The sequence below is a fragment of the Ensifer meliloti genome (assembly GCF_030064585.1).
Taxonomy (GTDB): domain Bacteria; phylum Pseudomonadota; class Alphaproteobacteria; order Rhizobiales; family Rhizobiaceae; genus Sinorhizobium; species Sinorhizobium meliloti.
This window is the reverse complement of record NZ_CP120366.1, coordinates 55,431-285,322: the sequence shown is the minus strand read 5'-3', so window position 1 is coordinate 285,322 and position 229,892 is coordinate 55,431. Positions and strand designations below refer to the sequence as shown.

Genomic DNA, 229,892 nt, shown 5'->3' with positions numbered 1-229,892 from the left:
GAAAACGAGGCAAAGGTTGCCTTGACCCGCAACAAACTGGTGCTTGATCAAGCGCGGGCCGTTGGCCTTCTCGGCACCGCGAAAAATACACGTTTGTCAGGGCGTGTACCATCGGAGTTGATCGAAGCCGCGAAGAAGCGAGCCCACGTCACTTCCGACACCGAACTGTTGGAACTGGCACTGGCGCGGCTGGCACTGGAGGATGACTTTGGCGCCCGCCTCGTCGGCCGGAAAGGCAGCATTCCAGCGGACGTCGACCTTGGGATTTGATCTCCTCGAGACCCTCCGATCACTGAAGCCTCAAAAACGCCTAGGAACGCTTGAACGCCGCGCCGATGATGATTTGCCCTGGGTAGAAGACGAGCCAACCATTGGTGGTCCAGGTTCCTGGACACCGTCGTCTATCTGGATGTGCTGCAGGGGCGATCGCCGGCAGAGATAGATGCACTTGTGACCTATCGGCTATGCCACCATTCGGCTGTGTGTCTCTCCGAGCTGACCCATGATTTGGGCCGCCTGGATCCGAAACATGTTTCAACGAAGTCGGTCCTGGAAACAATTCAGGCGACGGTAGGCGACATACCGGAGCACAGACTTCATGCCCCGGACGCAGCTATCTGGGGGCAAGCCGGCGTCCTCGCTGGCTTGCTCTTTCGGTTGACCAACTTGCCAAGGGGTGAGGGTCACGAGCGTCGGTTTGTAAACGATGCTCTGATTTTCCTGCAGGCGCGGCAATTGGGTGCGAGTGTGCTTACCGGAAACATCCGGGATTTCGACTATCTTTCCCAGATCATTCCGACGGGGCGCGTCATTCTGTACCGATCTCCTGCAGCGCCACGATGATGAAGTAAGTAGTGGTCAGCGCACCTACTTCAACGCCCGGCTCTTTCCCAGCCCCATCGCGCGTGCGTGTTTCGAGCGCTGCAGGGCATAGTTGCGAGCTGTCATCGGGTATTCGGATGGAAGCTTCCATTTTTTCGCGATACTGGTCCGGCGTCATACCGTATTTTGTCGTCAAATGCCGCTTGAGAGACTTGAATTTCTTGCCGTCCTCCAAGCAGACGATGAAGTCGTCGGTCACCGACTTCTTGATGGGGACCGCGGGGCGTTGTTCCTCGACTGCTGGCGGGGTCTCCCCTGGTCCAGAAGTTTCGTTCAGGGAGCCGTAGGTTTGCTGGATAAGATAAGGGAGTTCGTCGGGGGCAATGACATTGCGGCTCAAATAGGCCGATACGATGCGGCTGGTGAGCTCAAGTCTTCGTCCGTTTGTGCGCGTTTCCGTCAATGATCTTCTCCGCAGCCTGTTACCAATGAAATCGAGCGATGTAGAGTGCAGATATTTCGGTCGGAACGAAGGCACTATGAGCCGCGAGTCGCTATATATCTCTGCTTGTCATCCCTACGAGGGTTCCATGGCTGAAAACCACACGCACTGGCTTCGGAAAGAGAATACGGATCAGACGAAGGCGAGCTTTCCGGAACTCTTTTTCGATCTCGTTTTTGTATTTGCCCTGATTCAGCTTTCCGAGAGCCTTTCGGATGATTTCAGTCTTGGCATCGCCGCCGAAGCAGTGCTTTTCATCTTCGCGCTTTGGTGGGTATGGATCCATACGACGTGGGTCATGGATCTTCTGGATACCGAGATCGAACCGGTCCGCCTGCTGCTCTTCACTCTCATGTTCTTCGGCATCGTGATGGCGATTGCGCTGCCCGAGGCCTTCAAAGGCATGGGCCTTCTCTTTGCCGTCGCCTATTCAGCGATGCAGGTCAGTCGGTCGCTGTTCGCACTCTATGCATTCCGAAGAGGCGACCCGGCCTCGTTCATGACCTTTTTCCGGATCACCGCCTGGCTTACGATTTCAAGCACCTTCTGGATTACGGGAGGCCTGTCGGAACCGCATCTGCGCGTCGTCCTGTGGATCGTGGCGCTCGTTGTGGAATATACAGGTCCGACGGTCCGCTACTGGGTGCCACTTATCGGGGCTTCGCCGCGGGAAACCCTTGACATCGACGGGGAACATCTTGCGGAACGCAGCGCTCTTTTTGTCATCATCGCACTTGGCGAGACCATCCTGACAATTGGCAAACACACGTTCAGCAACCTCGAGACTGAGGGCACGCCCTGGGTCCTCTGTTTTTCCTTTCTCACCACGGTTCTCATGTGGTGGATCTATTTTCACGACGGCCAGCAACGGGCCGCTGACAAGGCAGAAGACACGTCCAAACCGCAAACCACCGCGCAGTATCTCTTCACCTATGGCCACCTTCCGATCGTTGGCGGCATCATCTTCACGGCGGTCGGAGAAGATTTCAGCCTGGCGCACCCTTACCAACTGGGAACGTACAATTTCGCGCTGGCTCAGCTCGGCGGGCCGATCCTGTTCCTGGCTGGGACAATGTGGATGAAAAGGGTGTCATCGCGCGTCCTGCCCTATTCGCATGTCTTTGGCATCAGCCTGCTCACAGCTAGTTTCACGCTTGTGCCCTTCGTCGCCAACTTCGCTATCCAGGCGCTGACAGGTGTTATACTGCTCGTGGTCGCCGTGTGGGAGTATGTCGCGTTGAAGCATCTGCGGCGCAGCGCCGCTTGATTGCCACGGCTTTCGTTTCTGCTGCGCCCTAGAAATATGCCACACCTTCCTCTTCATGCAGAAGGTGTAGCCGGACGCTTCGGGCATCCTCCACAGCTCCTCCGTTCTATCGCTACTGCTTGGGCAGTTGGTGCCGGTCGCACGCACCGTCCTCAAGGCCCCGGTCTTCAATGAGCTTCCCGACCGGCAGGAGGTCGCGCAGCGCCCAGTGCCTGCGCTATCCCGTCGTGCCGGCCCCAAAGCGGGTAAGCCCCTTCAACGACACCCCCGCCGGCGAGTTTTGGGATCGCGGAAATCCCAGACGGCTTCCCCAAGGTTTCAGGGCGCCGCTGCAGGTAGGGCAGCTTTGTTGACTCCGTCTTCCGCTCGGCCGAAAACAGACTTCCGCTTCCAGAAGGAGATCATCTGATGGCTGAAGAGAATAGTATGTTCCTCAATGACAGGTTTGTCGTGGCGGACGCCACGGAAAGACACCGACGATGCAAAAGCATACTGCTGTCGAACTTTTCCGCCGCATTGCAAAACTGAGTGAGTAGCAATACCTCAACCGGATCGCAGTCCGGCTCGCTCAAAGTGGGGACACTATGAAAACACCGTGGAAATTCCTTGCCCGATTGGCGTCGCGGCAACCATCGGGGAAAGCGCAAGAGAGCTCGGCCGGGAATGACACCGATTCCAAGACTCTCGAGCATACGTCCGCACTTCCACCCAGTCCGACGGTGGCTGCCAGCCCGCTTGCTCGAAATGGGGACGTCTCGGTTGATCAAGGGCCAATCGCATCGGATAAGCCGGCAGGCCATAACGGTGTCGCACAGGCGTTAGAACCGCCAATCCATGCGGATGAGGTTCAAACAACTGCGCGTGACGAAGCCGACCAATCGGGCGCCGAAGCGAATTCGCTGGCTCCGAAAAGCGCGGCAAGCACAAAGTCGCAACGCAAACCGCGGATCAAGCGTCGAGAACGTGGGAAGAGAGCCAACGCCCACGTGGATGCTCAAAGCGCTGTCGTCCAAAAGCATTATCAAAACCTGCAACAATCGTCGTCACGTGACTTGTTTTTCCATGAATTGGCGACACTCGACGAAGAAATCAAAATGCTGAGGACCCAACTCGCTCAAAAGCTTCATCTGCAGAACGTTCAGCTGAAGAAAATGCTGGAGCGATTCGACCTTTCGTGAACTCGGCGGCACTCCTATAAGCGCGCCTGCGTCATCTTCGCTTGGCGGGAGGCCCTCGCCGCCATTCAATTGAATGGGTGCGAAAGCCTGTTGAGCAGACACCCATCAAATAGGCTCATTGCGTATTCGTCGACGCGTGCTGCGCCTCAGGACAGCCCAGCGACAATACTCAAGCCCAGGTCGTCGCGAATCCCTGATTGATATGCATTGATCAGTTTTGCGGCGAGTGCTTCAGCTTCTTCTGACTTGCGTGGCAAAGCTCGCCTTTGCAGTTCGTCCAGGAAGGCTTTCCGATTGTCTCCAACTCGTCGGGCCCAATTGGATCGAAACTCGAGGTTTGAGCTGATTTCATCATTCCCCTCCCTCCGCCGCCGGCTGCGACGGAAGACCCTTCGTGACTCTGCGTTTCAGCCTGAACTGAACGGGTGCAGCTTCGCATTAGATCTATCGAAATTGAGCCGTCCTTACGGCCTGACGGTCCGTATCGACCCACTGCAGTGCCCCAAGGGCCGAGCCAAATAGCAGAGCAGGCACAGCCAGGGCTCCCATGAACCTCAGCATTTGGAGCCGACGTGTTCGCTTTCCATCCCAATCGTAAGCCATTTGCACGCCCCCGTCGTATAAAGCACGCCGAGATAGAACCAGAGAACGACTTTTTCGTCGAGTCTATTTTCAAGTATTACTTTTAGAGGAATTTCCTCTGCGGGTTTTATATTGCACATTCAAGGGCGTCGATAGAAAATGAGAAGTAAAGGTGTCCAAGCAGGCATGGTGATCGCGCTTGGCCGTGACGGAGGGCTTCTAGCAGGCGGTGCCCTGCGGCATCACACTGCGATAAGCCTTCGCGCTCGCGCCGACCCTGCGCCAACATGTAGGGGCCCCGATCGTCGAATTAGGGATAGTGGTCAGCGCCGTCTATTTCCGGTGAGGGCCGGAAGCTTTCACCGGTAGATCGTCAGGCTCTAGGTGTGAGCCAGGCATCAACGATCCGTAAAGCAGGACTCTGATGGTCGTGTTGACTCTGTGGAGCACTCAGCCGAAAACAGGCGATGATTAAAGGAGGAAATTGCTGATGGCTGACGAGAGTAATACAGGACCAGTTGCTGCGGCCGTAGCGGCGGACGCTGAAGTGAAAGTACCAACGGCTAAGAAGCTGAGGTCGCCACGGCCTCAGAAGGCGGCTGCCGAACCAGCTCAACCAAAGGCGCCGGCCGCTAAACCCAGGAGGTATAGCGAACAAGAGAGAAACGACAAGCTTAAGCTGATCGAGACGCAAGTCAGCGAAGGAAACACCCTCAAGAACGCTATCCAGAGTGCCGGCATATCAGAGCAAACCTACTATCATTGGAAAGGTGCCGCGAAGCCTGTCGGAAAAAAGGACGCGAAGAGCACCAAGCCCCTACCGGCCGGCGATGAGTTCGCAGATCTTGTCAAGTTGGAAGAGGAAAACCAGAAACTCCGCAAACGACTGGCGGAGAAGCTGCGCACGGAAAACGCCGAACTGCGCAAGAGGCTCGGTCTGGATTAACCAGGACCGGGGATGCGCGGGGCGACAGGTTCTTCGTCGTCCTCCGTGTTACGCCAGAGGCTCATATGCCTCCGCATTTCGCATTGTCGCGACAAGCGAGCCTGCTGTTCCCATCGTCGCCGGGTGAAAGACACGCGAGCTGCGGGGTTGGTTTAGCAGGGAGTTGAAGCGGGCGAGGAACGGCTGTATTGGTGCGCCAGCAGGAATGCAACGGCGCCAATCGGCGTTCATTTTTCACGTATGCTTGGGACCGAAAGTAGATGAAGACGCCACAACGGAGGTTTGTTGTTGAATTCAAGTCGGGGCGACGACAGCCAAAAGCCCAGACGAACTCAATCTGGGGAAACACAGATCTTAAGGCTTTGGCCCGCGAAGTGGAGGAGACCACGCCGCATCTGTTCAATTCAGGTGAAGCGGCTGGAACGCTAAACTCGGATGAAACTGCGCCGGCTTATCCGACCGATGCAGAGCCTGCCAATCCACGCGCCGACGATGTCGACGTTGCATTAGCAGCGATGCCATTTGCCAACGGCGCAGAGGTCGAAATCTCGAAGCACCATGGGGCCGATCATCCGCCCGAACCGGTCGTGCAAGAAGAGGAGAGCCAACCGGCGTCGCAGGCACGAACGACATCAATCAGCACCTCTCGAAAGCGCGCCAAGCGCGCGTACGCCCAGACGATTGCGCACAATTCCGAGGTTGGGAAGGGGGATCCAAAGCCTGTCGACGAGCGGATCTCACTCGACGAGCTCGCCGTCCTGGAGGCAGACAACAAGCGCCTCAAGAGGTTGCTGGCTAAACAGCTTCATGCACAGAACTTGCAACTCAAGAAGATGCTTGCGCGGTTTGACGTCGAATAGTGAGGTCGCGCCACTGGCGTAAGAAAACCGGTCCGGCGCGAGTTCCGCGGCTAGCCCCGCGCGCCGGGTGCGCTACCTCGACGTCACCTGCCGGGTTTTCGCGCGTTTGCACTGCTGAAGGTGTCGGGTCTGACAACCCGATATTGCCATGTCAGGCGGAACGTCGAAGTTGGCACTTGGAATGCAGCGGCGATGCGCCTGAGCCTGGCGGAGGGTCCCCGAGCAACGGGGATAATTAAGACGCCATTGATTGTGGGAGCCCGACCGGCTTCCGACGGTGCCTATCGCGCCAGAATAGATAAGGGCATGACGATGTTCACCGACAGACCGACCGGTCGCCAGTCATAGTTTAAGGTGCCGCCGAACTGGTGGGTGACGGTGGCCTCCACCAATGTGCTGCCGAAGCCCTTGGAAGCCGGCGGGATAGATATTTGGGTACCCCGGTCCTCACTCCATGTGATGCTAAGATCGTCGCCGTCGATCTGCCAAAGAACGTCCACCCTTCCATTTTCGCTGCATAGTGCCCCGTATTTGGCGGCATTAGTCGCGAGTTCATGGAAGACCAGCGCGAGTCCGTTCACCGATTGCTCACCGCATAGAACCGACGGCCCGCGGAGTGAGAGCCTTCTCCTGCTGCCTGTTATCGGAGGCTCGTGCGGATCGGTGACGATGCTCAACAGCTCGGCAAGGTTGGAGGCCGCCCCCTGAACGTCGCTAAAAGATGGTCTCACCAAAGAATGGGCAGCGGCGAGCGCATGCAACCTGCCGGACAATAGTGCGACTAAATCATCCTTGTTGTCCGTGCTGCGGGCGCTGATGCGGATCATGCCGTCGACGATAGTGAAAAGGTTTTTGAGCCGATGGCTCATCTCCCTGGTAAGCAGTTCCTGCTGTTCAAGTGCCTGCTGGAGTTCCTGTTCGGATCGGACCATCTTCAGTGCTATGCCGATGAACCCCGCGAGCTCCTGCATCGTGGCCCCGTGGCCGCAGTGGAAATGTCCAATTCTGTCGGCGACGATCCACAGTGTCCCGAGTGGTTCCGTTCGTCCGATGTACAGGGGAACGAGCAGAACCTCCGGCAGCGACAAGCCCGGTGGTATCCAATCATAGACGCGTTCTGGATGAATGGTCAGTGTCGGTGCGCTTCGCTCTAGCGTGATACCACATGGCGAGAAATCGCGGGGCGTAGTAGCCCCGTTGAACGGCGACAGAATCCCCTTTAGATGATGCCAACGGAACACTGGAGACGGCTCTGTCTCTTCGAGCAGACTGATACCGGCCGAAATTCCGCCTGTCAGTTCCATGGCGAGTTCCACGAACCTTGGGAGCATTTCCCCAGGCGCGTCGTGCATGCGTCTGGCGAGCTGGAGAAGCGCGGCCTTCTCCCGCGCCGCATCGCCCTGTGGCACTGGCCTCTGACTCAGATCGACCGCGTAGACCGTCGAAACGTCGGGTTTGGACACCTTCGCAGCTTCCATCTTCTCGCTTCCCTCTCGGTGCGCTCTGAACGACTGCAGGCTTCATCTGTATCGTAACTCTAAGCCGGTGGCAAAACACGTGACACGGGTAGAGACGAGCGAGCGTGATCTACCGTGAAGGTCGGTGAGTTGCCGCCGAATGGCCGCGGGGCGCGCTCGACGGCCTGTTTGACTGATTCATACACACGCCCAAGCGGTGCGCAACCTTGCCCCGCGGATGGAGCAGACCGCACTCCTTCAATCCTCAAAGAGAATGCGAATATCGCGTCGCACGCGTCGCCGATCGGCGTCCGAAAAGGCCGCATGAATGAGTTTCGCAGCCTCAGCTTTGCCGAGCGGCTCAGCAAGCAACCTGGAAACAGCACCGCTACCGGATACAAATGGAAGATCGCATCTCCGTTGGCCCGCACGAGGAAGAGCTTACCGTCGAGGCCTTCAACCTTGATATCGCTCGCGGCATAAGGCCAGCGCGCCGACCCGCCGGGAAATTGTCTCGGCCGTACCTGCTTGGTCCGATCAAAATGGCCGGCGGAGCCGAGGGGTCGCTTTTTGCCCAGCTTTCCCACATAAGTTCGGCAGAAAGAAAGACGATGCTTGTCGCTGGCGCCGCCGCCGCGATGACCGCCATCTTCGGTCGGAATCGGGTACGACCTAATTACCGATCTTCTCGCAAGCAACATGACATGGGTCGCGATAAAGACCGTCCTTATCGTCAAGGCAGGAATCTGGCTGGTTGCCTTGTCGTCCGGCACGTTCGGGGGCGTCCTGGCACCTCTCCTTATAGTCGGGGGAGCGTTCGGAGCGCTGTTCGGCCGGGTTCTTCCGGGTGAGGGGACTTTGGGCGCTTCTCGGCATGGCGTCGATGATGGGCGGTACCATGCGGGCGCCGCTGACGGTCACCTTTTCGCGGTCGAGCTGACCGTCCATGTCTGCTTGCTCGTCCCCCTCTTTGCGGCCGCTACGGTTGCCTCCTATGGGATCACTGTCCTGCTGCTGATGATCGATCCTGACCGAAAAGATCGCGCGCCGCGGACGGCACGTCATCCGCGAATATGCCCGCATGCGGCAATACGCACTCTGGCGATAGGCGCGGAGACCGTCGGGTGACCTCTGTCCCACTACGGTGAACGATCACTGCTTACTGCGCCGCGTCAGGGGCATTCTTCTGCGGAAGCTTATATTCGATCCCCCGAGGATAACTACAGCCTCAATACCCCTAGCTTTCCCGGCCGGGACCAAATGAACTTCACTGTTACTCCATAGAGGGGTGAACCGCTCCAGGTCGGTAGCCGAACAAGTTCCGCTTCAAGTACCGGCGGAATGGAAAACCCACGATGAAGCACGGCCGGCATAAGTCCTCGGTATCCGTGGCATGGTGTCAGACACTGCGCTTCGCATAAAGCGCGGCGAGCGCCGTCGTCATATAAAAGGCCGTACCAGCGGCCATGCGACCAATGCGTACGCGCCGACGCTGAGGATGTTCCCCAATATTCGGCCAACGAGTTCGTATGGATCTCGCTGATGGGCGGTCATCTGGTCTCTCCAAAACAGTTGTCATTTGCCGTGGTAGCATACAGCCGTTTGCCGGTCACCAAGATCTCATAGTTTGTCACTGCTTCCAGAACACCGGTGTTAGGATGACAAGCACGGTCAGCACTTCAAGTCGCCCCATCATCATCATGAGCGAAAGCAGATAAAGTTCCGGGTCCTCGAGGGTCGAGAAATTGCCCGCGGGGCCGACAAGAGTGCCAAGGCCGGGGCCGACGTTCGAGAGGCAGGTAATGACTGCTGATACCGCGGTGAGGAAGTCGTAGCCCAACGCCGCCATCGTCAGGCTACCGAAGATCCAAAGGAGGATATAGGTAACGAAGAACAGGAGGATCGCCCGCAAAGTGTCGGCGTCCAACGAGTTCCGACCGTAGCGGACAGGGTAGACTGCCGCCGGATAGATGAGTTTGCGTAAGCCAGAGTGGATGGCGTTGAAGAGAACGATGAAGCGGTAGGCCTTTATGCCACCGGCGGTGGAGCCGGAACACCCACCCATGAAGGTCGCGATGAATGCAGCCATCACGACGAAAGGTCCCCAAAGCTGGTAGTCCTCGCTCATGTAACCCGCAGTCGACAGAATCGAGCTGAAGTTGAAGAATGCGTGAGCCAGCGCGATGTGAAATTCGACGCCATTCGTCAGGCGGTGATAGATCGCGACCGAGAAAGCGAAGACCGTCAGATAGGCAAGAAAAACGAAGATCTGAGGATCACGCAATGCGTCGAGCCGACCACGTGCAACGAACACGATGAGGATCGAAAAGGGCAGACTGCACAATGTCATGAAAAACGTTGCGGTCCACAGGAGCGGAATGCTGCCGAAATACGCGAACGATGCATCGTGGGTTGAGAAGCCACCGGTGGCGACCGTCGACATGGCGTGATTGATCGCATCGAACCGGTTCATGCCGGTCACGTTGTACCCGATGGCACAAAGGAGCGTGATGCCGACATAGACCGTGAAAAACGCCCGGCTGAACGTGGCGAGGCGGGCAAAGGGCTTCTCGTTTGTGTCGGAGGATTCCATCTTGAAGAAGGACATTCCCCCGACCCGCAGGTACGGGATGATGAACAGGCCCAGGACGACGATTCCAACGCCTCCGAGCCAGCAGATGAGGGACCGCCAAATCAGAATGCCGGGCGGGGCATCGTCCAGTCCGACGATCACCGTCGATCCGGTCGTGGTAATCGCCGACACAGACTCGAAAAGCGCCTGCGCGAAGTCGAGATCGAGGGATGACATCCACAGCGGCAAGGCGCCGATCAACGCGAAAGCCGACCAGAGAACGTTGACGAGTAGAAAACCGAACTTCTTGGAAAACGGAGGCGGCCCGGCACGGGTCGCCATGAAAGTCGTGGCGGAAAGGCCACTGGTGACGAAGGCGGCCGCCGCGAAGACCTGCCAATCGGAATGGCCATAATAGAGGTCCAGCATCGCAGGAATCAGCATCGCGGCCGACAGATAGAGGCCGAGAATTGCCGCAATGTGAATGGCGTGCCGGAAAAGTGAAGCATTCAATCTAGTGTCATCCCAAAGATGGTGATGGTGACCAGTTTTTCTAGCGAGAATTCGACCAGCGGATGACCAAAGTCAAATGGACTCCCGTTTCCATTCGCCATTTACACAGAACTTATAGCGCCTAAGCCAGGATCTCAGAACTCAGGAGCCCGGTCGAGACCGGTAGCCGCGCGCTCGCTTCTGGCGAGTCAAGAATAGAAAGAGGCCAACAGCTTGACGGTCATCCTCAAACAAATCGGTGCGTACCTTTGCCGCCTGTGCGATGCGGCCTATCAAAAGCCGCTTTCGGCCCCGAGACGGGAACCCGAATCGTTGAAGCAATTCAAAGCTGAGGCTCGATATCCGGCAAAGACCAGTTGTTGTCGAAAAACCCTCGGTTGGCCCGTACCAGCGGAAATATGCAAACCATCCTCGCCCAGGCAACGTCTTGACCCAGTTTAGGTGGCTCGCGGGCGGTTCAGGCCCAAAATGCGAGACTCCGGCTACTCCACCCTATGTGAGGTGAAATTCGACCGCTGCCAATTGTCCTTTCGCGAAGTGGGCTCGCATTCAAAGGCCCGGCGGACCCGCCAATGCCCTGTTGACAGCGCCGATCAACAAGTCGGCCGGGAAAGGCTTGTGAAGATACGCGACGCAGCCCGCCTTAAGCGCTTCCCGTTCGAGGGCCTCGTCCTCCACCGCGGTGATGAAGATGATCGAGAGGTTCGTGCCAGAGTCCCTCAAACGGTGCCACAGCGCGATGCCCGACATGCCACCTAAGTGGATATCGAGGACAACACAGCCAATCTGGCTTACATCGGCACTGCTAAGAAAGGCTTCGGCTGACGAGTGTCCTTCAGCCACAAATCCATTTACCTTCAAGAGGCGCTCGACGCTCCTGCGCATGCTCGGATCGTCATCAACGACAGCCACTATGCGCGCTGAGCTTTCCAATTGACGCCTTTCTGGAGCCGATGGAAAAAGCATGACCAGCCCCGATCATGACGATCGTATGACCAATATTGAGGCCTGGCTATTGCCCTTTGGTGAAGCGGGCGGCCCCATGTAGTTACCGTTGCAGTTGATCCGCCGCTGAATCGATCAGCCCAAGTCTCTCGGCGAGCGACACAGTCTCCGCCAGCGACCGCGCACCAAGCTTCTCCATGAGGTTGTGACGGTGTGCCTTAACCGTTCGTTCGGAGGTGCCGAGCGCTTGAGCGATCTGCTTGTTGAGTTTACCGCGGACAATCAGGCCAAATACTTCAAATTCGCGGGGCGTCAGGTTCGCCAGACGCCGCCGGAGTGCATGTTTACGATCCTGCTCCAAGCGCCGTAGCGCGTAGCGGTGCAACGCACGCCCGATGGTTTCCAACAGCACCTCCTTGGGCGTTGGCTTTTCCAAGAAGTCTTCGGCACCAGCCTTCATCGCTTGGACGGTCGCCCTGATGTCGCCTCGTCCCGTCAGAAAGACGATCGGCAGCAGCGGCGCTCTCTCGGCCAGCCGGTCCTGCAGTTCCAGTCCGCTGAGACCGGGTAGACCAAGGTCCAGCAGAACGCAGCCAGGCTCGCCGTCAGCGAATTGTGCTAGAAACTGATCACCTGATTCATAGAGGGCCACGCGAAAACCGGAGGCCGCAAGCAACCGCCCGACCGCGGTGCGGAACGATTGGTCATCATCTACGATATGGACGACGGCTTCCAAATATTCACCCATTCGTTGCGAGAGGCAGCACAATACGGAAAACCGCTCCGCCGTCGGGGCGATTGGCAGCCCAGATCTCGCCGTCATAGGTTTCGACGATCGCACGCGCGATGGAAAGGCCGAGCCCCGTCCCCGTCGGCTTGGTAGTATAGAACGGTTCGAAGATGCTGGCGAGTTGTCCGTCGGGAATTCCGCGGCCCGTATCGGAAACCGACAGCTCCACCTTGGATTCCGTCGTCAACCTCGTCTCGAGCAGGAGCCTCCTTTCGGTCGTTATCACCTCGAGCATTGCGTCCATGGCATTGGTCGCGAGATTGAGAATGACCTGCTGGACATGGACCCTGTCGGCCCGGACCGGCAGCTCGCGTGATGTCTGGCTGGAACTGACAACTACGCTCCTCCGCTCTGCCTCACCACGCAGAATCCTGATCGCGCTCGTCGTCACGTCATTGAGATCGAACTCCTGCCAGTCGATCTCGCTTCGTTTCTTGAGCAGACCCCTCATACGGGAGATGACGTCGTGGGCGCGCTGATCGTCGTCTTGAATATCCACCAGGATTTGTCCGATCAGTTCGAGGTCAGGCTTCTCCGACCGAAGAATGACCCCTGCCGCCTCGGCATTGCTGCGAATTGCACCAAGGGGCTGGTTGAGTTCATGCGCGATGGATGCCGAAAGCGCGCCCGCGGTCGCGGACTGGTTGAGATGAACGACTTCGAGGAGACGATTGCGGGATTCGGTCTCCGCCGCCTGACGGCGGCGGCGTTCGATGAGCAGTCCGGCAATAACGGTGCCCTGGAACGTAATGACGGCAAGGGCCAAGACTGCGGCGAGCCAGTATTGTTCCCAGAAAGTCAGTTCTTTGAACATCTGGATTGCGCCTGCAGGAAGATTTTTCTCCGACAGCCCCCAGCGTTCGAGCTGTCTCGCATCGGCCACATAGGTTTGCGGAGACTCGAGACTGGAAATCGATTTACCAGCAATGGCTGCGAGCGCGAGGTCAGCAACGGTCTCGCCCAGCGACTCGAACGTAACCACGCTGCCCCCGACAACTCCGTAATCGACGTAAGTGAGATACGGACCGTATATCGGCGCGCCGGCGGTCTCCGCAATTTGTTTGACCGCTTCACGAGGGATGAAATTGCGGCCGTCGCGATCCTTTAAGATCGTCAGTGCCAGGATGATGCTGTCACGGGGAACCGCGGCGGCCACCTTGGTGAACTCTTCGATCGTCAGGCCCTCCAGATAGGTCGTTTTGTAATCCTTGGAAAAAACCGCAAGATCGGCCCGCGCTCTAGCGAGCCAAGAACGATCGAATTCGGATGATCCTCCGATTATGAAAAGATGGCGCGCCTCCGGCTGGAGTCCGCGGGCCATCTCCGCAGTCTTGACTATGTCAAACTCGCTGAAGGCTCCGACCACATCGTTGGGCAGGTCCATTTCCTCGGCGGTGGAGCTGCTGAAGCCGGCGACGATAATCTTTGCACCCTCCGCGAGCTCCCTGCGGTTGGCCGAGATGAATCGCGCAGATACTTCGCCGAGTGCAATCACCACATCGGGGCGGCGATCCGAATATTTGGCCGAAAGATATCTGGCCATGCGACCGATGTGCTCCGCTTCAGGAAACCTTGAAAGGTCGAGAAACTCGGAGAAGAGATCAATTCTAGCTTTGGTAGCGTGGAGCAGCCGTGTCCTAACGGCCTCTCCGGCGGCAGTTGTCGCGGCTAATCGTTCGTCATACGGGTAGAGGATTAAAACCCGCGGGACATGGTCCCGGGTCTTCACGGCTGCAACTGGCGTGGCAGCAAAGATTGCGAGAAGAACACAGCAAGGAACCACGTATCGCCCGAGCTGGCGCGATTGCGTGGTCCAATGGCGCTCCAAGCTCATTGCGTTGCCCCCGAGAAGGTCATCGACAAATAGCAAAGCCGCAGCGCCCTTACAACCTACACCGCGGCGTCGAGTAGATCACAATCTGAAATAGTTGCCCCAAGGTACAATATCGCAGCAGCTCGCCGTGCGGTAGAGTGCTTTCCATGAGTGTCGTCCGCAACCCGCGGCGGACACTCTGGTCGGATGCCGTTCCCGATCGAAGGCGTCCGGATTTTCCAGTTACTCCAGTTGTTTCGATTGATTTCAATTTGAATACGCGACCGGCGACGCTCGTTTAAATTCCGCCGTGCGCCTGGGTGAATCACCGTTCGGCCGGAGATCTCAACGGAGGAATCGTAATGAATCGCAGGCTCATGCGTAGCGTTGGAGCATTCCTTGCTTCAACCGTTCTTTGGTGTACCGCATCCAGCCCTCAGGCTCAGGAAGCGCGACCAAAGCCCAACATTCTCTTTATCGTGTCCGACGACACCGGTTATGGAGATCTCGGGCCTTACGGCGGTGGCGAAGGTCGTGGCATGCCGACCCCGAACATCGACAGGCTGGCCGACGAAGGCATGACCTTCTTTTCCTTCTACGCCCAGCCGAGCTGTACCCCGGGCCGCGCCGCGATGCAGACCGGGCGAATTCCGAACCGCAGCGGCATGACGACGGTCGCCTTCCAGGGCCAAGGCGGTGGGTTGCCGGCAGCCGAATGGACGCTCGCTTCCGTCTTGAAGCGCGGTGGATACCAGACTTACTTCACCGGCAAGTGGCACCTGGGCGAAGCAGATTACGCGTTGCCGAATGCCCAGGGCTATGACGAAATGAAACACGTCGGCCTCTATCATCTCAATGCCTACACCTATGCCGATCCGACCTGGTTTCCCGATATGGACGCGGAAACACGGGCCCTGTTCCAGAAAGTGACGAAAGGCTCACTTTCCGGCAAGGCTGGCGGCGAGGTGACCGAAGACTTCAAAATCAACGGGCAATACGTCGATACACCTGTGATCGACGGTAAGCCGGGCGTTGTCGGCATCCCGTTCTTCGATGGGTATGTCGAGAAAGCGGCGATAGAATTCCTGGATGCCGCCGCCAAGAAGCCGGACCAACCATTCTTCATCAACGTCAACTTCATGAAGGTGCATCAGCCCAACCTTCCGGCCCCCGAATTCCAGCACAAGTCCCTGTCTAAGTCCAAATATGCCGACTCCGTCGTGGAGCTCGACACACGCATCGGCAGGATCCTGGACAAGCTGCGTGAAACCGGCATGGACAAGAACACCCTGGTTTTCTACACGACCGACAACGGCGCCTGGCAGGACGTCTATCCGGACGCCGGATATACCCCATTCCGTGGCACGAAGGGCACCGTACGCGAAGGCGGCAACCGGGTCCCTGCGATTGCGTTCTGGCCTGGCAAAATCCAGCCGGGCTCAAGGAGTCATGATGTCGTCGGCGGTCTCGACCTGATGGCGACATTCGCTTCGGCCGCCGGCGTGCCCCTACCTGACAGAGATCGCGAGGACAAGCCAATCATTTTCGACAGCTACGACATGACACCGGTTCTGCTCGGCACAGGCGAGTCGGCCCGGAAGAACTGGTTCTACTTCACAGAGAACGAGCTGACACCCGGAGCTGCGCGCGTCGGTCATTATAAGGCTGTTTTCAACCTGCGTGGTGACAATGGACAGGCGACCGGTGGCCTTGCCGTCGACACGAACCTGGGCTGGAAGGGTGCTCAATCCTACGTGGCAATCGTGCCCCAGGTGTTCGATTTGTGGCAGGATCCGCAGGAGCGCTACGATGTCTTCATGAACAATTATACCGAGCACACCTGGACTCTGGTCTCCATCTCCGCGGCGATCAAAGACCTGATGAAAACCTATGTCGAGTACCCGCCGCGCAAGCTGCAGAGCATGGGGTACGACGGTCCGATCGAACTGTCCAAATACCAGATGTTGCAGTCGATTCGGGAGCAATTCGAGAAGGAGGGTGTCCGCATCGCAATGCCGACCGGCAACTAAGTGTACCGCGGCGGCCCTGGATCAGGCCCGGGCCGCCGTGTTCCGGGACGGACCTGACCTTCGCAACGACCTTTTGGAGGACGCCCAATGTTCGCAGTTCGTGATTTCCTAAAATCCGCCCACCTTGGCGCGGTGGCGGTTGCCGCTGCACTTCTCCTTGTCACTTCAGCAAAGGCGCAGAACGATCCGTTGCCTTCGTGGAATGACACCGCCCCGAAAGCGGCCATCGTCGCCTTCGTCGAGAAGGTGACCACCGAGAACTCGCCCGACTTCGTCCCGGAGCCGGAGCGCATTGCCGTCTTCGACAATGACGGCACGTTGTGGGTCGAGCATCCAATGTACACCCAGCTCGCCTTCGCGCTCGACCGCGTAAAGGCGGAGGCTGCGGCCCATCCGGAATGGAAGGACAAACAGCCGTTCAAGGCGGTACTCGAGGGCGACATGAAGGCGCTCGCGGCAGCAGGCGAAAAGGGTCTCGTAGAGCTCATCATGGAGACCCATGCGGATATGACCCACGACGAGTTCCAGAAGTTGGTCTCCGAATGGCTCGCCACCGCGCGTGATCCGAAATTCAACAAACCCTATACCGAGCTCGTCTACCAACCGATGCTTGAATTACTCGCGTATCTGCGCGCCAACGGCTTCAAGACCTTCATCGTATCTGGCGGCGGCATCGAATTTGTGCGGCCCTGGGCCGAACAGGTCTACGGCGTTCCGCCCGAACAGGTCGTAGGCTCCTCGATCAAGACGCAGTTCGAGATGCGTGACGGGACGCCCACCCTGTTCCGCCTGCCACAAGTCAACTTCATCGACGACAAGGCAGGCAAACCTGTCGGGATCAATGCGCATATTGGCCGCCGACCAATCGCCGCTTTCGGCAATTCCGACGGCGATCTGGAAATGCTGCAATGGACGACCATGACGGGTGAGAGCGTCCGTTTCGGGATGATAATTCATCACACCGATGCAGACCGCGAATATGCCTACGACCGCAAGAGCGAATTCGGCCGCCTCGACAAGGCGCTTGATGCGGCGGCGATAAACAAATGGACAGTGGTCGACATGAAGGCGGACTGGAAAGAGATCTTTCTGAAGAAGTAAGACTGCGTATCCGCCGGTTCCGCGCCTTCCACGAGAGGAGCTCTGGTGAAAGTAGTTTGGATGAAGCCGCCGTGGGTTTCGGGCAGGTCCATGGCCCAAACCATGGGTCGTGCGTTCTGGCTCAGCGCGCGCGATCTGCCAGGATGGTGGATTCGGGTCGTTCGATCGTGCGTGTGCAACAGCCGAGCGGCAGTTTTTTGGACAGTGGTATTCTGTTCCCTCCCTGCGCTGACAAGTGTGGCTGCTTCGGAAAAATCCAAAACCTCCATGGTCGACCCGCTGATCACAGTTCATGACGGTTTCGTGGACGAGAAAACCTGTTCATCGTGCCACGCCGATCAGGCTGCCGCCTTCGCCAAGTCGCATCACGCCAAGGCGATGGCTATCGCCGACGACAGGTCGGTGCTGGGCAACTTCAACAATATCCAGTTCGATCGCGATGGCGTTGCCGCATCGTTTTTCCGCCGGGACGATCGCTACTTTGTCCGCACCGAAGGGCCAGACGGCAAGCAGGCGGACTACGAAGTCAAATATACGTTCGCCTATGAGCCTCTCCAGCAGTATCTAGTCGATCTCGGCGGCGGCAGGTTGCAGGCTCTCGACGTTGCCTGGGACACCCAAAAACAGGAATGGTTCTGGCTGGGCGAAGGCAGTTCGGCAAGGCCTGGTTCGACATTGCATTGGACGGGCCCGTTCTATCGTTGGAACCGCACCTGCATCGACTGTCATTCCACCGATCCGAGGACCAATTTCGAGCCGCAGACGAACGAATATAATTCGTCCTATGTGGCCACCAGCATTGGCTGCCAGTCCTGCCATGGGGGCGGTACGAGGCATGTCGAATGGGCCAGAGGCACAGCGGCAAATGCTTCACCGGCGGCGGCAGATCCCGGCCTCGCAAAGGTCGACGCGAACACCTGCTTCGCCTGTCACGCCCGACGCACTAGGCTGGTCGATGGGTATCAGCCGGGAGGACCCTTTCTCGACCAGTTTTCCCCTGCATTGCTTCGCAGCGACCTCTATTTTCCGGACGGGCAGATCCAGGATGAGGTTTTCGAATACGGTTCCTTCCAGCAAAGCAAGATGGCAGAGGCAGGCGTCACCTGTTTCGACTGCCACCGGCCGCACGAGGGTACCGTCAAGGCCGAGGGCAATGCGTTATGCACGCAGTGCCATGCCGAGACTGCCCCGGAACGTTTTGCAGGCAACGACCCGAGCGGCGCGTTCGATACCCCGGCACACACGCATCACCCTCAAGGTTCCTCCGGCGGTTCTTGCGCCAATTGTCACATGCCTGAACGGACCTACATGAAGGTCGATCCCCGACGCGATCATTCCTTCGTCACTCCTCGCCCTGACCTTTCCGCACTATACGGGACGCCGAATGCCTGCATCTCGTGCCACACGGGCGAAACGAACGCCTGGGCGTCCGAGCACCTGGACAGGTGGTATGGCAAGGCCTGGCGTGAACGCCCGACGATTGCGCATGCATTCGCGCGAGCGGCGCAGAACGACGGTGGAGCGATTGAGGGTCTACGCAGCTTTCTGGCCGACCGCGAAAAACCAGGCATCGTCAGGGGTAGTGCGATTGTCGAAATGACAAGGCTCGACGGAGCAGCCACGGCAGCGGACGTCAGGGCGGCAGCGGTAGACCCTGATCCGCTCGTCCGGTTGGGGGCGGCGGAGGCGGCTGCCAACTTGTCGGGTGACCTGCGATTGGACGCGATCGGCTTCCTGCTTGCGGACGAGACCCGAGCTGTCCGAGTGGCCGCCGCCAGGGTTCTTGGCACCACGCCGTCACTGGACCTTCTCGGCGCTGAACGCCGCGCTTTCGACGCCGCACTCGACGAACTGGATGCCTATGTAGAGGCTAATGCGGACGTCGCCGAGACGCAGAGCACCTACGCATCCTTACTCTTCGGCCAAGGGCGCACGGACGAGGCGGAAAAGGCTTTCCGCCAAGCGATCATTCTTGATCCGACGCTTTCCGGCGCGCACATCAATCTTGCCGAGTTCTATCGCGCCAGCGGTGACAATGAGAAATCCGAGCAGGCTTACGCCGCGGCGGTCGTCGCGAATCCGGATCGGGCAGATCTTCGCTACGGACACGGCTTGTCGCTCGTTCGCCTAAAGGCCGTGCCGGATGCAATTGAGGAACTAACGGCGGCCATGCACTTGGATCCTGCCAACTCCCGGTACAGGACGACGGCAGCGATCGCGCTTGATTCCGTGGGCCGAACGGATGATGCCTTCGCTCTGTTCGGCCCGACCATCGCAGGGGGTGCAACTGACGCCAATCTGCTCGGCACTGCCATTCAGCTCGGGCTTAAACTTGGCCGCTTTGCCGAGACGCTTAAGTTTGCGGAGGCGCTCGCCCGTCTTCAGCCGAACGATCCACAGGTCGAAGAACTTGTCAGGCAATTACAGGCTGCTGTTCAACATGGCAGATAAGTACTTCGGTTTGCACAGGTGGCTGCGGGAATGGAATTTTCGGGCCGACGATGCGATGTCCTGGTCAAGGACGTCTGCCTTGGGAGATGGAAACACAGTGAACATTGAAGCCGGCTTCGGCGATCGCTTCCATTTTGTTGCTCCTTGCGGCCAGTGGCGCGCGGAACGAAAAGGGCAGCAGCGGGAAAGTTCATTGCTAACAGACCAGCGATGCCGGAAGCTGCATGTGGTTCCTCGCGGCAATGACCACACAGTCCAACGTTTCGAGCCAACCAGAATGAGAAGGAGCAGGCAATGACGACTTTCATCAGACTCGGGCTTTCGGTGGCTGTCGCGGCGATGATCTCTACGGGTGTCCAGGCGGCCGACATCTCGCCGCTCATGGCGCCGCCTCCTCAGCCGACCGAGTCCGAGCCTGGCTGGACGTTCTCGGTGGCTCCTTATTTCTGGATGGCCGGACTGTCCGGCGATACGGCGCAGTTCGGGTTGCCGACGGTACATATGGATGCTGACTTCGGCGACATCCTCGGCCATCTCGATTTTGCGTTCATGGCGGCGGGCGAGGCTCGCTACGACCGGTTCAGCGTCATCGGCGACATAATCTACACGAAGCTGTCCGCGGATGGCGAGACCCCCTTCGGAGTGCTTGCGACGGACGTCGACGTGACGTCCGAGAGCTTTTCGGGCTTGCTCGGCGTGGGATATGCAGTTCTGGACAGCCCGCAAGGACACCTGGACGTGGTTGGCGGCGTCAAGGTGTGGTCGGTCGAAACCACGCTTTCGTTCAGCGGCGGTCTCCTCGGCGGGATCGAGAGAGAGGACAGCGCCACTTGGGTGGACGGAATGGTCGGCTTTCGCGGGAGATATTCCTTCACGCCGGAGATCTACCTGACAGGATGGGGTCTGGTCGGCGGCGGCGGAGCCGACATTGACTGGGATGTCGCGCTTGGCATCGGCTACGAGTTCAACGAGCGAATATCGGCAATCGCTGGGTATCGTGCGCTTGGGGTCGACTACAGCGACGACGGTTTCATTTTCGATGCCGTCCAGCAAGGACCGATTCTCGGGGTCGCGCTCAAGTTCTAACGTCAAGCGGCCGTCGGTCTCCTGCGCAACGATAGGAGGCAACCGGATGTGCATAGTCTTCAGGCATGGATACAGGGGGCTCGTTCACGCCTCGATCTTGCTGTTTTTCCAGTTCGTTTTCGGGCTAGCCGCTCCCTTGGCGGCTCAGGAGGTGGCGACACAAGCGCCGCCGGCCAAGGTCCAGCAACTCATCGAGTTGTTGGACGACCCCGACGTTCGGCAATGGCTTGCGGCCAAAGAGACGACTGCGACGGCAGGCGTGATGCCACCGGCAGGACATGCGTCTCGTTTGGTCGCTGGAATTCGGCGACATCTTGGCGGTATGCGCCAGGCCATACCACGGGTGGTTCCCGAATGGATCGCAGCGAGAGAGCGCATAGCACAGGAACTTAAGAACGGAGTGACGAGGCCGATCGTGTGGGGCCTCTCATTGGTGCTCATCGTAGGATACGCCGCCGAGTTTCTTGTGCGTTATGGGCTGAGGCGAAGTGCGCGCCGGAAAGCGGCCGAGCCTGGACCGGGACTCGCCGCACTTATCCGCATTGCGCCGCTCGTCGTATTCGCGATCGCAGCAGTCGCCGCTTTTGCGCACACCGGTTGGCCAAGCCGCCTGGAGGCGGCGGTTGCGCCGCTTGTCATCGCATGGATCGGCGCACGTTTGCTGAGCGCCGTCGCTTCTGCGGCAGTGGAACCGAGATACACTGGCAGTGGCGCGGCAGAGGGCCGGGCGGGCGCACCAGGGCTGGAAGTGACGCTATTTTGGTACAGACGTTCCGCGCTTTTAATTTATGCTATGGCTTTCACTTGGGCCGTGGTCGAAATGATGCAGGCTCTAGCTCTCCCCGCCGATGTCCGAGACCTCACGGCCGCCGTGCTTGGCCTCGTTGTGCTTGGCATGGCGATCGACGCGGTGGTGCGCCGGCCCGTGGTGGAACTGACAGTGGGACGTCGGATTACGCGCGATTCGCTGATCATCGCTTCGCTCGCACTATTGTGGCTCCTTTGGGTTGCTGGGATGAAGGTGTTCTTTTGGGTCGGCGTCTTCGCACTCATTCTTCCGCCGCTGTTGCGTTTCACGACTGCTGCGACCCGGTCGATGCTGGACACCGAAGCGGCCGACTACGTTCGTGTGATGCGCAATGTCCTGGTCGATCGTGGTGTACGATTCTTGATCGTTGCGCTGGCGGTCGCCTGGCTCGCCATAGTTTTCCAGCTCCACGGCAGCCCGGTGATCCAAGGTGATGTCTTCAAGCACATCTTTCGTGGCGTTCTCGCCGGCGTGGTCATCCTCCTGGCGGCAGATCTCGTCTGGCAGCTAGCGAAGGAGTTCATCAATCTTCACCTGAAACGCGCCACAATGGAAAGCATGGATTCTGCACAGCTCGCCCGCAACATGCGGGTGCGCACACTGCTGCCGATCCTGCGCAATTTTCTCGCAGTCTTTATCGCGATCGTCGCCGGCATGATGGTTTTTTCCAGCCTCGGAGTCCATATCGGCCCGCTGATCGCCGGCGCAGGCGTTTTCGGCGTGGCACTTGGGTTCGGCTCCCAAACACTTGTCAAGGACGTTATCAGCGGAATCTTCTACATGATGGATGACGCCTTCAGGGTGGGTGAATACATCCAGAGCGGCAGCTATATGGGGACGGTCGAATCCTTCAGCATTCGCTCCGTCAGGCTTCGCCATCACCGGGGGCCTGTGTTTACCGTACCCTTCGGCTCGCTCGGCGCGGTGCAGAACATGAGTCGCGACTGGGTGATCGACAAGTTCACTATCAACGTCGCCTACGAATCCGATGTCGCCAAAGTGAAGAAGGTGGTGAAGGGTGTCGGGGCCACGCTGCTTGAGGATCCCGAACTCGCACCGCTGATCATCGAAACGGTGAAGATGAAGGGCGTCGAGCAGTTCGGTGACTACGGCATCACGCTAGGCTTCGCCATGACCACTAAGCCTGGTCATCAGACCCAGGTTCGGCGCCGTGCGCAGGCCCTGATCAAGGATGCGTTCAAGACACATGGCATTCACTTCGCTTCGCCGACAGTCCAGGTCGCCGGGGACGAGGCGCAATCGTCAATGGCGGCTGCAGCCATGACTCACGATACCATCGCCAAGAAAAACGCCGCCTTGGCTGCGCAACAGGAAGGTGAGGCAGCGGCCGAGTAGTCTGGCCTAGGCAGCATCGTGAAGTCTAATCCGCAGCGGCGATCTTGGCAGGTCACCGAATCCTTTGGACCGGGCGCACCGAACCTTCTACGCCGCGGAAAGCGGTTTCGCCTGAGGGCATCGAGGCGAATGAGCTATCGGCCGCTGCCTTCGTATACGTCGCCTCGATGTGACTGCATTTTTGCACGCGCGTAATAAATATCCGCATGTGGCCAGCGGAGGATAAGCTGGGGCGATGGTCGAGCGGCTGCTCTCGGTCGAAGGGAGCAGTTCTCACCAGCCCCCTAAATGGCTTGTTGGGTGGGTCGCGTTCTGGGCTAAAAAGATCGCATAGTGTGTCGTGCGGAACTTGGGGCGCGACGAACACCGGCATTGGCTCAGGGCTTTCTTAGCTCGTTGGGTAGTGATATAAATCCTCGGACTATAGATTCTAGGGTCCGAGTTCTTGTATCAATGTCTGGTTCCGTCACTCAACGTCAAATCGCCCGAACAGTGCTAGCTGAGCGCGGCATAGCACGTTTGGCGGAACTCAGGAACGCAGGCGTCACTGCAGCCACCGTAAGCCGTATGGAACGGGATGGAGAGGTGATCCGGCTTGCCCGCGGTCTCTACCAGCTTCCTGATGCGGAGCTCGCTGCCAACCATAGCCTGGCGGAGGTTGCCAAGCGCGTTCCGAAAGCCGTTATCTGCCTCGTCTCGGCCCTCGCGTTCCACGGCCTGACTGATCAACTGCCGAAACACGTGTGGCTTGCCATAGGTCGCAAGGATTGGGCTCCGAAGCCGGACGGCACCCCTATTCGCATCGTGCGCTTCACTGAAAGCTTGCTCAACGAAGGTATCGAAACCCACACCGTCGAAGGCGTTCCTATAAAGATTTTCGGAGTTGCCAAGACAGTTGCCGATTGTTTTCGCTATCGTAACAAAATCGGCCTTTCGGTGGCGATAGAGGGGCTTCAGGAGGCGCTCCGGCAACGAAGGGCTGCTCCTGGCGAAATTGCCGTTCAGGCCGACCGCGGTGGCGTTGGCACGGTAATCCGGCCGTATCTACAGGCGCTGACCGCCAATGGGTAAAAGAAATCAGAAACGTCGGCGCCTCGGTCCGCGCCCGCCTGTTGCAACTGGCCAAGGCAAGCGGGCAAAGCTTTGATTTGGTTCCGACGCGTTTCGCCTTGAACGGTTGCTGTTCCGGCTCAGCCAGTCGGCCCACGCCGGTCGCTTCGTGTTGAAGGGCGCCATGCTGATGATGAGCTGGTTTGACGATCCGCACCGCGGCACGCGCGACCTCGACCTTTTGGGCTTTGGTAACCCCGACCCGGACCCAATGCTGGAGACCTTTCATGAAGTTCTGGCGCAGCAGGCTGATGACGGGGTCACGTTCGATACCGGTACCTTGCGTGTAGATCGCATCCGCGAAGAACTGGAATATGGCGGGCTAAGGCTGCGGGTGGTTGCCTCGATCAGTGGCGCTCGGATCAACCTGACGATCGACATCGGCTTTGGCGATGCGCTCGAGCCTGGGGCGGAGATGCTGGATTATCCTTCCATGCTGGAGTTCCCGGCGCCTCGGCTCCGAGCCTATGCGGGAGAGACGGTCATTGCGGAGAAGTTCCAGGCGATGGCCATGCTGGGGCGTGCAAATAGCCGGATGAAGGATTTCTACGACATCTGGATTCCGAGCAGGTCCTTTGATTTCAGCGATGACCGGCTGGCGCGCGCAATCGCCGCCACCTTCGAGCGGCGCGAGACGCCGATCCCCAACGACCTACCAGATGCCTTGACGGACGCCTTTGCACGGGACGAGCAAAAGCAGCGGCAATGGCGTGCTTTCGTTGAAGGCGTCGCACACAATACGGGGAATCTGACGGACATTATTCCGGAGATTGCTACATTCCTGATGCCCCATGCGCTTGCGGCCGCGAGGCTGAGCAAATGAAGCAGTTCGTTTGTTTGTTGCGGACGAGGCAGGACCTGCTAAGGCGGATGTTCTTCGGTGAAGAAGCGCCACCCTCAGAGTGGATTGAGCGAGGACGATATCGCGCGGTAACTCCAGGAGCCTGGCCGCTATCGCACCCTGAGAAAGCTCGAGCCTCGTACCGGCGCGCCGGTCGTACGCCCGGGATTTCCCCTGAGGAGCGTGATCCTCGATACCGAGACGACCGGCCTCAACCATCGCAAGGACGAGATCATCGAGATCGGCGCCGTGGCGTTCACGTTCGATGCGGCCGGCACCATTGGCGATGTCATCGGCGTTTATGGTGGCTTGCAGCAACCGAGCGCTCCAAATCCTTCCGAGATCACGCGCCTGACCGGCATCACAGACGAAATGGTGGCGGGCCAGATGATCGACCTCCATCAGCTGCACGCCATCATTGAACCTGCCGATCTGATCATTGCGCATAATGCCGGCTTCGATCGGCAGTTCTGTGAGGCCTTCTCGTCCATCTTCGCGGGAAGGCATGGGTTTGCTCGGGCTCGGAGATCGACTGGGCCTCCCCCGACCTCGAAGGCACCAAGCGTGGTTACCTGATCGGGCAGGCGGGTTATTTCCATGAGGGCCATAGGGCCGTCGACTGCTTTGCCCTGCTCGAAGTTCTCGATAAGGTGAGGGGAGAGCCGAGGCGGCGGCCGTTTGTGGAGCTCTATGTTGAATGTACGGGTGCTTTGCCGCCTCTCCGTTGATTGGATTTGGCCTGCCCCGGGGCCGTCTTTTTTTGGCGTTCCGTATTTCTACTTTTGCCTCAGCGTCGGAAGTTCTGGACGGGGTCGACGAGCGGCGGCAATGGGGTCGGGGGGAGCCGTTCTTCGCGAGCCCCGCGCACGGCTTGTTGCGAGGGGTTCTCGTTCTGTGCGAAAAAGGTCGCGTAATGTATCGTCTGGGAAGCTGTGGCTACGTGGGTTCGTTGGCTTGGGTGACCACGCATTCGAGGTGGCGCGATCCGATCATGAACGACGCCAGAGACCAGAGGCAAGCAACAGAGTGCTTGCAATCGCTGCGCGGCTTTGAAACGTCTCCCATCAGCTCACCACCTACGACGTCCTTGTCCTAGAGTGGGATATTGGTCTGCCAAGGGCTAAGTGGATAATATCGCAGCATCTGGTGTCGGGGATGAGTGAGAGACGGCGAGCGAGGTTGCCCCATCTTTCGGCGATCTGGCGTGCCAAGATCTCGACCCCTGCACTACGAAAGAGACCAGTCTGAAACGCTTCTTGACGTCTGCGCCGTATAAGCTACAACTTGTCCTTGCGGCGTGACCACCTCTCCTCCTGAAGCGGGATGATCGTCATGTGTCAAAAAACCCCTGGATCGCGGCAGTTGGCACATTGCAACGCTGTAGTGCACGCCGTGATTGGCGCCCAAGCGTTGTTCCTTCTTGCGCGCCCCGTTTTCACTTTGCTTCGCTCAGGCAGAGAGATGCTTGCAGCGGCTCTCGTGCTCGGCGTTTGCGCCACCGCCAGCGCCGAGGACGTGCTTTTCGAAAACGTCCGCATCTTCGACGGAAAAGGTGCTGCTCTGACGGCACCGTCGAATGTTCTGGTCCACGGCAATGTGATCGCGGCGATTTCGACAAGCCCCATCGAGGCCGAAGGCGCTGAGCGCATTGCCGGCGACGGGCGAACCCTGATGCCGGGCCTGATCGATGCGCACTGGCATGCCATGTTGGCCGCGTCCAGCCCGGCGGAAGCAATGGGCGACGTCAGCTTCGCCAGCATCCTGGCCGGCGAGGAGGCGACGGATACCTTGATGCGCGGCTTCACCACCGTCCGCGACGTGGGCGGACCGGCGTTCGGCCTCAAGCGTGCGATCGACCGGGGCATCATCCCTGGACCGCGCATCTATGCATCCGGTGCTATGATCACAGTCACCAGCGGGCATGGCGATTTCCGCCAGCTCACCGACCTGCCGCGGAGAACCGGCGGTCTGCTCACCCCCATGGAGACGGTCGGGGGTGCGATGGTCGTCGACAGCCCGGACGAGGTGCGGTTGCGCGTCCGCGAACAGTTCATGCAGGGAGCCGTTCTGATCAAGCTAACGGCGGGCGGCGGGGTGTCTTCACCCTTCAGCCCGCTCGATGTTACCACCTTCACCGAGCCCGAACTGCGGGCCGCCGTTGAAATTGCCGAGAATTGGGGCACCTACGTTGCCGCGCATGCCTTCACCTCTGATGCGATACGGAAAGCCATCGCGGCTGGTGTGAAGTGCATCGAACACGGCTTCCTCATGGATGAGGCCACCGCCAGGCTGATCGCTGAAAACGACATTTGGCTGAGCTTGCAGCCGCTTCCCGAATTGATGAGGACCGGCCTCCGGGAGGGTTCGGTCGAGCGCGCTAAGGCAGATGAGGTGTGGCCGGGCATCGGCAGAACGTACGAACTGGCAAAGAAGTACAAGATCAAGACCGCGTGGGGCACGGATGTCCTGTTCTCCCGCGCGCTGGCGAAGCAACAGGGAGCAATACTGGCTTCGCTCGTGCGTTGGTACACGCCTGCCGAAGCGCTCGTCATGGCGACCGGGACCAATGCCGAACTGCTGGCGCTGTCGGGCCAACGTAACCCCTATCCGGGAAAGCTGGGCGTCATCGAAGAAGGCGCTCTCGCGGACCTCCTGCTCGTCGAAGGCAATCCGCTGGAGAACATCGACCTGGTGGCCGATCCTGCCAAAAGCTTCAAAATCATCATGAAGGACGGCGTGATCTACAAAAACACACTCACCCAGTGAGCGACGACTGCCTGATGGCCCACCTGCTGTCGTCGCATGCTACTGATGAACTGCGGAGATCGTCTGAGAGGTAGGTGCATGCCCGCCGCAAGAATCAAGATAATTTACATTACCCAAATTCTGATCGCGACTCTGCTCCTCCTCGCGATGCTCTCGATGGCAAGTTCGATATTCGCCCCAGTAGCTTTTGCGCTATTTATCATCGCGCTTGTGTGGCCGATGCAGTGCCGCTTGCAGGCTATGCTCCCTCGCTCTTTGGCGCTCATCATCAGCTTCCTCTTGGTCGTGCTCGCCATCGTCGCATTCGGCTGGCTCATAGCGTGGGCATTCGGGCACGTCGGCCGGTGGATCATCGCGGATGCTGCGCGTTTTCAGCAGCTCTATGACCACGTTCGCCTCTGGCTCGAGGAACACGGCGTAGCGGTTGGCGTGCTTTGGTCGGAAAACTTCGGCGCCGGCTGGGTCTTGCATACCGTGCAGGCGGTAAGCGGCCGGCTTAACAGCACGTTCAGTTTCTGGCTGATCGCGCTCGTCTATGTCCTGCTCGGGCTGATGGAGATAGAGGCATTCGGGCGCAGGATCGAGGCATTGCGAAACCGGACGGCCAGTGCACTGCTTCTTCATGGCAGCCAACAAACCGCTATGAAGATTCGCCGCTACATGATGATTAGGACGGTGATGAGTGTCGTCACCGGTCTTCTGGTTTGGATTTTCACCCGCGCTGTCGGGCTGTCTCTCGCCGAGGAATGGGGCTTTATTGCGTTCGCTCTCAACTACATCCCCTTTCTTGGGCCGCTTCTGGCCACCTTGTTCCCGACGCTCTTTGCTCTTATCCAGTTCGGGACTATGGAGACCGTATTGATTGTCTTTACAGGCTTGAACCTCATTCAGTTCGTTGTGAGCAGTTATATCGAGCCACGAGCCTCAGGCAGCGCGCTGTCAATGTCTCCTGTCATGGTCCTGTTTTCCGTTTTCTTATGGGGTTATCTCTGGGGGATCTTCGGCGCCTTCATCGGCGTACCGATAACGATCGCGTTGCTGACTTTCTGCAACGAGCATCCATCCAGCAAGTGGCTTTCGGAATTGTTCGGTCTGGAGATGGCAGCCGATCAGGTCGCTTCGACGCCCAGCGGATAATGCGGTCGTCATCGTCGGCCGTTGCGGCTATGTGGGTCAAGCGATCACGATAGCGCCGATTCAGTTCCGGCAGTCAAGCGGGTGGCGATGCCGTATTGTTTCCACCTTTGTCCTGCCGGGCAAAAATTGCGAATCCTAGCCAAGCCAAGCCATGCGCCAGGAAATCGATCCCGAGCAAGAGCGCAAGGAGCCAAAGACCCATCGTCGGGAACTCGGCCAGGACGACAAGTCCCGCTGCGGCGCCGAAGGCTCCCGACAGCATCATGGGCCATCCTGCCTCACGCCAGTGGCTAATACTGAGCAGGATTCTGACGACGCCTGAGAGGATGAACAGCAGGCCGACCGTGTAGGTTTGCAAAAGCTCTTGTGTACGCACGGAGCGGGCCACAATGTCCGTGAGCACCTCCATCACGCTCGAGCCGGCGACGTCGGTGAGCATCAAGCCCAGGGCGATATATAAAGATCCGAGCAGCGTTTGCCATGACAGGCCACCCCACCGTCTCGCCCAGAAGGCATATAAGATTTCGAATACGCCGACCAAGATGGCAGCGTTTCCGACGAAGACAGGAGTAACGACTGATGCAAACGCTACATCCGTCAGGACGACCAGTCCCGCCAGGAGCATGACGCCGCCAAGCACCACCCGAACCGAAGGCGGGGGGCCGCTGGGGTCGCCACCGGCATTGACCGGCATGGTGTCGTAAGATGCCATGGCGTCCTCGTCACTCCGGCTGCTCGTTCCCACTGCTCCGAGAAGCGGCCCGACCGTCGGCAAGAATCTTTCGAAGGCGCAGACGCATCGATCCGCGGGCGAACAGACTTCTGTGCGGACCTTGCGCCTGCAGCCAGCGCCCGGCGTAAATCGCACTATCGCCGTTCATTTCGGCGAAGGACGTGGCCCACGATGAAAGCTATGCCGATGAGCAGAAGGATTACTCCTGCCAATCCGATTCCAAACGAGCCATATCGGTAGCCGGACGCCGCGACGAGGAAACCAATAATGATACTCCCGAAGCCGATTAGCTTCATTTTCATCAGGTTGAAGTTTTCGCCGTATCCCGCCATGTGAACATCCAATTTCTGCGCGTCCGGTTCGGTTGTCACCAGCGCTAACGGCGTCTAAGCGACGCTCGCTTTCTGCAAGGCCTCCCGCAGTAGTTGCTCCTTGCTTTCATCCAGAGAGGTTCTCAGTATGGTGCCGCCAAACGGCGATATATCCTTCAGAACCTTGTCCTCAGTCATCTCCTTCACCAGCACAAACAGCGCCGCATTGCCGGGCTGAAGGCCCCTGGCCAGTTCCTTCATGAAGTCGTCGTTGATGCCCACATCGCTCAGCGCGCCGCCGATCGCTCCGGACGCCGCACCTACGGCCACCCCGATCAGCGGGTTGAGGAACAGCACACCGACGAGCAATCCCCAGAAGCTTCCTGAAGCGGCACCTGCCGCAGTTAGGTTCATCAGTTGATTCAACTTGATCTTGCCCGCGTCAGTCTTTGTCGCGATCACGGCGTCGCCCAACGTGAGCAAGTATTCTTTCTGCAGCTCAATCAGGCGCTTTCGGACTTCTTCGGCTTTGTCTTCACTGGGATAAATAATGGCAATCAGGCTGGACATGACTAACTCCCATTTACTTGAGTTGCGAAGTTCTCGATGCGTCACGGTGATGACGAGTTTCCGGTTGGCGCAACCTGGCGCGCACCCTGAAAGCCCAAATATGACGATCCCGCGCAGGCACTCACCGCCTTCCGGCATGAGGTTGCGGCGAGCGCCAGGCGGTCGGCTTTACCGGCACCTTGCGATGATGATTGTGCCGTCCGGCTGTCTGTATCTGCAGTTGCCACGGTTGTAAGACGGGGTTGTTGCAGTCCCGACCGCGGCCCCGACCAGAGCTCCGCCAGCCGCACCGGCGACGGTGCTCGTTGTGTTCCCTCCAATCAACTGGCCCGCCACCGCGCCTGTTCCGGCGCCTATCAGAGCTCCGCCCAGGCCGCGTTGGTTCTGTTCGGTGGCGCACCCACCGGCAATCGCGGCCACAGCGGCAAGCGTGAGAGGGAGTATTGTTCTTCGTGCCATGGCATTTCTCCTTTGTGAGAGCGGCCACTCTCTGCAAGATCGGGCTTAGAGATCAGGCGATTTAGGGCAGGGCTACAGTCGCTCTGGGCCAGAAACTGCCGATCTTGGTCAATAGTCCACAGCATCACGAATAATTGGGCAGGTCATGCAATGGCCACCGCCGCGTCCGCGACCGAGTTCGCCGCCCGTGATGGTGATCACTTCAACGCCCGCTTTGCGTAGAAGCGTATTGGTGTAGGTGTTTCGGTCGTAGGCCAGCACCACGCCGGGAGACAGGCAGACGAGATTTGCGCCGCTATCCCATTGCGTGCGTTCGCGCACATAGGCGTTCCCGCCGGTCTCGACCACGCGCATTTCCTTGAGGCCCAGGGCGTCCCGCACAGTTTCGACAAACGAGCCACGATCCTTGTGGAGCTCGACGGAGCCCGGCTTCTCACCGGGTCTGTAGGAGAATGCCTCGATTTCGTTGACAATGTCGGGGTAGATAAGCACGCAGTCGCGGTCGGCGAATGTGAACACCGTGTCTAGGTGCATGGCCGCACGTAATTTTGGCATCGCGGCGACGATCACGCGCTGCGCAGCGCCTTTTTCGAACAGGGTTGCGGCAAGCTGGCCGATCGCTTGCCGCGACGTTCGCTCACTCATGCCGATCAACACGTTGCCTTTGCCGATCGGCATGACGTCGCCGCCCTCAAGTGTGGCGAGCCCCCAGTCCATGGTCGGGTCGCCCCACCAGACATTGACCTTGCCGGCGAAATCCGGGTGGAACTTGTAGATGGCGGTGGCGAGGATGGTCTCCTCGTGGCGCGCCGGCCAATAAAGCGGGTTGAGCGTCACCCCGCCGTAAATCCAGCAGGTGGTATCACGCGTATAGAGCGTGTTGGGCAGCGGCGGCAGGAGATACTCTGCGGCCCCAGCAGCGTCCCGGATCAGTTCCAACATTTCGCCGCCGTGAGCCTCGGGAAATTCATGGGTCGATAGTCCGCCTATCAGGGTCTCCGCAAGCTCACGGTCGGGCAGCCCGTCGAGGTAGCTGCGGATCTCGTCTACGAGCTCAAGCCCGACCTGATTAGGCACGACCTGGTTATCGAGAATCCACTTCCTCGCATCAGGAATTGCCACGGTCTGGGCTAGCAGGTTGTGCATCTCGACAACCTCGACGCCGCGGTCGCGCATCTTGGTCATGAAGTCGAAATGATCGCGCCGGGCGTTGTCGACCCAGAGGACGTCGTCAAACAGGAGGGCGTCACAATTGCTCGGCGTGAGCCGTTGATGAGCACGCCCCGGCGCGCAGACCATGACCTTGCGTAACTGGCCAACCTCGGAATGTACACCCAAAGTGTGCTGGGTCGAGCTTTCAGAGGACATGGCACATCTCCTTTTTCAGATCGTCAGGTAGCCGGTGGACAAGCCGATGATCGCCGCGATGCAGCCGATGGCTGCAGTCGCGAAAATCAGCCAGTCGATGGATGTGTTGAAAACCCGCTTGCCCCGCTCGCGCCTGGCCCAGAAATAGAGGATCGTGCCAGGGGCATACAGAAGAGCCGACAGCAGGACGAACTTGATGCCGCCCGCGACAATCATGAAAAATGTGTAGGCGGCGGCGATGCTGGCAATGATCAGGTCGCGGGTGCGTTCACGCGGCCGGACCTCGTAAGTCTCGGCGCGTCGAGCCAGCATGAACCCGAAGGCAGCCACGAACATGTAGGGAATCAGCGACATTGCGCTCGTCAAGTTCAGCATCAGCGCGAACGCGTCCTGCGACCAGTAGGTGCTAATGACGAACAGTTGGACGACGATGTTTGTAAGCCATAGCGCGGCTGCGGGCACCTTGTTTTGATTCTCAGTGCCGAAAAGCCGGGGCATGTCGTCCGTGCGCGCGGCCACGTAGAGCACTTCCGCGCACACCAACGACCAGGCGAGATAGGCACCAAGCACCGAGACGATCACCCCGATGCTGATGAAAACCGCACCCCAGGGGCCGACGACGGCAGCAAGCACTCCGGCCATCGAAGGCTGGCTCATGGCGGCGATCTCGGGGCGCGTCAGGGCCGCATAGGGCAGCAGCGTGACCAGAACCATCAGCGCACTGACGCCTATGAAGCCCATGATCGTGGCCGTTCCGATATCGGAGCGCGCCTGCGCATAGCGCGAATAGTTGCTCGCGCCTTCGATGCCGATGAAGACGAAGACCGTCGCCAGCATTGTCGCCTGGATTTGTTGGAGGAGGGTTGCCTGCGGCATCCCCTCGCCACCCCAGAAGTTGAGCCGGAACAGGTCGAGCTTGAAGAAGAAGAGCAGGATGATGATGAAGGCAATAATCGGGATGACCTTCGCGACGGTCACGACGGTGTTGACAAAGGCGGCCTGCTGAATGCCTCTCAAGATCATGAAGTGGAAGAGCCAGATGCCGACCGAAGCGACGAGAATAGCGACGACAGTATTGCCGTCGCCGAAGACTGGAAAAAAATTGCCAAGCGTCGACTTGATCAGCACCCAATATGACACGTTGCCGATGCAACTGCCGATCCAGTAGCCGAAGGCGGATAGGAAGCCTGGATAGTCGCCAAACCCTTCTTTGGCATAGGCGAAAACGCCGGCGTCAAGATCGGGTTTGCGCTCCGCCAGCGATTGGAAGACGCGCGCCAGCATGTACATGCCGCCCCCTGCAATGCACCAGGCGATGATTGCGCCAAACGGCCCTGTTGCGACGCCGAATGTCCGCGGGAGCGAGAAGATGCCTGCGCCGACCATGGAACCGACGACCATGCCAGTCAGAGCAAACAGGGAAAGCTTCTGCGCCATCGCTTTACTCCCGGATTCGCCAATGAAAGCGGCGTCTGCGGAGGTGCGGACGCGCGAACAACTCTGTAGATCGCTTGTTCAGCCAGGTGAAATTACGGATATCTCAAGCCGGCGTGGTATTTTGAAGCTGCTATCTGCTTCTGGCGCCACTTGTGTAGCATACTTGGATTAATCACAATGTTAACGTGTAATACTCAAATTGCAAGAGCGAATCGATTTGCTGACGAAAAGCCTGACGCAAACACGTGTCAGCTACAGCGCCGCGCGTGTCTTTCATAAGGGTAAGGGACACTTAACGTTTTGCATTACTGCATTTTTTCTCAAGTCGGCGCCGATTCAAGGAACATGCGGGAAGGCCAGCGGAGTGTCTATGAGCTGACGGATCGGCGAGGCCTAGATCGCCCCGATCTGTGAAATCTATATAGTGATGGAGCCGGTCACGAGACCGTAGATGCCGACTAGGCATCCGACCACTACAGCTATGAAGACGAGCCATTCCCGAGGGCTGAAGAGCGGCTTCTTCTGTTCGCGTCTTGCATAGAGGAACAGGGCCGTTCCAAGCGCGTAGAGAATGGCGGAAAGCAGGAGGAACTTCAGGCCGCCGGCATAAATCATAAAGGCCGTGTAGACCGTGGCGGCGCCTGCCAAGATCTGATCGCGGAACCGTTCCTTCGGTCTGATGTTGTAGGTCTCCCCGCGCTTGGCGACAAGAAATCCATAGGCTGCCACTAGCAGGTATGGAATCAGCACCATTGCACTCGTCAGGTTTACCATCAAGCGAAACGCATCTTCCGAGAACAGGGTGCTAATGAGGAAGAGCTGGATCACTCCATTGCTCAGCCAAAGAGCCGCAGCCGGAACGCTGTTGCTATTCTCCCTGGCGAGTACGCTCGGCATGTCTCCGTTTTTGGCGGCGCAGAAGAGCACTTCGACGCAGATCAGCGACCATGCCAGATACGCTCCGAGCACGGAAACGATCAAACCGGCACTGACAAAGACGGAGCCCCACGGCCCGACGATGGATTCCAGAACGGAAGCCATCGAGGGTTGCCGCATGCCCGCGATTTCGGGTCGCTCTAGGGCCCCGTAGGGTAGCAGCGTTACCAACACCATCAGTCCCAGCACGACTACGAAGCCCAGTGTGGTGGCCACGCCCACATCGGAACGTTTGCGCGCGTAGCGCGAATAGACGCTCGCGCCCTCTACGCCGATGAACACAAAAACGGTGACCAGCATGGTGGCACGTATCTGCTCGAAAAGGCTCGCCTCGGGCGTGTCCGCGCCGCCCCAAAAATTGCTGCGAAAGAGATCGGTCTCGAACGCGCCGAGCAGGATGACTATGAAGATCAGGATGGGCACGATCTTTGCCACGGTGACGACGGTGTTGATGGCCGCTGCCTCTTTGATCCCTCGCAAGATCATGAAGTGGAAGCCCCACAGCGCGACCGAGGAGACAAGCACAGCGGCGATCGTGTTGCCGTCTCCGAAGATCGGGAAGAAGGCCCCGAGGGTGGCCTTGATCAACACCCAGTACGACACATCGGCAATACAGCCGACCAGCCAATAGCCGAGAACCGAAAGGAAGCCGGCATAGTCGCCGAAGCCGGCGCTCGCATACGCGTAGACGCCTGCATCGAGATCCGACTTGCGTTCCGCGAGCACCCTGAACACGTGAGCCAGAGTGAAGATGCCTGCCCCTGCGATGCACCAGGCCACGATAGCACCGAACGGACCAGTCGCATCGCCGAAGGTGCGGGGCAGCGAAAATATGCCCGCTCCCACCATGGAGCCGACGACGAGCGCGGCCAGCGACGTGAGCGAAAGTTTCTGAGCAGTGCTGGTCACGCGGCCTCCGATTGCGCACGGTTGCCTGATTGAACGAAAAGCACGTACCGATGAGCCGCCCCTAGGTGGGAGGGCCGAAAGGTTGTACCTTTTGCTTCAAAACTTCAAGCTGTAAAATCCCAGGGGACCAGACCAGAGCTAGTTGTGTTAATTTGCGTGTCGCCAGCGCCCCCAGAACTGTGGGGAACGGTTTCCACCGGCTTGAAGAGCCGTCGAGCTGCCGCTGTCGGGGAGAGCGTTTGAACGGGAAGCGCCCCTCCAAATGAGAGTGCCCCGGACCCGCTGCAGAAAGGCAGCAAGGCCAATGATCTCGTTTTTCTTGGGCATCCGCTACATCATGATCCTCGCGTCCATCGGGGTCCTGGGCGGTGCGCTGCTGATGTTTCTTGAAGGCGCGCTTCTTTTGCGCAACGCCTTCACCTTCGTCAGAACAGAGCCGGAGCTTTCGGTGACCGCTGCCGTCTTGCGTGCGACGGACAAGTTTCTTTTCGGCATCGTACTCACCATTTTCGGCTATGCGATCACGTTCGGTTTCGTCATCGACGTCTCGGACGAGGTCCGTAAGAGGGTGCCGCGATGGATGATCCTCAACACCGTCGCGGAAATGAAGATCCTCTTCATCGAGGTGATCATCCTTTATCTCGTCGTTCATTTCGCCACCGTCGTGGCAGAGACTGAGGGGATGCTGGACTGGAACGGTCTCGTGCTGCCGGGAGCGGCACTTCTCCTGGCTGCGGCGATGAAGCTTGTTGCCAGTTCGACGCATGATTTGGGTCCGAAATAGAAGCAACGCCCCCGAAAGCGGGTTCGTGCCAGTTGGCGCGCGGCTCATTTTTCTTGAATCACGCTGGCTTTGCGCGTAAAGCTTGCTATTCTTAAGGTCATACACTTCTAGCGTTGCAGCGTCCGCCGGGCATCCGTGAACGTGCCTACCTAACGTAAGGTGCTCCCAGGTAACCGATTGAGGCCAATACTAGATGAAGCCATCGTGCTTCCGGCGTGCCACAGGTCTCGACAGGCGCCCCCAGGGCTCTTCTTTTATCGCAAGGCACAACAGGCGGCCTGATAGCTTGCCTCTCCAAAGGAGGCTTGGATCGGAAACTCGAAGCGGGGTCTTCGATGTTCAAAACGGCATTTCGATCTGTGGATTTCGTTCTAGGGGTAAGCGGTCTCCTGCTCTGCTCGACCGGAGACGGTGTCGCCCAGACCGGGCCGGTCGTCGGCGTGATGACCGTTCAACTCGAGGATGTATCTCCGGCCCATGAATTCGTTGGCCGGGTCGAAGCACTCAACGCCGTGGATATCCGAGCCAGAGTAGAAGGTTTCCTGGAGAGGCGGCTTTTCGCCGAGGGCCAGAACGTCGAGAAAGGTCAAGATCTCTTCACCCTTGAGCAAACGACTTACGAGCTTGCGCTCAAGGATGCACAAGCGACGCTGCTCAGCGCCCAGACCAATTTCGACAATGCCGAACGCCAGTTCCAGCGAAACCAGACGCTAAGCCAGCGCACAGTCTCGCAGGCTGTGCTCGAGGAGAGCCAGGCGGCGCGCGACACTGCCCGGGCAAACGTCCTGTCGGCACAGACAAGGGTCAATCAGGCCGAGCTCAATCTCGGCTACACCCACATCAAGGCTCCGATCGGCGGTCGGATCGGCCGCGCTGCCTATTCTGTGGGGAGTCTTGTCAGCCCGTCGTCGGAGCCGCTGGCCCGAGTGGTTCAGACGGATCCCATCCGCGTGGTCTTCTCGGTCAGCGATCGCACCATCCTCGACCTTCGCACGATCGCCGGAGGGGCAGGCAAGGACGAACTGGCAAAAGGCTATCTCCTCAAGCTGCGCCTGTCGAATGGTGAGCCTTACCAGCAGTCAGGGAAGCTCGAATTCTTCGGAAACGAGATCGACGTGCAGACCGGCACGCTTCCGATCCGAGCTCTATTCGCCAATCCGCAATCGCTCCTCATGCCGGGGCAGTTCGTCACGGTGATTGTCGAGCCGGCGGAGCGGGAGGAACGTCCGGTGGTGCCGGTCGGGTCCGTGGAGCAGGACCGCGAGGGCCGCTTCGTGCTCGTCGTCGACGGCGAGAGCCGTGCCACCGTGCGACGCATTCGCGTTTCCGTGCAGGTCGGGCAGAATTGGGTGGTCGAGGAGGGCCTGCAGGGCGGTGAGAAACTGATCGTCGAGGGCCTCCAACGCGTCTCCCCTGGAGCAGTCGTCGAGGCGCAGAGCGTATCGGCCGGCGACGCCGCAACGGATACTACCGCACCGGCGCCAGGATCGTCGAGCCAATGAACCTGTCGGCGTACTTTATCGACCGCCCGCGACTTGCCACCGTTATCGCCGTCGTGATGGCGATCGCCGGTGCGCTCGCACTCTTCCAGATTCCGATTGCGCAGTTCCCGCAGATCACGCCGCCCGAGGTGCAGGTCACCGCCAGTTATCCAGGGGCCAATGCGAGCGTCTTGGAGGAGAGCGTCGGAGCCCCGATCGAGAACCAGGTTAACGGTGTCGAGGACATGCTTTACATGTCGTCCTCAAGCACCAACAACGGGACCTACTCGTTGACTGTGACCTTCGCCGTCGGTACCGATCCGGCACTGGCGCAAGTTAACGTGCAGAACCGTGTCGCGCTCGCGACGCCCCGGCTTCCCGCTTCCGTGACCCAGACGGGGGTCTCAGTGAGAGCGCGCTCGTCCAGCATGTTGATGGGCGTTGCGATCTATTCCCCCGAGGGAACGCGCGACGAGATTTTCATCAGCAACTATGCCGCCAACAATATCCGTGATGCGATCGCCCGCGTGTCAGGCGTCGGGGAGGCCGGTATCTTTGGTCCGTCCTACAGCATGCGTATTTGGATGAACCCGGACCGAATGCAGGCCTTAGGCCTGACTGCCGCGGATCTGACGAGCGCCATCCAGGCCCAGAATGCGCAGGCCTCGGCCGGCCAATTGGGGTCTCCGCCTGCAACATCGGGCCAACAGTTGCAGCTCACAATCATGGCCCAGGGGCGTCTCGCGACCGAGGAGGACTTTTCGAATATCATCGTTCGCACCAATACGGAAGGTGCCTTAGTCCGCCTCCGCGATGTCGCGCGCGTGGAACTCGGCGCGCAATCCTACGACACGGCGTCAACTTTCAACGGTCAACCGAGCGCGACGGTCGTCGTTTACCAGAGCGCCGACGCCAATGCGCTTGCCGTGTCGCGGGCAGTGCTCTCCGAACTCGATCGGCTTTCGCGGCAGTTTCCCGAGGACATGGCCTATGCGATCGTCTTCGACACAACAGCCTTCATCACCGAAACGATCAAGGAGATCGCTATCACGCTTGCGATCACCTTTGCGCTGGTGGTCGCCGTCACTTACTTCTTCTTGCAAGACTGGCGGGCGACGGTCATACCGACACTGACGATCCCGGTGTCCCTGATTGGCGGGTTTGCCGTCCTTTATCTGCTAGACTACTCGGCCAATACCATTACGCTCTTCGCCGTCATCCTCGCCATCAGCCTAGTCGTCGACGACGCGATCATCGTCGTCGAGAACGTAAAGCGCTTGATGGCCGAAGAGCGACTGAATGTGCACGACGCGACCCGCCGTACGATGAGCCAAGTCACGGGTCCGATCGTGGCGACCACTCTGGTCCTTGCAGCCCTCTTCGTGCCGATCGCATTCGTGGCCGGGATTACCGGGCAGCTCTACCGTCAATTCGCCGTGACGATCCTGATCACGACTACCTTCTCGACCATCAATGCACTGACGCTCAGCCCGGCCCTGTGTGTCCTCATGCTCAGGCCACCGCGCGAGCAGCGGTCCCGAATTTTTGGGACATTCAACCGGGGCCTCGACTTCTCGCGCAACTGGTACCTCGCGATGCTCGACCGCATGTCCCGGCGGCTCTGGATTGCTTCTGTAATTCTTCTGGCGATCTTTGGCGGGGTCTATGGATTGTTCCGCGCGCTTCCGACCGGATTCGTGCCGAGCGAGGATCAGGGATACCTTTTTATCAATGTGCAATTGCCCAATGCCGCTTCGCTCGAGCGGACACAGCAGGCGCTGGATACCGTTTCGAGGATCTTGCAACGGACACCAGGGGTTGCGAATTCTGTCGGCATTGCCGGTAATAGCATGGTGGGCGGCGGCGGCTCGAACGCCGGAATGGTGATCACAGCGCTGAAACTCTGGGGCGAACGCAGGAGCGCCGAGGAGAGCATCGACGCGATCATGAACCGTCTCCGCGCCGAGTTTGGCCGGATACCCACCGCCTCCGTCGTGCCGTTCAACCCACCGGCCATACCGGGCCTTGGTACGACCGGCGGCTTCGACCTCAGGCTTCAGGCGCGCAGCGGCCAGAGCCAGCAGGAACTTGCCGAAGTCATGCGCGGCCTGATCGTCAAGGCTAACCAGACCCCAGGGCTTGCCAGCGTCTTCAGCGCCTTCTCGGCGGACGTCCCGCAGGTCTTTCTCAATGTCGACCGCCGTCGGGCCGAGCTCCTCGGGGTTTCAACCGCGACGATCTTCAACGCCATGCAGTCCCATCTCGGCTCGTCCTATGTCGATGATTTCAACATCTTCTCGCGCGTGTACCAGGTGCGGATCCAGGATGAGTCACAGTTCCGCAGCCGCATCGAGGACATTCAGCGCTTGCGGGTGCGCAGTCGGAACGGAGAGCTCGTGCCGCTCCAATCACTGCTCTCCATCTCCACCAGTTACGGGCCGACTGCGATCAATCGCTACAACCTGTTCCCTTCGGCCTCGATCAACGGCCAGGCCGCGACGGGAACGAGCACCGGCCAGGCCCTCGCCACCATGGCGTCGCTCGCGGAGCAAAATCTCCCCGAAGGTTTCGGATTCGAGTGGACGGGACTGGCGCTGCAGGAAGATCAGGCCGGAAACCAGACCGCCCTCATTCTCCTCATGGGCCTCATCTTCACCTATCTCTTTCTCGTCGGGCAATACGAAAGCTGGAGTGTTCCTCTCGCGGTGATGCTGTCCGTCGCTGTCGCCGTGCTCGGCGCTCTCTTGGGTCTGATGCTCGCCTCGATCGACATCAACATATACGCCCAAATCGGTCTGGTTCTACTGATCGGACTCGCCGCGAAGAACGCGATCCTCATCGTCGAGTTCGCCAAGGAACGGCGCGACAAAGGGATGGCGACACCTGAAGCCGCAGCGGCGGGAACAGCCCAACGTTTTCGCCCCGTACTCATGACCGCAATGGCATCCATCCTCGGCGTCATCCCCCTCGTGATCGCCACCGGGGCAGGGGCCGGCAGCCGCCGCGCCATTGGCATGACCGTGTTCGGCGGACTGCTCGTCGGTACCGTCGTCGGGCTTCTTTTGATCCCCGTGTTCTATGTGCTGGTTCAGACCGTACGGGAACAGGCCAAGGAACGATTTTTCCGCACCCGCCCAGGACGCAAGGCGTAACCCAGCAGGTGCAATCGACCCGACGCCCAGCGGGAGCATTGCCTACAGCTTGCTCCGCTGGATCGAGGAGGGCGACCGATCGCAGGGAAGTTCGTTCCGTAGATTCCGTTCTGTGCTCAAAACGTCGCGTAATGTATCAAGAGGAACGGCGCTGTCGCCGGCCCGATTCCGTGTGAATTCGGCATGGGACAGTCGCGGCGGCTCCAGAATGTGTCATGCATGTGCATTATATTGGCGGCGAAGGAGATTTGCACATGGCTTCTAGTGCACTTGTTCAGACCCGGATCGATGCCGAAATCAAAGAGCGCGCCACGGCGGCAGCTCTGCGCAAGTCAGCCGCGGGTGATCGATGAAGCTCGTCTGGGCCCGATATGCGCTTGAGGACAGCGACATAATCTTCAGTTGCATCGGAAGAGAGATCCGAGGGCGGCGGTCCACGTCGACGAAGAGATTGTCAGTGCTGCACATCATGGTTGCTTGACTTTCCCGAAAGCGGCCGCCTGGCCGATCTGGCCCAGCGAGCTCGACGACGAGTAGAAGCAGCGTCACTTCCTACCTCGTGGGATCCCTGCTATTCCCTGAGCACGCCGATCATCAAGAGGTCAACGGTTCGATCCCGTCAAGGCGATGAAGTGAGACCAGACCAATCCAAGACGATGAATGGCTCATCGATGTGACGTGCCATAATATCCGCATAGAGTCTTTCCGGATTGTCGGGTGATGTGCTGCGGACTAGGCCGTCGAGCGGGATCTTGCCCTCGGTCAACCATTCGAGCGCACGGGAAAAGCCGCTGAAAATCGAGTGCAGAGCGTTGTTATAGCCTCCTAGCAGTTCTTCCCACTGGAAGCTGCGGCCGTGCATGGGAAGCTCCCATTCCCAGCCCGAGCGTAAAGTCACGTGGTTGAAGAACACCGGGTTCAGCACGTCATGGGCTGTAAGGTCGGTATATTTTCGCCAGGGGACGCCGACGAGCACCACTTCACCCATGCGGCGGACGATGCGGCACCCTTTCAGCACGGCGCCCTCATGACCCGAGCAGTCGACCGCGAGCGCGACCTTGCCCTGAAGGTCTGGATCCAAGCGGCATCGCTGCACGGGCATCTAGAGCACCGCTTTTCGCCAACTGTTCCCGCCGCATGGCGTCGGGGTCGACGACGGACACGCGGTAGCGGCCAACCCGGAGAGATGGGCGGCGAGGAAGCCGACAGGACCGGCCCCCGTTATGACGACGCGATCACCGGGGCGTGCCTTTGTGGTCATCAAAGTGGTCATCGACACGCTCATCAGCCGCGCAATGACGGCGGTTTCGGAAGCCAACCCGTCCGGCACCGGCAGGATGTGTTCAGAGATAGAACGCCGCTGGCGGACACGTCGGCGGCGCCACCTGTTTACCTGAGCTAACGTGGCAGAATGAAGCGCGAATACCAACTTGAGCAGGCAGTCGTGCAGCCAAGATCAAGTGCTGAGCTGAAGAGGGGCTAGACCACAGGGTGAACACTACGGGGAACCAAGGCCGGCCCTGCGCGTTAAGTTCCAATCCCAACTTTCGAGAAACCGATGAGTTCAGTCGCGCGCCGCCGAAGAGTCTTCGCGGGGGCAATTCTCCTCACCTTAGCGCCGCTGACAGCCCAGTCCGCCAGCGATGCCAATCAGGCTGTCGAAGAGTTCCACCACATTTGTCTGGCGGAGGGGCCAAGTTTCCTGCGGATGAGCCAGGATGCTTACGGCCGCAACTGGGAACTGCTTGCGGAGGTGGCGTTCGAAGAACTGGCGCCGATCGCCGATCCGGACTCGGTGCGCGTGTGGCTGACGACCAAAGTGGACGGGGGGCTCCCTCCCGGCACCATTATCGGCTTCACCACAGCATCAATCGACGGTAAGCCCGTTCATACATGTACACTGGCATTGCCCGATATCGATCCAGACGCATTCCAGAAGGCGTTTTTCACCCGGACGGACGCCGAGAAGATCTCCGAGGAACGCAGCCCGGCGCAAAGCAACCGGCTCTACATTCTCTTTGTCTCCGGACGCCAACAATTCGTCAGGTTGGTCCTTCCGGTTGCGAAGTCGCCCGGAAAGCCGCTGGTCGTCGCGAGCTCTATCATGGCACCTGGCAGTGCCGAGCAGAACGGAAGCAAGAGGTAGACTGGCCAGGGAAAGGGTCGGGACCAAATCCGTGCCAAACCGATGGCGTTCGTCAACATTCTCAGGCGCCAGCAGTCCGAACAACGTTAGCAGCGGCGGAAGCCGACTACCGAGGGCCTCCCGAGATCCGTCGTAGCGATCCGCCATCCGCTGCGCCTGACGGCAGCCTCTCGGAGAGGCTGTTGCCCAGCCGGGGCGGTCGTAGAGCCAGACACGGCAGCTTCCTGGCCGCAGCAGATTTCCACGGGGAATCTCGTAGGAATGGCGCCTGTAATCACCGTCACGGCGGTTCGAGGGGTAGGGCCCCTTGCCGCTCTCGTCCTTATAGGTTCGCCAGCGCGGGCGGGATAATCCAAGCGACCGCACTAGCCATGAGAAGGCATTTCAGCATTTCGACGGGCCTGAATTTCAAGCTACGGATTCACGTGTCATTTCCGTCAGCACATCGGCCATGGTGCAAGCGCGCGGGCGGCGAGGGTAGGTTGCTTGTCGGCGTAGCGGATGGTGAGGGAAGAGCCGGGAAGTCCGCCTCGAAATCGACATGCGCCATCCCGAAGAGAGCGGCCTTGCCGCAATGGAGACGGACTTGACGAACGAGATCGAGCGCCTCGCGCCGGGGGCACAGCTTTCCGTGGTCTGGCGCAAGGCGCCGGTCGTGTTTGATGCGGCGTTGCGCGAGGTAATCCGGCAGGAGGCGGAAGGTCTTTGCCTTTCGACGCTGGAGATGGTTTCCGGCGCCGGTCACGATGCGGCCCACGTGGCAGCCAAGGCGCCGACGGCGATGATCTTCATTCCCTCGCGCGAGGGCTTGTCACATAACGAACGCGAATATTCCTCGCCGCAGCAATGTGCCAACGGCGCGGACCTGCTGCTGCGAAGCGTGCTTCGCGCCGACGAACTGTTTCATGGTTGATCTGAATGATGGCTTCCATTCCGCGCCCCCCCCCCCGATACCACACCGGCCTCAGCGCCGTTACGACCACCGATGCGCCGGTCGCCACCGGTCCGACCGCCATTTTTGGCGGCTCGAGACGAGGGTTGCGGCAGACAGCTTCTGCGCAACCCTATTGGGGACGCTGGGCAATCCGTCGCGCCGATTTCAGTCATGCGGGCTCCGTAAGGAGCGGGTGTTCCGGTCCAAATACGCTATGGGATTTCGTCAGAGATCGAGACCAATCGATGTCAGCTTGGGCTATTAAGATACGCAGTGCTGCACTGCGTTTTTCGGGCTGAGCCCTTCCATCTTCCAAGGGCCTGGTCCCATTCAACCGGTTCCAGATGATCTTGGTTGCTCACTCGCGCGTTGGCGTCCGGCGCGCTTGCAATCCGCCACACTCGAGCCGCTCACCAACTGCACTTCAGACCTACCCGTGGACTGGTCAGCCGCTTGCCGGTCACAGATCTCATACAACCAGAACACGCTCAATGCTCGACACGCCGCAGCGCTATCCACGAGCAGGCAGCCAGACCTATCCGTCTCCCGCCGCTGTGGCTGACGCCGATGGCTCAACCACCGTTTATTTTGCCCCGACGAGACCCGACGGCGTCAGTGAAAACAACTGGATTCAAACCGTTCCTGGTAAGGGCTAGAACACCCTTCTGCGGCTCTACAGTCCGCTGTAACCGTTCTTCACCAAGGAGTGGCGGCCGAGCGAGATCGAGCTTGTCCGCTAGATCATTGAGTGAATATCAGCCAGCGATGACTTTATGATGTTTCCATTAGCAGGTCGGCAGTTCGAATCTCTTCAAGGCGAGGGATGCGCAGTCGACTCCGAAAGCCACGGTCGCATCGGTGGATCATCGACTGTGCAAAATGGGCGGAACAAGAAGTCCGACGCGAACGGTGGACGCCCCTTGCTGCCGGAAGCAGTTATCCGGCGGCTCCGAGTGCCAGCGAAGCCGGCAGGGAGGCACGCTCTCTGCCCTACAGCGTCGGACGCGGGTCTTGTAGGCACGATAAGCGTCGTCGAACTTGCGCTCGAGATAGACTTCCTCGCGGGCGACCACGCCGTTGCGAATGACGAAGTAGAACGGTACCAGTGTGATAAGGAGCCAGAGGCTGTCGAAGCCGAGTGAAAGGCCGATCAAGCCGAGAAACATGCCGACATAGATCGGGTTACGGCTGTAGCGGTAAGGACCCTCGTTGACGATCGTCGTTGTCGGCTGGACGGTCTGGATTCGCGTGCCCGCTCGGCGAAGGGTTGCCGCCGCCCAGACGAGCAGTCCCAGGCCGGCGAGGAACACAATAGCGCCCAACCAGCCGGCCGGCATGGCCGCCGACAGGAAGGGCAGCGGATAGAGAGCATCCAGAACGAGCCCAGACAGGGCCGCAACTGCCCAGGCGATCGGTGGCCGCACCACCGCGCCGGGACTGTCACGAAAACTGCCGCCTGCGTCATTCATCCAATTCCCCTCCGCATGCGCGTGCCGGAAGCATAGCAAGAATTCGGATCGCTGGAACGGGATCGGCCTAAATCAAGGCATTTGCCCCGACCCCCCAAACGGCACAGGCGAGCAGCGTACCGATAATCGAAGCCTGATGCCGGAAGATTGCGACCGCGGCTGCCGCTGTCAGCACGAGCGATGGCAACACCAGTGAGAATGGATCGGGGGGACGTCGAGTGCGAACCATCCGAGCCTCCATGTAACAACCTTAGAAAATAGCGTGTGCAGGCCGAACCAGACGGCTAGGTTGAGATCACCCCGACGACGGCGGCGGTGATTGCCGACATCGCGCCCGTCAGCGCCACATTGTTGCGCAGCCGCTCGATGAAGGGCGCTCCGAGGAAAATCCAGAGGAAGCAGGGCACGAAGGTCACCCAGGTCGTCAGGATCGCCGCAAGCGTCGCCGCCTCATCGGGTTCAGCGATCCCGGATCGCGATAGGCTCCCATGAAGCCGACGAACTGCACGACCATGATCAGCGGCCCGGGCGTAGTCTCGGCCATGCCGAGGCCGTCGAGCATCTCGCCGGGTTTCAGCCAGCCGTAAAGTTGGACCGCCTCTTGGGCGACATAGGCGAGCACGGCGTAGGCACCGCCAAAGGTGACGACCGCCATTTGGCTGAAGAACAGGCCGATTCGTGTGAAGACATTGTCCACGCCGAGGAAGGCTGTCAGCAGCAGTAATGGTCCGAGCCAGATCGCGAAGAACACCGCCGACACACGCAAGGACCAGGAGAGGTTCGGCCGGGCATGGGGCCGGGGTTTCCTCTCCGAGCAGCGGGTCTTCGTCCCTGAGGATCGGGCCGCTCCCCGTCTTGTGGCCGCCGCCAACTCTAAACAGCGGCGAACCGGAACGGCCCCAGATATAGCCGATGATACCGGCCGCGAGGATGATCAGCGGGAACGGAACCCGGAAGAAGAAGATGGCGACGCAGGCGGCTGCCGAGATGTAGATCATCAGCCGGTTCTTGAGCGCCCGACTACCTATCCGGAAAACGGCATGGACGACGACGGCGAGGACTGCGGCCTTCAGTCCGAAGAACAGCCCGTCGACAACGGTGACATTGCCGAAGGCGGCGTAGATGTAACTTAGGCCGAGGATCGCGAGGAAGCCCGGCAGCACGAACAGTATTCCGGCCACGAGGCCACCTGCGGTGCGGTGTAGGAGCCAACCGACATAGACGGCGAGCTGCTGCGCCTCGGGTCCGGGCAGCAGCCTGCAGTAGTTCAAGGCATGCAGAAAAGGTGCTCGCCGATCCAGCGTTTTTCTTCGACGAGGATGCGGTGCATCACCGCGATCTGCCCGGCCGGTCCGCCGAAGCTCAGGGCCGCAATACTTGCCCAGACCCGGACGGCCTCACCGAAGGAAATGCTGTGACCATATTCCTGCCGCGCCGCATCCGGCGCGGCCCTGTTTGAAATCTCGGTCATTCACGAATCCTTCTTCGGCGACGGCCAGTTATGGGTTTCGTCGGTAGCATCCCGGCACCAACGGTAAAAAGCGTCATAGAGCAGCATGCCGACCTCGAGTTGCTCGAGGCCGTCGGAATACATGCGCGACAGGCCGAGAGACGCCGCGAGCAGTCCGGACGCTTGCGGCGCAAGATCGAGGCGGGACGTATCCGCGCCGCGGACGATGGTGGCGAGCCGCAGCAGCGGTTCGGTCGAAAGGGCGAATTCCTCGACCATGACATCGAAGGTGCAAAATTCGCCCTTATGGCTCCTGGGATCGGCGCCTCGATGTCAAAGGGGGTCGCGTCGAAGCCATCGGCAACCGTCTCGACCTCGGACGGCGACACGTACAGGAAGACTGCCTGCGGATCGACAAAACGACGGATCAGCCATGGGCAGGCGATACGGTCGATCTTCGGCCGTGCCCTTGTCACCCAGACGGTGCGGCCGCTCAAACCCCGCTCGGGGATCGCGGAAACGGGTACGGCTGGATAGCCGCCCTCGGCCCAGGCTTCGAAGCCGCCCTCGAGCACGTCGGCGGCAATGCCAAAGTTGCGAAGCCAGGCGGCAACGCCGTAGCTGAGCTTCTTGCCGCGATGGCAGATCACGACTGCGGAGTCTGAATCGAGCCCCGCGGCCCATTCCTGCACATTGCGGTAGTCGCGCCGAGCAGAGCCGGGGACGAGACGGGGATCAATGTCAAAGTCCTCGTCGATCCGGACATCGATAAGTGTGGGGCACTTGGGTGTGCCGACTAGGCGGGCCAGTTTCTCGGTGGAAATTTGAAGAAGCGATGACATGGCGCGTCCTCCCGTCTGAGCGGACGCGATACTTCGGCTGTCGCCTTGTGGGGTGATCGCAACCCCATGGGAGTGTCTTTCCACTCTTTGTCCGGAGCTGTCAAGCCACTAGGCTGCAGGCGGGGAATCTTGCTCGACTCTTCGAACCGGGTTATCAGTGCGCCCATGATGCTTCGTCCGCGCCAACGATCGCTGACCCTTTTCACCGCCTTCGCGGCGGGCATCGCCATGCTCTTCTACACGTTCTGCGCACCTTCCACGCACTCGCCGCTACAGCATTCGGCTCAGACCAAGATGGTCGCGGTGGACAGTCATTCCCATGAGCACGGCGACCACTCGCACGATGATCTCGATTTCCTCGGCGACACGAGCACGGCTCCCGACCACCACCATGCCGACCATACCCACGAAAAGGCAGAGCTGGTGGCGGCGGACGCGTTTGCAACACCGCTGCCGGTCGACCCGAAGTTTCCCCCGGCGACCGCTAGCCTGAGGGAAGGACCGCCCTACGGCATCGAGCGCCCGCCGCGCATCCCAATGTTGAGCTGATCATCGCCGCCTTGGCGGCTGTTCAACACTTTCACGGAAACACATCATGAAACAACCACCTTTCAGAGGCGGCAGCCGTGCGTTTGCGCCCGGTTCGCCCGCGCTCCAGATCGGTCTTGCCGTCCTGACCCTTTTGGCTTTCGCGGGCACGGCGTCCGCCCATGCCGTCGCGGAAGGCGACAAGGGCTACATCCAGGAAATCACGGGCATCCATCTGATCCCCTTCGTCTATCTCGGCGCGAAGCACATGGTGACCGGATATGATCACCTGCTGTTTCTCTTCGGCGTGATCTTCTTCCTCTACCGGCTGAAGCACATCGCAATCTATGTGAGCCTCTTCGCCGTCGGCCATTCGACGACGATGCTGCTTGGCGTCTATTTCGGCTGGAACGTCAGTTCCTACATGATTGATGCGATCATCGGCCTCTCCGTCGTCTACAAGGCGCTCGACAATCTCGGGGCCTTCCAGCGCTGGTTCGGCTACCAGCCTGATACCAAGCTCGCGACATTGATCTTCGGCTTCTTCCACGGCCTCGGCCTGGCGACGAAGATTCTGGAGTACGAGATCGCGCAAGACGGACTCGTCCCCAACCTTCTCGCCTTCAATGTTGGCGTCGAGATCGGCCAGCTGGTTGCGCTCGCGATGATCCTCATCGCGATGAGCTATTGGAGAAAGACACCGAGCTTTCTCAAGCATGCCTACGCCGCCAACGTGCTGATGATGACCGCCGGCTTCGTGCTGATCGGTTATCAGCTCACCGGCTACTTTGTTGCCTAACCTCGCACAAGAAAGAGACAGAACATGTTTAACTCCCAAGCACCTGCCACTGATGATCTGCCGTCTTCGGCTCAGCTTGCAAGGTCGACTGCCATTGCAGCGTTCATAGCCGCCGCACTCCTTGTCACGGTGGTGCTGCCGTCCGAGTACGGCATCGACCCGACCGGCGCGGGCTCTGCGCTCGGCCTCGCCGAGATGGGCGAAATCAAGACCCAACTCGCCGAGGAAGCCGAACGCGATCGGCAGCTCGAGCAAAACAACGCTGCGTCGCCTGCAATGGAACAGGCTCCGCAGCAGGGCTCCGGCCTGATGGAACGCATCATCCGTGAGCTCGGCGTCTCCGCCGCCTATGCGCAGGAAGTGCGTCAGGACGAAATGTCGCTGACGCTTCAGCCCGGCGAGGGCGCGGAAATCAAGCTCGCCATGCTAAAGGGAGCAAAGGCAAAATACTCCTGGACGGCGAACGGTTCCAAGGTGAACTTCGACATGCATGGCGATGGCGGCGGCGATAGCACCAGCTATGAAAAGGGCCGCGGCACGGCCGAGGACAGCGGAGTTCTTGAAGCCGCCTTCGACGGCAATCACGGCTGGTTCTGGCGCAACCGCACGAGCGAGCCGGTGACTGTCACCTTGAAGACTGACGGTGGTTACTCCGAAATCAAGCGAGTGATGTAGGAGATAGAACGCCGCCGGCGGACACTGTCGGCGGCGCCACTTGTTTACCTGAGCCAACGTGGAAGAATGAAGCGCGAATACCTAATCGAGCAGGCAGTCGTGCAGGCAAGATCAATTCCGGAGCTGAAGAGGGCTAAGGAAACAGCGTTAACTCTACGAGGAACCAAGGCCGGTCCTGAGCGTAGCGTCTCAATCCCAACTCTCGAGAAGCCGATGCGAAGGAGTCGTGTGGAACTCTAAGAGAACCCCGCGGCGCGAGCATTGATCGCTGCGGCTCAAATAGAGTTCATTTGTACCTCCGCGAGGACAGGAAAGGGACGAGCGCGGTCGGCAGCTTACGGGATGACATCGATGAGAAGCGGCCGTTCCGTATCACAGGCATTCCAACGACTTCTCTCGGCTCCTGAAAGCAGACATTCGAAGACATCCCTTGTCGGCTACTGCCATTTGTTCTGAGCTGTAATGGTTACCCCTACCCAGAGACGTTCACTCCCAAGCAGGTCGATGCCAGTTGCATCTGAGGCAACATCTTTGAATGGCTGCTCCGAAGGCCGGAATGGACCGAAGCGAATCCGGAACCGCTGAGCCAGCAGCAACTGGTATCGCTCCCAGGCCGACCGGGTTAGGATGCGTAGCTGAGAACGGGCGCGAGCGCCTCGTCGGACCACCTACGTCAGGAGGGCAGTGTGAAATCGCCAACAGTGAAAGTTATGGCCGCGGCCGAGGAAGATCTGGCGGTCGAAACGGTCATGCTGGCGTTTGCAGCGGATCCTATGGCGCGATGGACCTGGCCGCATGCACACCAGTACCTTGCGGCCATGCCGCGAATGATCCGGGCGTTCGGGAGCAGAGCACTCTCTAACGGGAGCGCCTTTTGCACTGACGACTACGCCGGGACGGCGCTGTGGCTATCGCCCGGAGTGCATTCCGACGAGGAAGGGCTTGGTGCGGTGCTCGAGAGCACGGTTGCGCGCTCTCTTGCCCCCGAAACCGCGGCCATATTCGAGCAGATGGCCGCGTACCACCCGACCGAACCACATTGGTACCTGCCCCTGATCGGCGTCGACCCGGCGCATCAAGGCAAAGGTCACGGCGACGCCTTGATGGCGTACGCACTCGAGCGGTGCGATCGCGATCACGCGCCAGCCTATTTGGAGTCCTCGAACCCGCGCAACATTCCGTTCTACCGACGCTACGGCTTCGAACCGCTCGGCGCGATCCAGTTCGGTTCGTCGCCGACGCTCGTTCCGATGCTACGGCGGCCGCGTTGAGCTTCAGTTCGATCAGATAGATTGTGGCATACGGGCGCCGAGCGCGCGGCACAGCCGCTAAACAAAGATGGAGCGGACCGGCGAGAGCGTTTGGCGGCGGGCGCCTAGTTGGGGTTATAGACGATGTCCGCTTCTAGAAGTCGGAGGATTTTAGCTGTGACGACTGAGGTGGTGCGCAAAGCGACCACCATGACTCCGACCTTGAGACTCTGCATGGTCGAAGAGAGCCGTTCTTCACGAGTCCTGTGCAGGGCTTGTCGCGAGGATGTTGGCGTTCTGTGCTAGTATGATCGCATAATGTATCCTCGGGAACGAACAGGGGGCCCAGAGGGACAGGAACAGGAAACGTCATCTTCGTCGAGGCGAAGACGCGAACGCTTGTGAGTTTGCGTCGATCTCTACAGCGGGGAAATCGCGTGTTTGCCGATTTCTGGATCAGATTGGTGCAGATCGAGGCTCCGGCTGATCATTGTGCTGCCGCAACAGGTGTCACGAGCAGTGGTCGGAGCGATAGCCTCGCCCAACCCCCGGCAATCACGCCCTCGCCGCCCAGGTCAGCTGGATCGAGGTTCCCGGTTTCGCCGCTCGAGGTGACACGCTCGTAGGACCATAGTCCGATGATGAAAAGGCAAAGGTCCTACACCCATTGCGGGAGCCCACGGCCGAAGCACATACTCACTGCCCGAGCACACGGCGGCGATTCATCCACTTCAACAGATCTTTCGGAGCTTCCCACTATGTCAGCTAGCAAACGATGGAGAGATCGATCAGCCACGTTCGTTTGGCGCATGGCAACAAGTCCCTTCTCGATCGGCGTCTACATCGCAATCGCGATATGGATCTCGTTTCTTGTGAGCGCAGATACAGGTATTCCGGCTTATGTGCTCATGGCTGCCCAGTTCTTGCTTGTGATATTTGTCGACCCTCCAAAAAGGGTCGCACAGTACAGAGATCGACGATATGGCCGGCCAGCACGTTCGCCGAACTCTCGCACAGTGCCCCACGGCAGGCAGCACCGGTAGCCGCCCCGGGGTCTTCACCGTGCGCGACGTCTCTTGCCTGCAGCCGTTCGGCTCCTATCCTTCCCTTGATGTTGAGGGAGAGAAGCATGGCAGATGATCAGAAGAAGAGAGGTCAAGACAAAGACCCGATATCTACTGAAGTGCACACATTCGAAACCAGCGGAAATTCCGCGGCCCAGAAGCGAAAGGATGCCCAAGAAGCACTCCGACGAGCAAATCCTGCTCAGGCGAGGGCCATCGCCACCGTTCCACCAATTCGAAAATGGTCTATGCCCCACGAGCCGGGGGTACGGCCAGGTTGGTTCCGCAAAACTCGCCGGCAACCTCGATCCGCAAAGCCATTATGCGATCCAGGAGCTCAGTTTCGAGCCCCTTGAGAAATCAAGTGCTGGCTCAGCTCGACCGGAGAATGTCTGCGAGCCCCTCCTGCTTGGTCGCTGCGAGGCCTCCGTCGAGCCCCGACAGGACATCCTCCAGGTGACTTTTCATCAGCTCGGCGGATTGAACGGCGTTGCCCTCTGCAATCGCCTCGACCAGAGCCGCATGAGCATGGCTTTCGCAGGTCGTTTCGCGCTTCTTCCAGTAAAGCGCGACCACGAGGGAAGAGCTGGAGACGAGTTCGCGAACGAAATTCGTTAGCACCGTATGATTGGCAATCTCGGCGATTTCTATATGGAATTGCGCGGATGCTGCAATAGCGTCGCTTGTGCCGCCGGAGGCGACGGCCTCGTGCTCTGCCTGCATGTGCTTGCGCAGCTTCGTGATGTCCGACTTCTTTGCGACCCCTGCGGCGATCGCCGCAATCTTGGGTTCAATCAATAGCCGTGCTTCAAAGACCTCTCGTGCCTCCTGTTTCGTCGGGCTCGAAATGAAGGTGCCACGATTTGGCTGGAGTTGCGCGAGCCGATCGTGTGTCAGCGCCTGTAGCGCCGATCGAATAACCGTCCGGCTGACATCATAGATCGACGCCAATTCGTCCTCAGGCAATTTCGTCCCGGGTGCCAGCCGATGACTGACGATCGCATCGCGCAGCGCGACATAGATCGGCCACCAACTGGTCTGCTTCTCCGTAAATCGGTCGCCTTTAAACATGGGGTGTCTCGAACACGCTAAACCCGCGATTTATTATCCTAGTCCTTTTTTGTCTAGCCGGTGTAGGCAACTCCAAGAAAAGTACAACCAATATTTGTTGCGAGTGCTCGGTCTGGCAGTCGAAGCGCCGCTTTCAAATGGGCGCTTCGGTACGCCGTAGCGTCAAGGCTGTTCGACCGTTTCATCAAGTTTCTGGCCATCAGCCGCCGAGGCGATACGGATTGTTGATCCACCCTTCGCCTCGTGTACCGGCCCGCCGTAGCCGGCAGCGTTGTTGTGGTGAGCGAACTCGTCCGGCTTGGTCAACACAAACTGATTGTCGGCTACGATGTAGTTGTTGGCATGTAGGCGGGCAATTGGCTGGTAGACTTCGGGAAGGACATAGCGTCCACTTGCGTCGAGGCATTCATCGCGGACATACATCTGTAAGACTTCGCCAATGACGATCGAGCGGCGTCCGTAATTGAGGATCTGCGACACGCGGCATTCCATGGCACAGGGTGATTCCTGGATACGCGGCGGTGCGACCTTGACGGAAGACACGCTCGTAAGCCCGGAAACCTGGATTTCATCGACGTCACTGGGGAAGTTGATGCCGGTGATGATCATCTCCTTGGCAATCGCCATATCCACCATGTGAACGACGAATTCGCCCGACCGACGGATATTCGCGACCGTGTCCTTCGAGTTGCCGTCGGGGCGGGTTTGCATGCCAAGGATCAACAGTGGCGGATCGTGCGAGAACACGTTGAAGAAACTCATAGGCGCTGCGTTTTTGCAGCCCTGTTCGTCAATGGTGGTGACAAGTGCGATCGCTCGCGGTCCGACAAAGGCGCAAAGCAGGCGGTAGCGGTCTTTTTCTGGCAGTTCGGCAAAATCGAATTCCATGATTAGCTACCTATCGCCGTTGCGAGCGCCGAGGGCTCATCATTCTTGCGCAGCTTGAGACTGGCCGGGGCGTATTCCGCCAGCTTACCGGCGTAGGCTTTCGGTAAGGGATAGGCCAGGTCCCCGACCTTCGACGTGCGCAAGCCCATACCCACAATCCCCTCGGCGAACCTCACCGCGGCGGCAACGCCGTCGATGACGGGCACCCCCAGCCGGTGCTGTAAGCGCTCCACGAGGTTCGACATGCCGACGCAACCGAGTACGATCGCTTGTGCGCGATCCTCAATGAGTGCCTTCTCACATTCCGCCAATATCGCAGCATCCGCTGTTGAATTAGGCTTTTCAAGTTCGAGTACGGGTACATCTGTGGCTCGCACGCTCCGGCAGTGGTTCTGCATGCCATAGCTGCGGACGAGGCGCTCGGAGATGATCCGAGTACGCTCAAGAGTCGTGATGATCGAAAAACTGGTCGCCACGAATGTCGCCGCATGCATGGCGGATTCGGCGACGCCGAGGACAGGTGAGGCGGTGATTTCGCGTGCGGCGAGCAGGCCGGGATCGCCGAAGCAGCCGATGATGTAGGCGTCCGCTGGCTTGCCTCGAGCGATCTCATCGATCACGCCCAAGATGCTTAAAGCCTCATCGTAGTGGCCTTCGATCGAGGCGGCGCCGGAGCGGGACGTTGCCAGGACAATGTCGGTTCCAGCAGCAGCAACCGTCCGAGCGGTGTCACCCATGAGCTCCGTCATGGCTGAGGTAGTATTCGGATTTATCAGTTTGATCAGCATTCAGTCCCTCCCTCGTTGTAGACAATTTATGGATTTTGTTCAAAGCGAATGAGCATCAGGTCCCGAGGGTTCGCGCGTTCAGCGCTGCCCATCCTCCTCCCGATGTCCCGCGAGTCGATGGATTGTAAGCAGAAATGCCAACAATCTAAAATACGATGTTGACGAATGATTGTATACATGACAAAGTCCAGTTGTCTATACAAAACCGGTGTGGAGGCCGAATGTATCGACGGCGCGAGGAGCGCCAAACCGGAGGAGAAAACTCATGTCAGTGAAGAGACGTACGTTCCTACAAGGGGCGGCCGGCGCTATCGGCTTGGCCATGGCCCAGGGCGCCTTGTCGAAAATCGTCTACGCGCAAGGAGCCGCGGGAACCCTGCGTGTCGCCATCGCAAAACCTGCCGGCAACCTCGATCCCCAAAGCCATTATGCGATCTGGGCGATCCAGGATCTGATGTTCGAGCCGCTTGTGAAGTACGGCAAGGGCGGTCAGATCGAACCTTGCCTGGCGACCGACTGGAAGATCGAAGACGGTGGCAAGACGCTGCACCTGACGTTGCGCGAGGGCGTCAAGTTTCAGGATGGGACCAAGTTCGACGCTGCAGCCTGCAAGTGGAATCTCGAGCGCTGGATGGGCATCGACCAGTTCAGCTGGATGAACTGCTCCAAGCACTTCCAGTCGCTCGAAGTAGTCGACGACTATCATATCACCGTGCATTTCAAGGAGCCGGTCCTCGCGCTAATGCAGGAACTCTCCTACACGCGACCGACGCGCTTCCTGAGCCCCAAATCGGTTGACGCCGATGGCAAGTTCAAAGAGCCGGTTGGAACGGGACCCTGGGTTCAGATCAGCGCGGACGATACCCAGAGCGTCTTCGAGCACTACGATGGTTACTGGGGCGACAAGCCGACCTATGAACGCCTCGAGGCTAAGGTCATCCCAGATGCACGCTCGCGGGTCGCGGCGCTGCGCGCTGGCGAAATCGACTTGGTCGGCGGCTTCTGGATCGCGCCCCTGACCCCGGAAGAGGGCAAGCAACTCGAGGCGGCCGGTTTCAACGTCGTCGTCGATCCCGGCAACGTCACCCTGGTGATGGCGTTCAATCCGGACCGTGCCGAGCCTCTCAAGGATCCGCAGGTGCGCAAAGCCGTCAGCATCGGCATCGACCGCGCGGCTATCTCCAAGGTGCTCTACCATGGCTACGCGAAGCCCGCCGGCAACATGTTCTCGGCGGCATTGCCCTATGCCGGAAAGCAATTCGATGCACCCGTCCGTGATGCTGCGGCCGCCTCGGCGCTGCTCGAAAAGGCTGGTTGGACGGGTAGTCCCATCCGATCCAAGGACGGTAAGCCGCTGACGCTCGAATTGGTCGTCAGCCCCGACGCCGTGCCGGGATCGCGCGTGATTGCCGAAGTCATCCAGTCCGAGATGAAGGAGATCGGCATCGACCTGGTGATCCGCTCGGTCGACCATGCCTCCAAGCACACTGACATGCTCGAACAAAAGTACGACCTCGGCTTCTTCCTGACCTACGGCGCACCTTACGATCCGTTCGGCTCGCTCGTGGCACTGTGCCTATCGACCTTCAAAAACGACGTCGAGGGAAAGCTGGTGACCGATCCGGTCAATCTGGACCCACTGATCAATGCTGCGACGGCCGCGACCGGAGACCAGATTCAGCCGACGATTCAGAAAGTCTATGACTGGCTGCGGGACAACGACGCTATCGCGCCGCTGGTCTACGTCCCGAGCATCTGGGCGCATTCCAAACGGGTTCAAGGGTTCACGAGCCCCGTTACAGAATACGACATGCCCTACGAAAACATCGTTTTGGCAGAGTAGGGAGGAGAGAGTTGTGTTCCACTTCATCAGCAAGCGGCTGAAGCACTCCCTGGTCTTGCTTTTCCTGGCGTCGCTTGTGTGTTTCACCCTCGTCGTGTCGGCTCCCGGAAACGTGGCCGTTCTGATCGCCGAACTTCGAGGAGCTGTCGCAACACCGGGGTATGTCGAGCAGGTTGCCGAAGAGATAGGACTGAACAAGCCGCTGCTGATGCGCTATGTGGATTGGCTCGGCGACGCGGTCCGCGGTAATTTCGGCATCTCCTACAGAACCGGCCAGGACGTAAGTGCGGATCTTGCCGCGCGCATGTCCGTCACCGGGATATTGATTGCGGGCGGGGCTGTAATTGCGACCCTGCTCAGCCTGGCGCTCGGATTCTTGGGTGCCCTTTGGCCATACAGAGTGCCAGACCGCGTATCGCGCGGTCTGGCACTGCTCGGCGCATCGACACCGACATTCTTCGTTGGCGCGTTGATGATCTATGGCTTCTCCGTCCATTTTCAACTCTTGCCATCGTTCGGATTCAATGGCCCGCAAAGCTGGATCCTGCCATGGCTCACGGTAAGCGTTCTGCCGGCTGCAGTCTTAAGCCGGGTCGTGAGGGTCGGGCTGGAAGAGGCGATGGCGAGCCCCTTTGTGCTAACGGCAAAGAGCAAGGGTCTTCGCCGCACCGCGATACTGTTCCGCGATGCGCTGCCGAACATAACGCCCATCTTCATCAACGCGCTTGGCACGCAGGTGGGCCTGATGACTGCCACGGCGATCATCGTCGAACCGCTCTTCGCCTGGCAGGGCTTGGGCGACTACTTCCTCGCCGGCGTGCGCTTCCGCGACTTCATGGTCGTGCAGGCATGCCTGCTGATCTTTCTCACCTTCTTCATCCTCGTGAACCTGATTGTCGATCTCGCTGTGCTTTTGACCGATCCCCGCATCAGGCGCCAATGGAGCTGATCATGAAGATACTGAAGTCTTTCTCCGCCAGACTGAACAAGATGCCCAGAGCGGCCTTGGTCACCATCGGCCTGTTCGTCGCCCTCGGCACGTTTGCTCCATGGCTCGCTCCCCAGGACCCCAGCGCTCAAAACCTGCTGGAAGCCGGAGTTGGACCAAATGGAGGCCACTGGCTCGGCACGGACCATCTGGGGCGCGACACCTTCAGCCGGCTGATTATCGCGGCGAACACGTCCTTGGTGAGCGTCGGATCGGTCCTCGCAATTGCCATGACTATTGGCATCGCGATGGGCACGATTGCCGGCTACCACAGAGGCTGGGTCGACGACGTCCTGATGCGTGTCGTTGACGTGGGCCTGTCGATACCGAGTCTGATCATCGCGCTGGCTGTGATCGGCATTGTCGGCCCGGGATACTGGACGATGGTTATGGCGCTGGCACTCGCCTGGTGGCCGATGAGCGGTCGTATCAGCCGTGCCGTCGCCGTCAGTATCATGAGCAAGCCTCATATCGAGGCGCTACGCGTACTGGGCGCCAGCCCCTGGCGCATTTATTTCAATCATCTCCTTCCCGGCACGATCGGCGCCGTCATGGTCTATGCAACCGCAGACGCGGGCGTGGCAGCGCTTGCAGTCGCAACGCTGAGCTTCCTGGGGCTGGGGATCCAACCGCCCACGCCAGAGTGGGGCCAAATGCTGGTCGACGCGTTGCCCTATCTCGAATCCGATCCGCGGCAGGTTATCCTGCCGGGGCTGGCGCTCACCGCGGCGGTCATAGGCTTCAATACGCTGGGAGAATCGATCGCGCTCAATCGCATCCCAAAGCCACTCACGCGGCGCATGCTCGCTGCGCGGCGAATTGAGGTAGCCGGATGGGCAAAGGAGAGCATTGATGCAAAATGAACCATTGTTGTCCGTCAGCAATCTGACGGTCGATCTCCTGACCGCCAAATCGGCAGTGCGCCCGGTCGACGGGGTCAGCTACTCAGTCCGCCAAGGCGAGTGTCTCGCGATCGTGGGTGAAAGTGGCAGCGGCAAGACAGTGATGAACTTCGCTCCGCTTGGCCTGATGCCATCGGGTGTGGCGACGCAACTGTCCGGGTCCGTGCGCTTCCAAGGGCAGGAGTTGATTGGTCTATCAGAACGCGAAATTCGCAAATACCGCGGAAAGTCCATCGGCTTCATCTTCCAGGATCCGATGAGTGCACTCAATCCCGTGCGGCGCATCGGACGACAGATCGCGGAAATGGCGGAGCTGCACTTGAACATGAGTCCTCGGGCGGCGGAGGAAAGGGCGCTAGACCTCGTCAAGCTCGTCGGTATATCCGATCCTGCCGCACGGCTGAGCCAGTTCCCCCATGAGCTTTCGGGTGGCTTAAGGCAGCGCATCGTTATCGCCATTGCGCTTGCGGGAGAGCCGAAGCTCCTCATCGCTGACGAACCGACGACTGCCCTCGACGTCACGGTTCAGGCACAGATCCTGCGTTTGCTGAAGGGTCTCCAGCATCGTCTCAACATGGCCATGGTGCTGATCACCCACGACATGGGCGTGGTTGCAGGGGCAGCGGACAATGTCCTGGTCATGTACGCAGCACGTGGTGCAGAACGTGGCCCTGTCGACAAGGTATTGGTCAATCCGCGCCACCCCTACACCAAGGGACTAATCAATGCGATTCCTCGGCGGGAAGACCCAGTCGGTTCCGAGTTTCGAGGTCTGCCCGGTGTACCACCAACGCTCGGGGCGCCAATCAATGGCTGCGCTTTCGCTCCGCGCTGCGAATTCGCGGTCGCTAAATGCACGCGCAGCCGGCCACCAATGACGCAAACCGCCGATAGCAGCGTTTTCGTGGCCTGCCCAATCGTCAGCCAAGGAAAGGCCGCCGCATGACACACGCGCCTGTTCTAAAAGTCGAAAACTTGCAGACGCGCTTCAAGAGCGTCCAGCGGGGTAAATATGTCCATGCCGTTGACGATGTCTCCATCGAGCTCTATCCGGGCGAGATCGTCGGTTTGGTCGGCGAATCGGGTTGCGGAAAGTCGACGCTCGGGCGAACCATCGTTGGGCTCGAGAAGGCGACCAGCGGACGGGTGTTGCTCGACGGGGTAGACCTCAGCTCTCTCTCGGGTGCCGCACTGCGCCGCAGTCGCCGAGCCCTGCAATACGTGTTTCAGGATCCATACTCCTCCCTGAACGATCGCCAAACCGTCGGCGAGACTATCGACGAGGCACTGCTCATCGATGGAACATATTCGCTGGACGAGAGGAGTCGGCGGACGAAAGAGCTGCTGGATCAGGTGGGGCTGGCGAATGCTGTCAAGGATCGGCACACCCGTGAGCTTTCCGGCGGCCAGCGGCAGCGTGTTGCCATTGCGAGATCGCTTGCGGTGAACCCTCGGGTGCTGATCTGCGACGAGCCGGTAAGCGCCCTCGATCTATCCATCCGAGCGCAGGTGATGAACCTCTTCCTGCGCTTGCAGAAAGATCTCGGTGTCGCCTGCCTGTTTATCGCCCATGACCTTGCGTTGGTGCGGCAAGCGGCTTCACGCGTCTACGTCATGTATCTCGGTAAGATTGTCGAGCACGGGCCGTCTCAGCAACTTTACGACCGTCCTAGCCATCCTTACACGCAGATGCTGCTGGCGTCCGTTCCTGAGGTCGACCCACGCGTCGAGAAGCTCCGCAGCGGACCTTTGTTGATGGGAGAAATACCAAGTCCAATCAATCCGCCGTCCGGCTGCAGGTTCAGGACCCGCTGTCCGCTTGCGGTGGACGAATGCGCCGGGAAGGCACCGCCTTCACATCGGCTCTCACCTGACCATAACGCTGCCTGCGTGTTTGCGCCCGAGCTTTATGGGGGCAAGCGTTCTGCCCTTGTTCAGCAGTCTGCATTGGCCGCATCAGTGTAGAGATAAGTCTTCGTTGGCATGCTGTGGGCGACTTGCCTTCTATAGACGAGCTGAAAATTCATTTCTGGTGCAGTCAGTAATGGCGACGTGCCTACCAATTTCCCCTGCGGGAGTGAGCTTCTTCCCGCCAACTAGCCCGGTGTCCAGACACCGGGCATTTTCTTGAGCGAGATGGTTCATCACCGGCGAATGGCTATTGCTGCTGTTGAGCAGCTTCGAAGATCGGATAATGTATCCGTTGGCGAAAGCTTCGATAAGAACGGCTGGCGTTTCGAAGTCGTTGACCTCGATGGCAGGCGGATAGACAAGAGACTGGTCAGACCTGAACAATCAGATCGTACTGACAAAACCCAAGCTGCATAGCTAAGTTGTCAGGCCCCCCGGTTGGTCCTTGAGGATTCGGAGGCCTTGCTGCCGACGTGTAGCCCCTCTTACCTCCTTCAACGGATCGAGCCAGCCGGGTTAACCCTCGCAAGAAGTCGCATGCATACTGGCCAGGACTGCACCACTTCCGTTTGCCGAGTTCTCCGATCTCGACAGCGGCCCTGGTTCGTGGCGCCAGCACCATGTGAACCGGCGATTTACGAATGGATTCGATTACCTGCATTGCGTCGGCCAGATCCGAAACGACAGGCACACCATGTACCAGACTGCTGATATCCATCTCACTTTCGCTGTCTAGAGCGTCATAGAAGTCCTTCACGAACAGCACGCTGCGGCCAGTCCTGGCGGGCGCTCTCTTCGCCGCCTCGTTTCGAGCATGGCCGTTGCCATCGGCGGTGCGTTGAAGATCGTCTACGATCTGCTGTGGCTGATGCAGTTTCCGGCGGTTGAGGCCGCTGGAGGAATGCTGACGCGAGCCGCTGCTGCTAACCCTTTTTCAACGGATGAAAATCTCACGCATTGCGATGACTACTAAGATCAGACCTGTGAAGGCTTCGACAAACTTTGATATTTTGACCAGGAGGGCGTGCCGGGTCGCCAGCAGTTTCTCCATTCGCGTCCGGAAGAAGACGGTCACCAGTGCAACGCTCGAGAGGGTGATTGCCACACCCGTCATCATGACGAGCGCGAACATGATCCCGGCCCCGGGTACGCCGCGTGATATTGCGAAGGTCATGACGAACAGCGTCAAGGGACAGGGGATCAGACCGGCCATGAAGCCGACGGCAACACCTTCTCCTTCGCCGTGGACATGAGGCGGCCGGAAGCAGACGCTCCACAACATCCAGGCTCCGATGAGGCCGAGCAGACCCCGGCTCACGTCCTCGAGCAGCGGCGCCGACCCGGCGCTTCCAAGCATAAGCGACACGAGCGGCAGCGAGAACAGGGCTATGACCACGGCCATCGTCACATGCGTGGCGGACAGTGCCAAGGAGACCACCAGCCCGCGCCGCATGCCGGCCGACGCACCGGTCAGGTAGGTGGCAAGCACAGCCTTGCTGTGGCCGGGCGTCATCGCATGCACAGCGCCGAAGATGATCCCCATCGGCAGGAAGGCCAGGAAGTCCGTCCAGCCACCGCCATTCGCGATGGTTTTGATATGCTCGGCGAAGGCGAGATAGATGTCCCGCTGGATGTCTACGATCGCCTGTAGCAAACTTTTACGCCCAGTTCAGAGTAACGGCCGCCACGGCCAGGTAGCGTGTCACCTTGGCGACCGCCACCGACAAGACAAAATGCGTTAGTGGCTCTTTCATGACGCTGCCGCCACAGTCAATGGATCGCCGATGATCGCCATCCAGCTGAGGAGTAGCGACCATTTTCCATAACGATGGATACCAGTGCTGCGCGCCGCTCTAAGTCCAGCATCGCTCACCGGAAACCAGCGTTTTTGCCGGAATCGCTCCCTACCGCGGTCGATCAGCCAATTCACGACCGAGCGAGGACGTTGCCGAGGCTCGCGATGGCGAGGGGCAGCCAAGGCGTGTAGCCGGCAGCGAGCAGGACCGCCAGCTTCGGACTGCATCAGCAGGATCGTGGCGGCGGCCAGTGCGATCAGGAACAGCCCGGCATCGACGGCGAGTTCGCTCATTGCTCGGTCGGCCAATCCGGATGATGGCTGTCGATCACGAAAAGATGGATGTGTCTGTGTCGGTTGCCGACCCGCGTTGCACCGACGAGATGCGGGTGGTCCACGGGAAGGGCGTCGTGGACATGCTCGATTTCCTCGGGATCGTGCACCGGCCAAATTCGCGTGGCGATCAAGATGGCGGTGGCGGCAATCACCCCAAGCAAGGCAAAAGTCGCCGACAGACCGACCTTGGCTCCAAGCCATCCGGCCAGTGGATAGGTGATCAACCAGCAGGCATGCGACAGAGCGAACTGCGCGGCGAAGAGCGCGGGTCTGTCTTCTGGATGCGCCGAACGGCGCAGCAGGCGGCCGGATGGCGTCTGTGTAAGCGAATAGCCGACGCCGATTGCCAGCCACAGCGGCAGCAGCAGAGCGAATCTCGGTACGAACACGCCGATGAACAGCCCTGCAACGAGAACGGCGGCCCCCGCCAGCATGGCAGTGCGGTCTGGCATGTTGTCGAGCAGTCGCGGCAGCAGCAGGGCGGCAATCATTGAGCCGACGCCGAACGCCGCAAGCGCCACGGCCGTGTCACGTTGAGCGAGGCCGAATTCTGCCTGCACCAGCACGACGGTGTTGACGATGACCATCGACCCTGCCGCCGAGACCGCGAGATTGAGGGCTAGCAGGCCGCGCAGGCGTGGCGTGGCGAGATAGATGCGCAGGCCACGTGTCGTCCGATCATAGATGCCGCGGCGTTCCGACGCCTTGGGGCTCGGCAGCACGACCGAGACAACCAAGGCCGCCGATGCGAGGAAGCCGACTACTGTTCCGGCGAACAGGCTGTGGAAGCTGACCACGGTCAGAAGCGCGGCCGCCAGCATCGGACTTGCGACGCTTTCGAGATCATAGGCAAGCCGCGAAAGCGACAAGGCGCGCGTGTATTCCTTTTCGTCCGGCAGGACCTCTGGAATGGTAGCCTGGAAAGTCGGCGTGAAGGCGGCGGATGCCGATTGCAGCACGAAAATTAGCACGTAAACCTGCCAAACCTCGGTCACGAAGGGCAGGAATACTGCGACGGCTGCCCGTACGAGATCGAGGCAAACGAGCATCGAACGACGGGGAAGTTGCTCGGCGAACGCGGCGGCCACAGGTGCAACGCCGACATAGGCGATCATCTTGATTGCGAGAGCCGTGCCCAGCACCGCCCCGGCGTCCGCCCCCGCGAGGTCAAAGGCCAGGAGCCCGAGCGCAACGGTAGCGAGACCTGTGCCAACAAGTGCGATCACCTGTGCCAGAAACAGGCGGCGATAGGTGCGGTTGGCAAGGACCTGCAGCATGTCGGGAGCGCCTCAGAGATATTTGGTGATCGATTTGAACTCATCTATCGATTGGCGTCGGTCGCGGGGGAGAGCGCCGATTGTTTCTTCGAGGCAATGGTCGAGGTGGTCCTGGATGAGTGTCCGTTTCGCTTGAGCGATCGCCTTTTCAACAGCATGGAGCTGCTGGGCGATGTCAAGGCACGGCCTCCCCGACGCGATCATCGCAATGACGCTTTTCAGATGCCCTTCGGCCCGCTTCAGCCGCTTGACGATCTCGGGATGGCTTTCGTGTTTGTGCTCGGTCATACTGGCCCTCCTATCCCCCTGGTAGGGATTAATCAATAGAGCGATTTTTGTTCGACTTTATGAACACGGTTATCAGTGCACCCATGATGCTCTGAAGGCGCCAAAGACTGCCGACTCTTTTCACCACCTTCGCGGCGGGCATCGCTATGCTCTTCTACGCGTACTGCGCACCTGCCACGCACTCGCCGCTACAGCATTCGGCTCAGACCAAGATGGTCGCGGTGGACAGTCATTCCCATGAGCACGGCGACCACTCGCACGATGATCTCGATTTCCTCGGCAACACGAGCACGGCTCCCGACCACCATGCCGACCATACCCACGAAAAGACCGAGCTGATGGCGGCGGACGCGTTGCAACTCCGCTGCCCGTCGACCCGAAGTTTCCCCCGGCGACCGCTAGCCTGAGGGAAGGACCGGCCTATGGCATTGAGCGCCCGCCACGCACCCCAATGTTGAGCTGATCATCGCCACCTTGGCGGCTGTTCAACACTTCCAAGGAAACTCATTATGAAACAACCGCCTCTCGTGGGCGGCAGCCGTGCCATTGCGCCCGGTTCGGCCAGCTGAACGTCCACGATTTGGCAATCGGAAACGGTATGGAGATGTCGATGCCCTGAGGCACCTCTCTAATCATACTTAAAGGGGTACTTTGGTGTTGACCGGCAAGAGGAGCCCGTCGAGCGGGCTCCTCTCTAAAAAACAATCACATCCTTGAGCGTCTTCAATAGATAAACTTCTGATGGGTCACCGGGTATAGCCCCCTAGACCTCTCTGGTCCAATCACTTTAGTTATTCGTACTTTGCAAAGGCCCGGCCGCCATGACTATAGGGCCGACAGTGGGCCTGGGGGCGGACAGACCGTTCTCAATCAGGTTGAGTGAAAAAGACAGAGGCAGCCCCGTATCCACTCGCTCAACCTCGCTGGCACGATAATTCTCGGCTATCATTGCACTATTCGCCGTGGCTTGGCTCGTAGTTTGAGGAGTAAGCCGGCCGGCACCATTCCTTGCGGCCGCTTTGAGATCGCATGGCTCGCCGCCAGCCAATTTCGAAAGGGGCAGAACGCGGGTGGCGTACAGAAATTGCTGAAACTAACGAAGAGCCGCCAAGCGAGATATCGTGCCGTACTGGACCGGATCCACGTTCGTCGGGCTTCTACTTGTTGTGCTCTAGTTTCTCAAGCGTTCACGCCATATTCATCAATACCAAAAGTCACCCAAGGAACCCCAATCGATCTGTAAAAGTTGAGGATGAGTGCACCAGGATTTAGAAAACGCTTATTTTATATCGAGACAAATCTTCGCGTTCTGAGAAAGATTCATGTTGAGGCGCCGCGACGTTGAATTTTGTTCAATAAACATTCGGTCATCAATTAACAAATATATTTCGTCGATGATCGGCAGTCTTTGTTTACTTTATTGGTTTTTGAGCGCACTGTAAAAATCTGGATTGCCATTGGCTCCTGGTCTGAGCGAGGGCCCGCAACGATCCCGATAGTCAACCTGATTAGAGGGAATGAAATCATGACACTCGATCAAATTCTAGAACGGACAAAGCCCTATGCGATTGGTTTAGTCGTTGGGCTTATCGCTGCGCCGATCATCGGTTTCAATGCCGGATGGATTACCACGACCAACGCCAGCACCCTGGCGGCAGAGACGGCCAGAGTGGATGCACTTTCGGGAATCTGCTCAACTGCGGCAGGGCGAATGGCTACTGCCAGCAGCACCGACCTCGCGGCGCTCAAGGGCTACGACAACCGTGCGAAGCGCGACGAACTCGTAGCAGTCATTATGGCGGATATCCAAGTTCCAGCGGACGTCCTGGGCAAGGTCAGCACGAGTTGCAGTCGATCACTATCCTGAAGCACGGTTGCCGCCGCGCTTTGGACATCTCAATCAGACGGAAATCAGGAGACCGCAATGAAAAGCTTCATTCCCGCCCGCTTTTATACCTATGATTTCTCGCGGCTGTTCGTAGCACTTGCGTTTACTCTGGCGATTGCAGTGATTGTCTATGCGTCCCTATTCGGAAGCATCCTGTAGTCGTCTGCGAATATCGGCCGTATAATCTGGAACGCATCCTGGGAAGGACATGCGGGATGCGGCGCCGCAGCGATAGCTGCTCCAGGTGGGCAAGGGTCGGTCTAGACCGGCGAGAAGGTCTAAATTTGATGCCGCGCGCTGTCAGAGCTCTGGGACGCAGGTTACCCCGGCGGACCGGGGCGGACGGTGGGAGTTTTCGGCGGCACCTTGGGCGAAGAGCGGGACTGTTCTCGTCCTGTGTTGAAAAGACCGCATAATATATCGACGGGGACTCACGACTTATTTGCGGTGATCAGGTGCAAGGCAGAATTGCCCCTTGTGACCGCCGCTGCTGACAGCTTGCGATCGAATGTCGCCAGCTGATCGCCACCCGCCGTATGCGACGTCCACGCCCCATTGATTTTTCAGTTGCGGCGATCTGAGGCCGATCCTCGGCGGTCAAATGAGCTCACCGAAGAGTACCTGACGAGCTCATTGTGAGGCCGTGATGCGGGCGGCATAGGCCCATGGCATCAGGGCATCGATGTCTTTGGCGAGGTGGCCGTTTGCGAGGCGGGTGAAGAGGTTGCACAGATAGGCGTAGGGCTCAACGCCGTTCATTTTACAAGTGCCGATCAGGCTGGCAAACCGGGCCCAATTGCGGCCCCCTTCATCGTGCCCCGCAAAGAGCGCATTGCGGCGGTTCATGGCGGGTCGGCGGATCGCGTTTTCCACCAGGTTGGAGTCGATATCGACGTGGCCGTCGTCCAGGTACAGCCGGAAGCCGTCCTGCCGCGTTAGCATATAGGCCAGGGCTTTTCCGAGGTCAGACTTGCGTGAGATGCGCTTGGCTTGCGCTGCCAGCCAGGTGAAGAACGCGTCCACCAGCGGGAGGGAGAGGTCCTGTCGAACTGCCCGGCGATGTTCGGGATCTGAGCCCCGGATGCTGTCTTCGATCTTGTAGAGCGCGGCGATCCGCACCAGCGCCTCGTCGACGATGGGCGATCCACTCTTTGGCGTGGCCTTGATCAGCTTTCTGCGCCCGTGCGCCCAACAGAAAGCCAGCCTCAAGGGATCGCCACCCACCCGGTCCGACGTGGCGAGGTGAGAGTAACCACCGTAGGCATCCACCTGGATTGTCCCGTTAAACCCGTCGAGGATTTCAGCGGCATATTCGCCTTTACGCCCAGGTCGATAATGGAACACCACGCCCGACGGCGCAGAGCCATTCCAGCCGCGATCGTCACGCAACACGGCCCATAGATAACCGGTCTTCGTCTTGCCTCGCCCCGGATCCAACACCGGAGCCGTGGTCTCATCGACATAGAGCCGCGTGCTTTCCCACAGCAGCCGTTTGGCCATATGGTCGACCACCGGCGCGATCGCAGCACCCGTCCTGCCCATCCAATCGGCCAGGACGGTGCGGTCTATCGGCACCCCGTGTCGCGCCATGACCTCGGCCTGCCGGTTGAGCGGCATATGTTCGGAATGCTTGGAGACGGCAATCTCAGCCAGAAGGGCTTCGGTCGGCCAGCTCCCTTCTAAGAGATGCGCCGGCGCTCTGGCCTGGACGATGCCCGTTCGACCCTTGGGGCAGGCGTATTTCGGGCGGATCGTGACGATCACCTCGTAGCGTGCCGGGACCCGGTCGAGCCGTTCCGTCCGATCCTCGCCGATCCGGACCATGTTGCCGCAACCGCAGGGACAAACGATGCTCTCAGGCTCGATCACTCTCTCGACCCGCGGCAGGTGTTCGGGCAGTGCACGGGCCTTACGCTCCTTGCGAGGAACGGCCTTGTCCGGATCGGATGCGCTTGCTTCGATCTTTTTCTCGACGGCGGCGATCCGCGCCTGTGTTTCGGCAATCGCCGTTTCAAGGTCTTCCAGCGCCAGTTCCATCTGCGCCGGATCGAGCTTTTCCGATTTCGGCCCGAACTTCGTGCGCCGATAGTCGTGAACCTGCCCCTCAAGCTTCTCGATCAGTTCCTTCAACTCGGCGATGAACGCGTCCTTTTCGGCCACCACAGCCTGCTCATGCTGACGCGCAGCACGCTCGACCGACAGCTCGAACTGCATCGCCGCAAACGCCTTCACCACCTCTGGCGGAAGGTTCGGAAACAGGCTGAGATCAAGGGGAGACGACATGCGGCCTTATAGCAAGGCAGCACAAAAAAGCCAAATAAAACAATGCAAAGACGGCCGGATACTCACCCTGCCGCCGACGGCGCCGTCACCCGTTGCGCCATCACCCGTCGCCAGTCAAGACCTTCGAACAAAGCCTCATATTGACCCCTGGAAAGACGCATCGTCCCATCCTGAACCTTGGGCCAGGCAAAGCTTCCATGTTCAAGAATTTTGTAGGTTAGCACCATTCCGGTGCCATCCCATACCAGGATTTTCAGACGATCACCGCGCTTCGACCGGAAGATCACCGTCACCCCGGAATGCGGGTCGAGCTTCAACTCGGTCTGCACCATCAGAGCCAGCGCCTGATGCCCACAGCGGAAGTCCACCGGCCGCGTTGCAATCAGGATCGGCAGTCGTTGGCCCGCGACGATCATACCGGCGCTCGCATGGCTCGCACCAGAGCCGCCACACGTTCAACCGGCACATCGCCGGGAACCCGCAACACAACGTCCGGGCCGATCTCCAACGTCAAGACCGACGAAACCGCCTCCGACAGCGGCGGCGCCAAAACACTCACAGCCTCGCTCGGCTCTGCCGCAATCGCCAAAGGCACAAATGCAGGCTCGGCATCGCCGCTCTCCGACAGGCCCGGCATAGCCTCAAACGGCAGCGCCAGAATGCCCTCGCGCGCTTGTCGGCGCCAGAAGGAAAGCTGGTGCGGAACAACGTCATGACGGCGCGCGACATCAACAACACGAACACCAGGCTCAAGGCTTTCCGCGACGATCCGCGCCTTCACAGCATCCGGCCAACGTCGGTTTCCGCGGCGCGGCTCGACAACTTCGTAGCGCCCAACAAATCCATCATCTGCCATGCAAATCTCCAGATAGTCCTGGAAACCTTTTCGCACGCCCAGCCAGCCTCAAAATACAGCCTGTCCAATGGGGCGGAGACGGCGCTTACCACCCGCCTTCGCAAGCGTACACAGATAGGTGTCAGTTACCTGCCCAAAAGTTAGAATTTCGTGGGAGCAACATCGCCTGACGCGACAATGCTCATATCTTCCGGCCAACAACTATTGCCGGGGAGCGACCGCAATTTGCCGACGATCCGGATGACGCCATTTTCGGTTATGGGGCAGGGGCCTCCGCGGTCTGACCTACCGCCGCGAACCATTCGTGCGCGTCATCATAGCGTATATGGCGTGGATCGATCAGGGCAGCACATTGACGTCGAGCAGAAAAGTCACGGCAGTTCGACGTAATAAAATTCCTCTCCTGTCGCGTCGGCCGGACGCACCGCCCTCGAGATCGTCAGCGGCTCGCCGCGGCCGGCTCCGTGAACGCTCTTGCCAGCTCGGAAATGACCTCGCCGATACTCCGCTGTTGCTGGGTTGCCATTGCCCTCGCGGCGATCCGGACACCGTCGTCGATCGAAAGGGTCGTTCTCGTGTCCGCCTCATCGCGCATTAATCATCACGTATCGTATGAGCAAGAGGTCCGGAGTCATTGAACCAATCTGTTCATCGGCCGGACGGTTTGAAATTATCGAAAACACATCTCAAATCTGTGCGCCACCATTGGTCGCAGGTTCGAATGTGCTTAAGAGCGAGGCAATAGGTCTAAGGCGCGCTTCGTGAGCGAGTCACTCAGCCGCGCGTCGCGAGAACTCACGCGCTAGTTCCAAGAACGCTCTGACTCCGGCCGATAGATTGCGGCGCCCAGGATAGTACAAGCAAAGCCCGGGATACGGCGGCGTCCAGTCTTCGAGGACACGGACAAGGCGCCCCGCCTTGATGTCCGGGAGAATTACCTGTTCTATGGTGTAACCCACGCCGGTACTTTCAAGCACCGCAGTCCTCACGAGGCTGGCCTCATCCAGTGTGATTGGTCCCCGTACATCGATTTGCAATGGTTCGCCGTCTTTTTCAAACCGCCATCGGAACAGGGAGCCGTCAGGCAGCCTGACGCGAATGCACCTGTGATTGAGAAGATCCGGAGGAACGATGGGCTTGCCATGTTGCTCGAAGTACTTAGGAGAACCAACAACGGCGTGTCGCTGAGGCCGGCCGAGCGACACGGCGATCATGTCGCTGGGAACGAGACCTGCAACCCTGACGCCCAGATCGAATCCGTCCTTGACGATATCGACCATTTTTCCTTCAGTGACGATATCGACATTCATGTCGGGATAGCGGCGCAGAAACTCAAGCACGAGTGGTGAGATGATGGCGCGCGCCGCGAAGGGCGCCGCGTTGATCCGTATTGTTCCGGAAGGTGTCTCGCGTTGCGAGCGCACTGAATCCAGAGCGGCATAGAGATCCTGGAGTGAAGGCGCGACCTGCTGCACAAAGAGCCTGCCCGCATCTGTCAGCGATACGCTGCGCGTGGTGCGGTTGAACAATCGAACGCCCAGCCCTGCCTCAAGCCTGCTTATTGTGTGGCTCAGCGCGGTCGTGGACATACCGAGATCGATGGCCGCGGCGCGAAATGTCCCGCGCCGGGCAATAGCGATAACTGCTTCAAGTTCCTTCAGGTTGGCTTGTTCCATTGTCCCGATCTATTCAATTTCGCATGCCGATTTGTCCCACTTATGTCTGTAATGGTCGAGGGCTAATTAGTAGGTCAGCTCACGAGGAGAAACACGATGGATATGCCCGGTATTGTGAACATGTACTTCGACGCCGACAGCCGCAACGACGCGGATGCGCTGTCGGGAACCTTTGCGCCCGAAGCGGTCGTCGAAGACGAAGGCGCTCGCCATCAAGGCGTCGTCGCAATCCTCAAATGGTGGGTGGCTGCGAAGAAGGCGGCTCAGTACGTTGCTGAACCTTTGGAATCCACGGCCGACGGCGACAGAGCAGTCGTCCGAGCCAAGGTGAGCGGTCAGTTTCCCGGTAGCCCGGTGACGCTCACCTACTACTTCACCATCAAAGACGGCAAGATCGTTCGGCTGGAGATCCAGTGATGACCGAATTTCTCAACCTGAGAGGCAAACGAGCCCTCATTACGGCTGGAACGAAGGGTGCCGGCGCTGCGACCGTCAGCCTGTTTCGGGAACTCGGCGCGCAGGTGCTGACGACAGCGCGGGCGCGTCCAGAAGGCCTGCCGGAAGAGCTGTTCGTCGAAGCGGACCTGACCACTAAGGAAGGATGTGCAATCGTCGCAGAGGCCACGCGTCAACGCCTCGGCGGCGTCGATGTCATCGTCCATATGCTGGGTGGCTCGTCAGCCGCCGGGGGCGGCTTTTCGGCGCTATCGGATGATGACTGGTACAAGGAGCTGTCGCTCAACCTCTTCGCGGCTGTTCGATTGGACCGGCAACTGGTTCCGGACATGGTTGTCCGAGGAAGCGGCGTCGTCGTGCATGTCACATCCATCCAGAGACTACTGCCGCTTCCGGCATCGACGACCGCCTATGCCGCAGCCAAGGCGGCGCTTTCGACCTACAGCAAGGCGATGTCGAAGGAAGTTTCGCCCAAAGGTGTCCGGGTCGTCCGGGTGTCGCCGGGCTGGATCGAAACAGAAGCCTCGGTCCGCCTCGCCGAGCGCCTGGCGAAGCAGGCCGGAACAGACCTTGAGGGCGGCAAAAAGATCATCATGGACGGACTGGGCGGCATTCCGCTCGGTCGTCCGGCAAAACCGGAAGAGGTCGCAAACCTGATCGCATTCCTCGCCTCGGATCGCGCCGCTTCGATCACCGGTACCGAACACACGATCGATGGGGGTACGGTGCCCACAGCGTAGGCGCCAACATGCACCTGCAAATCAGGCGGGCGCGTCCCACCCGCCGATCTGGGAATAGATCGCGTTGCGGAGATGACACACGTCGCGGTTCAGAAACGGCTAACTCCGTCGGCGTCTGGGTCGAGGCCTGCAAGCACCTCCTCATCCAGCAAACCCGCCCTCGTCCAAAAACCGCTGTTCCTCCTCCGTCATCGTCCGCCCAAGAATGACGTTGCGGTGCGGGAATCGGCCGAAGCGGTGAATGATGGCGTGGTGGCGCTTTGCGTTGGACAGGCTCGGCTCTCCCAGGCGTCCGGCGAGCTCGACGGATCGCTCCTGATCGGCGAGCTTTTCAGAATGGCCGAAAGGGAGATAGAAAAAGAGCTGCAGATCGGGCGGTCCTTTGAGATCGTAGCCAGCGTCGACCGCGGCCCGCGCAGTGCCAAGCGCCAGGGGGTCGGTGTCGTACATACGCGGCGTGCCGCGAAAGGCATTGCGCGGGAATTGATCGAGAAGAATTAGCAGCGCCAGCGTCTTTTCCGGGCAAGCGGTCCACTTAAAAAGTTCGCCGCGCCTTGCCGCTTCGTAGGCAGTGAGGAAGCGCTCGCGAAAGGCGCGGTCGAACTCGGCGTCCTTGGCAAACCAGCGCGTCAGCCCGGCCTCGCGCCAGAAATCGATGACTGCCGTCGCCTCAGTCGGCGCCGCGAGCGCTTCGCGCAACCGCCTGTTGAAGACCGGATCCGCCGTCGCGGGGCTTTGCGCCTGGGTCGCCGGTAGGCTGCGCAGCGCCAGCGATTCGATGTACCAGGTGAAATCGCTCATAACTTTCTTCCGTAGCGTTTTTGGTGGAGACCGTGTGGCCTCGCCTGTAGCAGAGAGAACTACGCTGCTGTTCATGCTGAATAAAGTGATATAACTTCAGCATTATGCTGAATGACATCGACATATCCCGTGCCGATCTCAATCTCCTGGTGCTCTTCGAAATGGTGCTGGAGGAGAGGAATGTCGGTCGCGCGGCCGAGCGGCTGAACCTCTCCGCCTCCGCCGTCAGCCACGGTCTTGGCCGCCTCCGGAGGTTGCTCAACGACCCGCTCTTCCTCAAGACGCCAAAGGGAGTGGTCCCAACCGAGCGCGCCAGGGCGCTCGCGGCGCCGATCGCCGATATCCTGGCGCGGGTGAGAAGCGTGATTTCGACCGCCGAGCCTTTCGATCCGGCACACACCTGCCGTCGCTTCACCATCGGTACGGCCGATGGCTTCTCGGTGTTCCTGCCGCCGCTGCTTGACGAAATCGCCCGCAAGGCGCCGGGCATCGATATCGTCGTGCGCCATATGCAGATGGAGTCGGCTCTTTCCGATCTCGACGACCGGTTGATCGATGTCGCGGTCGCGCCCTTTTACGAGCTGCCTGCCCGCTTCGCGGCGCAAAGGCTCTACGAGGAAGAATTCGTGGTGGCGGCTCGGATTGACCATCCGTTCCTCAAAAACTCGACGCTCGAAAACTATTGCCGCATGCAGCACCTGCTCGTCGCCCCCAGAGGCGATCCCCGGGGCCTCGTTGATCAACTGCTCGAGAGCCGCAACCTTTCCCGCCGGGTCGCGCTAGCGGTGCCGAATTTCATGCTGGCGCTCGATCTCATCGTGAAAACAGAACTGGTATCCGTACTGCCGAAGCGCTTCGTCGAGATGCATGCGGAGCGCTTCGCCGTTGCCACCGCAAAGCTGCCGTTCGATCTTGCCATCAGCTCTATCCAGGCGGTTGTGCCAAAGGCGGCGCTGATGGATGCCGGTCTCGTCTGGCTTCTCCAGGTGCTCGGGCGAACGGACTGCGACGCCGAGAGCTCGCTGTAGCGAATTGCTCGTGTCCGTCGTTGCCTTCCGCAGTGGGCCATGGGGAAACCCGCTTGGGCGCATCTCGGTGACGTCAACTTGACGAGGAGCTTCTTCCAAATGGTTGGAGCTTTTCCTTCCTCCATGATTTTCTAATTCAGCCGAGAGGTAGATGCCATTTCGCTACCCGTGAAATGCCGGCACACTATGCATCACGAAATTAGTTGCTGACTTTTCGCCCATCGCGTGATCGCATCTCGGGATGTAGGCGCAGGTCCAAAGAAGTGCTCTTGCTTCGAAATGTTCGAAACATAGACGCCCTTCTTGAAGAACAGGAACATCTGGATCAGATCGTAGCCAAGCTCGGAAAACAGCTTTACCGGGCGTACGAGCATGCGGAAAACCAGCCAGGGCACAACCCGGACCTTAAGAGATTTCCTCGCAATTTCGGAGACCAGATCGGCGATCTCTTGCTGGCTCTTGGGGCCATCGCGCCAGCCGACATCGATCGTTTGGTTGTTGATCTCACTGCCAGGAAACGTCGCGGCTTTGGCGAGATATGACGCCAGATCATCTGTCAGAACATAGGACCATCTCGTAGTCTTATCGCCCATCGCCAGGAACCGGCCAGCTTGCGCACCCTTCGCAATAAAGTCCGTACTCTGATCGAGAAATGTGGGCGCGCGGACAAATACATACGGAATCCCGGAAGCCTGGATGAGATCCTCGGCCACTTTCTTGGCGTGGAGATGCGGCACTGCTGACGCAGCCTCGCAGCTAACGATGCTGAGAAAGACAAATCGGCCAACGTTGGCTCTTGCTGCGGCCTCTATAAGATGCCTGTTGCCCTGGAAATCCGTGTCGAGGCTTCCCTTCATGTAACTGTTAGCCGAGCTGACGATGACGTCCACGCCCTGCAAAGCACGGTCCAACGACCCTGGATCCATCATGTCCCCGCGCACCCATTCGACATCGGCGCTCTCATTTGACGGCACGCCCTTACGCGACATCGCAACGACGGCAACGCTCGCATCATGCGCTAGCTTGCGGAGAACCTTGGCTCCGAGGAACCCTGTTGCGCCGACGACCAGGACCTTCTTTTTTGCCGTCGCGCCTAAGCTTTCGGTCTCGGCAAGTGCCTTCCTATCCGACGCCGTCGAGGAATGCGGTGATTGCATCAATTTAAAATCTCCTGTCATGAGCGAATATCGGTCCGGGCGCTCAGGACGGGGTAATCGATGTAGCCCTGTGCGGCGCCGCCGAAGTAGGTGTTGCGGTCTGGCTCGTTCAACGCCGCATCAGCCTTCAGCCGCACGACGAAGTCCGGATTGGCCAAAACCATCTGGCCATAGGCTTCCAGATCAGCCAGCCCCGAAGCCACGTCGGCGCCGATCTGGTCGCGCGGACGACCCGGCCGGTTGAGGATCAGCGAATGGTGCCAGAGCTTGCGGACGTCGGCGAGCAACGGCTCGTTGCCCTGGTGCATGATGTGCACATAGGCGAGCCCGAGCTTGTCGAGTTCGGCGACGAGATAGCGGTAGAGGACCGGCCCTTCGACGCCTTCGTCAATCCCCCACATCGTCGTACCGGGGGACAGTCGGATTGCGGTTCTGTCCGCGCCGATCTCCTCGGCGATCGCTGTGGCGACCTCGATGGCGAAGCGGGCGCGGTTCTCGATGGAGCCGCCATATTCGTCCGTGCGCGTGTTGGCACTCGGCGCGAAGAATTGCTGGACGAGGTAGGCGTTCGCGCCGTGTATCTCGATTCCGTCGGCGCCGGCCTCGATCGCAGAGCGGGCCGCGTGGCGGAAATCGGCGACGGTCCGGCGCACTTCTTCGGCCGTCAACGCGCGCGGCGTGGGAATGTCCTGCATCCCTGTCGTCGTGAACATGCCCGCTCCCGGCGCGATCGCGGACGGTGCGACACCCTGGCGATGATGCGGCGTGTTTTCCGGATGCGACATACGCCCGGCGTGCATCAGCTGAATGAAGATGTGGCCGCCTTTGTCGTGCACGGCGGACGTGATCTTCCGCCAACCGGCGATGTGGGCAGGCGTGTAGATGCCGGGTGTGGTGATATAGCCCTGGCCGTCATCCGAGGGCTGGGTGCCTTCAGTGACGATCAGGCCGATGCGGGCGCGCTGGACGTAATATTCGGTAGCCAGCTCTCCTGGCGTACCATCGAAGGCGGCGCGGCTGCGGGTCATTGGCGCCATGACAAGCCGGTTGGGAAGCATGTAGCGGCCGACGCGGACAGAGGTGAAGATGGGATTCATCGGGATCTCCATTTGCTAGAGCCCTTATCCACTATTCCAATTTAAGGATAAATCCGGCAAAATTGAAAACAGTTTTCCATCTATGGCGCAATCACATGAGACATTTGAACGACATGGCACTATTCGTGGAGGTCGCCAGAGCCAGGAGCTTTCGGAAGGCTGCGGAGGCTCTCGGAATGCCAAACTCCACCCTGTCGCGACGTGTCAGCGAATTGGAGAAGGCGATCGGTTTGAGGCTCCTTCACCGCACGACACGCAAGATAGAGCTCACCGAGGCCGGTCAGCTCTATTATGAACGAAGCAAGCGGATCGTCGACGAGGCACGGCTCGCGCACGAACAGCTCGGCGCGATGCTTAAGCAGCCCAGCGGTGTCCTCCGGGTTTCGCTCCCGGTCGATCTCGCTACCTTTTACCTCACGCCGATCATCGGCGAGTTCGCACGGCACTATCCCGGCATCACATTCGAATTTGACCTGACCCCGCGTCGGGTCGATCTGGTCGCCGAACCGTTCGATGTGGCGATCCGCATAGGCAAACTCGAAGACTCCGGTCTAATCGCTCGCCTGATCGGGCGGCATTCGCGCCACCTCTATGCTTCTCCTGGCTACATCGAAGCGTCAGGCGAGCCCGTCACACCGACGGAACTGGCGGAGCATGAATGCATCGGCATGCTGCGAAGCCCGATCTGGAGTTTGCACCAGGGCATGAACAAGGTCGATGTCGCCGTTCGCGGCCGCTTCGCGCTCAACAGCGTCGGCATGATCCGTGCCCTGGCCGTCAACCACCAGGGTATCGCCCTGCTCCCCGAGAAGATCGTTGCTGAGGACATGGCATTCGGCCGTCTCCGACGCATTCTGCCCGAGTGGCAGGGCTCGGCCGTCAGCATTTTCGCCGTCACTGAAACACGCCTCATTCCAGCCAAGACCCAGCGTTTCATCGAATTCCTGTCCTCCAGGTTGATGGAAGCTTGAACATGCTGGAGGTTCTTATGGAAGCACGCGGGATCGGCCGGTTTCGGACAGTCGCGGTCTCGATGGTCTGAGGCCGGATGGGGTTGCAAAGGGGCCCCATGACTCCGGCTTTGGACTCTGCATCCGGTCGAGAGCGATGCAAGCCTCGTGGCGCGCACCGAAGAAAGCCTTCCCGCTCTGTGCTCAAAATATCGCACTGTCGACAGGAACTATCGGCGCGGGAATCGGCAATGGTCAGTTCGGAAGGGAATGACTAATAACGCCCGGTTCCGCCCGAAGGTACCTGCGCCCACGAAAGCGCGTCTATCCATCGTTTGTCCGGGACAGCGTGGCAATCATCAGCGCAGCAATCGAACACCATGGTCTGCGCATCTGGGAAATGGCTTCCTGAACGTCGCCGTATTCAAGCTGGAGGCATCCACTTGACCGCACTGGAGTTTCCCGGCCCGGGACTGACAGTCGACCAATGGAGCCAGATCTCGGTACTCACGACTTCGGTCCGCCCCGGGCAGGCGCTTTGGATCAGTGGATATTTCGTCGGGCTCGATCACGACGCGATCCCCTTGACGCCGCACCTCGCCAAAGCACAGATGATGTTCTTGCCGCCAACGCGCCTTCCCTCACCATTCTTTTCGGCAGCGAAACCGGCAACAGTGCGGCTCTCGCAGAGCGGCTTGCGGATGCCGCGCGTGGGAAGGGGGTCGAGCCCCACCCTCGTCGATATGGCGCACTACAAGCCGCGGAAATTGATGTTTATGGAGGTCCGATGATGCCACCCGATCGCCGCCATGATAGCAGCTCGCAGCCGCTCAGCCGGCTTGGCCCCAACGGGATGCTGAAGGACCGCAGCGACCAGCTTCGCGGTATGGTTGCTGCAGGCGGCCCGGGGGAGGAACTGACGGCCGCTGTACCCGGGGACGACGTGAAGCTGATGAAGTTCCATGGGCTTTATCAGCAGGATGATCGCGACGTCCGCGATGGACGGCGCCGTCGGAACCACCAACACCTACAACCAATTGCTGCAAGATCAGCGAGCCGATGCTCCATTTTGCCGACGTCGGCCTGCGGCCGGTGCGGTGCGCCGACAAACGGCAGCAGTTAGGAGTAGAACACCGTCCGCCGTCTGGCTGGTCATCGCCATTGGTCAGAACTGACTCAGAACGACCGCCTCGGGCAGGCAAGCCTGTCCAAGGCGCGGGAATACCTGAAGGTCCTACAAGGCTACTCGGACGTGAGACGGGACTCGCTATCGCTAGGGGTGGTGGTGTCAGGTGCATTAATTTTGCTTAAGATATGTTCCGAGATGCTCCGAGCAATCTCCTTCTCGCCCATTATGATCAGATCTGCGCCCAGCTTCTTTAAGTACTCGACCTCGGCGTCGGAATGGGCGCGAGCGATAATCTCTAGCTTCGGATTGGTGGCGCGCGCGTGTTCGATGAAATTGCCACTCTCGAATGGATTTGGAATAGCGCTGATCAACCACTTAGCCGAGTTAACGTTGGCGGCCTCGAGTAGCCGTGGCTGAGCGGCGTTCCCTGAAATAACGTCAACGCCGCCGGCGCGGAGTTGATCAGCAACCACTTGCCGTTCCTCGACGATCAGGTATGGCTGCCCTGCGTTCTCCAATGTCTCGGCGACCAGGCGTCCCACGCGTCCATAGCCGACAAGGATTGCATGGTCAGTAAGGCTGGTAATTGTCGGTTTGGGTGTGATGTCGATCCGGCCTTCTTCTTCCGTCCTGACTGGCCCCCGATTTTTGAGCCGTGGCATCAGCCGATCCAATCCGGCAAATAAAAGCGGATTGATGAGGATCGAAAGGATCGCTCCGGCAAGTACCAGGTCACGTCCCGTCTCTGGAAGGAGTTTAAGTTCAACACCTAACCCCGCAAGGATAAAGGAGAACTCGCCGATTTGTGCCAGGCTCAGGCCGAGTGTCACGGCTATGGGCAACGAATAGCCGAACATGAGGGCGATGGCGGATGCGGCTGTAGCATTGCCAATTACGATGATCAGGAATGTTGCAGCGACGAGCAGCGGTTGCTCAATCAAAATCATGGGGTTGAACAACATGCCTACGGAGACAAAGAAGAGCACGGCAAATGCGTCGCGCAACGGCAGCGTCTCCTGAGCGGCCCTTTGGCTCAACTGCGATTCGGCTAGAATCATTCCCGCAAAAAAGGCGCCGAGAGCGAACGAGACACCGAAGAGTTCCGCGGCCCCAAAAGCCACTCCGAGGGCAATCGCCAGCACGGCTAAACGGAAAAGTTCTCGCGAACCCGTATGAGCTACGTAGTGAAGTATCGCGGGAATGACACGCCGGCCGACGATTGCCATGAGCGCAAAGAAGGCGGCGAGCTTGCCCAGCGTAAGTCCGAGCGCACCCGAAATCGTATGCGGCTCAAGAAATGTTAGCATTTCGCTGTTGTGTGGTTCCGCCCGGTTCGCACTACCGCCAAGGACACCGGCGAAGGCTGGCAACAATACGAGCGCGAGGATCATGGCGACGTCCTCGACTACTAGCCATCCGACGGCAATACGCCCTCCATCGGTTTCAAGTTGTCGCTTCTCCTGCAAAGCTCGGAGAACTACAACCGTGCTCGCCACTGACAGGGCCAATCCAAACACAAGGCCAGCTCCGATCGGCCATCCGATCACCTGCGTGACGATGAACCCAAGCGATGTCACCAGAGCCATTTGACCGAATGCCCCAGGAAGCGCGATCGTCCGTACCGAAAGTAGATCGTGCAGAGAGAAATGTAGGCCTATGCCAAACATCAACAGGATTACACCGAGTTCGGCGAGTTGGCGCGCCAACGCTTGGTCTGCAACAAAGCCGGGCGTAAACGGACCAATCAAGACACCTGCCAAGAGGTAACCGACCAACGGCGACAGGCGAAGTCGGTTCGCCAGCGTGCCGAGAATGAAGGCAAGCCCAAGGCCGGCAACAAGGGTAGCGATAAGTGGGGTATGGGGCATTTCTCCCAATCCGGTCGGATTTCATCAGAGGCCAAGTGCTGCACGAACCTAGAAATAATGGACTACCACGTGGATGTCTCGATATCTTTCGCCGCAAATATAGAATGCTGACGCTGGCGTTGAGCGTCGTTGTATGACAATTTCTCGGGTGTGTGGGTCTCGCACAGAAGCCATGCTGACCAATTGGACAGGAGATCGCCATGACTTCCATGCTGATGAGCACCGGCGCAGTTGCTTTGTTCTTACTGTACACCCTCACCGCCAATGCCACTTCGCTCATAATTTCGCCATCCTCCATCGAGCGTGTTGCACCGGATCGAGCAGCGGTTTTCCACCTCAGAAACCAGATGGACCGGCCGATTAGCATAAAGGTGCGGGTCTTCCGTTGGAGCCAAAAAGGCGGGGTAGAGAAACTGGAGCCGACTGGCGACGTGGTCGCAAGCCCGATATCAGCGCAGCTGTCGCCGAACGGCAACCGCGCCGTCCGCGTGGTCCGCGTCAGCAAGGAACCGCTGCGCTCTGAGGAGGGCTACCGAGTGGTGATCGATGAGGCTGATCCAACACGGAACACGCCCGAGGCCGAAAGCCTTTCAGCCCGACACGTTCTGCCAGTCCTTTTCCGTCCGCCGGACGTCCTTGGGCCGGAGATTGATTTGAGTCTAACGCGCTCCGATGGCTGGCTTATGCTCGTGGTCGAAAATAAGGGGGCGAGCAGGCTGAGACTGTCCGATGTGACGCTGGCGCAGGGCGGTGCAGTCATTGCCCGCCGAGAAGGGTTTGTCGGTTATGTGCTGCCGGGCCTGACGCGGCACTGGCGAGTTGGCAGAGAAGGCAGTTATTCTGGTGGCATTGTTACCGTTTCAGCGAATAGCAGCGGCGGCGCGATCGGCGAACAGCTTGTGGTGAGTGGTCGCTAGGGCTCTCGCATAGGTTCCTCCCGGACATTCGAAATACGCCTGTGTCCCACTGTTGACAGAATTTGCGCGTTGGACGATCCGGATCAACGCCGCACACTTCGCATCATCTTTGCCGTGAGGCTTTCTGCGTTAGCTACGACCGGATCGCCGATTTCTGACATAGCGGGAGCTTCTTCACGGACCGTGAATTGGCGCCAACCGGTCCCGCGCCCTGCTGCTCTGCCGAGCGCTCATAAAGAGCACTCTCCATGTTCGGTCAGCGGGAGAAGATAGCTCTCCTCATCGACGGCGCCAACCTGTTTGCCGCCTCGAAGGCGCTCGGCTTCGACATTGGTTATCGCGAGCTGCCGAGATTTTCCGGAATCGCGTCATCTGCTCCGTGCCAATTACGATGCTGCGCTGGTGGAGAACCGGAAAACGGCCACAAACCGCCCCCTGATCGACCTGGCTCGACTACAACGGACACCAGGTGGTGACCACCCCCTCAGAGAATTCACCGACTCGCTCGGCCGTCGCAGGGTCAAAAGCAACATGGATGTGGAGCTGGTGATCAACGCGATTGAGATGTCGAAGACGGCGGATCATCTCGTGATCTTCTCAGGCGACGGCAACTTCATGAGTCTGGTCGTGGCATTGCAACGCAAGGATGCAAGATCTCAGTGGTGTCCGCCATGGCGACGCGGCCGCCGCGAAGTCGATCACTTCATCGATCTGGTCGAGCTCCGGGACCACATAGATACGAGCATTTAGGAAGCGCCGCAAAGCGAAAATGGACACGTAGTAACGACACTTGAGGCGTGAGGCTCCGACAGGGCTCAGGGTAAATAAAGTACGATAAATCGTCGGATCCCTAATTTTTTATTGTTTCTGCAAGACTTCCCGCTAATATCCTTTCTGCAGCGGCCCATCATTCCTGAATTGCCCATAGAACTTCCTGTATTGGCGAGGGGGAAGAAATATTGCGGCGTCGATGCTTTATGTTGCATGAGAATACAGTTTGAACATTGATTGAGCCCGGATCGCAATGGTCCTGGCTTCTTTCGACCTCAAAGATTATTGTAAGACCGGGAGACAAGCCGTTTCGAGACGCGCAAGGCTAACCTTTTCAAAGTCAGCCCTCGTACGCAGCCTTGCTCCTCAGACTGCGAGCCACCCCGGGGCGAGTATCGCGATGGCAAGGAGAATCATGATGCCGGCGAGATTGAACGAGTGCATGGCTGCCTCGTTTGTTCTCAATCGACCGCAAAGAGGACGGGAAGTTCCGTCGTTTGCGTCTCGCCTCAGCAGGACTTCTCGCGCACTTCTAGCTCGGCGTAGTCCATTGCCAAATTACGAAGCACCTCTTTCTCGCGCACACCCGACTGAAAGAGGGCAAAAAGCGTCCTGGCGATAAGCTCGGCCGCTTCGCAATCGCGGCAGAGACCTTTTTCGGTCAGGATTTCGGTGAAAACTTCATCCAACAAATTCACGCCGGCAGGCAGAACCGCATCTGTATGATCGTGAGACTGCAGCATGGCTCGACCTCTTCGAACTGACCTCTAGCAAGCGTCCCCGTACAGTTTGCCGTCAGTGAAATCATGCGCCTCAGGTGGTTCGCGGGCAAGAGGTTTGTTCCTTGCAATGGAGGTCATGACAAGTTCAATATGGTGGGGGGGGGGCTTTCTCGGAGATTTCCGGCCTACGGGTGCTTGGAGGCGCTGTTTCAGGCGATGTTCACGCGGGCCTCCGCAGCATATCGCAGGATGTTCTCGATCTGTGATCAAAGGGTAGCGTCGTACTGCACCATTTTAGTTGTGCATGGATAGACCGATCAACCCGGCCTATTGATCGTCGTCACCTAGGGCGTGCGCTGCCCTCATACATGAACGTCATCGGCTTCGGGCCCGCCATGTAGCCGGTCTCCACCCGATGCGTCGCCAGATCGGTGTGAGCCGGTCCTGCCACCAGCGCATACCGGCATCGGGTGCCAATCCATGTTCGACGAACAGCAGCTTGCCGGCAGGTTTGAGTACGCGCCGCATTTCTGCAATCGCCGCGACCGCCCGGGATCGTGCGCAAGGTCCTGGTGGGTCACGACTGTGTCGACGCTCTAACCGTCGAGGAAGATGGATTCTGCAGATGCCTCGATGAAGCTGCCGGGCATTCCCGGATCCGGCACGCGCCGGGCCATCGCTAGAAGTTTTGCGGCCAGCCCGAGTGCAAGGACTTCCCGCACCGCCGGGCGGAAAAAAGCCAGGTTAAGGCCCGAACCGATGCCGGCCTCAACGCTCGTCCTCCGCCCGCCGATCACTCGCTCTCGATTGGGCTGCAGTCGGTCATGGCATCGAAAGATCACAGCTGTGGCAAGATGATATCGGTGTAGATGCCCATGTGGTGTCTCCGTGCTCACATCGGCGCGCCTCGAAGGTGCTCGGCCATTTACCATAGTCGATTTTAACGGATTGCGTTTGGAGGGCTGCTGTAGAGTTCGGTCCGGAACATTCGCGGACGGCTGTGGTTATCGAAATCACATGCAATCGTAGGACGTCGTCTGGATGGTCAACTTGCCGGGAAATCGCGGAAGCTGCTGGGTGGCCACCGCCGACCGAACGGGCTATCCGCAACTCGAGAGTTCGATACATGCCGAAACCGTGGTCGTCGGAGGCGGGATCGTCGGGCTCACCACAGCGCTGCGTCTCCTTGAGGCGGGACGTTCAGTGATCCTTGTCGAAGCGCTTGAGATTGGCCAGCAGGTGACCGGCCGCTCGACAGCAAAGATCACCACCCAGCACGCGCTGATCTACCGCCATCTGGTCGACACTTGCGGTGTGCCAACGGCGCGCAACTATGCCGCGGCGAATTCGGCAGGAGCCGAATTGATCAAGGACTGGATCCGGGAATATGGGATCGCCTGCGATCTGGAACGCAAGGATGCATACACCTACGCCACGAGCTCAAATGGACGCGGAGAGATCGAGGCCGAGGCAGAGGCTGCGCGGCAAGTCGGGCTGCAGGCGGAGGTATTCGACCGCGCACCGCTTCCCTTCGAGACGGTCGGCGCGCTTTGTTTTGCCGAGCAAGCGCAATTCAATCCGTCCAAATACCTTGGTGGATTGGCGCATACCGTTGCGAACCGGGGCGGTCGCATCTTCGAACACAGCCGCGCGATACTGATAGGCGAGGCGAGCCGGTGGCGCGTCGTTACCGCTCACGGGACAGTTCACGCGGGAAACGTGGTTGTTGCGACCAACATGACCGTCAAGAGCCCGGTAGGGATGGCAAACCGAACGCAGCCGCGGTGTCATACCGCAATGGCCTTCCGCGTTGATGATCCGCTCGTCGTCGATGGTATGTTCATCGGCATTGATGATCCCACGCACTCGTTACGAACCGGCCTGGATGACAGAGGTCCGCTGCTTGTCGTGCTAGGCCCCAAGTTCAACACCGGTCAGGATGGGAACGTCGCGGCACGATTCGTCGACCTGGAAGAGTGGGCGCGAAAGAACCTGCCCGTCGGCGATGTTGCATGGCGTTGGTGCAATGAGGACTACGACACGGCGGATCGAGTGCCATATGTCGGCGAACCGGATCCTCAGAAGGCTCCGGGCTTTCACGTTGCCACCGGCTTCAACGCTTGGGGAATCAGCAATGGCACCGCGGCCGGAGCGGTGATTGCCGACACGATCCAACGTCGTTTCAACCCCTGGCAGGGGCTCTACAACCCGATACGGTCCTACCCCAAGGACTTTCATAAAAATGGCGACAGCCAATCTATCGTCCAGAGCACGAACGACATCCGGATCGGTGAAGGCGGGGTGATTCAGAGAGGCGATGAGAAGATCGCGGTCTGTCGGGCTGCAGATGGATCCTTGCATGGCGTTTCCGCGACATGCACCCATAAGGGCTGCACCGTGACCTGGAACAATGCCGATCGCACCTGGGATTGCCCCTGCCACGGATCGATCTTTGCATCCGGTGGGTCGGTGATCCATGGTCCGGCGCGCAAGCCCCTTGTTCCCGTGAAGCTGTGAAGCAGCCGCAAAGAGCAGGTGAACGCCTTCGAACGACGCCATCCTCTTTGCTTGGGGACGTGCGGCTTAGAGACTTCTGGAGTATGCTGAAGAACCTTGCACTCCGAGTAGACGGAGAAGGAGCCATGGACATCGGTGCCTGGCTGCGCGATCAAGGGCTGGGACAGTACGAAGGAACGTTCCGCCAAAACGACATCGATCCTGAAGTACTCAGGCATCTTACGGCCGAGGACCTGATTGGGCTTGGCGTCGCTTCAGTAGGGCACCGTCGTAGACTGCTTGCCGCCATCGGCGCACTGCGTGAGATCGCTGAACAACCGAGCGGCGCAGTTGGGGTTGGCGCGACACCTGTAATCGTCCCGGAGGCGGAGCGTCGTCAGCTCACCGTGATGTTCGTCGACCTTGTCGACTCGACCAGGCTTTCCTCACGACTCGATCCAGAGGAGATGGGCGAACTGCTCCGCGGCTATCAGCGCGCGGTAGCGGGCGCGATCGCGCGATTCGAAGGACACGTTGCCAAGTACATGGGCGATGGCGTGCTCGCTTACTTTGGCTATCCGCGCGCTCACGAGGATGAGGCGGAGCGAGCGGTGCGAGCGGGGCTCGCGGCCATCGACGCAGTGCGGAAGCTGCAACCACCGCATGGGGAGAAGCTGGAAGCTCGCGTCGGCATCGCGACTGGGTTGGTTGTTGTCGGCGAACTGATTGGCGAAGGTGCAGCGCGTGAGGAGACGGTAATCGGCGAAACGCCCAATTTAGCGGCACGACTGCAAAGTGTCGCCGAGCCGGGAGCTGTGGTGGTAGCATCCGCTACCCGCCAGCTGATACGCGGTCTGTTCGATCTCGCCGAACTCGGCTTCCACCCGTTGAAGGGTTTTCCTGCTTCGATACCTGCTTGGCGCGTACTCGGTGAAAGCTCTGCGGAAAGCCGCTTCGAAGCGTTGCACGGGGCGAGCCTGACCCCGCTCGTCGGTCGCGAGCACGACATAGGCCTCCTGCTGAAGCGCTGGGAGGCAGTCAAAAAGGGAAAAGGCCGCGTGGTGCTGTTAGCGGGCGAGCCCGGCATCGGCAAGTCGCGTCTTGTTCGTGCCCTGCGCCGGCGTCTGGAAGGCGAGCCGCATACGACCGTTAGCCACTACTGCTCGCCATATCATCAGACCAGCCCGCTTTATCCGGTTATCCGCCTTCTGGAGCGGGCAGCTGGTTTCGCCGCGGAGGATCCCCCCGAAGTGAAACTGAGCAAGCTCGAAGCGCTGCTCACGCAATCGACCGAAGAGGTCGCCGACGCGGCTCCGCTGCTTGCGACGTTGCTGTCGGTGCCAGCGGACGATCGCTATCAGCCATTGGAGTTGAGCCCGCACCGGCAGAAGAAGCGAATGCTGGAGGTACTCGTCGATCAGCTCATCGGGCTCGCTGCACGTCAGCCCGTCCTGGCAGTATACGAGGACCTGCATTGGGCTGATCCGACATCGCTTGAGTTGCTGGATCTTGTTGTTGACCGCGTGCAAGACTCGCCGGTGCTGGTGCTCATCACATTCCGCACCGAGTTTCTCCCACCGTGGACGCGCTATCCCCATGTCACCGTTTTGACGCTTGGTCGTTTGAGCCGTCGGCAAGGCGCAGAGATGGTCGACCGGCTGACCGGCCGCAGGGCTCTGCCTACCGAAGTGCTCAATGAGATCGTCGCAAAGACAGACGGCGTTCCGCTCTTCGTGGAGGAACTGACGCGCGCGATATTGGAGACCAGCTTGCTTAAAGACGAGGGCGATCACTACGCTCTCGCGAGTCCGCTGTCGGCAATCTCTATTCCAGCTACGCTTCACGAGTCGTTATTGGCCCGGCTCGATCGACTAGCGCCCGCCAGGGAGGTAACGCAGGTTGCGGCCGCAATCGGTCGAGAATTCTCGCATGAGTTGCTCGTGACCGCCGCGCCGTTGCAGACGAGCGAGGTAGAGGAAGCACTGGAGGACCTCATTTCCTCGGGGTTGGTGTTCCGCCACGGGACTCCCCCGCAACTGACCTATAGCTTCAAGCACGCGCTCGTACGCGACGCCGCCTATGCCACGCTTGTGCGCACGAAACGACAAAGGTTGCACGCGGCGATCGCCACAGCGATCGAGCAACGCTTCCCCGAAATGGTGCAGACGCAGCCGGAACTTTTAGCCCAGCACTATGCGGAGGCGGGACGGCTAGAACCCGCGGTCAATTATTGGCTCAGAGCCGGGCAAGCAGAGATTGCGCGATCCGCAACGACCGAAGCGATTACCCATCTGACAAGAGGGCTGGAGCTGCTTGGAGGGCTGCCTGATGATGCTGTGCGATGGAGAAAGGAACTCGAATTCCAAGTCGCTCTCAGCGTCGCCCTCATGACCGCCAAGGGTTGGGCAGCGCCAGAGGTCGGCCGGGCAAATGCGCGAGCGCGCAATTTATGCGAGCGGCTGGGGGACAAAAGCAGGCTCTTCCCTGTCCTTTATGGGGACTGGGTCTTCCACGTCGTGCGCGCTGAGCTGGAGGCGGGGAGGAAGGCGGGAGAGGAACTGCTCCGGCGCGCGCAGGAAGAACGGGAGGTGTCCGCTGAAATCGTCGGCAACCGCATCGCCGGAACCGGTGCGTTCCTTCGCGGCGAGATCGCTAATGCCCGTGAATATCTGGAACGGTCGCTCGCACTCTATGACCCGCAGCAACACCGCGCCCTCGCGTTCCTGTTCGCCCAGGACCCTCGGGTGGCGGGGCTGTCGGTCCTCTCCTTGACCCTCTTCGCTCTTGGGTATCCCGAGCAGGCCCAGGCGAGAAGTAACGAGGCATTGGCGGACGCAAGGGAACTTTCTCACAGCAACACGCTTGGTTTCGCCCTGCTCTACGGCTGCATCCTGTCGCAGCTTCGCGGTGATTGGCGAGAAGCCCGAGACCGGGCAGGTTCACTAATCACGCTCGCAAGAGCGCAGGGTTCTCCGCATTTCCTCGGTGCCGGTAAAATTGTGCAAGGTTGGACGTTAGGACAGACGGGTGAGTTACCGGCGGCCAGCACGAAGGTGCAAGAAGGCTTAGCGTCATGGCAGATGACTGGAGCGAGATTCCTGGTTCCATACTTTTTGAGCTTGCTCGCGCGCGTCGAGACCCAGAGCGCAGGAGCAAAGCGAGCCTTGGATTTGCTGACCGACGCGCTGCAGCGAGCGCGCGAAACGGGCGAGCGGTGGTTCGAGGCGGAATTGCATCGGCTGACGGGCGAGCTGATGCTGCAGCTGCCCGCGTTTGATCGTGCCGAGGGGGAAGCACGGCTCCAGCACGCGGGCGAGCTCGCGCGAGGGCAAGGCGCTGACTTGTGGGAGTTGCGCGCAGCGACAAGCCTAGCCCGACTAAGGATCGGGCAGAACCGGTTCGGCGACGTTCATCACCTGCTTGCGCCACTCTGCGGCAAGTTTGCGGAGGGTTTCGCGACAACGGATCTGCAATCTGCCCAACGGCTGCTTCGTGAGGCAGCCGGTTTCGATGGCGCGATCAAGTCATCCGACTAGTCAGCCGAGCTGCATTATGCTGCAGCGGATCGTGCGAGCGGAGCGGAGGCACGACATGCCTTTTAAAGTAGGCCGAGCGACGCCATAAATACGTGGCGCCTGCGTAGTTCCGCTCCGGTTATGGACGCCGCTGCACGGGCCAAAATTGTCGGATCGGCATGACGGAGGAGCAGTTTCGATCCAAGGTCGGCGGCGGCGGTCCGGTAGAGCAGAGGTTGTCGAAGCACGCCTGTCGCGCAAAAACAGAGATGGTGATCAGAAGTCGGCCGAGGCGGCCATTGCCGTCCGGGGAAGGATGAATGGTTTAACTGGACATGGATCAGGCCGGCCTTGAGCTACGGCGGAATGCTCGGCGTTTCTTCATGAATGAATCTTGCCCAGTGACGAAGGCACGTCACGACTCGTTGGCGTCGGTCGGTACGAACGTAGCGTTTCCCGTCCGTGTGCCGCCGATCCAATTCTATGAGTTGGCCTTTCAACGTAAGGAGACAGTTTTGATCAGACAACTCGCTGACATATATCGTGCCTACTTGGATTGTCTCAATCGGCAAGCCTGGGACGAGCTTGGCCACTTCGTTGACAACGAAATCCAGCACAACGGTCGGCTGCTAAGGATATCGGGCTACCGGGAAATGCTGGTGAAGGACTTCGAAGACATTCCAAATTTGCAGTTCAATATTCAACTGCTTGTATGCGAGCCGCCGCGCCTTGCCGCCCGCCTCTCATTCAATTGCTCCCCTAAAGGCGAGTTCTTGGGCCTGAGCGTCAATGGACAGCAAGTGTCCTTTACAGAGAACGTTTTTTACGAATTCGTAGGATCGAAGATCGTTTCGGTATGGTCGGTCATCGACAAGTCGGCAATCGAGGCCCAACTCTCATAGTAGGGAGAGTTGGTCAACGACGGCCTTAAGGCCGAAACGAATACGTCATCGTTGACCGGTAGCAGCAGGTCGTATGCTGCCTCCGGCAACGATCAGGGACGACTTGTCGATGGCAGTCGGCGCCCAGTTCCTCAAAGAGATGCGTCGGACCGAGGTTCAATCACGATCGACTACCACCGCACCATCCTGAATCAATATGAGCTGAAGAGGACGCCGGAAGACTTCGAGATTGCTGTACGCTCGCTGGCAAGTCCGGTCGCGCCGAAGGCCACTCGAGAGTTCTATCCTACCGGTTTTTCGTGAACGCGTCCGAGCGGACAGCGCGCGGCGTCATCAACTACAAGGGTCCTGACGCTTGGATCGTTCATCACGATATCTCGATGAGTTTGCCCGACCGCGCTGCATGCGGTAGCGACGTTGACGGAAGTCATCTGGCCCACTGACATCGGAAATCCAGGCCTGGATTGAAAGCTCGTCGCTGCGCCAGTGCGACGAACGCCTTGGGGCGGAACATTCAGGCATCTCGGCTGGCAACCGGTACCTCACAACGCCATTTTCTGACGCTTAGGCCTGGATGCTGTCCAGACCAGTTGCTGACATACATAACGGAACGGAACATACATTGCGTCAGCGAATCTTGGATCTCGAGCTCCAGGCGCTCCTCACGGCACTTTTCGGGTGCTGACAAAAGGCATACCGTCAGTACAAGAGTTACCGGCCCCATAATTATACCCTCCTGCGCTCGAATTAAGCACACGCGGATAGCGTCGATGACCGTATTGATGAACTAGGAATCCATTCACGTCATGTGCGCTTTCCCTTTGGTGCACGAGCTGTTTCTGCAGATTTCCGTTCTAGGCTCTCATTTATGACAGTTACTGAAAATCCCCGCAGTTCCTAAGGGAACAAGTTTGGCGATTTCCCGGAGATCTCGATCGGGGGTACTTCGTCCCGTTTCCCTTCTTGTCCCATGAAACTGTCAACGAGCCCAACCGGTCTGCAGGGTGATAACGCCCCAAGTGAGCGTTTGCCCTTGCGAAAGATTCTGAATGCACCGACGTCTTCGCGGCACGTCGATGCTTGATGAGGAGCTGGTCCTTCATCAAAGAGAACGCATGCGCGGTGTAAAGAATGGTTAGCGAAAGCGGGTTCAGTCGATCCATTCTGACCGGCAGAGCCTTGGGGCTGCCGGCCGCTGGAAACCTCTTTCCTGGTTCAGGTCTGCTTTCCTAACTCAGATGTGCCAGTCGGCGTCGAGCGAATAGGCCTTGACATAGTCGACCTTCATTTCAGCGCCGCCCATGAGCCCGTCGGTTGGCGGGCCTGCCATCCCGCCAATCGCAAGATTGACAAGCATGTACATCGGATCGTGCATGTCCGAGGGGGTGTCGGCGCGTGCGATCGCGGCATCGTCGAAGTACCAGACGATCTCCTCTTCCGTCCAAAGCACACCATATTTGTGAAAGCCACTTGTATCGGTGACCCTGGCTGCGCTTGCGATGCTGGTCTGAGAACCGGTCTCATTGGAATGCACGGTGGCGATGACGGTATTCGGATCCTGGCCGTGCATCTCGACCACATCCAGTTCCGGGGGCCAGGTGCCGTCGCCCGGCAGCAGCCAAAATGCTGGCCACGCCCCCTGATCATCCGGCATGTCGGCGCGCATCTCGAAATAGCCGTAAGTCTGAGCAAATGACGAGTAGGTCGTCAGCATGCCGGAGGTATAATCATACCCGTTGGTTTCGGCTTGGATCGCCTGTGAAGCCGGCTTGGCGGTGATCGTGAGAACGCCGTCCGTCACGGAAAATGGATTGGCCGAGGCGGTCGGCTGATAGGTCGGATTGACGTACCATTGCAGCTCGTCATTACCGGTGAGGGTTGCCCCCTTTTCGGGTGCCCACCAGTACTTCGGGTCCCAGACACCGCTGGTACCATCGCTGAGCTGCAGAGTGTTGAAGTCATCGGAGAAGGTCTGCGTCAGAACGGATCGGTCCAGCGCCAGGCTGAACTGGTTCGCATGCAGCTGATCGGCGCTCGTATTTGCAAAGACGAGATACTCGCCATCGGCGAGACTGAGCTTGAGATCCAAGCCTTCCTGGGCAACGTTGGCAAGAATGTGGTCGAACGACGTAAAACCATAACCTTCGAGCCTCACCACATCGTCGGAGCCGAAGTCGCTGATCAGGTCGCTACCGTTGCCCCTTTTGAAAGCGAAGGTGTCTGCACCACCCGCCCCGGTGAGGACGTCGTTGCCAGCGCCACCATTGATCGTCTGGCTGCCAGAGCCGCCGCTGATGATGTTGCTGGCACTATTGCCGAAGCCAAACCCTTCGACGCCGGTGACCGTCAGGTTCTCGAAATTCTCCGGCAGGGAGTAGCTCATCCAGGTGTTGATGGTATCGACGCCCGCACTGGGCGCCTCAGAGGCTCGGTTGACCCCCGAATAAAGATAGTAGATGTCGTCGCCTGAGTCCCCAATCATAGTGACATCGACGGAACTGTCAGCCCACATCGAATCGTTGCCGGCCGTTCCGTAGAGCAGCGGTCCGGACCCGCTGGCGGAAAACCATGCCGTAGAACTACCGCCATAGGACAGCGGCTCGCCTAGGGCATTCGTGACAGTTCTGCTCATCGAGAAGTCTCCTGTTTAGTGGTTTGACCCCCGCCCCGCAGGGCCACCCCTAGCATCCCGTAGTGTGACTTGTCGCACACACCTCGCGCCTTAACCGAGCAAGATGGCGGTGAGGTGAGCTATGGCCCACACCCGCGACTGGTGCGCCGTGCCGTAGCTGACAGGTACGACTACGCTGCAAGCACCCATGGCTCCCTCGTACGGGGTCCAACATCAACAATCTGTAAAGCAGATGTTTGATAGTCGTGTTGACTCTGTGGTGCACTCAGCAGAAAACAAAATCATAACTAAGGAGGGTATTGCTGATGGCTGACGAGAGTAACACCGGGTCAATTGCTGCGGCTGTAGCGCCGAACGCCGACGTGAAAGCACCAGCAGCTAAGAAGAAGAGGTCGCCACGGCGCCAGAAGGCGGTTGCCGAACCAAGGCGAGCTGTATCGGAGACGCCGGCCGCCAAACCGAGGCGATATAGCGAACAACAGAGAAAAGAGAAGCTTAAGCTGATAGAGACGCAAGTCACCGAAGGCAAAGTTACGCTCAAAGACGCTATTAAGAGCGCCGGCATTTCCGAGCAAACCTACTATCAGTGGAAGCGGACCGTAAAGCCGGTTGAGCAAAAGGCCGAGAAACGTCTTCCCACCGGCGAGGAGCTGGCGGATCTCGTTCGACTCGAAGAAGAAAACCAGAGGCTCCGCAAGCTTCTGGCGGAGAAGTTGCGAGCGGAAAATGCCGACCTGCGCAAGAGGCTTGGGCTGGATTAGTCACGACCGGGATGCGCAGGCTCGACGGTCGCTTCGGCGTCCTACTGCGTGACGCCAAAAGCTCGAGTTTGCTTCCAATTTCTAATTGGGCCGGCAAAATGATGCGCTGCTGGTTCCCCGCCGTCACCTCGCGAAAGGCTCGCTAGCTGCGAGCGGGCACGTAAAGCATAGAGCCGCGCGCGAGATGAAAGGCGCGGGGAGGGGCTGTATTGGTGCGGTCATCAGGCGCGGCGCCCGACCGGCGTTGTCCTTTCACTTTGCTTGGGACCGACAGTCTGTGAAGACGCCACAACGGAGATTCGCTGGGGAATTGAAGTCGGTGCGGCGACAGCCAGAAGTCCCAACATTCACTCTGGGAGACACGGACCTGTGGACTCTGGAGCGCGAACTGAAGGAGAAGGCGTTCAGCTGAAATTGCGCCGGGCACTCCGACAAATTCAGGTTTTAGCGAAGATGCGGGCGATGTCGACATTGCACGAGCAGTGATGCCGACCGCCGGCGGAGCAGAGCTCGACGCGCTGAGGCAGCAGGAGCGCCCGCCAGGATCTTAGGCTCGAACAAGATCTAGGGGCACTCCTCGAAAGCGAGCAAGCGGCTCAGGCGGCTGTTGGCGGAACAGCTTCATGCACAACTTGCTTCTCAAGAAGAAGCTCTCGCGGTTTGATGTGGCATAGCGGGATTGCACCCCATTCTGGACAAATCGCCAGACTAACGCCTCGGTAGCCTCCGCTGGTGATCGAATAGCGAAAAAACGGACGTCTGAGGTGGAGTTCGAGTAGAAGGTGTGGCGCCTGATTCGATCGTTTTCGGCAATCCAGGCGGACTGCGAATATCGCCCGATGCATGCTACCGCTCGGGCCCGGGCGAGCGTATTATCGGGGCTGCGACTTCACGAGGATGGATAATTTGGATTTACAGGCCTTCAGAGATTCGCTCGCCGAGCCACAACCGCCCGTCGATCTAAGCCCTGCGCTGGAGGCGCTGTGGTGGGATGGAAAGGGCGATTGGAACAAGGCGCACGAACGCGCGCAGGAGCACGAGAATAGGGCGGGTATGCATGTGCATGCCTATCTCCATCGCAAGGAAGGCGATCAATCGAACGCCGAATATTGGTATCGCAGGTGCGATATCGTACCATCGACCTTGACGGTCGATGAAGAATGGGAAGAGCTCGCACGGGCACTTTTGAAGCAAGGCTGAGCTCTGCTCTCGCGAAGTGGTTCTGCATATTTTGACGTTAGAGCGCATCAATGCGCGAACCGCCGAATGGACGGAAAAGGACGGCAGAATTTTTGATCCGCGGGCACTGGGAAGGCGCAATTGCGTATGGCCAAGGAATCCATCAGACGCCGGCTTGCAGCCATTCTGGCCGCTGATGCGGTCGGTTACAGCCGGCTCATGGAGCGGGACGAAAAGAGCACCCACACTTTGCTTATGGCTCGGTGGAAAGAGGTGCTGGAGCCGCTCGTCGGTATTCATCAGGGCCGTGTCTTCAAGAGGACTGGTGACGGCGTGCTCGTAGAGTTCGGCAGCGCGGTCAACGCCGTCGAATGCGCTGCAGCACTTCAGCAGGCCATGGCGGCCGCAAACAGAGACCTGCCGGAAGACCGTGCCATCGTACTCCGCGTCGGTGTCAATCTCGGCGACATCATGGTTGAGGACAGCGATCTCTTCGGCGACGGGGTCAATGTAGCTGCCCGCATCGAGGCGCTTGCCGACCCCGGCGGCGTGGCGATTTCGGATGGAATTCATGAATATGTGCATGGCCGCACCGATATCGACTTCGTCGACAGTGGTTATCATGAAGTCAAGAACATCGAGCGGCCGGTGCACATCTGGACCTGGTCGCCTAAGGACCGCGCGAGGGAGCCCCCTAACATTGCTGCCGAACCGCCCCCGCAGCTTCCGGCGAAGCCGTCCATAGCCGTCCTTCCATTTGACAACATGTCCGGCGACCCGGAGCAAGGTTACTTCGCCGATGGTATTACTGAAGACATCATCACGGATCTCTCGAAGGTTTCCGGCCTTTTCGTAATCGCCCGAAATTCCTCTTTCGCCTACAAAGGCAAGACGCCGGACATCCGCAAGGTGAGCCGGGAACTCGGTGTACGCTATGTCCTGGAAGGCAGCGTACGCAGGGCGGCCAACCGCATCCGCATCAACGCCCAGATGATCGACGGCACGACCGGCGGCCATTTGTGGGCAGAGCGTTACGATCGGGGGCTTGAAGATATTTTCGCCGTTCAGGACGAGGTGACGCGCACCATCGTCAATGCGCTGCGCGTCAAGCTGACCGCCGGCGAGGAGGAGCGGCGCGAGAGCCGCGGCAAGGTCGATCCAGAGGCCTATGACCTGCTCGTCCGCTCCCGTCAGGCGATCCTGCAGTTCAACGCGTTGTCCTCCATGGAGGCCCGCCGCATGCTGCACCGCGTCCTCGAGATCGATCCAGGGATGGCGGCTGCCCACGCTTCGCTTTCGATTATCGCCTTGACCGACTTCATCAACCAGTGGAACGGCGCGACGCCTGACAATCTCACACAGGCACTTGGGCTGGCCCAAGAGGCAATCGATACCGACGGTTCCGAGCCGCAAGGTCACTACACACTCGCGCTTGCCCTTTCCTGGATGCGACGTCTGGACGAGGCAGAGCAGGCTGCAGAGCGGGCTATCGAACTCGACCCCAATTCCGCCAACGCCTATACGGCACTCGGTACCATTCGGGATTTCCAGGGCCGGCACGAAGAGGCTTTGGCGCTGTATACACGAGCCCACCGGCTGGACCCCCAATTCGACCTGTCGCTGCATTTCCAAGGGAGGGCTCTGTTGAATCTCGGCCGTTTTGACGAGGCCGAGGTCGCCTTCAAACGTCGGTTATTGCTTGCGCCCCGGTCGGATATGACGCGCTTTTATCTTGCCTGCCTCTATGGTCGTACCGGGCGGCATGAAGAAGCGCGAGGCTACTGGCGGGAGGTATTGGGGGTCAACCCGAGCTTTTCCGTCGATCACCTGAGGCGATCTTTACCCTACCAAGATCCCCATCTGATGGACCGGCTGGTGGAAGGTCTCCGTGAGGCGGGAGTCTCTATCTAGAGCACTTTCAGAAAAAGTGTGTAACGGTGTTCCGTGCGGAAGTGCGTACTTTCAAAGTGTAGGTCGACGCGGCGCTGTAGCACTTTAATCTGCTGAATGTTTTGTCCTTCAATCGGCTACGATCAAAGGAAACATGCAGTGGGCCCCGTGCAGCAGGGCACTGCGGAAGTGAACTATTTTCCACTGGACCGCTTCGGAGTAACATTTTGTAACAGGGGGTTTAAAGATCTAGTTCGAGAGGCATCGCCGTGGATTTCATGCAGATGGTTCGACCGCTTGAAATCTGGCTCAGGACATTCGTGCTCAGCGAATGGACATTCTATCAGCTTGGGATTATCGCCGCCGGGTACGTTTTCGCCTCCTTCGTCGCATCGAGAACCGAGCCGGCGATGGAATCCAGGGCTCGGCGTATCAAGGGCAATCCAGATCTGCTGCGCGTCATCATCGCCTTCATGCGCCGCCTGAAATGGCTTTTTCTGACCCTTTGGTTGTGGCTTGCGAGCGTCATTCTCAAACAGGGTACCTGGCCGTCACAACGATGGCTGATCGCTACGGCGCTGTCCCTGGCGGCCGCCTGGTTCATAATTTCCGTGCTGACCAAGATTATCCGCAACCCGACCCTGTCGCGCCTGGTTGCCATGGTAAGCTGGGGATACCTCGCCGTATATGCCACCGGCCTTGACGGTCCTATCCTGTCGGCGCTCGATGCTGCCGCAGTCAATCTGGGCGTGATGCGTCTTTCACTGCTGATCGTTCTGAAGGCGGTTGTTCTGACAGTCGCCCTTATCTGGGTCGCAGTGCTCGTCGGCAATGTGCTTGCCCATTGGGTTCAGCGTTCGGGTGACCTTTCGCCATCGTTCAAAGTGCTGATCAGCAAGGTCATCAAGATCGCTCTAATCATGATCGCCGGTGCAATAGCATTGTCCGCGACAGGTATCGATCTCACGGCGCTGACGGTCTTTTCGGGTGCTGTCGGAGTCGGCGTCGGCTTCGGACTGCAGAAGGTCGTGTCCAATTTCATTTCCGGAATCATCATCCTGCTCGACAAATCGATCAAGCCCGGCGACACGATTACGCTTGGCGACACGTTCGGATCCATCCGCGACCTCCGCGCGCGTTTCGTGTCGGTCATTACCCGCGATGGGAAGGAATACCTCATCCCCAATGAGGACTTCATCTCGCAACAGGTGGTGAACTGGTCGTTTTCGAGCGACTACGTCCGCATCGACGTCGATTTCGGCACCTCCTACGACAGCGATCCGCATGAGGTGGTACGGATCGCCGTCGAAACCGCATCGGCCGTTCCCCGCGTCGTCAATGACTACAAGGCGCCCGTCTGCTGGATGACCGCCTTTGGTGCCTCCTCGCTGGATTTCCGACTGCGGTTCTGGATCTCCGATCCGGCAAACGGCCTGACGAATGTGCGCGGCCAAGTTCTGATGGCACTATGGGATTCATTCAAAGAGGCTGGGGTGTCCATCCCCTTTCCGCATCGAGAAATCATCATGAAGACGCCGGTGGAGATTCAGCGGCCGCCGCGAGGATAGATTCAGTCAAAAGTCTGCTCGGCGGACGGACGACTCCTCACTCAACGCGTCATCGTTCGGTTAACAGCGGCGGCGTCCCTTGGACCAACATAGTGCCGTCACTGCTGGTTGTCTGGGGAGGGGGCGGAAAAGCCGTTGCGCGCGGCAATTTGAGAGGCCGTGGCGTTGAAGTGGTCAGCGTCGTCTCCGACGAGCAGAACCGGGTCGCAGCGCCTCGCGCATGTGAAGGTCGCCCGCCGCGCGCCCTGATGAACCGTGACCAGACGGCCGCTGCTCGCAACGACATCCAGAACGAGGTTCGCCACTTCGGCGCCGTCGCTGTCGATCACGATCAGGTTCGTAGAGCCGGGTGTCTTGCCGGTGAGGATCACGGTCCTGTCGTCGCTCAGGCTTGCTTGTGCTATTCCCGTGTTGCCGATGATGACTGTGCTCGCCGGCCGAGGAAGCGCAACGGTCTTGGCAAAGTCGACGACAAGCCGCTCCACCCCTTCGGCTCCTGTGCTCCTTTGCTGAACCGGAATAATAGCCGTTTTTTGCTCGTCCGCTGCTGCGGGCCTGACCAGAGCTGATATCGCCAGCAACAAGACGGCCCCTTTTGAGCTCCTGGACATGGGAAAACTCCTGCATTGATGACAGTCGAGGTCAACGGCTGGACGTCTCTTGCGTTCCGGCCAGCTACAAAGAAGTTGCCGCTCCGCTTGCGGACATGGCGGCGTGTCGCCCTCACTCGATCAGCGACACGGTCCGACCGACCAGGATCTCCTCCGTCGGCGAGGCGCAGGTCTCCATTGTCGAATTGCCCGTGAAAGTGACCTGATCAGCAATGATCTGCGTACACCCTCCGGAAACGGTCGAGTTTCCGGTGAAGTCGATTTTGCCCGTCGGCGCGTAGAGGTTTCCAACCAGGGTCGACTCGGAATTGCCTGTTATCTTATGGAGTACGCCGGCACTTTGGCGACTGGAGAAAAACAGCAGGCCAGCAAAGGGTCCGCTGGTCGGAGCGGACAGATCGATGTCGGCGTTGCCCAGCAGATTGGCGGCCGCCGAATTGGTGAAGAAAAAGGTAACGCCTTCGCCGGTGAGTTTTGCCCCGGCCGTTATCGTCAGTTCGCCGCCGTCTATGATATAGAGGCCAGGCTTTAGCGTGATCGTTCCCTTGATGTCCACTCCGCCGCAGAAACGGATTGCCTCGACTCCGCTTGCAAGCCGGTCGAAGACATAGGTGGAGTTCGAGACATAGGTCAGATCTCGGCAAGGAAGCTGCTGAATGTGCAGTTTGTCGGGCTCGGCGACGGATGCAAAAGGATCCGGCGTCGGCGGAACCTGCTGGACGGGTTTGCTGCAACCGGTAAGCGTGAGGCCCGTCGTCGTTACGGCTTCGCCGACGGTATACACGCAATCGGTCGACATTAGCGCGCTGCCGTTCTTCATCAGAAAGGCGTCGGCGGCATTAGAATTGGAAACCACGCTGCAGCCGGACAATAGGACTTCCGTTGAGCCGGTTACGGTGACGGCGCCCGAAGCGGAGTTCGACAGCGCAAGCACGCAAGCCTTGGAGCCGCCAGTGACCTGAGCGACCGCGCGTGCCTTCATGGTGATGGTCCCAGTGCCGAACACGGAAGAAAACATGCGTGGATGTGTCTCGGTCAACTCGACCGTCACCTTGTTCGATCCACCGGCAGAGCCCGGGGCCGTGGACACGGTGAGGTCCCCAGGCGAAAACCCGGAGCCACCTGCTACCCTGCGCGCGGCGGTCTCGAGTGCGGATTGTTGATCACCTGCGCGATGGCGCACGGCTGCGGCATAGGCCGATACGTCCGCCGCATGCTGCAGTTTACGCTTTTCCAGATACCAGTACCCCGTCTCGACCCCCAAACCCATCGCACCGACGAGCACGGGAAAAGCGACGGCAGCGATGACGGCGACGGCGCCGTCTTCGGCAGTGAGAAATCGGCGTGCGAGCCTTTGTCGCCGAGGCGAACGGCTCGCTTCACCGATTGCGTCAATTCTCTTGCTCATCCAGGTTTCCCGAAGTCGAAGGCATATCGTTACTCGGAACCGCTGCATTCTTTGGGTGAGATGCAGTAGGGCGTTCCAGTGGGACGATATATCCCGCCTGCCGCCTGCCGACGATTCGGCCAGTCGGCCTAGTCCGGGCCGCAGCCCTTCGCGTGGCGTGCTTAGTCCATCAGGTCGAATGGATATTCCTTAGCGCAGTGGGCACATTCCGGACATTCCAACCGGCCCCGCATCGGCCCTTGTGCATGAGGCATCGACGATGATCTCGACATCCGCAGCTTGGTTCGCTTTCCTGCTTTTCGCCGGAGCGATGACTTACGCCGGCATCAGGGACGTGGCGACGATGACCATATCCAACCGCCTGGTCGTCTTCCTGGTGATCGCCTTCGCCATTCTTGCGCCCGCTGCAGGTCTGAACCTCGCGACGGTCATGTCGAGCGTTGTCGTTGCCTCCGCCGTGCTCGCTTGCACTTTCGTACTCTTTGCTGCCGGCTGGATCGGCGGCGGTGACGCAAAACTGCTGCCAGTTGCCGTGCTCTGGCTCGGCGCCGACCTTGCGCTCCCCTTCATCCTCTACACGTCGGTCATCGGCGCGGCCCTGACCGTTGGGCTTCTTCAGCTTCGACGGGTACCTCTACCGCTCGCCCTGAAGAAAAACGCCTGGGCGAAGCGTCTTCTCGACCGCGAGACGGGCATTCCCTATGGCGCAGCTATGGCGCCGGCTGCCCTTCTGCTGCTTCCGGAAAGCCACTGGTGCTCCGTCCTCCTTTAAACCATCGCGTGGCGATCCGCCGCGCAAGACGAGGTTTGACCCATGATCCGTATCGTCATTCTCCTGCTCGCACTGGCATCCGGTGGGGCCGCCTCCTGGCTGGCGCTCGGCACCGGCGATCAGCGCGCGGTCGAGGTTGCAGAGGTTCAAGAAACGCCCTCGCAGGAGGTGCTCGTCGCAGCTGCAGAGCTCAAGCGCGGTGCAGTGATCGAAGAGAACCAGCTGCGTTGGCAGCCGTGGGAGGGCGAAATCCCCCCTGTCTTCATCAGCCGCAGCTCCCGACCCGATGCGACGACAGCGCTCAAGGGTTCGCTCGCCCTAAGCGGCTTCGTAGCGGGAGAACCCATTCGCGACGACAAGCTTGCGCAGGGCGGCACGGGCTATCTGTCCAGCTTGCTGCCTTCGGGAAAGCGGGCGATTGCCGTTCGCGTCACGGCCGAGAGCACCGCCGGTGGCTTCATCCTGCCGAACGACCATGTCGACGTTATTCACACCGTCGCCCGGCCTGACGCCTCCGGCGACGCCGGTAAGGTCGTCAGCCGGGCGATTTTATCCAACATTCGCGTCCTCGCGGTCGATCAGACCGTTTCACAGGCATCCGATGGAGCCTCGGTGATCGGGAAGACCGCCACGCTCGAAGTAGATCCCGAACAGATCTCAGCCGTCGCGGCGGCGGAAGCCTCCGGCACGGTTTCGCTCGCACTTCGTGCGATTACCGACAATCACGAAGCCTCGGTCGTGGAAGCAGAGGGAACCCGACCCGGCGTGGTGCGCTTTTTCAACGGCGGACGCATGTCGATGGTGGAAGTTCCCTCCCGTTCCGGCGGCAGCTGATCCTTTATGGAAATTCCGAACATGAAACAGCTCGATAGCGAAACCAGGGAAGCACCGCAGCCGATGACCGCTGCACCGCTGTTGCCCATACCGAAGGTGGACATCGCCGTCTTCTGCCAGTCGGAAGAGGTGAGAGAGGCCGTCGGCACGGCGGCGATCGATCGTCGCATGGCGCGCGCCACCGTAACGGTGAAGGCCGGAGGAATGAAAGAGGCGACTGCGCTTTATGGCGGCGTAACATCGCCGAACCTCGTCGTCGTAGAGAGCGACGATGGCGAGGCCCGTCTGATGGCCACCTTGGAAACGCTCGCAATGGAGTGTGTCACGGGGACCAAGGTCATCGTCATCGGCCGCTCCAACGATGTGGGTCTCTACAAGAAGCTTCTGGACGCCGGTGTGAGCGACTATCTCGTCAAGCCGCTCGAGCCGATGGACTTCGTCGCGGCGGTGCACCGCTGCTTCCGCGACTCTACCGAGGAAAAGCTGGGGCGCATCGTCGCATTCGTCGGTGCCAAGGGAGGAACCGGCTCCTCCACGCTCGCGCACAACGTGGCATACGCCATGTCCAAGCGGGTGGATGCCGATGTTCTTCTGGCGGATCTTGATCTTCAGTCCGGTACGCTCGGACTGAACTTCGACATCGAGGCGAAACACGGCATGGTGGATGTGCTCCAGAGCCCCGATCGTCTCGACGACGTGCTGCTGCGACGCCTGGCGGTCAGCTACACGGACCGCCTGCACCTGCTTCCGGCGACCACGGATCTCGACAAGTTCATTAATCTTCGGGAGGGCGATGTCGATCATCTCCTCGACGTCGCTCGTTCGAGCTCGTGGCATGTCGTCGTCGATCTGCCGCACATTCTGACGCAGTGGACGAGGAAGATCCTGCTAGAGGCGGACGAAATCGTCGTGACGGCGACGCCCGACCTGGCCGGCATGCGCAATGCCAAGAACCTGATCGATTTCCTGAAGAAGGCGCGGCCGAACGATCCGCCGCCGCGGCTTGTGCTCAACAAGGTTGGCACCCCGAAACTTCAGGAGATCAAGCCGAAGGATTTCGTGGCGGCTGTCGGCCTGGAAGAGAGTGTCTCTCTGGCATTCGAGCCGTCCTTGTTCGGCGCGGCGGCCAATCATGGCCGGCTGGTCATCGAGTCGGCACCGGATTCGAAGGCGGGAAAAGCCATAGTTTCGCTCGCCTGGCGGGTTGGCGGGACGCGGGAGAGACGGACGCGGCAGAAAGGGGTCAAAGCTTTGCTGCAGAAGGTCTTCAAACGCGGCAAGCCGAAGGCTCCGTCCACGTTGCGCAAGAAGGCCGGGGAATTGAAGACGTCCGAGGCCGGTGCTTCGGCGGTCGAATTCGCGCTAGTCGCGCCGGTCCTCGCTCTCGGTCTCGTGGCTACGGCCGATCTCGGTCTTGCGATCCACGAGCGCATGACGATCGACCATGTCCTGCGCGCCGGCGCGCAGGCCGCTCTGGCCGATCCCGGCGCGGCGCAGGTCCAAAAGGTGCTCGTTTCCACCTTGGCCGAGAGCCCGCGTCTGGCGAGTGCCGTGCTGCCGGCAGTGAAGCGCTACTGCGCCTGCCCGGAAAATGCCGATGTCGCACCTGAAGCCGCGCCGCAATGCGGAACGGTGACCTGCGCGAACGCGAAACCGCAATTCGTGTATTATCGGCTCGCGGCTGCAAAGTCCTATCGGCCCATGTCCCTGCCGGCGGTACTTCCCGTGTTCGAGCTCGGGTCCTCCATGCAGGTGCAAGTCCAATGAGGGCTCCGCCCGCCATCCTCCGCCGTCTGTTTCGGAGTCAGTCAGGCGCTACGGCGGTGGAATTCGCGCTCGTCTGCCTGCCTTTGCTGCTGCTCGTCTTCGGCATCATCGAGTTCGGCCGCGCCTTTTACGTGCGCAATGAACTCTCGCACGCCGTCGACGTTGCCGCTCGGCGGGTGCTGATCGGGCAGATCGCGCGTGATGCGACCGACAGCGAAGCACTGACCAAGCTGGCTGGCGCGGTGCGCGAGAGCTTTCACAGCGGCGATCCGACGCTGCTCACTATCGCTGTCACCAAGGAAACCGTGGACGGCATAGCCTTCCGCGTGCTCTCGATCCGCTATCCCTTCACCTTCGTCGTCCCCGGTCTCGCCCAAAGCCCCGTCAGCCTCAATCTGTCGCGGCGCATCCCGATCGGGTGATTGAGCTTCCAGCCAAGGCCGGCGAATTTCAACTGGCGTGTTTGCAACGATCTGTTGGCGGCGATGACGGTTATCTGGAGCGGGGCGCAGTGTCTCGGACGATCCATGCGTCGCGGCGCATCGCAACTTCAAGGTGTCGCAAATTGCGGTTCTGGCGATCGGACTAGACCAACCGGACGAGCCACTTGCACGGCCGGATCGGCCATCAGGCTGAATGGATCAGGAGGGTTAACAAAGTCTATATAAGGGCCACACAGCAAGCGGGACACGAGGCAGAACCCGGCCCGGCCCTGTGACGCCGAACCTGGTTTCGGCACTTTCTCCAACCCATGAAGGACCGAACCATGAAAAATCTTCTCGCCCGTTTTGCTCGCAATGAGTCCGGCGCAACCGCCATCGAATACGGCCTGATCGCTGGTCTGATCTCTGTCGTGCTCATCACCGTTATGGGGACCATAGGCACGGGGTTGACCACCAGATTCACCGCTATCGGCACGGCGCTCACAGGCGGCTGACGCTCTCGACAACGCGCGCCGGTTGCCAAGCGAAGCGGAAGGCATGCCTTCCGCTTTCGCATTCAACGAACTCAAACTTCTCAATCTCGGGAACAGAGCGACAACGATGTTCGGCAAGAAATCCATTTCGGAAGAACGGACAGCCGAAGCAGCGGTCCAGCCCGTCGTCGAAAACGAACTTCAGGCCGCGCACGCCCCTGTCCAAGTTCGGAAGCCACCCCAGGTTCCGGCAACTGCGAAACCCGAGAACGCCGAACAATATTACAGCTTGAAGAAGGAAATCTTCAGCGCCCTCATCGCGACGATCGACGTTGCAGCACTCTCCAATATGGATGGCGAGCAGGCGCGCAACGAAATCGGCGCGATTATAAACGACATCGTCGCGGCCAAGAAGGCCGGCATTTCGATGGCCGAGCAGAACGACCTTCTCAGCGACATTTGCAACGACATCTTGGGTTACGGCCCGCTCGAGCCCCTGCTCGCACGCGACGATATCGCCGACATCATGGTCAATGGCGCAAACCAGGTCTTCATCGAAGTCAACGGCAGGGTGCAGGAGACGGGAATCCGCTTTCGCGACAACGAGCAGCTACTCAATATCTGCCAGCGCATCGTCAGCCAGGTTGGCCGGCGCGTCGACGAATCGAGCCCTATCTGCGACGCGCGTCTGGGCGACGGTTCCCGTGTCAACGTGATTGCGCCTCCGCTGGCAATCGACGGCCCCACGCTGACGATCCGCAAGTTCAAGAAGGAAAAGCTGACCCTCGACCAGTTGGTCCGGTTCGGCTCGATCTCGCCGGAGGGCGCCGAGGTTCTCAAGATCATCGGACGTGTGCGCTGCAACGTCCTCATTTCCGGCGGTACCGGCTCCGGCAAGACAACGCTTCTGAACTGCCTGACCGGCTATATCGACCACGGCGAACGCGTCATCACCTGCGAGGATGCGGCAGAGCTTCAACTGCAGCAACCGCATGTGGTGCGCCTCGAAACGCGGCCGCCGAACATCGAGGGGCAGGGCGAGATCACCATGCGCAACCTCGTGAAGAACTGCCTGCGCATGAGGCCCGAGCGGATCATCGTCGGCGAGGTGCGCGGGCCCGAGGCCTTCGACCTGCTGCAGGCGATGAACACGGGCCACGACGGCTCGATGGGAACGCTCCACGCCAACTCCCCGCGCGAAGCGATGGCACGCATCGAGGCGATGATCACCATGGGCGGGAGCTCGCTGCCGGCCAAGACGATCCGGGAGATGCTCGTCTCGTCAGTCGACGTGATCGTGCAGGCAGCGCGACTTCGCGATGGTTCGCGCCGGATCACCCACATCACCGAAGTGCTCGGCATGGAAGGCGAGGTGGTCACGACGCAGGATCTCTTCGTCTACGACATTCTCGGCGAAGACGAGAAGGGAAACATCATCGGAAGACACCGGTCGACCGGGATAGGTCGGCCGGCATTCTGGGATCGCGCACGCTATTACGGCGAAGAGGCTCGGCTTGCCGCCGCCCTCGACGCGGCGGAATTGAAGGCCGCCGCCTGACGACACGCTGACACAGGGGCCAATACAGATGGCGACTTCTTTGCTGTTTCCCGTCTTCGTCTTCCTCCTGGCGTCCACCAGCATCGGCGGCATGATGGTGGCGGCGTTCTATCCGCGTGTCTCCAAGGCAAGCGCCTATCGCCAGAGGTTCGAGCGCATTTCGGCGCGGGCGGAAGACAAGCGAAGCGAGCCAGCGGAGACGGATGGCCGCGACCGGCGTCGGTCGGTGGAAAAGACGCTGCGCGAGATTGAGGAGAAGCGCCAGGCGAATGCGCGCAAAGGCAAGGTGACGCTTTCGGCCAGGCTCCGTCAATCCGGCCTTCATTGGTCCCGCAAGGCCTATTTTCTCGTCTGTGCCGGCGCTACGCTGGCCACCTGGGTCGTGATGCTGCTACTGCTGGGCCTCGGCGCGCTGGTGTCGGTCGGTTTCGCCATCGCGGGCGGGCTGCTCCTGCCGCACCTCTATGTGAACATGAAGCGCAATGCGCGCTTTACCCGGTTCGCTGCCGAGTTCCCGAACGCCGTCGACGTCATCGTCAGAGGGCTCAAGGCAGGCCTGCCGATGCCGGATTGCCTCAGGGTGATTGCCATGGAGGCACAGGAGCCGGTCAAGGGCGAGTTCCTCGCGATCGTTCAGGATCAGACGCTGGGAATCCCTGTGGACGAGGCCGTGAAGCGCATGAGCGAACGCATGCCACTGGCCGAAGCCAACTTCTTTGCCATCGTCGTCGCCATCCAGAGCCGCACCGGCGGCAGCCTTTCGGAAGCGCTCGGGAACCTTTCCAAGGTGCTGCGCGAGCGCAAGAAGATGAAGGGCAAGATCAAGGCGATGAGTTCGGAGGCGAAGTCCTCGGCCGGCATCATCGGTGCCTTGCCGTTTCTCGTCGCCGGCGCCGTTTATTTCATGAGCCCGGACTACATGGCGCTCCTGTTCACGACGATGATCGGTAAGGTCGTCGTCGTTGGCTGCGGCCTTTGGATGGGCATCGGCATCCTCGTCATGCGCAAGATGATCAACTTCGACTTCTGAGAACTTGAGATGAACCTTGGCGTCCATATCCCCGATCCGGAACAGTTGGCGGCTATAATGGCCGGCTTCTCCGCCTTTTCAGCGGTCGTGGTCGTTTCCTGGCCTTACGTCTTCCGGGACACGCTGTCAGACCGTATGCGAAGGGTGGAGGGCGAACGCGAGCGTATCCGCCAGCGCGAACGCGCCCGGCTGGAAGAGAAGAGCAGGGTATCCTTGCGTGTGGAACCCAAGCGCCTCTTTCAGGCGATCGTCGACCGCTTCCGTCTTGCCAAGCAGGCGGAGGACGGCGAGATCGTGCGCAAGTTGAGCATGGCGGGTTATAGGGGCCATGCCGCCGTGACCGCCTTCCTTGCTTTCCGGCTGATTGCGCCGGTTGCCATCTTCGCGGCCTGCTTGCTTTATATCCTGCTGGTGGTTCGCCCGGAGGCACCGCTGCTTCTGGTGGTGGCGATGGCCGCCGCCATGGGCGCGCTCGGATATTTCTCTCCGGCGATCTTCGTCAGGAACAGGATCACCAAGCGGCAGCAGTCTATCCGGCGTTCCTGGCCGGAGGCGCTGGACCTTCTGTTGATTACCGTCGAAGCCGGCATGGGGATCGAAAGCGCCTTCCGAAAGGTTGGGGAGGAGATCGGCACGCAATCGCCGGAAACTGCGGAGGAGATCCTGCTGACGACTGCGGAGCTTTCCTACCTGCAGGACCGGCGGCAAGCCTTCGAGAATCTAGGGCAGAGAACCGGCGTGGAGGGCGTGCGCGCCGTCGTGACCAGCCTCATCCAGGCGGAGAAATACGGCACGCCGCTCGGTCAGGCGCTGCGCGTGATGGCACAGGAGAACCGGGACATGCGCATGAGCGAGGCCGAGAAAAGAGCGGCTGCCCTTCCGCCCAAGCTCACCGTGCCGATGATCCTGTTCTTCCTGCCGGTCCTCTTCGCGGTGATCATCACACCGGCGGTCATTCAGATCATGAGCACCTAGAGGGGGGCGGTCTGGCGCCTGCGCGTCAAATCCGACGCGTGGGCGCCACAGCTTTCATGTCCTCGTTTCCCCTTCCGGTTCGCTCCGCCCCCGGGCGATGGCGGTGATGTTCTCGGCTATGCTTTCCAGCGGCAGCACCAGGTCCACGAGACCGGCACCGATCGCCGACTTCGGCATGCCGAAGACGACCGAGCTCTTCTCATCCTGCGCGATTGCCTTGCCGCCCGCCATGCGCAGTGCCCGAAGCCCCTCGGTTCCGTCATCGCCCATTCCGGTCAGGACGACTGCGAGGGACTCTCCCTTGAAGGCACGCGCGATCGAGCCGAAGAGGTAGGATCCGGACGGTTTGAAGCCGTTGACGGGAGCATCGTCCGAGACGCGTAGGCGTGACCTGCCCGAGACGCCGAGCTGACAGTTGTCCGGCGCTAGGTAGACCGTGCCGGGTTTGAGAAGCTCTCCATTCCTGGCGACCTTCACCGTGAGCGGCACGGTCGCGTTGAGAGAGGCGGCAACGCCGTCGATGAAGCCGTTCGACATGTGCTGGACGATGAGGATCGGCACCGGGAGATCGGCTGAGATGTCTTTCAGTATCGCACGGATCGCCGCCGGCCCACCGGTCGAGGCCGCGATTCCCACGATTCCGATCGGCGTCCTTGCCGTTGGCGGTTGGTCTTTAGCCGCGCGATCTCCGCGGACCTTCTGGCGCCATTGCCGGACGACCTTTACCTGCGACATGGCCTTGATCGTCGAGAGGAACTTTTCGATGGCCGGTTGTTCGAGCGGCATGCCGTGCGCGGCCGGCGCCGGGATGACCGCGAGAGCGCCCGCTTCGAGTGCCCGCGCCGATATGGTCCCGAGCTGCGAGCCGTCCCGATGGGAGAGCATTACGACCGGTGTCGGTGCCGCGATCATTATCTCCCTGACCGTTTCTGCGCTGTCATCCCCGGAGGGGCAGAGCTCCACGGCGACAATGTCCGGCAAGAGTTCGCCGGTCATTCTAACGGCTTCTCTCCCGCTTCTTGCGATCAGTACGAGCTCCGCTGAGGCGTCCCCCTCGATAGCCCTCCTTACGAGATCCTCGAGCTCGACTGTCGATGTCGCGAGAAGAATGCGTACCATTCTCGTCCCTCAAACGACCTGCCGCATTGTTTCCAGGAAGTCGTGCGCATCGAACTGATCCTTCCTCAGATAGGCGTTTGCGCCTGCGCGCAGTCCTTTCACCTTGTCCTCCAGGGATTCCCGCCCGGTGACGAGTACGACGGGCGTGCCGGTAAAGCGGTCCGACTGGCGAATGGCCCGGGTGAGCTCGAAGCCGTTCATCGACGGCATGTCGACGTCGGCTACGACGACGTCGGCTCCATGGTCGCGAAGCTGCTTTAACGCTTCCGTGCCGTCGGTCGCCATCGTCACATCGTATCCTGCGCCTTCCAGTATGAGCTTCACCAATGTTCGCACATATTTCGAATCGTCGACGACAAGGACCTTCCGACGAGCGGCCGCAACGCTCCGGCGCGCGACGACCTCGTTGCGAGGCCGCACCTCGGCGGCAGCTTCCGCGAGAGCTGCGACGTTCAGAAGGAGGGCGATGCGCCCGTCCGGGAGCACCATGCCACCGCTGTAACGCCGGACATTTGCCAGGCGCGGACCGAGCGATCGTGCGAGCAATTCCTGTTCCCCGGTGATTTCGTCGACGAGCACTGCCGTGGACCCGCTCGGCGAGTCGACGACCACTGCCGGCGTCGTTTCGCTCGCAGGACTGCGATTCGGCTGGAGGCGGAGCCAGAGTGAAACATCGACGAAGGGCATCGGACCTGCGGGGGTACGGACGAAATTCCTGCCCTCTATCAGCGTGAAGTCCCCCCGGTCGATCCGGATAACGCGCTGGACGGACGTGGTGTCGATCGTGAACACATGTCCTCCTGCAAGAACTTCCAGAACGCGAACCGTTGCAAGGGTCAAAGGCAGGGTGAGGGTGAAGGCAGCACCGCCGGTAGGTACCTGCGATACGTCGATCGCGCCGCGTAGCTTTTCCACATTCCTTTTCACGATATCGAGACCTATACCTCGCCCTGAGAGGCTGGTGACGGTCGCCGAGGTGGAGACGCCCGGCTCGAAGACACGCCGCAGGATATCCGCTTCGGCCTGCTTGCCATGTGTGCTTTCGCCTGTCGCCGCACTCAGCAAAGCCAAATTCAGGCCGCGGCCGTCGTCTTCGACGCGAACCTCCATCCGGTTTCCGCGCATCGCGGCCGAAACCAGAATCCTGCCCTTTTCCGGCCGTCCTGCCGTCCGACGCTCCTCCGGCGTCTGGATTCCATGCGCAACCGCGTTGCGGACGAGGTGGCGAAGCGAATCCTGCAGCGCTGAAACAATGGAGCGATCGACCTCTAACTCTCCGCCGCTGATCTCCAGCTCTGCGCGTTTGCCCGATGCCGCCGCCACGTCCCGGACGATGCGGCCCAGACCCTTGCAGGCCTCTGCAAAGGGCTGCGTGCGCGCAAGTCTGATCTCCTCGTCGAGTGCGGTCACGGCACTTTGCATCAGGCGAACGTCCTGGCGGAGGAATGCTGCGAGCTGACGCAGGCCGCCTTCGACGCTCGCCACCTGTCCGGTGGGATCAGAACCCGGTGCGCGCATTTTCCTTGCTTCCTCGCGCAGCGAAGAGGCCTGTTCGGCATGACGCCGCATGACGGCATTGAAGGTCAACATCTCACCGCTCCTGTAAAGGAGTGCATCCAGGCGCGCGGCTGAGACGCGCATGGACCCGTCGGTGTCGGTGGCGCGAATGGCGATCCCCGGTTCCGCCATGGGCGGATGGTGGTGCGCTTCTTTCAAGCCGTCATCGCAACCCGCGGTTGCGACGGCCTTCAGCTTTTCGACCACGTCCTGGCCATGCGCGGGAGAGGGGATTTCGCCGCTCTCAAGCAGATTGGCCGCGTCCCTGATTGCGTCCGCAGCCGACAGTAGCAGGTCAAGCCTCGATCGTTCGAGAACAAGCCCTACATTCGCAGCGATCGAGAGAATTTCCTCCATCCAGTGACAAATCGTTTCGACGCCGCGCACCTGAAGCAGGCCGGCGGCACCCTTGAGGCTATGCGCCACTCTTAGAAGCTGTTCCTGCAGATGCCGTTTCCGATCTGCGTCGCCGGACGCCTCAATTGCGAGCACGGCGTTCTCCATCTCCGACGCACGTTCCCGCACTTCTTGAGTGAACATGGTCAATAAGCCGGGGTCGAGTTCTTCAGGTGTTATCATGTTCGTTGCCGTGGTCGGTGAGCATTTCCTTCAGCCTCGAGCCGAGTTCATTCAGATCTTTTGCGGCCTCCTCTGCCTGGCGTATCGCCGAGAGGTTCTGGCTGCTGGTCTGTTCGATGTAATGCATCGCTTCGTGAATCTGCTTCATTCCGGCGCGTTGCTGACCAGCCGAGGCGGCGATTTGAGCGACCGATCGCGCGGAATCGGCGACGATTGCCTCGAGTTGCCGAATGGTTTCGCCCGCTTCGCTGACCGTCTCGAGCGCACGGCTGACGCTCTTGGATCCATCCTCGGCGCCGATCACCGCGGAGTTTGTCGATTTTTGAATTTCCATGAGGATGCGGCGGACCCTGGTGGTCGCAGATTTCGACTGGTCGGCAAGCGTCCGGATCTCGCTGGCGACAACATTGAAGCCCCTGCCGTGTTCGCCGGCACGCGATGCCTCGATCGCAGCATTCAATGCCAGGAGGTTCGTCTGGTCCGCGATCTCGGCAACGACCGAGACGATTTCGCCGATTTCGAGGCTGTTTTCCGCAAGCGACAGAATATCCGCAGCGATCGTCTCCGTCCGGGCACTAACGGCATTCATCACCTGCACCGTGTCGTCGAGCGCTCTGCGGCCCTCATTGCTGATCTTGACGGCGTTGTCGTAGGAGGCGGCAACGTGCTGCGCGCGCTGTGCTGCCTGTTCCGACGTCTGCAATACCTCGTCGACGCTCGTGACCGTCTGGGCAACGGCCGAGGACTGCTCGCGCATGCCTTCGACCTGCTGCGTGGTGCCGGCGAGAATTTCGGCAGCTGACGATGAGAGGTGTTGCGCCGTTTCAGAAATCGTGGCGAGCAACTTCTCGAGCCGCTCCCTGCTGCCCCGCTCGTTGTCGATCATACCGGCAAGCCTTGCGGTCATCGCGTTGAAGGAGTCGCCGAGAACCGCGAGCTCGTCGCTGCCCTCCACGGATGCCTTCTGCGCCAGGTCGCCGGCGCTGACCTTTTCCGCCAGGACCGCGAGCGCGCGCGTGCGGCGGGCCAGACGGCGCACGACCCGCAGCACGTGAAGGAGCAGCAGCAGGGCGAGTGCCGAAAAACCAAACTGCAGCAATTGGGAGCGCTGGAGCCGGGTCACTCCGGCCTGTTCGATGCGGCTGATCAATCCGTCCAGACGCGCCGCAAACGCTCTGATCACGGGATCCAGCTCGTCCAGTGCGCCGCGACTGCGCGGTGCGCTGGCCATAACGCTTTCCAGACCGGGCCTGACTTCATCCTGCCATTGTTGGCGGGCTTGCTCAAGCTGCGTGAGAGCAGCAGGATCGTTCGCCGCCGCCAGACCGATCCCTTCTTCGCTATTCGCCAGGCTCGCAAGAAGCCGCTCATTGCGAGCCATCAACCGGCGCAGCTCATCGGTAGCAGCGGCCCGAGCCGGACCCTCCGCTCGTTCCAGGTGACTGGCCGTGTAGATCATCTGGTAGGCGAGCCGTTCCTTGCCAAGCGAGGACGTTGCCGCGAGATCGGCCCGCACGCGTTCCAGAGCAATGAAGCTGGACCCGACAAGCAGCGCCGATGCTGCCAGGAATAGGAGCATTGCCAACCCCAATGCGCCATAGAGGCTATTCGCTGGTCGGGGACTCATGGAACTCGGTCCTTTCCGTCTCGTCGCTGGCGGTGATCTGCTCATCCTCAAGAAAGAAGCGGCGGTCATCCAAAAGGCGGCGGCCGTCGAGAATGACCGCCCCGATTTTCGTCGCCGCCCAATGCCATGGTTTGCCTGGAGCGGGCTCCGCTGCTCGGATTTCCTCCAGCGGGAGCGTCGATATTTCTGGGGCGGCTTCGGAAAGTATCAGGAATTCGGGCCGTTCCTGCCCGCACACGATCGCCCAGTCGTCGGCGATACGGGCCTCTTGCGGGAGATCGAGCGGTCCGCGCAGATCGAACACGGGAAGCAGTTGACCGCGCAGGTCGTAAACGCCACAGGCATGCGGGGGCATTCCGGGGAGCGGGCTGACGCGTGCCCTCGAAACGATTTCGCAAACGTAGCGGATCTCCAAGGCAAAGTGGCGATCCGCCAGGACGAAGATCACAAGACCGACGGCCTGTTCTTCGCTTTGCCCGGCGGATACGTCAACGGCCACACGGGGTGATCGTTGCTCGTATTGCGCTTCCGAATCCTGTTGTGCCGCTTCCAGAAGCGCCTCCGTCTGTTCTATCGCGGCTGCCATACGGCTTCTGACGGCGGTCCAGTCGAGCGGACGCGCGGCGGGACGGGAAGGTGTCTTCATCCGGCTTCGCTCCCGAGATGTTGGCGTATCGTGGCGATCTCTCGCCGTGCACGCTGTGCCAGATGGCCGGCCGTTGCCTCGGGCATCAACTCAACGTGTTCGCGCGGCGAGCGAGATAGGCAGGACGAGAGCGCATTTTCGAGGGCGCGCAGGGCCGCCCGCGGATCGCTGTCCTTGAGGCAGACACCGAGTAAGAACTGTGCAGCCGCCAGTTTGCCGTCGAGATATGCCACCCGCCGGAGTGCTGCCTTCGCCGCATCGGTCTCGCCGCTGGCCATCCGGGAGACACCTTCAAGGAAGTGCAGTTCCGCTGATAGCGGATGCCTCTCGATCGCTCGGGCGGCAAGGCGCGCGGCCTCGCGGGGCTCACCCAGGTCGAAACGCGATCGGATTTGCCGGGCGATGGCCTCGGCCGTATCGTCGCCGGTCGTTTTTCCCGAGGCCGCGGCGCGAGCCCGGGCGAGCGGAACGCCCGCGACCGGGTTGCCGGTTTGGCGTTGGACGGGAGCGACGCACGCGGTCGAGCTTTTGCGTGTGTCCGGAGCCATGATGCGGCGGTAGACAATGCCCGCGGGCGTGATCGACGTCTCGAAGGGGGCGTATTTCCACAGGGGCGGGTCGGTCGGGGCCGTCAGCAGCCAGCCGCCATCGGAAAGGGAACCCAGAAGCTGACGGGCGATGCGGCGCACTGCGCTCGCTTCGAGATAGACGAGCACGTTGCGGCAAAGGATCAAATCGAAGTCAGACAATCGCTTTTCCGGTGCCGGAAGCGCGTCGGTGCCGAGGTTCAGATGAGCGAAGTCGACCTGCCGGCGCAATCGCTCGTTCAGTCGAAAACGCCCCTCGCACGAAGTGAAATACCGCTGCCTCAGCCTCGGGCCCGTATTCCTCAAGGCCCACTCGCCGTAGTCGCCAGCCTTGGCCGCGGCGAGAGCCCTCCTCGAAATATCGGCTGCATCGATCCGGACGCCGTCCAAGAGGCCTTCCTCTTCGCATAGAATGGCAAGCGAATACGGTTCCTCGCCCGTCGCGCAGCCGACGCTCCAGATTCGCAGAGGAGACCCCTCGGGCCGACGTCGCAGCAATTCCGGGAGAATTGTTTGCCGTATCAGCTCGAATTGCTCGGGCCCGCGGAAGAAATGCGTTTCGGCAACTGTGACCGCGGAGATCACGTCCTCGGTCAAATCCTCGTCCGATCCCAGCCGGTCGAGAAGCAAGCGACCCTCGCCAATGCCGCGCCGCACCATGACCCGGTCTATCGCCGAAGCGACGGTTTCTTTCCGGGATGCCGAGAAGCTCAGGCCGACCCTGCCTGCAACCTGTTCAGCGAGCTCCAGCGACGGGCCGTGCCTGGTCACTGGACACCTCGTTGCCCGTTCGGGATGAAGCTCTCTGTCGAAACCGGCTGGCGCATTTTCGTTCCACATACATTGACTGCTGTCGTCACTACGTCCTGGCGTGCATTTGCGCTATTCGTCCGGATGACCTAGAGGGCGGCCTATCCAAGCGGACTATTGTCGGTTTTCGGTCATCGGCAAAAGACGTGCTCCGGCTGCGGCCGCCTCCTGGCGGTTCCTGACCCGCAGGCTTCGGAATAGTGCTGCCATGTGGATCTTCACGGTGCCTTCGCCGAGTTTCAGCTTGCGTGCGATTTCCTTGTTCGAGAAGCCCTGTACAAGGAGCTGCAAGACTTCGCGCTGCCTCGGCGTGAGGAATTCGATCGTACGGTGGCGTTCGTTCTGGACGCCCCCGCCAGGCGCGGGCGTCTCTGCCTCGGAAGGGGAGGCGCGGCCTGCGATGGAGGGCGGGACATAGACGGATCCGTTGAGAATGGCGCGAACCGCCTCGGCGAGATCGGTCGCGCCGAGCCCCTTGGGGACATAACCGTTTATGCCTGCCGTCAGGGCGGAGAGGATATCCGATCGACGCGACGATGCCGAAACGACCGCGACTTTCAAATCCGGGTGGACGTCGCGCACGGCAGCAAGGCTGGCAACGCTTTGCATGCCCGGCATCGCCAGGTCGAATAGTGCCAGCGAGACGTCTTCGCGTTCGGAAAGCCTCTCGATTGCCTCGTCGAGTGACCCAGTCTCGATAATCTCGGTAAAGCGCAATTTGCTCTTCAAAATGAAGCCAAGCGCAATCCTGAAGAATTCATCGTCATCGGCAATAAGTGCGACGCCTGAGGCATTCATTACGCTATCCCCGCTCGCTGGCTCACGCCAAGGGCTTCCGAACCCGTCTAGTCGACTTGCAACTAACGATCGTCTCCGCGAATGAGTTCCCGCCATTTCCATCAATGACTGGTAGTAATTGGATTGTGCCACACACGCCGCGAGACGTGTAGGGCTAATTCCTGCCCTGTTGGCAACTGCGGCAATCGAGTTAGAGGGAACCGGCCGCGATCAGCTTGGAAATTTCCGCGGCGGGCAGGGGGCGAGAAAAGAGGTAGCCCTGCACCTCATTGAAGCCCTCCGAATCCACCACCGCCAGCTGATCCTCCGTTTCGACGCCCTCGACCGAGGTCGTCATGCCAAGGCTTTGCCCAAGGCCCGCGACGGCCTTGACGATCGCGAGGGACTCCTTGCCGTGCGGCAGGTCCCGGACAAAGGCCTGGTCAACCTTGATCTTGTCGAACGGAAAGCTGCGCAAGTACCCAAGTGAGGAATAACCCGTTCCGAAATCGTCCATCGCGATCTTGACGCCGAGCCTTCGCAAGTCCTGTAGCAGCTCGAGATTATGCTCACTCTCGTCCAGGAGAACCGTTTCCGTGATCTCCAGTTGCAGACGAGCGGGATCAAGCCGGGTGGCTGAAAGGGCCTTGGCGACGGCCCTCACCAGGTTGCGATGCTTGAACTGGACAGGGGAGAGGTTTACGGCAACACTCACACGTTCCGGCCAGCGCGCGGCCTGGCGGCATGCCTCGCCCAGGATCCACTCGCCAATCGGAACGATCAAGCCGGTTTCTTCGGCAATTGGAATGAATTCGGACGGGGCGATCATTCCACGGTCGGGGTGCCGCCATCGCAACAACGCCTCGCAGCAGCTCACGCAACGCGACTCCAAGCTCACCAGCGGCTGATAGTGCAGCTCGAACTCTCCCTTCGCCAGCGCGTCCCGCATTGTGATCTTCATCTGCTGGTGTGTTTGCAACTGCGCATGCATCGCCACGTCGAAAAGCTTGTAGGTGCCGCGGCCGCTAGATTTCGCACTGTAGAGTGCGATATCAGCCGCCTTGATCAACTCATCTGCAGAGGTTCCGTCTTCTGGCGCAAAGGCAATTCCGATGCTGGTCCCGACGGTTGCGGCGGCGCCCTCGATACTGAAGGGCTCGGAAAGGGTATCGATCAGTCGCTGTGCGAGGCGGAAAGCTTCGTCACGTGACTCCATCAGAGGTTGTATTATGGCGAATTCGTCACCCCCAAGTCGCGCGACGGTTTCCGTGCTCCTGACTGCCTGGATCAGTCTTGTGGAAACCTGGCGCAGTAAAGCGTCGCCGGCCGGATGGCCGAGCGTGTCGTTGACGGCCTTGAAGCCGTCAAGGTCCAGGCAGAGCACTGCCATACGCGCATGGTTGCTCTCGTTCAGCGCTTCCTCGAAGCATTCGCGGAAGAACATCCGGTTCGCGAGGCCCGTGAGCATGTCGTGCCTGGCCATATGCGCCATCTGCTTTTGGGCGAGCAGGGTGTCTTCTTCCGCGCGACGCCGCTCGGTTATGTCTCGGCAGAAAATGGAAATGCCGTCTCGCGTTGGGGAGGCGTTCGCTTCGACCCAGCGGCCGAGCGACGACAAATGGTCCTCAAAAAAGGAGCGGACCCGTCGGTCCATCACTTCGCGGCAATGCTTGGCGAAGCTCCCCTCCTCCTCTTCGGGGAAGAGTTTCCAGAACACTCTTCCGAGGGCCTCGTCTCCGACCTGCAGGAGCTTCCGGGCATTCTCGTTGAGATAGCGCACGCGCCAGTCTGCGTCGAGCAGCATGACGCTATCCATGGTGCTCTCGAGAACCGAGGAAAGTTGGTCGGCAGCGGCTTCGGCGTGCCTTTGCGCACGACTGATTTCGTCGCTTGCTCGCTTCGCATCGGTAATGTCGCGCCAGATCGACAGGATTCTGAACGGTTTTCCTTGATGGTCCGTGATCGGGGCCGAGATCACGTCCATGCATCTTTCTTCACCGCCGGCATCCCGAAGGGAAATCTCGAAACGCGCTGTCTTGCCGCGTCTGACGCTTTCCCAGGCCGCCTCGACCTTATCGGCGTCGGAAGCTCGCCCGATGGAGTCCCATGTCTGCCCCGTCACCGGCGCGCCTTCGTTCAGTCCGAAGATACGCCGCCCGGCCTCGTTCATGAGCAGGGGCCGTCCCTCCATGTCGAGCACGCGCACACAGTCGGGGCTGCTGTCAAAGATGCTTCTGATAAACGCCTGAGCTTCCTGTTGAGCGATCTCCGCGGCTCGGCGTTCCGTGATGTCGAGAACGGATCCTACATATCCGAGGAACGTTCCGTTGGCGGAGAAGCGCGGTTGCCCGACGTCGATGACCCATGCCCAGCTTCCGTCGGCTCGTCGCAACCGGTACTCACTGCGCACCGGTTCCTTGCCCGCAGTCGCCCTGAAGAATGTCTCCTCGACTGCTTGGCGATCATCGGGATGGATGACGTCGACCCAACCGAAACCGAGCGCCTCAGCCTCTGTTTGCCCAGTCGTTTCCAACCACAAGCGATTAAAGAAGCTTGTGTCGCCTGTGGGGTCCGCTACCCAGATCATGACGGGGGCGTCGTCAGCGATGGCTCGAAAGCGGGCCTCGCTTTCGCGCAAGTCGTCGGCAGCGCGCCGCCTTTCGTCGATATCCTCCAAAACGCCGTACCAGCGCACGATTTTTCCATCCGCGTCACGCTTTGCGGCTGCGCGAGCGCGGAACCATCGATAATCGCCGGTCTTGGTCAAGAGCCTGTATTCGCAGTCGAACGGTGCACCGCTTGCCAGGGACCGGCGCCATTCCTCTTGCAAAGCCTCCGCGTCCTGCGGATGAACCGCTTTGGCCCATCCGCTGCCGAGTGTCTCTTTTTCGCCCAGTCCGGTCAGCTCGCTCCATCGTGGGCCAACCTCCAGGACCTCTCCCGCCGTGTCTGCGGTCCAGGGAACTTGCGGGTGAAGGTCGACCAGAGAGCGATAGTGCTCTTCGCTCGCTCGGAGGGTCTCTTCGGTCCTGCGCAGGTTGGTGATATCCACGATCGTTACGACCACGAACTTCTCTTGCGTCGAACCGGCGGGAATGCTCACGCACCGTTTCTTCGTCAGGAGCGTGCGCTCTGTCCCATCGGGCGTCGTGATTTGCTCTTCCAGCTCGTGGCCTTCGCCTGTCGAAAGTACGACTGTGTCGAGCGAGACGATCCTGTCTGCCTGCTCCCCCGGTAATATGTCGTGGTCGGTCCGACCAATGAGCTGGTTCCGGTCTTTTCCCAGAAGGTCGCATGCCGCGTCGTTGATGAAGACGAACCGTGACGCATCGTCCTTGATAATCACCGGTTCGGCAATGCCATCCATAAGCCGCTGGAAGAGATCATGGGATCTATGGGAGGGCGGTTCGGGTGTCGGTGCGTTCATGACACGACACTTAGACCGGTGAGGCGCTGTAGTGCATTGGAAGAAATCCCCACTAGGTTGTGCAAATTGGGTCAACTGATCGCGACTGCAAATTGTTCCCGGAGAAAGATACAGCCTCTCCTGCGGCAGGGTACGCGCGCCTTAGACCGCCTCGAGCTTGCTGAACCGAACCGGGATGAGTTGCCGCGCCAGGAATTGCCCTTCCGAATCCTTGTCGATGACAGTCAGCACCTGTTCTTCCGAACCCACAGGAAGAACAAGGCGGCCCATTGGCTTGAGCTGCTCGAGCAAAGCCGGAGGCGGCTCCTCAGCCGCCGCCGTGACCAGGATCTTGTCGAATGGAGCGTGCTCAGGCCAGCCGCGTGAACCGTCGCCGATACGAATACCGACATTAGACATGCCGAGGCCGTGCAGGAGAGCCTCGGCATGGCTTGCGAATTCCTCGATAATCTCGACGCTCCAAATTTTCCCGGCAAGTTGTGCGAGGATTGCGGTTTGATAGCCCAGGCCGGTGCCGATCTCGAGCACGGCCTCATGCGGCTTGGGAGCAAGGAGATCGGTCATGAGAGCGACCATGAAGGGCTGCGACACGGTTTTATCGAAGCCGATCGGAAGCGGCATGTCCTGGTAGGCAAAGGGCGCAGCCTGGGCGGGCACGAACAGATGCCGGGGTACCCGCAGCATTGCTGCCATTACCCGTTCATCGAGCGCCGCCTTGCCGAGTTCTTCACTTGCAAGGTCTGCATAGATTGCGACCACCTCGACCATGTGCCTGCGCAGAACGGCGAGGTGCTCTTCGTTCATTGGCTTCATGAGGGCGCGCTCTCCTCAGCCAGTTGGCCGGCAATGGCCTCTCGAACATTAAAGGGTGACGAGCATGCAATAGCAAGACCAAATGGCGCGAACAATTCGCTAGCGATCCGGCGCCGCACAGGCAAGGTCTTAGGGTGTGAGCCGACGGCCTCAGCACGGATAGAGCATCGGGAATTTGTCAGAGCGACAATAATCTTGTGAAAAATCCGATACTAGGGCACAATTTGTGAGTGCGGCGCTATCTCGACTCCGGCCGTCTTGCGCCGAGAGTTCGTGGGCGAAAGGTCGGCGTCGATGCATCAGGGGTTCTTTCTTCTGTTCGCTACGGTGTCCGTGGTCACAGCCCTGACGCTGGTCCTGGCGCGCAACCCGGTTCACAGCGCATTGGCGCTGATGGCGTGCTTCCTGCAGATTTCCGCAATCTTCGTCATGCTCGGCGCGCCGCTGCTCGCGGTCATCCAGATCTTCGTCTATGTCGGCGCGATCATGGTCCTGTTCCTGTTCGTGATCATGATGGTCGACGTGCGCGAAGCGGTGCTGCAGCGTTTCATGCCCGGCGGCAATTTGCCGGCGCTCGCGCTTCTCGTCCTGCTCGGTGCCGAGATGGTCGTGCTGGTGCTCTGGAGCGATCGCTTCATTGAATCGCCCCCCGTCGCCGAACGCGGCGGCGATGCGATCAGAGATCTCAGCAAGACGCTATTTTCGGACTATCTCCTGCCGTTCGAAGTCGCCTCCGTCATCCTGCTGGCGGCTCTCGTCGGCGCCATCGTGCTGGCGCGGAAGGAGCCTGGCTGATGGTCCCGCTCTGGTGGTCGATCCTGCTCGGAGTGGCCCTGTTTGTGATAGGAGCGGGGGGCGTCCTTCTGAGGCGCAATATCCTGATCGTGCTGATGTCGCTGGAGCTTCTGCTCAATTCGGTCAACATCAATTTCATCGCCTTCGGGCAGTACTACGACGACTTCCGCGGACAGATCTTTGCGATCTTCGTCATCGCGATCACCGCGGCGGAGGTTGCCGTGGCCCTCGGCATATTGGTCGCGCTGGTGAGGAACAAGTCCACCCTCAAGGTAGACGACGTCACCATCATGAAAGGATAGCGGCTTGGACCCGGTGATATCGACCCGGCCGCTGCTCGCCGTCGCCGTCGCCGGACTGGCGGCCGTCGCCATTCTCTTTCTCAACAAGCGCGAGAAACTCCGCGACGCGGTATCGCCGATCTCCGCGGTTGCCATGTTTGCGATCGTCGTCTCCATGGCGCCCACGGTGCTGGCCGGCGGCACCGTCGAACTGCGGCTGTTCGAGGTCCTGCCAGGGATCGACTTCGCTTTCCGCGCCGATGCGCTCGGCATGGTATTCGCGACTGTCTCTTCGCTTCTGTGGATCGTGGCCGCGGTCTACTCCATCGGTTATATGCGGCACTTGCACGAGCACGCGCAGACCCGCTTTTTCGCCTGCTTCGCCACCAGCCTCGCGGCCGCAGTGGGCGGCGCCTTCGCCGCAAATCTGTTCACGCTGGTTATCTTCTACGAGGTGCTGAGCCTCGTCACCTATCCGCTCGTCTACCACCACGAGGACGAAGAAGGATGGCGGGGCAGCCGCAAGTATCTCGTCTATCTGATGGGCGCTTCGAAAAGCGTGCTGCTCGCTGCCTTGGCGCTGACCTATCACATCGCCGGGTCGCTCGACTTCGTGAGGGGCGGGCTGCTGACCGGCGCCAATGCCTCGGCGACGCTGCTCACTGTCGTCTATTTCTGCTATCTCTTCGGCTTCGCCAAGGCGGCGGTGATGCCGATGCATGCCTGGCTGCCCGCCGCAATGGTGGCGCCGACGCCTGTCAGCGCGCTCTTGCATGCCGTGGCGGTCGTCAAAATGGGCGTCTTCTGCGTGCTGCGGGTGATCTTTCATGTTTTTGGCGTCAGCACGGTCGGGGAACTGGGCCTTGGGGTCGCCACGGCCTATTTGGTCTCATTCACCATCCTGATGGCATCGGTCTACGCGCTGACGCGCGACGACCTGAAGGCGAGGCTTGCCTATTCGACCGTCAGCCAGCTCTCCTACATCGTGTTGGGCGCGGTACTCCTATCGCCGCTGGCCATGGTCGGCGGGATCATCCACATCGCCGCGCATGCATTCTCCAAGATCACGCTCTTTTTCTGCGCGGGGTCGATCTATTGCGCGTCCGGAAAACGCAACATCAGCGACATGGCGGGCATCGGCCGGAGGCTTCCCTGGACGATGGGGGCATTCTTCGTCGCATCGCTGAGCATGATCGGCATCCCGCCGACGGCAGGTTTCGTCAGCAAGTGGTATCTGGCGGAGGGCTCGGTAGAGGGCGGGCAGATGGCTTTCCTGGCCGTGCTGCTCGCAAGTTCGGTCCTCAATGCCGCCTATTTTCTGCCGGTCAGCTACACCGCCTTTTTCGAGGCGGAGACCAAGGAGAGCCGGGCGCCGGTCCGCGAAATCCCGCTTGTTGCGATCCCGCTGGTCGCGACCGCGATCCTGTCAGTGCTGATGGGCATCTTCCCCTACTATTTCCTCACCCTCGCGGACGGAGTGATCCGATGATCAAGCCTGTCGTCGATTTCTTTGGTGACGCGCAATATGCGAGGTTGCGCCGGCGGCTGTTCTATCTGGTGCTCGTCCTGATCGTCGCCGCCGACTTCCTGGTTCCCCGCGACCACGCCGAATACCTGTGGGAGCGCCTGCCGGGCTGGCCGGCGGCGTACGGCTTCGGCTCCTGCGTGCTGCTCATCTTCGTTTCCAAGTTTCTCGGCCATCGCGCCGGGCTGATGCGGCGCGAGGACTACTATGATTGATTTCGTCCACCCGGCTCTCATCTTCATTCTGGGCGCTCTGCCGATCCCGTTCTTAACGGGACCGGTGCGTAAAGCCTATCTCGTGCTGATCCCGGTACTGGCGATCGTCGCCGTCACGGCGATAGAGCCCGGCAGTCATGGCGAGACGCAGTTCCTCGGCCAGGACATTCTGGTTGCGAAGGCCGACAAGCTCAGCATCGTCTTCGCGACCGTCTTCACCATCATGGCGCTGATCGGCACGGTCTATGCATTGCACCTTTCCGGCGCCGGCCAGCATGTGGCCGCCTTCGTCTATGTCGGCAGCGCGCTCGGGGTGGTGTTCGCAGGCGACTATCTGACCCTCTACCTGTTCTGGGAGGGCATGGCATTCGCCTCGGCTTATCTGGTCTTCGCTCAAGGAGGCCGACAGGCGATCCGCGCCGCTTTTCGGTATCTCATGGTCCACGTCACCGGCGGCGTCGTCCTGCTCGGGGGAATTCTGCTCCATGGGGCAGCCGCAGGCTCGCTGCTCTTCGGTCCGGTCGAGGGCCCTTTGGGCGCGGGTGCCTACCTCATTCTTGCCGGTTTCCTGCTCAACGCGGCGGTGCCGCCGCTCAATGCCTGGCTTACCGATGCCTACCCGGAGGCGACCGTCACCGGGGCGGTGTTCATGAGCGCCTTCACGACCAAGACCGCCGTCTACGTGCTGGCGCGGGCGTTTCCGGGTATCGAACTGCTGGTCTGGCTCGGCACGGTGATGGCGCTCTATGGCGTCATTTATGCGGTGCTGGAAAACGACTGCCGCCGCCTTCTTGCCTATCATATCGTCAGCCAGGTGGGCTACATGGTCGCGGGCATCGGCATCGGCACCGAGCTGGCGGTGAACGGAGCCACCAGTCACGCCTTCGCGCACATCCTTTACAAGGGGCTCCTGTTCATGGGCGCCGGGGCGGTGATCTACGTCACAGGCCGGCGCAAGCTCACGGAGCTTGGCGGGCTCTACAAGGCAATGCCGCTGACGGTGGCGCTCTATATGATCGGCGCCTTTGCGATCTCGGCATTTCCGTTCTTCTCGGGTTTCGTCAGCAAATCGATGGTGGTGGCCGCTGCAGGGCAGGATCACCGCGCGCTGGTGATGCTGGCGCTGACGATGGCGTCATCCGGGACGTTCCTGCACACCGGGCTCAAACTCCCCTATTACATGTTCTTCGGTACCGACCGGGGGCTGCAGGCACGGGAGCCGCCCGGCAACATGCTGGCCGCGATGGGCATGGCGGCGGCGCTTTGCATTGCCATCGGCGTATTCCCCGGACCGCTCTACGCGCTTCTGCCCTATCCTGTCGATTTCGAGCCCTATACCGGCGTCCACGTGACCGAGAGCCTCGGGATCCTGATGTTCACGGCTCTGGGCTTTGTGATCTTCCTCCGGGCGCTCGATCCCGAAAACACGATCAGTCTCGACACCGACTGGTTCTATCGCAAGGGCGCCCGCGCCTTCATGTGGTTCGCAGAAAGACCGTTGGCGCGCTATGAGAAGGCGGTCAGCGACGTGTCGGAGACCACGGTTCTGCCCTTCCTGCACGGCTCGGCGCGCACGGGGATGCGGCTCGATCTCAATGGCGTGGATGGAGTCGTCAATGGCGTCGCCCGATCGATCCTCGAAGGCGGCGGCGTATTGCGGCGCTTGCAGACCGGCGTCATCACCCATTACGTGCTGGCGATGATCGCCGGTCTGATCGCGGCCATCCTCGTCTTCGCGGTCGTCTGGAGGTAGGGCGCGATGTCGATCCCGCTGCTGAGCCTCATCGTCTTCGTGCCCGTCGCCGGGGCGGCCGTTCTGATGTTCATGCGCAGCGACGATGCGGTGCGGTGGACTGCCCTCGGTTTCGGTATTGTCGATCTCGCTCTCTGCATCGTGATGCTGGCCGGCTTCGATACGACGACCCACGAAATGCAGTTCACCGAGAGCCGTCCCTGGGTGCCCGCGCTCGGGATCACCTATGCGCTCGGCGTCGACGGCATCAGCGCGCTCTTCCTGTTCCTGACGGCGCTGTTGAGCTTGATCTCCGTGCTCGCTTCCTGGGTGGCGATCGACCGCAAGGTGAAGGAGTTCATGGTCAGCCTGCTGGTCATGCAGGCGCTGATGCTCGGTGTCTTCTGCGCGCTCGACCTGTTCCTGTTCTACGTCTTCTGGGAGGCGATGCTGATTCCGATGTATCTGATCATCGGCGTCTGGGGCGGCGAAGGCCGGATCTATGCCGCGTTCAAGTTCTTCCTCTACACCCTGGCCGGCAGCATCCTCTTCCTGATCGGCGTCATCGTGCTCTATTTCCAGGGGGGCGAGACCTTCGACATACTCGCCCTGACGGGGCAGGATCTGCCCTTCGGCGTCCAGTCCTGGCTGTTCTTCGCCTTCCTGGTGGCCTTCGCTGTCAAGGTGCCGATGGTGCCGGTGCACACGTGGCTACCGGACGCCCATGTGCAGGCGCCGACTGCGGGCAGCATCATTCTCGCGGGCGTGCTCCTGAAGATGGGTGCTTACGGATTCCTGCGCTTCTCGCTGCCGATGCTGCCGGAAGCATCGCTCTATTATTCGACGCTCATGCTCGCGCTTTCGGCTCTTGCGATCGTTTATGGCGGCCTGCTGGCTCTGGCCCAGGACGACCTGAAAAAGCTGGTGGCCTATTCCAGCATCAGCCATATGGGATTCGTGACGCTCGGGATTTTCGCGCTGAATCTGCGCGGGCTGGAGGGCAGCATCCTGCAGATGTTCAATCACGGGATAACGACGGGCGCATTGTTCCTGTTCGTGGGCCTGATCTACGAGCGCACGCATACCCGCAGCATCGCGAATTACGGCGGGCTGATGAAGGCGGCGCCCGTCTATACCGCCTTTCTTGCGCTCTTCACCCTGTCTTCGATGGCGCTGCCGGGGACGAACGCTTTCGTCGGCGAACTGCTGGTGCTGTCAGGCGGGTTTGCGGCAAACCTCGCCGCGGGCGCCGCGGCCGTAGTGGGTGCGCTGCTGAGTGCGGCCTACCTGCTCGGCATGTACGGGAAAGTGGCGCTTGGTCCGCCGAGTGTGAGTGCCAAGTATGAGATACATGACGTGAACGGCCGCGAGATGGCCGCCATCCTGCCGCTCGCCATCTTCGTGCTCTGGGTCGGGCTCTATCCGCGACCGTTCCTCGGGATCATCGATGCGTCGGTGCGAAATCTGCTGGTGCAGGTACACGGTGAAGGGAGTGGTCAATGACTGCTGCCGCGCTTCTCCAATGGGCCCTGGCGAGCGTCCCCGAGATCATCGTGGTCACCGGTGCCTGCGTCCTGCTGATTGTCGGAGAGCTTGTGCGCAAGGGACGCGACGAACTGCTCCTGTGGGCTTCAGTAGCGATCGTGCTCCTCGCCGCGGTAGCCACGCTCATGCTGGCAGGCGAGATGCGGCCAGCCTATGCGGGCATGTTCATTTCCGACCGCTTCGCCGTCTTCTTCAAGTTGGTGTTTTATCTGGCGACCATCCTGACCTTCTTCCTGTCGCGGAAATACGCCGAGATAGAGGGGATCGGCAGGAGCGAATATTATGTCCTGCTGCTCTTTGCCCTTGTGGGAATGATGATCATGGCCTCGGCGATCGACCTCCTGTCGATCTATGTGGGTCTCGAGTTGATGGTGCTCTGCACCTATGTGCTGACAGGCTTCCTGCGCAAAGAGCGGCGGTCGAACGAGGCGGCGTTGAAATATGTGATCCTCGGCGCGGTCTCGACGGCGATTTTCCTTTATGGAGTCTCGCTCATCTACGGGCTCACCGGTACGACCCAGCTGGACCGGATGGCTGAGGCGGTGAGCGGCGGTCCGCTCGATCCCGCCCTGCTGCTGGCGGTCGTTTTCATCGTTGCGGGGCTCGTCTTCAAGATCGGCGCCGTGCCGTTCCATATGTGGGTGCCGGACGTCTATGAAGGCGCGCCGACGACGATCACTGCCTTCATGTCGGTCGCGCCCAAGGCGGCCGCGTTCGCGGTGATCCTCAGGGTGTTTCTCAATCCGCTTGTCGAAGCCTCGAACGCCTGGATCATCGTCGCGGCCATTGCGGTGGCAACGATGGCGCTCGGCAGTTTCGTGGCGCTGGTGCAGGATAATTTCAAGCGCCTGCTCGCCTATTCCAGCATCGCCCATGCCGGATTCGCTATTTTCGGTGTGGTGGCCGGCGGCCAGGACGGGATTGCCAGCGTGATGCTCTATCTGCTCATCTACACTTTCATGAATCTCGGCATTTTCGGCGCGGTGATCATGATGCGGAACGGCGACTTTTCCGGCGAAGTCATCGAAGACTACGCGGGTTTCGCCAAGTTCCATCCCGGACTCGCGCTTCTGATGCTCCTTTATCTCTTCTCGCTCGCCGGCATCCCGCCGACGGCCGGGTTCTTCGCCAAGTTCTATGTGCTGGTCGCGCTGGTCGAGCGCGGTTTCGTCGCGCTGGCGGTGATCGCAGTCCTGCTCAGCGTCGTCTCCGCCTATTTCTATATCCGCATCGTGATGGTGATCTACATGCGCGAGCCGGAAAGGGCGTTCGAACCTGCGTTGACGCCGCTCGTCAGCGCCACGCTCGCCTTCACCGCCGCCGGCACCATCGGCATTGGCCTGTTTCCGGCGTGGTTCCTGAGGCTTGCTCAACAGTCGGCTTTCGGCGGGTAAGGCGGGTTTTCGCTGCTGTATCGTCGTTTGCTACAGGCGGGCCGATTCGGATCATGCATTACTAATCAATTGGATTTGCATTGATCCGCCCGACGGCATAGACTCGCCTTGGAGGAAAAGGATTGCCCAGGCCGCCTATCGAGGCGCCGGCATCCCCGGTTCCGAAGGGGCCGATCGCGGCTGAGAAAAGCCGCTGGTTGGCCAAGGCCAACGCTATGACGGCAATGGAGTTCCTGCCGGTTCTGTTTATGGTTACCGGGATAGTCCTGGTGGCGGCGGCGACGCTTTTCGTCTCATCGCTGTTGCGTCCGTCCAATCCCTATCCCGAGAAGAACGCCCCTTACGAATGCGGTATGGAAGCGGCGGGCGAGGCCGCAGGCGGGCGCTTCCGGGTTCCGTTCTTTATCCTCGCTATCCTCCTCGTGGTCTTCGATGTCGAAGCGATGTTCCTCTTTCCCTGGGCGGTCGTCCTGAAGGAGATCGGCTTCGTCGGCTATATCGAGATGTTCGTCTTCATGTTGCTGCTACTTGTGGGCTTCGCCTATGCCTGGCTGAAGGGGGCGCTGGAATGGCAGGAGTAAACGACGCGATTCGCGACAGCGTACTGTTCACCACGGCCGACAGCATCATCAGTTGGAGCCGGAGGTCGGCCCTGTGGCCCGAAACCTTCGGCATTGCCTGCTGCGCCATCGAAATGATCTCGGCCGGTTGCGCGCGCTACGACCTCGACCGGTTCGGCGTGGTGTTCCGGCCTTCTCCGCGGCAGTCCGATGTGATGATCATTGCCGGCACAGTCACGCGGAAATTCGCGCCCGTCGTGCGGCGGCTTTACGACCAGATGCCGGAACCGCGTTGGGTGATTGCGATGGGGACCTGCGCGATTTCGGGCGGAGTCTACAACACCTATGCCGTGGTGCAGGGATCGGAAACCTTCGTCCCCGTCGACGTGCATGTGCCCGGCTGTCCGCCGCGGCCGGAGGCGCTGATGCACGGTTTTCTCCTGCTTCAGGAGAAGATCAAGATGTCCCGCGCACTTACCGGGACGCCCCTGGGACGGGTTATAGCATCATGACCGGGGAGCGGCCCGTCCATCTCACGGCGATCATTGGGAGCTTCGGGGGAGCGGTCGAGAATCTCGGCGCTGCGCATGGTATTTACGCCTTTGCCGTCCCACCGGAGCAGATCGTCGAGTTCTGTCGGTTCCTGAAAGAACACCCGGCGCTTGAGTTCGATTTCCTCTCGGACATATGCGGCGTCGATCACTATCCCGAGACGCCGCGCTTCGAGACGGTTTACCACCTCTATTCGCTGAAGAACAAATGGCGTGTTCGCATCAAGTGCCGGCTCGGCGAGCCGCCGCATGTTCCCACTGTGACGGGAGTCTGGCGAACCGCCAACTGGCATGAGCGCGAGGCCTGGGATATGTACGGCATCCGCTTCGAGGGGCATCCCGATCTGCGCCGCATCTACATGTGGGAAGGTTTCGAGGGCTTTCCGCAACGGAAGGATTTCCCCTTGAGGGGCTACAAGGACAAGCTGAACCCCTTCGGTGCCGAGGGGCCGCCGCCGACGCAGCCGGACCTCGCCACTAACGATATACCCCAAGGAGGCCGCTAGACGCCGGAGAGTTGAGATGACCGAAGTCACCGAGCTCATGAGGCCGGAAGGCGAAGCGCTCAATACCAAGGAGGTGCTTCTCAATCTCGGTCCGCAGCACCCGAGCACCCACGGGGTTCTGCGGCTCGTGCTCCAACTCGACGGCGAATATGTCGAGCGCGTCGACCCGCATATCGGCTATCTCCACCGTGGCACAGAAAAGCTCGCGGAGAGCTTCACCTATACGCAGATCTTCCCGCTGACCGACCGGCTCGACTATCTCTGTCCGCCTTCGAACAATCTCGCCTTCGCGCTCGCCGTGGAGAAGCTGCTCGGCATAGAAGCCCCGATCCGGGCGCAATATATCCGCGTCATGATGGCCGAACTCGCACGGATTTCCGGCCATCTCCTGATCACCGGCGCGCTGCCTATGGACCTGGGCGCCATGACGGCGCTGCTTTACGCCATGCGCGAGCGCGAAATGATCATGGACCTCCTGGAAATGATCACCGGTGCGCGCATGCACACGTCCTACTGCCGCGTCGGCGGAGTGCGCGAGGACCTGCCCGACGGGTTCCTTCCGAAGATCCGGGAGTTCTGCGAGATATTCCCGAACCGGATCCGCGACTATGAGCGCCTGATAGAGAACAACCGGGTGTTTCTCAGCCGTACGCAAGGGGTCGGCGTGATCTCCGCAACGGACGCGATCGACCTCGGCTTGAGCGGGCCGAACCTGCGTGCCTCCGGCGTCGACTGGGACATCCGGCGCGACGAACCCTATGAGATCTACGATCGGCTCGATTTCAAGGTCATCACCCGCGAGGAGGGCGATTGCTATGCGCGCTGGCTGTGCCGAGTCGACGAGATGCGAGAGAGCATACGCCTCATCGAACAATGCATGGAGCAGATGCCGGAGGGGCCGTTCCAGGTCGATATTCCGACGATCGCCTTCCCCGTCGATAAAGAGCGCGTGCATTGCTCGATGGAGGCCCTGATCCAGCATTTCGATCTCTCCGCCTATGGCTTCGACGTACCCGCGGGTGAGGTCTATTCGGTAATCGAGGCGCCCAAGGGGGAACTCGGCTTCTACATCATCAGCGACGGATCGCCAAAGCCGTTCCGCATGAAGGTGAGGGCGCCTTCCTTCGTCAATCTCCAGGCGCTCTTCGGCGTCACCAATGCACGCTACCTCGCCGACATGATCGCGGTGCTCGGCAGCCTCGACCCGGTGATGGCGGAGGTGGACAAGTAGCAGGGAGGATCGGACGCGATGACGATGCGCGAAGAGATCGAGGCGGCGGCGGCACGATACCCCGACCGGCGGTCGGCGATCATGCCCGCGCTCATGATCGCGCAGAAGGAGCACGGTCATCTGCCCGGCCCGGTTCTCGAAGAGGTCGCCCAAATCCTCGGCGTCGAGCGCGTTTGGGTCTATGAACTGGCGACCTTCTACACGCTCTTCCATACCGAACCGATCGGCAGGTTCCACCTGCAACTCTGCGACAACGTCTCCTGCATGCTGTGCGGATCCGAGGCGCTGCTGACGCATCTGGAAACGACACTGGGGATCAGGAAGGGCGAGACCACGCCGGACGGTGCGTTCACGCTTTCGACCGTCGAATGTCTCGGGGCCTGCGAAATGGCTCCGGTTATGCAGGTCGGCGACGATTACCACGGCAACCTTGATGCCGCGCGGCTCGATGCGCTGCTGGAGAGCTTCCGCGCGGCGGAGCGGGTGACGAGCGTCGAGCGCGCTGCTGCGGCGCCAGGAGAGTAAGCCATGTTCGAGCCTGTCCTGCTCAGGAATGTCGATGTGCCGGACGGTCATCTGCTGTCGACGTACGAGGCCGGCGGCGGCTACCGGGCGCTCAGGAAGGCGCTCGGCGAATATACGCCCGACGAGATCGTCGAGCTCGTCAAGGAGTCCAACCTGCGCGGCCGCGGGGGTGCCGGGTTCCCGACGGGCATGAAGTGGAGCTTCGTGCCGAAAGCGGCCGGCAAGCCGAAATACCTCTGCTGCAATGCCGATGAAGGGGAACCCGGCACCTTCAAGGACCGCATCATCATGGAGCGTGACCCGCATCAGCTCATCGAGGGGCTGGCGGTCAGCGCCTATGCAATTGGAGCCGAGACGGCTTACGTCTACATTCGCGGAGAATATGTGACGGCTATACGCCGCATGGAACAGGCGATCGCCGAGGCACATGAAAACGGCTATCTGGGCATCGGCATTCTTGGCTCGGACTTCAATTTCATGGTCCACATCCATCGCGGTGCCGGCGCCTATATCTGCGGCGAGGAGACCGCAATGCTCGAGTCACTCGAGGGCAAGCGGGCGCAGCCGCGACTGAAGCCGCCGTTTCCGGCCGTGGCCGGGCTCTATGCCAGCCCCACTGTCATCAACAATGTCGAGACGCTTGCCTGCGTGCCGCATATCGTGATGCGCGGATCGGCATGGTTCCGCGGCATAGGGCCGGACAGGAGCCCCGGCCCGAAACTCTACTGCCTCAGCGGTCAGGTTCGCAAACCCGGCCTCTATGAGCTGCCGATGGGCATATCGCTGCGGGAGCTCGTCGAGGAGCACGCCGGCGGACCCCTGCCGGGGCGAAAGGTCAAGGCGGTGATTCCCGGTGGGGTATCGGCGCCGGTTATCCCGGAGGGCGAGCTTGAGGTGGGCATGGATTTCGACTCGCTCACTGCCGCCGGTTCGATGCTCGGCTCGGCAGGCGTGGTCGTGATCGACGACTCGACCTGCATGGTCAAGCTCGCCACGCGGATCATCGAGTTCTTCCACCATGAGTCCTGCGGCAAGTGCACGCCATGCCGGGAAGGATTGGACTGGACTGTGAAAGTCCTGCGGCGCATCGAGGCAGGCGAGGGTGAAACCGGCGACCTGGAGCAGTTGGAGATGCTTTGCAAGGGCATTTTCGGCAACACGTTTTGTGCCCTGGGCGACGGCGCGGCCATGGGACTGCGAGCCGCGCTCAAGCATTTCCGCGAGGAGTTCGTCGCGCATATCGAAGAGCGGAGGTGCCCTTTCCACTGAGGGGCACCGGGCCGGTCTGGGAGGAAGTATGGTCAAGGTTACGATCGACGAACAATCGCTGGAGGTCGAGGCTGGCTCCACGGTGCTCGCCGCCGCCGAGCGGCTGGGCATTGAGATCCCCACCTTCTGCTATTGGAAGCGGCTGCCGCCACTCGCCTCGTGCCGCATGTGTCTGGTGGAGATCGAGGGACTGCGGCGGCTGCAGCCGGCTTGCGCCACTGTGGCAGCGGACGGCATGGTAGTTCGGACAAATACGCCGCTAATTGAGGAAACGCGCTCGTCCATGCTCGACATGCTGCTCGCCAATCACCCGCTCGATTGCCCGATCTGCGACAAGGGCGGCGAGTGCGAGCTTCAGGACATGGTCATGGCGTATGGACCCGGCGAAAGCCGGTTCCGCGACCCAAAACGTGTGTTTCATTCGAAGGACATCCGTCTGAGCCCGGTCATAATCATGAATGTCAACCGGTGCATCCAGTGCCAGCGCTGCGTGCGCATGTGCGAGGAGGTCGTGGGCGCGGTGGCGCTAGGCACGGTCGATAAGGGCATGGACACCGCCGTCACCGGTTTCGAGGGGAGTCTTGCAAGCTGCGACCAGTGCGGCAATTGCGTCGAGGTCTGCCCGGTCGGTGCGCTGATGAGTTTCCCCTATCGCTACAAGGCACGGCCCTGGGATCTCGCCGAGACCGACACGATCTGCCCGCATTGCGGCACCGGATGCCAGCTCACTGTCGGAGCGCGCAAAGGCGAGTTCATGCGCGTCCGCTCGGACTGGGAGCATGGGGTCAACCGCGAAACGCTTTGCGTGCGCGGCCGCTTCGGCCTCGACTTCATCGAGAGCCGGGATCGGATCAAGCGGCCGATGATCCGCCGCGATGGGGCGCTCACGCCGGTGTCATGGGAGGAGGCGGGCGATTTTCTCCGCCAGCGCCTCGGGGTAGCGGAGGGCAAGGCCGCCGGCGGGCTCATCTCGCCGCGTCTGCCGAACGAGGTGCTCTACCAGTTCCAGAAGCTGATGCGAACGGTGTTCCGCACCAATAATGTCGACTGCTCGTCGCGCTGGTCCACGCCTCTCGACATTCTGGCCCCCATAGTGGCAAGCTTTTACAGCCGCGACCCTCTCGAACAGATGATCGGCAAGGACTGCGTTCTTATCATTGGCGGCAATGTGACGGAGGAGAACCCGGTCACCGAATACCTCCTGCGCGATGCCGCGCGGCGACGGAATACCCGCTTGCTCATGCTTTCGGCGCGGCCATCGCGGCTCGACGCCGATGCCCGGGCAGTCCTCCGCGCCCATCCCGGCGGCGAGGCTCAAAGCTTGGCCGCGGTCGTGGCTGCTCTCGTGGCCGTGACCGATGAGGGCTTGCCAGACGACATTCTTGCGAAGACCAGCGGGACGATCGCCAGTTCCGGCGCCAATGACACGTTGGACCGTCTGGTCTCAACGCTCAAGGAAGGTCGGAGCGTCACTCTCCTGGTAAGCGTCGATCTGCTGAGATCACCGCTGGCGCGGGAGACGCTGCAGCAGCTCGGCAATCTCCTGCAACTCCTGCGCCTGCTCGGCAAGGAACCCTCGCTGCAGTTCCTCTTCGATCGTGCCAATCAGATGGGCGCCTGGGACATGGGTGTTCTGCCGGGAGTTTTGCCGGGGCTGGGCCCCATCGCCGATGAGGCAACACGCACGAAGTTCGAACGGAGCTGGGGCGCAGAGATCCCTCGCGAACCGGGCGCCGATGTCGACGCGATGCTGGAACTCTGCGAAAAGGGGGGGATGGGCGTGCTCTATGTGGTCGGAAGCGACCCGCTGATATCCTATCCCGACCGGGAGTTCGTGGAGCGCGCACTCGGTGCCGCCAATCTTCTGATCGTGCAGGACGCGTTTCTCACCGATACGGCCGGACTGGCCGACGTCGTGCTGCCCGCGGCCGGTTACGGCGAAGAATCCGGCACGTTCACTAACAATGAAGGTCGTACCCAGGCGCTCCGCAAATTCCGCGAACCGGCTTTTGACGCCAGGAGCAATCTGGCGATCTTCGGCTTTATCGCGGCGCTTCGGGAGCAGCCGCTGCAGCCATCGACCGAGACCGTCATCTTCGAGGAGATGACCCGGTTGGTTCCCGCCTATGAAGGCTTGACTTGGGAAGGGCTTGGTGCCGACGGTGCCTTCACCACGTCAGCCCCGAAGCCTTGGACAAGCGGGTTCTTCGCTTCTCTGTCTGCACCTGGGGTGACGGACGTGCTCCAGCTGATCACCGGCAACTGCCTGTTCCACAATGGCTATGTTTCCGAGCGCTCGGAAACCCTGAATTCGGTCGCAGATGACCCCTTTATCGAGATGAGCGCTCAGGATGCCGCTGGTCTCAGCCTTTCGGACGGCGATCAGGTGCTCGTGCGATCTGCCCGGGGCGAGCTGACGGCGAAGCTCAAGGTCAACAGGCGCTTTCCGCACGGGCTCGTGTTCGTTCCCGAAAACTACCGCGCCCTGCGGCTCAACAGTCTGATGCGGCGGGGCGAGTATCCATGTCCGGTGGAGATCCGAGAGTGTGCGAAGCGCGCAGAACCTGCTCTGGAGGACGACCGGGTCTGATTGCATCCGGATCGGCGGGCAGAGGGGGTATATGCTGCAGCCTTGCTGTTGATCGGGTCGACTCCCAGGCAATCTGCGTCCGGCGATTTCGTCAGCGATAGTTGGCTCCGCAAATGTAATCGTGCATGTCCCGCTCCGCCTGCAATGCTTCTTCGAGCCGGTGTTTGACCACGTCGCCGATGCTGACCACGCCGACGGCATCGTTGCCGTCCATGACTAATACATGGCGCGTGCGCCGCTCGGTCATGATCGACATCACGAATGGGAGGAAATCCTCCGTCGAGCAGGTCGCGACAGTGCGGTTCATGATTTCTCCCACCCGCATCAGGGGTGCTTCGGTGCCGTACTCGGCGACGGCATGGCAGCAGTCCCGCTCCGAGAGTGTGCCCAGGCATTCCCCTGGCGAACGGCCGACGACGACGAAGCCGATATTCTTGTCGCGAAACAGCCGCAATACTTCCACCATCGTTTGATCCGGCGTGACCGAGAAGATTTCGGGAGACTTGCTCCCCAGGATTTGGCAGATGTGCATCTGAGCCTCCAGTCCCTGCTTTGCGCGACGCCCGGCGCGCCTTCACTTTCGTCGAATATTCCGCCACCAATTGTACCCGCTCGGCTCGCTCGTCTCGACCAGAACATCGCGTTCGGTGTTCAGGCGCGCAGCGACGACACCGCCGCCGGTCATCGCCTTGCCCGGCTTGGCGAGCAGATCGTCACGGCCGATCACCAAGTCGCGCGAGGAGAAACTCGAAAATTCGTATTGTTGGCCAAGAGCGATCGCGTCCGCCGGGCAGGCGTCCTCGCAGAGCCCACAGAAGAGACAGCGGGCCGTGTCGATCTCGAATTTGGCGGGGCGCCGGTTGCCCTTCTCGTCCTCGTAGGGGACCACTTCGATGCAGTCGCAGGGACAGATGCGCGCGCAAAGTTCGCAGGCGACGCATTTGATCTCGCCCTCGGCGTCACGTTTGAGGAAATGGTGCCCTCGGTAACGCGAATAGGGCAGCCACTTCTCCTTGTCCGGATATTGCATGGTAACGGGTCTGGAGAACATGTAGCCGAAGGTCAAGGTCAAACCCTTCGCCAGATCGGCGAAGAAAGCCCAGCCGATCCATCTTCCAGCTTTGTCCAGTGCACGCGACATGGCCGCCTCGCTGCGGCTCCTGAGAGTCGTCTTGCATGTCCGTGCCCAGAGCTTCCGGGGCGGCATGCATCAAGAAAATACAACACCGCTGATGATTATGTTCGCCAAAGACAGGGGAAGCAAGACCTTCCATCCGATCGCCATCAGTTGGTCGTAGCGGTAACGGGGGAAGGTGAAGCGGAACCACATGAACAAATAGACGAAGAAGGCAACCTTCAGCAAAAACCAAAGGAGCGGCGGCAGCGGGATGAGCACGCCGTTCCACCCGCCGAAGAACAGGATCACGGTGAGGACCGACACCAGCACCATCACGACATATTCGCTGACCATGAACAAGGCGAAGCGAATGCCGCTATATTCGGTGTGGAACCCGGCTCCCAGATCGCCTTCGGCTTCCGCAAGGTCGAAAGGAATTCGCTGCGCTTCTGCAAGGCCCGCGACGAAGAACACGAAAAATCCGATCGGCTGATAAACGACATTCCAGACGTCGGTTTGCGCCCGCACGATGTCCAGCAGGCTCATGGATTGCGCCAGCATGACGACACCGATGACCGCGAACCCCATCGGGATTTCGTAGCTGATCATTTGCGCGCAGGTCCGCAGAGAACCAAGGACCGCATATTTGCTGTTTGCCGCCCAGCCGCCGAAGATGACGCCATAGACCTCGAGCCCGATCACCGCGAAGACGAAAAGCAGCGCTACGTTCAGGTTGGAAATGTAGAGCGTGATCTCGTTGCCGAGGACCGAAACGGTTTCGCCGAACGGGATTGCGGCAAACACCACGAAAGGCGGGGCAAGCGCCAGGATCGGAGCCAGTTTGAACAGGAAGCGGTCGGCGTCTGCCGGTATATGGTCTTCTTTGGTCAGGAGCTTGATCCCGTCCGCCACGGGCTGCAGGAGACCGTGCCAGCCAACGCGCATCGGTCCCATCCTCTGCTGCATGTGCCCGGCGATTTTGCGTTCCAACCACGTCAGCGGCAGGGGCAGCAACAGGAGGATCGCGATCACCAAGGCGACCTTGAAGACGATCACGCCGAGGGCGACGATAAGTTCCATGACTTTGCGTCCGTTGCCCGGCCCCGCGCATGTTGTCGGACGCGCAGAGCACGATGTGGCACTCTGGATCGCTGCATGACTTCATCCTTGGCTCGGCCAGGTTCTTAAGGCAACATGCAGCAGCGCGCGTTCTGCGCACCTGTCAGCCTCACGGTACAGCCGTCACGCTCCACTTGCAACGAGGGGGCAAGGAACCGGCGTCGACAGCATCTGCCGGCGGTATGCTGAACCCGATCCCCACATGGCGGAGGCGGCCTCGCGGCTGATCTGGTTTTCAGCAATCCGCGCGGCCGTTGCTTCCTTGTTCACGCCCCTTCTCCTACAATCACTTCCAGAGACAGAGGAGTCCTGCCATGAGCGAAGATGCCTTCAATATGTCGATCCGCAAGTTCCTGAAAGAAGTCGGAGTCACGTCGCAGCGAGAGATCGAGGAGACGGTGCGCAAGGGGCAGATCGACGGCAACAAGTTGAAAGTCCGCATGACGCTGACGGCGGAAGGCACCGATCTCAATCACGTAGTGGCGGGTGAGATAGAGCTTCCATAACCCGAGAGCGGAAGCTCCAGCATCACCGCCACCTTTCCTGGAACGCTAGCTCGCCGCCCGGAATGGCTTTGCCAGCGACGCCGGGAAGTGCAGCGTCAGCAATTGGCGATTTTGCGAGATGATCACGAGAACTATGATCGTCGCGAGATAGGGAAGCGCCGAGAGCAGCTCCGAAGGGACCGCGATGCCGAGAGCCTGGCCCTGCAGCTGCAGGATCGTCATGCCGCCGAACAGCCAGGCGCCGATCAGCACGCGCAACGGCCGCCATGTCGCAAAGACGACGAGTGCCAGCGAGATCCAGCCCTTGCCGGCCGTCATGTTTTCCACCCAGAGCGGCGTGTAAGCGACCGACAGGTATGCCCCGGCAAGGCCAGCCATCAGACCACCGAAAAGCACCGCCAGATATCTGATCCTGATGACAGGATAGCCGATCGCGTGCGACGTCTCGGGCGACTCGCCGATGGTGCGCAAGATGAGGCCTCCCTTGGTGCGGTAGAGGAACCAGGTGATGAGGCCGAACATCCCGATTGCCAGATAGACCATCGGATCGAAGCGGAAGAACATCGGCCCGACCACCGGGATATCGGAGAGGAAGGGGATATGGACGCGCTTCAGCGCATCGATCGGCGCGCTGCCGAACCCGCGGCCCAGAAACGCCGAAACCCCCGACCCGAATATGGCGAGCGCCAGGCCGGCGGCATATTGGTTTGTCAGAAACGTCAGCGCCAGCACCCCGAAGAGAAGCGAGGTGGCGGCGCCGGCGAGTGCGCCGGCGGCGATGGCCACGGGCATCGGCAGGCCGGCGATCACCGCCCAGAAGGCGAAGGCCGCCCCCATCAGCATCATGCCCTCGAGTCCCAGGTTGAGCACGCCGGACTTCTCGACGACGAGCTCGCCAAGGGCTGCGAATATCAATGGCGTCGCGGCGATAATGGTCCCGGTGAAAATGGCAATGAAAAGATCCATCAGGCGTGCTCCGGAAGACGAAGACGATAGTAGATGAAGAAGTCGGCAGCGAGCAGGAAGAACAGGAGGATGCCCTGGAAGATGCGGGTGAGCGCCGCCGGCAGGCCGAGGGTCATCTGGACGGTTTCGCCGCCGAGGAAGAGGAGCGACATCAGCAGCCCCCCGAGCACGATGCCAAAGGCGTTCAGCCGTCCGATGAAGGCGACGATGATGGCGGCAAATCCGTAACCGGGCGAGATCTGGGGCGACAATTGTCCGAGCGGGCCGGCCACTTCCGCCATACCGGCGATGCCTGCCGCAGCGCCACCCGCAAGCAGCCCTGTCCAGACTGCGGAGGACTCGCGAAAGCCCGCATAGCGTGCCGCAAGCGGAGCGGCGCCGCTCACCGACATCTTGTAGCCGAGAAAGCTGCGATCGGTGAAGAGCCACATCATCACGACCGCCACGGCCGTGATGAAGATCGACGGATTGAGCCGGTAGGAATAATCGAAAGGCTCGAACATTGCCGCCGCGGGCAGGAGCGCCGTTTGCGGATAGTTGAAGCCCGCCGGATCGCGCCACGGGCCGTGCACCAGAAAGGACAGCAGCAGCGTCGCGATATAGGTCAGCATGAGCGTGACCAGGATCTCGTTGGTGTTCATGCGGGCTCTGAGAAATGCCGGGATCGCTGCCCATGCCATGCCGGCTCCTGCGCCGGCGAGAAACATCAGGGGAATGAGGAGCGGGCTTTCGGGATCGGGATAGAAAAGGCCGACGCCACAGGCTGCGATAGCGCCGATGATGAGTTGTCCCTCGGCGCCGATGTTCCAGATGTTGGCACGGAATCCGACCGCCAGTCCGCAGGCGATCAGGATCAGAGGCGAAGCCTTGAGCAGCCACTCCGAAAGGCCGTTGGTGGAATTGATGGGCGCCAGGAAAAAGGCGTGCAGCGTCGCCAGCGGATCATAGCCGAGCGCGGCAAACAGTACGGATCCGGCGAGAAAGGTCAGCGCGGTGGCGATCACCGGAGCGGCGATGCGCATCTGGGCGGATGGTTCCTGCCGTTGTTCAATCCTCAAGCGCAACTTCGCTTCTCCTCGTTTCGCCATGGCCGACCCGGGTCATCAACAAGCCGATCTCTTCGCGATTGGTCTGCTTTCTGATCAATGGAGGGGAAACGCGGCCGTTGGAAATGACCAGCAAACGGTCGCAAATCTCGAACAGTTCATCGAGCTCCTCCGATACGACGAGCACCGCAGCGCCGCCGCGGCTTAGATCGACGAGCGTCTGGCGGATGAAGGCAGCTGCACCGACATCCACGCCCCAGGTCGGCTGGGACACGAGAAGAATCTTCGGCTCCAGGGTGAGTTCGCGGCCGACGATGAATTTCTGCAGGTTGCCGCCGGAGAGGCTTTGCGCGCTCGCTTGCGGTCCATTCGCCTTCACCTTGAAGCGCTCGATAATGTGCCTCGCGAACTCGCCGGCCCGCCTGCGGTCGACGAGAGCGTTGCGCACGAGGCCCGCCCGGTGGGCCGTCAGCACTGCGTTTTCCCATAGGGCATGGGGCGGAACCGCGCCACGGCCGAGGCGTTCCTCCGGGACGAAGGCCATGCCGAGCTTGCGCCGTTCGCCGGCGTTGAGATGGCCGGACGGTCTGCCGCCGATGAGGATCGTCTCCGCACGCGGATGGGTCCGCTCGCCGCTCAACAGCGCGATCAACTCCGCCTGGCCATTGCCCGACACACCGGCCAGTCCGACGATCTCGCCGCCATGCACCTCGAGGGATACATCCGTCAGCTCGGTGCCGTACTTGTCCCGGGCGGGAGCGGACAGCCCGCGAACTTCCAGCAGCGGCTTGGCGCTCGGGGCTGAAGGACTGACATGCATTTGCGGAAGCTGCGAGCCGACCATCATCCGGGCGAGCTCCAGCGACGTCGATTCCTTGGGTTTTGCCGTGCCGGTCACCTTGCCGTTGCGCAGCACCGTGGCGGTGTCGCAAAGTTCCTGCACTTCATCGAGCTTGTGGCTGATATAGACGATGCTGCAACCTTCGCTTGCCAGTTGGCGAAGCGTTTCGAAGAGCTTCACCACGGCTTGCGGCGTAAGCACCGAGGTCGGCTCGTCCAGGATCAGAAGTTTGGGTGACTGCAGGAGGCATCGCACGATCTCCACGCGCTGCCGCTCGCCGACGGAGAGATCGTGCACCCTGCGGTGCGGGTCGATCGGCATGCCGTAGCGTGCCGAGAGGGTCTTGATCTCGGCCGCGAGGCGGTCGAGGTCGAAAGTGCCTTTGACCGCCAGGGCGATATTCTCGACCACCGAGACGGATTCGAAGAGCGCGAAATGCTGGTAGACCATCTCGATCCCGAGCGAACGCGAGATTGCGGGATTGTGCGCTTCGATCCGTCTGCCGTCGCAATAGATCTCGCCCGAATCGGCTTGAACTGCGCCATAGATGATCTTCATCAGCGTCGATTTGCCGGCGCCGTTCTCTCCGAGGACGGCGTGTATCTCTCCCGGCAGGATCGACAGCGAGACGGCGTCGTTCGCGACGGTGCCGGGATAACATTTGGTAATGCTGCGCAGTTCGAGGCGGGGGATCATGGCCGCTCCTGCCGTGGTTGTGCGTTGGCGACGACGTGTCCGCGGCGCGGATTCCGCCGCGGCACGCCGATTTCAGGACGCGGCTCAGCTGAGCTTGCCGATCATTCCCCTGACGAACCAGTTCATCCCCCGGATGTCGGTATCCGAAAGAACCGACCCGGCAGCGACCTTGGTGTTGCCGTCCTGGTCCTTGAACTCGCCGGCATAGGGATGGATCTTGCCCGCTGCGATATCGGCTTCGAGCTGCTTCAATTTGGCCTGGATGTCGGCAGGGATCGCCTCGTTATAGGGGGCCATCTTGACGACGCCGGCGGCAAGCCCATCCCAACGCGCCTCGGCCTTCCAGGTGCCCTCCGCGACGCCTTTTGCGGCACGCAGATACTCACTGGACCAGTCGAGCGTAAAGGCCGTGAGTTGTTTGCCGGAGCCGAACTTGGCCATGTCGCTGGCGTAGCCGATCGACCAGGCGCCGCCTTCGCCGGCCACCTGTACGCCGGTTGCCGTATCGGTCATCGAACAGATGACGTCGCAGCCTTGCGACAGCAGCGTATTGGCGGCTTCCTTCTCCTTGCCCGGGTCGAACCAGGAGTTGAGGAAGATGGCGTTGCAGGTGACCTCCGGATTGACGCTCTGCGCGCCGAGAAGAAGCGCATTCGCCGGCCCGACAATGTCCGGGATCGGGAAGCCGCCGATGAAGCCGATCTTGCCGGACTTGCTCATATGCCCGCCGGCAGCGCCCGCGACGAAGGTGCCCTCGTAATATTTGGCCTCGAAGGTGCCGAGGTTTGCGCGGTGCACGATGCCCGAACAGTGTTCGAAGGCCGTCTTGGGGAAGCGCGGCGCCACCTTCTGCATCGGCGTGCCGTGCGAGAAGCTGGTCCCGAAAATCAGCTGATTTCCCGAGGCGGCGAGCTCGCGGAAGACGCGCTCGGCATCCTGGGGCATGAAGATGTTGTCGATGACCGTTATGGCGACTTTGTCGCCGAATTCCTTCTTGATCGCGTCGACGCCCAGGCTGTGCTGTTTGGTCCAGCCAATCTCGGCGATCGGCGAGACATAGACGACGCCGATCTTGAGCGGCTCCTCTGCGCCCGCGAAGCTGGCAAGGCTTCCGGTTCCGAGTGCCGCACCGGTCGCGCCGGAATATCGAAGGAATTGTCGTCTGGTCAGGTTGAACATGGCAGTACCCCTTTGTCGGTTCGTGTCGTTTCTCCGGCTTGTGTCCGCCGGATCTATTTCGTGGCGTGAACGTGGCGACCCGCGCCGGTCCCGCCGCTTTCTCCCGTTTTCCTGCGAGGCGCCGGCTTAGGCGCCTCGTCGGCTTTGCCGTCGAGATAGGGCTGAAGCGCCTCCCGCGGCGTCAGCTCCGGAAAGACTTGCCGATCCATGATATAACCGCGTACGACGCTGCGGTGATGGGTGTCGATCAGTTCCATGACGGGCTTCAGCCGGCCCTTTTCGAGCAGATCGATCACGCGCTGGTGGTCGTCCAGCAGATTGCAATAGTCGAAATCGGCGGAGATCAGTGAGCGCAGGAGCGTGGTGCGCCGCACGAGCTGCGCGTGAATTTCCTGCATGATCTTGTTTCGGCTGAGGCGAACGAAGAGAGTATGAAACTCCTGGCCGAGAACGTCGGCAAGCGCGTCGTTGCCGGATGCGACGGCCTGGCGTTGCCGCTCCACGTGCTGGCGCAACTCGGCGAAGCCGGCAGGCCCGAGCCGGTCGCAGAGCTGGGCGGCGACGCCCTGTTCCACGAGCGTCAGCGCGTCGTATATCTCCATCGCCTCTTGCATGCTCGGGCGCGCGACAAAGGCGCCGCGATTGCGCTCGATCTGCGCCAGCCCGTCGTCGGCAAGCCTGATCAGCGCCTGGCGGATGACGATGCGGCTGACCTCGAAGATTTCCGCAAGTTCGCGCTCGCCGAGCTTGCATCCGGGTACGAGCCGGTGATCGATGATCGCCCGGGTCAGGATATCGGCAATCGCCTGCGAACGGCTGCTCATGACGGGTCTCTCCATCTCCCGCAGAAAATCTGCGGGACGGTCGCACCGGAATGTTGCATGGCCACATATCCGGCGTTACGAATTCCATATCGGTATTCAATCAAATCAAGCTGTCAATCAAAAAACACGTTTTGCCATGCAAATTTTTATTGATTGGTATCCAATCTTGTGGTTCCAATGAGTTCATCAAGGAGCTAGGTTCATCGGGAAGTGCTAGCCAGGGAGGGTGCGATGAGCAGAACTGCCCTTTGTAGCGATCGAGTTCTTCTTAATGACTGGCATGTCGTTGCGGACCTGACGAACCTGTCGTCGACCGCGCCCTTTCACACCCGCCTGCTCGGTGTTGATCTCACCATCCACTGTGGTGGGCGCTATCGCCGACAGGTGGTTCGCAGCGATGGCGGCGAGCCGGTGAATTCCGACAGCCGTTACGGTTTTCTCTGGGCTTGTCTCGGCAAGCCCGAGCGCGACATCGTCTTCGTGCCGGAGGCGAACGAGGCGGACCGTTATCTCGTGACCGGTGGATCGATCGCCGTGAACGTCTCGGGGCTGCGCGCGGTCGAGAACTTCCTAGACATGGGGCACTTTCCTTTCATTCACACGGGCTGGCTCGGTGAGGAACCGCACACCGAGGTCGCGCCCTACAAGGTCGAGCTTACCGACGCCGACGAGGTCGTGGCGACCGAATGCAAGTTCTATCAGCCGGTCGCATCGCCAACAGCGAAGGAAGGCTTCGTCGTCGATTACATCTACAAGGTGATCCGTCCGTACACGGTGGCGCTTTACAAGAGCAATCCTGTTCATAAGGCGCGGCTCGACGTAATCACGCTCTTCGTGCAGCCGGTTGACGAGGAACGCTGCATCGCCCATCCGTTCCTCTGCTACCTGAAGGAAGGCGTCAGCGGGGCCTCGATCCGCAGCTTCATGCAATTGATCTTCGCCCAGGACAAGCCGATCCTGGAAAATCAGCTGCCGAAAAGGCTGCCGCTTGACCCGCGCGCCGAAACCCCGATCCGAGCCGATGCCGTTTCCGTCTATTACCGCCGATGGCTGCGCGATCGCGCGGTCACCTTCGGCGCGATCCCGGCCCGGATGTAACCGCCTTATGATCAGACGCCATTCACGGAGATGAACGACATGAGCCCAACCAAATGCCAGGACCAGGTGGTTCTCGATCTTTGGCACCCGCTGGCGGCGCTGGAGGAGATGCCGGCGAGGACGGTTCAGGATACGGTGCTGCTCGAGGAACGCATCAGCTATGTCTCGGACGGCGAAGGCAAGGCGGCCGCCTGGCATTCGCGCCCGGAGCTCCCTGCCGGCAGCCGGGTCGATATCGATACGCTCGACGGTGGTCTTCCGGTCAAGATGGCCTACGGGTATATCTGGACCTCGCTGGGCACGCCGCCGGCCGAGCTGTTCGCGATTCCGGAATATGCGGAGTCTGACCGTCGCAGACTGAATGCTGCCAGCATCGGCGTCAATGTCTCGGCGCCGCGCGCGATCGAGAATTTCCTCGACATGGGCCATTTCCCCTATGTCCACACCGACATTCTCGGAGCCGAACCGCACACGGAGGTCAAGGAGTACGACGTCGAGCTTTCGGTCGAGCGCGATGAGATCGTCGCCACGCGCTGTCGCTTCTTTCAGCCGATGGCCTCGACCGCATCGACCGGCGGCGCCGATGTCGAGTACATCTATCGGGTGCCGCACCCCTACTGCTCGGTGCTTTACAAATCCAGCCCCGTCGACGAGAGCCGTCTCGACGTCATCGCCGTTTTCCTTCAGCCGGTCGATCAGGAGCATGTCCGCGCGCATATGATGCTCTGTGTCCTCGACGAAGAGAACGAAGACAAGGTGATCAAACGCTTCCAGCAAACGATCTTCGGCCAGGACAAGCCGATCCTGGAAAACCAGTTTCCGAAGCGTCTGCCGCTCGACCCGCGGGCCGAGACGCCGATCCGCGCCGACAAGTCTGCGATCGCCTACCGCCGTTGGCTCAGCCAGAAGGGCGTGACCTACGGGGTCATCCCGGCCGCCACCTGACGTTTCAGAATTCTGGAGAGAACGATGCTCGATACCGCCAAGACCAGATGGCATCCCGTTGCCGCATCCTATGATCTGCCGTTCCGCCACATCTTTCATGCCCAGTTGCTCGGCCGCGAGTTCGCCGTCTGGCGTGCCGACGACGGCTACGTCAATATCTGGGAGAACCGCTGTCTGCACCGCGGCGTCCGCCTTTCGATCGGCATCAACGATGGCCGTGAGTTGAAGTGCCAGTATCATGGCTGGCGCTATTCCAACCGCACCGCCGGCTGTACCTATATTCCGGCGCACCCGGCCGACGCTCCGGCCCGCACCATTACCAACCGTACCTTTGCGAGCGTCGAGCGCTATGGCCTCGTCTGGACGGCGGAGGAGCCTCAAGGGGACGTGCCGGAAGTTACAGGCCTCGCCGAAGGCGATCTTCTCACCCTTCGCGGCATTCCGGTCAATGCGCCGGCCGATGTCGTGGTGGCGGCTCTGACAGGCTACCGCTTCCAGCCGAACGGCCGCCTCGAAGGCAGAGCGGCGGATATGTCGCTAAAGGCGAGCGACGGCTTCTCGGTGGCGCTCACGGCCCGCGAAGAGGGCGCCGAGACGCTTGCCGTGTTCTTCGTCCAGCCGGTCGACTCCAACCGTTCGGTCATCCGCGGCGTACTCGATGGCTCGCCGCGCGGCGCCGAACGGCTTACCGTCCTGCACCACCACAACGAAAGGCTTTCGAAGCTTCGCGAGATCGTGGAGCGCGAGGCTCAAGCCGCACCGCAGCCGGCGCCGCTCGAGCCGGTGATCGAGCGCGTTTCGCCGGAACTGGCCGAGCTGCCGGAGATGACCGCCCACGGCCGCAAGGCGACGATCCGTGTCACGGTCGCGCGAAAGTGGATGGCCGCGGACGGGATCGCGGCGTTCGAGCTTCGCCCGATCAAGGGCCTGCTGCCGACTTTCCAGCCCGGCGCCCATATCGACGTGCACATGCCGAACGGGCTGATCCGGCAATATTCGATCACCAATGGCCCGGGCGAAAGCGACAGCTACGTCATTGGCGTCAAGCTGGAACGGGAATCGAAGGGCGGCTCGCGATGCATGCATGAGACGCTTCGCGAGGGCGACGTCCTGGCGATTTCGGAGCCGCGCAACAATTTCCCGCTGCGTCGCGATGCCGAGAAGACGATTTTCGTCGCCGGCGGCATCGGCGCCACGCCGCTGATTGCCATGGCACAGGCTCTTAAGAACCAGAGCCTGGACTTCGCCTTCCACTACTTCGCCCAGAACCAGGCACAGCTCGCCTTTCCGGAAAAGACCGCTCTCCTCGGCGAGGCGCTGAAGCCCCAGCTCGGGCTCGACCCGGAAGGGACTGCAGCTAAGCTCAAGGACATTCTTTCCGGGTATCGGCCCGGCATGCATGTCTATCTCTGCGGTCCGGGGCCTATGCTCGAGGCGGCGCGCCGGATCGCTGCGGAGGTCGGCTGGCCGGAAACTGCGGTTCATTTCGAGTATTTCAAGAACACCAATACGATAGACGACAGTTCGAGCTTCGAGGTGGCGCTGGCGCGCTCCTGCGTGACATTTAAGGTGCCGGCCGGCAGGACCATCCTCGATGTGATGCGCGAAGTCGGGATCGACATGCCGTCATCCTGCGAGCAGGGTGCCTGCGGCACCTGTCTTGCGACCGTGATCGAGGGTGAGCCCGATCACCAGGACGTCTATTTGAACGACGCCGAGCGCAAGTCCGGCACCAAGATCATGACCTGCGTGTCGCGCGCCAAATCCGCGCGCCTCGTCCTCGATCTCTAGGAGCTGCCCGATGATCACCCTCTACGATTACGAACTCTCGGGCAACTGCTACAAGCTCAGACTTCTGATGAGCATGCTCGGCATCGAGTACAAGACGGTACCGGTCGATTTCTATCCCGGCCGCGAACACAAGTCGGATTGGTTCCTGAAGCTCAATCCGCTTGGACAACTCCCGGTGATCGAGGATGACGGACTGGTGCTGCGCGACGCGCAGGCGATCCTCGTCTACATCGGCTCCAAATATGATCCTTCCGGCACCTGGTATCCGCGTGACAACCCGGCGCTGCTCGGCGAGATCAGTCAGTGGCTCGCCTTTGCGGACGGGATCACGGGCACGGCTTCGGCCGCGCGTCTCCATGACGGCCTGTTCTACGAACTGAACGTCGAGGCGGCTCGGGCCGGTGCGCATAGGCTGTTTCGCATCCTCGACGAGCATCTCTGGTTCGGCGAGCAGGAAGGGCGCGACTGGATCTGCTCGGCCCCACACCCGACCGTCGCTGACATCGCCTGTTTCCCCTACATCATGCTGTCGGAAGAGGGGGGCATTCCCCGGCAGGACTATCCGGCAATCCGTCGTTGGTGCGATCGCCTCAAGCGGATCAAAGGCTTCACGGTCATGTCGGGGATCTTTCCTGCCGGCCCGGCGCGTGCCGCTTGAGGGCGTTCCAGCGACTGGATTGCGTGCGTCGATACGGCGAGGTCGCGCAGTCGACATCCGTACGGCGCTCGCATTGGTGGAGCGGCAACTCCGCCTGAGGAGGCGGGAACCTCTCACAGCGCATGCACGCTATCGCCGCCGCCCACGGAGCGGAACCCTCCCGATTGCGCCAATGACAGTTCCTGCGTGGGCCGGTACGCCCTACGGCAGAACTGCCGCGATCGCTTCGGCCAAGCGATCGACATTCTCGATCCGACAAGTCTCGCCCATCAGTCCGATGCGCCAGATGCGCCCGGCGAGCGGCCCGAGTCCTCCGCCGATCTCGATCCCGAATTCGTCAAGCAGCCGTCTTCGCTCGGGCACGTCCTTCACGCCTTCCGGGAGCCAAACCGTATTCAGCTGCGGCAGTCGGTGCTCCTTGTCGACGACGAAGGCGATGCCCAGCCCTTGTAACCGTTCGACCAGCCGGTCATGGGCGGCGCGGTGACGCGCCCAGGCAGTCTCCAAGCCTTCGCCCAGCAGGCGGGAAAGGCTTTCGTGCAGGCCGTAAAGCGCATTGACCGGCGCGGTGTGGTGATAGGATCTGGCACCCTCCCCCTCCCAGTACCCAAGCATAAGACCGAGATCGAGGAACCAGCTCTGGATTGGCGTCTTGCGCGCCTTAACTGCCGAGACGGCGCGATCGGAAAAGGTGATCGGCGCAAGGCCTGGCGGCGCGGACAGACATTTCTGCGTACCGGCATAGACGGCGTCCGCCTGCCATTCGTCAACCGACACCGGAATCCCGCCAAGGCCCGTAACGGTATCCACGACCGACAGCAACCCCGCTTCGCGCGCGAGGGCACAGAGGGAGGCCGCATCCGATCGCACTCCGGTCGAAGTCTCCGCGTGCACGAAAGCGAGCAGCTTGGCCTGCGGTGCCTCCAGAATCGACGTGCGAACCGCCTCGGGGTCAACAGGCTTGCCCCACTCGACGGAAACCAGCCGTACCTCCGCGCCCGCGCGCCGGGCAATTTCGGCCATGCGTCCACCGAACACGCCGTTTTGCGCGATAATGGCGGTGTCGCCTGGCTCGAGCAGCGTCACCAACGCCATCTCCATGGCGAGCGAGGCCGGGGCCGATAGGGGGAAAGTCACACGGTTATCTGTTCGGAAAGCGAGGCGGAGTTGATCCTTGATGCGGTCCATCAATCCGACGAAGCTGGGGTCGAGATGGCCGATCGTCGGTCGTGCCTGTGCCGCGAGCACTTCCGGCGAGACGTTGGAGGGACCGGGGCCCATCAGCAGGCGGGGCGGAGGGGAAAAAGCATTCATCAGAGCATTCCTCTGCCGGCGGTCCCGGCGTGTTTGTTGCCGGGAGAAAGATGCAAGCAGATGCGGCGGTAAGTAAAGTTTAGTTTATTTAGAAGTTCGATAAGAAAATTTTACCCAACAGCCTTTGCAGGTGCGCCTTTTGGAGCCGTTTTTCAGGCGAGATCGGCGCATCGGCCACCAGGTTCCAGCCGCTGCCGCAGATCCCGAGCCGGGGTGACCAAGTCGGGCAACACCCAAGGCCAAGGAAAATGGTAAGGAAGCGTCGCCCGCTGGTTTCTGCTAAGCTCTTAAACGTGTGAACTTTGACTAGCAAAGGCGGGGCTTCCAATGAGCGATCCAAAACCCGAAAGGCTCCACCTTACCTTGGCTGAGCTAATCAGCGAACAAATTGAGCAACGGCATGCAACCGAGCTGCGAGCCGTGCTGTCAACCGGAAACGAAATCACCATGCATGGAAGGTTCACAGTCGGCAGCGACTTTATAATCTACAGAACTGCCAAGGATAATAGCGGCAAATGGGCGATGACTCCCTTTGCTCATATCGTACAGCTGGCAATCTGATTTCAGATCCGGGGTCATGCCTGAGGGCATCATCCGCCACGAAGACAAGGCCACCGGTCGGCTTTGTAACCGACTGCGACAGCGCGTGCCATGCCGGGCGCAGTTTTCGGCACGCGGGAGAGACGCTCTCTTCCGATATTGTGCATTCTGCAAATCTTTGCGTGCAGACGACCGCGAACACGTAGCACGGATGGACACCTGCGGCGGCGACGAACACGGAACGCAGATCGTCCGCGCTGCCCAGTTCAACTTCGACGCGCCGTCGACGTGGCTGGCAATCCACATCTTGCCCTCGCTGCCATCGTCCCGCGGCTCGTCCGCGTGCGGCCTATGTCTTAAGCATCTCGCGTTCCCTCGGAATCTGGTGTGCCGTGGTGTCGCAGGGCGTCCACGATCACCTTGAATGCGGGTGAGTTGTGGTGTCGGCTAGGGTAGTAAATGTAGTACCCGGCAAATGGAGGCGACCAGGGCTCGAGCAGCGCTACCAGGCGTCCTGCCGCAATGTGCCCCGCGACGAGATCTTCCGGCAGATAGGCTATGCCGTGACCTTTCATGGCGGCATCGACCATGGGGTATGAGCTATTGAAGGTGAGTTGTCCGTCGACCCTGACGCGGAGCTCTTGCCCGTTCTTCTCGAACTCCCATACATAATGCCCGCCGCCTGTTGCCTGGCGCGAGTTGATGCAATTGTGCTGGATCAGTTCCTGTGGATGCTCTGGCAGCGGACGATCTGCCAGGTAGTCGGGCGAAGCCACTGCCAGAAGCCGCCAGTCCGGTCCGATACGGACCGCGATCATGTCCTTTTCGACGCTCTCGCCGAGGCGAATGCCTGCGTCGAAACCATCTTCCACGATGTTCCTGAAGCCGTTGTCCCTGCTCAACTCGAGCCGAATGTCGGGGTATTCCAGAAGAACCGGCTGTAGTTTCGGCCAGACGAGGCTCTCCAGGGCGTGGTCGGACAAAGTGATTTTGACCGAGCCGGACGGTTTGTCGCGAAACGCCATAAGGGCCGCGATTTCGTCCCTTATAGCCGATATCCGCGGCGCCAGCGAACGAAGCAGGCGCTCGCCAGCTTCCGTCACGGCAACGCTCCGGGTGGTCCTGGTCAGAAGCCTCAGGCCCATCCTCGTTTCGAGGCGCTTGATCGTGTGACTGAGCGTCGATTGGGTTATGCCGAGCTTGGCAGCGGCCCTGGTGAAGCTGCGCTCCTCGGCCACGGCGAGAAACCACAGCAGATCGTTGAAGTCTTCCTTGGGCATACTCTACATCCGCACGCTCGATTTATGGTTCATGTCGATAGATGTAAGAGAACTATGCCCACTAATCCATAGGCTATGCTTTTGCTACCGTCCCAGCTGAAACAGTTTGCTCGCTGTTTCCGCGCCCGTTTTCCCGCAAGCTGCATTGAGGACACCGCCATGGAACTCACCATCAACGGCTCTAGACACCAGGTCGACATCGAGCCGGATACGCCGCTGCTCTGGGTTCTTCGCGATGAACTCGGCATGACCGGAACCAAATATGGTTGCGGCCTCGCCCAGTGCGGCGCCTGCACGGTTCTCGTCGACGGACAGGCGACGCGCTCCTGCGTCACTCCGGTGGAGAGCGTTGCCGGTTCCGAGATCATGACCATCGAGGCCATCACCGAAGATCCAGTGGGCCAGAAAGTAGTCGAGGCATGGGTTTCCAATCAGGTACCTCAATGCGGCTACTGTCAGTCGGGCCAGGTCATGGCCGCGACGGCGCTCATAAAGCAGAGTCCTCGGCCGAGCGACGAGGACATTGCCGGCGCAATGATCAATCTGTGTCGCTGTGGCACCTATAACGCCATTGCGGCTGCCGTCCGGCAGGCCGCTGAGGCTTGATCGGGAGCGACACCATGAACGACATGACACCGGTTACCTCTGAAATCACTGCCAGCGAGATCGGCAAGCCCTTCAAGCTTTCTCGGCGCGGCTTTCTCGGCGCCTCGCTCGGCGCCCTCGTCCTCGGCGTCACTCTTCCGGCCGGCCGGGCCAGAGCACAGGCAGCCGCTACGACCATAACGCCCGGCACCCGGATTTCCGCTTTTCTGGAGATCCTGCCCGACGAGACCGTCCTGTTCCGCAGTGCTTTCATCGAGGGAGGGCAGGGCATATTCACCGCCATGGCGCAAATCGTCGGTGAGGAACTGGACGTCGATCCGATGCAGTTCGTCGTCGAAGGCGCGCCTCCGGGTCCCGATTATCTGCTGACCGGCGGCGGGCGGTTCACCGGCGGCAGCATGTCCGTGCGCATGAGCTACGACGCCATGCGCAAGCTCGGCGCTTCCGCGCGCCACATGCTCATTCAAGCCGCTGCGGTACGGCTGCGCGTGCCGGTATCGGAGCTGTCCACGGAGCCCGGCCGCGTCGTGCACGGCGCTTCGGGGCGGACCCTTCAATACGGTGAGATCGCGGATGCGGCAGCGGGCTTGCCGCTCCCCACCAATGTCGTGCTGCGCGATCGCGCAGACTTCCGCTGGATCGGCAAGCCGGTCGCGCGGCTCGATGTGCGCGACAAGTCGACGGGCAAGGCTCGGTACGCAATCGATCTGAAAGTCGACGGAATGCTGCATGCCGCGGTCCAGCACAGCCCGCGTCTCGGTGGCGAGCCCGGTGCTTTGCAGAATGAAGCGGACGTGCGCGGCATGCCCGGCGTCCATTCCATTCACAGCCTGCCCGGCACCGTCGCCGTGGTCGCCGATAGCTGGTGGCGCGCACGCATGGCAGCCGAAGCCCTGCAGGTGACCTGGACGGAGCCGACTCGCGGAACGGCCCACGTCATGCCGGCGGATTTTTCCACCGAGGCGCACATGGCGATGCTGAAGGCGACGCCGGGGGAGGGCGTCGCCTACGAGACCGTCGGGAATGCTGCAACAGCGCTCGGTGATGCTGCGCGGGTGGTCGAGGCGACTTATGACGCGCCATATCTGGTGCATGGGCAACTCGAGCCGCCATCCGCGCTTGCGCGCTGGAACGACGACGGCTCGCTCGACCTCTGGGTTCCCAATCAGGCACCGGAGATGTTTCAGGCAGAGGCCGCGAAGGTAGCCGGCATCGCGCCGGAGAAGGTCACCATCCACTCGCCGATGCTCGGCGGCTTCTTCGGGAGGCATTTCCTCTATCGAACGGCCAATCCGTTCCCACAGGCGATCCTGCTTGCAAAGGCTGTCGCTCGGCCGGTCAAACTCATCTGGAGCCGCGAGGAGGAGTTCCTGCGAGACACCCTGAGGCCGATGGGCGCCGTTCGTTTCCGCGCCGGGCTCGACGCCGAAGGATTGCCGGTGGCACTGGAGGCGGTGGCGGTGGGCGAAGGTCCGACGGGCCGCTGGTTCGGCCGCGAGCCGGACAAGGTCGATAGTTCTTCCGTCGAGGGCATTGCGGGCAAAGTCTATTCGATCCCCAACCGGCATGTCGGCCAGGTTCATGTGGACGACCCCGCGATCATCGGCTTCTGGCGGTCCGTCGGTCACTCGATGAACGACTTCTTCTACGAGACGTTCCTCGACGAGATGGCCGATGCGGGTCAGCAGGATCCTTACGAATTGCGGCGGCGTCTCCTCGCGGACAGCCCACGGCACAGAACCCTGCTCGAAGCCGTGGCCGAGCTCTCCGGCGGTTGGCGGCGAGGACCGTTCATCGCGGACGACGGCACGCGCCGCGCCCGGGGCGTGGCCATGGCCTCACCCTTCGGCAGCGAGGTGGCGACGATTGCCGAAGTGTCGTTGCGGAGCGGCGAGGTCGTCGTGCACGACGTCTGGGTGGCTATCGATCCGGGCAGTATCGTCAATCCGGCGATTATCGAGGCACAGGTGAACTCGGCCGTCGCGCTCGGGCTTTCCTCGGCTTTGCTGGAAGAGGTCGTCTATGTCGACGGCATGCCGCAGGCCCGCAACTACGATGGCTACCCGATTTTGACGCCGGATCGCATGCCGCGGGTTCATGTGCGGATCGTAGAAAGCGGCGCTCCCATGGGCGGCATTGGCGAGCCCGGTTTGCCCGGGGTGCCTCCGGCAATCGCAAACGCCGTTTCCGTTCTGGCAGGCCGGCGCGTTCGAAGCCTGCCGCTGTCCAAACACGATTTCAAAGGAGTCGACGGTTGAACAAGGTCGTCATTGCTGCGCTCGTTTCTCTTGCTGTTTCAGGCCACGCCACGCCGGCTCTGTCTCAGGAGGTTGCACCAGGTCAGAAGCTGTTTCAGCAACGCTGTGGTGCGTGCCATCAGCTCGAGACACCCCGAAACGGCGTCGGACCGCATCTGGTGGGTGTCGTCGGCCGAACGGCCGGCAGCGTTGACGGCTTCAGGTATTCCGCGGCGCTTAAAGGTTCCGCAATCGCATGGACCGCCGAAACGCTGGAAACCTTCCTGAGCAATCCCGCCGCGATGGTTCGCGGAACGCGCATGGCCCAGCGTTTCAACAACGCCGACGAGCGTCGAGCGATCATCGCGTTCCTTGGGGCGCAATAGTCCTTCCGTCCGTGCTCTTTGCTCGGCGGCGTTGGCTTCGGTCGGCGCCGCCGCTTCGTTACAGGCGAGACTGGGAGTGAATGCCGGGAGCTTTCACCGCATTCGGTCACTTATGCACCCTGTCGATAAATGAAATAGAATTATAGCGGCTAATGCCATCGATACCCGGCTGCTACATTCCGCCGTGGAGGAACTTGCGACAGGCTTCGGCCAATAAGGAACAGACATATGACGAATCCAACATTCGGCGAGACAATCGTCAAAACCGCCGCGGCCTGGGGCGCAGTGGCGTCCATGGCGCTGTGCGTGGCAGTGCTGATCGCTTCGGAATTCATGCCGGTCAGCCTCCTGACGCCGATCGCCCGTGATCTTGGTATGAGCGAGGGCGAGGCCGGACAGGCGATTTCGATCTCCGGTCTGTTCGCCGTGTTGACCAGTCTCTTCATTGCGGGGTTCACGCGGAAGATCGACCGCAAGTTCGTCCTGTCCTCGTTCTCGCTCATGCTGATCGTCTCGGGGCTCGTCGTATCCTTCGCCCCCAATTACACGGCTCTGATGGTCGGTCGGGCTCTGCTCGGCGTTGCCATCGGCGGATTCTGGTCGATGTCCACCGCGGTCGTCATGCGCCTCCTGCCGGAGAGTGCGGTGCCGGAGGGCCTTGCGATGCTGAATGCCGGCAATGCTATCGCTGCCACGATCTCCGCTCCGCTCGGCAGCTTTCTGGGGGATTACATCGGGTGGCGGGGCGCGTTCTTCTTCGTGGTTCCGCTCGCGCTCATTGCGCTGATCGGGCAATGGACGAACATGCCGTCCCTGCCGCCGCGAAACCGCCGGGCAACCGGGAACGTTTTCCGGCTTTTGGCACGCCGACAGGTCGCTCTCGGCATGACGGCGATCCTGTTGCTGTTCATGGGACAGTTTGCTCTGTTCACCTATCTGCGGCCGTTCCTCGAGTCCGCCGCCGGCTTTTCCGTCTCCGGCTTGTCACTGGTTCTTTTGTTGATGGGCCTGGCCGGCGTAGCGGGTACGTGGTGCATTAGCCGATTGCTCGTTACGCGCCTCTATTCGATCGTGATCGCCATTCCCCTGGTGATGGCGGCCATCGCCCTCACGCTGATCGCCGTTGGGTCCATCAAGTTGCCTGTCGCGGCCTTGTTGATCGCCTGGGGCTTTTTCGGGACTGCGGCGCCGGTCGGCTGGGGGACCTGGCTGAGCCGGGTTCTGCACGACGATGCGGAGGCGGGGGGTGGCCTTCAGGTTGCGGTCATCCAGTTTGCCATCACGATCGGGGCGGCAGCCGGAGGTCTTCTGTTCGATTGGGCCGGATGGTGGAGTTCGTTCGCCTTCGCCGCCGCACTGTTGCTGGGCTCGTCGGTTGCCGCCTGGGCCGCCTCGTTCGAATGGGAGCATTCAAAATGAAACGGCGATCCCCCTCGATCACGCGGCGGGTCTTGATCGGCGGCGCCATCACCGGGGCCGTACTGCCGCGCCTGGTATGGGCTCAAAAGGAGACTAACATGAAGATGCGCATTGCCTTTGCCGATCACGTGTTCACGGCTACGCTCTACGACAGCCCCCCGGCGCGCGACCTCTGGTCGATGCTCCCGCTCGACCTGGAGATCGACAATTACGCCAACAATGAGAAGATCGCCTATCTGCCCCGAAAGCTGACGGAGGAAGGCAGCGGTTCGTTCTCCAACGAAGCTCCGGGCGACCTCTGCTACTATGCTCCCTGGGGCAATCTGGCATTCTTCTACGCTGGCTATCGCTACTCGGCCGGTCTGATCCGGCTTGGCCGGCTGGATGGCGGCGTCGAACCTTTGCTCACACGCGGAAAGTTTCCACTCCGCATCGAACGACTGTCCTGAAGATCATGCTCGCACCTGTTCTACCGTGCCGCCTGTAGAGGGACGGCACGCATCTGTCCGTCACATTCGAAGCCTTTCGCCTGCGGGGTCGAAGGGCGGCCGTTCCAGGATGACTGCGTCATGGGCGCGGCCGAGGATCGCAACACTCACCTTGTTACCCGGTTTCGCCATTTCAGCCTTGATGTAGCAGAGCGCTAGCGACATGCCGACCGTATAGCCGTAGGCGCCGGATGAAACCTGGCCGATCGGGGTGCCGTCCCGGAGAAAGATCGGCTCGCCGCCGGTGGCGTCCGCATCCGTGGCGTCGATCGATATCATGACGAGCTTCTGCCTCGGAAGCTTCCCTGCGATTTCCTGGTAAGGGGCCTTGTTCAGGAACGCGTCCTTGTCGAGCTTGATCAGCCGGTCGAGAGCGCATTCCTGCGGCCAGTATTCCGGCGAATACTCGCGGCTCCAGCTGCCATAGCCCTTTTCGATGCGCAGCGAGGCGAGTGCGCGTGAGCCGACCGGACCCGCGCCGAGATCCGCGCCGGCTTCCAGCAAGGCGTCGTAGAGCGCGACCTGCCTTTCGGCGTCGCAGTAGAGTTCCCAGCCGAGATCGCCGGTGAACGAGACGCGCAGCGCGATGACCTCGACGCCAGCGACGCGCATCCTGCGCGACCGCATGAAGGAGAAGTTCTCGTTGGAAAGGTCGTCATTCGTCAGGCGCATCAGCAATTCGCGCGATTTCGGCCCGGCGATGTTGAAGGCGCAAAGGCGCTCCGTGAGCGAGGTGAAGGTCGTGTCGTCGGGAAGCGGAACCGCATTGAAGAAGCGCTGATGGTAGCGTTCCGCCATGCCTGAGCCGAAGATCATGAACTCGTCGTCGCCGAGCTTCGTCACCGTGAAATCCCCGGCGATGCCGCCCCGCTTGCCGATGAGAGGCGTCAGGCACGAGCGGCCGACCCCAGTAGGCATGCGGTTGGCAAAAAGCGCGTTCAGCCAGTCGGAGGCACCCGCTCCCTTCACTGCGTATTTCGCAAAGTTCGAGATGTCGATAATGCCGGCGCTTTCGCGCAGCATGCGGGCCTCGCGGCCGACGGGCGCCCACCAGTTCTGGCGGGTAAACCCGATCGTCTCTTCCTTCGGCTCGCCCTCGGCGGAAAACCAGAGCGGATGCTCCCAGCCGAAATTCAGGCCGAAGACGGCGCCCATCGCCTTCTGTTTCTCATAAGCCGGCCGGGTGCGAACGGGTCGTCCGGCTGCCCGCTCCTCATTGGGAAAGTGGATCTTGAAACGGTGGCTGTACTGGTCCTGGACGCGCGCCTTGGTGAAGGCCTTGTTCGCCCAGTGACCGAAGCGCGCCATGTCCCAGCCGAACATGTCGAGCGACGGCTCGCCCTCGATCATCCATTCCGCTGCAAGCTTGCCCATCCCGCCCGACTGCGAGAATCCGGGGATGATGCCGTTGCAGCAGAAGTAATTCGTCATTTCCGGTACCGGACCGAAGAGGACCGCGCTATCTGGCGACCAGATCATCGGCCCGTTGATGACGCGCTTGATGCCCGCCGTTCCGACCACCGGCACGCGATCGATCGCGCGCATCATATTTTCCTCGATGCGTTCGAGGTCGTCGGGGAAGAGTTCGTGACCGAAACCGAGCGGCGTGCCGTCCTCGGCCCAGAAGCGCATGTCGCGCTCATAGGCGCCGATCAGGAGGCCCAGGCCCTCCTGCCGCAGGTAATACTCGCCGTCGCGATCAGCGACGGAGGGAAGCCGCCGGTCAAGGGCGGCGATCTCCGCTATGGTCTCGGTGACGAAATACTGGTGTTCCGTCGGCATCAGCGGAAGTTCGAGGCCCGCCATGGCGGCGACTTCACGGCCCCACAATCCTGCGGCGTTGACCACCCACCGGGTGCGTATGTCGCCTTTCGGGGTGCGCACGATCCAGCTGCCGTCCGCTTGCGCCTCTGTACCGGTGACGGGCGTGAAGCGGTGTATTTCGGCGCCGCGCCTGCGCGCGCCTGCGGCATAGGCCATCGTCACACCGGAGGGGTCGACATTGCCGCCCTCCGGCTCGTACATGATGCACCGGATGCCGTCGAAGTTGACGAGCGGATGCAGCCGCTCGGCTTCGTCACGGCCGATCTCGTAGAAGTTCATCTTGTAGCGGCGCGCCTTGGCCTCCTGGAGCCGGAGCTGGTGCTCGCGCGCCTCGGTCTGAGCAAGATAGAGCGATCCCGGCTGGAAGATGCCGCATCCTTGTCCGGTCTCGACCTCCAGCTCCTTGTAGAGCGCCATCGTATAATGCTGAAGCAGGCTGATATTGGTGGAGTCGTGCAGGCCGTGGATGTTGGCGGCCGCATGCCAGGTCGACCCTGATGTCAGTTCGCTCCGCTCGAGAAGCACGACGTCGGACCAGCCGAGCTTGGTGAGATGGTAGAGAATGGAGCAGCCGATGAGACCGCCGCCGATGACGACCGCTTGAGCGTGGGAGCGCATGGAAATCCAGCCTTGAAACGATGACCTCTGCCGCCGGCGGATCTCTGCCGGCGCGGCTCCAGTTTAGGGACGCGGCGTTTTTTGCAAAGCTGCGTAAAGCGGGAAATCGGGCCCTTTTGTCATCGGATGGACAAATAAAACGAGGTCATTGATCTCGCAATTTTCGTTTGTTGCGCGGCAAGTTCCGGCTAGTTTGAAATCGGCCCTTTCCGGCATCGAGCCAACGGGTCACCGGTCAGCCGATCACCTTCTGAGCCTCGGCGATGATCCAGTCGCGCACCTTCGAGACGGTCGTTCCTTTCGACGCCTGTCCTTCGGCGAGGTAGTAGTTCCACGCGCTCCTGGTGCGGATCTGAAACGGCTCGACGAGCAGGCCGCGATCCACATAGGTCCGCGCGAGCGACTGGGTGGTCACGATGCAGCCGGCGCCGCTCGCCGCCATTTCCAGCGCGATATTGGTGGAATTGGTGGAAAGCCGCTTGTCGTTTGCGGATGCATCTATGCCGAGCGCATCGGCCATTTCCTGCCAGAACTCCTGCCGCCCGTGCACGGCGATCCAATTCGATTTAAGAACGTCGGCCGGCGTCCTGACCGCATTCTGGCCGTGGACGAGCTTGGGCGCGCATAGAAGCACAAGCCGGTCGTTCCACAATTGCATGCCGCTTGCCGGCATGTTGTCGAATCGGCGGATCGAAATCAGGATGTCGGCGATTTGCTCGGTCGAATCCTCCCAGATCGTACCGTGCAGAAGGATTTCCACGTCGGGATGTTTCCTGCTGAACCCGGCCACGCACCTTGCCAGCCAGTTTTCGGCAAGGCTCGTCGGGCAGGAGATGACGACGGTTTTGTTGCGTGCCGACGCAAGAACCGCTTCCGTAGCGAAATCGATCTGGTTCAGAGCCTGGCGCAGGGTGGGAAGAAAGGCCTCGCCCATCTCGGTCAGCTTGAGGCTGCGCGGATAGCGGATGAAGAGCTGGCGCCCGAGATATTGCTCGAGCGCCCGCACATGATTGCTGATGGCGGCCTGCGTATAGCCCAGTTCGCTGGCCGCCTCGGTGAAGCTGAGATGCCGGGCAGAGCACTCGAAGGAGCGGATGTAGTTCAATGGCGGCGGCGGCTTCATCTGAAGTTCCCTTTTGTGCGACGCTAGCCTGCCCGCTCCGGCACTCGCAAGACGCAAGCGTGCAATGACATGGTTTTTTTTGGGCATTGCCGCCGAACTTATCATGTGAAGACCGGTGCATCATTGGCCATAGTTTCGGTGAGCGGAACAGAAAAAAGCACAAGTATTCGGAGCAGGCCTTCTGTGGCCTAGCTGCGCGGATCAGGGGATGAAAGGCAGTTCTCGATGAGCGGCAGACGCGGCGGCGGAAGACGATCGCGAGCAATCCGGGGCGGCGATGGTATCTCGCAGCTGCCATGGCAGGAGGTCGTCAACACCTATGCCCCGATGCAGCTTCTCGACGAGGAGCGTATTGAGGCCCTTCACCGCAATTCGATGCGCATCCTTTCCGAAATCGGCATTCGCGTCATGAGCGAAAAGGCGATGGCGCTGTTCGAGAAGGCGGGCGCAATCGTCGACCGCGAGAACCTGATGATCCGCATCGACGAATCCATCGTCGAGGCGGCGCTCGCCACGACGCCGTCTTCCTTCACGCTGACCAGCCGCAATCCGGAAAAACGGCTGACGATCGGCGGCAACACGATCGCCTTCGGGCTCGTGGCAGGTCCGCCGAACGTGCACGACCGGGTCAACGGCCGGCGGCAAGGCAATCTCGCCGATTACCAGAACTTCACGCGTCTGGCCCACCACTTCAACGCTATCCACATTCTCGGGAACCAGGTCTGCGCGCCGATGGAGCTGCCGGCCAATTCCCGGCACCTCGATACCTACATGGCGAATCTTACGCTCAGCGATCTTTGCTTCCACTGCACCGCCATCGGGCGGGGGCGGGCCGTGGACGGCATCAACATGATGGCGATCGCGCGCGGCATCAGCGTCGAGGAGATGAGCCAATCCCCCGGCGTCATCACGATCATCTCGGTGAACTCGCCGCGGCTTTTCGACGACGCGATGGCGGACGGACTGATCGCCATGGCCGAGCACGGGCAGCCGGTGACCATCACGCCCTTCACGCTGATGGGCGCCATGACGCCGGTGACGCTTGCGGCAGCACTCTGCCAGCAGAATGCCGAGGCGCTGTTCGGCGTCACGCTTGCGCAGCTGGTCAATCCGGGTACGCCGGTCATGTATGGTGCATTCACGTCCAATGTGGACATGCGCTCCGGCGCCCCCGCCTTCGGCACGCCGGAGAACGCCAAGGCCAACATTATCGCGGGCCAGCTCGCGCGGCGCTACAAGCTTCCCTATCGCACGTCGAACGCAAATGCCTCTAACGCCGTCGACCTTCAGGCAGCCTACGAGACGGAAATGGCGACTTGGGGTGCGGTGCTCGGGGGTGCCAACCTCATCTATCACGCGGCGGGATGGCTCGAAGGCGGCCTCACGGCCTCCTATGAGAAGCTCGTGCTCGATGTGGAGATCCTGCAGAACATGATGGGCTTCCTCGAGCCCATGCCCTTCTCCGAGGACGATCTCGGCTTCGACGCTATCAGATCCGTACCGGCGGGCGGGCACTTCTTCGGTTCCGAACACACGATGGCACGATACGAGACGGCCTTCTATCAGCCGATGCTGTCCAACTGGCAGAATTACGGCAGCTGGCAGGAAGCCGGCGGGCGCGACGCGCTGGAGCGCGCGACCGACATCTGGCAGCAGGCCCTGCGAGAATATGAGGAGCCGGTACTCGACCCGGCGATCCGGGAAGAGCTCGATGCCTACACGATCAAGCGGCGCGCGGAGATCGGGGCGGGCGAACCTTGAGGGGCAGATGAGGGATACGCAGGAAATCCGCTTTGCGGTATTGATGTTTCCGAACTTTCCGTTGATGGCTTTCAGTTCGGTCATCGAGCCGCTGCGCGCAGCCAACACGTTGTCCGGCAGGCGCTGCTATTCCTGGCTCACGGTCGCTGCCGGCGAGAAGATCAGCGCGTCGAATGGCATCGGTATCGAGCCGGACTTTCATGTGCGCAACGCACCAGAGGTCGATCGGATTGTCGTGTGTTCGGGCGGTGACGCAGAGCATCTCGTCGCGGACGAGGAGATGGCGTGGATCCGCAAGAATCTCCGCGCCGGGGCGCAACTTGGTGCGGTGGCCGATGCTGCCTTCTTCCTGGCGCGCAAAGGGCTGCTCGACGGCCACTCCTGCACGCTCCACTGGACCAGCCAGCCGGCCTTCAAGGAAGCGTTCCCGCATCTCGACATGCGCTCGGACCTCTATGTGATCGACCGCCGCCGCTTCACCTCCGTCGGCGGCATCGGCAGCCTCGACATGATGCTGGACATGATCGGACGGGACTATGGCGCCGAGCTCGCCGACGGCGTCGCCGGCTGGTTCATGCACAGCCCGCTGCGGCCGGACGCCGATCGCCGGAAGCTGACCTTGCGTATCCGGAGCGGCATCGCCGACGACCTGGTCCTTTCCGCGGTGGCGATGATGGAGGACGCCATCGAGGACGTTTTGCGGATCGAGGACCTGGCAAGCCGGCTGAATGTCTCATCCGATAAGCTCGAACGCGCCTTCAAGGCCGAACTTGGCGTGTCGCCCAACAGCTACTATCGCAATCTGCGGCTCGGTCATGCGGCAGACATGCTGACGCATTCAAACCTCAAGGTGAATGAAGTCGCCGTCGCGTGCGGTTTCGTAAATGCCGCAAACTTCTCCCGCGCCTTCAAAGAGCAGTTCGGATATGTCCCGCACAGCGTTCGCCGCCGCGTCTCGCGAGCGGGCGAGGCGCCCCGCGCGGTCGCGGGGCTGAAATAATGAAGCCGCGCGGATTCTGGCATAGATCCTGCGGAATCGGCGCAAATGCGCGCTCCGACTCTTCTCCATCCTGCTGGAAAAGGAGAATGTCATGAGCATTGTTGTATTCGATCCCGACAGCGTGGATGACGTGGACTTCAAGGACCGGATGCGCCATCCGGAGACAGCCGATCCGGCCGGCGGCATGTGGCTTTCGGACACGGAACCGTCCTTTATCGACGCCGACGCCCTGCGCAACGGGCGTTTGAAGAAGCTTCGCGACTGGATGCGCGCTGCCGGTTACGGCGCGGTGGTCCTTTTCGACCCCTATAACCAACGCTACGCGACGGGCTCCCGAAACATGTTCGGGTATTTCCTGCGTAACTCCACCCGCTATTTCTTCATCCCCACTGAAGGTCCGGTCGTCCTCTTCGAATATCCGCAGAGCTATCACGTCTCGATGGTCCTCGACACGATAGACGAGGCTCGCCCCTCCAAACTTGTATGGTCCTCCGTCTCCGGTAAGGACGACGAGACCGCCGGGCCGTTCGCGGACGAGATTACCGATTTGCTCAAGCAGCATGGCGGCGGGTCGATGAAGCTCGGAATGGACCGCTGCAGCCATCTGCAGGCACTGGCGCTCGAAAAGCGCGGGTGCGAGGTGAAGGACTGCCAGGGCGAAATTCTCGCCGTCAGGGCCGTAAAGACTCCTGAAGAGATCAAATGCCTACAGGTATCCATGGCCGGCGCCGAAGCTGCCGTGGCCGCCGTGCGCGAAGCGATCAAGCCGGGCGTTTCCGAAAACGAGCTCTTCGCGATCATGTATCATGAAGTGATCCGGCAGGGCGGCGAGTTCATCGAGACCCGGCTGCTGAGTTCCGGCCAGCGAACCAATCCCTGGTTCAACGAGGCAAGCGGCCGCAAGATCAGGCCGGGTGAACTCGTGGCCCTCGATACCGATACGATCGGCTGCTACGGCTACTATTCCGATTTCTCGCGAACCTTCCGCTGCGGTCCCGGCAAGCCGACCCCTTACCAGAAGTCGCTCTACCGGATGGCCTACGACCAGGTTCAGCACAATATCGACATCGTCAAGCCGGGTATGGCCTTCCGCGAGATCGCCGAAAAGGCCTGGAAGATACCAGACCGCTTCGTCGATCAGCGTTACACGTCCGTGATGCACGGCGTCGGCATGCACGGCGAGACGCCATTCATCGCCCATGCGATGGACTACGAGACCTACGGTCGCGATGGACATCTCGTGCCCGGAATGGTCGTGTCGGTCGAAAGCTATATCGGCGAAAAGGGCGGCCGAGAGGGCGTGAAACTCGAAGACGAGATCCTCATTACGGAGAACGGCACGGAGCTCCTGTCGCGCTTTCCCTATGAGGACGAATTCCTGAGCGGGGAGACTTGATGAAGAAACCGTTGCGGATCGACCGTGCGAAAGCCGCCGCCATTTTTATCGATCTCCAGGAGGAGCATCGCCGCGACGAGCGCTATCTCGTCGAAGGTTACGATACGGTGCTCGGCAATGCCGCACGCCTTCAGTCGGCGGCCCGCCGAAGCGGCATCCCCGTCTTTCACTGCGCCTATATCGTCGATCTCGCCGACAATCTTCGCCCGTTCCATCCGATCGGACCGGACGGACGTTCCGCCTTCAGCGACAAGGACGATCCGCTCACGGCGATTTGCCCGGAGGTCGCTCCGCTTCCGTCGGAGCGGCTGCTTGTCAAAAACGAAGCGAGCGCCTTCGGCAAGAGCCCCTTGATCGGCGAATTGCGGGACGCAGGCGTGGAATGGCTGGTGGTCGCCGGCGTCTGGACCGAGGCTTGTGTCGATGCAACGGTCAAGGACGCGATCAACCTTGGCCTGCATGTCCTACTCGTAAAGGATGGCTGCGGCAGCGGCGGCCTTGCGATGCACCAGACCGGCATTCTCAATCTGGCGAACCGCCTCTATGGCGGTGCGGTCGTCGGTACCGAAGCCGCTTGCGCCCTTCTGGAAGGAGATACGGTCGAAGCATGGCGGGTCGAGGGATCGGTGCCCCTGCGCTACACTTTCGAGAATGCCGCTAAACTTTACGGCGAACTCTGACGAGCGTTGATAGGGGCACGCATCAGAGCGGAAGGCCGGGTGTCCCGCCTGCATCCCGCTCTGATTTATTGGAATCGGTCACGCGCATGGTTTCAGGTCGAACCGGCCTGAGACATCGTGATGCAGTTTAGGAGAGGCAGGCGGCAACGAATGGAGATCGTTCGGTTCATCATCGACAATCTGGACATCATAGGCACGCGGACGATCGAGCACATTTCGATCGTCTTCCTGGCGGTTGGGATTGCGATCGCGACGGCCGTTCCGATCGGGGTTGCGATCACGCAGTCGAAGAGCACGGCCGACACCGTTCTCTATCTCGCGTCGATGATGATCACCGTTCCCTCGATTGCTTTGTTCGGCCTGATGATCCCGCTGCTCTCGCCGATCGGGCATGGCATCGGCTATGTCCCGGCGGTCGTAGCGGTCATTCTCTATTCCCAGCTTCCCATCATCCGCAACACCTACACCGCCATCACCAATGTTGATCCGGCTCTTCGAGAGGCCGCGAAAGGGATGGGGATGAGCACCTGGCAACGTCTGCGCCAGGTCGAAATCCCGCTTGCCATTCCGGTCATCATGGCCGGCGTCAGGACTGCCGTCGTCATGAACATCGGCGTGACAGCGATTGCGGCCTATATCGGCGCAGGCGGCCTTGGCACGTTCATCTCGCGCGGCATCAGCCAGTCCGATCCCCGTCAACTGGTGACCGGAGCGCTGGCGGTTTCGCTGCTTGCGATCGCAGCCGACCTTTTCCTCGCGCTCGTGCAGCGCCTTCTCACGTCACGCGGTATTCAGGGGGAGGTCACGCCATGATCCGGCTCGAGAATCTGACGAAACACTACGGCCCGGCGCATGATCCGCTCATTGCCGTCGACAATGTGAGTCTAGACTTACCCACCGGAGAGATCTGCGTGCTGCTCGGTCCCTCGGGATGCGGCAAGACGACGACGATGAAGATGATCAACCGTCTGATCCAGCCAACCAGCGGCAAGGTCTTCATCAACGGCAAGGACACGAGCACAATCGATCCGATCAAGCTGCGGCGGACCATCGGCTATGTGATCCAGCAGATTGGCCTTTTCCCGAACAAGACGATCGAGGAAAATATCTGTGTCGTGCCAGACCTTCTCGGCTGGGATCGCCGCAAGTCGCGCGCCCGCGCCAAAGAGCTCCTCGAGCTTGTCGGCCTCCAGCCCGACCTTTTCCTCAAGCGCTACCCGAAGGAACTTTCAGGTGGCCAGCAGCAGCGTGTCGGCGTTCTGCGCGCCCTTGCGGCCGATCCGCCGGTCATGCTGATGGACGAGCCGTTCGGGGCGATCGATCCGATCAACCGCGAAGCCATCCAGGAGGAGTTCCTGAAGATGCAGCGGGAGATCCGCAAGACGATCATCTTCGTCTCGCACGATCTCGACGAAGCGGTGAAGATGGCGGACAAGATCGCAATCTTCCGCAGCGGCAGGCTCGAACAATATGCCGCGCCCGACGAATTGCTCGCCCGTCCCGCCAACAGCTTCATCGAAGACTTCCTGGGCTCGGACCGGGCACTCAAGCGACTGAGGCTCGTCTCGGTGCGCGACGCCATGGAGACGGGTTTCATCACGGTCCGGAGCTCGGACTCGGTCGAGCATGCGCTTGACGGCATGCGATCGTCGCGCAGCGCTGCAGTCTTTGTGCTGAACGCCGACGGCGCACCGAAATCTCTCTTGAGCGAGCAGGTGGCGGAGCTGCGCTCCGGTACGGTGGGCGATCATGCGGAACCGGTAAAGTCTGCCGTCCCGACCACCGGCGATCTTAGGCAGGCCGTGTCGATAATGTTCGCCCACGACATGCCGCTGCTGCCCTGCGTCGACGAGGGCGGTCGGATGGCAGGCGTGATGAGCTACCGTTCCATCGTGCACTATCTCGCCCATGGAGCAAAGGCATGAGCGCTCTCGTCAGCCCGGCCGCACCGCAGCAAAGGCGCCGGATCGAGACCGCGCCTTTGATCGTGCTCATCGTGCTGGCCGGAACCGTCGCCTTGCTGTGGTGGAGCGGCATGGCAGAGGAAATCCTCGCCTATTCCGACGACATCTCCTATCTCACCGTGCAGCATCTGGAACTGGTCGCCTGGGCGGGAGGGCTTGCCATTCTTGTGGCCGTACCGGTCGGCATCGTGCTTTCGCGGCCCGCCTTCCGCCTCGTTTCGGAGGCGGTGATGCAAGTCTTCAATATCGGCAGCACCGTGCCGACGCTTGCGATCCTGGCGCTTTCCATGACGCTGCTCGGGATCGGTACGGTGCCCGCGGTCTTCGGTCTCTGGGCGGCCACCCTCCTTCCGATCGTGCGCAACACCTATGCCGGCCTGCGCGCCGTGCCGCCGCACCTCGTGGAGGCCGCAGCCGGCATGGGCATGACGCCGCGGCAGGTTCTGTGGCGGGTCGAACTTCCAAACGCCCTCTTCGTGATCTTCGGCGGCATCCGCACGGCGCTCGCGATCTGCGTCGGCTCCGCGCCTCTGGTCTTTCTGATCGGCGCGGGCGGGCTTGGCGAACTGATCTTCACCGGGATCTCGCTGGACGAACTCCCGATGATGATGGCCGGGGCCATTCCCACGGCAATGCTCGCGGTCCTGGTCGATTTCATCGTCGGCCAGATTCAGTACTACCTCGTTCCACGGGGCATCAATCCGCTGCGATAACAAAATGAGAGAGAGGAACTGAAATGAACTTCGCACCGAAACTTGCCAAGACCCTTCTGTCGGCGGCGGCCATCGCGCTCGTAACGACGACCGCCTGGGCCGCCACCATTACCGTCGGCGGGAAAAACTTCACCGAGCAGCTGATCATCGCAGAGATTACCAAGCAGCTCCTCGAGAGCAAGGGCCACACCGTCGACAAGAAAGACGGCATGGGCACGAAGATCGTCCGCGCCGCACTGGAGAATGGCGAGGTCGATCTCTACTGGGAATACACGGGGACGTCGCTCATCACCTTCAACAAGGTGACGGAACGGCTTTCGCCGGAGGAGACCTACAACCGCGTCAAGGAACTGGACGGCGAAAAAGGCCTCGTCTGGCTCGCACCGTCCGCAGCGAACAATACTTACGCCTATGTCGTCAAGCCGGGTAACGCCAAGACGGAAGGCATGGAGACGATCTCCGACCTCGCCAAGGCATATAACGACGGCAAGGATATACTCATGGGCACGACGGCCGAATTTCCGAAGCGGCCGGACGGCCTGATCGGCCTGGAGAAGGTCTACGGCTTCGAGACCGGGCGCGCCAATGTGCGGCCGATGGACCTTGGTCTTGCCTACAATGCGCTGGCCAACGGCGATCTCGACACCATCGCCGCGCAGGCGACCGACGGCCAGATCGCGGCACTCGGCTTGAAGACGCTGAAGGACGACAAGGGCTTCTTTCCCAACTATGCGCTGACCCCCGTCGTGCGCAAGGAAGTGCTCGACGCGAATCCGGACCTCAAGGAAACGCTCGAAACGGTCTCGAAGAAGCTCGATGACGCCACGATGCAGCGTTTGAACAGCCAGGTCGATGTGGAGAAGAAGACCATCGAAACGGTCGCCGCCGACTATCTGAAGTCGCTCGGCATGTAAAACGCGCTGCATTTATCGACGAACGTCTCGTCCCGCCTGCAGGTTTCCTGCCGGCGGGCGGGAAGGATGCGTGCCGGAGAACCCGGCGCAGATATACCGGATCGGCCGTGCCGGCCGTCTTTTCGAGGAACGAGAATGGTCAAAATATCAAACGTCCGCGTCCGCCCGCTGGTTCTGCCGCTCAAGCAGCCCTACCACTGGTCCTACGGCATCCGCGAATCTTTTGCGGTCAACCTTATCGAGATCGAGGCGGATGACGGCACGGTCGGAATCGGCGAATGCACAGTCGCGCCGGACCAGACCGGTACGGCGGCGATCCTTTATCGCCTCGCCAAACATCTCGTCGGCCATTCGCCTCACGACGTGGCACCGCTCATCGCGCGCATTTTCCACCAGGAATATCTCGGGCATGGCGCCAATATCATGCGGGCGGCCAACCAGATATTTTCCGGCATCGACATGGCCATGTGGGATCTTCAAGGCAAGCTCGCCGGCCTGCCGGTTCACCAGCTGCTTGGGGGCGCTCACCGGAAGGCGGTCGGCTACTTCTATTTCCTGCAGGGCGAAACCGCCGAGGAGCTTGCGCGCGATGCCGCCGCCGGCCACGCCCAGGGCGAGCGGGTCTTCTATCTCAAGGTCGGCCGCGGAGAGAAACTCGACCTCGAGATCACCGCGGCGGTTCGCGGCGAGATCGGCGACGCGCGGCTGCGTCTTGATGCGAACGAAGGCTGGAGCGTCCATGACGCGATCAACATGTGCCGCAAGCTCGAAAAATACGACATCGAATTCATCGAGCAGCCGACCGTCAGCTGGAGCATTCCGGCCATGGCGCATGTGCGCGAGAAAGTCGGTATTCCGATCGTTGCGGATCAGGCTGCCTTCACGCTCTACGACGTCTACGAGATATGCCGCCAGCGTGCTGCGGACATGATCTGCATCGGCCCGCGCGAGATCGGCGGCATACAGCCGATGATGAAGGCGGCAGCCGTGGCGGAGGCCGCCGGACTGAAGATCTGCATCCACTCTTCCTTCACCACCGGCATCACCACCTGCGCTGAGCACCAAATCGGGCTTGCCATTCCCAATCTAGACGACGGCAACCAGATCATGTGGCAGCTCGTCCAGAAGGATATCGTCTCCTCGCCCGATCTCGCGCCCAAAAACGGCTGGCTCGATGCCTTCAGGAAGCCCGGACTTGGTTTCCAGCTCTCCGAAGACCTGGTCGCCGAAGGCGAAGGACGCTACGCGGCAAGCCGATGACGCCGGTCGAGACCTCCTGGGAAGAGATCGAGGCGGTTTGCCTCGAGGCGCTGACGGTCCATGGTGCGGCAGCCGAAAACGCACGCGCTGTGGCGAGCGCGATCGCCACGGCCGAGGCCGATGGCAATCGCGTCTGCGGCCTTTACTACCTGCCGATCTTCTGCAGGCACCTGGCGGTCGGAAAGGTCGATGGAGAAGCCGCTCCCGAGGTGACGACGTGCGGTGTGACGGTTACGGTCGACGCGAGATCCGGCTTCGCACATCCCGCCATAGCCGCCGGCACGCCGGCCCTGATCGACCTCGCACGCCAGGCGGGCCTCGCCGCAATGGCGGTGCGCAACTCCTATAATTGCCTCGCACTCGGTCATCACGTCCGGCCCCTTGCCGGCGCCGGCCTGATCGGCATCTGCGTTTCGAATGCGCCTGCCTCTGTCGCGCCGCCCGGTGCGACGCGGGCGCTCTTCGGCACGAACCCGCTTGCCTTCGCCGTGCCTTCGAAAGAAGGGGCTCCCACAATCGTCGTCGATCAGAGCATGAGTGCCGTCACCAAGACGGAGATGATCCTGCGCCGCGATCACGGCGAGGCAATCCCGATCGGCTGGGCGCAGGACGGGAACGGACGGCCGACGACCGACGCGGCCACCGGGCTGGAAGGCTCGCTGCTGCCCGCCGGCGGTCGCAAGGGCGCCAATATCGCCCTTCTCGTGGAAGTCCTTGCTGCCGCCCTGACGGGTTCGGCCCTCAGCACGGAGGCGAGCGCCTTTGGGAACGACGAGGGTGGGCCGCCGCATGTCGGCCAGTTCCTGATCGCCATCGACCCTGATCACTTCGCCGCCGGTCACTTCTCCGAAGCGATGGATAATCTGGTCGCCTCCCATGGCGCCGCCGGGGTAAGGCTTCCCGGCCACTCCGGACGAAAGCAGCCCGTTTGCGTCGATGCTGATCTTTGGAAGAAGGCCGTTTTGCTTTCGAAGTCGAAGAACCGCCAGAAGCCTGGATAAGAGTAGCCAGCTCATCATCGATTGGCGGTCGTGTCGGTCTTGCGAAATTGCATGCACTGCCATATATTTTGCACAGGAAATATGTTCTTGGATATGACGCAATATGGCTCAGGCTCAAAAAATCCAAAGCGATAGCGGACCGCTGATACTTTCCTACATGGACAAGGGCGGAAAGATCGCGGTTCAGCAGGTCGCGGACGGCTTCGGCATGTCGAAAACGCAACTTGCCGAAACGGCCGGGCTTGCGCGTGAAACGCTCTACCGGCTCGAGCGCAGCCGGGGGACGAAGACGCAGAACCGCCTCCGCGAAATGCTCGAGATCATCAGCCGGGTCACCGACTGGGCGGGCGGCAAGGAGCAGGCAATGGCGTGGTATCGCGCCCAGCCCCTCCCGGCATTCGGCGGGCGAACGGCCGAAGCTCTGGTGAAGGACGGCAAGGCGGCGGCCGTGCGCGATTATCTCGATCACATGGCCCTCGGGGGCTTTGCTTGAGGTTCACGGGAACCTGCTATCGCGCGCATGACCCTCGCTGGGCTTTCAAACCTGCATCTGGCGATGGCGCGGCAATAAAGGGCGCGCGCTTCAATCCGAAGGGTGTGAAGACGCTTTACCTTGCACTCAGCATCATGACAGCGGTCAAGGAGGCCAATCAGGGCTTCGCTCATCGTATCGATCCTTGCGTTCTTTGCTCCTACGACATCGATTGCGCTGACATCGCTGATCTCACGGCGGAGAGGGGGAGAGCGGAACACGGGGTATCGCTGGAGGAGATGGCCTGCAGCTGGGCGGGCGCGTTTGCCGAGGGGAGGCGTCCGGCTTCCTGGGCCATTTACAACCGCCTCCATCCGCGCGGGACCGCCGGCATTCTGGTTCCGAGTTTCGCACCGGGGACCGAAGCGGGAGACCGGAATCTCGTCCTTTGGACGTGGGGACCGGATCTGCCGCATCGCCTCGACGTGTATGATCCAAGTGGTCGGCTTCCTAAGGATCAGCTCTCCTGGGGTTGAGTGCGTTTCCGTGGTGAACTGCTTTCCGTGAAATCCGTCTGCGTAGCATTACGCCGGAATTGCGCCGGGGACTTTCCGGTCCATTTCCGGAATGCGCGGTGAAAGGCGCTCGGCTCGGAAAAGCCGAGCTCGACGGCAAGCTGGGCCACATTCGTCCGGCCGTCAGCCAGGGCTTCCATCGCAAGCGCCCGGCGCAGGTCCTCCTTGATCGATCGATAGGTCTGGCCCTCCTGCCTCAATCTCCGCCGAAGGGTCGGCGCTGCAATCCGCATGCGCGCAGCAATCGCCTCGAAACCCGGCCAAGCGGATGGAGCCGTAGCATGGAGCCGCTGGCGTATTGCCGCGGACAATCCCGCGTCGTGGCGATAGCGCACGAGAATATTTGCAGGCGCATGCCGGAGGAAGTGCTTCAGCGCCCGCTCGTCACGGATGGGCGGCAGTTTCAGGTACTCGGCATCGAAGACAAGCCGCGTCCGGCGCTGATCGAAGTGGACGGGCGCGCCGAAGAAGAGCCGATAATCGGTTCCGGCGGGTGGCGCACTGCAGCGGAAGTCGACCCAGCGGATCGGAAGCCGGCGCCCGATCAGCCAGCAATTGACGCCATGCAGGATGATCCAGAAGGTACGGTAGGCGAAGGCGGAGCGTGTCGCCCCGGCGTCCTTCAGAACAATCTGTGCCAGACCGTTTTCGACGACCAGCTCGCCGTGCGGATTCTCGAGGACCACCCTTAGGAAGCGCAGTGCTCGCCGCAGTGCATGTTCGAGCGTCGCGGTGGAAAGAATGGCGTGGCAGAGCAATGCGAAGCTGCCGGCGCGCATCGGCCGTGCGCCCTCGCCGAAAAACTCGTCATCCATCGCCTGCGCCACCGCATGCCAAAAGGCGCCGTATTGATCGGCCGAAACTGGCCCGGTGACGATGGATGGCAGGCCGGCTTGTGCAAGGAGGGGTCCGGCATCCACTCCATGGCGCCGGAGGCATTCGAGCGTGTCGTCCATGAAACATGGGGCGATCATCCGGCGTTCCATGAGCGACGATCCTTCTCATTGAACATTGCAAAAGCGATCACATAAGCTGAGCCATTCGGTCATTGCATACCATATTTTTCCTCTGCATCATCCGATTGGAAACAGTTGGAGCTGGAGCCTATGCAACTCAAGAGCCGCGTCTTTATCGTTACGGGGGCCAGTTCCGGGCTCGGCGCGGCTGTGACGCGCATGCTGGCTCAGGAGGGCGCGACAGTGCTGGGGCTGGACCTGAAGCCGCCAGCGGGGGAAGAGCCTGCCGCCGAGCTCGGCGCGGCGGTGCGCTTCCGAAATGCCGACGTGACGAATGAGGCCGACGCCACCGCCGCTCTGGCATTTGCGAAACAGGAATTCGGGCACGTCCACGGATTGGTGAATTGTGCCGGCACTGCGCCCGGCGAGAAGATTCTCGGCAGGAGCGGCCCGCACGCACTGGACAGTTTCGCCCGCACGGTCGCCGTCAACCTGATCGGGACATTCAACATGATACGGCTTGCCGCCGAGGTCATGTCGCAGGGAGAGGCGGACGCCGACGGCGAGCGGGGGGTGATCGTCAATACCGCCTCTATCGCCGCTTTCGACGGGCAAATCGGCCAGGCCGCCTACGCTGCGTCGAAGGGCGGCGTCGCCGCCCTGACGCTTCCGGCCGCGCGCGAGCTCGCGCGTTTCGGAATTCGCGTCGTCACCATTGCGCCTGGCATCTTCGATACGCCGATGATGGCCGGCATGCCTCAGGATGTTCAGGATGCGCTCGCGGCAAGCGTGCCCTTTCCCCCGCGCCTTGGTCGGGCGGAGGAGTATGCCGCCCTCGTGAAGCATATTTGCGAGAATACGATGCTCAATGGCGAGGTCATCCGCCTCGACGGGGCTTTGCGCATGGCGCCCCGGTAAGCATGGCCATGCAGGGAGGTTCGAATGAACAAGCAGGATCCTGTGGTCATCGTCGGGCAGGCACGAACCCCGCTTGGCAGTTTCCAAGGTGAGTTGAAGGACCTTTCCGCCGCCGACCTCGGCGCGGCCGCGATTGTCGATGCTCTGAAGCGCGCCGGACTTGCGCCGGATGCGGTCGATGAGGTGATGTTTGGTTGTGTCCTGACCGCGGGACAGGGACAGGCGCCAGCCCGTCAGGCGGCGCTCGGTGCGGGTCTTCCGCCCGGCGTCGGCGCGACCACCGTGAACAAGATGTGTGGTTCGGGCATGAAGGCGGCGATGCTGGCGCATGACCTGATCAAGGCGGAATCGGCCTCGATCGTGGTTGCGGGCGGCATGGAAAGCATGACCAATGCCCCCTATCTGCTCGACCGCGCGCGGCAGGGCTATCGCATCGGACACCAGAAGGTTCTGGACCACATGTTCCTCGATGGGCTGGAGGATGCCTATGACAAGGGGCGCCTGATGGGCACCTTTGCCGAGGATTGCGCGGAAGCCTATCAATTCACCCGCAGCGCCCAGGATGAGTATGCCATTGCCTCCCTGGAGAAGGCGCAGAAGGCAAGCGCCGACGGCAGCTTTGCGGAGGAGATCGTCCCCTTGAGCATCGCCTCGGGCAAGGGGGAACGGACCGTCAACCTGGACGAGCAGCCGCAGAAGGCGCGGCTCGACAAGATTCCTCTGTTGAAACCGGCTTTTCGCGACGGCGGCACGATCACGGCCGCGAACGCATCTTCGATTTCCGACGGGGCAGCGGCGCTGGTGCTGATGCGCCGGTCGGCGGCGGATAAACAGGGCATCGGGCCTCTGGCGGTGATCTGCGGTCATGCCACCCATGCGGACGCCCCCAGTCTCTTTCCGACGGCGCCGATCGGAGCGATCAAGGCACTCTGCCGGCGCATCGGCTGGGACATTGGTGAGGTCGATCTCTTCGAAATCAACGAGGCCTTTGCCGTCGTGCCGATGGCGGCAATGCGCGAGCTCGGCCTTGATGCGGAAAAGGTGAACATTTACGGCGGCGCCTGCGCGTTGGGCCATCCAATCGGCGCCTCGGGCGCCCGGGTGATCGTCACGCTCGTCAATGCGCTGCGCCGCCGTGGCCTTAGACGCGGCATTGCCTCCGTGTGCATCGGCGGCGGCGAGGCGACTGCAGTCGCGGTGGAGATATCGGGCTGACGGGATGACGGGCCGCCCGTGTCGGCCCGGCATGTGGCGGGGTTTCACATTGATCCGGGTTCACCGGCGTCCGGTCGGCTTGCGATCGCTTCTGCCAATGGTGTACGTAGGTAATTACCCATATGGAGCTGAGCCGTGAACATCACGAAAAACGGTCTGGTAGGCATCACCGACCGCGGCAAGCCTTCCGATGCCCTGGCGACCCATGACGAGTTCGGGCGCTTGACCGGCAAGCAACGCAGCCTTGTCGACTCTCTCGCCATGCCCGGCCAGTCGGCAATCGATTTCGTGCTCCCCCGCGTCGAGATCAGGCGCCGCGATGTTGACTTGTCTTGAGGCACTTGCTGGAGAGCAAGCTCGTTTCCAAACTGCGCAAGGACGGATTTGCCGGTTGACGGTGCGGCTGCGGCACGCTGCGGCCACCAGCATGCCCCGACCGGCGCAGCAAGGCCGAGGTGCTGATTGCAGCGGCTCGCCAACTGGAGAAAGGGCGAATGACGACAATCACAGTAGACGATGCGCTCGATCGCGCCGGCACGGGAACTTACCAACGCAGACTGATGGCCATATTCGGTCTGGTTTGGGCTGCCGATGCCATGCAGGTGCTGGCGGTCGGCTTCACCGCCGCATCGATCGCCGCCACTTTCGGCCTGACAGTTCCGCAGGCACTTCAGACGGGCACGCTTTTCTTTCTCGGAATGCTGTTCGGCGCCGCGGGTTTCGGCAGGCTCGCGGACCGGATCGGCCGCCGGCGCGTTCTGATCGCCACCGTCGCCTGCGATGCCGTCTTCGGCCTGCTGTCCGTCTTTGCGCAGGACTTTACCGTTTTGCTTCTGTTGCGGTTTCTCACGGGCGCAGCTGTCGGCGGCACACTGCCGGTCGACTATGCGATGATGGCGGAGTTCCTGCCGGCCCGGAACCGCGGCCGCTGGCTGGTTATGCTGGAAGGCTTCTGGGCTGTCGGCACGCTCATCGTGGCGCTCGCCGCCTGGGCTGCGAGCCTCGCCGGCGTCGCGGATGCCTGGCGATACATCTTCGCAGTGACGGCAATCCCGGCACTGATCGGCGTGGGCCTGCGTTTCCTGGTGCCGGAATCGCCGCTCTATCTGCTCCGCCTGGGAAATACGTCCGAGGCGAAGGCCATTGTCGATGAGATCCTCGTCGTCAACGGCAAAATGCAACTTGGCGCCGGCACATCGCTGGTTCCGCCGCCGCCGACGGCGAGTGCGGGTATTTTTTCCGCGGATTTGCGCAAGCGCAGTCTGATGATCCTGGCCATCTGGTTTCTGGTTTCCATATCCTATTACGGCGTCTTCACCTGGATGCCTCCGAGGCTCGCAGGCGAAGGCTTCGGCTTCGTTCGCGGCTACGGCTTCCTCGTTGTCCTGGCATTGGCTCAGATCCCCGGCTATGCGCTCGCCGCCTACGGTGTCGAGAAATGGGGCCGCCGGCTGACCCTGATAGGCTTCTGCTTGCTGTCGGCGCTCGGCTGCCTGCTCTTCGTGGCGGCGGGAACGGCCATGCTTATCGGCGTCTCGCTCCTGATCATGAGCTTCGCCCTGCTCGGCACCTGGGGTGCGCTTTATGCCTATACGCCGGAACTCTATCCGACCGCATCGCGGGCGACAGGCATGGGCGCGGCCGGCGCTATGGCCCGGCTCGGCGGCTTGCTCGCCCCGTCGCTGATGGGGCTCGTGGTGGCGCAGAGTTTCGGTCTCGCCATCGGCATCTTTGCCGGCCTTCTGCTCGTGGCTGCCGTTGCGGCCTTTCTGATCGACGCCGAGACGCGACGGGTATCGCTCGCCTGAGATCTCCGCAACGATGTGAGATCTCTTGCGTATCCCAGGATGCCTTTCCTCATGCCCACGGCGGCATCATGTTGAGGCGGGAACCAAACAAATCGAGGAAGATCAAATGGGAACCGCGCGTGCTCGCCCGGGGACGCATCGACACAGGGACTTGCTCCCGAATCAGGTACTTTTTATCTTGCCGTTCATTCCATTGGGGTAAAAGCCGCCCTTGCTGGCACCTTCCTTGTCGGAGAGATACACAATGCGTAGGACCTCTTGCGGGGTCCGGGTGAACGCAATGGCATCCGGCGTCGAGGGAACGATGTTGGCGTTGCCATCCAGCTGAAGGCCCTGATCCTTGTCTTCCTGCCCATCGATTTTGTCCCGGGCGTCGGATACCGCTTGCGCGGCCTTCCAGGCTTCTTCGCCCTTTCGATAAAGGGTCGATCGCGCCATTCCCATGTGGTAGGCCTCGACTGCCAGAATGCCTGCGGCGGCGGCGAGAAAGTCCTTGTTCTTGAGGACGGTGGCTGCTCCGGCATAGGCGGTAACGCCAACATCCTCGAATAGCATGCCGCCGAGCACGAAGTTCGTCTCATTACCGAACGGATCGAAGTCCTCGCCGAGCCCTGCCGATTTCGCAACCGCGGCAAAGCCGGCGTCGAAATCAATGGCCGGCCTCGGCACAGCCTGATCTGCGAGCGTCTTGCGATAGAACCTGACGTGGGCAAGTTCGTTTTCGGCTACCTCCTGCATGAACTCGCCGATCGCAGGGGTATCGAAGGAAACTTGCTTGCCGCCGGTCACCGGGCCGGCGTCAGAACCTGCATCGGAATCATCGATGCCTTTCCCGGTCGTGCCACGCAGGTAGTACTCGGCTTCCATGTATTCGAGGTTGAGTGCAAATTGGAATATGTCCTCGTCCTCGATGTCACTCGGCTCGTCGGCCTGCGATATCGAGGGGAAGCCTGCGGTTGAAACGAGCGTCGCCCCGAGGCCAAGCTGTAAAAGGCGACGGCGCGGAAGGAAAATTGAGGGCATTGGACGGATCATGGCTTCCTCCTTGAAGCCCGCCCGGCGTCAGTCTTGGCTCCTCAGGTGCGGGCCAACTCTCTCGAACATTGGGCGAGGCGAAATGTTCCGGAACATGCTTGCAGTCGTCCCTTATCCGACTTCGTCTCTGCTTGCGACATCTCGTCCGCGAGTAGCCGGTTCGAAATCTGCTGTACCGCCGTCCGATAATCCCATAAGATGTCTGCGACAACTATCGGTCGTAGTCATATGATGATTTTGGAAGTGGGGTATGGGAATATTCATGCCGAGTACGAAAAAAGGGGGCGGTCGCCCATCGCTGTCCTCGCAGGTGGCAGACGCCATAAAGGCGCAGATCGAGGCGGGATACTATGCACCGGGCGACAAGTTGCCGACCGAGCCGGCCTTGATCGACAAGTTCGGCTTCAGTCGGACGGTGGTGAGGGAGGCGATTGCGGCGCTTAGGGCCGATGGCCTAGTGGAGTCGCGGCAGGGGTCGGGCGTCTTCGTGATAGGGCCGCGGCAGAGCGACCCGGGCCTCAAGCTTTTCACCGGCGAGACCGACAAGATTTCCGACATCATCGAGGAGCTGGAACTGCGCATCGGCATCGAGGTCGAAGCGGCAGGTCTGGCGGCGGCCCGCAGTTCGCCGGCGCAGGAGGCCGAAATCCAGGCTCAGGTCGAGCGCTTTGCCCAACTTGTCGCCGAAGGGAAGCCCACGGACGAGGCGGATTTCCAGTTTCACATGGCTATAGCGACGGCCACCAACAACACCCGCTTCCGCATGTTTCTGGAGCATGTCGGGCGCCGCATGATCCCGCGCGTGAAGTTTCGCACGGTCATGGGCGGCGTGGATCCGCTGCCGAACCGCGACGAGCCCATTCTCCTCGAGCACCGCGAGATCGCCGAGGCGATCCTCGCGCGGGATCCGGACCGGGCTCGGGAGGCCATGCGTCGCCATCTCGTCACCGGGATCAAGCGGTATCGCTCACTGACGACCTGGCGACCGAGCGAAAAAACCGATGCGGTTGATTGACTCATCTCAAAAGTCATCATATGAATTTCCCGTCTTAAGCTCGCAGCCGGAGGGAATTCATTGTCGCCTGAAGAAATCAAGTCGCGTGTCGGTTCGGGGCTCTTGTCCTTTCCGGTCACTCACTTCACGTCGGACTACAAGCTCAATCTGGAGAGCTATCGGCGTCATGTCGAGTGGCTTTCCGGCTTCGAGGCCGCGGCACTGTTCGCTGCCGGCGGCACCGGCGAGTTCTTTTCGCTCTCGCCGAATGAAGTGGGCCAGGTTACCCGCGCGGCCAAGGATGTATCGGGCGAGGTGCCGATCATTGCGGGTTGCGGCTATGGCACGTCCCTTGCCGTCGAGACGGCGAAGATCGTCGAGGAGGCGGGTGCCGACGGCATTCTCCTGCTGCCGCACTACCTGACGGAAGCACCGCAGGAAGGCATCTATGCTCATGTGAAGGCCGTCTGCGATTCGACGGGCCTCGGCGTCATTCTCTATAACCGCGCCAATTCGGTCGCCAATGCCGACACGGTCGCGCGCCTTGCCGAGGCCTGCCCCAACCTGATCGGCTTCAAGGACGGGACCGGCAAGGTGGACCTCGTGCGTCACGTGACGGCCAAGCTCGGCGACCGGCTCTGCTATATCGGCGGCATGCCGACCCATGAGCTCTTCGCGGAAGGGTTCAACGGCGTCGGTGTCACGACCTATTCGTCGGCAGTGTTCAATTTCGTGCCGGAACTGGCGCAGCGCTTCTACCGGGCCATGCGAGCCGGCGACAGGGCGGTGATGGAAGGCATCCTTCATACGTTCTTCTTCCCCTTCGCAGCCCTGCGCGACCGCAAGGCCGGCTATCCGGTCTCGATCATCAAGGCGGGCGTCGAGCTTGCCGGTTTTGCGCCCGGCCCGGTTCGCCCGCCCCTGGTGGATCTGACCGGCGAGGAGCGGGAGATATTGCAGGGACTGATAGAGGCATCGCGCCGCTGAAAAGAAACATCGGGCGGGCGCCAGGAGGATGGCGCCCGTCTCTAACGTCGTCGTTCCAACTGGGGAGGAGTGCAATGGGAAACAAATCTGTTCGCGTCATCGCGGGAGCAATGGTGGTCGCCGGCTGGGCCGGCTACGCCGCTGCGCAAAGTGCCTCGGAAATCAAGATCGTCCTGCCGGAGCAGCCGGCCAATCTCGAGCCCTGCGGTACCATCATCACCAATGTCGGCCAGATATTGAGCCGCAACGTGGTCGAGCCGCTGACCATCATCGATCCGAAAAGCGGCCAGCCGACACCCGGTCTTGCGACCGAGTGGAAGCAGACCGATCCGAACACCTGGCAGCTCAAGCTGCGCGAAGGCGTCAAGTTCCAGGACGGAGCCGCCTTCGACGCAGAGGCGGTCAAATTCTCCATCGAGCGGATGACCGGCGGCAAGCTGACCTGCAGCAACATTGCCAAGTTCGGCGATGCCAAGCTGACGGTCACGCCGCTCGATGAGCTGACGGTCGAGATCAAGTCGGACAAGCCGCAGCCGATCCTGCCGACGCTGCTCAGCGTGGTCATGATCGTCTCGCCGAACACGCCGGCGGACAAGGCCGTCAACGACCCGGTCGGTACCGGGCCGTTCAAGCTTTCGAGCTTCACGCCGCAGACAGTCGTGCTGGAAGCCTTCGACGGCTACTGGGGCGAGAAGCCGGTCATCGCCAAGGCCAGCTATGTCTGGCGCCCGGAATCCTCGATCCGCGCCGCCATGGTGGAAACCGGCGAGGCCGACCTGACGCCGTCGATCGCGATCCAGGATGCGACCAATCCGGAAACGGACTTCGCCTATCTGAACTCCGAAACTACCGCGATCCGCATCGATGCCGGTTTTGCTCCGCTCGACGACGTCCGAATCCGCAAGGCGCTGAATCTGGCGATCGACTGGGATGGCCTCGCGCAGCTCTTCGGCGAGGACGTGCAGCGGGCTTCGCAGATGGTCGTCACCGGCATCAACGGCCACGACGACAAGCTGGCGCCCTGGACGTTCGATGCCGAAAAGGCGCGTGCGCTCATCGCCGAGGCCAAGGCCGCGGGCGTTCCGGTCGATACCGAAATCGAGCTGATCGGCCGCAACGGCATCTACCCCAACGGTACGGAAGCCATGGAAGCCATGATGGCCATGTGGCAGGATGTCGGCCTGAACGTGAAGCTGACGATGCTCGACGTGAACGATTGGCTGCGCTACCTGCAGAAGCCCTTCCCGGAGAGCCGCGGGCCGAACCTGCTGCAGATGATGCATGACAACAACAAGGGTGATGCCGCCTTCACCATTCCGATCTTCTACACCTCGGCCGGAAGCTATTCGACCTTCAACGACGCGGCACTCGACAAGGAGGTCGCCGATGCCATGGCTGCCACCGGTGAGGACCGTACGGCAAAGTTCAAGGCGATCTTCGCGAAGGTGCATGACGATCTCGCGGTCGACGTCCCGATGTTCCACATGATCGGCTACACCCGGGTCGGCAGCCGCCTGGAGTGGAAGCCGGACATCACGACCAACAGCGAGATCCCGCTCGCCAATATCGCTCTCAAGGACTGAGTGTCACCATCCGGGCGAGCGCGCGACAGGTTCGCGCGCTCGCATTGAACTGCAAGGGAATCCAGAGGCTCCGCATGATGCTCGGCTATATCGGCCGGCGGGCATATCACAGCGTAATTTCGGTGATCGGCCTGCTGACGCTCGTCTTCTTCCTCACGCGTTTGACCGGTGATCCGTCGGCGCTCTACCTGCCGCTCGATTCAAGTCTCGAGGCGCGCCAGGCCTTTGCACGCCTGAACGGCCTGGACCAGCCGATTTACGTGCAGTTCTTCCAGTACCTGCAAAACCTCATGTCCCTGGATTTCGGCCAGTCCCTGCGGCAGAACCGGTCGGCGATCGAGGTGGCTCTCGAGGCCTTTCCCGCCACGCTGAAGCTCGCCTTGGTCGCGATGTCGCTCGCGACCGTGCTGGCCATCGTCGTCGGCGCGCTGGCCGCTGCCCGTCCCGGTAGCCTTTTCGACCGCATCGCCGGCCTCGTTTCGCTGGCGGGAGCGAGCACCCCCGATTTCTGGATCGCGATCGTCGGCATTCTCGTCTTCGCGGTCGGGCTCGGCATGTTGCCGACGTCGGGTACGGGCACTGCCCTGCACTGGATCATGCCGATCGCCGTGCTGATGCTGCGCCCTTTCGGGCTGCTGGTCCAGGTGGTGCGTGGCACGATGATCTCCGCGCTCGCCTCGCCCTTTATCAAGACCGCCCACGCCAAGGGCATGAAGCGTCGCAAGATCATCTTCGGTCACGCGCTCAGGAACTCGCTGCTGCCGGTGATCACCGTCGCCGGTGACCTGGCGACCGGGCTGATCAACGGTGCTGTCGTCGTCGAGACGATCTTCGGCTGGCCGGGCATCGGCAAACTGATGATCGATTCGATCATCCAGCGCGATTTTGCCGTGGTGCAATCGACGATCCTCGTCACGGCAATCGCCATTTTCATCGTCAACATCGCGATCGACCTGCTCTACGCAGTGCTCGATCCTCGCATCCGCTACTGAGGGGAGGCGACAATGACCGACCTGGCATTGCCATCTGTAAGATCGCCCGGAGCCCTGCGGCAGCTTGCAATCTATCTCACCCGGGACAAGCTGGCGCTCTGCGCAGCCGTATTTCTGCTCGTGCTCATCGTCTGCGTGCTTGTCGGGCCGCTCTTCGTCGGCGAACTTGCCGGCAAGCTCGGGCTCAGGCAGCGCAACCTGCCGCCCTTCGCCCTGGAGCACGGGTTCATCTACATTCTGGGAGCCGACACGCTCGGGCGGCCGATCCTGGCGCGGCTGATCGTCGGGGCGCAGAACACGCTCGGCATCGCGGCCGCCGCCGTCTTCTGCTCCATGGCTTTAGGCGGCATCCTCGGACTTGCCGCCGGCTATTCGGAGCGCTGGTATAGTCACGTCATCCTGCGGCTTGCCGATGTGGTGATGAGCTTTCCCTCGCTGCTGCTCGCATTGATCGTGCTCTATACGCTCGGTCCCAGCATGACGAACCTGGTGATCGTGCTGGCGATTACCCGCATGCCCATCTTCATCCGCACGGCGCGGGCCGAGGTTCTCGAACTGCGCGAGCGCATGTTCGTGAGTGCCGCGCGCTCCATGGGCGCAAGTACGGGACGCATCCTGTTCCGCCACATCGCGCCGCTCGTGCTGCCGACGCTGGTGACGATCGCGGCCATCGATTTCGCCACCGTCATCCTGGCCGAATCCTCCCTCAGCTTCCTCGGGCTCGGCATTCAGCCTCCGGATTTCACCTGGGGCGCTATGGTGGCCAACGGCCGCGGCTATCTGAAGACGGCGTGGTGGATCGCTTTCTGGCCGGGGCTCGCGATCCTGCTGACGACGCTTTCCTTAAACATTCTCGCCAGCTGGGCGCGGACCGTCGCCGATCCGCTGCAGCGCTGGCGTCTGCAATCGCTGCGAAAGGCCCCGCGATGAACGCGCCGGACAAACCCATTCTGCGGATCGACAAACTCACGGTCGACTTCCTGTCCGAAGGCGATCCCGTGCGTGCCGTCGATGACGTCTCGTTCGATGTCTGCCCGGGCGAAACCCTCGTCATCCTCGGTGAGAGTGGATCGGGAAAGAGCGTCAGCACCGGAACGGTCATGGGGCTGATCGACTGTCCGCCGGGCGACATCGTCTCGGGCTCGCTGGTTTTCGACGGCACCGACCTTTCCCGCCTCGATGACGAAGGCCGGCGTGAACTGAACGGCCGCCGCATCGCCATGATCTTCCAGGACCCGCTGGCCTATCTCAACCCGGTCTACACCGTCGGCAGGCAGATCGCCGAGGTGTTCGAGAGCCATGGGGAAGGCGAGGGCGGTGCGGTGCGCGACAAGGTCGTTCGGCTGCTCGAACGGGTCGGAATTCCGGAAGCGGACGAGCGGATCGACTATTATCCGCACCAGTTCTCGGGCGGACAGAGGCAGCGCGTGATGATCGCCATGGCGATCGCGCTGAAGCCGGATATTCTGATCGCCGACGAGCCGACTACGGCGCTCGACGTCAGCGTTCAGGCACAGATCCTCGAACTCCTGCGGGACCTGCAGCGCGAGACCGGCATGGCTCTGATCATGATCACCCATGATCTCGAGGTCGCCGCGGCCATGGCGGATCGGATCATCGTAATGAACGGCGGCAAGGTGGTGGAGAGCGGCAAGGCCGAGGACGTCTTTACCAATCCGAGCCACGCCTATACCCGCCGGCTGATGTCGGCCGTGCCCCATGCCGACGCGCCGAAAGCGCCTCGGAATGCCGCACAAGGCGAGGTCCTGTTGCAGGTCGCCCATTTGAGCAAGCATTACAAGCTGGGGTCCGGCCCGTTCTCGCCCAAGCGGGAGTTCAGGGCCGTGGACGATGTCAGTTTCACGCTTCGTCGTGGGGAAACCGTCGGGATCGTCGGCGAGTCCGGTTCGGGTAAATCCAGCATTGCACGCATGCTGCTGAGACTGAACGAGCCGACATCGGGCGCGGCACTCTTTGCCGGCGAGGACATTTTCGAGCTCAAGGGCAAGGCGCTCGATGGTTTCCGCCGAAGGGTGCAGATGGTGTTCCAGGATCCGTTCGGGTCGATGAACCCGCGCATGAACGTCCGTTCGATCATATCCGAGCCTTGGGCGATCCACAGGGACATTCTGCCGCGCGAACGCTGGAACGAGCGGGTCGTGGAGCTGCTGGAGCTTGTCGGCCTGAAGGCAGAGCATGCTGCACGGCATCCGCATCAGTTTTCGGGCGGGCAGCGGCAGCGCATCGCCATTGCCCGGGCGCTCGCCAGCGAACCCGAGCTGATCGTCTGCGACGAGGCGGTCTCGGCGCTCGACGTGTCGATCCAGATGCAGGTCATCGAGCTTCTGGCCGATCTGCGCCAGCGCCTCGGCCTCTCCTACGTCTTCATTACCCACGATCTGCCCATCGTGCGCCAATTCGCCGACCGAATCCTGGTGATGCAGCGCGGCAGGATCGTCGAGGAAGTCGAGACCGAAGCCCTTTTCGTCTCGCCTCAGCACGAATACACGCAAGCTCTGCTGAGGGCCGTCCCGCAGCCGAAGTGGTTGCGGAGCGATCCGGCGCCGATCGCAGGGTAGAGCATTTCCGGGTAAGTTTGAAACCGTATCCGGTCGGGTCCGGCCGGATACTCCGGTGCGCTGTCCCCGAGCGCTTGACTCAAGTCTCCTGCAGTGAATATAACGCACTAACCAGTTACATAGTTAACTGCGGTGTAGCTGTTGTTCCGAGCGATGACCGGGGAGGGGATCGATGAGAGTTTTCGGCATGCAGCATATCGGCTTCACCGTGCCGCATCTGGAGGAGGCGGTTCGATTCTTCGAAGCTGCCTTCGGTGCCGTGACGTGTTTGGAGACCGGACGCATCGAAGCCGACGACGCCTTCATGCAGAGAAGGCTCGGCGTGCCAGCCGGCTGCAGGATCGAGAACATAAAGGTTCTTCGAATTGGCAACGGCACCAATCTCGAACTTTTTCAATACTCGGGCGAGGAAGACGGCGAAGAGCCATTGAAGCGCAATAGTCAATCCGGCGGCTTTCACCTGGCGTTTGAGGTGGATGACTGCCACTCGGCCGCGGATCGGCTGCGGCAGGCGGGCGTCGACGTGCTGGAGGGGCCGACTTTCGTGGATGCCGGAGCGATGCAGGGTCTCACCTGGCTTTACCTGCGTGCGCCGTGGGGGCAGTTCCTCGAGCTCGTAAGCATGAACGGTGCGCTGGGCTATGAGCGGGCCGGTGGGCCGAAACAGTGGTCTCCGGTAACCGGAGAGTGATTTCATCACCGATCGCAAGAAGGCCGTCGCCACGGAAAGGAGTGCGCTTGCCCCACGAGATAACGATCCCTGCAAAGCAGACGTTCCGACTCGACCGGTATGTGGACTTGCCGCTAAACTCCGGCGAAATCCGTGGGCGGACGGTTTGTACTTTGGTCAGCCCCGGAACCGAACTCGGCTGGGCGAATGGCGATGTTTTTCCGATTCGGCCCGGCTATTCTGCCGTCTTCGAGGTGGAAGAGGTGGCGGACGGCGTGGATGGTATTCGGCCCGGTGAATTGCGTTTCGCGATGGGCATGCACCGAAGCACTCAGACGCATACGGCGCGGGACACGGTTCCATTGCCGGCCGGCTTGAGGCCCGAGATCGCCGTTCTCTCACGCCTCATGGGCGTGTCGCTCACGAGCCTCATGACGACCAAGGCCCGGCCTGGCGATCACGTCGTCATCACTGGAGCCGGCCCGGTCGGTCTTCTCGCGGCGCAGCTCTTCAAGATTTCCGGTTACCGCGTGACCGTCGTCGATCCGGATCCTCTGAGAAGGGCGCAGCTCGCCAGTTGCGGCATCTCCGATTGCCGCGAGCGTGTCCCGCTTCAGTCGTCGCTTCAGGGGCAGGTCGCGCTCGTTCTCGATTGTTCCGGCCATGAAGGGGCCGTGCTCGACGCATGCCGCATCGTTCGCCGCCTGGGCGAGGTCGTCCTGGTCGGCGTTCCATGGCGCAAGCTGACCGAGATCTCCGCGCATGAGCTTCTGAACGCGGTTTTCTTCAATCTCGTGACCTTGCGGTCGGGCTGGGAATGGGAATTGCCGGTTCATGCCCGTGCATTCGAGTGGGAGGAACTGCTGGGCGGTTACAATAACGCGCGCCACAGCGTCTTCGGAGGGTTTGCCCGGGCGCTCGACTGGCTGGCAGAGGGAAGAATCGAACTCGGCGGACTGCTGCGCCATGTTCCTCCGACCGATCCTGCCTCTCTCTACGCAGACATTGCCGCAAGACGTATCGAGGAACCGTTCATCGTCCTTGATTGGACCGATTTCGACGGACCCGACCTGAAGTCGTCGTGATCTAAGCGCAAACCATGCGCATGATGGTCTCTATGTTGAATTGAACGCGCTCTTCGAGCGCGTCTTTCGCCATCAGGTCACGCTCGAAAACGATCGAACCGGTGAAGCGGTTGGTGATGTAGTAATAGCCGATGGCCGCGATGGTGAGGTTCAGTTGGACCGGGTCGATTCCCGGCCGGAAAACCCCTTCGGAAACGCCCCGCTCCAGCAGTTCCTTGACCATGCCGACGAATTTTCGACTGGTTGCACGGACCACCTGGGACTTCTTCAAGTGCTTGGCGCGATGAAGGTTCTCGCTGTTGACCAGCGTTATGAACTCCGGGTGCTTCAGATAGTATTCCCAGGTGAAACGTACGAGCTTCTCGAGGGCAGCCTTGGGTTCAAGGTCATTGAGGTTGAGCTTTTGTTCCGCGGTCCGTATCCCGTTATAGGCGTCTTCGAGAACGGTCTGGAAGAGGTGGTCCTTGCCGTCGAAGTAGTGGTAAATCATCCGCTTGTTGGCGTTTGCCTTCTCGGCGATCACGTCCACCCTGGCGCCCCCCAATCCGTTTTTCGCGAATTCTTTCTTCGCGGCCTCGAGGATGCGCGCCTTGGTTGCTTCGGCATCGCGTAGCCGTGGCTTCCCGGCTGCTTTCGCTTTCTGTGCACTCGTCGTTCTCAAGGTCTGACCTTCACGCGTTCATGGCTTGTGTTGTCCGACTCATACACGCCTGCCGGTATAGCCGTCAAAGCCGCCTGCCGAGATGGTCGGCTTGATGAAAATATATGAAAACCCTTGACTCATGCAACACTAAACAAGTAACTAGTTAGTGCGTTAACGGTAGTGGCGGCGGAAGAAGGGTGCGGGCGGGGAATGATCATTCTCCTCCATGAAGCCGTCGGTGCCGGACACTCAACTGCATTGGGAGGAATGCGAATGTCGACATTCATCAAGAACTTCATCGAGCGTGAGACGATCAGCCGTCGTCACTTTCTGCTTGCCTCGGCCGCAGGTCTGGGGGCAGCGGTCCTGCCAAACCCGTTTGGCGGCGGCGCGCGCGCTGCATTGACGGATCCCGCGATCGCCTGGAGCTATCGCGACCGCGCTTCGGCCTATTGGAACTCGGTCGTCTCCGGCGGCGAAGCATTCGTCGAATCGCTCGGCAAGCCGAAGAGCGCGCTCGTAAGTCTGATCAACGAAGGATCATCCGAGAAATCTCTGGCCGACATCAAGGCCTTCCTTGCCAAGAACAATGGAAATTGCGCCCTGGCCTGCGATGCCAATGACAGCCCGAATGCGCGGCCGATCGTGGAGGCGGTGGCGGCTGCGGGCGGCTACATCTCCACGATCTGGAACAAGACCGATGATCTCCATCCATGGGATTTCGGCGACAACTACGTGTCGCACATGACCTGGTCGGACGAGAAGCCCGCCGAAGAAACCGCGCGCATCCTGTTCGAAGCCATGGGCGGCGAGGGCGGTGTCGTCCACCTGGGCGGCATTGCCGCCAACAACCCTGCGGTCGAGCGGCTCAACGGTCTGAAGAATGCGCTGAAGGACTTTCCCAACATCGAACTGCTCGACGCGCAGCCGGCGGACTGGGACACGCAGAAGGGCGCGGCTTTGATGTCATCCTTCCTGACCCGCTATGGCGACAGGATCAAGGGCGTGCATTGCGCCAACGACAACATCGCCTACGGCGTCATCGAGGCGCTGCGCGCCGAAGGCATCGAGGGCATGCCGATCGTGTCCTATGACGGCAATCCCGAAGCGGTGCAGATGGTCATGGACGGCCAGCTGCTCGCGACGGTCTTCACCAATCCGCACTGGGGCGGTGGCATCACGTCGGCGCTCGCCTACCATGCGGCAACCGGCAGCTTCAAGCCGTCGGAAGAGCCGAAAGAACATCGCGAGTTCTACGGACCGACCGTCCTGGTCAGCAAGAAGGATGCCGAGGAGTTCAAGGCCAAATATCTGGATTCGGTACCGAAATACGATTGGGCCGACTTCTGGGGTCCCTCGAACGGACAAATTCAGTATCGGTCCTGACCCTCTTTCCGGGGACGGCGCACAGCTGACCGTCCCCGATATTCCTATCCGAGACCCTGCGAAAGGTGCCCATCCGTGACCCGGCCCATATCGCGCGAGACCCTGATCAAATGGGCGCCCCTTCTGGTGCTCATCGCGCTTGTGATCTTCTTTACGGTTTTAAACCCGACATTCTTCTCGGCCCGCAACTTCGCGCGCATCGCCGTCGCATCCGCCCCCGCCTTGATGGTGGCCGTGGGCGTGACTTTCATCATCATCATGGGCTCGATCGACCTTTCCATGGAAGGTGTCATCTCGCTTACGGCCGTGCTCTTCTCCTTTGCCTTCATAAAGCTCGGCGGCACCTTGCTGGGCACGGCGTGGCTCGCCCTTCCGCTGATCCTGATCATAGGCGGGCTCATAGGCTTCCTGAACGGCCTGGTCCACGTCAAACTGCGGGTACCCTCGTTCATGGCGAGCCTCGCGATGGGCTTCGTCGGAACCGGCGCGGCAATTCTGATCACCGGCGGCGACATAGTGAGGGTCAGCGATCCGGCGTTCCGTGGCCTCTTGACCGTCAGATGGCTTGGCTTCCCGCTCATGGTGTACGTGGCCGCCGTATTCCTGATCGTGGCCTGGTTCATCCAGGAGCACACGAGGCTAGGCCGCAACTTCTATGCGGTCGGCGGCGGAGAAGAGCTGGCGCATGCCTCGGGCCTCGACGTCAGCCGCGTGCGGATCGCCGGCTTTGCGCTTGCAGGCGTGTTTTACGCGATCGCGGCAGTCCTCGTCGTCGCACGCATCGGTCAAGCGGAGTCGGTGACGGGTTCCAATTTCATGTTCGTATCGATCACCTCCGTCGTCGTCGGCGGAGTGGCTCTGTGGGGCGGCATCGGCGGCGTGTGGAATGCGCTGATAGGCGCCCTGATCGTCGGCGTCATCAACAACGGCATGGTGGTCATCGGTCTGCCGGATTTCCTTCAGGACGGAGTTCTGGGCCTCCTCGTCATCCTTGCCGTCGTGCTGTCGACCGATCGCAAGCTGGTCTCTTTCGTGAAGTGAGGGTGAGGACATGTACGAGCTGAAGTCCCTCGACAAGAAGTTTCCCGGCGTTCATGCGCTCAAGGCGATCGACTTCCATATCAAGCGCGGCGAAGTCGTCGGGCTGGTGGGAGAGAACGGCGCGGGAAAATCCACCCTGATGAAGGTGATCTATGGCGCCTACCAGCCCGATGGCGGGCAGATCCTCATCAACGGCGATGCCGTGCGCTTCGCGAACCCCCGCCAGGCGATGGAAAAGGGGATCGGGATGGTGTTTCAGGAGCAGTCCCTGATCCCGAACCTGACGGTGATGGAGAACATTTTTCTCGGCTACGAGCAGCAGTTCGTCCGCCTCGGCGTCATCAACTGGAAGGAGATGGCCAAGGCCGCGAAAGCACAGCTTGCGAAGGTCAAGCTGGACATCGATCCTTCGACGGTCACATCGAAACTGTCCTTCGCTCAGCGTCAGCTGGTCGAACTCGCCAAGGTCCTCACACTCGAAGAGCGGGTCGACGGCGATCTCGTCATCCTCCTCGACGAGCCCACCTCGGTCCTGTCGAAGGACGAAGTCGAGCTTCTGTTCAAGCTCGTGCGCGAGCTCGTGACCCGTGCCTCCTTCATATTCGTCTCGCACCGAATGGACGAAGTCATGGAGCTGTCGGATCGCATCTACGTGATGAAGGACGGACAGGTGGTCGACGTCGTCGAGCGGGGCGGGGGCGGAGCCGATGCCGAATCGATCCAGCACAAGATGGTCGGGCGGAACGTCGACAAGCAATATTATCGGGAGCAGCTTCAAAAGCCCTACGATCCCTCGAGAGTCCTCGTCGAAATGTCCGGCATCGACCTGCCGGGCCGCACGAAGGATATCTCGCTCAGGCTTCACGCCGGTGAGGTCCTGTGCCTCGTCGGAACCGAAGGCTCGGGCCGTGAAGCGATCCTGCGCGCAATCTACGGCATGCTCAGCCCCACCGGCGGACGCCTGAAGATCAAGGGACGGGAGGTGAGGACATATTCGCCGCGTCAATCGGTCGGCCTCGGTGTCGGATATGTTCCGCGCGAGCGCAAGATCGAGGGCATCGTGGCGGGCATGAATGTCTACGAGAACATGACCCTCTCGCAGTTGAAGAAGCATTCGACGGCGAGCGTTCTGCAGGTCGGAAAGGAGCGCGCGCTCGCGCGGGAGTGGATCAGGAAGCTCTCCATCAAGGCCCATTCCGAGCTCGCCGACTGCGGCAACCTTTCAGGCGGCAACCAGCAGAAGGTCGTTCTCGCCAAATGGCGCTCCGCGGGCGCCGATATCATGCTCCTCGATCACCCGACGCGCGGTCTCGACATCGGGGCGAAGGAGGACGTCTATGAAATGATCCGCGCCATGAGCGATGCGGGCGTCGGGATCGTCCTGGTGGCCGACACGCTCGAGGAAGCGATCGGACTCTCCCATACGATCGTCGTCGTCAAGGATGGCAGGATCCAGAAACGGTTCGATTGCGTGCCTGGCGCGAAGCCCTCCCTGTATGACCTCCTGCATTACATGATCTGAGGATAAGATGGACATACAACGCCTCAAACCGCACCTGCCCTGGATCACGCTCACGGTGCTCGTCGCCATCGTCGGCATGGCCGATCCCGGCTTTCTCAAGCCGCAAAACCTCATGAGCCTCGCAGGCGACATCGTGCCGCTCTTCATCATGGCGCTCGGCCTGACCTTCGCCATCTATATCGGAGGCATCGACCTGTCGGCCCAGTCCATGGCCAACATGGTGACCGTGATTGCCTCGGTCTACCTTGCATCGATGGGAGCCTGGGTGGCCCTTCTCTGCGTGGCCGCGGGTTTTCTGCTGGGCACCTTGTCGGGCTACATCACCACGAGGCTTTACGTTCCGTCCTTCATTTCCACTCTTGCCGTAGGCGGCGTCGCTTTTTCGGTCGCACAGTGGCTGTCCGGCCAGCGCGCGCTGAACATGGACGCGGCGCAACGCAACGAGACCTTCGGCTGGATGATCGGCCGGACATGGGGGGTCCCGAACGAACTCCTCATCGCGGCAGTGCTCCTCCTCGTCTGCCTCTTCATCGAGCGCCGGACCATTCTCGGACGGGCGCTGAAGGCCGTCGGCGCAGGCGAGCTCGCGGCCGCCGCATCGGGTTTGAACGTGGCCCGCTACAAGATACTGGCCTTTGCGATTTCCGGTGCGCTTGCGGCGATTGCCGGCCTCCTGTTCGCAGTCAAGCTGTCGGGCGGAGCGCCGACGATCGCCAACGGTTTCCTGCTGCCGGCTATCGTCGCCGTTCTCGTTGGCGGAACTCCGCTGACGGGCGGCGTGGGTGGGGTCCTCAACACGGTTATCGGCACCCTGATCGTGGCGGTCATTCGCGCCTCGATGCTCTATTTCGAGATCGATGCGACACAACAGCAGATGGTCTTCGGCATCGTCCTCATCGGCGCCATCGCCTTGACGATCGACCGGGCCAAGCTCAGGACCGTGAAGTAGGAGAGAAGGATGGCGACGATGAAAGCTGCCGTTCTCGTGGAGCCGCGCCGGTTTGAAGTCAGAGAGGTCGGCATTCCCGAGATCGGTCCAGCCGACGTCCTGATCCGCGTAACGCGGGCGGGCATATGCGGTACCGACCTCCACATATTCAACGGCCATTACGCGGCTGATCGGTTGCCGATAGTGCCTGGGCACGAGTTCTGCGGGACGATCGCCGAGATTGGCGCAAGCGTGACGCACCTCAAGACCGGGATGCGTGTGGTCGCGGACATCAATATCGGTTGCGGCAACTGCTACTGGTGCCGACGCAACGAGGTTCTGAACTGCGGCGAAGTGGAGCAGATCGGGATCGGGCGCGATGGAGCCTTTGCGCAGTATGTCGCTCTTCCCGGCCGTCTGGTGCTACCGGTGCCGGATGGGGTTCCCGAAGCAGTTCTTGCCCTCGTCGAACCGGTCGCCTGCGTCGTCCGGGCGGCGCGCAAGGCCGGTGCGGCCTTCGGTCGGTCGGGAGTGGTTCTGGGAGCGGGCCCCATCGGCAACCTGCATGTCCAGATGATGCGCCTTGTCGGCATGGCCCCGATCATTGTTGCGGATCTGTCGAGCGAGCGCTGCCGCATGGCGGTTGAGGCGGGCGCGGATGCTGCCGTATCGGAGCCGGCGGCGCTCGGGAGCAAGGTGCTGGAGATGACGGGCGGACGCGGCGCTGATATCGTCGTCGAAAGCGTCGGCAGCTCGAAGCTCTATCGCCAGGCCTTCGACCTGGTCCGCAAGGGCGGTCATGTGGCTTTCTTCGGGATTACCCCGCCAGGCGAGACCATTCCGATCGAGATACTCAAGACCGTACTCGAGGAAAACAGCCTCAAAGGCTCGGTTGCCGGAATGGGGGAGGACATGCATGACGCGTTGACGCTTCTGTCCCATGGCAGGTTCCGGACCGCGGCCTTTACCGCTGCTCACTATCCGCTCGAACGCATTCAGGAGGCCTTCGAAACGATTCCGGCAAGAACCGGGCACCTCAAGACCCAGATCCTGCTGGACGCTTAGTGCGGGATGAGGAAGTGTCTGCGCGGTTTTCCGCCGCATCCCGCTCCAGTTTTTTGAATCGATTACGACCATGACTTCAGGTCGACCGGACCTAAAGCCATCGTGGTCGAGGGCGCAGCTAACAGCAATATCCGTTTACTTACTAAAATAGGGAGGCACCCGATGGACCAGCTGAACAACTTCCTTTCCCCTCCGGCCGCCCCGCGGGATTTCGGTTTCTTCGTGGACGGCAAATGGCAAAGCGGGCATGACTTCTTCGTGCGGCACTCGCCCGGACATGGCGTTGCGGTCACCCGCACGGCAAAATGCAGCGTCGACGACCTGAATGCCGCAGTCGCCGCCGCACGCCGGGCTTTCGAGGACCGGCGTTGGTCCGGTCTCCCGGGGGGCTCTCGTGCCTCGGTACTGCTGCGGGTGGCCGAGATCCTGCGCACCCGCCGCGATGAGCTCGCCTATTGGGAGACGCTGGAAAATGGCAAACCGATCGCTCAGGCGCGCGGCGAGATCGACCACTGCATCGCCTGCTTCGAAGTAGGCGCGGGTGCAGCCCGCCTTCTGCACGGCGACAGCTTCAATTCGCTCGGAGACGGATTGTTCGGCATGGTTCTGCGCGAGCCGATCGGGGTCGTCGGGCTCATCACGCCATGGAACTTTCCTTTCCTTATCCTGTGCGAGCGCGTTCCCTTCATTCTCGCATCGGGTTGCACGATGGTCGTGAAACCGTCGGAGGTGACTTCCGCGACGACTCTCATCCTTGCCGAGGTGCTCGCCGAAGCCGGACTGCCCGACGGCGTGTATAACGTCATCACCGGCTCGGGCCGGACGATCGGCCAGGCCATGAGTGAGCATCCGGACATCGACATGCTGTCGTTCACGGGTTCGACCGCCGTTGGCCGTTCCTGCGTGCATGCGGCCGCCGACAGCAATTTCAAGAAGCTCGGCCTGGAGCTTGGAGGCAAGAACCCGATCATCGTCTTTGCCGACTCCGATCTAGAGGATGCCGCCGATGGCGCAGCTTTCGGCATCAGCTTCAATACGGGACAATGCTGCGTGTCCTCATCGCGCTTGATCGTCGAGCGATCGGTGGCGCGCGAATTCGAAGCGCTGCTTGCAGAGAAGATGAAACGTATACGCGTCGGGGACCCGCTGGACGAGACGACCCAGGTCGGCGCGATCACGACCGAAGCGCAGAACACGACCATTCTCGACTATATCGCCAAGGGCAAGACGGAAGGAGCGGAGCTCGTGACCGGGGGGACCGCCATCGATCTCGGCCGCGGGCAATACATCGCGCCCACGCTGTTTTCGGGCGTATCGCGCGAGATGGCGATCGCGCGTGACGAGATCTTCGGGCCGGTGCTTTGCTCGATGACCTTCGACACGGTCGAGCAGGCGGTCGAACTGGCAAACGACACGGTTTACGGACTGGCTGCAAGCGTCTGGACCAAGAATATCGACAAGGCCCTGACCGTCACGCGCCGCGTTCGTGCGGGCCGCTTCTGGGTCAATACCATGATGGCCGGCGGGCCGGAGATGCCGCTCGGAGGCTTCAAGCAGTCCGGTTGGGGCCGCGAAGCCGGCATGTACGGGGTCGAGGAATATACGCAGGTGAAATCGGTCCATGTCGAGATCGGCAAGCGCACGCATTGGATCTCCTGATGATGGAAGGTTTCGATTACGTCATCGTCGGCGGCGGATCGTCGGGCTGCGTTCTGGCCGCCCGCCTTTCCGAGAACCCTTCGGTGCGCGTCTGCCTGATCGAGGCGGGCGGGCGCGACCGTCACCCGTTGATCCACATGCCGGTCGGCTTCGCAAAGATGACCGCGGGGCCGATGACCTGGGGCCTGACGACCGCCCCGCAGAAACATGCAAACAACCGCGAGATTCCCTATGCCCAGGCGAGAGTGCTCGGCGGAGGGTCCTCGATCAATGCCGAGGTCTATACGCGCGGCCACCCGCGGGACTATGACCGCTGGGTGGAAGAGGGGGCCGACGGATGGAGCTTTCGGGAGGTGAAGCCTTACTTCCTGCGATCCGAGGGCAATACGATCCTCTCCGGCGAGTGGCACGGGACGGACGGTCCTCTCGGAGTCTCCAACCTTCCCGATCCGCAGCCGATGACACGGGCTTTCGTCCAGAGCTGCCAGGAACTCGGCATCCCCTATAATCCCGACTTCAACGGGCCGGTCCAGGAAGGTGCAGGGGTCTACCAGACGACGATCCGCAACAGCCGCCGTTGCTCGGCCGCTGTCGGATATTTGCGGCCGGCGCTCGCGCGCAAGAACCTCACGCTCATCACGGGTGCGCTTGTCCTGCGCATCGTGTTCCAGGGCCGCCGCGCCGTCGGCGTCGAATACTCGACCGGGGGCGCCGCGAAGATCGCCCGGGCGGAAAGCGAGGTTCTCGTCACCTCGGGTGCGATCGGAACGCCTAAGCTCATGATGCTTTCAGGCGTCGGCCCGGCCGCCTCTCTGTGGAGCCACGGTATCGACGTCGTGCAGGATATGGCGGGGGTCGGCCAGAACCTCCACGATCACTTCGGCGTGGACATCGTTGCCGAACTGAAGGGGCATGACAGCCTCGACAAGTACAACAAGTTCCACTGGATGCTCTTGGCGGGAATCGAATACGCGCTGTTCAAATCCGGGCCGGTCGCCTCGAATGTTGTGGAGGGTGGAGCCTTCTGGTACGGCGATAGGGCAAGCCCCTATCCCGACCTGCAATTCCACTTTCTTGCGGGGGCGGGAGCCGAGGCCGGGGTGCCGAGCGTCCCAAAGGGTTCCTCCGGGGTGACCTTGAATTCCTACACGGTCCGGCCGAAGTCACGGGGTTCCGTCACCCTTCGTTCTGCCGACCCCCGTGCCCTGCCGATCGTCGACCCGAACTTCCTCGATGATCCGGATGATCTCAGGATCTCCGTCGAAGGCATCAGGATCAGCAGGGAAATTTTCGGGCAGCCGTCGCTGCAGAAGTACATCAAGACGATCCGCTTCCCCGACGAGAGCGTCAGGACACAGGCCGACTTCGAGGCCTATGCGCGGCAATACGGGCGGACGTCCTACCACCCGACATGCACCTGCAAGATGGGTCGCGACGATATGTCGGTGGTCGATCCGCAGCTCCGCGTCCACGGCCTTGACGGCATCCGCATCTGCGACAGTTCGGTGATGCCCAGTCTCGTGGGCTCCAACACCAATGCGGCTACCATCATGATCGGCGAGAAGGCGGCCGATCTGATACGGGGCAACATTTGAACGCGCGGGAGCGGCGTCACCTTTCTCTGCTGACCACGCAGAGAAAGGTACGGTGGGCTAGCGTGAAATCTGCTGAAGTCCACTTTAGTCTAGCAAGCGACAGCCTAGCGCCTGGGCGTGGCCACGATCCGACGCGACGCTTGACTGCGACGCAGTAACGGATGAGTCCCGACGCAATTTGACAAGTGTGCTACTGAGTAGCATGATGGGCCAAAGGAGTTCAGCCGATGAGTGTCAAATCATCGATCTCACTGACCGATCAACAGGATGCGTTCGCCCGTTCGTTGGTAGAGAGCGGCCGGTATTCCAGCCTGAGTTCCGTCCTGCAGCAGGGCCTCGAACTGCTTCGTCAAAAGACGGAAGCGGAGGCCGTCGAAACGGCAGCGCTTCGTGAGGTGATCCAGCGTCGATTAACAGGACCGATGATTTCTGCGACGGAAATGGAAGGCCGCGTCGCGGCAATGATTGAGCGGAAGCGACGGACTGTGCGTGTGGACACTTGAATATTCTGCGGATGCCGAACGCGATTTCGAGCTGATCTTCGATCGTCTGTTCGACGCTTATGTCAAACTTGGAGATCTGCCTGACGAGGCGTTGGAGCGTAGCGCTGAACGAATCCGCAAACTGCGCCTCGAATTCGATTGTCTCGTGGATACGCCTTATATCGGGACTTTGCGGCCCGATATACATTCCGGGATCCGGTTTCTTCGGCGGGACAAGACGGCAATATGGTTTCTACCGGTAGAACGTAGCCGTACAATCATTGTGGCAGCAATTTTCTATGGTGCGCACGACCACATCAGGCATATGCTCGCACGCATGCTGGCGGAATAAAGCTCCTCCCTTCACGCCGCTTATTGGATGTTTCAGGCGTCCCACGGGCGGAGGAGGTGCGTGACCTACCGGTCCCAGTCCGGAACCCAGGGCAACACCCCGGCTTTCAGAATCCGATAGTTTGTCGCGTTCATCGCATCGATGCGCTTCATGTCGTGCGGCGAAAGCGCAAAATCCAATATCTCGAAATTCGCCCGGATATTCTCCGGCTTGGTGGACATGGTATTCATGGACACGCCCTTCTGAAGAATCCAGCGAAGCACCGTCTGGGCAGCCGTCTTGCCGTATCTTGCGCCGATCTCGGCGAAGAGCGGATGCTTGAAGACCTCGCCCCTGGCAACCGAACAGTAGGATGACAGCGCAATCTTCGTTTCTTCGGCTGCGTCGAGAAGCCGGCTCTGGTCGATAAGCGGGTGGAATTCGACCTGGTTGGTCACCAGCGGCGCCTCTACGATCGATCGTGCTTCGCGCATCATCGGGGCCGTGTAATTGGAGACGCCGATGTTGCGGGCGAGACCGATATCGAATGCCTTCTGTAGCAGCCGCAGGGATCGCGCGTTCTCACCATTGATCTCCGGCCAATGCAGCATCAGGACATCGGCCTGATCGACCCGCAAGGCCTTCAGGCTCGCCTCGACCGAAGGCAGGAATGCTTCTTCGGAATAATGATCGGGGTGCACTTTCGTGGTGATGCATAGCTCGTCGCGAGCCAGGCCGCTTTCGGCAAGCGCTTCCCCCGTCTCGGCCTCGTTGCCGTACATCTGTGCGGTGTCGAAGGCGCGGTACCCGACCGTGATGGCCTCGCGAACGGCAGCCTTCAACGGCTCGCCCTTCAGTGGGTAGGTGCCGAAGCCTCTCTGATAGCTCTTCTCGAAATAGACGCTCATCGGTCCTCCCATTGGTTGGCCAGTAAAACGAGGAGCTGAGGAAAAATGCCCTCTTGCCTCTACCGCTCATCATGCTTAAGCTATAACTGGTTAGTTACTTACGCAACAAGAAAAGGAGCCTTGGCATGGCAAAAGTGATGACCGCAAACGAGGCCGCCGGGCTGGTCAGGGACGGGGCGGTGCTGGCGGTCAATTCGTCGTCCGGCCTGGGTTGTCCCGATGAGGTTCTGAAGGCGCTCGGAGAGCGGTTCGAGTCGGAGGGACATCCGCGCGGACTGACGTCGGTTCACCCCATCGCCGCCGGAGATTTCTTCGGGACGAAGGGTGTCGATCACATCGCCAGACGAGGCATGCTGAAGAAGATCATCGGCGGTTCGTATCCTTCCGGTCCGAGCAGTGCCGAGCCGCCGCTCATCTGGCAGATGATCCTGAAGGAAGAGGTGGCCGCCTGGAACGTGCCCTCCGGCATCGTCTTCGACATGCTGAGGGAAGGTGCGGCGAAACGCCCCGGCGTGCTGACCAAGGTCGGCATCGACACCTTCGTCGATCCCGAGCAGGAGGGCTGCGCCATGAACGCCGCAGCGCGTAGCGAGCCGATCGTCAGGCGCGTGCGCTTTGCCGACGACGACTGGCTGCATTTTCCGCCCATTCAGCCCGATGTCGCGATCATCCGGGCGACGACAGCCGACGAGAGAGGCAACCTGACCTACGAGCACGAGGGGGCGACGCTCGGCGCGATGGAGATGGCGCTTGCGGCGCGCAATTCCGGCGGGATCGTCATCGCCCAGGTGAAGAGGGTCGCGGCCGAGGGAACGATGCGTCCTCACGATGTGCGCGTTCCGGGGATACTCGTCGACGTCATCGTCGAAGCGCCCGATCAATTGCAGACGACTGCGACCCCGTACGATCCTGCGATATCCGGGGAATTGTTCCGCCCGCTTCATACGTTCCGCACGCCGGCGCTGGACCCCGGCAAGGTGATCGCCCGCCGTGTGGCGCAGGAACTCAAGGCCGGCTGGGCGGTCAATATCGGGTTCGGTATTTCGGCAAACGTTCCGCGCGTGCTGATAGAGGAAGGGCATCACGGCAAGATCACCTGGGTGATCGAGCAGGGCGCCGTGGGCGGCGTGCCGCTGCTCGATTTCAAGTTCGGCTGTGCCTCCAACGCCGAGGCCTTCGTGGCCTCGCCGCATCAGTTCTGCTATTTCCAGGCGGGCGGGTTCGACTGCTCTTTGCTGTCCTTTCTTGAAATCGACGGCGAGGGTTCGGTGAATGTCAGCCGCCTCGCAGCGACACCCCACCGCACGGCCGGCGCGGGCGGTTTCGTCGACATTACTGCGCGCGCAAGGAAGATCGTTTTCTCGGGCAATTTCAACGCAGGCGCGAAAATGCGTATCGAGGACGGGCGGCTCGTCATCGACAAGGAAGGACGAATTGCGAAGATCGTCCCGAAAGTCGATCAGGTCAGTTTTTCCGGCAGGCGCGCACGCGTTCAAGGTCAGGACGTCACCTATGTGACCGAACGCTGCGTAATGAAGCTCGAGCCCGACGGGCTCGTCGTCAGCGAGGTTGCCCCCGGATTGGACCTGAGACGGGACGTTCTCGATCAGGCAGCGACGCCCCTGCGGGTAGCCGACGGCCTCAAGGAGATGGACCAGGCCCTGTTTCTTTCAACTGCGATGGGGCTAGGCCTGTGAGCGAGCCGGTTCGACTGAAAATCGGGGAAGGTGTCGCCTGGCTGACGATCAGCCGGCCGGATAAGCTGAACGCGCTTGACGGCGAAATGGTCGATGCAATCGTCCCGGCCTGTCGTGAAATCGAGCGTTCCGCGGCGAAGGTGGCGATACTGACCGGTGAGGGGGAGCGTTCGTTCTGCGCCGGCGGCGACATCGATGCCTGGAGCAATGCTTCGCCCGAGGCCTTCGGCCGCCATTGGGTGCGTGATGGCCATGCGGCCTTCGATGCTCTGGCCCGGCTCGCGGTTCCGCTGATCGCGGTGTTGAACGGGCACACATTAGGGGGCGGGCTCGAGCTCGCCGCCTGCGCCGATCTCCGGATCGCCGAGGCGCACGTCAGGATAGGGCAGCCGGAGACGGGGCTCGGAATAATTCCCGGCTGGTCCGGAACGCAGCGCGCGGTGCGAAGGTTCGGTCCGCAGCTCGTCCGGCGCATGGCGCTCTTCGGACATGTCTATGGCGCTGAGGAGGCGCTCGCTCTGGGATTGGTGGATCAGGTGGTCGCAACGGGCGAGGGGCGCGCCGCGGCGGAAATTGCAGCGGCAGGCGTAATGAAGCGATCGGCGCGCGCGACCGAACTTACGAAGATGCTCATCAACGCGGCCGAGGGAGAGGAAAGCGAGCGGGTCGTCGAAGCCTTGGCGGGTGCCGTCGCCGCCGCGTCCGACGAGCTGCAGGAAGGCTTGTCGGCCTTCCGTGAGAGGCGGCCGGCGCGGTTCGGTCAATGAACTGGAGTTTTCATGTCGCCTGAAGATCGGGACTTTCTTTCGGAATTGTTCGAAGCGGCCGTGGGGGCGGCAGACCCGAAGCTTGCGCTTCGCGCGCGATTGCCGCAGCGCCCGCGCGGGCGCACTGTCGTCGTTGGGGCGGGCAAGGGCGCGGCCCAGCTGGCGGCGGCATTCGAGAGCCTGTGGGGCGGCCTGCTCGAAGGCGTCGTCGTCACCCGCTACGGCTACGCCGTTCACTGCGATCGGATACGAGTGATCGAGGCGGCACACCCGGTTCCCGACTGCAACGGACTGATCGCCTCGCACGCGCTGTTCGAAGCCGTTCGGGGTCTGACGCCGGATGACCTCGTCGTCGCTCTTTTCTGCGGAGGAGGCTCGGCCCTGCTGCCTTGCCCGCCCGAGGAACTCGCACTCGAAGATGAAATCGCCCTGAACAGGGCACTGCTCGCAAGCGGCGCACCGATTTCCGTGATGAACGCGATTCGCAAGCAGGTCTCCCGCATAAAGGGTGGGCGGCTCGCCGCCGCCTGCCATCCGGCGAAAGTGATAAGCTTCATCGTTTCCGACGTCCCGGGCGACGACCCGGCACAGGTCGCCTCGGGACCCACCGTTCCCGACGCGACGGACCGAGCTGCTGCCCGCGCAATGAGGGATGCCTGGCGGATCGAACTGCCCGAGAGGCTCGTCGATTGGCTGAAGGGCGAGAACGGGACGGCTCCGTCGCCGAACGATCCCGTCCTTGCGGGGCACGAGGTCCAGGTTATCGCCTCGGCGCGGCTTTCGTTGGAGGCTGCCGCGGCTCGGGCCGATGCACTGGGAATTCCTGCCATCATCCTGTCGGACGCGATCGAAGGGGAGGCGCGCGACGTCGGCAAAGTCCACGCCGCAATCGCGCGCGAAGTGGTTTTGCGCAACCGCCCCTTCGAGCGTCCCGTGGTTCTGCTGTCGGGCGGTGAAACGACGGTGACGCTTCGCGGGCATGGAAGGGGAGGGCGCAATACCGAGTTCCTCCTTTCGCTTGCGATCGCAGCCGAAGGCCTGTCCTTCGCCTCACTGGCGGCAGACACCGACGGTATCGACGGTTCGGAGAGCAATGCGGGAGCGTTTGCAGACGGAAGCAGCGCCACGCGCTTGCGCGCACTCGGCAGAGATCCGGTCGCATTGCTCTCGGGCAACGACGCCTGGACTGCTTTCAATTGCCTCGAAGATCTGTTCGTGCCCGGGCCCACAGGTACCAATGTGAATGACTTCAGGGCGATTCTGGTCCGGTGAAAGGCGGCTAACCTTCTCTCCCGGCAGTGGATGCGGGGACCCTCTTCAAACGTCTTCCTCGGGCCAAAGCCCGAGAAAGACGATCGGAGAGGGCGCAATCTCTCTTGAGTCGCCTCACGCGGGGATCGGAGCATCCTCGCGCAGGAGCCCCTTGGACTTGAGTTCCGTCCAGAACCCAGCCGGAATCGGGTGGCTGAACCAGGAAAGGTTCTGGCGCAGCTGTTCGATCGTCCGTGTGCCAGCCATGAAGGAGGGAACGGCCGGGTGCGCGACCACGAATTGGAGTGCGGCTGCCCCAAGGAGCACATCATGTGTCCTGCACACCGCCTCGATTCGCGCCACCTTCTCCAATATGGCCTTCGGCGCCGGTGCGTAATTGTATTTCGCACCTTCCCTCGCCCCCGTTGCCAGGATCCCTGAGTTGAAGCCTCCGCCGACGACCACGGCTGCGCCTCGCTCTTCACAAAGAGGCAGGAATTCCTCGAGTGCGTCCTGTTCGAGAAGCGTATAGCGCCCAGCAAGCAGGAAACAGTCGAAATCCCGCTGCTTCAACGCCTCGTGACACACCTCCCATTCGTTGACACCGACCCCGATCGCCTTGACCAGGCCTTCCGACCGGAGTTTCTCGAGCGCCCGCCAGGTCCCGTCCATGGCCTGGCCGAATACTTCGGGCTGCTCGCTTCCCCGCGTGAAAACGTCGATGTCGTGGATGAGGCAGATATCCATCCGTTCCAGGCCCAGCCTCTGCAGGCTGTCTTCGAAGGAGCGCATCGTGCCGTCATAGCTGTAGTCGAAGCGCATGCTGAAGGGCGCGGCGTTCACCCAGGGGGCAAAGTCGATCGTCGATCGCTTGGCGGGCGTCAGCAACCGGCCGACCTTCGATGAAAGCACGTATTCGTCCCGATCCCTCCAGCGCAGGCCCTGGCCGGTACGAAGTTCGGCCAGGCCATGCCCGTACATGGGCGCGGTATCGAAGAAGCGCACGCCCGCATCCCAGGCGAGCTCAAACATGGATTGCGACGTCTCTTCGTCGATTTCACGGAAGATGTTGCCGAGCGGCGCTGTCCCGAACCCGAATGCGGTGACGTCGAGGTCCACGCGGCCGAACTTCCGTTTCTCTCCCGGATGCATTCGCAAATCTCCTCATGTAAGTAACTGGATGGTGCATAATACGCGCGGCGACGGCCGGTGCGCAAGCCTCGTCGTGGTGCGATCGGCGATTTTCCGGCTTGACCGTTTGCCGCATCCCGATGTATGTAACTGGATAGTTACTGAATGCGGGATAAGTCTATGTATCTAACGGAAATACAGGAGCAGGCGCGTGATATGGCGCGCGCGTTCGCCGACGAAGTGATCCGGCCGATGGCGGAGTCTCTCGACCGCGAGGAACGTTTCCCCGCAGAACTTTACGGGGAAATGGCGAAGCTCGGATTGTTCGGTATCGGCGTTCCCGAACACCTCGGCGGACCGGGCTTCGATACGCTGACCTATGCGGTCGTGATGGAGGAGCTCAGCCGCGGTTATGCGTCGGTTGCCGATCAGTGCGGGCTGGTGGAGCTGATCTCCACACTGCTCGTCCGTCACGGGACCGAAGGTCAGCAACGCATGCTCCCCGACGTTCTGAACATGAGCGCCAAGGTCGCTTACTGCATCACAGAGCCCGAGGCCGGAACCGACGTATCGGGCATTCGGACGACGGCGGAACGCGACGGCGACGGCTGGATGCTTAACGGCGGCAAGATCTGGATCCATAACGCGCCCGTTGCCGATGTCGGTTTCGTTCTGGCGAGGACCGACAAGGAGGCCGGCAACCGCGGCATGTCGATCTTTATCGTCGATCTCAATTCCGCAGGGGTCGAGAGAGGTCCGAAAGAGCACAAGATGGGCCAGAGAGCCAGCCAGGTGGGAGCGTTGACCTTCACCGATGTGCGCCTGCCGGGCGGTGCTCTGCTGGGCCAGGAGGGCCGCGGTTTCCACATGATGATGTCCGTTCTCGACAAAGGCCGCGTGGGCATCGCCGCACTCGCCGTCGGCATCGCCCAGGCGGGGCTGGAGGCGGCGGTGGACTATGCCGGGACACGCAAGCAGTTCGGCAAGGCCATTTCCGATTTCCAGGGCGTGCAGTGGCTTCTCGCCGACATGGCAAAGGACATCGAAGCCGCGCGTCTTCTCGTCCATTCGGCCGCCTCGAAGATCGACCGGGGCCTGGACGCGACGAAGGCCTGCTCGATCGCAAAATGTTTCGCCGGGGACATGGCCGTTCAGCGCACCGCCGACGCGGTCCAAGTCTTCGGCGGGTCGGGCTATATCCGCGGCTTCGAAGTCGAGCGGCTCTATCGTGACGCAAAGATCACCCAGATCTACGAAGGCACGAACCAGATCCAGCGGATGATCATTGCGCGTGAACTTCTGAAGAAGGGGGCAAGGGCGTGAGTAATCCGACCGCGAAACCCGTGGCACTGGTGACGGGCTCGTCACGCGGTATCGGTCTTGCCGCTGCCGAAGCCCTGGCGCGGGAAGGGTTCTCCGTCGCAATCAACGGGCTGACGGCCGACGACGAATTGGCGGCCGCTGCCGCACGCGTCTCCAGGCACGGAGCGCCGGTGATCGCGGTGGCCTTCGACGTCGCAGACTTGGCTGCTCACGAGGCGGCGCTCACGAAGATCGAGGCGGAGCTCGGCCCGCTCACGACACTCGTCAACAATGCCGGGGTTGGCGTTCTGAAGCGCGGCGACCTCCTCGATGTGACGGAAGAGAGCTGGGATCGTTGCCTCACGGTGAATGCCAAGGCGATGTTCTTTCTGAGCCAGGTTTTCGCGCGCCGACTTCTGGCTCGGGAGCGAAGCCCGCTTTTCCACTCGATCGTCAACGTCACTTCGTCGAATTCCGTGGCGGTCGCCGTTCAGCGCTCGGAATATTGCGCCTCCAAGGCGGCGGCGTCGATGGTGTCCAAGGCGCTCGCGGTCCGCCTTGGGCGGGAAAACGTCGCTGTTTACGACGTCCAGCCCGGCCTGATCGCCACCGAAATGACCGCTCCGGTGATCGACTCCTATCGAGAGCGTGCGGAGCAGGGGCTGACACTTTTTCCGCGCGTCGGAGAGCCCGAGGAGGTCGGGGCCGTGATTGCCTCGCTCGCCTCCGGCAGGCTCCCCTACACGACAGGACAGACGATCTCGGCAGATGCCGGCATGCTCCTTCCGCGATTTTGAGGTCTCCAATGAAAATTGCTCTTCCCGATGCCGAAGGCAGGCTGGCCGAATACAGGCTTTCAGGCAACGCGATAGCGGGCGCGGCCCTCGGTCCCGATCGTGCTCGTGTCGTCTATTCCGCCGCGCATGTCGTGGCAGACCCGTTCACCGCCAACGAGCCCTCAGGACGGGCGACCGTCGACTGGCCGAAGACGCTGGAGTTCCGCCGCTATCTTGCGGGGCTTGGGCTCGGGATCGCCGAGGCCATGGACACGGCACAGCGCGGCATGGGTCTGGACTGGGCGGGCGCCCTGGAACTCATTCGCCGCACGAAGGCCGAGCTGCCGGACGCGCTGGTTGCGAACGGCTGCGGAACCGACCACCTGGACCTTTCCAGATCCCACAGCATCGACGACGTGAGACGTGCCTATCTCGATCAGGTCGAAGCGGTACAGAAGCTGGGCGGGCGGATCATCCTGATGGCGTCGAGGGCTCTGGTTCGGGCGGCCAGGGGGCCGGACGATTACATCAGCGTCTATTCCGACGTGCTCGATGCCTGTGACCACCCGGTCATCCTGCACTGGCTGGGCGACATGTTCGACCCGCAGCTTGCCGGATATTGGGGTGGCCAGACATTCGAGCCCGCGATGCAGACGGCGTTGGCCGTCATCGGAGCGAACGTCCGCAAGGTCGACGGCATAAAGATTTCCCTGCTCGACAAGGACAAGGAAATCGTTATGCGCCGGCTGCTGCCGGCGGGCGTCAGGATGTATACCGGCGACGACTTCAACTATCCGGAACTGATCGAGGGGGACGAGCAGGGCTTTTCGCACGCACTTCTCGGCATCTTCGATCCGCTCGCACCGGCTGCCGCCTTTGCGGTGCAGAGACTTGGCGAGGGCGACGTTAGCGCGTTCCGCGCGACATTGGATCCGACAGTGCCGCTGGCGCGGCTGATCTTCCGGGCGCCGACGCAACACTACAAGACGGGCGTGGTCTTCCTGGCTTGGCTGAACGGCTTTCAGGATCACTTCGTGATGCTGAACGGCGCGCAGGCGATGCGGCCGCTTCCCTATTTCACCGAGGTTTTCAGGCTCGCGGATCAATGCGGTCTGCTTCGCGATCCGGAAGTGGCCGTCACCCGCATGAAGCGCCTCCTCGCAGTCTACGGAGTCTGAGATGAGGGACTTCTCTTCGGACCACTCGGCCCTCGCACTGAACACGGCGAGCCTCGGCCACAACCTCGAGGGCCACGGTGCGGGTTGGACGAGCGAACAGGTCATCGATGCCTGTGCCGAGCGCGGTTTCGGGAGCATCGTGTTCTGGCGGCGCGAGATCGGTGAACGCGCCGTGAAGATCGGCGAACGGGTTCGTTCTGCCGGGCTGACCGTGGCGGGTCTGTGCCGGACCCCCTTTCTGGTAGGCACCCAGGCGACGGATGTCGAAAGCATCATGGACGATTTCAAGAGGTCGATCGACATGGCGGCAGCCTTGGGGGCTCCGGTCTTAACGATTGTCGTCGGAGGCGTGCATCCGGGGACCAAAGGGGTTGCCGAGAGCCTGAAGATCGTGGCGGACCGCGTTGCCGAAGCCGCTCCCTGTGCACAAGCAAGCGGCGTGAAACTGGCGCTGGAGCCACTCAATCCCGTCTACGCCGGCAACCGGTCGTGCCTCACGACGCTGCGCGATGCCGTGGACCTTTGCGATCGCATAGCTGCCCCGAATGTCGGTATAGCCGTGGATGTCTACCATGTCTGGTGGGACACGGAGCTTGACCGGCAGTTGAAGCGTGCCGGCGCCGAGCGAATCTACGGCTATCACCTCTGCGACTGGCTCGCCGAAACGAATGACGTGCTTCTCGACCGCGGCATGATGGGCGACGGCGTCGCCGATCTCAAGGCGATCCGTTCATTCGTTGAAGGCGCCGGCTATCGCGGCCCTTGCGAGGTCGAGATCTTCTCCGCGAACGACTGGTGGAAACGCGATCCCGGCGAGGTGCTGGACGTGATGGTCGAGCGTTTCCGCAACTGTTGCTGACAGAGAGTAGGAATCCATGAAAATACTTGTGACGGTGAAACGGGTGGTCGACTACAACGTCAAGATCCGGGTCAAAGCGGATGGATCGGGCGTCGAGCTTGCCAATGTGAAGATGTCGATGAACCCGTTCGACGAGATCTCGGTCGAAGAGGCGCTGCGGCTGAAGGAAGCCGGCAAGGCGAGTGAAGTGGTGGTCGTGTCGATCGGCCCGGCCAAGGCGGAAGAGACGCTCAGGACCGCGCTCGCCATGGGCGCCGACCGGGCGATCCTGGTCGAGACGGAGGACCAGGTCGAGCCGCTCGCCGTCGCCAAGATCGTCAAGGGCGTGGCCGAGGCCGAACAGCCGGGGCTGATCATCGTCGGCAAGCAGGCGATCGACGACGATTCCAACCAGACCGGCCAGATGCTGTCGGCATTGCTCGGCTGGGCCCAGGGCACCTTTGCCTCCAAGGTCGAGATCGGCGACGGCAAGGTCAACGTCACCCGCGAGGTCGACGGCGGCCTGCAGACGGTCGAACTGAAGCTGCCGGCGGTGGTCACCACCGATCTCAGGCTCAACGAACCGCGCTATGCCTCGCTGCCGAACATCATGAAGGCGAAGAAGAAGCCGCTCGACAAGAAGACCCCGGCCGACTTCGGCGTCGACACCAGCCCGCGGCTGAAAGTCTTGAAGACGGAAGAGCCGTCCGGCCGCAAGGCCGGCGTCAAGGTGAAGACGGTCGCCGAGCTCGTCGAGAAGCTCAAGACCGAAGCCGGCGTGCTTTAAGTTCAGGAAAGGGAGATATCATCATGGCCATTCTGCTTCTGGCTGACCACGACAACAGCCACCTTTCCGACCAGACGGCGAAGGCACTGACGGCGGCAGCGAAGATCGGCGGCGACGTGCATGTGCTGGTTGCCGGTCAGAACGTCAAAGGCATCGCCGAACAAGCCTCCAAGCTCTCGGGCGTCGCCAAGGTGCTGGTCGCCGAGGACGCCTCGCTCGCCAACAATCTCGCCGAGCCGCTGGCGGCCCTGATCGTTTCGCTCGCCGGCAATTACGACACCGTCGTTGCCGCCGCCACCTCGGTCGGCAAGAACGTCATGCCGCGGGTCGCAGCCCTTCTCGACGTCGCCCAGGTTTCGGAGATCATCGAGGTCGTCTCGTCCGACACGTACCGGCGGCCGATCTATGCCGGCAACGCCATCCAGACGGTGCAGACGAGCGAGCCGAAGAAGGTGATCACCGTGCGCACCGCCTCCTTTGCCGCCGCTCAAGAAGGCGGCTCGGCACCGGTCGAGACGGTTGCCGCCGCGGCGGATCCGGGCCTTTCCGCCCATGTTTCCGATGCCCTGTCGTCCTCCGACCGGCCGGAACTGACCTCGGCGAAGATCATCATCTCCGGCGGCCGGGCGCTCGGCTCCTCGGAGAAGTTCAAGGAAGTCATCCTGCCGGTTGCCGACAAGCTCGGCGCCGCCGTCGGCGCCTCCCGCGCCGCCGTCGATGCCGGCTATGCGCCGAACGACTGGCAGGTCGGCCAGACCGGCAAGGTGGTCGCCCCGGACCTCTACATCGCCTGCGGCATTTCCGGTGCGATCCAGCACCTCGCCGGCATGAAGGACAGCAAGGTGATCGTCGCCATCAACAAGGACGAGGAAGCGCCGATCTTCCAGGTCGCCGACTACGGCCTCGTCGCCGATCTCTTCGAAGTCCTGCCGGAACTCGAAAAGGCGCTTTGAGGCGAGCATGGCCAATCAGGATCTGCCGGAGAGCTCGAACTGGCAGTGGCTGAAGAAGGCCCGGACGGTCTCGTTGTCCTTCAGGAAGTGCGCCGTCCCGAAATAGATGGGAACAGGCGTGAGGCTCAGCAGCTCCACCCGGGTTATCGTGTCGTCGTCCGGTCCGACGGACCAGGTAGGCAAGATGGAAAAGCCGAGGCCTTCGCTGACATAGCGCTTGATGCTGACGCTTGACGAAACCGAGATCAGCGGCTCGACGACCGCACCCTTGCTGCTGAGGAAACCGGTGGCGATGTCCCTTATTATCTGTCCCGGTTCATGCGAAACGAAAGGACGACCGCGGGCCCATTCGGGAATATCTCCCTCGGCGGGAGCGGGTCCCCAGGTTCGGGGATAGACGAGCGAAAGGCTGTAGCGGCCGATCAACTGCTGGATCACGACAGCGTCGCCAAAGTGCCGCTCCGCAATGAATATGTCGAGGCTGCCCTGGCGGACCAGATCGGACAGGGCGGTGTCACGCTCGTAGACGACAAGCTCCACGTCAGGGCGGCTTTCATGGAATTTCCGGACGACCCTGGGAAAGAGATCATGGAAGATTCCCTGCGGCATGCCGATCCGCAGCACCGGACGCTGGCTCTCCATCAGTCGCGTCAGACGCGTCAGCATGATGTCGAATTCCGGGCGGATAAGCTCGTAAAGCGCAAGTCCCCGAGGTGTCAGTCCCACACGCCGTGCCCCGCGCTCGGCTACAACCAGCCGCTCTCCGAGGAGGTGTTCCAGCCGCCGGATATGGTTCGCCACGGATGGATGGCTGAGATTGAGCTCCCGGGCCGCGGCGGAATAGGAGCCGGTCCGTCCGAGCTGGTAGAACGTCTGGACAAGTGAGAGGCTGATGCTGGGCAAGTGGCGGTTCCGGCGGCTCGTGGGCATTCGCGCGAGGACGTTACGGTGAGCAGGGGCAGGGCCGCAAGGCGCGGCTTCGGCAAGTTGTAAGTTTTTTCGTAACTCGTGCCCTTGTTCTTTTATCGACGCGGTTTTGCCGGGCGCGCTACGATCTGTCCCGAGGCTTCCTTTCAAGGCGTTCAGATTAGGTGCGCGAGCAGCATTCTTCACCACCAGTCATTGTGATAGGCGCGGGCATTGTCGGCGCCGCGACCGCGTCGTTTCTCGCGCTCGCGGGTACGCCAGTTCGGCTGCTCGACGCTTCGACGCCGGCCAGCGGGGCGACCGGCGCTGCAGATGGTGCGGTGTCGGTGGCGAGCAAGCGCCCGGGTCCGATGATGACGATGGCCCGGGCCGGAGCGGCGCTTTATCGAGAACTCGCGGAGGAGGGGTTGTTCCAAGGCCTCTTCCACAGGCGACCCACCTTCCTCGTTGCGACGAGCGATGCGGAAGCCGACGTCCTTTCCGACCATTCGGAAGCTCTCGCCGAGGTCGGTGCGCCGGTGCTTTGGCTCACCCGGGATATGGCTGCAGACAGATTGGCCCCGCTCTCCCGAAAGACGGTGGCAGTGCTTGAAGTCGAAGACGAGGGGCACGCGATCGGCTACAGCATAGTTTCGCGCCTGATTTCCGCCGCAGGGTTGAAGGTGGAGCGCAATTCCCCCGTTGCGGCGCTGGAATACGACGGACGATCCGGCCGCGTCAGCGGCGTTCGTGTCGGGGAAGCGGTGATCGAAGCCTCGGCGGTGGTCGTCGCCGCAGGTGGCGGCGCGGGCGGGCTTATAGGACTTCCCGATGTGTCGCGTCCACGTAGGGGGCAGCAACTGGTGACCGAGCGGGCACCCACCCTGAATGCCGCCCTGCCGGGGTCGCTTCTCTCCTGCAGCTATCTCCTCAGCAAGAGGCAAGGGGGCGATGCGGATCAGCGCGGATATGGCGTCGTCATCGACCCGCTCGAAACCGGCCAGTTCCTGATCGGCTCGACACGGGAGGAGGGCCGCAACATCCCTGAAAATGATATCGACGCGGTGGCTCACCTGGCGGCCTCCGCTGGGGACATGGTGCCCGCGCTAGGGCGCTTGCGCATCCTTCGGTGCTTCGCCGGGATCCGCACTGCGATATGCGATGGCCTGCCGATGGTCGGCAGGATGCCCGGTATCGACAATCTTTTCGTCGCAGCCGGGTTTGAAGGAGACGGCATCTGCCTTGGTCCGCTGACTGGCCGGATCGTGGCGGATCTTGTTCGGGGGGAGGAGCCGGAGATCGATGTTTCGCCGTTCGATCCGGGCCGGTTCGCCGGTAGGAGCATCGCGGCATGACGGCCGTCCGGACTTTTTTCTGGCGGGGCTCCGAGGTGCCGTTCCGAGCAGGCGAAAGCATCGCAGCCGCCCTTGCCGGTTCGAACATCCATGGATTCGGAAAGGATCCTGCCGGGTCACCAACCCGGTATTTCTGCGGCATCGGTGCCTGTCAATCTTGCCTCGTCCGTGTGGATGGGCGCGCAACCGAGGCCTGCCTCGAACCGGTCTATGACGGAATGGTCGTGATGGCGCTGGAGGATGACGATGCGTGAGGCCGACGTCATCGTCGTCGGCGGTGGACCGGCCGGCGTGTCGGCGGCGATCGAAGCCGCGAAATCGGGGCTCTCGGTGATGCTTTGCGAGCAGAGGCCGGCGCTCGGCGGCGCCATCCATCGCCAGCCGGCCGAAGGCGCAACCCCCGTTGCCGTCTTACCGTCACTTAGGGGCCGCTGGCAGGCCCTGTCTGCGGAGCTTTCCGCCTCGGGCGTGGATGTTCGGACGCGCCGCGCATTCGTCGGCGTCGACAGCACAGGCGCCGTGTTGATCGAAGACCGGGCAGCTGGCAAGGTCGAAGTACGCCGGCCGCGCGCCTTGATTTTAAGCTGCGGGGCCGTGGAGCGGGTAAGACCGCGTCGGGGCTGGCATTTGCCCGGCGTCGCCGCGGCAGGCGGTCTCCAGGTGATGCTGAAGGAGGGCCGCGTGCCGGAGGGCCGCATCCTGCTTGCGGGGAGCGGCCCGCTGCTGCTCGCTTTGGCCGCACAAATGACGGCAGCCGGCAATCCGCCCGTGGCCGTCATCGAGGAGGGAGATCCTGCTTCGCGGCCCCTGGCAGGTGTCCGTCTGCTGGCTCATCCATCCATCCTTCCGGACATGGCTGCCCTGATGATGCCTGTCCTCTTCCGCCGCGTCGTGTGGCGCCGCGGCACGCGCCTGACTGAGATCACCCAATCCGGCCATATGCTCACCGCGTGCCTCATCGCGCCAAACGGGCGGGAGGAGCGGATCGAGGTCGACCGCATCGGTCTCCATGACGGGCTGCGTCCGAACGATTTCGGCCTGCCGGCCAATGATGCCGCGGCAGGCCTCGTCATCCTGCGGGCCGGAGATGTGCGCGAAGTGCTCGGCGCGCACGCCGCCGAGGCGGATGGAGCCGAAGCGGGCCGCGAAGCTGCGGCGCGGCTGGCAGGGCGCCCGCCGCGCAGTGGCCCGAACGGGATTCGACGCCTACGCTCTCTGCAGACCAGCCTTTCCCGCCTTTTCGCGCCCGTCCACGGTGCGCCGATCCTGGACGATTGTCCCGGCGACACGGTGATCTGTCGTTGCGAGAACCGGACGATCAGCCATCTGAAAGCGCAATTGTCGGGGCCGGACACCGTTTCAGCACGAGAATTGCGGCTCAACGGACGGTTCGGCATGGGCGCCTGCCAGGGGCGCTTCTGCTCCGAATGGACGCTTTCACTGATGTCCGAACTGCGCCCCACAGCCTCTCCGTCAAGCATCGCCGAAATGGGCGCTTGCCGTTGGCCGTTGCGGCCCGTAGCTCTGTCGTCGCTCGCAAAAGCTCGCGCGAACGCCGACACACGGACAGAACGGCATATGGAGGAGATCTCGGCATGACGCTGCAGGCCCGTTGAGGAAAGGGTCGCCGCCGCGAGCTTCGCTTTTACCCTTACGATCGAGGATGCAAAACAAAAATTCCAATAAGAGGGGTACACAGATGAACACAAGAATACTGGGTTTGGCCGCCGGCCTCGCCGTCCTGTTCGCGTCCACATCTTGGGCGCAGTCGATCACCGTAGCGATCGGCTCGGAGCCTTCGACCCTCGATCCCCAACTCCGCGATGACGGGGGTGAGCGACAGGTCAACGACAATATTTATGAAGCGCTGATGGCGCGCACTGCGACTGGCGATCTCGTGCCGGGCCTTGCCGCAGATGCGCCGACACAGGTGGATGCCAGGACCTGGCAGTTCAAGCTGCGTGAAGGCATCAAGTTCCACAACGGCGAGCCATTCAACGCCGATGCCGTCGTCGCTTCGGTGCTGCGGGTGATAGATCCGGCGAACAATTCGGAGCAGATGGCCTATCTTGGTCCGCTTTCAGGAGCCGAAAAAGTCGATGACCTGACTGTCCGCATCATCACATCCGCCCCCGACCCGATCCTGCCGGCCCGGATGTATTGGCTGAAGATGGTCCCTGCCGCCTACTCGAAGAACGCGACCGCCATCGCGGAGAAGCCGGTCGGAACCGGCCCCTACAAGTTCGGCACCTGGGACCGCGGGAACAGTATCACAATGACGGCCAACACCGATTACTGGGGTGGGGAGCCGCAGATCGATGATGTGACCTACCGCTTCGTCAGCGAGGCAGGCACGCGGCTATCGGGGTTGGTCGCCGGTGAATTCGACGTTGTCGTCAATCTGCTTCCCGAATTTGCCGACTCCGTGCCTCAGGCAAAGTCGGTAAGCGGCCTCGAGACATCGGTCATCATTCTCGGCGTGGACAATCCGGCCGTGAAGGATGTGCGAGTGCGCCGGGCGCTCAACATGGCAATTGATCGGCACGCCCTTGCGGAAAGCCTGTTTGCCGGCAACGCGAAGGTAACAAAGGGACAGCTCGTCCTGCCGGGCGCCTTCGGCTACAACGAGAGTCTGGAAAACTGGCCTTACGATCCACAGGGTGCGAAGAAGCTGATCGCGGAAGCGGGCGCGGCCGGAACGACGATCGATCTCGTCGGCGAGGCGGGGCGCTGGCTGAAGGACCGGGAGCTGATCGAGGCGGTTGCCGCGTATTGGACCGAGGTCGGACTGAAGGTGAATGTCGAGATCCTCGAATTCTCGGTGTATCTCGACCGCATCTTCGACATGGGCAACCGGCCCGACAGCTACTTTGTCCTCAACTCGAACGAGCTTTTTGACGCCGATCGTGAAATGGCCTTCGCTTACGAACCGGGCCAGGGCGGTGCCTCGAACAGCGACAAGGCCCTCGGCGAGGCCATCCGTGCAGCACGTTCGGAAGTCGACGTGGAAAAACGCAAGGCCGCCTATGCCGTGATCACGAAGAAGCTGCACGACGAAGCCTATGACGTCCCGCTTCTGAACCATCAGGACATCTACGGCATGTCCGAAAAGATGGAATGGCAGCCGCGGGTGGATTCAAAGATTATTGTCAGGGAAATGAAGGTCAATGAGTGACGCTGGCAAGATCGAGGCGCAGTTGAGGGCGATTGCGAAGGTCAGGCTGCCTCATGGGGCTTCTGAGGAAGAGATCGCGGATTTTGTTCGAGGCCTCGCCATACTCGATGACGTGACGTTGCGTGCGCGTCGCGTGGCCGAAAGGCTAGCCCAGGACGAGATGCAGCCATGACCGCGCTTGAAAACCTGTCGATCAGGAAACTTGCGGCGATGGTCCGGGCACGTGAGATCTCCGCCGTTGATGTGACAACCCATTTCCTTGGCCGGATCGTGGCCCACGACGATGCACTTTGCGGGTTCAACGTGCCGGCACCGGAAGCAGCTCTGGACGCCGCACACGATCTCGATACGTATCTGAATGCAGGAGGCGAGGCCGGGGCGCTTGTCGGCATACCGCTCTCCATCAAAGATACAGCCGATGTTGCCGGGCTTCCCTCTGCGGGGGCCTCGGCGTCACGGTCAGGGCGCACGGCCACTGCCGATGCGACTGTCGTTGCCCGTATGAAGGCGGCGGGTGGGATCGTGCTAGGCAAGGCGAACTGCCACGAGCTTGCCTTCGGCGGCCCGTCTTTCGATCTGCCTTTCCCGCCTGCCCGCAATCCCTGGAATCTTGACCGCTTTCCCGGTGGCTCGTCGAGCGGATCCGGCGTCACCGTCGCTGCCGGCCTCTGTCTCGGATCGCTGGCGACCGACACGGCCGGTTCGATCCGGCTTCCGGCCACGATGTGTGGCGTCTTCGGCCTGAAGCCCGGTCACGATACGCTGCCGCTCGACGGTATCGCTGTCCTCGCGGCCACGATGGACCATGTGGGCCCGGTCGCCCGGACCGCCGATGATACCCGCATCCTGTTCGACGTCATGGCAGGCCGCAGCCCCGGTTCACCCTTCGTCGGGTCGCTAAAAGGTCTTCGGATCGGCGTCCCGGAGAATGAATGGGATGTTGGACGGCTGATACATCCCGATGTGCGGGCGGCTATTGACGGCGCCATCGAAGTCGCCCGGTCTGAAGGCGCAGACATCGTGCCGCTCCGGCTTCCTTCGCTGGAGGATTTCCACGCCCCGGGCACCGTTCTCATGATGTGCGAGGTTGCTGCGGAGCATGCCGCTTCCGTCCGTGCGGCCTGGGACAAGTTCGGCGCGATATTCCGGGCTCGCGCGCTTGTCGGTGAGGGGATAGCGGTTCATGACTTCCGACTGGCCGAACGTCTGCGCCCTGTTTTGAGGAAGAGGCTCCTGGACGCTATGTCGAACGTCGATTGCCTGCTGGTCCCCGGCGCACTCACGCCGCCGGGGCCGCTTGCGTCGGTCGACCCCTTCTATTTCATGAAGGACCCCATTCCGAATATCGTCGCCAATTATACTGGCTTTCCCGCTCTCGCCTTTCCGGCGGGTTTTGGCGGCGACGGGATGCCGGTCGGAGTGCAGATCATGGGGGTGCCGCGCTCCGAGCATCGGCTGCTCGACATTGCCGAGAGCTTCGAAAGGGCTGATCCATCGCGGTTTGCGGCCAGGACGCCTCCGGGACTGGAAGGCCGGCCCGAGCCTTGCCTGTTCAAACTAGAACTTCCGGCTCGAGCCATGTGATATCTGAAACAAAAAACAGGGGAACTTGGATGAAGAAGATACAGAGACTGACTGCCGGCGTCGTGATGTTGCTCGCGTCGACACTTGCCGCATCGGCAGCATGGGCACAATCCATCACCATCGCCATCGGGTCGGAGCCTTCGACGCTCGATCCGCAGCTTAGGGATGACGGCGGCGAGCGACAGGTCAACGACAACATCTATGAGACGCTGATGGCAAGGACGCCGACCGGCGAACTCGTGCCGGGTCTGGCCGCGCAGCCTCCGAAGCAGGTCGACGCCACGACCTGGCAGTTCAAATTGCGGGAGGGCGTCAAGTTCCACAATGGCGAACCTTTCAATGCCGATGCCGTGGTTGCATCCGTTTCGCGGGTCATCGATCCTGCCAACAATTCCGAACAGATGGCGTATTTCGGTACGATCAAGACGGCCGAAAAGGTCGATGACCTGACAGTCAACCTCGTCACCACAGGCCCGGATCCGATCCTGCCGTCGCGCATGTACTGGATGAAGATGATCGCGCCCGGCTATGCCAAGGACGGCGATCTTGCCGGTGCGCCGGTCGGAACCGGCCCGTACAAGTTCGACAGCTGGAACCGCGGGACGGACCTGAAGCTCGTTGCAAACGCGGACTACTGGGGCGGGGAACCGCAGATCGACGACGTCGCCTACCGCTTCGTGACGGAGCCGGGCACGCGCCTTTCCGGCCTGCTTTCCGGCGAATTCGACGTGATCACAAACCTCCTGCCGGAGTTCACGACAAATGTGCCGAAGTTCGCTGCCGTTCCCGGCCTCGAGACGTCCGTCTTCGTTCTGGGCACGGACAACGAAGTTACGAAGGACCCGAAGGTGCGCGAGGCGCTCAATCTCGCCATCGACCGCAAGGCCATGGCCGAGGGCCTGTTCATGGGCTATGCGACCCTCGCCAAAGGGTCGCACATCAATCCGGCAGCCTTCGGCTTCAACGAAAAGCTGGAGCACTATCCCCATGACATCGAGAAGGCGCGGGCGCTGATCAAGGAGGCAGGGGCCGAGGGCAAGCCCCTCGTGGTCGTCGGCGAATCCGGCCGCTGGCTGAAGGACCGTGAGCAGATCGAGGCGGTCGCGGGTTACTGGGCCGAGACCGGGCTGAACGTCACGACCGACATCCAGGAATTCTCGCAGTACCTCGACAGCCTGATGGGCGACGGGCCGCGTCCCGACGCGATCTTCATCGCCAATTCCAACGAACTGCTCGATGCCGACCGGGAAATGTCCTTCATCTACCACAAGGACGGTGCAGCGGCATCGAACTCGGATGCCGAAATGGCCACCATGATCGAGGCGGCACGCGTCGAAACGGATACTGCAAAACGCAAGGCGCTTTATGACGATATCCAGAAGAAGGGCCACGACCTGAACTACACCGTCCCGCTGTTCAATCTCCAGGACATCTACGGAATGTCGGAACGCATGGAATGGCAGCCACGTGTCGACGCGAAGTTGATGGTGAGCGAAATGAAGGTAACCGAATAGCGTCGTCCGCAGGTGGATTAACTCTTGCCGCGGACCTGTTCTGCGGCAAGGGTCGCCCCGACCACAGGAATGCCTCATATGCTCGAATTCATCCTCCGCCGCCTGTTCCAGGGCGTGCTCGTCGTCTTCGGGGTGACAGCGACCGTCTTCGTCGTGACCCGACTGGTGGGCGATCCGGTTGCGCTGATGCTTCCGCTCAGCGCAACGGAGGCGCAAAGGGCTGCCTTTGCCCAGCAGATCGGCCTGGACCAGCCGATCGCCACGCAGTTCCTGCGTTTCGTCGGGGACATCGCCACACTGGACTTCGGAAACAGCCTCTGGCAGCGTCGCCCTGCGATCGAAGTCGTGTTCGAGCGCTTGCCGAACACGCTGCTGTTGATCGCGGCAGGGCTTGGAGCCGCAGTCATGCTTTCGATACCGCTGGGCGCCGTTTCGGCTCTGCGTCCGGGCGGACTGGTCGATCGGCTGACCATGTCGGTCGGCCTTCTCGGGCTCGCGATGCCGCAATTCTGGCTCGGTCTCGTCGCCATCATGATCTTTGCGGTCACGCTGAGATGGCTGCCGACCTCCGGCATGGGCACGGCCGCTCACCTTGTTCTTCCAGCCCTTACGCTCGCCCTGACGCCGCTTGCGCGCTTCACGATGATGGTGCGCGCGTCAATGATCGACGAACTCAACAAACCCTATGTCAAGACGGCAAGGGCAAAGGGCCTCGGGCTAACGCGTATTCTGCGCGTCCATACCTTACGCAACATCCTGGTTCCCTTTCTCTCTATCTCCGGATGGGAACTGATTGCCACTCTCTCCGGCTATACGGTTGTGGTCGAAACGGTGTTCGCGTGGCCGGGGCTGGGCCTGACGGCCGTGCAGGCGATCCAGCGGGGCGACCTGTTTCTGATGCAGGCCATCGTCTTCGTCATCGCTTTCCTGATCGTCTTGATCGGCATCGCGCTCGACATCCTGTCGAAGGCGGTGGATCCGAGGATGGAATTGAACTGATGGCCGCTTCCGCTTCCGCCGCTTCACCCACTCCTGTCGGCACGCGCGTGCCGCGCGGAAGGATATCGGAGCTCTGGCACGACAAGACCGCCGCCATCGGCCTCGCCTTCATCCTGCTCATCGTGTTCCTGGCCCTGTTCGCTCCGCTCATCGCACCTTACGATCCGGCCGCGCAGTCGATCATGGCACGGCTGAAGCCGCCGGTCTGGATGGAGCGCGGTACCTGGGAACACTTGCTCGGAACCGATAATCTCGGCCGCGACGTCCTGTCCCGCATCATCTGGGGTGCGAGGGCGACGCTGACGATCGGCGCCGTTACCTGCCTTCTGGCGGCGACACTGGGGACCGTCATCGGCCTTTGGGCAGGCTTCATGGGAGGGCGCACGGACTCGATCCTGATGCGTCTGGTCGACATTCAGGTGAGCTTCCCGGGCATACTTCTCATCCTCCTCGTCGTCGCGGTTCTGGGGCCAGGCGTCTGGACGCTTGTTGCGGTCCTGTCGGTGACGAACTGGATGGTCTATGCCCGGCTCGTGCGCGGCATCGTCTCGTCGACCCGTCAGACCCCTTACGTCGAAGCAGCCGAAGTGATCGGCTGTCGTCCTGCAAGGGTCATCTTCAGGCATATCCTGCCGAACATCGTCTCGCCGCTGATGACGCTCGCGATCCTGGAGTTCACCAATATCGTGCTGGCGGAAGCAGCGGTGTCGTTTCTCGGCTTCGGCGTTCAGCCTCCGGCGACGTCATGGGGGCTCGACGTCGCCTCGGGACGGGACTACCTGTTCATCGCGTGGTGGCTCGTGACCTTTCCGGGCCTTGCGATCGTCGTGACAGTGCTGTCCATCAATCTCTTCGCCAACTGGTTGCGGGTAACGACCGACCCCGAGGAACGGGAGAAACGCTTTGCGCGCGCCGAGGCGGTCAGGCGGCGGCGCGGGCGACGGAGGGCGGAAGCATGACCATGCCTCTGCTCGAGATCGACAACCTGCATGTCTGTTTCGATACGCGCGCCGGGACCGTCCAGGCCCTGCGCGGGGTGTCCCTGACCGTCGCACCGGGCGAAACGCTCGGCATCGTCGGCGAATCCGGATCCGGCAAAAGCGTGACGGCACAGGCGGCCATGGGCCTGATCGACGTCCCGGGGCGCATCTCGGACGGTGAGATTCTCTGGGAGGGAAAGCCACTCGCCGGGTTCGATGTCGCCAATGCTGCGCGCGATATCTGGGGCAGGGAGATCACGATGATCTTTCAGAACCCGATGACATCGCTCAATCCGCTGATGACGGTGGGGGCGCAAATCGCCGAGGTGATCGAGGTTCACATGGGATCCAGCAGGCGAGCGGCGCGACGTCGGGCGGTGGAATTGCTTTCGGCAGTCGGCATCTCCGGGGCGGAGCGGAGGCTCGATCAGTATCCGCACGAGTTTTCCGGCGGCATGCGACAGCGCGTCATGATTGCCATGGGAATCGCCTGCGAGCCCAAGCTCCTGATCGCCGACGAACCGACAACGGCCCTGGACGTAACGATCCAGGCCCAGATTCTGGAGCTTCTGGCGGAGTTGCAGGAGAAGATGGGGTTGGCGATCGTTCTGATCACCCATGACCTCGGCATCGTCGCAGGCCTTTGTCACCGCGTCGCCGTCATGTATGCGGGGCAGATCGTCGAAACCGGTCCGGTGGATGCCATTTTCGAGAATCCATCGCATCCCTATACGCAGGGCCTGATCCGCTCGACACCAGGCCTCGATGCCGACGAGGAGCGGCTGACGGCGATAGACGGAGCTCCGCCGGGGCTGTTGCAGCCGCCTTCCGGCTGCGCTTTCCTGCCTCGCTGTCCGATTGGCGACGAGGGTTGCCGGGGGCCTCAAGTTCTCCGTGCGGTCGGTGCGGGCACAGTGGCCTGCCGCAAGGCCGGCGAACAGGCATGGAGGGAGGCAGTATGACGGTCGCCCCCGTGCTTTCGGTTTCCGGCCTCGCCATCGATTACGAACTCTCGTCCGGCGGACTTTTCCGCAAACGCCGGAGCGTCAATGCCGTCAGCGATGTGAGCTTCGACCTGGCACCGGGCGAAACGCTTGGTCTTGTAGGCGAATCCGGCTCCGGCAAGACGACCGTCGGCCGTGCGGTGCTCCGCCGCATTCCCGCTGCGCAAGGCAGGATTGTCTTCGGCGGCGAGGACATTACCCATCTCGGTGGCGAGCCGCTGCGACGCCTGCGTGCGCGCATGCAGATCGTCCTGCAGGATCCCTATACGTCGCTCAATCCGCGCATGAAGGTCTCGAGCATCGTAGCGGAACCGCTTATCGTCCACGGCCTCGCCGCTTCCGCAGAGGAGGCGCGTGCCGCCGTTGCCGAATTGCTGGAGCGCGTGGGACTGCCCGGCGATGCCGCCGACCGCTATCCGCATAGCTTTTCCGGCGGACAGCGCCAGCGGATCGGCATCGCCAGGGCCCTGGCGCTGAAGCCCGCGCTCATTGTGGCTGACGAGCCTGTCTCCGCCCTCGACGTCTCGGTGCGGGCTCAGGTCGTCAATCTTATGCAGGACCTGCAGCGCGATCTCGGAATATCCTATCTCTTCATCGCGCATGATCTCGCGATCGTGCGGCACATCTCTCACCGGGTGGCGATCATGTATGCGGGGAGGATCGTCGAGATCGCGCCGCGCGACGCCATCTACCAGCGGCCTATCCATCCCTATACAGAGGCATTGCTGTCTGCGGTTCCGGTCGCCAATCCGAAGCTCCAGCGCGCCCGGAGGCGCATCGTGCCTCCGGGCGAGTCCGTCGATATCGCCAGTCCGCCGACCGGCTGCCGCTTCCATCCGCGCTGCCCGCTTGCGACCGATCGGTGCCGCGAAGAGGCTCCGCAGCTCCTGCGCAAGACCGGCGATCACTTTGCCGCCTGCTGGAATCGTCACGCATGATGGAATTGTTGATCAGCCCTCAGGGGATAGCCGCGGCCGTTGCGCTCATTCTTGCCGGCGCGGTTCAGGGTTCCACCGGTTTCGGGTTCAACATGCTCGCAGCGCCGATGCTCGCCATCATCGATCCCGCCTTCGTACCGGGCCCGATGCTGGCAATGGCGATAGCCGTGAGCGCCGGCGGTACGGTTCGGGAATGGAGCGACGTCAACCGGCAGGACCTTGCCTTCTCCCTGACCGGACGCCTGCTGGCGGCAGGGGCGGCCGCGTTCTGCCTGCAATTGCTAAGCCCAGATGCCTTCGCGGCCGTATTCGGCTTCGGCGTGCTCTTCGCCGTGGCGCTCAGCCTTGCGGGGCTGAGGATCGACACGACGCGCAGTTCGCTCTTTCTCGCCGGTGTCCTTTCGGGGTTCATGGGCACCTTGACCTCGATCGGGGCTCCGCCCATGGCCATGGTTTATCAGAATACCGGCGGCGCACGCATGCGTGCGACCCTGAACGCCTTCTTCGTCGTCGGTGGCATCATCTCGATCGGAGCGCTTTTCGTCGCCGGCAGTTTCGGCCTCTCCGATCTCCTTCTTGCCGCCACCATGCTCCCCTTCGCCTTCCTCGGCTTCCTGCTGTCGGGCTGGGGACGACGACTCGTCGACCGAGGGCATGTGAAAGTCATCGTCCTCATCGTGTCGGCGGCTTCAGCTCTTGTTCTGCTTTTGCGCGCATTTTCATGAGGATGCCATGACAGACGCACCAAGAATTCTCATTACCGGTGCTGGCAGCGGAATCGGCGCCGCAATCGCGCGGCGCATCGCGACGCCCGGCATGCGGCTTTTCTTGCACACGGGCGCGAATGCGGAAGGACTAAGGACAGTCGCGAAGGAGGTGAGCGCAAGAGGCGCCGAGGTTGCCACGGAACTCGGAGATCTGTCCGATCCGACCGTTCCCGGACATCTCGTCCAGGCGGCGCGTGCAGCCTTCGGCGGGCTCGACCAGATCGTTTCGAATGCCGGCCGCGCGCAGCGATCTTCGTTCGGTCAACTGACGGACGCAGACCTGCAGACCGCGTTCGACATGATGCCGATGGCCTTTTTCCGGCTGGTCGACGCCGCTCTGCCGGACCTGAGAACATCCATGCAGGGGCGAGTGGTCGCCGTCAGTTCCTTCGTCGCCCACGGCTTTGGAACGAATGGGATGCATTTTCCCGCATCCGGTGCCGCCAAGGCTGCGTTGGAGGCTCTAGCCAAATCGCTTGCTGCCCAGCTCGCGCCGGTGGGTGTGACGGTAAACTGCGTCGCACCCGGCTTCACGCGCAAGGACACCGGAGGCCATGCCGCGACTTCATCAGCAGCAATGGAAAGCGCACGTGCGGTGACACCGAATGGCAGGCTCGGCGAGCCGATCGACGTGGCAGAATTGGTCGCCTTCCTTCTGTCACCCGGAGCACGCCATATCACAGGGCAGGTCATGCATGTGGACGGCGGACTGCTGCTGGCATAGCCGGCGTTGACGGTCTCAACATCAGATGAATACCGGGCTTCTCGCAGTCGCGGTCGCTCATCGCAATCGATCCGACCCGCAATCTCCCACGCCGTCAAAACGTCGGAGAGTGACATTCTTACTTTGCAGAATCAGGACACTTTAGATTCGCGTTTTGACAACCGGCCGACCCTCCGATCGGACGACCGACGGCCTTCAGGCACAGATCCTGAAACTCCTGCGGGACCTACAGCGCGAGACCGGCATGGCTCTGATCATGATCACCCATGATCTCGAGGTGGCCGCGGCCATGGCGGATGATCGGATCATCGTAATGAACGGCGGCAAGGTGGTGGAGAGCGGCAAGGCCGAGGACGTCTTTACCAATCCGAGCCACGCCTATACCCGCCGGCTGATGTCGGCCGTGCCCCATGCCGACGCGCCGAAAGCGCCTCGGAATGCCGCACAAGGCGAGGTCCTGTTAGAGCGGTATGTATTTAAGCCCGTTCATATCCCGCCTCTTTGAAGTAGGCTGCGCATTCCTGTGGGGTGACGGCTTGGAGAATGTGGCGCAGTTCGTCATGGATTGCGTCGCGTGATCTGGCCTGTGCCTCACGCAACCAGTGCTTGATTTTGGCGAAGAGCTTTTCGATCGGATTGAGATCGGGGGAATATTTCGGCAGAAAGAACAGGCGGGCGCCGGCCTTACGGATGGCGGCGCGGATCTCCTGACCCTTATGGGAGCCGAGATTGTCCAGGATGACGATGTCGCCGGCTTTGAGTTCCGGCACCAGAACTTGCTGGACATAGATGCGGAAGCGTTCGCCATTGATCGGGCCATCGAGGATAAAGGGAGCGCTGACGCGGTCGGCCTTGAGTGCGGCGACAAAGGTCATGGTGTTCCAATGGCCGAAGGGGGCGTAGCCCACCAGTCGTTCGCCGCGAGGCGCCCAGCCCCGCAGCGGCGCCATGTTCGTCTTCGTCCAGGTCTCATCGATGAAAACGAGGCGGGCGGGATCAATTCCGGGGCAGTGCTTCAGCCATCGTGCCCGGTGGCGGGCGACGTCGGGCCGCTCCCGTTCGCTGGCGACCAGCGTCTTTTTTTATAACTCAACCCCTCTTCGTGCACGAAGGTCCAGACGGCGCGATAATCCACCTTCAGGCCGCGCTCGCTCAACTCGGCGACAAGTCCGTGCAGCGTGAAGTCGCGCTCGCGGCAGCGGCAAAGCAGCCAAGCCCGGTGCGGACCGGAAAGCTTGCGGGGCTTGTGCCCACCCATCTGGCCGGGTGCGGCGCTGCCCGTCTCGCGAAACCGCCGCACCCAATCGATCGCGGTGCTGATGCCGATGCCGAAGCGCTTGGCCGCTGCCCGGCACGATAGGCCCTCGCCCGTCACCGCATCGACAACGCGTTCCCGAAGATCATTCGAAAAAGGTCTCGCCATAAAGGCCGGCCTCCTTCACCGGCCTGAATGGTGAATCTGATTTGCGCAGAAAAAGGAATCCCCTTTCCGATTCCGCCTAAATGCATCCCGCTCTAGCATGCGTGCAATGGCTGGATTTGCCCGAACCGGACTCGCCGACGATTTCCCCACGACGAAGCGTGAAACTGACATCGTCCACGGCCCTGAACTCCCGCTTGGGCGAGAACGGGCCGGACCCCAGCTTGTAATGCTTGCTCAAACGGGCGACCTGCAACGACTTGCTCGAAGCTCAATACGCTCTGTTGCCGCAATCACGGCCGATGCTTGCGCAAGCGGGCCCAAACATCCGATCGATGTAGCACAGCACTCAAGTGAGTGTCCTTAAGGCGGCGGTCCACGTCAACGAGGAGATCGTCAGCGCTGCACGTCGTCGGCTTTTCCGAAAGCGGCCGGCCTGACCGGATTGCCGGAACTCGAGAGCTTGTCATCCCGAGGACGCCTTATCTTGCAGCCTATATGGTGCTGGCAGATTTGATTCGGATTCTGCGTGTCCTACATGGCACCCAGATGTCGCCCAGCGAGTTCGAAGACGAGTAGAAGCGGCTCCACTTCCTACTTCGTGGATCCCTGCTGCAATTCCCTGAGCGCGCCGATGACGCCGACCGGCTTGTCGCAGATTTCGGGGTGGGCTTGCCCTGATCAACGTTGCCAACGCGCAGCGAGTATACTCGAATAGCTCGGCGATTTTGGCAAGTAGTGGGCCGCCGCTCGACGTTTCCGCAGACAGAGCTATCTACCTCCTGAAAAGCGGGACGCTTTTGCCCGTACCCGCGCGACGTGGCTTTTGATCGGAGGGAGGACCGACATGCTGTTCCGTCCTGGAGCTCTCGTTGCAGCGACCATGCTCTTAGGGTTGCCGGCCTCTGCTGAGGAGATTGTGCGGATATCCGGCTGGGGTGGGTCCGAGGTCGCCATTGTCAACGGGCTATTAACGAACGTTCTTGCCGAAAAGCTCGCGGAAGAGGGGATCAGGGTAAAGTACGAGCCTGTTGATGGCGACTATTCGCAATTCATCATCAACGGCCTGTCGGCGGGCACCGCTCCAGACCTTTTTTACGTCGACACCTTTTGGGCGCGGTCGGTATTCAGCGCCGGTCAAGCCGCACCGGTAACAAACGACGTTTCTGGTTTTGCAGCCAATCTGCTGACCGCCTTCACCTACGATGAGAAGCTTTACTCAATCCCCAAAGACTTCAATACGCTGGCCATACATTTCAACAAGGACATCTTCGATGACGCGGGCGTCGGCTATCCGAGCGACGACGACACGTGGACGACGCTGCAAGAGAAATTGGTGGCCGTGAACAAGTCGCTTCCGGAGGTCGATGGTCTCTGTGTTGTGCCGGAATATGCCCGGTTCGGCGCCTTTGCGTTGTCGACAGGCTGGTCGCCCTTTGATGCTCGGGGAAAAACCGTACTGGATAAGCGCTTTCGTCGGGCATTCGATTTCTATACCGGCCTCGTGAAGTCCGGGGCCGCCGTTATGGCCGCCGACGCGGGGCACAGCTGGACTGGCGGTTGCTTGGCGTCGGAGCGGGCTGCCGTAGCGATAGAGGGTGCTTGGATCCTCAGCGCGTTGCGCGATAGTGCTCCAAACATGAATCTCGGCACTGTCCGGATGCCGAAAGACCCAGAAAGCAGCAAACGAGGCAATATCGTCTTCTCCGTCGGCTGGACCGTCAACGCGGCCTCGAAGGTCAGTAAGGCTGCTGCAAAAGTCGCCGAGCTCCTAACTACCGAGGAGGCCCAGCAATGGGTTTTGGAGCAGGGGCTGGCCCTCCCGAGCCGGACTAGTCTGAATGACAACCCGTGGCTGCGCGGCGGCCAGCCTGAACAGATCGCAAGCCGAGTGGTCCTTGAAGGCCTCTCGGACGATCACGTTATGCCGTATTTCTTTGGAGACGTCGGAGGGAGTTGGATGCAGCCGATCAATGCTGCGCTCAATTCTGTCATCCTCGGGGAGGAGGATGCGAACACAGCTTTGCCATCGGCACAAAGCGCCTTTGACCGGATGCTCGCCAAGTAAGTTTCTCTCGGGCTAGCAACGGTTACAGAACGCACGAAGCAGGCGCCCGCGGGAGGAGCATGCATGTCACGAGCAAGGTCAGAAGAGAGGAGCGGCTGGCTCTTCGTACTGCCTTTTACGATCTCGATGATGCTGTTTTTTGCCTACGCGATTGTTCGGACAGCTTACTACAGCTTTACCGATTTCGACTTGTTCAAGGCTCCAAGCTTTGTCGGGATGTCCAATTACACTGCATTGGTCTCCGACGAACTTTTCCTCCTCGCCTTGCGCAACACTATCGGCTTCTCGCTCATCGTCACAACGACCCAGACTGTGCTCGCACTTGGTCTGGCAGTTCTCGTGAACCATGCCGTCCGGGCGAGGGGACTCATTCGGACGGTGTTTTACCTGCCATCGATCATGTCCAGTGCGGCCATGACGCTTATCTTCCTGTGGCTCTTCCAGAGAAATGGCTTCATGACCGCGATCGTCAGCGTCGTGCTTGCTTATCGCCAGCACATCCTTTTGTTCCTCGTGGGCATGGCTGCTCTGCAGGGCGCGCTCGTTCTCAACGCACGACGCAGCTACGAAGGCATTTCGATCTTCGATCCGTTCTTCCTGTTCGTCGCCGCCGTCGGCGCGCTGGCGCTTGCTGCTTCCTGTGCCCTCGCGGGATTGCTGTCTGTTTTCGACAATAATCTCCTTATTTCCTGGCTAAATACGCAGCGCCATTTCCTTTTCATGCCGGTCACGCTGTGGTCCGTGGCGTTAATGAACGTTTTTACGACGGTCCCGACGCTGATGCTGTTGTTCCTGGCAGGCCTGCAGTCGATCCCGAGCAGCTTATACGACGCGGCCGAGGTCGACGGAGCCAACGCTTTCCAGCGATTTCGCCACATAACCGTGCCGGCGCTCAGGCCGGTGACCTTTGCCGTCGTGACGATGGGCGTCATTGGTACCCTACAAATGTTCGACCAGGTCGCAATTCTAGGAGATGCGGCTCCCCTCGCAAGTCGGGTAACGCTTGCCTACTACGTTTATGAGAACGCCTTTCCGGCAGGCGCCTCTTCGAGAATCGGTATGGCAAGTGCTGCGGCCCTGGTCCTTGGCATTCTTACAATCGCAGCCGTCTACGTGCAAAAATCGGTCGGCGTGAACGAAAAGGGCGAATGATGGCGAGCATGCCGGCTGCGGAAGTCTCGCCCTCGCGCCGCCGTTTGCCGGCTGGCGCGCTTCGTCGGCGGCAGCTTGCAGCGAGCGCCTGGGTATATCTGGCCTTTCTCGCCGTTGCGACCATCATGGCGGGGACATTCGTTCTCGCCTTTATAGCGAGCTTGAAGGTCGACCCACTCGAGAGACCGTTCCGCATCTATTTCGATCAGCTCAATCCGGCCGCATGGGTCGCCGCCGCTCGCTTGGGACGGGAAGGTGCGGGTGACGCTTTGTGGGGAGGGCTTGCTCCTGGCGCCAACGTTCACTTCAGTGTGACGTACGCGGCACCCGCCGATGCTAGGATTGTTGAACCCAGAGCCGAGATTCCCCGCCGCCGCCCGGGTTCGGGCATCGCCGCTGCGCTCATGCGGCATTATGCGGCGGATTATGCGTCAATTGCATTGAGAAGCTCCAGTTCGGCAACAAAGCAGGCTCGTGACAAGAGGGGAATTCGGCAGGGTTGGCAGGCGCGGACATTCGTCTATGAGATCACCTACCGCTCCGACCGCCATAATGGCCCCTGGATCGAACGTACGCCCGTCAATCTTACCGCTCCGACCTCTCAAACGCTTATCGACAGTCCGATTTCGCCATCGCGATCCGAGCGTCGCGGACGTTTGCTGAGCTGGGATAACATCACACCAGGCGCTCTCGGGTTGATCTTCAACAACTACCGGAGGGTGATAAGCGAGACGGCTGACCTGCAGACTGGGAAGAGCCTGATTGGAAGCTGGCTTGGCAATAGTCTTGCGATCGCCACTGGGCGCCTGGTCCTGACGCTCGTCGTCGCTAGCCTTGCGGGGTATGCGCTCGCGCGGCTCAAGTTCAGAGGCAGCCGCTTACTGTTCGCTGCAGCACTCTTCTCCATGACGATTCCGGCGCAAGTGACCTTCGTGTCAAACTATCTGATTTTCAGGGATCTGTCGCTTCTGAACACACCCTGGAGCGTAATCGTCGTTTTTGTCGCCTCAGCCAACGTCCTCTTGATGAAACAGTTTTTCGAGGGGTTTCCAAGAGAGATAGAGGAAGCTGCAATCGTCGACGGCGCAAACCGTTTTCAAGTGTTCTGGAAGATCGTTCTGCCAAACGCCAAACCGGCCTTGTTGGTCAACGCGATTCTCGCGTTTCAAGGCGCCTGGAACGACTTCTTTTGGCCCCTCGTCCTCATCACCAGCCCACCTGAAGCGCTGACGATCCAAGTCGGGCTTCTCAGCCTACGTCGTTCGTTCGGGGGGGTGCAGGGTGATTGGGGACTCGTTTTGGCAGGTGCGTTCATTTCGATCGTGCCAGTCGTTATCCTTTTCGTGCTCTTCCAGCGCCACATTGTCTCCACTGACTTCGCCAAGGGCACCACATAGCAATGCCACCCAAAGCCGTCCTTTGTGAGTGCCGGAGTGCGGATTGCCGATCAATGCTTGTCCATAGCGCAGGGCTGCCAACGGCGACTTGTGCGATGCGCGGATTGCCGAGTAAAGGCCAAAACGAGGCCGACCAGTGCCGAGCACGGAGAGCAAGCAGAACCGCGCAGCCGAAAGCTCGACTCACATTCCGAGCTGCTTTTCGGCAAAGTCTGCCCCGCCGAAGCCGATCGCGGCACCTACATTCCACTCCTCCTGTTTGCACGCTTTCAAATGTCACAGCGCCAGCTCCCTTTCCCGCCTGCGCTCGAGTGTGCCCCATGGGTTGAAGCGCGATGGTCGTGCGGGGAACTTGCGATTCCCGCCTGCGTTGTTCGTCAGTCAACGGAAGGAGGGCCTTGGATGGCAGACGACAAGACTAAGACGGCAGCTGACCGCCGACTGGTATCGGGCACCCAGAAGTACGAGGTCGACTACTTTGCGAGGAAGCACGGCATCGCTGCTGCGGATGCACGCCGCATCATCAAACAGCACGGCAGCGACCGCGACGCTGCCGACAAAGCGGCCAGCCGCTTGAAGGGCTAGAGGCGATTCTGTCTCCTACGGAAGCCTAAGCTGAAAGCCCGCGTCTATCTTTGTCAGCGGGACGGCCCGCCTCCTCTCGCAGCCTTTGCGGCACGCGGATGAGGGTTTGGGAGGGTATCCCTGGCGCACACCGAACGAAATCGACCCGGCTCTAAGGCCGGTGAGATCGCGACAGGTTTAGCTCGACACGACACTTCGCGCGAAGGTGCCGGCCTCGACCGAGCGCGGTCGAAAGTGCCGTCGCCGCAGAAATGCGCGCAAGCGGTAGAATGAGTGACCGACTTTGACGGAAAGCGCCCCTTAGCCTGCAGCTGCCCCGTCAGCCAAGTGGCCTTGCTCGGTGTGAAGGCATTCAAGCTGGTCGCCGCGCGCGTGACTGCCAGTTCTACTAGGAAAAATTATGAGAACGCTGCTCGATTCCAGAAGAATCGGTAACTGACGGCGCGATGCAAGAGCCGCCGAGGCAACGTCGGCGCCCTTGGACGACCAATACGCCGCCAATCGTAACCCTCACTGCAAGGAATGGGGTGTTGGCTCCCCGGCCCTTAGGAATTGATGCGAGACAATCAGGTCACGCTCTACGGTTGCAACGGGGCCTATAAACTGAACTGATAGGAAATCGGCAGCCAACGATAGCCTCTATCCTTCCGCTCAACAAACCCGAGCGAGGGAAATGACGTATGGTATCCGGCGACGGGAAGCCGATCGGTTGCAACCATGTCATAGATGTGCTGCCGGGTCTCCGCGCCTTTGGCCTTATCCATGTCGAAAAAGGCGTGCCACTCGGGATACGCAAGCGATGCTACCTCGTGATGGGCGCAATCGCCCCAGACGAGCAGTTGTTTGCCCTCGCTTTCGATGTGAAACGCGAGGTGGCCAGGTGTATGCCCATAGGCCTCGACCGCACGAATGCCGGGAACCACATCACCACCCGGTTTGATGAAGCTTGTACGTTCGGCCAAGGGAACGACATTTCTGGCGAAGAGCTTTGCCGACACATACTCGTTGTCACTGCGAGGAGCCGCGAGACGGTCCTCGGACGACCAGAAATTGAACTCCACATCACCGATTGCATATCGAGCGTTGGGGAATAGTGGTCTTCCACCCTCGATGAGGCCGCCTATATGATCAGCATGGGCATGGGTCAAAACCACGACGTCGATCTGCTCCGGTGCAAAGCCGGCCGGGCCCAACAGGTTTGCGAGCCAGCCGCCATTGGGCCTCGGGACGAAGCCGTTTTCGCCGTTACCGGTATCGAAGAGCACGAGCTCTTTGCCCGTGTTCACGATTGTGGGGGTAAAGCCCGGCCGAAATTTCCTTTCGGGAAGCAGGCTTTGCCGCATCAACTCTTCGACCTCGGCCTGCGGGCGATCTTGCCCGACGATGGGCCACGGTCCATCGAGCACGGGGCCGGCATCGAGGATATTGGTCACTTCAAATCTTCCGAGCTTGAAACGATAGTGCGTTGGCATTGACGGACCGAGCGGCATTCCGGCACCTTGTGCCGCCGACCCGAACAGGCCGGCCATCGCCGGAGCTGCTACCAACGAAGCGGCCGAGGCCAGGACTTGTCGTCGAGATAAGTGGGGTAGAAGCATCATGCGGTATCCTCCACGTGGGTACTGGTCTCTGCTAGAGCAGCTCCACTGCGCTCGAAGCAGTGAGGCGCGTTCGCCGCAGCCGATCTGACGGCAGAACGCTCCAGCACAGGTCATTCCATTTCTGCGAGGTTCACCTACACTGCAGTCCCGCGATCGAGATGAGGCTAGGTGGT

The 229,892-nt window shown here is 61.0% G+C and carries 201 protein-coding genes and 17 pseudogenes (1 of these 218 only partly in view); 143 read left to right on the top strand and 75 right to left on the bottom strand.

All coding sequences use genetic code 11. The annotated features are described in order from the left end of the window. Positions 1–270, top strand: partial view of a hypothetical protein gene (locus PZL22_RS25750; RefSeq protein WP_164820640.1) — the 3' portion only. The gene continues 27 nt to the left of window position 1, outside the view; only the last 270 of its 297 coding nucleotides appear in the window; its start codon lies off the left edge, out of view; its stop codon occupies positions 268–270. Beyond that, positions 260–843, top strand: a pseudogene (locus PZL22_RS25745) (type II toxin-antitoxin system VapC family toxin). Before PZL22_RS25750 ends, PZL22_RS25745 begins: the two are co-directional and overlap by 11 nt. A 24-nt stretch (positions 844–867) precedes the next feature. On the opposite strand, the pseudogene PZL22_RS25740 reads toward PZL22_RS25745, so the two are convergent. Then, a pseudogene (locus PZL22_RS25740) lies at positions 868–1,285 on the bottom strand (Ros/MucR family transcriptional regulator). A 127-nt stretch (positions 1,286–1,412) separates the two neighbouring features. Here PZL22_RS25740 and PZL22_RS25735 point away from each other — a divergent pair. Both PZL22_RS25735 and PZL22_RS25730 read left to right on the top strand, forming a co-directional pair. After that, positions 1,413–2,591, top strand: coding sequence for a low temperature requirement protein A (locus tag PZL22_RS25735; protein ID WP_014528862.1), 1,179 nt, complete (start codon positions 1,413–1,415; stop codon positions 2,589–2,591). Positions 2,592–3,175: 584 nt separating this feature from the next. Next, positions 3,176–3,769: a hypothetical protein gene (locus PZL22_RS25730; protein WP_127621484.1), complete on the top strand. Its 594-nt coding sequence runs from the start codon at positions 3,176–3,178 to the stop codon at positions 3,767–3,769. A 146-nt stretch (positions 3,770–3,915) separates the two neighbouring features. Here the strand turns inward: PZL22_RS25730 and PZL22_RS25725 are convergent. Next, positions 3,916–4,124 (bottom strand): annotated as a pseudogene (locus PZL22_RS25725) (hypothetical protein). Between the two features lie 717 nt (positions 4,125–4,841). Between PZL22_RS25725 and PZL22_RS25720 the strand changes: the two are divergent. Further along, a complete protein-coding gene (locus PZL22_RS25720) occupies positions 4,842–5,297 on the top strand; it encodes a transposase (protein WP_010967898.1) in 456 nt (151 codons plus the stop codon). A gap of 260 nt (positions 5,298–5,557) precedes the next feature. Next, the gene (locus PZL22_RS25715; protein ID WP_127525049.1) at positions 5,558–6,157 is read left to right on the top strand and encodes a hypothetical protein; all 600 of its coding nucleotides are present in this window, start codon (positions 5,558–5,560) and stop codon (positions 6,155–6,157) included. A 281-nt stretch (positions 6,158–6,438) separates the two neighbouring features. Here PZL22_RS25715 and PZL22_RS25710 read toward each other — a convergent pair whose 3' ends face one another. Both PZL22_RS25710 and PZL22_RS31640 read right to left on the bottom strand, forming a co-directional pair. Next, positions 6,439–7,635, bottom strand: a complete 1,197-nt coding sequence (locus tag PZL22_RS25710) for a sensor histidine kinase (RefSeq protein ID WP_284718773.1) — start codon at positions 7,633–7,635, stop codon at positions 6,439–6,441. A gap of 59 nt (positions 7,636–7,694) precedes the next feature. Next, positions 7,695–8,387: a hypothetical protein gene (locus PZL22_RS31640; protein ID WP_411756307.1), complete on the bottom strand. Its 693-nt coding sequence runs from the start codon at positions 8,385–8,387 to the stop codon at positions 7,695–7,697. Between PZL22_RS31640 and PZL22_RS25705 the strand changes: the two genes are divergently transcribed. Further along, complete coding sequence (locus tag PZL22_RS25705; protein WP_411756306.1) at positions 8,314–8,742, top strand: hypothetical protein; 429 nt, start codon at positions 8,314–8,316, stop codon at positions 8,740–8,742. The two genes, PZL22_RS31640 and PZL22_RS25705, sit on opposite strands and share 74 nt — an antisense overlap. 502 nt (positions 8,743–9,244) lie before the next feature. On the opposite strand, the gene PZL22_RS25700 is transcribed toward PZL22_RS25705, so the two are convergent. From PZL22_RS25700 to PZL22_RS25685, 4 genes are all read right to left on the bottom strand, one after another. Continuing rightward, positions 9,245–10,699 (bottom strand): TrkH family potassium uptake protein, encoded by a 1,455-nt coding sequence (locus PZL22_RS25700; protein ID WP_127621486.1) that lies wholly within the window; start codon positions 10,697–10,699, stop codon positions 9,245–9,247. 549 nt (positions 10,700–11,248) lie between these two features. After that, positions 11,249–11,665, bottom strand: coding sequence for a response regulator transcription factor (locus PZL22_RS25695; RefSeq protein WP_088198330.1), 417 nt, complete (start codon positions 11,663–11,665; stop codon positions 11,249–11,251). 82 nt (positions 11,666–11,747) lie between these two features. After that, positions 11,748–12,392, bottom strand: a complete 645-nt coding sequence (locus PZL22_RS25690; protein WP_088201043.1) for a response regulator transcription factor — start codon at positions 12,390–12,392, stop codon at positions 11,748–11,750. Further along, complete coding sequence (locus PZL22_RS25685) at positions 12,385–14,163, bottom strand: sensor histidine kinase (RefSeq protein WP_088201240.1); 1,779 nt, start codon at positions 14,161–14,163, stop codon at positions 12,385–12,387. Before PZL22_RS25685 ends, PZL22_RS25690 begins: the two co-directional genes overlap by 8 nt. Before the next feature lie 446 nt (positions 14,164–14,609). Here PZL22_RS25685 and PZL22_RS25680 point away from each other — a divergent pair, with 446 nt between their 5' ends. The 10 genes and pseudogenes from PZL22_RS25680 (at position 14,610) to PZL22_RS25635 (ending at position 28,933) form a co-directional block, all read left to right on the top strand. Further along, positions 14,610–16,277 carry an arylsulfatase gene (locus PZL22_RS25680; protein ID WP_127524742.1) on the top strand — a complete coding sequence of 556 codons (1,668 nt, stop codon included), beginning with the start codon at positions 14,610–14,612 and terminating at the stop codon, positions 16,275–16,277. Positions 16,278–16,364: 87 nt separating this feature from the next. Further along, positions 16,365–17,378 carry an HAD family hydrolase gene (locus tag PZL22_RS25675; RefSeq protein WP_088198327.1) on the top strand — a complete coding sequence of 338 codons (1,014 nt, stop codon included), beginning with the start codon at positions 16,365–16,367 and terminating at the stop codon, positions 17,376–17,378. Between the two features lie 60 nt (positions 17,379–17,438). After that, entirely contained in the window at positions 17,439–19,829 is a 2,391-nt protein-coding gene (locus tag PZL22_RS25670; RefSeq protein ID WP_127621493.1) for a tetratricopeptide repeat protein, read from the top strand. A gap of 339 nt (positions 19,830–20,168) precedes the next feature. After that, on the top strand, positions 20,169–20,915 hold the full coding sequence (locus tag PZL22_RS25665) for a hypothetical protein (RefSeq protein WP_234843330.1): 747 nt from the start codon (positions 20,169–20,171) through the stop codon (positions 20,913–20,915). Between the two features lie 46 nt (positions 20,916–20,961). Then, the gene (locus PZL22_RS25660) at positions 20,962–23,079 is read left to right on the top strand and encodes a mechanosensitive ion channel family protein (protein WP_127621494.1); all 2,118 of its coding nucleotides are present in this window, start codon (positions 20,962–20,964) and stop codon (positions 23,077–23,079) included. 453 nt (positions 23,080–23,532) lie between these two features. Further along, positions 23,533–24,150, top strand: a complete 618-nt coding sequence (locus PZL22_RS25655; RefSeq protein ID WP_088198324.1) for a type IV toxin-antitoxin system AbiEi family antitoxin domain-containing protein — start codon at positions 23,533–23,535, stop codon at positions 24,148–24,150. A gap of 5 nt (positions 24,151–24,155) precedes the next feature. Continuing rightward, positions 24,156–25,012: pseudogene (locus PZL22_RS25650) on the top strand (nucleotidyl transferase AbiEii/AbiGii toxin family protein). A gap of 138 nt (positions 25,013–25,150) precedes the next feature. Continuing rightward, positions 25,151–25,722 (top strand): annotated as a pseudogene (locus PZL22_RS25645) (3'-5' exonuclease); the annotation flags it as partial. A gap of 769 nt (positions 25,723–26,491) precedes the next feature. Next, positions 26,492–27,796, top strand: a complete 1,305-nt coding sequence (locus PZL22_RS25640) for a metal-dependent hydrolase family protein (protein ID WP_088198322.1) — start codon at positions 26,492–26,494, stop codon at positions 27,794–27,796. 78 nt (positions 27,797–27,874) lie between these two features. Next, positions 27,875–28,933, top strand: a complete 1,059-nt coding sequence (locus tag PZL22_RS25635) for an AI-2E family transporter (RefSeq protein ID WP_088201047.1) — start codon at positions 27,875–27,877, stop codon at positions 28,931–28,933. 73 nt (positions 28,934–29,006) lie between these two features. Here the strand turns inward: PZL22_RS25635 and PZL22_RS25630 are convergent, their stop codons facing one another. The 7 genes from PZL22_RS25630 to PZL22_RS25600 form a co-directional block, all read right to left on the bottom strand. Beyond that, entirely contained in the window at positions 29,007–29,645 is a 639-nt protein-coding gene (locus PZL22_RS25630) for an HdeD family acid-resistance protein (protein WP_234825967.1), read from the bottom strand. Between the two features lie 155 nt (positions 29,646–29,800). Beyond that, complete coding sequence (locus PZL22_RS25625) at positions 29,801–29,998, bottom strand: hypothetical protein (protein WP_003530423.1); 198 nt, start codon at positions 29,996–29,998, stop codon at positions 29,801–29,803. Positions 29,999–30,052: 54 nt separating this feature from the next. Continuing rightward, complete coding sequence (locus tag PZL22_RS25620; RefSeq protein WP_014531434.1) at positions 30,053–30,547, bottom strand: DUF1269 domain-containing protein; 495 nt, start codon at positions 30,545–30,547, stop codon at positions 30,053–30,055. Between the two features lie 168 nt (positions 30,548–30,715). Next, positions 30,716–31,006: a YMGG-like glycine zipper-containing protein gene (locus PZL22_RS25615; RefSeq protein ID WP_003530427.1), complete on the bottom strand. Its 291-nt coding sequence runs from the start codon at positions 31,004–31,006 to the stop codon at positions 30,716–30,718. A gap of 108 nt (positions 31,007–31,114) precedes the next feature. Continuing rightward, positions 31,115–32,374 (bottom strand): arginine deiminase, encoded by a 1,260-nt coding sequence (gene arcA, locus PZL22_RS25610; protein WP_127621487.1) that lies wholly within the window; start codon positions 32,372–32,374, stop codon positions 31,115–31,117. A 15-nt stretch (positions 32,375–32,389) separates the two neighbouring features. Further along, entirely contained in the window at positions 32,390–33,811 is a 1,422-nt protein-coding gene (locus PZL22_RS25605) for a basic amino acid/polyamine antiporter (RefSeq protein WP_127621488.1), read from the bottom strand. 417 nt (positions 33,812–34,228) lie between these two features. Beyond that, positions 34,229–35,656: a basic amino acid/polyamine antiporter gene (locus PZL22_RS25600; RefSeq protein WP_088198318.1), complete on the bottom strand. Its 1,428-nt coding sequence runs from the start codon at positions 35,654–35,656 to the stop codon at positions 34,229–34,231. Between the two features lie 304 nt (positions 35,657–35,960). Between PZL22_RS25600 and PZL22_RS25595 the strand changes: the two genes are divergently transcribed. From PZL22_RS25595 to PZL22_RS25585, 3 genes are all read left to right on the top strand, one after another. After that, positions 35,961–36,440: a YqhA family protein gene (locus PZL22_RS25595; RefSeq protein WP_003530434.1), complete on the top strand. Its 480-nt coding sequence runs from the start codon at positions 35,961–35,963 to the stop codon at positions 36,438–36,440. A gap of 335 nt (positions 36,441–36,775) precedes the next feature. Further along, positions 36,776–37,942: an efflux RND transporter periplasmic adaptor subunit gene (locus PZL22_RS25590; RefSeq protein WP_014531439.1), complete on the top strand. Its 1,167-nt coding sequence runs from the start codon at positions 36,776–36,778 to the stop codon at positions 37,940–37,942. Further along, positions 37,939–41,073: an efflux RND transporter permease subunit gene (locus PZL22_RS25585; RefSeq protein ID WP_127621490.1), complete on the top strand. Its 3,135-nt coding sequence runs from the start codon at positions 37,939–37,941 to the stop codon at positions 41,071–41,073. Before PZL22_RS25590 ends, PZL22_RS25585 begins: the two co-directional genes overlap by 4 nt. Positions 41,074–41,692: 619 nt before the next feature. Here PZL22_RS25585 and PZL22_RS25580 read toward each other — a convergent pair. Next, positions 41,693–42,175, bottom strand: a complete 483-nt coding sequence (locus PZL22_RS25580; protein ID WP_127621491.1) for a hypothetical protein — start codon at positions 42,173–42,175, stop codon at positions 41,693–41,695. 456 nt (positions 42,176–42,631) lie between these two features. Here PZL22_RS25580 and PZL22_RS25575 point away from each other — a divergent pair, with 456 nt between their 5' ends. The 3 genes and pseudogenes from PZL22_RS25575 to PZL22_RS25565 form a co-directional block, all read left to right on the top strand. Further along, on the top strand, positions 42,632–43,219 hold the full coding sequence (locus PZL22_RS25575; protein WP_192937470.1) for a hypothetical protein: 588 nt from the start codon (positions 42,632–42,634) through the stop codon (positions 43,217–43,219). Between the two features lie 541 nt (positions 43,220–43,760). After that, positions 43,761–44,132, top strand: a complete 372-nt coding sequence (locus PZL22_RS25570) for a M20/M25/M40 family metallo-hydrolase (protein ID WP_234840108.1) — start codon at positions 43,761–43,763, stop codon at positions 44,130–44,132. A 491-nt stretch (positions 44,133–44,623) separates the two neighbouring features. Beyond that, positions 44,624–44,842: pseudogene (locus PZL22_RS25565) on the top strand (DUF1214 domain-containing protein); the annotation flags it as partial. Between the two features lie 174 nt (positions 44,843–45,016). Here the strand turns inward: PZL22_RS25565 and PZL22_RS25560 are convergent. From PZL22_RS25560 to PZL22_RS25550, 3 genes and pseudogenes are all read right to left on the bottom strand, one after another. Beyond that, positions 45,017–45,622, bottom strand: a complete 606-nt coding sequence (locus PZL22_RS25560) for a methyltransferase family protein (protein ID WP_234837641.1) — start codon at positions 45,620–45,622, stop codon at positions 45,017–45,019. A gap of 67 nt (positions 45,623–45,689) precedes the next feature. Continuing rightward, positions 45,690–47,093: pseudogene (chrA, locus tag PZL22_RS25555) on the bottom strand (chromate efflux transporter). Further along, positions 47,094–47,914: pseudogene (locus PZL22_RS25550) on the bottom strand (chromate resistance protein ChrB domain-containing protein). Positions 47,915–48,043: 129 nt separating this feature from the next. On the opposite strand from PZL22_RS25550, the gene PZL22_RS25545 reads away from it, so the two are divergent. The 4 genes from PZL22_RS25545 (at position 48,044) to PZL22_RS25530 (ending at position 51,187) form a co-directional block, all read left to right on the top strand. After that, positions 48,044–48,463, top strand: coding sequence for a hypothetical protein (locus tag PZL22_RS25545; RefSeq protein WP_234825969.1), 420 nt, complete (start codon positions 48,044–48,046; stop codon positions 48,461–48,463). 46 nt (positions 48,464–48,509) lie between these two features. Continuing rightward, positions 48,510–49,241, top strand: a complete 732-nt coding sequence (locus PZL22_RS25540) for a HupE/UreJ family protein (RefSeq protein WP_127527907.1) — start codon at positions 48,510–48,512, stop codon at positions 49,239–49,241. Positions 49,242–49,265: 24 nt separating this feature from the next. Continuing rightward, positions 49,266–49,916: a transmembrane anchor protein gene (locus PZL22_RS25535; RefSeq protein WP_088201055.1), complete on the top strand. Its 651-nt coding sequence runs from the start codon at positions 49,266–49,268 to the stop codon at positions 49,914–49,916. Between the two features lie 686 nt (positions 49,917–50,602). After that, on the top strand, positions 50,603–51,187 hold the full coding sequence (locus PZL22_RS25530) for a GNAT family N-acetyltransferase (protein ID WP_284718772.1): 585 nt from the start codon (positions 50,603–50,605) through the stop codon (positions 51,185–51,187). Positions 51,188–52,602: 1,415 nt separating this feature from the next. Here the strand turns inward: PZL22_RS25530 and PZL22_RS25525 are convergent. The 3 genes from PZL22_RS25525 to PZL22_RS25515 form a co-directional block, all read right to left on the bottom strand. After that, a complete protein-coding gene (locus PZL22_RS25525) occupies positions 52,603–53,301 on the bottom strand; it encodes a GntR family transcriptional regulator (protein ID WP_088201057.1) in 699 nt (232 codons plus the stop codon). A 162-nt stretch (positions 53,302–53,463) separates the two neighbouring features. After that, on the bottom strand, positions 53,464–54,189 hold the full coding sequence (locus PZL22_RS25520) for a flavin reductase family protein (protein WP_127621492.1): 726 nt from the start codon (positions 54,187–54,189) through the stop codon (positions 53,464–53,466). A 2-nt stretch (positions 54,190–54,191) separates the two neighbouring features. Next, entirely contained in the window at positions 54,192–54,977 is a 786-nt protein-coding gene (locus tag PZL22_RS25515) for an aspartate/glutamate racemase family protein (RefSeq protein ID WP_127527220.1), read from the bottom strand. 265 nt (positions 54,978–55,242) lie between these two features. Here PZL22_RS25515 and PZL22_RS25510 point away from each other — a divergent pair, with 265 nt between their 5' ends. From PZL22_RS25510 to PZL22_RS25490, 5 genes are read left to right on the top strand one after another with little or no spacing between them, the layout of a single operon-like run. Next, on the top strand, positions 55,243–56,820 hold the full coding sequence (locus tag PZL22_RS25510; RefSeq protein WP_127527221.1) for a nickel ABC transporter substrate-binding protein: 1,578 nt from the start codon (positions 55,243–55,245) through the stop codon (positions 56,818–56,820). A 13-nt stretch (positions 56,821–56,833) separates the two neighbouring features. Further along, on the top strand, positions 56,834–57,769 hold the full coding sequence (locus tag PZL22_RS25505) for an ABC transporter permease (protein WP_088198306.1): 936 nt from the start codon (positions 56,834–56,836) through the stop codon (positions 57,767–57,769). Beyond that, positions 57,760–58,671 carry an ABC transporter permease gene (locus tag PZL22_RS25500; RefSeq protein WP_127524752.1) on the top strand — a complete coding sequence of 304 codons (912 nt, stop codon included), beginning with the start codon at positions 57,760–57,762 and terminating at the stop codon, positions 58,669–58,671. The genes PZL22_RS25505 and PZL22_RS25500 overlap by 10 nt, the downstream gene beginning before the upstream one ends. Next, positions 58,661–59,656, top strand: coding sequence for an ABC transporter ATP-binding protein (locus PZL22_RS25495; RefSeq protein WP_127527222.1), 996 nt, complete (start codon positions 58,661–58,663; stop codon positions 59,654–59,656). Before PZL22_RS25500 ends, PZL22_RS25495 begins: the two co-directional genes overlap by 11 nt. Beyond that, positions 59,653–60,675 (top strand): ABC transporter ATP-binding protein, encoded by a 1,023-nt coding sequence (locus PZL22_RS25490; protein WP_010967865.1) that lies wholly within the window; start codon positions 59,653–59,655, stop codon positions 60,673–60,675. The genes PZL22_RS25495 and PZL22_RS25490 overlap by 4 nt, the downstream gene beginning before the upstream one ends. 880 nt (positions 60,676–61,555) lie before the next feature. Here the strand turns inward: PZL22_RS25490 and PZL22_RS25485 are convergent. The 5 genes and pseudogenes from PZL22_RS25485 to PZL22_RS25465 all read right to left on the bottom strand — a co-directional run bounded on the left by PZL22_RS25485 (position 61,556) and on the right by PZL22_RS25465 (position 64,676). Next, positions 61,556–62,275 carry a nickel/cobalt transporter gene (locus PZL22_RS25485; RefSeq protein WP_088198302.1) on the bottom strand — a complete coding sequence of 240 codons (720 nt, stop codon included), beginning with the start codon at positions 62,273–62,275 and terminating at the stop codon, positions 61,556–61,558. Between the two features lie 4 nt (positions 62,276–62,279). Next, positions 62,280–62,710: pseudogene (locus PZL22_RS25480) on the bottom strand (YqaA family protein). Continuing rightward, positions 62,707–64,029 (bottom strand): MFS transporter, encoded by a 1,323-nt coding sequence (locus tag PZL22_RS25475; protein ID WP_088198300.1) that lies wholly within the window; start codon positions 64,027–64,029, stop codon positions 62,707–62,709. The pseudogene PZL22_RS25480 and the gene PZL22_RS25475 overlap by 4 nt, the downstream one beginning before the upstream one ends. A gap of 12 nt (positions 64,030–64,041) precedes the next feature. After that, positions 64,042–64,317 carry a metal-sensing transcriptional repressor gene (locus PZL22_RS25470; protein WP_010967860.1) on the bottom strand — a complete coding sequence of 92 codons (276 nt, stop codon included), beginning with the start codon at positions 64,315–64,317 and terminating at the stop codon, positions 64,042–64,044. A gap of 188 nt (positions 64,318–64,505) precedes the next feature. After that, entirely contained in the window at positions 64,506–64,676 is a 171-nt protein-coding gene (locus PZL22_RS25465; RefSeq protein WP_164825407.1) for a hypothetical protein, read from the bottom strand. Positions 64,677–65,842: 1,166 nt separating this feature from the next. Here PZL22_RS25465 and PZL22_RS25460 point away from each other — a divergent pair. Both PZL22_RS25460 and PZL22_RS25455 read left to right on the top strand, forming a co-directional pair. Further along, positions 65,843–66,184: a hypothetical protein gene (locus tag PZL22_RS25460; RefSeq protein ID WP_013845580.1), complete on the top strand. Its 342-nt coding sequence runs from the start codon at positions 65,843–65,845 to the stop codon at positions 66,182–66,184. Between the two features lie 57 nt (positions 66,185–66,241). Beyond that, the gene (locus tag PZL22_RS25455) at positions 66,242–66,364 is read left to right on the top strand and encodes a hypothetical protein (RefSeq protein ID WP_003528336.1); all 123 of its coding nucleotides are present in this window, start codon (positions 66,242–66,244) and stop codon (positions 66,362–66,364) included. A gap of 272 nt (positions 66,365–66,636) precedes the next feature. Here the strand turns inward: PZL22_RS25455 and PZL22_RS25450 are convergent. From PZL22_RS25450 to PZL22_RS25425, 6 genes and pseudogenes are all read right to left on the bottom strand, one after another. Then, positions 66,637–66,732, bottom strand: a pseudogene (locus tag PZL22_RS25450) (TA system VapC family ribonuclease toxin); the annotation flags it as partial. Positions 66,733–66,835: 103 nt separating this feature from the next. Next, the gene (gene tnpC / locus PZL22_RS25445) at positions 66,836–68,488 is read right to left on the bottom strand and encodes an IS66 family transposase (protein ID WP_284718771.1); all 1,653 of its coding nucleotides are present in this window, start codon (positions 68,486–68,488) and stop codon (positions 66,836–66,838) included. A gap of 62 nt (positions 68,489–68,550) precedes the next feature. Beyond that, on the bottom strand, positions 68,551–68,904 hold the full coding sequence (gene tnpB, locus PZL22_RS25440; RefSeq protein WP_010975401.1) for an IS66 family insertion sequence element accessory protein TnpB: 354 nt from the start codon (positions 68,902–68,904) through the stop codon (positions 68,551–68,553). Next, a complete protein-coding gene (gene tnpA / locus PZL22_RS25435) occupies positions 68,901–69,344 on the bottom strand; it encodes an IS66-like element accessory protein TnpA (protein ID WP_017273156.1) in 444 nt (147 codons plus the stop codon). The genes tnpB and tnpA overlap by 4 nt, the downstream gene beginning before the upstream one ends. Before the next feature lie 84 nt (positions 69,345–69,428). Continuing rightward, positions 69,429–69,719: pseudogene (locus PZL22_RS25430) on the bottom strand (PIN domain-containing protein); the annotation flags it as partial. A 395-nt stretch (positions 69,720–70,114) separates the two neighbouring features. Beyond that, complete coding sequence (locus PZL22_RS25425) at positions 70,115–71,020, bottom strand: LysR family transcriptional regulator (RefSeq protein WP_284718770.1); 906 nt, start codon at positions 71,018–71,020, stop codon at positions 70,115–70,117. Between the two features lie 96 nt (positions 71,021–71,116). Here PZL22_RS25425 and PZL22_RS25420 point away from each other — a divergent pair, with 96 nt between their 5' ends. Next, positions 71,117–71,437, top strand: a complete 321-nt coding sequence (locus tag PZL22_RS25420; RefSeq protein WP_088201064.1) for a nuclear transport factor 2 family protein — start codon at positions 71,117–71,119, stop codon at positions 71,435–71,437. After that, positions 71,437–72,216, top strand: coding sequence for an SDR family oxidoreductase (locus PZL22_RS25415; RefSeq protein WP_127527224.1), 780 nt, complete (start codon positions 71,437–71,439; stop codon positions 72,214–72,216). The genes PZL22_RS25420 and PZL22_RS25415 overlap by 1 nt, the downstream gene beginning before the upstream one ends. 21 nt (positions 72,217–72,237) lie before the next feature. On the opposite strand, the pseudogene PZL22_RS25410 reads toward PZL22_RS25415, so the two are convergent. Together PZL22_RS25410 and PZL22_RS25405 are read right to left on the bottom strand one after the other, a co-directional pair. After that, a pseudogene (locus tag PZL22_RS25410) lies at positions 72,238–72,349 on the bottom strand (MarR family transcriptional regulator); the annotation flags it as partial. 8 nt (positions 72,350–72,357) lie between these two features. Then, a complete protein-coding gene (locus PZL22_RS25405) occupies positions 72,358–73,017 on the bottom strand; it encodes a DUF924 family protein (protein ID WP_127527225.1) in 660 nt (219 codons plus the stop codon). Positions 73,018–73,121: 104 nt separating this feature from the next. Between PZL22_RS25405 and PZL22_RS25400 the strand changes: the two genes are divergently transcribed. Next, positions 73,122–74,045, top strand: a complete 924-nt coding sequence (locus tag PZL22_RS25400) for a LysR family transcriptional regulator (RefSeq protein WP_127524759.1) — start codon at positions 73,122–73,124, stop codon at positions 74,043–74,045. Between the two features lie 191 nt (positions 74,046–74,236). On the opposite strand, the gene PZL22_RS25395 is transcribed toward PZL22_RS25400, so the two are convergent. Continuing rightward, the gene (locus PZL22_RS25395) at positions 74,237–75,223 is read right to left on the bottom strand and encodes an SDR family oxidoreductase (RefSeq protein ID WP_127621741.1); all 987 of its coding nucleotides are present in this window, start codon (positions 75,221–75,223) and stop codon (positions 74,237–74,239) included. After that, on the bottom strand, positions 75,220–76,311 hold the full coding sequence (locus PZL22_RS25390) for an alkene reductase (RefSeq protein WP_127621742.1): 1,092 nt from the start codon (positions 76,309–76,311) through the stop codon (positions 75,220–75,222). Before PZL22_RS25390 ends, PZL22_RS25395 begins: the two co-directional genes overlap by 4 nt. 83 nt (positions 76,312–76,394) lie before the next feature. On the opposite strand from PZL22_RS25390, the gene PZL22_RS25385 reads away from it, so the two are divergent. From PZL22_RS25385 to PZL22_RS25370, 3 genes are all read left to right on the top strand, one after another. Further along, positions 76,395–77,270: a LysR family transcriptional regulator gene (locus PZL22_RS25385; protein WP_127621743.1), complete on the top strand. Its 876-nt coding sequence runs from the start codon at positions 76,395–76,397 to the stop codon at positions 77,268–77,270. 422 nt (positions 77,271–77,692) lie between these two features. Further along, positions 77,693–78,040: a hypothetical protein gene (locus PZL22_RS25380; RefSeq protein WP_127527229.1), complete on the top strand. Its 348-nt coding sequence runs from the start codon at positions 77,693–77,695 to the stop codon at positions 78,038–78,040. A gap of 171 nt (positions 78,041–78,211) precedes the next feature. Next, a complete protein-coding gene (locus PZL22_RS25370) occupies positions 78,212–78,424 on the top strand; it encodes a hypothetical protein (RefSeq protein WP_284718820.1) in 213 nt (70 codons plus the stop codon). Positions 78,425–78,491: 67 nt separating this feature from the next. Here PZL22_RS25370 and PZL22_RS25365 read toward each other — a convergent pair whose 3' ends face one another. Continuing rightward, positions 78,492–80,246 (bottom strand): cation:proton antiporter domain-containing protein, encoded by a 1,755-nt coding sequence (locus tag PZL22_RS25365; RefSeq protein ID WP_127621745.1) that lies wholly within the window; start codon positions 80,244–80,246, stop codon positions 78,492–78,494. A gap of 200 nt (positions 80,247–80,446) precedes the next feature. Here PZL22_RS25365 and PZL22_RS25360 point away from each other — a divergent pair, with 200 nt between their 5' ends. Together PZL22_RS25360 and PZL22_RS25355 are read left to right on the top strand one after the other, a co-directional pair. Continuing rightward, positions 80,447–81,163: a fimbrial biogenesis chaperone gene (locus PZL22_RS25360; RefSeq protein WP_127527231.1), complete on the top strand. Its 717-nt coding sequence runs from the start codon at positions 80,447–80,449 to the stop codon at positions 81,161–81,163. A 248-nt stretch (positions 81,164–81,411) separates the two neighbouring features. Next, positions 81,412–81,913 (top strand): annotated as a pseudogene (locus tag PZL22_RS25355) (LabA-like NYN domain-containing protein). 530 nt (positions 81,914–82,443) lie between these two features. Here the strand turns inward: PZL22_RS25355 and PZL22_RS25350 are convergent. After that, a complete protein-coding gene (locus PZL22_RS25350; protein ID WP_127527232.1) occupies positions 82,444–82,677 on the bottom strand; it encodes a hypothetical protein in 234 nt (77 codons plus the stop codon). Between the two features lie 319 nt (positions 82,678–82,996). Then, positions 82,997–83,533, bottom strand: a pseudogene (locus PZL22_RS25345) (class I SAM-dependent methyltransferase). A gap of 164 nt (positions 83,534–83,697) precedes the next feature. On the opposite strand from PZL22_RS25345, the gene PZL22_RS25340 reads away from it, so the two are divergent. After that, the gene (locus PZL22_RS25340) at positions 83,698–85,173 is read left to right on the top strand and encodes an FAD-dependent oxidoreductase (RefSeq protein WP_127527233.1); all 1,476 of its coding nucleotides are present in this window, start codon (positions 83,698–83,700) and stop codon (positions 85,171–85,173) included. Positions 85,174–85,298: 125 nt separating this feature from the next. After that, positions 85,299–88,688: an AAA family ATPase gene (locus PZL22_RS25335; protein ID WP_284718769.1), complete on the top strand. Its 3,390-nt coding sequence runs from the start codon at positions 85,299–85,301 to the stop codon at positions 88,686–88,688. Positions 88,689–88,891: 203 nt separating this feature from the next. Here PZL22_RS25335 and PZL22_RS25330 read toward each other — a convergent pair. Further along, a pseudogene (locus PZL22_RS25330) lies at positions 88,892–89,148 on the bottom strand (Fic family protein); the annotation flags it as partial. Here PZL22_RS25330 and PZL22_RS25325 point away from each other — a divergent pair. Continuing rightward, positions 89,093–89,569 (top strand): ester cyclase, encoded by a 477-nt coding sequence (locus PZL22_RS25325; protein WP_162198851.1) that lies wholly within the window; start codon positions 89,093–89,095, stop codon positions 89,567–89,569. The pseudogene PZL22_RS25330 and the gene PZL22_RS25325 sit on opposite strands and share 56 nt — an antisense overlap. A 514-nt stretch (positions 89,570–90,083) precedes the next feature. On the opposite strand, the gene PZL22_RS25320 is transcribed toward PZL22_RS25325, so the two are convergent. Beyond that, positions 90,084–90,293, bottom strand: coding sequence for a hypothetical protein (locus PZL22_RS25320; RefSeq protein WP_013845569.1), 210 nt, complete (start codon positions 90,291–90,293; stop codon positions 90,084–90,086). Positions 90,294–90,803: 510 nt separating this feature from the next. Continuing rightward, positions 90,804–92,201, bottom strand: a complete 1,398-nt coding sequence (gene eglC / locus PZL22_RS25315; protein WP_010967830.1) for an endo-1,3-1,4-beta-glycanase EglC — start codon at positions 92,199–92,201, stop codon at positions 90,804–90,806. Positions 92,202–92,506: 305 nt separating this feature from the next. Between eglC and PZL22_RS25310 the strand changes: the two genes are divergently transcribed. From PZL22_RS25310 to PZL22_RS25295, 4 genes are all read left to right on the top strand, one after another. Then, positions 92,507–92,962, top strand: a complete 456-nt coding sequence (locus tag PZL22_RS25310; protein WP_010967829.1) for a transposase — start codon at positions 92,507–92,509, stop codon at positions 92,960–92,962. An 897-nt stretch (positions 92,963–93,859) separates the two neighbouring features. After that, positions 93,860–94,162, top strand: a complete 303-nt coding sequence (locus PZL22_RS25305) for a hypothetical protein (protein WP_127701189.1) — start codon at positions 93,860–93,862, stop codon at positions 94,160–94,162. A gap of 126 nt (positions 94,163–94,288) precedes the next feature. Beyond that, positions 94,289–96,052: an adenylate/guanylate cyclase domain-containing protein gene (locus PZL22_RS25300; protein WP_164820585.1), complete on the top strand. Its 1,764-nt coding sequence runs from the start codon at positions 94,289–94,291 to the stop codon at positions 96,050–96,052. 248 nt (positions 96,053–96,300) lie between these two features. Continuing rightward, positions 96,301–97,599, top strand: coding sequence for a mechanosensitive ion channel family protein (locus tag PZL22_RS25295; protein ID WP_014531463.1), 1,299 nt, complete (start codon positions 96,301–96,303; stop codon positions 97,597–97,599). A 98-nt stretch (positions 97,600–97,697) separates the two neighbouring features. Here PZL22_RS25295 and PZL22_RS25290 read toward each other — a convergent pair whose 3' ends face one another. Next, positions 97,698–98,210: a pilus assembly protein N-terminal domain-containing protein gene (locus PZL22_RS25290; protein WP_088198283.1), complete on the bottom strand. Its 513-nt coding sequence runs from the start codon at positions 98,208–98,210 to the stop codon at positions 97,698–97,700. 112 nt (positions 98,211–98,322) lie between these two features. After that, positions 98,323–99,618: a pilus assembly protein TadG-related protein gene (locus tag PZL22_RS25285; protein ID WP_014531465.1), complete on the bottom strand. Its 1,296-nt coding sequence runs from the start codon at positions 99,616–99,618 to the stop codon at positions 98,323–98,325. Positions 99,619–99,877: 259 nt separating this feature from the next. Between PZL22_RS25285 and PZL22_RS25280 the strand changes: the two genes are divergently transcribed. From PZL22_RS25280 to PZL22_RS25245, 8 genes are all read left to right on the top strand, one after another. After that, entirely contained in the window at positions 99,878–100,390 is a 513-nt protein-coding gene (locus PZL22_RS25280) for an A24 family peptidase (protein WP_014528725.1), read from the top strand. 42 nt (positions 100,391–100,432) lie between these two features. Then, on the top strand, positions 100,433–101,224 hold the full coding sequence (cpaB, locus tag PZL22_RS25275; RefSeq protein ID WP_010967822.1) for a Flp pilus assembly protein CpaB: 792 nt from the start codon (positions 100,433–100,435) through the stop codon (positions 101,222–101,224). Between the two features lie 6 nt (positions 101,225–101,230). Further along, positions 101,231–102,991 (top strand): AAA family ATPase, encoded by a 1,761-nt coding sequence (locus tag PZL22_RS25270; protein ID WP_284718768.1) that lies wholly within the window; start codon positions 101,231–101,233, stop codon positions 102,989–102,991. After that, positions 102,988–103,413: a TadE/TadG family type IV pilus assembly protein gene (locus PZL22_RS25265; protein WP_010967820.1), complete on the top strand. Its 426-nt coding sequence runs from the start codon at positions 102,988–102,990 to the stop codon at positions 103,411–103,413. The genes PZL22_RS25270 and PZL22_RS25265 overlap by 4 nt, the downstream gene beginning before the upstream one ends. 344 nt (positions 103,414–103,757) lie before the next feature. Further along, positions 103,758–103,928, top strand: coding sequence for a Flp family type IVb pilin (locus PZL22_RS25260; RefSeq protein WP_003526943.1), 171 nt, complete (start codon positions 103,758–103,760; stop codon positions 103,926–103,928). Between the two features lie 43 nt (positions 103,929–103,971). After that, on the top strand, positions 103,972–105,465 hold the full coding sequence (locus PZL22_RS25255) for a TadA family conjugal transfer-associated ATPase (RefSeq protein ID WP_010967819.1): 1,494 nt from the start codon (positions 103,972–103,974) through the stop codon (positions 105,463–105,465). 28 nt (positions 105,466–105,493) lie between these two features. Next, positions 105,494–106,495 carry a type II secretion system F family protein gene (locus tag PZL22_RS25250; protein WP_014531468.1) on the top strand — a complete coding sequence of 334 codons (1,002 nt, stop codon included), beginning with the start codon at positions 105,494–105,496 and terminating at the stop codon, positions 106,493–106,495. Positions 106,496–106,504: 9 nt separating this feature from the next. Then, the gene (locus PZL22_RS25245) at positions 106,505–107,470 is read left to right on the top strand and encodes a type II secretion system F family protein (protein WP_010967817.1); all 966 of its coding nucleotides are present in this window, start codon (positions 106,505–106,507) and stop codon (positions 107,468–107,470) included. Positions 107,471–107,524: 54 nt separating this feature from the next. Here the strand turns inward: PZL22_RS25245 and PZL22_RS25240 are convergent, their stop codons facing one another. The 8 genes from PZL22_RS25240 to PZL22_RS25205 all read right to left on the bottom strand — a co-directional run bounded on the left by PZL22_RS25240 (position 107,525) and on the right by PZL22_RS25205 (position 119,412). Next, positions 107,525–108,589 carry a chemotaxis protein CheB gene (locus PZL22_RS25240; protein WP_017263689.1) on the bottom strand — a complete coding sequence of 355 codons (1,065 nt, stop codon included), beginning with the start codon at positions 108,587–108,589 and terminating at the stop codon, positions 107,525–107,527. Between the two features lie 9 nt (positions 108,590–108,598). Further along, positions 108,599–110,725 (bottom strand): hybrid sensor histidine kinase/response regulator, encoded by a 2,127-nt coding sequence (locus PZL22_RS25235; protein WP_014531470.1) that lies wholly within the window; start codon positions 110,723–110,725, stop codon positions 108,599–108,601. Beyond that, positions 110,712–112,352 (bottom strand): methyl-accepting chemotaxis protein, encoded by a 1,641-nt coding sequence (locus PZL22_RS25230; RefSeq protein ID WP_164841150.1) that lies wholly within the window; start codon positions 112,350–112,352, stop codon positions 110,712–110,714. The genes PZL22_RS25235 and PZL22_RS25230 overlap by 14 nt, the downstream gene beginning before the upstream one ends. Next, complete coding sequence (locus PZL22_RS25225; RefSeq protein WP_013845551.1) at positions 112,330–112,998, bottom strand: chemotaxis protein CheW; 669 nt, start codon at positions 112,996–112,998, stop codon at positions 112,330–112,332. The genes PZL22_RS25230 and PZL22_RS25225 overlap by 23 nt, the downstream gene beginning before the upstream one ends. Then, a complete protein-coding gene (locus tag PZL22_RS25220; RefSeq protein WP_014531473.1) occupies positions 112,995–114,356 on the bottom strand; it encodes a CheR family methyltransferase in 1,362 nt (453 codons plus the stop codon). Before PZL22_RS25220 ends, PZL22_RS25225 begins: the two co-directional genes overlap by 4 nt. Positions 114,357–114,509: 153 nt before the next feature. Then, a complete protein-coding gene (locus PZL22_RS25215; RefSeq protein WP_010967811.1) occupies positions 114,510–115,193 on the bottom strand; it encodes a LuxR C-terminal-related transcriptional regulator in 684 nt (227 codons plus the stop codon). A gap of 190 nt (positions 115,194–115,383) precedes the next feature. Further along, a complete protein-coding gene (locus PZL22_RS25210) occupies positions 115,384–118,599 on the bottom strand; it encodes a PAS domain S-box protein (RefSeq protein ID WP_284718767.1) in 3,216 nt (1,071 codons plus the stop codon). 141 nt (positions 118,600–118,740) lie between these two features. Further along, positions 118,741–119,412: a protein-L-isoaspartate(D-aspartate) O-methyltransferase gene (locus tag PZL22_RS25205; protein ID WP_010967809.1), complete on the bottom strand. Its 672-nt coding sequence runs from the start codon at positions 119,410–119,412 to the stop codon at positions 118,741–118,743. Between the two features lie 294 nt (positions 119,413–119,706). On the opposite strand from PZL22_RS25205, the gene PZL22_RS25200 reads away from it, so the two are divergent. The 14 genes from PZL22_RS25200 (at position 119,707) to nuoG (ending at position 134,131) form a co-directional block, all read left to right on the top strand. After that, positions 119,707–120,207: an NADH-quinone oxidoreductase subunit J family protein gene (locus PZL22_RS25200; protein WP_010967808.1), complete on the top strand. Its 501-nt coding sequence runs from the start codon at positions 119,707–119,709 to the stop codon at positions 120,205–120,207. Next, complete coding sequence (gene nuoK / locus PZL22_RS25195) at positions 120,207–120,509, top strand: NADH-quinone oxidoreductase subunit NuoK (protein WP_003526959.1); 303 nt, start codon at positions 120,207–120,209, stop codon at positions 120,507–120,509. Before PZL22_RS25200 ends, nuoK begins: the two co-directional genes overlap by 1 nt. A gap of 4 nt (positions 120,510–120,513) precedes the next feature. Further along, a complete protein-coding gene (locus PZL22_RS25190) occupies positions 120,514–121,977 on the top strand; it encodes a monovalent cation/H+ antiporter subunit D family protein (protein WP_284718766.1) in 1,464 nt (487 codons plus the stop codon). After that, positions 121,974–122,228 carry a hypothetical protein gene (locus tag PZL22_RS25185; protein ID WP_013845546.1) on the top strand — a complete coding sequence of 85 codons (255 nt, stop codon included), beginning with the start codon at positions 121,974–121,976 and terminating at the stop codon, positions 122,226–122,228. Before PZL22_RS25190 ends, PZL22_RS25185 begins: the two co-directional genes overlap by 4 nt. Continuing rightward, positions 122,221–123,981 carry a Na(+)/H(+) antiporter subunit D gene (locus tag PZL22_RS25180; protein WP_127622148.1) on the top strand — a complete coding sequence of 587 codons (1,761 nt, stop codon included), beginning with the start codon at positions 122,221–122,223 and terminating at the stop codon, positions 123,979–123,981. The genes PZL22_RS25185 and PZL22_RS25180 overlap by 8 nt, the downstream gene beginning before the upstream one ends. Positions 123,982–123,987: 6 nt before the next feature. Further along, a complete protein-coding gene (locus PZL22_RS25175) occupies positions 123,988–125,463 on the top strand; it encodes an NADH-quinone oxidoreductase subunit M (RefSeq protein ID WP_127622149.1) in 1,476 nt (491 codons plus the stop codon). Then, positions 125,460–126,899, top strand: coding sequence for an NADH-quinone oxidoreductase subunit N (locus PZL22_RS25170; RefSeq protein WP_127622150.1), 1,440 nt, complete (start codon positions 125,460–125,462; stop codon positions 126,897–126,899). Before PZL22_RS25175 ends, PZL22_RS25170 begins: the two co-directional genes overlap by 4 nt. Positions 126,900–127,114: 215 nt before the next feature. After that, a complete protein-coding gene (locus PZL22_RS25165; protein ID WP_010967802.1) occupies positions 127,115–127,480 on the top strand; it encodes an NADH-quinone oxidoreductase subunit A in 366 nt (121 codons plus the stop codon). Continuing rightward, on the top strand, positions 127,468–127,971 hold the full coding sequence (nuoB, locus tag PZL22_RS25160) for an NADH-quinone oxidoreductase subunit NuoB (RefSeq protein ID WP_088198270.1): 504 nt from the start codon (positions 127,468–127,470) through the stop codon (positions 127,969–127,971). The genes PZL22_RS25165 and nuoB overlap by 13 nt, the downstream gene beginning before the upstream one ends. Next, a complete protein-coding gene (locus PZL22_RS25155) occupies positions 127,968–128,516 on the top strand; it encodes an NADH-quinone oxidoreductase subunit C (RefSeq protein WP_010967800.1) in 549 nt (182 codons plus the stop codon). Before nuoB ends, PZL22_RS25155 begins: the two co-directional genes overlap by 4 nt. 16 nt (positions 128,517–128,532) lie before the next feature. Continuing rightward, positions 128,533–129,747 carry an NADH dehydrogenase (quinone) subunit D gene (nuoD, locus tag PZL22_RS25150; RefSeq protein ID WP_088198269.1) on the top strand — a complete coding sequence of 405 codons (1,215 nt, stop codon included), beginning with the start codon at positions 128,533–128,535 and terminating at the stop codon, positions 129,745–129,747. An 18-nt stretch (positions 129,748–129,765) separates the two neighbouring features. Then, positions 129,766–130,272 (top strand): NADH-quinone oxidoreductase subunit NuoE, encoded by a 507-nt coding sequence (gene nuoE, locus PZL22_RS25145; protein ID WP_010967798.1) that lies wholly within the window; start codon positions 129,766–129,768, stop codon positions 130,270–130,272. A gap of 3 nt (positions 130,273–130,275) precedes the next feature. Beyond that, a complete protein-coding gene (gene nuoF / locus PZL22_RS25140; protein ID WP_127621579.1) occupies positions 130,276–131,541 on the top strand; it encodes an NADH-quinone oxidoreductase subunit NuoF in 1,266 nt (421 codons plus the stop codon). A 28-nt stretch (positions 131,542–131,569) separates the two neighbouring features. Continuing rightward, positions 131,570–134,131, top strand: coding sequence for an NADH-quinone oxidoreductase subunit NuoG (gene nuoG / locus PZL22_RS25135; protein WP_127621580.1), 2,562 nt, complete (start codon positions 131,570–131,572; stop codon positions 134,129–134,131). A 91-nt stretch (positions 134,132–134,222) separates the two neighbouring features. Here nuoG and PZL22_RS25130 read toward each other — a convergent pair whose 3' ends face one another. From PZL22_RS25130 to PZL22_RS25115, 4 genes are all read right to left on the bottom strand, one after another. Beyond that, positions 134,223–134,663, bottom strand: a complete 441-nt coding sequence (locus tag PZL22_RS25130) for a CBS domain-containing protein (protein WP_017270348.1) — start codon at positions 134,661–134,663, stop codon at positions 134,223–134,225. 42 nt (positions 134,664–134,705) lie between these two features. Next, positions 134,706–135,272 (bottom strand): NADH-quinone oxidoreductase subunit I, encoded by a 567-nt coding sequence (locus PZL22_RS25125; RefSeq protein ID WP_127621581.1) that lies wholly within the window; start codon positions 135,270–135,272, stop codon positions 134,706–134,708. 69 nt (positions 135,273–135,341) lie between these two features. Beyond that, on the bottom strand, positions 135,342–136,328 hold the full coding sequence (nuoH, locus tag PZL22_RS25120) for an NADH-quinone oxidoreductase subunit NuoH (protein ID WP_284718765.1): 987 nt from the start codon (positions 136,326–136,328) through the stop codon (positions 135,342–135,344). A 162-nt stretch (positions 136,329–136,490) separates the two neighbouring features. Further along, a complete protein-coding gene (locus tag PZL22_RS25115; RefSeq protein ID WP_164839297.1) occupies positions 136,491–136,637 on the bottom strand; it encodes a hypothetical protein in 147 nt (48 codons plus the stop codon). Between the two features lie 44 nt (positions 136,638–136,681). Here PZL22_RS25115 and PZL22_RS25110 point away from each other — a divergent pair, with 44 nt between their 5' ends. Continuing rightward, the gene (locus PZL22_RS25110) at positions 136,682–136,873 is read left to right on the top strand and encodes a DUF6494 family protein (RefSeq protein ID WP_003526979.1); all 192 of its coding nucleotides are present in this window, start codon (positions 136,682–136,684) and stop codon (positions 136,871–136,873) included. A 45-nt stretch (positions 136,874–136,918) separates the two neighbouring features. Here the strand turns inward: PZL22_RS25110 and PZL22_RS25105 are convergent, their stop codons facing one another. The 5 genes from PZL22_RS25105 to PZL22_RS25085 all read right to left on the bottom strand — a co-directional run bounded on the left by PZL22_RS25105 (position 136,919) and on the right by PZL22_RS25085 (position 142,425). After that, positions 136,919–137,839, bottom strand: coding sequence for an ABC transporter permease (locus tag PZL22_RS25105; RefSeq protein ID WP_003526980.1), 921 nt, complete (start codon positions 137,837–137,839; stop codon positions 136,919–136,921). Continuing rightward, positions 137,839–138,903, bottom strand: coding sequence for an ABC transporter permease (locus PZL22_RS25100; protein ID WP_201268638.1), 1,065 nt, complete (start codon positions 138,901–138,903; stop codon positions 137,839–137,841). The genes PZL22_RS25105 and PZL22_RS25100 overlap by 1 nt, the downstream gene beginning before the upstream one ends. Then, positions 138,887–140,422 (bottom strand): ABC transporter ATP-binding protein, encoded by a 1,536-nt coding sequence (locus PZL22_RS25095; RefSeq protein WP_127589034.1) that lies wholly within the window; start codon positions 140,420–140,422, stop codon positions 138,887–138,889. The genes PZL22_RS25100 and PZL22_RS25095 overlap by 17 nt, the downstream gene beginning before the upstream one ends. Before the next feature lie 84 nt (positions 140,423–140,506). Beyond that, positions 140,507–141,601, bottom strand: a complete 1,095-nt coding sequence (locus PZL22_RS25090) for a BMP family ABC transporter substrate-binding protein (protein ID WP_127621583.1) — start codon at positions 141,599–141,601, stop codon at positions 140,507–140,509. A gap of 53 nt (positions 141,602–141,654) precedes the next feature. Then, on the bottom strand, positions 141,655–142,425 hold the full coding sequence (locus PZL22_RS25085; RefSeq protein WP_284718764.1) for a GntR family transcriptional regulator: 771 nt from the start codon (positions 142,423–142,425) through the stop codon (positions 141,655–141,657). Positions 142,426–142,656: 231 nt separating this feature from the next. Between PZL22_RS25085 and PZL22_RS25080 the strand changes: the two genes are divergently transcribed. The 4 genes from PZL22_RS25080 to PZL22_RS25065 are packed head-to-tail and all read left to right on the top strand — an operon-like array spanning position 142,657 to position 146,917. Next, positions 142,657–143,523: an aromatic ring-hydroxylating oxygenase subunit alpha gene (locus PZL22_RS25080; protein WP_127621584.1), complete on the top strand. Its 867-nt coding sequence runs from the start codon at positions 142,657–142,659 to the stop codon at positions 143,521–143,523. A 39-nt stretch (positions 143,524–143,562) separates the two neighbouring features. Continuing rightward, the gene (locus PZL22_RS25075) at positions 143,563–144,468 is read left to right on the top strand and encodes an aromatic ring-hydroxylating oxygenase subunit alpha (RefSeq protein ID WP_013845532.1); all 906 of its coding nucleotides are present in this window, start codon (positions 143,563–143,565) and stop codon (positions 144,466–144,468) included. 24 nt (positions 144,469–144,492) lie between these two features. Further along, positions 144,493–146,259: a Rieske 2Fe-2S domain-containing protein gene (locus PZL22_RS25070; RefSeq protein ID WP_028003364.1), complete on the top strand. Its 1,767-nt coding sequence runs from the start codon at positions 144,493–144,495 to the stop codon at positions 146,257–146,259. Positions 146,260–146,269: 10 nt separating this feature from the next. Beyond that, on the top strand, positions 146,270–146,917 hold the full coding sequence (locus PZL22_RS25065; protein ID WP_127621586.1) for a glutathione S-transferase family protein: 648 nt from the start codon (positions 146,270–146,272) through the stop codon (positions 146,915–146,917). Between the two features lie 201 nt (positions 146,918–147,118). Here PZL22_RS25065 and PZL22_RS25060 read toward each other — a convergent pair whose 3' ends face one another. Further along, a complete protein-coding gene (locus PZL22_RS25060) occupies positions 147,119–148,231 on the bottom strand; it encodes a pyridoxal-phosphate-dependent aminotransferase family protein (protein WP_127621587.1) in 1,113 nt (370 codons plus the stop codon). Between the two features lie 327 nt (positions 148,232–148,558). Here PZL22_RS25060 and PZL22_RS25055 point away from each other — a divergent pair, with 327 nt between their 5' ends. Next, positions 148,559–148,792, top strand: a complete 234-nt coding sequence (locus tag PZL22_RS25055) for a hypothetical protein (RefSeq protein ID WP_013845530.1) — start codon at positions 148,559–148,561, stop codon at positions 148,790–148,792. 335 nt (positions 148,793–149,127) lie between these two features. Here the strand turns inward: PZL22_RS25055 and PZL22_RS25050 are convergent, their stop codons facing one another. Continuing rightward, complete coding sequence (locus PZL22_RS25050) at positions 149,128–150,051, bottom strand: LysR family transcriptional regulator (protein ID WP_014531490.1); 924 nt, start codon at positions 150,049–150,051, stop codon at positions 149,128–149,130. A gap of 159 nt (positions 150,052–150,210) precedes the next feature. Between PZL22_RS25050 and PZL22_RS25045 the strand changes: the two genes are divergently transcribed. The 5 genes from PZL22_RS25045 to PZL22_RS25025 all read left to right on the top strand — a co-directional run bounded on the left by PZL22_RS25045 (position 150,211) and on the right by PZL22_RS25025 (position 155,148). Then, positions 150,211–150,657: a (2Fe-2S)-binding protein gene (locus PZL22_RS25045; protein WP_015242186.1), complete on the top strand. Its 447-nt coding sequence runs from the start codon at positions 150,211–150,213 to the stop codon at positions 150,655–150,657. Positions 150,658–150,671: 14 nt separating this feature from the next. Continuing rightward, on the top strand, positions 150,672–152,915 hold the full coding sequence (locus tag PZL22_RS25040) for a xanthine dehydrogenase family protein molybdopterin-binding subunit (protein WP_127621588.1): 2,244 nt from the start codon (positions 150,672–150,674) through the stop codon (positions 152,913–152,915). Then, positions 152,912–153,280, top strand: coding sequence for a c-type cytochrome (locus tag PZL22_RS25035; RefSeq protein ID WP_088896091.1), 369 nt, complete (start codon positions 152,912–152,914; stop codon positions 153,278–153,280). Before PZL22_RS25040 ends, PZL22_RS25035 begins: the two co-directional genes overlap by 4 nt. A gap of 228 nt (positions 153,281–153,508) precedes the next feature. After that, positions 153,509–154,699 carry an MFS transporter gene (locus PZL22_RS25030; protein ID WP_127525438.1) on the top strand — a complete coding sequence of 397 codons (1,191 nt, stop codon included), beginning with the start codon at positions 153,509–153,511 and terminating at the stop codon, positions 154,697–154,699. Beyond that, on the top strand, positions 154,696–155,148 hold the full coding sequence (locus tag PZL22_RS25025) for a cyclophilin-like fold protein (protein WP_234704508.1): 453 nt from the start codon (positions 154,696–154,698) through the stop codon (positions 155,146–155,148). Before PZL22_RS25030 ends, PZL22_RS25025 begins: the two co-directional genes overlap by 4 nt. A 60-nt stretch (positions 155,149–155,208) precedes the next feature. On the opposite strand, the gene PZL22_RS25020 is transcribed toward PZL22_RS25025, so the two are convergent. Both PZL22_RS25020 and PZL22_RS25015 read right to left on the bottom strand, forming a co-directional pair. Continuing rightward, positions 155,209–157,629: a GcvT family protein gene (locus PZL22_RS25020; RefSeq protein WP_127526921.1), complete on the bottom strand. Its 2,421-nt coding sequence runs from the start codon at positions 157,627–157,629 to the stop codon at positions 155,209–155,211. A gap of 235 nt (positions 157,630–157,864) precedes the next feature. Next, entirely contained in the window at positions 157,865–158,752 is an 888-nt protein-coding gene (locus PZL22_RS25015) for a LysR substrate-binding domain-containing protein (protein ID WP_127525436.1), read from the bottom strand. A 225-nt stretch (positions 158,753–158,977) separates the two neighbouring features. Between PZL22_RS25015 and PZL22_RS25010 the strand changes: the two genes are divergently transcribed. The 12 genes from PZL22_RS25010 to PZL22_RS24955 all read left to right on the top strand — a co-directional run bounded on the left by PZL22_RS25010 (position 158,978) and on the right by PZL22_RS24955 (position 170,449). Further along, a complete protein-coding gene (locus tag PZL22_RS25010; RefSeq protein ID WP_127525435.1) occupies positions 158,978–160,513 on the top strand; it encodes a trimethylamine methyltransferase family protein in 1,536 nt (511 codons plus the stop codon). A 7-nt stretch (positions 160,514–160,520) separates the two neighbouring features. Continuing rightward, complete coding sequence (locus PZL22_RS25005; RefSeq protein ID WP_014990157.1) at positions 160,521–161,513, top strand: GlxA family transcriptional regulator; 993 nt, start codon at positions 160,521–160,523, stop codon at positions 161,511–161,513. Between the two features lie 91 nt (positions 161,514–161,604). Continuing rightward, positions 161,605–162,909, top strand: coding sequence for a M24 family metallopeptidase (locus PZL22_RS25000; protein WP_013845525.1), 1,305 nt, complete (start codon positions 161,605–161,607; stop codon positions 162,907–162,909). Beyond that, on the top strand, positions 162,909–163,589 hold the full coding sequence (locus PZL22_RS24995; protein ID WP_010967772.1) for an isochorismatase family protein: 681 nt from the start codon (positions 162,909–162,911) through the stop codon (positions 163,587–163,589). Before PZL22_RS25000 ends, PZL22_RS24995 begins: the two co-directional genes overlap by 1 nt. Positions 163,590–163,739: 150 nt before the next feature. After that, the gene (locus PZL22_RS24990) at positions 163,740–164,402 is read left to right on the top strand and encodes an ABC transporter permease (RefSeq protein ID WP_010967771.1); all 663 of its coding nucleotides are present in this window, start codon (positions 163,740–163,742) and stop codon (positions 164,400–164,402) included. Continuing rightward, complete coding sequence (locus tag PZL22_RS24985) at positions 164,399–165,514, top strand: ABC transporter ATP-binding protein (protein ID WP_127526919.1); 1,116 nt, start codon at positions 164,399–164,401, stop codon at positions 165,512–165,514. The genes PZL22_RS24990 and PZL22_RS24985 overlap by 4 nt, the downstream gene beginning before the upstream one ends. Further along, on the top strand, positions 165,511–166,266 hold the full coding sequence (locus PZL22_RS24980; protein ID WP_088203512.1) for an ABC transporter permease: 756 nt from the start codon (positions 165,511–165,513) through the stop codon (positions 166,264–166,266). The genes PZL22_RS24985 and PZL22_RS24980 overlap by 4 nt, the downstream gene beginning before the upstream one ends. A gap of 23 nt (positions 166,267–166,289) precedes the next feature. Continuing rightward, positions 166,290–167,180, top strand: a complete 891-nt coding sequence (locus tag PZL22_RS24975; RefSeq protein WP_010967768.1) for a glycine betaine ABC transporter substrate-binding protein — start codon at positions 166,290–166,292, stop codon at positions 167,178–167,180. Positions 167,181–167,315: 135 nt separating this feature from the next. Beyond that, positions 167,316–168,440, top strand: a complete 1,125-nt coding sequence (locus PZL22_RS24970; protein ID WP_127525434.1) for a mandelate racemase/muconate lactonizing enzyme family protein — start codon at positions 167,316–167,318, stop codon at positions 168,438–168,440. Next, positions 168,437–169,441, top strand: coding sequence for an Ldh family oxidoreductase (locus PZL22_RS24965; protein WP_127525433.1), 1,005 nt, complete (start codon positions 168,437–168,439; stop codon positions 169,439–169,441). The genes PZL22_RS24970 and PZL22_RS24965 overlap by 4 nt, the downstream gene beginning before the upstream one ends. Positions 169,442–169,544: 103 nt before the next feature. Further along, on the top strand, positions 169,545–169,934 hold the full coding sequence (locus PZL22_RS24960; protein WP_017263713.1) for an antitoxin Xre/MbcA/ParS toxin-binding domain-containing protein: 390 nt from the start codon (positions 169,545–169,547) through the stop codon (positions 169,932–169,934). Then, positions 169,931–170,449, top strand: a complete 519-nt coding sequence (locus PZL22_RS24955) for an RES family NAD+ phosphorylase (RefSeq protein WP_010967764.1) — start codon at positions 169,931–169,933, stop codon at positions 170,447–170,449. Before PZL22_RS24960 ends, PZL22_RS24955 begins: the two co-directional genes overlap by 4 nt. Here PZL22_RS24955 and PZL22_RS24950 read toward each other — a convergent pair. After that, positions 170,431–171,474, bottom strand: coding sequence for an AraC family transcriptional regulator (locus tag PZL22_RS24950; protein WP_127525432.1), 1,044 nt, complete (start codon positions 171,472–171,474; stop codon positions 170,431–170,433). The two genes, PZL22_RS24955 and PZL22_RS24950, sit on opposite strands and share 19 nt — an antisense overlap. A gap of 120 nt (positions 171,475–171,594) precedes the next feature. On the opposite strand from PZL22_RS24950, the gene PZL22_RS24945 reads away from it, so the two are divergent. From PZL22_RS24945 to PZL22_RS24930, 4 genes are all read left to right on the top strand, one after another. After that, on the top strand, positions 171,595–172,362 hold the full coding sequence (locus PZL22_RS24945; RefSeq protein WP_013845518.1) for an SDR family NAD(P)-dependent oxidoreductase: 768 nt from the start codon (positions 171,595–171,597) through the stop codon (positions 172,360–172,362). Between the two features lie 24 nt (positions 172,363–172,386). Continuing rightward, entirely contained in the window at positions 172,387–173,577 is a 1,191-nt protein-coding gene (locus PZL22_RS24940) for an acetyl-CoA C-acyltransferase (protein WP_014990150.1), read from the top strand. A 135-nt stretch (positions 173,578–173,712) separates the two neighbouring features. Continuing rightward, a complete protein-coding gene (locus tag PZL22_RS24935; protein ID WP_013845516.1) occupies positions 173,713–173,913 on the top strand; it encodes a hypothetical protein in 201 nt (66 codons plus the stop codon). Positions 173,914–174,071: 158 nt separating this feature from the next. Next, complete coding sequence (locus PZL22_RS24930) at positions 174,072–175,385, top strand: MFS transporter (protein WP_127634193.1); 1,314 nt, start codon at positions 174,072–174,074, stop codon at positions 175,383–175,385. 162 nt (positions 175,386–175,547) lie between these two features. On the opposite strand, the gene PZL22_RS24925 is transcribed toward PZL22_RS24930, so the two are convergent. Then, positions 175,548–176,420, bottom strand: coding sequence for a ferritin-like domain-containing protein (locus tag PZL22_RS24925; protein ID WP_028005243.1), 873 nt, complete (start codon positions 176,418–176,420; stop codon positions 175,548–175,550). A gap of 250 nt (positions 176,421–176,670) precedes the next feature. Here PZL22_RS24925 and PZL22_RS24920 point away from each other — a divergent pair, with 250 nt between their 5' ends. The 8 genes from PZL22_RS24920 (at position 176,671) to PZL22_RS24885 (ending at position 185,310) form a co-directional block, all read left to right on the top strand. Then, positions 176,671–177,435, top strand: coding sequence for a FadR/GntR family transcriptional regulator (locus PZL22_RS24920; protein WP_028005242.1), 765 nt, complete (start codon positions 176,671–176,673; stop codon positions 177,433–177,435). Between the two features lie 60 nt (positions 177,436–177,495). Then, positions 177,496–178,401 (top strand): 5-dehydro-4-deoxyglucarate dehydratase, encoded by a 906-nt coding sequence (gene kdgD, locus PZL22_RS24915; protein ID WP_003527022.1) that lies wholly within the window; start codon positions 177,496–177,498, stop codon positions 178,399–178,401. Positions 178,402–178,475: 74 nt separating this feature from the next. Continuing rightward, positions 178,476–179,984 carry an ABC transporter substrate-binding protein gene (locus PZL22_RS24910; RefSeq protein WP_095918983.1) on the top strand — a complete coding sequence of 503 codons (1,509 nt, stop codon included), beginning with the start codon at positions 178,476–178,478 and terminating at the stop codon, positions 179,982–179,984. A 77-nt stretch (positions 179,985–180,061) separates the two neighbouring features. Beyond that, on the top strand, positions 180,062–180,976 hold the full coding sequence (locus PZL22_RS24905) for an ABC transporter permease (RefSeq protein ID WP_026031092.1): 915 nt from the start codon (positions 180,062–180,064) through the stop codon (positions 180,974–180,976). Positions 180,977–180,988: 12 nt separating this feature from the next. After that, on the top strand, positions 180,989–181,906 hold the full coding sequence (locus tag PZL22_RS24900; protein ID WP_003527027.1) for an ABC transporter permease: 918 nt from the start codon (positions 180,989–180,991) through the stop codon (positions 181,904–181,906). Further along, on the top strand, positions 181,903–183,555 hold the full coding sequence (locus PZL22_RS24895; RefSeq protein ID WP_127634194.1) for an ABC transporter ATP-binding protein: 1,653 nt from the start codon (positions 181,903–181,905) through the stop codon (positions 183,553–183,555). Before PZL22_RS24900 ends, PZL22_RS24895 begins: the two co-directional genes overlap by 4 nt. A gap of 172 nt (positions 183,556–183,727) precedes the next feature. Continuing rightward, complete coding sequence (locus PZL22_RS24890) at positions 183,728–184,246, top strand: VOC family protein (RefSeq protein WP_010967754.1); 519 nt, start codon at positions 183,728–183,730, stop codon at positions 184,244–184,246. A 47-nt stretch (positions 184,247–184,293) separates the two neighbouring features. Further along, complete coding sequence (locus PZL22_RS24885; RefSeq protein ID WP_088201115.1) at positions 184,294–185,310, top strand: zinc-dependent alcohol dehydrogenase; 1,017 nt, start codon at positions 184,294–184,296, stop codon at positions 185,308–185,310. Between the two features lies 1 nt (position 185,311). On the opposite strand, the gene PZL22_RS24880 is transcribed toward PZL22_RS24885, so the two are convergent. After that, positions 185,312–185,971 carry a TetR/AcrR family transcriptional regulator gene (locus PZL22_RS24880; protein WP_003527031.1) on the bottom strand — a complete coding sequence of 220 codons (660 nt, stop codon included), beginning with the start codon at positions 185,969–185,971 and terminating at the stop codon, positions 185,312–185,314. 255 nt (positions 185,972–186,226) lie between these two features. Here PZL22_RS24880 and PZL22_RS24875 point away from each other — a divergent pair, with 255 nt between their 5' ends. The 9 genes from PZL22_RS24875 (at position 186,227) to PZL22_RS24835 (ending at position 195,983) form a co-directional block, all read left to right on the top strand. Continuing rightward, positions 186,227–187,339: a sugar ABC transporter substrate-binding protein gene (locus PZL22_RS24875; protein WP_013845509.1), complete on the top strand. Its 1,113-nt coding sequence runs from the start codon at positions 186,227–186,229 to the stop codon at positions 187,337–187,339. Positions 187,340–187,414: 75 nt separating this feature from the next. Continuing rightward, positions 187,415–188,380 (top strand): ABC transporter permease, encoded by a 966-nt coding sequence (locus PZL22_RS24870; RefSeq protein WP_127634195.1) that lies wholly within the window; start codon positions 187,415–187,417, stop codon positions 188,378–188,380. 10 nt (positions 188,381–188,390) lie between these two features. Then, a complete protein-coding gene (locus PZL22_RS24865; RefSeq protein ID WP_127624860.1) occupies positions 188,391–189,902 on the top strand; it encodes a sugar ABC transporter ATP-binding protein in 1,512 nt (503 codons plus the stop codon). A gap of 7 nt (positions 189,903–189,909) precedes the next feature. Next, positions 189,910–190,851 (top strand): ABC transporter permease, encoded by a 942-nt coding sequence (locus tag PZL22_RS24860; protein ID WP_010967749.1) that lies wholly within the window; start codon positions 189,910–189,912, stop codon positions 190,849–190,851. A gap of 9 nt (positions 190,852–190,860) precedes the next feature. Then, positions 190,861–191,895 (top strand): zinc-dependent alcohol dehydrogenase, encoded by a 1,035-nt coding sequence (locus PZL22_RS24855; protein WP_164819865.1) that lies wholly within the window; start codon positions 190,861–190,863, stop codon positions 191,893–191,895. A 162-nt stretch (positions 191,896–192,057) separates the two neighbouring features. Further along, positions 192,058–193,554: an aldehyde dehydrogenase family protein gene (locus tag PZL22_RS24850; RefSeq protein ID WP_010967747.1), complete on the top strand. Its 1,497-nt coding sequence runs from the start codon at positions 192,058–192,060 to the stop codon at positions 193,552–193,554. Continuing rightward, positions 193,554–195,149, top strand: a complete 1,596-nt coding sequence (locus tag PZL22_RS24845; RefSeq protein ID WP_088201247.1) for a GMC family oxidoreductase — start codon at positions 193,554–193,556, stop codon at positions 195,147–195,149. The genes PZL22_RS24850 and PZL22_RS24845 overlap by 1 nt, the downstream gene beginning before the upstream one ends. Before the next feature lie 227 nt (positions 195,150–195,376). Next, on the top strand, positions 195,377–195,652 hold the full coding sequence (locus PZL22_RS24840) for a type II toxin-antitoxin system ParD family antitoxin (protein WP_014531516.1): 276 nt from the start codon (positions 195,377–195,379) through the stop codon (positions 195,650–195,652). Then, the gene (locus PZL22_RS24835) at positions 195,633–195,983 is read left to right on the top strand and encodes a type II toxin-antitoxin system RelE/ParE family toxin (protein ID WP_201269295.1); all 351 of its coding nucleotides are present in this window, start codon (positions 195,633–195,635) and stop codon (positions 195,981–195,983) included. Before PZL22_RS24840 ends, PZL22_RS24835 begins: the two co-directional genes overlap by 20 nt. Before the next feature lie 65 nt (positions 195,984–196,048). On the opposite strand, the gene PZL22_RS24830 is transcribed toward PZL22_RS24835, so the two are convergent. After that, positions 196,049–196,870, bottom strand: coding sequence for an aldo/keto reductase (locus tag PZL22_RS24830; protein WP_164819867.1), 822 nt, complete (start codon positions 196,868–196,870; stop codon positions 196,049–196,051). Between the two features lie 125 nt (positions 196,871–196,995). On the opposite strand from PZL22_RS24830, the gene PZL22_RS24825 reads away from it, so the two are divergent. The 3 genes from PZL22_RS24825 to PZL22_RS24815 are packed head-to-tail and all read left to right on the top strand — an operon-like array spanning position 196,996 to position 200,606. Further along, on the top strand, positions 196,996–198,567 hold the full coding sequence (locus tag PZL22_RS24825) for an acyl CoA:acetate/3-ketoacid CoA transferase (RefSeq protein WP_127525912.1): 1,572 nt from the start codon (positions 196,996–196,998) through the stop codon (positions 198,565–198,567). Continuing rightward, complete coding sequence (locus PZL22_RS24820; RefSeq protein ID WP_010967742.1) at positions 198,564–199,334, top strand: enoyl-CoA hydratase/isomerase family protein; 771 nt, start codon at positions 198,564–198,566, stop codon at positions 199,332–199,334. The genes PZL22_RS24825 and PZL22_RS24820 overlap by 4 nt, the downstream gene beginning before the upstream one ends. A 12-nt stretch (positions 199,335–199,346) precedes the next feature. Beyond that, on the top strand, positions 199,347–200,606 hold the full coding sequence (locus tag PZL22_RS24815) for a glycerate kinase type-2 family protein (RefSeq protein ID WP_088201123.1): 1,260 nt from the start codon (positions 199,347–199,349) through the stop codon (positions 200,604–200,606). A 114-nt stretch (positions 200,607–200,720) separates the two neighbouring features. On the opposite strand, the gene PZL22_RS24810 is transcribed toward PZL22_RS24815, so the two are convergent. After that, the gene (locus PZL22_RS24810) at positions 200,721–201,737 is read right to left on the bottom strand and encodes an aldo/keto reductase (RefSeq protein ID WP_127634427.1); all 1,017 of its coding nucleotides are present in this window, start codon (positions 201,735–201,737) and stop codon (positions 200,721–200,723) included. 159 nt (positions 201,738–201,896) lie between these two features. Here PZL22_RS24810 and PZL22_RS24805 point away from each other — a divergent pair, with 159 nt between their 5' ends. The 6 genes from PZL22_RS24805 to PZL22_RS24780 are packed head-to-tail and all read left to right on the top strand — an operon-like array spanning position 201,897 to position 207,550. Continuing rightward, positions 201,897–203,039 (top strand): acyl-CoA dehydrogenase family protein, encoded by a 1,143-nt coding sequence (locus PZL22_RS24805; protein WP_095918974.1) that lies wholly within the window; start codon positions 201,897–201,899, stop codon positions 203,037–203,039. Next, a complete protein-coding gene (locus PZL22_RS24800) occupies positions 203,036–203,815 on the top strand; it encodes a 3-ketoacyl-ACP reductase (protein ID WP_095918973.1) in 780 nt (259 codons plus the stop codon). The genes PZL22_RS24805 and PZL22_RS24800 overlap by 4 nt, the downstream gene beginning before the upstream one ends. 8 nt (positions 203,816–203,823) lie before the next feature. Next, the gene (locus tag PZL22_RS24795) at positions 203,824–204,972 is read left to right on the top strand and encodes a dihydrodipicolinate synthase family protein (protein WP_095918971.1); all 1,149 of its coding nucleotides are present in this window, start codon (positions 203,824–203,826) and stop codon (positions 204,970–204,972) included. Position 204,973: 1 nt separating this feature from the next. After that, positions 204,974–205,831: a sugar phosphate isomerase/epimerase family protein gene (locus tag PZL22_RS24790; RefSeq protein WP_088201128.1), complete on the top strand. Its 858-nt coding sequence runs from the start codon at positions 204,974–204,976 to the stop codon at positions 205,829–205,831. A gap of 16 nt (positions 205,832–205,847) precedes the next feature. After that, positions 205,848–206,597, top strand: a complete 750-nt coding sequence (locus tag PZL22_RS24785) for an electron transfer flavoprotein subunit beta/FixA family protein (RefSeq protein ID WP_010970096.1) — start codon at positions 205,848–205,850, stop codon at positions 206,595–206,597. A gap of 23 nt (positions 206,598–206,620) precedes the next feature. After that, a complete protein-coding gene (locus PZL22_RS24780; RefSeq protein ID WP_284718762.1) occupies positions 206,621–207,550 on the top strand; it encodes an electron transfer flavoprotein subunit alpha/FixB family protein in 930 nt (309 codons plus the stop codon). Between the two features lie 15 nt (positions 207,551–207,565). Here the strand turns inward: PZL22_RS24780 and PZL22_RS24775 are convergent, their stop codons facing one another. Then, positions 207,566–208,453 carry a LysR family transcriptional regulator gene (locus tag PZL22_RS24775; protein WP_017276788.1) on the bottom strand — a complete coding sequence of 296 codons (888 nt, stop codon included), beginning with the start codon at positions 208,451–208,453 and terminating at the stop codon, positions 207,566–207,568. Positions 208,454–208,641: 188 nt separating this feature from the next. Here PZL22_RS24775 and PZL22_RS24770 point away from each other — a divergent pair, with 188 nt between their 5' ends. From PZL22_RS24770 to PZL22_RS24705, 14 genes are all read left to right on the top strand, one after another. Further along, entirely contained in the window at positions 208,642–209,811 is a 1,170-nt protein-coding gene (locus PZL22_RS24770; RefSeq protein ID WP_088201129.1) for an NAD(P)/FAD-dependent oxidoreductase, read from the top strand. Further along, entirely contained in the window at positions 209,808–210,065 is a 258-nt protein-coding gene (locus tag PZL22_RS24765; RefSeq protein WP_003536978.1) for a 2Fe-2S iron-sulfur cluster-binding protein, read from the top strand. Before PZL22_RS24770 ends, PZL22_RS24765 begins: the two co-directional genes overlap by 4 nt. Beyond that, complete coding sequence (locus tag PZL22_RS24760; protein WP_164819910.1) at positions 210,058–211,410, top strand: NAD(P)/FAD-dependent oxidoreductase; 1,353 nt, start codon at positions 210,058–210,060, stop codon at positions 211,408–211,410. Before PZL22_RS24765 ends, PZL22_RS24760 begins: the two co-directional genes overlap by 8 nt. A 100-nt stretch (positions 211,411–211,510) precedes the next feature. Then, complete coding sequence (locus PZL22_RS24755) at positions 211,511–212,986, top strand: ABC transporter substrate-binding protein (protein ID WP_017276789.1); 1,476 nt, start codon at positions 211,511–211,513, stop codon at positions 212,984–212,986. Then, positions 212,979–213,158, top strand: coding sequence for a hypothetical protein (locus tag PZL22_RS24750; protein WP_003536984.1), 180 nt, complete (start codon positions 212,979–212,981; stop codon positions 213,156–213,158). The genes PZL22_RS24755 and PZL22_RS24750 overlap by 8 nt, the downstream gene beginning before the upstream one ends. Beyond that, complete coding sequence (locus PZL22_RS24745) at positions 213,155–214,570, top strand: amidase (protein WP_088198245.1); 1,416 nt, start codon at positions 213,155–213,157, stop codon at positions 214,568–214,570. Before PZL22_RS24750 ends, PZL22_RS24745 begins: the two co-directional genes overlap by 4 nt. A 29-nt stretch (positions 214,571–214,599) precedes the next feature. After that, positions 214,600–216,084 (top strand): ABC transporter substrate-binding protein, encoded by a 1,485-nt coding sequence (locus tag PZL22_RS24740; RefSeq protein ID WP_088198244.1) that lies wholly within the window; start codon positions 214,600–214,602, stop codon positions 216,082–216,084. Positions 216,085–216,162: 78 nt separating this feature from the next. Continuing rightward, positions 216,163–217,083: an ABC transporter permease gene (locus PZL22_RS24735; RefSeq protein WP_003536990.1), complete on the top strand. Its 921-nt coding sequence runs from the start codon at positions 216,163–216,165 to the stop codon at positions 217,081–217,083. Next, positions 217,083–218,042: an ABC transporter permease gene (locus PZL22_RS24730; RefSeq protein WP_088198243.1), complete on the top strand. Its 960-nt coding sequence runs from the start codon at positions 217,083–217,085 to the stop codon at positions 218,040–218,042. Before PZL22_RS24735 ends, PZL22_RS24730 begins: the two co-directional genes overlap by 1 nt. Beyond that, positions 218,039–219,025: an ABC transporter ATP-binding protein gene (locus PZL22_RS24725; RefSeq protein WP_127634398.1), complete on the top strand. Its 987-nt coding sequence runs from the start codon at positions 218,039–218,041 to the stop codon at positions 219,023–219,025. The genes PZL22_RS24730 and PZL22_RS24725 overlap by 4 nt, the downstream gene beginning before the upstream one ends. Then, the gene (locus tag PZL22_RS24720; protein ID WP_010967725.1) at positions 219,022–220,005 is read left to right on the top strand and encodes an ABC transporter ATP-binding protein; all 984 of its coding nucleotides are present in this window, start codon (positions 219,022–219,024) and stop codon (positions 220,003–220,005) included. Before PZL22_RS24725 ends, PZL22_RS24720 begins: the two co-directional genes overlap by 4 nt. Continuing rightward, entirely contained in the window at positions 220,002–220,730 is a 729-nt protein-coding gene (locus tag PZL22_RS24715; protein WP_013845492.1) for a sulfite exporter TauE/SafE family protein, read from the top strand. The genes PZL22_RS24720 and PZL22_RS24715 overlap by 4 nt, the downstream gene beginning before the upstream one ends. A gap of 7 nt (positions 220,731–220,737) precedes the next feature. Beyond that, entirely contained in the window at positions 220,738–221,496 is a 759-nt protein-coding gene (locus tag PZL22_RS24710; RefSeq protein ID WP_003526782.1) for an SDR family NAD(P)-dependent oxidoreductase, read from the top strand. A gap of 154 nt (positions 221,497–221,650) precedes the next feature. Next, on the top strand, positions 221,651–222,001 hold the full coding sequence (locus PZL22_RS24705) for an ABC transporter ATP-binding protein (RefSeq protein ID WP_088198240.1): 351 nt from the start codon (positions 221,651–221,653) through the stop codon (positions 221,999–222,001). On the opposite strand, the gene PZL22_RS24700 is transcribed toward PZL22_RS24705, so the two are convergent. Together PZL22_RS24700 and PZL22_RS31635 are read right to left on the bottom strand one after the other, a co-directional pair. Beyond that, positions 221,973–222,919, bottom strand: a protein-coding gene (locus PZL22_RS24700; protein WP_284718761.1) for an IS630-like element ISRm2011-2 family transposase whose coding sequence is annotated in 2 segments (ribosomal slippage) — positions 221,973–222,580 and positions 222,580–222,919 — 948 coding nt in all. Because the reading frame shifts where the segments join, the coding sequence is not laid out codon by codon here. The two genes, PZL22_RS24705 and PZL22_RS24700, sit on opposite strands and share 29 nt — an antisense overlap. Positions 222,920–223,006: 87 nt before the next feature. Then, positions 223,007–223,172, bottom strand: a pseudogene (locus PZL22_RS31635) (ATP-binding cassette domain-containing protein); the annotation flags it as partial. A 109-nt stretch (positions 223,173–223,281) separates the two neighbouring features. On the opposite strand from PZL22_RS31635, the pseudogene PZL22_RS24695 reads away from it, so the two are divergent. The 5 genes and pseudogenes from PZL22_RS24695 to PZL22_RS24675 form a co-directional block, all read left to right on the top strand. Further along, positions 223,282–223,495, top strand: a pseudogene (locus PZL22_RS24695) (type II toxin-antitoxin system RelE/ParE family toxin); the annotation flags it as partial. Positions 223,496–223,763: 268 nt separating this feature from the next. Beyond that, complete coding sequence (locus PZL22_RS24690; protein ID WP_088198237.1) at positions 223,764–224,984, top strand: extracellular solute-binding protein; 1,221 nt, start codon at positions 223,764–223,766, stop codon at positions 224,982–224,984. A 63-nt stretch (positions 224,985–225,047) separates the two neighbouring features. Next, complete coding sequence (locus PZL22_RS24685) at positions 225,048–226,136, top strand: carbohydrate ABC transporter permease (protein ID WP_088198236.1); 1,089 nt, start codon at positions 225,048–225,050, stop codon at positions 226,134–226,136. Continuing rightward, entirely contained in the window at positions 226,133–227,533 is a 1,401-nt protein-coding gene (locus PZL22_RS24680; RefSeq protein ID WP_017264143.1) for a carbohydrate ABC transporter permease, read from the top strand. The genes PZL22_RS24685 and PZL22_RS24680 overlap by 4 nt, the downstream gene beginning before the upstream one ends. A 402-nt stretch (positions 227,534–227,935) precedes the next feature. Then, on the top strand, positions 227,936–228,118 hold the full coding sequence (locus tag PZL22_RS24675; RefSeq protein WP_003526775.1) for a DUF3606 domain-containing protein: 183 nt from the start codon (positions 227,936–227,938) through the stop codon (positions 228,116–228,118). Positions 228,119–228,714: 596 nt separating this feature from the next. On the opposite strand, the gene PZL22_RS24670 is transcribed toward PZL22_RS24675, so the two are convergent. Next, positions 228,715–229,719, bottom strand: a complete 1,005-nt coding sequence (locus PZL22_RS24670; protein WP_234842955.1) for an MBL fold metallo-hydrolase — start codon at positions 229,717–229,719, stop codon at positions 228,715–228,717. Between the last annotated feature and the right edge of the window lie 173 nt (positions 229,720–229,892).

Coding starts and splice junctions, on each gene's coding strand:
- PZL22_RS25735 (WP_014528862.1), top strand. CDS start 1,413: ATGGCTGAAAACCACACGCACTGGCTTCGGAAAGAGAATACGGATCAG.
- PZL22_RS25730 (WP_127621484.1), top strand. CDS start 3,176: ATGAAAACACCGTGGAAATTCCTTGCCCGATTGGCGTCGCGGCAACCA.
- PZL22_RS25720 (WP_010967898.1), top strand. CDS start 4,842: ATGGCTGACGAGAGTAATACAGGACCAGTTGCTGCGGCCGTAGCGGCG.
- PZL22_RS25715 (WP_127525049.1), top strand. CDS start 5,558: ATGAAGACGCCACAACGGAGGTTTGTTGTTGAATTCAAGTCGGGGCGA.
- PZL22_RS25710 (WP_284718773.1), bottom strand. CDS start 7,635: ATGGAAGCTGCGAAGGTGTCCAAACCCGACGTTTCGACGGTCTACGCG.
- PZL22_RS25705 (WP_411756306.1), top strand. CDS start 8,314: ATGACATGGGTCGCGATAAAGACCGTCCTTATCGTCAAGGCAGGAATC.
- PZL22_RS25695 (WP_088198330.1), bottom strand. CDS start 11,665: ATGCTTTTTCCATCGGCTCCAGAAAGGCGTCAATTGGAAAGCTCAGCG.
- PZL22_RS25690 (WP_088201043.1), bottom strand. CDS start 12,392: ATGGGTGAATATTTGGAAGCCGTCGTCCATATCGTAGATGATGACCAA.
- PZL22_RS25680 (WP_127524742.1), top strand. CDS start 14,610: ATGAATCGCAGGCTCATGCGTAGCGTTGGAGCATTCCTTGCTTCAACC.
- PZL22_RS25675 (WP_088198327.1), top strand. CDS start 16,365: ATGTTCGCAGTTCGTGATTTCCTAAAATCCGCCCACCTTGGCGCGGTG.
- PZL22_RS25670 (WP_127621493.1), top strand. CDS start 17,439: ATGAAGCCGCCGTGGGTTTCGGGCAGGTCCATGGCCCAAACCATGGGT.
- PZL22_RS25665 (WP_234843330.1), top strand. CDS start 20,169: ATGATCTCTACGGGTGTCCAGGCGGCCGACATCTCGCCGCTCATGGCG.
- PZL22_RS25660 (WP_127621494.1), top strand. CDS start 20,962: ATGTGCATAGTCTTCAGGCATGGATACAGGGGGCTCGTTCACGCCTCG.
- PZL22_RS25655 (WP_088198324.1), top strand. CDS start 23,533: ATGTCTGGTTCCGTCACTCAACGTCAAATCGCCCGAACAGTGCTAGCT.
- PZL22_RS25640 (WP_088198322.1), top strand. CDS start 26,492: ATGCTTGCAGCGGCTCTCGTGCTCGGCGTTTGCGCCACCGCCAGCGCC.
- PZL22_RS25635 (WP_088201047.1), top strand. CDS start 27,875: ATGCCCGCCGCAAGAATCAAGATAATTTACATTACCCAAATTCTGATC.
- PZL22_RS25630 (WP_234825967.1), bottom strand. CDS start 29,645: ATGGCATCTTACGACACCATGCCGGTCAATGCCGGTGGCGACCCCAGC.
- PZL22_RS25625 (WP_003530423.1), bottom strand. CDS start 29,998: ATGGCGGGATACGGCGAAAACTTCAACCTGATGAAAATGAAGCTAATC.
- PZL22_RS25620 (WP_014531434.1), bottom strand. CDS start 30,547: ATGTCCAGCCTGATTGCCATTATTTATCCCAGTGAAGACAAAGCCGAA.
- PZL22_RS25615 (WP_003530427.1), bottom strand. CDS start 31,006: ATGGCACGAAGAACAATACTCCCTCTCACGCTTGCCGCTGTGGCCGCG.
- arcA (WP_127621487.1), bottom strand. CDS start 32,374: ATGTCCTCTGAAAGCTCGACCCAGCACACTTTGGGTGTACATTCCGAG.
- PZL22_RS25605 (WP_127621488.1), bottom strand. CDS start 33,811: ATGGCGCAGAAGCTTTCCCTGTTTGCTCTGACTGGCATGGTCGTCGGT.
- PZL22_RS25595 (WP_003530434.1), top strand. CDS start 35,961: ATGATCTCGTTTTTCTTGGGCATCCGCTACATCATGATCCTCGCGTCC.
- PZL22_RS25590 (WP_014531439.1), top strand. CDS start 36,776: ATGTTCAAAACGGCATTTCGATCTGTGGATTTCGTTCTAGGGGTAAGC.
- PZL22_RS25585 (WP_127621490.1), top strand. CDS start 37,939: ATGAACCTGTCGGCGTACTTTATCGACCGCCCGCGACTTGCCACCGTT.
- PZL22_RS25580 (WP_127621491.1), bottom strand. CDS start 42,175: ATGCCCGTGCAGCGATGCCGCTTGGATCCAGACCTTCAGGGCAAGGTC.
- PZL22_RS25575 (WP_192937470.1), top strand. CDS start 42,632: ATGAGTTCAGTCGCGCGCCGCCGAAGAGTCTTCGCGGGGGCAATTCTC.
- PZL22_RS25570 (WP_234840108.1), top strand. CDS start 43,761: ATGCGCCATCCCGAAGAGAGCGGCCTTGCCGCAATGGAGACGGACTTG.
- PZL22_RS25560 (WP_234837641.1), bottom strand. CDS start 45,622: ATGAATGACGCAGGCGGCAGTTTTCGTGACAGTCCCGGCGCGGTGGTG.
- PZL22_RS25540 (WP_127527907.1), top strand. CDS start 48,510: ATGAAACAACCACCTTTCAGAGGCGGCAGCCGTGCGTTTGCGCCCGGT.
- PZL22_RS25535 (WP_088201055.1), top strand. CDS start 49,266: ATGTTTAACTCCCAAGCACCTGCCACTGATGATCTGCCGTCTTCGGCT.
- PZL22_RS25525 (WP_088201057.1), bottom strand. CDS start 53,301: ATGTTTAAAGGCGACCGATTTACGGAGAAGCAGACCAGTTGGTGGCCG.
- PZL22_RS25520 (WP_127621492.1), bottom strand. CDS start 54,189: ATGGAATTCGATTTTGCCGAACTGCCAGAAAAAGACCGCTACCGCCTG.
- PZL22_RS25515 (WP_127527220.1), bottom strand. CDS start 54,977: ATGCTGATCAAACTGATAAATCCGAATACTACCTCAGCCATGACGGAG.
- PZL22_RS25510 (WP_127527221.1), top strand. CDS start 55,243: ATGTCAGTGAAGAGACGTACGTTCCTACAAGGGGCGGCCGGCGCTATC.
- PZL22_RS25500 (WP_127524752.1), top strand. CDS start 57,760: ATGGAGCTGATCATGAAGATACTGAAGTCTTTCTCCGCCAGACTGAAC.
- PZL22_RS25495 (WP_127527222.1), top strand. CDS start 58,661: ATGCAAAATGAACCATTGTTGTCCGTCAGCAATCTGACGGTCGATCTC.
- PZL22_RS25490 (WP_010967865.1), top strand. CDS start 59,653: ATGACACACGCGCCTGTTCTAAAAGTCGAAAACTTGCAGACGCGCTTC.
- PZL22_RS25475 (WP_088198300.1), bottom strand. CDS start 64,029: ATGCTGCAGGTCCTTGCCAACCGCACCTATCGCCGCCTGTTTCTGGCA.
- PZL22_RS25470 (WP_010967860.1), bottom strand. CDS start 64,317: ATGACCGAGCACAAACACGAAAGCCATCCCGAGATCGTCAAGCGGCTG.
- PZL22_RS25460 (WP_013845580.1), top strand. CDS start 65,843: ATGACACTCGATCAAATTCTAGAACGGACAAAGCCCTATGCGATTGGT.
- PZL22_RS25455 (WP_003528336.1), top strand. CDS start 66,242: ATGAAAAGCTTCATTCCCGCCCGCTTTTATACCTATGATTTCTCGCGG.
- tnpC (WP_284718771.1), bottom strand. CDS start 68,488: ATGTCGTCTCCCCTTGATCTCAGCCTGTTTCCGAACCTTCCGCCAGAG.
- tnpB (WP_010975401.1), bottom strand. CDS start 68,904: ATGATCGTCGCGGGCCAACGACTGCCGATCCTGATTGCAACGCGGCCG.
- tnpA (WP_017273156.1), bottom strand. CDS start 69,344: ATGGCAGATGATGGATTTGTTGGGCGCTACGAAGTTGTCGAGCCGCGC.
- PZL22_RS25425 (WP_284718770.1), bottom strand. CDS start 71,020: ATGGAACAAGCCAACCTGAAGGAACTTGAAGCAGTTATCGCTATTGCC.
- PZL22_RS25420 (WP_088201064.1), top strand. CDS start 71,117: ATGGATATGCCCGGTATTGTGAACATGTACTTCGACGCCGACAGCCGC.
- PZL22_RS25415 (WP_127527224.1), top strand. CDS start 71,437: ATGACCGAATTTCTCAACCTGAGAGGCAAACGAGCCCTCATTACGGCT.
- PZL22_RS25405 (WP_127527225.1), bottom strand. CDS start 73,017: ATGAGCGATTTCACCTGGTACATCGAATCGCTGGCGCTGCGCAGCCTA.
- PZL22_RS25400 (WP_127524759.1), top strand. CDS start 73,122: ATGCTGAATGACATCGACATATCCCGTGCCGATCTCAATCTCCTGGTG.
- PZL22_RS25395 (WP_127621741.1), bottom strand. CDS start 75,223: ATGACAGGAGATTTTAAATTGATGCAATCACCGCATTCCTCGACGGCG.
- PZL22_RS25390 (WP_127621742.1), bottom strand. CDS start 76,311: ATGGAGATCCCGATGAATCCCATCTTCACCTCTGTCCGCGTCGGCCGC.
- PZL22_RS25385 (WP_127621743.1), top strand. CDS start 76,395: ATGAGACATTTGAACGACATGGCACTATTCGTGGAGGTCGCCAGAGCC.
- PZL22_RS25370 (WP_284718820.1), top strand. CDS start 78,212: ATGGGCTTTATCAGCAGGATGATCGCGACGTCCGCGATGGACGGCGCC.
- PZL22_RS25365 (WP_127621745.1), bottom strand. CDS start 80,246: ATGCCCCATACCCCACTTATCGCTACCCTTGTTGCCGGCCTTGGGCTT.
- PZL22_RS25360 (WP_127527231.1), top strand. CDS start 80,447: ATGACTTCCATGCTGATGAGCACCGGCGCAGTTGCTTTGTTCTTACTG.
- PZL22_RS25350 (WP_127527232.1), bottom strand. CDS start 82,677: ATGCTGCAGTCTCACGATCATACAGATGCGGTTCTGCCTGCCGGCGTG.
- PZL22_RS25340 (WP_127527233.1), top strand. CDS start 83,698: ATGGTCAACTTGCCGGGAAATCGCGGAAGCTGCTGGGTGGCCACCGCC.
- PZL22_RS25335 (WP_284718769.1), top strand. CDS start 85,299: ATGGACATCGGTGCCTGGCTGCGCGATCAAGGGCTGGGACAGTACGAA.
- PZL22_RS25320 (WP_013845569.1), bottom strand. CDS start 90,293: ATGGGGCCGGTAACTCTTGTACTGACGGTATGCCTTTTGTCAGCACCC.
- eglC (WP_010967830.1), bottom strand. CDS start 92,201: ATGAGCAGAACTGTCACGAATGCCCTAGGCGAGCCGCTGTCCTATGGC.
- PZL22_RS25310 (WP_010967829.1), top strand. CDS start 92,507: ATGGCTGACGAGAGTAACACCGGGTCAATTGCTGCGGCTGTAGCGCCG.
- PZL22_RS25305 (WP_127701189.1), top strand. CDS start 93,860: ATGGATAATTTGGATTTACAGGCCTTCAGAGATTCGCTCGCCGAGCCA.
- PZL22_RS25300 (WP_164820585.1), top strand. CDS start 94,289: ATGGCCAAGGAATCCATCAGACGCCGGCTTGCAGCCATTCTGGCCGCT.
- PZL22_RS25290 (WP_088198283.1), bottom strand. CDS start 98,210: ATGTCCAGGAGCTCAAAAGGGGCCGTCTTGTTGCTGGCGATATCAGCT.
- PZL22_RS25285 (WP_014531465.1), bottom strand. CDS start 99,618: ATGAGCAAGAGAATTGACGCAATCGGTGAAGCGAGCCGTTCGCCTCGG.
- PZL22_RS25280 (WP_014528725.1), top strand. CDS start 99,878: ATGATCTCGACATCCGCAGCTTGGTTCGCTTTCCTGCTTTTCGCCGGA.
- cpaB (WP_010967822.1), top strand. CDS start 100,433: ATGATCCGTATCGTCATTCTCCTGCTCGCACTGGCATCCGGTGGGGCC.
- PZL22_RS25270 (WP_284718768.1), top strand. CDS start 101,231: ATGGAAATTCCGAACATGAAACAGCTCGATAGCGAAACCAGGGAAGCA.
- PZL22_RS25265 (WP_010967820.1), top strand. CDS start 102,988: ATGAGGGCTCCGCCCGCCATCCTCCGCCGTCTGTTTCGGAGTCAGTCA.
- PZL22_RS25260 (WP_003526943.1), top strand. CDS start 103,758: ATGAAAAATCTTCTCGCCCGTTTTGCTCGCAATGAGTCCGGCGCAACC.
- PZL22_RS25255 (WP_010967819.1), top strand. CDS start 103,972: ATGCCTTCCGCTTTCGCATTCAACGAACTCAAACTTCTCAATCTCGGG.
- PZL22_RS25250 (WP_014531468.1), top strand. CDS start 105,494: ATGGCGACTTCTTTGCTGTTTCCCGTCTTCGTCTTCCTCCTGGCGTCC.
- PZL22_RS25245 (WP_010967817.1), top strand. CDS start 106,505: ATGAACCTTGGCGTCCATATCCCCGATCCGGAACAGTTGGCGGCTATA.
- PZL22_RS25240 (WP_017263689.1), bottom strand. CDS start 108,589: ATGGTACGCATTCTTCTCGCGACATCGACAGTCGAGCTCGAGGATCTC.
- PZL22_RS25235 (WP_014531470.1), bottom strand. CDS start 110,725: ATGATAACACCTGAAGAACTCGACCCCGGCTTATTGACCATGTTCACT.
- PZL22_RS25230 (WP_164841150.1), bottom strand. CDS start 112,352: ATGAGTCCCCGACCAGCGAATAGCCTCTATGGCGCATTGGGGTTGGCA.
- PZL22_RS25225 (WP_013845551.1), bottom strand. CDS start 112,998: ATGAAGACACCTTCCCGTCCCGCCGCGCGTCCGCTCGACTGGACCGCC.
- PZL22_RS25215 (WP_010967811.1), bottom strand. CDS start 115,193: ATGAATGCCTCAGGCGTCGCACTTATTGCCGATGACGATGAATTCTTC.
- PZL22_RS25210 (WP_284718767.1), bottom strand. CDS start 118,599: ATGAACGCACCGACACCCGAACCGCCCTCCCATAGATCCCATGATCTC.
- PZL22_RS25205 (WP_010967809.1), bottom strand. CDS start 119,412: ATGAAGCCAATGAACGAAGAGCACCTCGCCGTTCTGCGCAGGCACATG.
- PZL22_RS25200 (WP_010967808.1), top strand. CDS start 119,707: ATGCATCAGGGGTTCTTTCTTCTGTTCGCTACGGTGTCCGTGGTCACA.
- nuoK (WP_003526959.1), top strand. CDS start 120,207: ATGGTCCCGCTCTGGTGGTCGATCCTGCTCGGAGTGGCCCTGTTTGTG.
- PZL22_RS25185 (WP_013845546.1), top strand. CDS start 121,974: ATGATCAAGCCTGTCGTCGATTTCTTTGGTGACGCGCAATATGCGAGG.
- PZL22_RS25180 (WP_127622148.1), top strand. CDS start 122,221: ATGATTGATTTCGTCCACCCGGCTCTCATCTTCATTCTGGGCGCTCTG.
- PZL22_RS25175 (WP_127622149.1), top strand. CDS start 123,988: ATGTCGATCCCGCTGCTGAGCCTCATCGTCTTCGTGCCCGTCGCCGGG.
- PZL22_RS25170 (WP_127622150.1), top strand. CDS start 125,460: ATGACTGCTGCCGCGCTTCTCCAATGGGCCCTGGCGAGCGTCCCCGAG.
- PZL22_RS25165 (WP_010967802.1), top strand. CDS start 127,115: ATGACGGCAATGGAGTTCCTGCCGGTTCTGTTTATGGTTACCGGGATA.
- nuoB (WP_088198270.1), top strand. CDS start 127,468: ATGGCAGGAGTAAACGACGCGATTCGCGACAGCGTACTGTTCACCACG.
- PZL22_RS25155 (WP_010967800.1), top strand. CDS start 127,968: ATGACCGGGGAGCGGCCCGTCCATCTCACGGCGATCATTGGGAGCTTC.
- nuoD (WP_088198269.1), top strand. CDS start 128,533: ATGACCGAAGTCACCGAGCTCATGAGGCCGGAAGGCGAAGCGCTCAAT.
- nuoE (WP_010967798.1), top strand. CDS start 129,766: ATGACGATGCGCGAAGAGATCGAGGCGGCGGCGGCACGATACCCCGAC.
- nuoF (WP_127621579.1), top strand. CDS start 130,276: ATGTTCGAGCCTGTCCTGCTCAGGAATGTCGATGTGCCGGACGGTCAT.
- nuoG (WP_127621580.1), top strand. CDS start 131,570: ATGGTCAAGGTTACGATCGACGAACAATCGCTGGAGGTCGAGGCTGGC.
- PZL22_RS25130 (WP_017270348.1), bottom strand. CDS start 134,663: ATGCACATCTGCCAAATCCTGGGGAGCAAGTCTCCCGAAATCTTCTCG.
- PZL22_RS25125 (WP_127621581.1), bottom strand. CDS start 135,272: ATGTCGCGTGCACTGGACAAAGCTGGAAGATGGATCGGCTGGGCTTTC.
- nuoH (WP_284718765.1), bottom strand. CDS start 136,328: ATGGAACTTATCGTCGCCCTCGGCGTGATCGTCTTCAAGGTCGCCTTG.
- PZL22_RS25110 (WP_003526979.1), top strand. CDS start 136,682: ATGAGCGAAGATGCCTTCAATATGTCGATCCGCAAGTTCCTGAAAGAA.
- PZL22_RS25105 (WP_003526980.1), bottom strand. CDS start 137,839: ATGGATCTTTTCATTGCCATTTTCACCGGGACCATTATCGCCGCGACG.
- PZL22_RS25095 (WP_127589034.1), bottom strand. CDS start 140,422: ATGATCCCCCGCCTCGAACTGCGCAGCATTACCAAATGTTATCCCGGC.
- PZL22_RS25090 (WP_127621583.1), bottom strand. CDS start 141,601: ATGTTCAACCTGACCAGACGACAATTCCTTCGATATTCCGGCGCGACC.
- PZL22_RS25085 (WP_284718764.1), bottom strand. CDS start 142,425: ATGAGCAGCCGTTCGCAGGCGATTGCCGATATCCTGACCCGGGCGATC.
- PZL22_RS25080 (WP_127621584.1), top strand. CDS start 142,657: ATGAGCAGAACTGCCCTTTGTAGCGATCGAGTTCTTCTTAATGACTGG.
- PZL22_RS25075 (WP_013845532.1), top strand. CDS start 143,563: ATGAGCCCAACCAAATGCCAGGACCAGGTGGTTCTCGATCTTTGGCAC.
- PZL22_RS25070 (WP_028003364.1), top strand. CDS start 144,493: ATGCTCGATACCGCCAAGACCAGATGGCATCCCGTTGCCGCATCCTAT.
- PZL22_RS25065 (WP_127621586.1), top strand. CDS start 146,270: ATGATCACCCTCTACGATTACGAACTCTCGGGCAACTGCTACAAGCTC.
- PZL22_RS25060 (WP_127621587.1), bottom strand. CDS start 148,231: ATGAATGCTTTTTCCCCTCCGCCCCGCCTGCTGATGGGCCCCGGTCCC.
- PZL22_RS25055 (WP_013845530.1), top strand. CDS start 148,559: ATGAGCGATCCAAAACCCGAAAGGCTCCACCTTACCTTGGCTGAGCTA.
- PZL22_RS25050 (WP_014531490.1), bottom strand. CDS start 150,051: ATGCCCAAGGAAGACTTCAACGATCTGCTGTGGTTTCTCGCCGTGGCC.
- PZL22_RS25045 (WP_015242186.1), top strand. CDS start 150,211: ATGGAACTCACCATCAACGGCTCTAGACACCAGGTCGACATCGAGCCG.
- PZL22_RS25040 (WP_127621588.1), top strand. CDS start 150,672: ATGAACGACATGACACCGGTTACCTCTGAAATCACTGCCAGCGAGATC.
- PZL22_RS25030 (WP_127525438.1), top strand. CDS start 153,509: ATGACGAATCCAACATTCGGCGAGACAATCGTCAAAACCGCCGCGGCC.
- PZL22_RS25025 (WP_234704508.1), top strand. CDS start 154,696: ATGAAACGGCGATCCCCCTCGATCACGCGGCGGGTCTTGATCGGCGGC.
- PZL22_RS25020 (WP_127526921.1), bottom strand. CDS start 157,629: ATGCGCTCCCACGCTCAAGCGGTCGTCATCGGCGGCGGTCTCATCGGC.
- PZL22_RS25015 (WP_127525436.1), bottom strand. CDS start 158,752: ATGAAGCCGCCGCCGCCATTGAACTACATCCGCTCCTTCGAGTGCTCT.
- PZL22_RS25010 (WP_127525435.1), top strand. CDS start 158,978: ATGAGCGGCAGACGCGGCGGCGGAAGACGATCGCGAGCAATCCGGGGC.
- PZL22_RS25005 (WP_014990157.1), top strand. CDS start 160,521: ATGAGGGATACGCAGGAAATCCGCTTTGCGGTATTGATGTTTCCGAAC.
- PZL22_RS25000 (WP_013845525.1), top strand. CDS start 161,605: ATGAGCATTGTTGTATTCGATCCCGACAGCGTGGATGACGTGGACTTC.
- PZL22_RS24995 (WP_010967772.1), top strand. CDS start 162,909: ATGAAGAAACCGTTGCGGATCGACCGTGCGAAAGCCGCCGCCATTTTT.
- PZL22_RS24990 (WP_010967771.1), top strand. CDS start 163,740: ATGGAGATCGTTCGGTTCATCATCGACAATCTGGACATCATAGGCACG.
- PZL22_RS24985 (WP_127526919.1), top strand. CDS start 164,399: ATGATCCGGCTCGAGAATCTGACGAAACACTACGGCCCGGCGCATGAT.
- PZL22_RS24980 (WP_088203512.1), top strand. CDS start 165,511: ATGAGCGCTCTCGTCAGCCCGGCCGCACCGCAGCAAAGGCGCCGGATC.
- PZL22_RS24975 (WP_010967768.1), top strand. CDS start 166,290: ATGAACTTCGCACCGAAACTTGCCAAGACCCTTCTGTCGGCGGCGGCC.
- PZL22_RS24970 (WP_127525434.1), top strand. CDS start 167,316: ATGGTCAAAATATCAAACGTCCGCGTCCGCCCGCTGGTTCTGCCGCTC.
- PZL22_RS24965 (WP_127525433.1), top strand. CDS start 168,437: ATGACGCCGGTCGAGACCTCCTGGGAAGAGATCGAGGCGGTTTGCCTC.
- PZL22_RS24960 (WP_017263713.1), top strand. CDS start 169,545: ATGGCTCAGGCTCAAAAAATCCAAAGCGATAGCGGACCGCTGATACTT.
- PZL22_RS24950 (WP_127525432.1), bottom strand. CDS start 171,474: ATGGAACGCCGGATGATCGCCCCATGTTTCATGGACGACACGCTCGAA.
- PZL22_RS24945 (WP_013845518.1), top strand. CDS start 171,595: ATGCAACTCAAGAGCCGCGTCTTTATCGTTACGGGGGCCAGTTCCGGG.
- PZL22_RS24940 (WP_014990150.1), top strand. CDS start 172,387: ATGAACAAGCAGGATCCTGTGGTCATCGTCGGGCAGGCACGAACCCCG.
- PZL22_RS24930 (WP_127634193.1), top strand. CDS start 174,072: ATGACGACAATCACAGTAGACGATGCGCTCGATCGCGCCGGCACGGGA.
- PZL22_RS24925 (WP_028005243.1), bottom strand. CDS start 176,420: ATGATCCGTCCAATGCCCTCAATTTTCCTTCCGCGCCGTCGCCTTTTA.
- PZL22_RS24920 (WP_028005242.1), top strand. CDS start 176,671: ATGGGAATATTCATGCCGAGTACGAAAAAAGGGGGCGGTCGCCCATCG.
- PZL22_RS24910 (WP_095918983.1), top strand. CDS start 178,476: ATGGGAAACAAATCTGTTCGCGTCATCGCGGGAGCAATGGTGGTCGCC.
- PZL22_RS24905 (WP_026031092.1), top strand. CDS start 180,062: ATGCTCGGCTATATCGGCCGGCGGGCATATCACAGCGTAATTTCGGTG.
- PZL22_RS24900 (WP_003527027.1), top strand. CDS start 180,989: ATGACCGACCTGGCATTGCCATCTGTAAGATCGCCCGGAGCCCTGCGG.
- PZL22_RS24895 (WP_127634194.1), top strand. CDS start 181,903: ATGAACGCGCCGGACAAACCCATTCTGCGGATCGACAAACTCACGGTC.
- PZL22_RS24890 (WP_010967754.1), top strand. CDS start 183,728: ATGAGAGTTTTCGGCATGCAGCATATCGGCTTCACCGTGCCGCATCTG.
- PZL22_RS24875 (WP_013845509.1), top strand. CDS start 186,227: ATGTCGACATTCATCAAGAACTTCATCGAGCGTGAGACGATCAGCCGT.
- PZL22_RS24865 (WP_127624860.1), top strand. CDS start 188,391: ATGTACGAGCTGAAGTCCCTCGACAAGAAGTTTCCCGGCGTTCATGCG.
- PZL22_RS24860 (WP_010967749.1), top strand. CDS start 189,910: ATGGACATACAACGCCTCAAACCGCACCTGCCCTGGATCACGCTCACG.
- PZL22_RS24855 (WP_164819865.1), top strand. CDS start 190,861: ATGGCGACGATGAAAGCTGCCGTTCTCGTGGAGCCGCGCCGGTTTGAA.
- PZL22_RS24850 (WP_010967747.1), top strand. CDS start 192,058: ATGGACCAGCTGAACAACTTCCTTTCCCCTCCGGCCGCCCCGCGGGAT.
- PZL22_RS24845 (WP_088201247.1), top strand. CDS start 193,554: ATGATGGAAGGTTTCGATTACGTCATCGTCGGCGGCGGATCGTCGGGC.
- PZL22_RS24840 (WP_014531516.1), top strand. CDS start 195,377: ATGAGTGTCAAATCATCGATCTCACTGACCGATCAACAGGATGCGTTC.
- PZL22_RS24830 (WP_164819867.1), bottom strand. CDS start 196,870: ATGAGCGTCTATTTCGAGAAGAGCTATCAGAGAGGCTTCGGCACCTAC.
- PZL22_RS24825 (WP_127525912.1), top strand. CDS start 196,996: ATGGCAAAAGTGATGACCGCAAACGAGGCCGCCGGGCTGGTCAGGGAC.
- PZL22_RS24815 (WP_088201123.1), top strand. CDS start 199,347: ATGTCGCCTGAAGATCGGGACTTTCTTTCGGAATTGTTCGAAGCGGCC.
- PZL22_RS24810 (WP_127634427.1), bottom strand. CDS start 201,737: ATGCATCCGGGAGAGAAACGGAAGTTCGGCCGCGTGGACCTCGACGTC.
- PZL22_RS24805 (WP_095918974.1), top strand. CDS start 201,897: ATGTATCTAACGGAAATACAGGAGCAGGCGCGTGATATGGCGCGCGCG.
- PZL22_RS24795 (WP_095918971.1), top strand. CDS start 203,824: ATGAAAATTGCTCTTCCCGATGCCGAAGGCAGGCTGGCCGAATACAGG.
- PZL22_RS24790 (WP_088201128.1), top strand. CDS start 204,974: ATGAGGGACTTCTCTTCGGACCACTCGGCCCTCGCACTGAACACGGCG.
- PZL22_RS24785 (WP_010970096.1), top strand. CDS start 205,848: ATGAAAATACTTGTGACGGTGAAACGGGTGGTCGACTACAACGTCAAG.
- PZL22_RS24780 (WP_284718762.1), top strand. CDS start 206,621: ATGGCCATTCTGCTTCTGGCTGACCACGACAACAGCCACCTTTCCGAC.
- PZL22_RS24765 (WP_003536978.1), top strand. CDS start 209,808: ATGACGGCCGTCCGGACTTTTTTCTGGCGGGGCTCCGAGGTGCCGTTC.
- PZL22_RS24760 (WP_164819910.1), top strand. CDS start 210,058: ATGCGTGAGGCCGACGTCATCGTCGTCGGCGGTGGACCGGCCGGCGTG.
- PZL22_RS24755 (WP_017276789.1), top strand. CDS start 211,511: ATGAACACAAGAATACTGGGTTTGGCCGCCGGCCTCGCCGTCCTGTTC.
- PZL22_RS24750 (WP_003536984.1), top strand. CDS start 212,979: ATGAGTGACGCTGGCAAGATCGAGGCGCAGTTGAGGGCGATTGCGAAG.
- PZL22_RS24745 (WP_088198245.1), top strand. CDS start 213,155: ATGACCGCGCTTGAAAACCTGTCGATCAGGAAACTTGCGGCGATGGTC.
- PZL22_RS24740 (WP_088198244.1), top strand. CDS start 214,600: ATGAAGAAGATACAGAGACTGACTGCCGGCGTCGTGATGTTGCTCGCG.
- PZL22_RS24735 (WP_003536990.1), top strand. CDS start 216,163: ATGCTCGAATTCATCCTCCGCCGCCTGTTCCAGGGCGTGCTCGTCGTC.
- PZL22_RS24730 (WP_088198243.1), top strand. CDS start 217,083: ATGGCCGCTTCCGCTTCCGCCGCTTCACCCACTCCTGTCGGCACGCGC.
- PZL22_RS24725 (WP_127634398.1), top strand. CDS start 218,039: ATGACCATGCCTCTGCTCGAGATCGACAACCTGCATGTCTGTTTCGAT.
- PZL22_RS24720 (WP_010967725.1), top strand. CDS start 219,022: ATGACGGTCGCCCCCGTGCTTTCGGTTTCCGGCCTCGCCATCGATTAC.
- PZL22_RS24715 (WP_013845492.1), top strand. CDS start 220,002: ATGATGGAATTGTTGATCAGCCCTCAGGGGATAGCCGCGGCCGTTGCG.
- PZL22_RS24710 (WP_003526782.1), top strand. CDS start 220,738: ATGACAGACGCACCAAGAATTCTCATTACCGGTGCTGGCAGCGGAATC.
- PZL22_RS24690 (WP_088198237.1), top strand. CDS start 223,764: ATGCTGTTCCGTCCTGGAGCTCTCGTTGCAGCGACCATGCTCTTAGGG.
- PZL22_RS24685 (WP_088198236.1), top strand. CDS start 225,048: ATGTCACGAGCAAGGTCAGAAGAGAGGAGCGGCTGGCTCTTCGTACTG.
- PZL22_RS24680 (WP_017264143.1), top strand. CDS start 226,133: ATGATGGCGAGCATGCCGGCTGCGGAAGTCTCGCCCTCGCGCCGCCGT.
- PZL22_RS24675 (WP_003526775.1), top strand. CDS start 227,936: ATGGCAGACGACAAGACTAAGACGGCAGCTGACCGCCGACTGGTATCG.
- PZL22_RS24670 (WP_234842955.1), bottom strand. CDS start 229,719: ATGATGCTTCTACCCCACTTATCTCGACGACAAGTCCTGGCCTCGGCC.